Below are 230,686 nucleotides of genomic sequence, written 5' to 3'. Positions count from 1 at the left end.
TTATCAAATACTTGCTCACCGACATTTTCAAGTACAGTGTAAACGTCTTCAATTAAGTCAGATAGATAATCCACTTTCAGATTAAATAATTCGAGAAACAATTCCTGCGGTGTCGATACTTCTAACCGCCCTAAACGCAAATAGTTACGCAGCAAACGGATAAGACCTACGTCTTCTTCACGAATTGTCAGTAAAAAATTGCTACGAAGGTTGAAGGAAACGTTAACGCCGCGCACATCTTGGCCGACACGCTGTGGGAATAACGAATTAATATGCAAGCCGTCACTGTTTTGATAAAAACGTGCTGAGGCCTCAATTTCATTGATATCTTCTTCGTCAGGCACTTCTTCAACAGAAAAATGACTTAACCACTCTCGCTCCTCATCATCGGGTTTATACAGATCTAACCAAATGGTCGACGCGGGAATACTGTCCAGTATGCCGAGCTCTGTCACAGTAAGGTGACGATTATCATAGACATAAGCAGTAATCATTTGTCCTCCTGAAAAAAAACTTAAGTTAACGATTCCACTTAAGTGCAGGCTAAAAAATTGTCGCTAGTTTACCGCATAAGTTGGCAATGAAAAGGCGTGCAAGGTAATTTAGTAAAATAAATATGCCTTAATCGGTTTCGATAATTGCCAACCGTTCTTGGGTCGAAAAGCGAATATGGATGCCATCGATAGTGACCATTTTCGAGTCTGAGATATCCCCTTTTCGCACACGATACTCGCCGTTATTGTCGGCATTCGGTGACACAATTCTCACAGTGACAATTCTATGCTGATCGCGCCAATACCAAACACTGTAACTCAGCAGGCTAAATCCAATCACCACAAACACACCCGTCAACAGGTATCGGCGCCACAGCGGTTCACTAAAACGCTTTGAACTGAGATTAACAGCCTGAGGTTCAATCTGACGCTTGCGTTTCACCAGCAAAAACCAAGCGCCAGCAATAACTAAGACTGTTAGTAAAATTTTAATGAGCATGGCTCTTTCCTCTGATAAACGTCCGCTTGTGCTCAATGGTATCGATCAAGCCAGCAGCAATCTTGCATTGGCCCTTCAATGCCACACAAGTTAGCGCATTATACGCAGACTTATATGGATAAACTGTCTTTGGGATCAAGCTTAAAGTGCACAGTCAAATAGATAAGGCGAATGTATGAGCCACACACATGCACATAGACAAAGCAGAACGTTGAAACAGAGTACAACAGACTTATGACAGGGCGAAAACACTGCGGGACCCATGCTTAAAATTGATTGCTACAGATCACAATACTCAACAATTAAGTAAGTACCTGACATTAAAAATCTTCAAATCCCTTCGCCATCCGCTGAATTTGTGCCAAAGGAACGCCATGGCGATTACGTTTCGCGCATTCCTGCTGATGAGCCAGACTGCTTAGTTCACCCACAAGCACAATTCTAACTTGATAACCTAAGGCTTTTGCCGCCGCTTCATAGGCCATGTATTCCCAGTGGCACAGATTGGTATTATCACAAATCACCACAGGCTCGCTTGAAGAAAGTGCCTGAATAAACCCCGTCAAATTACATTGATGAAACTCAGGTAATTTCTTGGCATCGAAACGGTATTCATCTTCATGGTAGAAAAAACTATCGGTCGAAAATACGCCACGTTGCCGCACGCCAATGGCTTTTTCTAAAGGAAGGGAAAGAATGTAAGTTTCAACCCAGTGTGACTTACCACTGCCCGGTAAGCCACGCATTATAATCGCAACTTTTTCGCTCATGTGTTCGACTCACTGCCAATCACTCGACCCGCTAAAATGGTATCAACCAACTGAGGCACTAACTCCCCCGCTTTTCCTGTGAGGTGATATTGAAACTGACTGTGTCTATCGGGTGCCATCATATTCACTTCGACTGTTTGAGCCCCATGATGGTTAGCAGTATCCACAAAGCCCGCGGCAGGATACACAGTGCCAGAGGTGCCAATGGCAATAAACAAGTCACAGTTATCGAGCGCATCGTGAATTCGATCCATCCCTAAGGGCATTTCACCAAACCACACCACATGGGGGCGTAATCGCTGAGCCGGAATACAACAAGTACAGCAATTATCGGCACCAAAGGGCTCACGTAAAATAAAGGTCTGACGTGAGCGCGGACAACGGCCTTTGGATAATTCACCGTGCATATGCAATAGACGGCGCGAGCCCGCACGCTCATGCAGATCATCAATATTTTGTGTGATGATAAGTAATTGACCTTTAAAGTCCGCTTCCAACTTTGCCAAGGCCACATGCGCTGCATTGGGTTCAACCGTGCCACTGTGCAGTTGCAACCAACGACTATTGTAAAATCGCTCTACCAATTCAGCATCACGCTCATAACCTTCTGGTGTAGCAACGTCTTCAATATGATGCTCTTCCCACAGACCATCTTGATCGCGAAAGGTGCGTAAACCCGACTCAGCAGAGATCCCTGCGCCGGTTAACACCACAATTTGCTGGTACATGCCGATTCCTTATTATTTTATTTATTTGAATTATTCTCACTGACTTTGGCAGCCGTGAATATTATTCCTTGGTATAACCATACAAAAACTATGCTTGAATTGCCGCAAAATATTGTGATTTAACGCCTATTGACACAATTTATCTGCATATCGCCCTAGAAAGCCAGAACAAAGGTTTAAGTTTTCAACCTGAGCACCTATAATGGCAAACACTATCCACGGATGAACCTATTGGTTCTGCAATCAAGAGATTAGCAATGACAGATGGAAATCAAGCGCTAAAAAAAGCGGGTTTGAAAATTACCCTGCCACGAGTCAAGATCCTAGAACTGATGCAAGGACCTGAAAACCAACATATCAGTGCAGAAGATTTGTACAAGAAGCTGCTCGATATCGGTGAAGAAATTGGTCTAGCCACCGTCTACCGTGTGTTAAACCAATTTGATGATGCAGGTATTGTCAGTCGCCATCATTTTGAGAGCGGTAAAGCCGTTTTCGAACTATCGACTCAGCATCATCATGATCACTTAGTTTGCCTATCGTGTGGCAAAGTGATTGAGTTTTCAGATGAAGTCATCGAACGTCGTCAAGATGAAATTGCCATGAAACACAATATTAAGCTGACTAATCACAGCTTATATTTGTACGGCACTTGCACCAACGATACCTGTGAGCATAACGACGCCTAAGTCGGCCATTGTGTTTATAAAGAATTAAGCAAAAAACCAGCCTAAGGCTGGTTTTTTATTGGATGATGTTTACGGGTAAACCGCTATAACACCTTGGCGTAGATATTCACTTTATGGCCCATAAACTCATTTTGCTCACGCCAATGCATGCCCACACGCTTAGCCACACCTTCAGAACCGAGATTCCCTGCTAAGATAAGTGCAATCGTCTGGTCAATGCCAAAACGTTTAAATTCGGCTAATGCAGCAAATGCGGCCTCAGTACCAATTCCAGTTCCCCAATACTCAGGGAAATAACGATAACCCAGTTCGACTTCGCTGAATTCTGGAATAAATTTCGGACCACAAAAACCAATCACCCGCTTATCAGCTTTATGCTCTACCGCCCAACGACCAAAACCATGTTGCAGATAATCGACTTGGATCACCTTGTGAAACAACTCAACCGCCTGCTCGCGAGCTGTAAATGCCGCGGTGGGAATGTACTTTAGCATCTCGGGATTACTGTTCATCAAATAAAGCGCTTCACAATCTTGCTCAGTAAATGGTCGAATAATTAACCGTTCAGTTTGGGTTATCATCTTTGCTCCTTCAAAAATGGCACTTAAAAATCAACCAATGGTGCGCTTAAAGTGCACTGGCGTAACGTCAACGACACTACGCCAATACCTCAAGCTTAACGGTGGAAATCACCACTGCGTTCAGGCTGATACAGGATTTCCTCAATACGCACTTTTACCATAGAACCACCCGGACCTGGCCATTCAATTTCATCACCTTGAGAGAGCCCTAATAATGCGCTGCCCACCGGCGCCAAAATAGAAATCGTGCCCGCGCCGTTCACGTCTTTTGGATACACTAAACGTAAACAGAAAGTCTCATTACTGGATGAAACGCTAAACTTCACTTCTGAATTCATGGTCACCACATTCGCGGGCACCTGTGATGCAGGCACAATATCGGCTCTGTCTAATTCAGCCTCCAATGCCGCTTTGCCCGGAAATGCATTTGCCGGCAGTGACTCCAATAATCGCTCTAGTCTTTCTAAGTCAATTTCCGAAATAATGATTTTAGGTGTTTTCACAGTTTTTCCCTCGTAAAAAAATGTGATGTTTAAGCCGTTACTGTGGCTAACATCGACTCTGTTGCTTACCCTCCCCCAATGCGATAAGCCCCATAAAACAAATACGCTCGCAACGATAGACTGCAACCGTGTTAAATAAATTTGAGTTCAAGATTTTTTGCAGAACAGCACTGAAGCCATAAGCACTTAGCTCATGGTTAATGGCTCTACTCACATTATCCTCGTCAATGACACAGACGAGCGCGTAGTAGAGAAGCATCAATCTAACCCGTAGAAGAAAAAATATCTAGTCTTCATGGTGTTAGCTCAATCCCATTCCTGTCATTTACAGCGATTCGCTGCCGAAATTACAGCCAATAAAAAAGGCGCCTTAGGCGCCTTTTATATTCGAAAGGTTAGCTTACCAACCTGTACGAATACGCAGCGCTTTGCCGATATCAGCAAGCGAGCGGACAGTTGTTACGCCCGCTGCTTCTAATGCAGCAAATTTGTCTTCTGCAGTACCTTTACCGCCAGCGATAATCGCGCCAGCATGGCCCATACGCTTACCAGCAGGTGCAGTGACACCCGCAATATAAGACACAACAGGTTTAGTCACGTGTGCTTTAATGAAAGCCGCCGCATCTTCCTCAGCGTTACCACCGATTTCACCGATCATAACGATCGCTTCTGTCTGTGGATCGTTTTGGAACATTTCCAGTACATCAATGAAGCTAGTACCTGGAATTGGGTCACCACCAATACCTACGCAAGTAGATTGGCCAAAACCTTCATCCGTTGTTTGCTTAACCGCTTCATAAGTCAGAGTACCTGAACGAGAAACGATACCCACTTTGCCTTTTAAGTGGATGTGACCTGGCATGATGCCGATCTTACATTCACCTGGGGTGATAACACCTGGGCAGTTAGGGCCGATCATGCGAACGCCAGTTTCTTCAAGCTTCACTTTAACTTGCAGCATGTCCAGTGTAGGAATGCCTTCAGTGATACAAACGATAAGCTCGATGCCACCGTCGATAGCTTCAAGAATGGCATCCTTACAGAAAGGAGCCGGTACATAGATCACAGAAGCAGTTGCGCCAGTCGCAGCCACAGCGTCTTTCACAGTGTTGAACACTGGAAGACCTAAGTGAGTTTGACCACCTTTACCAGGAGACACACCGCCCACCATTTGCGTACCATAATCGATAGCTTGTTGTGAGTGGAATGTACCTTGACCGCCAGTGAAACCTTGGCAAATTACCTTGGTATCTTTATTGATTAAGACAGACATTATTTGCCCTCCGCAGCTTTAACTACTTGCTCAGCCGCGTCAGTTAGACTGGTAGCTGCAATGATATCTAGACCTGATTTAGCTAATACTTCACGGCCAAGTTCAGCGTTAGTACCTTCTAAACGAACCACAACAGGTACTTTAACGCCCACTTCTTTAACAGCGCCGATAATACCTTCTGCGATCATGTCACAACGTACGATACCGCCGAAAATGTTAACCAGAACCGCTTTCACATTGCTGTCAGACAGAATGATTTTGAATGCTTCAGCTACACGTTCTTTCGTCGCGCCGCCGCCTACGTCTAAGAAGTTCGCTGGCTTGCCACCGTGCAAGTTAACGATATCCATAGTACCCATCGCAAGACCAGCACCGTTCACCATACAGCCAACGTTACCGTCTAATGCAACGTAGTTCAGCTCGAACTTAGCAGCGTGAGCTTCGCGGGCATCATCCTGTGATGGATCGTGCATGCCTTTGATTTTTGGTTGACGATAAAGTGCGTTACCGTCGATACCGATTTTACCGTCTAGGCAGTGTAGGTTGCCTTCAGTGGTAATAACCAGTGGGTTGATTTCAAGCAATGCGAAATCATGATCAACGAACATAGTCGCCAGACCCATGAAAATCTTAGTGAACTGCTTCATTTGAGTTGGGTTTAAACCTAACTTGAAGCCAAGATCACGTGCTTGATAACCTTGTGGGCCAGTCAAAGGATCTATGATTGCAGTGTGGATGAGTTCTGGCGTTTCTTCTGCCACTTTCTCAATTTCAACACCACCTTCAGTCGACGCCATGAACACAACACGACGAGTCGCGCGGTCAACAACGGCACCTAAGTACAGTTCGTTAGCGATGTCGGTACAGCTTTCTACTAAAATTTTAGCAACCGGCTGGCCTTTCTCATCAGTTTGATAAGTCACCAGATTTTTGCCTAACCAGTGTTCGGCAAAGGCTCTGATTTCTTCTTTATCGCCAGTGACTTTAACGCCACCTGCTTTACCGCGGCCGCCTGCGTGTACTTGACACTTAACAACCCATAAATTTCCGCCAATATGGCCTGCCGCTTCTACAGCTTCTTGGGCTGTATCACATGCAAAACCTTCTGACACTGGTAAACCATATTCGGCAAATAAGGATTTTGCCTGATACTCATGCAAATTCATGATGATCTATCCGTATACTTCTAATCAAATCCAACTGGCCCGTTTGGGCCAGTCACGAGGGTATGTCTGGCTATTTCTTTAAGCGCAATCTCTTATCGAGTTGTGTTACAGATCAAGCAGCAGACGAGTTGGGTCTTCTAGGAAGTCTTTAATCGCAACCAAGAAACCAACAGACTCACGGCCATCAACAATACGATGGTCATATGAGAGTGCTAGGTACATCATGGGCAGGATTTCAACCTGACCATTGACTGCCATTGGGCGATCTTTAATGGCATGCATGCCTAAAATCGCACTTTGTGGCAGGTTAAGGATCGGTGTAGACATCAGTGAACCGAAAACACCACCGTTAGTCACAGTGAAGTTACCGCCAGTCATGTCAGCCACAGTCAGCTTACCGTCACGGCCTTTAAGGGCTAAGTCACGAACTGCTTTTTCGATTTCAGCTAAGTTCATGGTATCTGTGTCACGTAACACTGGTGTTACCAGACCACGTGGTGTTGATACTGCGATGCTGATGTCGAAGTAGTTGTGATAGACGATATCATCGCCATCAATAGACGCGTTGACTTCTGGGAAACGTTTCAGCGCTTCAGTCACGGCTTTGATGTAGAAAGACATAAAGCCTAAACGAATACCGTGGCGCTTTTCAAAGATATCTTGGTATTGCTTACGGATATCCATGATTGGCTTCATGTTCACTTCGTTAAACGTCGTGAGCATAGCGGTAGAGTTTTTCGCTTCTAACAAGCGGTTTGCGATTGTCTTACGCAGACGTGTCATTGGCACGCGCTTCTCGCTACGGCCAGCCGCTAACGGAGCTACAGCAGGTGCTGCTGGCGCCGCAGCTTTAGGGGCAGACTTAACAAAGGCTTCAACGTCTTCTTTAGTAATACGACCACCCACACCAGTGCCTTTTACTTTGCTGGCATCAACATTGTGCTCTGCCAGTAAACGGCGAACAGATGGGCTTAACGCATCACTGCTTTCATCGCTGGTTTCAGCTGCTGGTGTTGCCGCTTCAGCTTCAGCTTGCGCTTTGGTGACTTCTTTGCCAGATACAGCACCGGCGATGAATTTAGCGATCACTTGTTCACCCAGAACAGTGGCGCCTTCTTCAAACAAAAACTCGCCAATGTGGCCATCTTCTGGCGCAACCACTTCAAGAACCACTTTATCGGTTTCAATATCAACCAGGTTTTGATCACGAGAAACTTGCTCGCCCACTTTCACATGCCAAGTGGCAATCGTGGCATCGGCAACAGATTCTGGTAGTACGGGTACCTTGATTTCGATACTCATGAAAAACTATCCTTTTATAAAATGTCTATTACTACAGTGTGATTGTAAGTTTCAGGGCACTGTTCACTAAAGATTCTTGCTGATGTGTGTGCAACTCAGGGTAACCACACGCTGGTGCAGCTGACGCTTCACGACCAGCATAAGTTAACTGTGCACCTGCAGGAACCGCGGCCCAGAAATGGTGTTGACTAGAGTACCAAGCACCTTGGTTCTGTGGCTCTTCCTGACACCAAACAAAATCTTTCACATGTTGGTAATCAGCCAAAGCAACGATCATTTCATCATGTGGGAACGGATATAACTGTTCGACACGGATTAACGCTACGTTAGTGATATTTTCTTTACGACGTTTTTCCAGCAGTTCGAAGTAAACCTTACCACTGCAGAAGACAACTCGGTCAACCTTGCTTGCTTCCAACGTATCGATTTCACCGATCACATTTTGGAAACTGCCATTGGCTAATTCTTCCAAGCTTGAAACCGCTAATGGATGACGTAGTAATGACTTAGGCGACATGACGATAAGTGGACGACGCATAGGACGCACCACTTGGCGGCGCAACATATGGTAGACCTGTGCAGGTGTTGAAGGCACACACACTTGCATATTGTGGTTAGCACACATCTGCAAGAAACGCTCTAAACGGGCGCTTGAATGCTCAGGGCCTTGACCTTCATAGCCATGGGGTAACAACATAGTCAGACCACATAAACGGCCCCACTTCTGCTCACCCGATGACAAGAACTGATCGATTACCACTTGGGCACAGTTAGCAAAGTCACCAAACTGCGCTTCCCAAATAGTCAATCCACCGGGTTCTGCTGTGGCATAACCATACTCAAACGCCAGTACTGAGGCTTCAGATAATACTGAGTCAGTAATATCAATTGGGCCTTGTTCATCAGCAATATTGCGCAGTGGCATGTAAGTCGTGCCATCGTTTTGATTGTGCAATACAGCATGACGATGGAAGAAAGTACCGCGGCCAGAATCCTGACCCGTAATACGTACACGCTTGTTGTCTTCCAGAATCGAGGCATAAGCCAGCGTTTCTGCAAAACCCCAATCGAGTGGCTTCTCGCCTTTTGCCATCGCTAAACGGTCGCTATAAATCTTAGCAACCCGTGATTGCAATGGATGACTTTCAGGTACATAGCTCAGTTTGTCAGCCAGACTTTGTAAACGCTCAGCCGACATAGAGGCTTGATACGCTTCGTCCCACTCACGACCGATATACGGTGTCCAATCAACAGAATGCAGCGTCATTGGGCGCCATTCTTTAACTACACAATCACCTTGATCTAATGCATCACGGTAATTATTGATAAGACCAGTCACATCATCAGCAGCAATCACGTTTTCAGCGATTAACTTGTCTGCATAAATCTTACGTGGCGTTGGGTGTTTCTTGATCTTGGCATACATCAGCGGCTGAGTTGCACTTGGCTCATCGGCTTCGTTATGGCCATGACGGCGATAACACACTAATTCAACCACCACATCACGTTTGAACTCGTTACGATAATCAACGGCTAACTGCGACACAAAAGCAACGGCTTCGGGATCATCAGAGTTAACGTGGAAAATCGGAGCCTGAACCATCTTAGCGATGTCAGTACAGTATTCAGTCGAACGAGTGTCCGCATGGTTAGACGTCGTGAAACCCACTTGGTTGTTCACTACGATGCGAATACTGCCGCCGACTTTAAAGCCACGGGTTTGAGACATGTTGAATGTCTCTTGTACTATCCCTTGACCTGCAATTGCAGAGTCACCGTGAATAGTAATAGGCATGACTTGTAAGCCATCCTTACAACCGCGACGGTCTTGACGGGCACGTACAGAGCCAATCACCACAGGGTTAACGATTTCAAGGTGCGATGGGTTAAAGGCCAGTGCTAAATGCACATTGCCGCCCGGCGTTTCAAAATCAGAGGAGAAACCTTGGTGGTACTTAACGTCACCAGAACCGTGGGTATCAGCATGCTTACCCGCGAACTCGTCAAACAGTTCAGCTGGACGCTTACCTAATACGTTCACTAATACGTTCAGACGACCACGGTGAGCCATACCGACGACGATTTCTTTAGTACCGGCTTCACCTGCACGATAAATAATTTCGCGCATCATAGGCACTAACGCATCACCGCCTTCTAACGAGAAACGTTTCGCACCAGGGAATTTAGCACCTAAGTATTTTTCAATACCTTCTGCGGCGTTAAGGCCTTCAAGAATGCGTGTCTTAACACTTTTATGGTAGTTAGCTTTACCTAAGGAAGGTTCGAGACGTTGTTGGATCCAGCGTTTCTCATCGGTATCGGTAATGTGCATATATTCAGCACCGATAGAACCACAGTAGGTGGCTTTCAGCGCTTTTACCAAATCCGCGAGCTTCATGGTTTCGCCACCATGAGCAAAAGAACCTGTATTAAACTCACGTTCCATGTCTTCTTTAGTCAAGCCGTGGAAGGCAGGATCTAAATCAGCTACAGGTTCACGTTTCCACAGTTCGAGGGGATCAAGATTAGCACCTTGGTGACCACGGAAACGATGGGCGTTAATTAATTGCAGGACTTTAACTTGCTTAGCATCCATTTCAGGATCCGTCACACGAGCTGAGCTCTTATGGCGACCTTCTAACGCTAAACTGCGAAAATAATCACGTACTTTTGAGTGAGCAGCTTCAGGCGCATCAACAGAGGCACCGTTCACAGGAGGGAGATTATCAAATACCGCACGCCAATCATCAGCGACTGACTGTGGGTCTTCTTGATAGGCTTCATACATCTCTTCTACGTAGGTCGAATTTGCACCACTTAAGTGAGATGATTCGAGCCAGGCTTTCATGATGCCTTGGTGCATTTCTATTCCTTTCAAACTTTATACACGTGCTTAGCCATAGTATTAAATATGCAGTCTGTAGAGATTACCTTCGACGCATAATTTCTGCCGCCCCTAGATGTCCAGATATACGGCGCGTTGTCTTCCATTACATACGCAAAAGAGTCACCTTCTGCTACCAGAAAGTGACTCTTCAAGAGCTATATTATTATTGGTTTCAGCTCGGGTTCTCGCATTACACTGCTCGCTTCAACAGCATGGACTTAATATGACCAATTGCTTTAGTCGGATTAAGACCTTTTGGACAAACGTCAACGCAGTTCATGATGCCATGGCAACGGAACACGCTATAGGCGTCGTCCAGCTCAGATAAACGTTCTTCTGTAGCTGTATCGCGACTGTCGATCAAGAAACGATATGCATGAAGCAGACCGCTTGGACCGATAAACTTATCAGGATTCCACCAGAATGATGGGCAAGCCGTAGAACAACAGGCACACATGATACATTCGTACAAACCATCTAAATGAGCACGCTCTTCAGGGGATTGTAAGTGTTCACGAGCAGGTTGTTTCTCATCATTGATGAGGTAAGGCTTGATCTTCTCATACTGCTTATAGAACTGAGTTAAATCAACAACTAAGTCACGAACAACTGGCATACCTGGTAATGGACGTATTTCTAATTTCTTACCTTTAAAGGTTGAAATTGGGGTAATACACGCCAGACCATTCTTACCATTCATGTTCACGCCGTCTGAACCACACACGCCTTCACGGCATGAGCGACGGAATGACAAAGTCGGATCTTGCTCTTTCAACTTGATCAGTGCATCGAGCACCATCATGTCAGAGCCTTCAGCCACTTCTAAGCTGTAATCCTGCATATACGGTTTAGTATCTACGTCAGGATTGTAGCGATAAACTGCAAATGTCAATTTCATCTTTGCAACTCCTAGTAGGTACGTTTCTTCGGCGGGAATGCTTCACGTAACTTAGGTGCCATGTTCACTGCACGACGATCCATCGTTTCAGTGATTGGGTCAAATAAGCTGTGGCATAACCAGTTCTCATCATCACGCTCTAAATAATCTTCACGTGAGTGAGCACCGCGACTTTCGGTACGGAAGTTAGCCGCATAAGCCGTGGCGATTGCCGTTGCCATCAAGTTATCTAACTCTAAACATTCAATACGTTGAGTATTGAATTCACGAGAGTTATCAGACAATTTAGCATTTGCAAGACGTTCACGAATCACTTTCAACTGCTCTAACCCTTCAGCCATAGCATCGCCACGGCGGAATACAGAGAAGTTTAATTGCATACACAGTTGCAGATCCTTACGGATTTGCGCTGGGTCTTCGCCATCTTTGTTGCTTTCCCAACGATTCAGACGCGCCAGAGAGGCAGCAATATCCGCATCACTTGCGTCTTTTGGATCGTCAGTCTCATCCAAAGCTTTACCTAAATGCTGACCCGCTGCGCGGCCAAAGACCACTAAGTCAAGCAGTGAGTTACCACCTAAACGGTTTGCACCATGTACAGATACACAGGCAATCTCACCCACAGCAAACAGACCAATAACATCTTGTTCAGTGCCGTCTTCATTCTTACGAATAACTTGACCACTGACCTTAGTTGGTAGACCGCCCATCATATAGTGACAGGTTGGTAGTACTGGAATTGGACCATCGGCTGGATCGATATGGGCAAAAGTACGAGACAATTCACACACGCCTGGTAAACGTGCTTCTAATGTTTCTTTACCTAAGTGATCAAGCTTGAGCAAACAGTGTGGGCCTAATGGACCGTCTAAACCACGACCTTCGCGGATTTCAGTCATCATAGAACGTGCTACCACGTCGCGTGATGCCAAATCTTTCGCGTTAGGGGCATAACGCTCCATGAAACGCTCGCCGTCTTTGTTCAGCAAATAACCGCCTTCACCACGACAACCTTCAGTCACAAGTACACCCGCGCCGGCGATGCCAGTTGGGTGGAATTGCCACATTTCCATGTCTTGCATTTGCACGCCAGCACGCATTGCCATACCGACGCCGTCACCGGTGTTGATATGTGCGTTAGTGGTCGAAGCATAAATACGCCCTGCACCACCTGTCGCTAGAATCGTTGCCTTAGCTTTGAAATAAACGATATCGCCCGTTTCAATTTCAATCGCAGTACAACCCACAACGGCGCCATCATCGTTTTTAACGAGATCTAATGCATACCATTCTGAGAAGACTTGCGTCTTATGCTTAACGTTTTGTTGATATAAACAGTGAAGCAAAGCATGACCAGTACGGTCGGCAGCTGCCGCAGTACGCGCAGCCTGCTCGCCACCAAAGTTCTTAGATTGACCACCAAATGGACGTTGGTAAATCGTACCATTTTCGAAACGAGAGAAAGGCAAACCCATTTGCTCAAGTTCAATCACGGCTTCAGGACCGGTTTTACACATGAACTCGATCGCTTCTTGGTCACCGATAAAATCGGAACCTTTCACGGTATCGTACATGTGTTGTTCCCAATGATCTTCATGGGCGTTACCTAACGCAACAGTGATACCACCCTGCGCAGATACGGTATGAGAACGGGTTGGGAATACTTTTGATAAAAGCGCACAGCTTTTACCTTCTTTGGAAATCTGCAGCGCTGCACGCATACCAGCGCCACCGGCACCGATCACTACAGCATCAAATTCGCGTACTGGAATACTCACTTAGACACCCCACACAATAACAATGCCGGCCGCTAAATAACAAAATACGGTAACGACAAAGGTGAACTGTAAAACACCACGTAACGACGTGCACTTAACGTAATCTGTCAGCACTTGCCATACACCAATCCAAGCATGTACTAATAAGGCTACCAGCGTCAGAAGTGTAAACACTTTCATTGGCAGAGCACTAAATAGGCCATGCCAGACGTCGTAGGTGAGAGGGGAACTACATGCAATAAAGCCAACCAAGAAAATGGTGTAACAGGCGAGGATCACTGCACTAGCGCGTAGTAGAATATAGTCATGAACACCACTGCGTCCAAAACTTGCTGCATTGGTTACCATACCCAGATCCCCGCTATGATTGAAAAGGCTACCGTTAAGGCAAATACAGCTTTCGCTGATGCGGCACCCGATGACAATTCTTCCCAACGACCGGTATCCATTACTAAGTGGCGCAGGCCACCAAACAAGTGATACGCCAGTGCAGTCATAATGCCCCACAGGATAAACTTCATCACGAAGTTATCGAATAGAGACTGTACGCCAGCGAAACTTTCAGCTGATGCTAAAGATGAATTTAGCAACCAAATGAGAATGCCAACTGCGAACAGCATGATGACACCGGAAACACGGTGAAGAATTGACACAATCGCTGTTGCAGGAAAGCGAATGGTCTGCAGATCTAAATGGACAGGTCTTTGCTTTTTCACGTTCTGCTCACTCAGCTCCATTGAGCATTTTTTTTGTTATGTGAACCGCTTTTGTACAAACTTTAAACAGGAGGTTGATCACTGCAAAAGTAAACACAAAAGCAAAGTTTAAACAAACAGTTAACTATCTGAGCACGCACTCATTTAACATGTAAACAAAGGGTGCTTTATAATCGTTGTTTGCGGCCCTTATTGGGCGAGGCAAGTATACTCGCGGCAAATGTCAAATACAAACATCACAGAATGCAAATTATGTTTTTTTGACTATTTTTTACTGTAAGTGCCAGTTACAAATAGAAAAGTAAAGGCTTTTATACCATGGTCTAACAAATTTAAACGCTTATTTAAATTGAAATGTGATCTAGAATGGCTGTAAAGTAATGGCGGTTTGACATGCCGCACTCACAGATAAGAACTAAGTAAGGAGAACGGGGTATGGCTGATTTAAAAGCCAAATTAGAATTACCAGGGAACGACTCGATAGAATTGCCAGTAAAGCAGGGAACCGCTGGTTTTGACGTAATCGATATCAGTAAACTTGGCAGCAAAGGTTACTTTACTTTTGATCCAGGTTTTCTTGCGACTGCCTCCTGTGAATCTGCAATTACCTATATTGATGGTGATCTGGGTATATTGTTACACCGTGGCTATCCAATCGATCAACTTGCCGTTGACTCCGATTACCTAGACCTGTGTTATTTGCTGCTTTACGGTGAACTACCGACCAAAGCGCAATATACTGAGTTTGTACATACAGTTAAAACCCACACTATGGTTCACGAGCAGCTAGCCTTCTTCTTTAGAGGTTTCCGTCGTGATGCTCATCCTATGGCCATGTTATGTGGTGTGACGGGTGCATTATCTGCATTTTACCAAGACTCTCTGGATGTTAACGATCCACGTCACCGCGAAATCGCCGCTTATCGCTTAGTCTCAAAAATGCCTACGATAGCAGCCATGTGCTACAAGTATTCTTCAGGCCAGCCATTCGTGTACCCACGTAATGACTTAAGCTATGCAGGCAACTTCTTAAGCATGATGTTTGCTGTACCGTGCGAAGAATACGTCGTGAACCCTATTGTTGAACGTGCAATGGACAGGATCTTCATTTTACATGCAGATCATGAACAAAACGCATCGACTTCAACAGTACGTTTAGCCGGTTCTTCAGGTGCAAACCCATTTGCGTGTATCGCAGCGGGTATCGCATCTCTTTGGGGCCCTGCACACGGCGGCGCTAACGAAGCCTGTTTGCAAATGTTAGAAGAAATCGGTTCAGTAGACCGTATTCCTGAATTCATTGAACGCGCTAAAGATAAAAATGATCCTTTCCGTCTGATGGGCTTTGGACACCGTGTTTACAAAAACTTTGACCCACGAGCCAAAGTGATGCGTGAAACTTGTCATGAAGTGCTAAAAGAACTGAAAGTACAAGATCCACTCTTGGATGTGGCAATGGAGCTTGAGCGCATTGCACTTGAAGACGAATACTTCATTTCTAAAAAGCTGTATCCAAACGTCGACTTCTACTCTGGCATCATTATGAAAGCCATTGGTATTCCAACCAGTATGTTCACTGTGCTGTTCGCACTGGCACGTACTGTAGGCTGGATTGCTCACTGGAAAGAAATGTTAGATCAACCAGGCCACAAAATCAGCCGTCCACGTCAGTTATATACTGGTGAAACTGCGCGTGATTTCGTCGCACAAGACAAACGCTAAGTCCCACGACTTACGCATTAAAAAGCGCCTAAGGGCGCTTTTTTCATTTCAAATAATCCTCTTTTAAACTTCCTTCTCCTGACAAAATACATTGTTGCAATTGTGCACTTGTGTAATCTTAATTAACCACGTTTAGTTATTCTCATCATTTTTTAAACCTTTTGGCTACATTTGGTAAGAATCACAAATCACACTTAGCCAAAAATACGACTAATAGACTGAAATTAAACAAATTTAAACATTGGCATGGTTTCTGCTATCAACTGACATCACAATAAAGACAACAGGTAACATTCTTATGGAAAAGTCAAAAATTGCTCAATTCACCCTGCCACTGCTAATGATTTCGATGCTAGCAGCCTGTGGTGAGGAAGAAGTGGTCAAAAAAGAAGAAAAATATGCCATTCCCGTCGAAACCACTACAGTGATGCAAGGAAACGTTTCTTCTTTTTACAGTACAACTGCCACCTTAGAAGCGCCACAGGAAGCCAATGTAGTGAGTCGTATATCAGGGCTCATTGAATCTCTCGCTGTTGAAGAAGGTGACCGCGTTCAAAAGGGCCAAGTGCTGGCTGTTATTGATGCCAAGAGGCAGCAATATGATTTAGACCGCTCAGAAGCCGAAGTCAAAATCATCGAGCAGGAATTGAATCGTCTGAAGAAAATGAGCAACAGAGAATTTATCAGCGCGGATTCAATGGCCAAACTTGAATATAACTTGCAAGCCGCTATCGCTAAGAAAGATCTCGCCGAACTGCAAGTAAAAGAAAGCCGCGTACTGTCCCCTATTAGCGGTGTAGTTGCTAAACGCTATGTGAAAGCTGGCAATATGGCGAAGGAATTTGGCGACTTGTTTTATATAGTCAACCAAGATGAACTCCACGGTATAGTTCATTTGCCAGAGCAACAGCTTGCCAGCTTAAAACTCGGCCAAGAAGCACAAGTGTTTAGTAATCAACATAGCAAGAATGCTATCCACGCCAAAGTGTTGCGCATAAGCCCGATTGTGGACCCACAAAGTGGCACCTTTAAGGTGACACTTGCTGTGCCGAATCAAGAGGCGCGCCTTAAAGCGGGCATGTTTACCCGGGTTGAGCTCAAATACGATACCCACGAGAACGTGATTACTGTTCCCTACAGTGCCTTGATTAACCAAGACAACAAGCAAGCGCTTTATGTTATTGATGGTACCAATGCCAATCGCCGTGAAGTCGAAATTGGCTACCGTGAAGGTGATTCGGTAGAAGTGATTACAGGTATTAATCCCGGTGAGCAAGTCGTTACCCGTGGCCAGCAAAACTTGAAAGACCAATCCTTAGTCGAAGTGATCACCCCACTCGATCTTGCTTCCGCTAAGAACTGATAGGAGCCTTTCATGTCAATTATCAGCACTTCCGTTAAACGGCCAGTCACGGTGTGGATGTTCATGCTGGCGGTGATTTTATTCGGTATGGTAGGATTTTCCCGCCTAGCGGTGAAGTTACTGCCAGACTTAAGCTATCCCACATTAACCATTCGCACTATGTATGACGGTGCAGCGCCAGTAGAAGTTGAACAGCTCGTCTCTAAACCGATTGAAGAAGCCGTTGGCGTGGTCAAAGGCTTACGTAAAATCAGTTCTATTTCGCGCTCAGGCATGTCAGATGTGGTGCTCGAGTTTGAATGGGGCACAACAATGGATATGGCGAGTTTAGATGTACGTGAAAAACTCGACACTATCGCTCTGCCGCTCGATGTTAAAAAGCCCTTATTACTGCGTTTTAACCCCAACCTTGACCCTATTATGCGTCTTGCGCTGTCGGTGCCTAATGCATCTGAAGCCGATCTCAAACAAATGCGCACCTATGCAGAGGAAGAACTTAAGCGTCGTTTAGAGGCGCTATCAGGGGTCGCCGCCGTGCGTTTATCTGGCGGCCTAGAGCAAGAAGTGCATATTCAGCTCAATCAAGAAAAACTGTCGCAGCTCAATCTCAATGCCGATGATATTAAACGTCGTATTAATGAGGAAAACATCAACCTCTCTGCGGGTAAAGTGATCCAAGGTGATCGCGAATACTTAGTACGAACGCTAAACCAATTCAACTCATTAGATGAACTCGGCCAAGTGATCGTCTATCGCGACGAGCAAGCTTTAGTCCGTTTATTCGAAGTTGCTACCATCACAGATGCCTACAAAGAGCGTAGTGATATCACCCGCATCGGCAGTCAAGAATCGATTGAACTGGCCATTTATAAAGAAGGTGATGCAAATACTGTCGCTGTCGCCAAAAAACTGCGCGATGAACTCGTCAAAATCAATCAAGACCCTAAGCAAAATAAGCTCGAAGTGATTTACGATCAGTCTGAGTTTATCGAAAGTGCGGTCAGCGAAGTCACCTCTTCTGCGCTGATGGGCAGCTTGTTATCTATGCTAGTGATTTACCTGTTTTTGCGTAATATCATCCCGACACTGATTATTTCTATCTCGATTCCCTTCTCAGTGATCGCCACCTTTAACATGATGTATTTTGCCGATATCAGCTTAAACATCATGTCATTAGGTGGTATTGCCCTTGCCATCGGTCTCTTGGTCGATAACGCCATTGTGGTATTAGAGAACATAGACCGCTGCCGTAGCGAAGGCATGAGTAAATTAGAAGCTGCAGTGACGGGGACTAAAGAAGTGGCAGGCGCAATTTTTGCCTCAACACTCACCACTCTTGCGGTGTTTGTGCCGCTAGTATTTGTGGATGGGATTGCTGGCGCACTCTTCTCAGACCAAGCGCTAACGGTCACTTTTGCGCTGTTAGCATCGCTATTAGTCGCGTTAACGTCCATTCCAATGCTGGCATCACGTGAAGGCTTTAAAACCTTACCCGCGCTGATAAAAACGACACCTAAGGATAAACCCACCACTAAAATGGGCAAGCTTAAACACTATAGCGCGACTGTGTTTTCCTTTCCTATTCTATTAATTGTTAGTTACTTACCCAGTGCACTACTGACCTTAGTGTTGATTTTAGGCCGCTTTTTTTCATGGCTTATTGGTCTAGTGATGCGCCCGTTAAGCTCAGCATTTAACTTTGTCTACCACAGTATTGAGAAGGTTTATTACAAGCTTCTGGCCTCGGCGCTGCGCCAACAAAAAGCAACGCTGTTACTCACGATTGCAATAACAGGCGCTTGTATTAGCTTGTTACCACGACTTGGTATGGAGCTTATTCCGCCAATGAATCAGGGTGAGTTTTACGTGGAGATCTTACTGCCGCCGGGTACGGCTGTGAGCGAAACCGACAAGATATTACAGCAACTTGCACAGTCCATTAAAGACAGAGCCGAAGTTAAACATGCTTATAGCCAAGCTGGTAGCGGCGGTTTGATGACTTCGGATACTGCCCGCGGGGGTGAAAACTGGGGCCGCTTGCAAGTGGTGCTTAACGACCACAGTGCCTATAACGCAGTCACTCAAGTATTACGTGATACTGCGCGCCGCATTCCTGAACTTGAAGCGAAAATTGAGCAACCTGAGTTATTCAGCTTTAAAACGCCACTGGAGATTGAACTCACAGGTTACGATTTAAACTTGCTCAAACGCAGCGCAGATAGTCTCGTCAAAGCATTATCCGCCTCGGAGCGTTTTGCCGACGTGAACACCAGTCTACGTGATGGTCAACCTGAGCTAAGTATCCGTTTCGATCATGCAAGGTTAGCGGCTCTAGGAATGGATGCACCAACGGTTGCAAACCGTATTGCCCAACGTGTTGGCGGTACTGTTGCCAGTCAATACACAGTGCGTGACCGTAAGATTGATATTCTGGTGCGCAGTGAACTCGCGGAGCGGGATCAAATCAGCGATATCGATGCCTTAATCATCAATCCGAATAGCAGTCAGCCTATTGCATTAAGCGCAGTTGCAGAAGTTTCATTGCAATTAGGCCCATCTGCGATTAACCGCATCAGCCAACAACGTGTGGCTCTCGTATCAGCTAACCTCGCCTATGGTGATTTAAGCGATGCGGTTGCACAGGCGCAGCAGATACTATCGCAACAAGTGTTACCCGCATCGGTTCAGGCCCGTTTTGGTGGTCAAAATGAGGAAATGGAGCACTCATTCCAATCACTCAAAATTGCCCTTATCTTAGCGATTTTCTTAGTGTATTTAGTCATGGCGAGTCAGTTTGAATCACTATTACATCCCTTGCTTATCCTCTTTGCCGTACCTATGGCATTAGGTGGCAGTGTACTTGGGCTTTATATCACCGAAACTCACTTGAGTGTGGTGGTATTTATTGGCCTTATCATGTTGGCGGGGATCGTCGTGAACAACGCGATTGTGCTTGTGGATCGGATCAATCAACTGCGTAGCGAAGGTGCTCAAAAACTTGATGCCATTCGCGATGCAGCTAAATCGCGCCTACGCCCGATTATGATGACAACCCTCACCACGACCTTAGGCTTATTGCCGATGGCGCTAGGTCTAGGTGATGGCTCAGAGGTGCGCGCACCGATGGCGATTACGGTGATCTTTGGTCTGAGTTTATCAACACTACTGACCTTAATTGTGCTCCCAGTGCTCTATGCCCTGTTTGATCGAAAAGAATACGCAGCAACAGGCTCACATGTAAACGTAGAGGAGGCTCGCCCATGAACCTCACCCGTTTAGCCATTAAGCGCCCCGTAACCACCAGCATGTTCTTCTTTGCTATCTTGCTGTTTGGTCTCGCCTCGAGTCGCCTATTACCGCTGGAAATGTTCCCCGGTATTGATATCCCACAGATAGTGGTGGAAGTGCCTTACAAAGGCTCGACCCCTGCTGAAGTGGAACGCGATATAACCAAAGTGCTGGAGGAATCCCTCGCGACTATGGGGGGGATTGATGAGCTTGAATCAGAATCCTCCCAAGAAGGCGCCGAAATCGAAATCAACATGAAGTGGGGGGAAAACGTTGCCACTAAGAGCTTAGAAGCGCGGGAAAAAATCGATGCAGTGCGGCATTTACTGCCCAAGGATGTGGAGCGGGTCTTTATCCGCCAATTCTCCACCGCCGACATGCCTGTGCTCACCATACGCATCTCAAGTGATCGTGAGCTTTCAGGTGCATTCGATCTACTCGATAAACAGCTCAAGCGTCCGCTTGAACGTGTTGAAGGTGTCTCTAAGGTCAGCCTGTACGGCGTTGAGCAAAAGCAAATTGAGGTACGCATCAATGCCGACCGCCTTGCCGCCAGTGGATTTTCAGTCGCAGATTTGCAACAACGTCTCGGCAGAGAGAACTTTGTGCTGAGCGCAGGTACACTCAGGGCCAGTAATATCGTTTATCAAGTTTCACCTAAGGGTGAGTTTAGAAACCTTGAAGATATCAAAGCACTAGTACTGATCCCCGGATTGACCTTAGGCGATATCGCCGATGTGCAATTTGCCCTACCTGAACGTATCGAAGGTCGACATTTAGATAAGCACTATGCCGTGGGTTTGGATGTTTTTAAGGAATCTGGCGCTAACTTAGTCGAAGTGTCAGACCGTGTCATGAAGGTGATTGAGCTTGCGAAGCAGGACCAACAGTTCCAAGGTATTCGCCTATTTATCATGGAAGATCAAGCCTCTGGAGTAAAATCTTCACTAATGGATTTGCTGCTTTCAGGGTTAATCGGTGCACTGCTGTCCTTTGTAGTGCTGTACTTATTCCTGCGTAATTTGAAAATGACTTTAGTGGTTGTGTCATCCGTGCCTATTTCAATCGGTATGACGCTCGCCGCTATGTATCTACTCGGTTACAGCTTGAATATTCTGTCTATGATGGGACTCCTGCTCGCCGTCGGTATGTTGATTGATAACGCAGTGGTCGTCACTGAGAGCGTACTGCAGGAAAAGCAAGGTAAACACCCTAAGGACAATGAAGAGTCAGTCATGACGGGGGTCGATAAAGTGTCTCTCGCGGTATTGGCAGGCACAATGACAACCGCCATTGTATTTTTACCTAATATTTTTGGCGTAAAAGTCGAGATCACCATTTTTCTAGAGCATGTTGCTATTGCGATTTGTATTTCACTCGCCGCGTCGCTATTGGTCGCAAAAACCTTAATCCCTTTGATGTTGACTAAGTTTCACTTCGACATCGCACCCGAAAAGGATGCGGGTAAATTACAACGTTTTTACAATAATACCCTAGATTGGGTATTGCTCAGACCTTGGCGTTCAGGCGTGATTGCTGTAGCGATACTCGCATCCACCGCCCTGCCGCTATCTATGGTTAAACAGGATCAAGAAGACAGCGAGAGCAATGAACGAATCTACATTAACTACCAAGTAGAAGGTCGACATAATCTCAATGTCACTGAGGCGATGATCAACCAAATGGAAGAGTATCTTTATAACAATAAAGAGGAATTCCATATTGATTCTGTCTACAGCTATTATGCCTCTGACGATGGCTCATCAGTGATCCTCCTAAAGAAAGATTTGCCTATGTCAGTGGATGAGTTAAAAAAGAAAATCCGTAGCGGCTTCCCTAAGTATTCCATCGCCAAACCGCAATTTGGCTGGGGCAATGACAACTCTGGCGTGCGAGTCACACTGACAGGACGTTCAACCTCTGAGCTAATTAACTTGAGCGAGCAAGTTATTCCTTTATTGCAAAATATCAAAGGATTGCAAGATGTTCGCTCCGAGCTTAACGGCGCTCAGCAAGAAGTGATTATCCGCATTGATAGACAAATGGCGGCGCGGTTAGATTTAAAACTCAATGAAATTGCCTCAAGTATCTCCATGGCACTGCGCGGTTCACCGCTGCGATCCTTCCGCCACGATCCTAATGGCGAGCTACGCATCGAAATGGCCTACGAGAAAGAATGGCAAAAGTCACTTGAGAAACTCAAACAGTTACCCATAGTACGCCTCGACCAAAGAGTGTACACCTTAGATAATCTGGCGAAGATTGAGATCCAACCCCGCTTCGATACTATCAAACACTTCAATCGCCAAACCTCGCTGTCGATTGGGGCTAACTTAGAAAACCTCACCACAGAAGAGGCGCAAACTAAGATTAAGCAAGTGATGGAAAATATCCGTTTCCCCGATGGTTACGACTATTCACTCCGTGGTGGCTTCGAGCGCCAAGATGAAGATCAGAACGTGATGGTGACTAATATGCTCTTGGCTGTCGCGATGATTTATATTGTTATGGCGGCGTTGTTTGAATCTCTACTGTTACCAACGGCGATTATTACCTCGATCCTATTTTCCATCACAGGTGTATTCTGGGCGCTGTTTATCACAGGCACCCCTATTTCTGTGATGGCAATGATAGGTATCTTGATTTTAATGGGGATAGTGGTGAACAACGGTATCGTTCTGGTGGATCAAATCAATCAGATGACACCGGATCTCGACAAATTGTCTGACACCATTCGGGAGGTGTGTATCACCCGTTTGCGGCCAGTGTTAATGACAGTAGGTACAACAGTACTGGGATTAGTCCCACTGGCGATGGGTGATACCCAAATCGGTGGCGGCGGCCCGCCATATTACCCCATGGCAATCGCCATTATCGGTGGCTTATCGTTCTCGACAGTGACTAGCTTGTACTTAGTCCCCCTGTGCTATCAAGCTTTTTATCGGATGCGTCACCGCGCAGCGATTCGCTTAGGCCAAGCCGATCACTTTGCCAAAAAACTGTTACCTTGGACGGTTTAGTTGTCTTGGATAGCTTATGTTCTTGAACAGTTCAGCAATCTTCGGCAACTTAATATGCCATTGAATTTGTAATAAAAAGGCTGCTGTGCGGCCTTTTTTGTTTTACGAATTACGCTCTATACTTTTACTGCGGTAAAACCCTAAACTGGATCATAAACAATTGCTCAAGACCGGGATAAATTTCTGCAATCACATTACGTAGCTGCGGCAACGTCATATTCTCTTGCTTAGCATGAATGTCTGAGAGCTCAGTTAAGGTCAATGGCACGACATCAATAATATGGATATCACAAAACCAGCGGTCGGTTTCGAAGGTTGAAACGGGAAGCGTTTGACCTGCAATCACATGGGATTCCGTTTCATCACGCAATGTAATGGTTTTAGTGCCACTTAATATATCGTGCTCAAAGCGCTCAAAAAAAGTGATTTTAGTTAATAACACACATCTTCCTCGGCTCAGAATATGAGCAATAAAATAACATTAGAGTCAATTTTTCAAACTCATAATGCTAGGCAATATAATGGCTTTTGATCCACACTGACAGCATACACCGCAGAATTTGCAGCATTTGTCGTGTGAAATACTAACAGCGCCGTTTGAGTTAAATTGTTATGCTAACGTCATATAGCAAAACTAGTTCCCAAAGAGTAGCCGTTGTTTTCGACAAAATTCAGCAAAACATGGTCAGTTCGTTCAGATTGAGTTAGAATCCCGCCTCAATTGAGCCCTTGGCCTCATATACCTGCGCGTAGCGGGTGCGAAACGAAATTAGAGACGTCATGAACAAGAAACAAAAGATCATCAAGAAAATAGCTAAACGCGCTAAGGCCAGACTGAATAAAGTCGACCCAGTGACTATCGGCTCACCTGCAAAATCAGGTTACATCTCTAAGGCTGATCGCGCAAAAATGGCGGCATCAGAAGCCGCGACTGAACAAGTCGAAGGCCAACAAGACACGCCAAGTATTGAAGAATAAGCAGTTCAGCAGAATAGTCTTTTAGCGGCGTATTTTGGCATTGTTAGCTTAATTAAATGAAGTGCAAACGCCGTTTCAAACAAAATGCCACAAGCAATCTTGTGGCATTTTGTTTTTCAGCATTCCTATCATTAGCAGTTTTCTGACTTCTCCTCGTTATTAAGAGCTCATTTTTATCTGCGTTCTTGCCCACAGCTTCTACACGGCGCAGCTAAGCCACATAACGTCAATTAGGCTTTTTCCCCTCGTCTAAATAGGGTAATACGGGCTCATTCTCTTGCTCCTCCGTTAATTGCGCCATCTGCACGCAAGAGGATGAAAGCGGATTGGTCGCACTCGGTAAGTTCTGTGCAACACAATTAGCGATTTCCTCTTCCTCACTCAGTACGACATTGCGGGGGATAGCATTCGCAGCATCAAGATTAGGCGCGGCTGAAAACTGTGCCTGCGCCGCCACTTTATCCACTAAACGATAGGCAACCCACACACCTAATGTACCAAACAAAATAGACCCTAAAATTTGCCCAATCAATACACCGTAAACACCACCCCAAAGTGCACCAAAATACACAAAAGGCACAGTGCCTAAAGTGGCTTTACCTACGTTAAATAGCGTGGAATATTTGGCCTTGCCAAGGTTATTAAAGGACGCATTCGCCACGAATAAAATCCCCGAAAAGATAAAGAATACTGCGATATAACTGCAGAAAAAGTGAATAAGATCAGCGCTGTCACCCTTCATATCAAACATACTGACCAAATGTGACTTAAGCATAAACAGCAGCAAAGACATTACCAGCACATACACAGTACAAAACTGAATCGCCCGCGTTAAACTCTCACGTACTCGGTCAAACTGACCTGCGCCAAAGTTTTGCCCAACAATAGGTCCAATCGCGCCGGACAGTGCAAAGATCATCCCAAAAGCCACAGGGATTAAACGCCCTAATACTGCCCAGCCTGCCACATAAGCGTCACCGAAATCGGCGATCGCTCGGGTCACAAAGGCATTTCCGATGGGAGTTGCCACATTGGTTAACATCGCAGGGCCTGCAATGGCAAAGATGGGCTTAAGATCGGCGATAAAATGTGCCTTATCGAAATGGCCTAACAACTTATGCTTAACCACCACACCGCGAGCGGCAATCACAAATACCGCCACCCGCGCTAAAACGGATGCCAATGCAGCGCCTTCAATCCCCATGGCGAACATGAAGATAAAAATCGGATCGAGTACCGCATTAACGCCGCCCCCCGCTAAGGTCGACATCATAGATAACTTTGCATCACCCACGGCGCGCAAAGCTCCGCCGAGCGCCATTGCAAGACAGATAAAAGGCAAGGAAGGCACGAGAATATACAAATAGCTCGCAGCAAGCTCTGCCGTATGACCATTCGCGCCCACTAAGGCAACTAGCTCAGGAATGAAGATGGTGACCACAGCCGCCACCAGCACACTGATCAGTGTCGTCACAACCGCGCTATTGAGTAATAAGCGCTTTGCCAACACCACCTCTTTTGCGCCAATCGAGCGAGACACTAAAGCCCCTAATGCAATCGATAAACCAATTCCAATCGATGTGGTAAAAAACGAAATACTCCCCGCATAGCCCACAGCCGCCGCGAGTTCATGCTCTCCCAATAGGCTCAGGAAAAAGATATCCAGTAAATCCACGACAAATAAGGCAGAAATCCCTACCGCGGCGGTCGAACTCATCACTAAGATATGGCGTAATATGGGGCCTTCAACAAACTTGGCTTGCGTCATACGTGTCTTTTACCTACAAAAAATAAAAAGTGTTCGCCGAAGTCATCATGAAACGCCTTTATCAACGGGCACATCCAAGCTATCTAACTCACATCCGCAACGACTACAATACATGGCATCAATATCATGACCTGTCTTATGACATTGATTACACGAGCGTAAATCTCGATGACGCCCTACTTCTTGGGATATCTCGGCGGTTAAAATCCCCGTTGGGATTGCGATAATCGAGTAACCAATCAGCATAGTAAAAGCCGCAATCGCCTGACCTAATCCGGTTTTCGGGGTAATGTCGCCATAACCGACTGTAGTAATAGTCACAATTGTCCAGTACACAGATTTAGGGATTGAACTGAAACCATTATCAGGCCCTTCAACCACATACATTACTGAACTCAGTACCATAACGATCAAACTGACCGAGAAGAAAAACAAAAAAACCTTACGACTCGACTGCATCATCGCCCTAAGTAGAACATTTCCTTCACTTAAATAGCGCAGTAATTTGAGTACGCGGAAAATCCTAAACAGCCTAAGTATCCGGATGACTAAGGTAAAGTTAGCCCCAGGGATCAGCAACGCCAGATAACTTGGCAATACCGATAACAAATCCACTAAACCATAAAAGCTGCGAGCATATAACACAGGATGAGTCGCGCAGTACAAACGTAGGCCATATTCAATCGTAAAAATAATGGTAAATACCCATTCCAACACAGAAATAAGCTGGCCGTATTCGCGATGGAATATCTCTACTGTGTCGAGGAACACTAAGCCGACACTCAACACAATACACACCATGAGGGCGATATCAAAATAGCGGCCAGCGGGAGTATCAGTGCCAAAAATAATGGTACGTAATTGACGTTTTAACGGACTTTCGGATTCGATATTCTCAGACATACAAACTTTTACTTCCTTGCAACAAACTGACTAACACAGGGATTACAGCATAAATATGCCACGAGTCTGCCATGCAATTGCACCTAGCTCAAAATTATCTACTCACAGTAGGATAAAATTGCGGTATGATGCCGAAAAAAGCCAACAACCTGTGTTTATTTTCGAGGACTTCATGCGCGCCACCCTACTTTCCACATTGACATCTCTCACTGTGACTATCGCGGCTCTCGTTTCACCCGAATTACATGCCTCTGGCATGGGTAAAGTGGATCTGGTGGTGATCACTAAATCCGAATCCAGTATGGCTTTATTGCGCGATGGCAAAGTGCTCAAACAATATCGCATCGCCATGGGTGACCTACCCGCTGGACATAAATTAAAGGAAGGCGATCAACGCACACCACAGGGGCGTTATACCCTAGATTATAAAAAGCCAGATAGTGCTTATTATAAATCGATCCATATTTCCTATCCTAATGAAGAGGATAAACTCAGAGCCAAAGCCTTAGGCATTAGACCCGGAGGCATGATCATGATCCACGGCCAAAACCCTAAATCATCACTGCCGCCAGAACAAGCCCAGCAATACAACTGGACTGACGGCTGTATCGCGATTACCAACGCCGAAATGGATGAAGTGTGGAAAGTGGTCGATGAAGGAACACCAATTGAGATTTGGCCTTAACCTTAGCCAATATCCAGATGGCAAAATGCCAAATAGATCATTGAACGATATCAAACACGCCCAGCTTAATGGGCGTTTTTATTTAACCATTAAAAGCATGATGTTAGTTGTAATAGTCTCAGTCATTTACTTAAGGGATAAAACTAACGCCAATAGAAATGCCTTGGAGTATTTATGCCTAAATTCAACGAGCCTGTTGCGCCGCACAGTGCAAACCTCAGCTATGAGCAATTAATCCAAAGCTGGGCAGCCTTCGAAGCGCAGATTTTAGCCTTGCTTGAAACCTTAGACTTAGCAGATAAAGCACTGGTTTGCGACCATGTCGCGCTGCGCGTCAATTCCATCGCCAGTGCCGATGCCCTGCGCGACGCCTTTAGCCGCATAGGAAAAATCATTTCAGACAACATCATCAATGGCCGTACGATTCTGATCATCGAGCTAGACACGCCACTCACACTCGGTCAATTTAGCATTGCCTGCGTCGAGCTTCCCTATCCTAGTGATAAAGTTTATCCACAGGAAGGCTGGGAGCACATAGAATTAGTTATTGATTCTAAAGCTAAAGATTGCGATACCTTGAGCCAAGATTTACTGGTCTTATGTCCAACACTCCGCCCTTTACTCAACCTAGGACTGAGTCCATTGCCGCAATCTGAGCAGACAGCTGAATCAGAGCAGTCAAGATTACCAGACTTGCCATCCCTTGCTGAGATTAAGGTCAAGATGAGCTCGCCCAAAGGCGATAAAGAACGTTTAGCCAATCCAACTATCGCCTTTAAACGCGGCAATGTGTGCATTAAAGTGCATCCCCATGGCATAAAAGCGGTCATCGCGAGCGAACAAGTATCTGAATGTTAAGTCAGGCTTAAACTCAGGCAGATAAAACTGAGCTTAGATTTTCATCGGCACTTACCTTAGCTAAAACCTACGACAGTAACTGAGTTAACATCTGAGTTGATGACAATTTAATCAGATTCAATATTCTCGTTATTTTTAGGTCATTTTTTTGGTGGTTTTATCAAAAATCGCCAAAATTAAATCTAAAAAACAGCATATTTAGCGTAACTTAGGACGTATAACTCGCAGATGCCATCAGGCACAAATTATCGTGTCCAGTAGATGGATGCTATGTGCAAACAGAGGATCGCCAATGAAGCCACACAAGAACGAAGCACAAATATTGAAGTTCGCCATGGAAATCGGCGTGGGCTATGCCAAAAAACGCGGATATGCAGACTTCGACAAAGGCATCTCACCCAAAGACAAAGTGGAATGTATTTACCGTTTATTGGTCACCGACAACTTGATTCAGCCACTGGCCAAAGATAAAGAAGATGGGCCAAACATGAAACACAAACTGATTTTATGGATCACCCGCCAACTGCCAGCTGATCATCCACTGTTGAAGTAATCTTTTTAGGCGACTCGGTTAAAAATAATTATTGGCAAGCGGACATTTGAAGCTAGCCTAGAAAGAAGCCAACTCGCTAAGTGTTCACGATAAGGATCACCATTAAATGGCGCATCATTGCGCCATTTAAGTGAGCCAGAACTGGATATCAAACCTAGCCCTTTTTGGCCGCTTTGTTAGCCTTCTCATTCGCCAGCACTGTTGCCATTGGCGGCACTATGGTCGTAGGGTCGAGGCGCATTTGATACCAGTTCACTCGCCAATCTAAGTGTGGACCATTTGCACGGCCTGTTGCGCCCACCTCTGCAACAGCTTGACCTTGCTTAACCGCTTCACCCGCGTTGACGTACAGCTTACTCAAGTGCAAAAAACTCGAACTCACGCCATAACCATGGTCGATCACCATAGTCCCGCCCGAATAAAACATGTCAGGCACAGAAAGACTAATAACACCATCGGCGGGGGCGACCACTACAGTGCCGGTTTTCGCCGCCACATCCACCCCAAAGTGTGGATTACCGGGTACATCGTTATAAATACGCTGGCTACCGTAAACGCCTGAAATACGCCCCGTCAGAGGCCAAATAAACGCCTGTAAAAATGCAGTTTGCTCACTAAATGTTGCCCGCGCCGCTTTCACTTGCGCCGTGTCTTTCGCCGCTCTTTCCTGCGCGACAGGATCGGGCTTCATAATCTTCGAGCTAATGCCCTTTACACTTTGAATGTCGTACTCTCGCTTGGTTAAGGTTAAAGGCTTAACCTCAGTCAAACCATCGGGATAAACCAAGGTTAGCTGCTGGCTCAGTTCACCGTCGCGATCAAAACCAAAGGCAAAATGGCCGTCTGGCGTGACCTTGATGGCTTCACCATTTAAGCTAATCTGAGTGCCCGCTGGCGCTTGACCCCGCATTAATGCGCCTTGCTCTAACTTACCCTGTAAACTCACCTCAGCTTGTACCTGAGGCGCAATGAGCACTAGGCCCAAAGTGAATAATGCCGATAAGCAGCGCACTGGATTTGAACTTAGGGGGGCTCCACCGTGAGATAAAAATTGCGATACTTTATTTCTCAACATCTTATTATTTTCCAGCATCTTAGTTTCCAATATCCTAGTTTCCAACATCTTCAAAAAATCCTTATCGAGGGGCAATAGGGATCAAGACCCACTAAATACATTCATCGCGACACAAAACGCAGCCGAATTCAATCAATGCCACGTTAACCTAACGCACCATAAAAATCGATTCTGCAAACCCACATCCCTGTCGTAATCTCAGTTCAGCCTATCCTCAAAACAAACAAAAAAGCCCCGATAATCTACCGAGGCCTATTAAATCCGTGATTAAAAGGTGAATAGTTTAAGTCCATTCACTTATATCAGCTCGTAGTGCCTATCCCTTAACGACGATCGCGCCCTTGCCAACACCTTCAAACGCCACCACTTTAAACTGACTTCCTGGCACTTTAGCGACCAATGTCGTGGCAATATAATCGGCTAACAACTCAACCGTCGTGTCGTGGGGAATTAAATCACAGCATTCCTTTGGCATTGCCAATTGGAAATCCCCTTGGGGGGCTTGGTAATGAAAGCCATAGTGGCTGTCATCGGTTATCCGCGTTTGCGGCGAAAGATTAAGGGTCTTAACTGAAACCAAGTCCTCTTCACTGCCTAAATAAATATCGTGCCAACGTTTGGCCCAATACTCATCCCACTTAGCTGCTGGACTGCCATTTTCATAAACGTGAATAGGGCTACGATGTCCATGGGCGATACGCTGACAATTACCATCGTGTTTACGTAAACCATGGCTGTAATGGTAATAAGGCGTATCGAGGATTTCGTGTCTCAAGGTGAGCGTGATCCCTTCGACATTCTTAGGTAAAGCTTCGCGCAATGCTTTCTGTAAAAAGACATTCACGCTGGGAATATCAATCTCTTCGGTCGGCACTAAGGCAAAGGCTTGTGAAGGACAGGCCAAATGAATTTCACCTAACTGACTATCAAAATCCATCCATACTCTATCGCCCTGCTGTTGCCATCGCACACTACTGCAGGCCGTAGGCACTAATAAACGATGATCGGCCACCGCATCTATGGTTTGCTTGATCGTGCGTTTGACTTTAGCAAAATCGAGTACCATGTTTTGCTCGTCTAATCCGCCCTCTAGCAGAACATCAACAATCCAACTCTCCCCCACCATGCCGCGCTTTGGGCACAAATAGGAAAAATCGATCACAGTTAAATCTTTGACAAACAATTGCATTAACGCTCCTCGGCAGAAAAACAGTCCACCTATATAATTTTATAGCACCGCTTGGCGATGGCCGAGCATGCTAACTTGAGGCACTCAACACGAGTTAACTCAACATGAATGGAGATTCTAATCAATTCCGTCTGTTGTCGCGACAAATGAATCCACTCGGCCCAATATTTTGTATCACATGTTTGTATCAGGTTTTCTAAAATCCAGCAATGCAACTCATTGCAACCATCAGGTACCGATAGGCAGAAAGCAACAATGCATCGACCTTGTCGATTAACAGATAAAGCCTTAACAGAAATACCACTCAACCTAGCAAAATAACAACGTAAAAACAGCGAATTAGATCGCAAAAGCTTAATCCGCAACAGCGATAGACCCAATCGAAACAAAGCATTATCACTCAGCATCATTAACCGCTAGCATCCCTGTTAAACCATACAAAAACCAAGGTTATACAGGGAGAAATAAGATGACCAAACTTACATCTATCGCCATTTTCATCGCAGGTATATTAGCCAGTACCCATGCTATCAGTGCAGAACCCATCGAAGTCATTACAGCAGCCAAGATCACTGAGCCTGAAAAAGTTGAATTAGGTAAAATGCTGTTCTTCGAACCCAGACTGTCTAAATCTGGCTTTATCTCTTGTAACTCTTGCCATAATTTATCCACTGGTGGTGTCGATGCTCTGCCAACGTCCATTGGTCATCATTGGCAGGAAGGCCCAATTAACTCACCCACAGTGCTTAATGCCGACTTTATGCTGGCTCAATTTTGGGATGGTCGCGCCAGTGATTTGAAAGAACAAGCCGCGGGCCCTATCGCCAACCCGAAAGAGATGGGCTTTACCCATGAACTCGCAACTGAAACTATCGCCTCTATGCCTGCCTACCGAGCGCACTTCGCCAAGGTCTATGGCGATGAAAAAGTCACAATTGACCGTTTAACCGATGCGATTGCCACCTTTGAAAAAACCTTAGTTACCCCTAATAGCCCCTTCGATCAATTTCTTCTGGGCAAGCAAGAGGCCATAAGCGCGAATGCCAAAGCGGGTTACCAACTCTTCAAGGATAAAGGTTGCGTGAGTTGCCATAACGGCCCCGCTGTCGGTGGAACTATGTATATGAAAATGGGACTCATCAAACCGTTCCACACCAATAACCCAGCAGAAGGTCGTAAGGGCGTCACTGGTAAAGAAGCTGATAAATATGTGTTTAAAGTGCCGACACTACGCAATATTGAACTCACCTATCCCTACTTCCATGATGGCAGCGTCTGGACCTTGGAAGAAGCGGTGAATACCATGGCAGACATTCAATTAGGGCAAAAACTCTCTGACCAAGAAGTGAAAGAAATGGTCGCCTTCCTTGAGTCCTTAACGGGCGATCAGCCGCAAATCACGCTACCTATTTTGCCACCATCGAATAAAGATACGCCACGTCCAGTGCCATTTAGCTCCAATAATTAACATAGGCGACGAGTCACTGACTAAGAAGTACTCACTTAGAAGCTGAGTCAGCGCGACTTAGTTAGCAAAAAGGCCGAGAGTAAAAACTTTCGGCCTTTAGTTATTCGTTCGCTTAAAAAACGATGGATGAATTAAGTACTATTCGCCTTTAAGGCGACGATCAAGCTGATCTTTTAAGTTTGCTGGCACACCTTTGATTAAAATCGTGTCCGAGATGGGATCGTAAATCACCCGTTGACCTAAGTGGCCGCCATCAAAACTTAACGTTACGCCGCCACCCGTACCAGAAAACTTCTTCAATTGGCGCAGGGTTGATTTGTCGGCCGGAAACTCTTCATCAAGATCATAACTGCCGCCACGGGCAAAATCATAGAAGGAGTCCATACCTTGATCGGCTAACTCATCGGCCAAGTCTTTGATCTCAATGTCAGCGCCTTCATCGAAACGCTCACTACAGTATTCAAACACTTTATTGCGGCACTGCTGACGCTCGTCTTTCGTCAACTCACTGCTGGCAACAAAATCTTCAACCGCATTCATTAAGGTTTTGTTTTGCGCCTTAGTGTTGACGCCTTCTACGCAGCCCATAAAGTCGAGGAAAAAGTCGGCGACTTTACGTCCCGCACGGCCACGGATAAAGGAGATATACTTGCGAGAATCCTTATCGGCTTGCCACTCAGTTAAATCGATACGCGCCGCGAGTTGGATGTTATTTAAATCCAAATGGTTATTTTGCGACAATTCCATATCGTCTAATACTGTCATTGACGACTTAGCACTTAATAAAGCCACAAACAAATAATCGCTGGTGATGCTGGTATAGCAAGACATCAACAGGAAACCGCCTTGACTGAAGTCGTACTTTGACAATTCTTCTTGCAGTAATTTACTGGCTTGACCGGAAAACTCCACAAACCCTAAATCGCCGCCACGGTATTGAGTTAGCGCATTGGCAAAGGCGGGATTGGCCTCACCGTCGTCACCATGGATACCAAAATAGCCAAAACCTTTACCGGCCTTTCCCGTATATGTCTGATGCAACTCGTCGAGCATCACCTCGACCGCCTGACCGTTCAGCAGAGGTTGAGGACGTAAACGGCAGCGTAATTGCCCCTGACTGTCCTGAGAAATCTCGTGAATAATTGCGTGTTCGATGTTAATACTCATAAGCCCTGATAGTGATACTGGGATAAATCCGCTATTATATGCCGCTAATCCATTCCAAAGTGAAACATTTTTTGATTATGGCAATCCAATCGAAATACTCAAACACCCAAGTTGAATCATTAATCGCCGAAATATTGGCTGTGTTAGAAAAGCATAAAGCACCGACTGACCTGAGCCTGATGGCATTGGGTAACTGTGTGACTAACCTGCTAGAACGTAAAGTGCCCAGCGAATCGCGCCAAGCCGTGGCCGAACAATTTGCAAAAGCACTCGCACAATCGGTTAAATCCCAGTAAGTTAACTGGGTAATAATCATCAAAAGAATATAAGATACAAGGCCTTTTAGGAATAAGCGGATCACTATGGTCGAGCGAAAAAAGCAAATGAGCCGCGATCGGGTTTCCCGGCTCATCAACTGGGGGCATTGGTTCGCCTTCTTCAATGGCTTATTAGCCATGATAGTCGGAAGCCGATACCTTGGCAGCGTGGGTTATCCAGAAACTTGGTATGGCTGGTTTTATCTGAGCGTCAGCACTATTGGTCAGTTTAGCTTTCTCGCCTTTATCGCCTATTTGATCTGCCTATTTCCACTAACCTTGATATTGCCCTATTCAAAGATATTAAGAGGTGTCGCGGCGGTGATCGCGACCTTAAGTCTTTGTATCTTATTGTACGATACCATTGTTTACGCCGATTACGGCATGCACTTGAGCCCCTTCGCCTTCGATTTAGCTTGGGCGGATCTCAATGCCCTGCTCCGTGGTACTTCTTATATCGTCACCCCGTTGGCCATCATCGCCATTGAACTGACCATGGCGAACTTTTTGTGGAAACGCATAGAGAAAATCCAAAAACTCAATTTAGGCAATAAAGTTATCACCTTAGTGTGTATCTGTTTTATCAGCAGCCACTTGATCCACATTTGGGCCGATGCCGCAGATATCACCGAAATTACCCGTTTCGACGATACTTATCCTTTATCTTATCCCGCGACTGCTCGCTCCTTTATGGAAAGCCACGGTATCGATGGTTCATACCAAGGCGATGACGTCAATCACAACACCAGTGTACTCAGTTATCCAGAGCAGCCACTCACCTGCCAAGCCGACACGAACATCAACGTGTTGATGATTACCATCGACAGTTTGCGGGCGGATATGGTCGATGGTAAAAGCATGCCGTTCCTACACCAATACACTGAAAATAATCAATCTTTTACCCAGCATTTCAGCGGCGGCAACCAATTTAGAACGGGCATGTTTTCGCTACTCTATGGCCTGCAAGGCAGTTATGGCGATGCGCGAATTTTTAATAGCACCAGTCCTTTACTGACCAGAAGTTTTCAACAAGCAGGCTATGAATTGGGGCTTTTCCTCCCTGAAACCAATCTCAATTTGCGTTCATCACAAGCGATGTTTAATGACTTTAATCCTGTCATAGCCAAAGAAACCAATGGCAGCGCCGATGCCGATTTGCACACAGTGGCCAGTTTTAACGAGTGGCACAGCATCCAAAATAAACCTTGGTTTGCGCTCGTTAACTTAAAAGCGCCAGAAAATTTTGATACTCCCGTGGGTTTTCTGGGTATCGAAACAGTGAAAGCCAATACCGACCTGATGCCAGCGCAAAAAGTACTGTTTAATCAATATCGCCAATCTCTGTATTTTGTCGATCAACAACTCAAGGCAATGCTGGCCAATGTGTCCAACGACACCTTAGTGATTATCACTGGGGTCAATGGCAAAATGTTCACCAGCAATAGTGATGAAGCTAATCGAAACCTGTCACCACAGAGTGTCAAAGTGCCATTAGTGATCCACTGGCCGAATACGGGTGCTTCTAAGGTCAAATACCGCACCAGCCATTACGGCATTGCGCCGACTTTAATGACCCACGTGCTAGGTTGCACCAATAACACGACAGATTACAGCGCTGGCCGCAGCCTATTACAACCTGACAAAGAAACGTGGATCTATATAGGTGATAGCCGTATTTTTGCTATCTATCAAGAAGCAGAAGTGACAGTGATTGACCGCCACGGTAAATATCGTATTTACGATGAAAACTATGAGCATAGACTCAATAAAAAAATGAGCGCGCCTGAATTGATTGAAGTGATGCGTGAAGGTCGACGTTTCTATAACCACTGAGCTTCATCATCTTAGTTAAAGCAGCCCTATTCCTAAAGGATTGGGGCTTTTTTTATTCCCTAGTGACTGGATGAATACGAAATGCACGAAGCTTCGATTTAACTGCGTGGGTTGAAGGCTGCGTGGCCAGTATCTTGAATCTAGTCTCTTGTAGCTAGTCTCTTATGATGGACCTTACCTGCCACTAAAGCCAAAAGCCGCTATCTTTAGATAACGGCTTTTTAAGGCTTAGGCTTTAATCAAATCACTCTACAATCAATCGGCTTTAACCGTAGAGTAGCGTGCTAACCAATGGGCGTAGGAAGCGGGTAATACCCAAGATGGGCGCGCAATTTTCAAGGTTTGCGCCGCTTGATATGGCCAATGTGGATTCGCTAAAAACGCTTTACCTATCATCACTAAATCCATTTGCTCATCTTCAATGGCCGCATTGGCATGATGTGGATCATCCATACCCCAAGAAGTCGCAACGGGGAACCCCACTTCTTGACGAACCCGCTCGGCAATAGGCGCCAAAAATGCAGGACTCCATGGAATATTTGCCGTTGGGGTCGAGAAGCAAATGCTGACGTTTAACATATCGAGCCCCGCTTGCTTAAATTGCTTCACCAAGGTTATCGATTCCGTCAGTGTTTCTTCATCTTTATGGTCGAATTCAATCACGCCAAATCGCGCCGTTAAGGGTAAATGCGATGGCCAAACGTCTCTTACCGCGGCAATGGTTTCTAACAAAAAGCGCCCCCGCCCTTCGGCACTGCCACCATATTGGTCGGTGCGTTGATTGGCATAGGTTGAAAAGAAGCTTTGGGCTAAATAACCGTGGGCGAAATGCAGTTCTAACCATTCAAATCCTGCCGCTAAAGCACGCTTTGCCGCCGCCACAAAGTCGGCTTTAACCCGCTCAATGTCCTCAATCGTCATAGCGGTAGGCACTTTAGGTAAGTTTGCGCCAAATGCGACGGCTGATGGTGCAATCGGTTGCCAACCTCGCGCGTCATCATCGGCAATATGGTCATCCCCTTCCCACGGGATATTGGCACTCGCTTTACGGCCTGCATGACCAATCTGAATGCCTGCAACAGCACCCGCATTTTTAATCGCACTAGCCACTTTTGCTAAACCTTGTGCTTGTTCGTCATTCCATAACCCAAGGCATTTGGGGGTAATACGTCCTTCAGGAGAAACCGCTGTGGCTTCAATCACAACAAGACCGGCTCCGCCACGGGCAAGGCTAGTATAATGCACCTGATGCCAGTCGTTGATCAGTCCATCTGTGGCTTGGTATTGGCACATGGGTGCAACGGCAATACGGTTTTTGAGGGTGATGTCTTTAAGTTTGAAGGATGAAAATAGATCGGCCATGGTGTTTCCTGTGTCTATTAAGATCAAAAGGTATTTGAATACTGAATGACGACAGACTAGCCTTATCGTGCCATAATTAAAAGCACATACAGATTATATATTTGATAAATTTTACTTATGATAAATCCACAGTGGTTACACACCTTTAGCGTTCTAGTCGAGAAAGGCAATTTCACCCGCACCGCCGAAGCTATAGGTATCACCCAAGCGGCTGTGAGCCAGCATATCAGTCGCTTAGAAGAAACCTACGGCACACTGTTTTTACGCCGCACCCGCCAGCTTGAAATCACTCCCATAGGGGAAAACCTGCTGACCTACGTTAAAGAAGTTGAATGCGCGCAGAAACGCCTACAACAGAAACTTATCCATGATGACGCCAATGCCGGTGATATTAGCCTTATCACTCCAGGTAGCATTGGTTTAACGCTTTTTCCATTATTAATCGAATTACAACAAGCCTTTCCGGCGTTAAGCATTCGCCACCGTTTTGCACCTGACAGTGAGATAGTGGCCTCAGTGTTGGCCAATGAACATGAAATCGGCATGGTAACCTTAAAACCTTCCGATCCTCGTATTCACAGCACACATTTTACCGAAGAGCCGCTTGAACTTGTGGTACCGGCGAGCCATAAACAACATGAATGGACTGATTTACAACGGCTAGGGTTTATCTCCCATCCCGATGGTGAGGCTATGGCGACTCGGCTGCTTAGCCGTAAATATCCAACTCACCCCGGTATTCAAGAGATCCCCTGCAAGGGATTTACCAACCAAATCAGCCTCATTCTCGAACCTGTCGCAAAAGGGCTAGGATTTACGATTATCCCGCAATACGCCCGCAAAGCCTTTGAACGACAAGAAGATATCTATGTTGTGGAATGTGGTAGCCAAGTTGTAGATACCATTTGGCTTATCCACCGCGCGGAATGGCCCTTGTCACGCAGAGCCCAAAAAGCGATTACATTTTTAAAGGGGAAAATATAAAACCCCATTAAAAAATGGGGCTCGACACACACGTTGCCACACAGGAATAGTCAGCGTTAGCAACGGATACATAAGACTCAGAGGCTATTGATTGATATCCAATTCATTATGGATCAATACCACGCACTGAGAAGCAAACAGCATCTTTGGCCCTAAACTGATCTTTTGCGCACCAAGTCGTTTCAAGGTATTAAAACTTTTCTTCGGCATAGGAATATGATCGGTCAGTAAAAAGCACGGATTACCCACAAATTCTTGCTCACGGATTGATGTACCCTTCTTATCCATCATAAACAATTGATAATCCACCGCGAGGTCCTGTACCAGCTTTTCAAAACTGATAGTGCTAACACTGATGCCCTCGTCAACAACACGGGTTTGCTCCTTCGTCATGCCCCGAGAAATATCTAAGGCTTTGGCAATTTTAGTGAGCAAAGCTTGCTCGTGAAAACCACCAATATGGCAAATATTTCGAGTATCGAAGCAAATAGTGCGGGAAAAATCATGGGTACTTTCTAGCACCAAATAAACGACAACATCGTTTCGATGGGACTGAGCCACAAAGATAGTGTTCATCAGGGTATGAGCTAAAATCTCGGTATGCGCCTCTTGGCCGACAGAAGCCAAAAACAACTGACTGTCAGTAGGTGCTGATCTTGCTCGTAAAACAAACGCGCGCATAGGTAAATGTCCTACTCAATAATGTCTTAAATGCTAAATGGCGGATGCATATAATTTGTGAAATTGACGATTTCGCCTTGAAAATTTTTGCCTTTTGCCTTTTGCTGTGCCAAAGCCAGCCTAATCACTCGAACTTGAACCTTAGTCGCAAGCAGCGTTAGTCATATCGGCAGCGAAAAGGTATAAAAAACAAAACCCGTATAGCAATGCTAACACTGGGTTTTGTTTTACTTAACTGCTGGTTATTTTAATGATTAAAACAAACTAACAAAAAGCATCTAATTTGATCGGTCTGAGAGGATTCGAACCTCAGACCCCTGACACTCTATAACAGTGAACCGCTTAATCATAACCTGCTAAATTTAAACATAAATTATGTGATTTTGCACGTTTTAATTACCTCGAAAATTTATGTACAGTTACACGCAAATGCGATATCAAGGCTACAAGTACAACAAATTGAGCGTATTCAAACAAAATAACATCCCATTAGTTGTAATCAATATCGAATAACAACCAATGGGATCTAGAGAATATCTACAATCCCTGCATTTTCCCGATTCAGCAATGTGCTCTGGCGTGGTGACCATACGTGCAGGAATCACTAAGCACATCACCGTTCATATAGATAATTCCAGTATCAGGATGTAGTTAAGGGGAGCCTTAACAGGCCAAGAAAGAACGAATATTGTTCCTCCACGACCCGATGGCTGGCAAACCACGTGGCCGCCGTGAGCTTCAGCAATTGTCTTAACCACTGCGAGACCGAGTCCACTGCCACCACTTTTTCGAGAGCGAGACGGATCAACTCGGCGAAATGCTTCGAATACGTAGCTTGCTGCCTCATCAGGGATACCAGGGCCTTCATCTTCGACGCAAAGATAATAGCTTGCCCCCGAGCGGTAAAATCGTACAGTCAAAGTGCCAGGTTCTGCATGCTGGCGCGCATTTTGAACTCGGTCAAAGTCAGATCCAGTGCCTGCTGCTGACCGTTACAGATTACGCTAGCCTCGTGACTGTCTAAGTCGATTTGGAACGGGCCGACGCGCAACATTTGGGTATTTATAGGCGTGTTAGTGCGATCGCGTCGCAATACCGCCTGCACCCTAGCCACCACCTCGGCCTATCGGCAAAAACGCTATCCTCATCGTCGAGTTCGCCCGCCAACTGCACGCCGAGGGCCATACGCTGATAGATGCTGCAGTGACCGCAGCACGCCTGCGTCTACGGCCAATTCTGATGACGTCACTGGCATTTACTCTCGGAGTGGTACCCTTAATGCTTGCGAGCGGCGCCAGCGCCGAAACTCAGCATGCAATCGGTACTGGCGTATTCGGTGGCATGCTCAGTGGTACCTTGCTGGCAATATTCTTCGTACCGGCGTTTTTTGTCTTTGTCATCGGCACACAAGAGCGCTTGAGTGCCTGGCTTGCGCGGCATAATACAGCCAAACAGCCTCAGGAAATGAGCTGACGCCTCGCTAATGCTCTGTAGGAGTTTCGTGACACGAGCCAACAGAGCACTAGCGCTAGCGCTAGTCAATATATCTGTCATCATTTAAAAAGCTGGAAATATAGGTTCAGTAATCACAATAGTTTCAGCTTATGAGGCACTTAATCAAGTCTGTGAACACTCCAATCAAATAGTAATGTAATGCCGAACTCGCCCACAGGGAACGATTAGCTTTATGGAAAAGTGAGTACTTTTAACCCATATACCACGCGATATAAAGAAGATGAAAACGATCGAAGAGTTAGCAAAATCCCTGATATCTAATTCTGCCGAAAAATAAAAAAAGAGAGGCTACATTAGCCTCTCAAAAAATAGCAGGGGAGTACTTTAACTCAAGCAATAATTTTATTCCTTATATTTACGATGAATAAAACTTGAGATGTTGTGAGAGACAATAACGAGTCTCTCACTGATTTAGCGTTACTTTGTATTTAGAGCATGTTTAGCAGCATTTGTCCCTGCGATTTTACCGAAAATCACAGTATCAGCGACAGCATTCCCCCCCAGTCGATTATACCCATGAACACCACCAGTCACCTCTCCCGCCGCAAATAAACCTTTAAGCGGTTGGCTTTGTATATCGAGTACTTCAGCTTTAGTGTCAATGGCAACTCCCCCCATAGTATGATGGATGCCAGGAGCAACTTTTACGGCATAATAAGGAGATTTTTCTATTGATAGCGGCATCTGCTCACGGTTAAATGCCTCATCTTTACCCTGTTTGAAATAATGGTTGTAGTTTGTGATAGTTTTGTCTAAAACACTTGGAGTCATTCCTGTTATTTTTGCAAGCTCTGCAACAGTATTGGCCTTTTCAAGCATTTCTAAATGATCATACCCCTGAACCATTTTAGCTTTTTTATATAATTCATTATCAAATACTAGCCAAGCATATTGTTCAGGCTGTTTTAGAATGGCATCGGAGGCTTTATCTCGAGTTGTTAATTCATTGATAAAGCGATCGCCTTCTTTATTAACCATTATGGCTCCGACACCTCGAACCGTTTCTGAAATTAATATACGGCTATCTTTTCCGACTGTTGGATGTGTCTGGATCCAATCAATATCAGTCATACTTGCACCGACTGCTTTAGCAAGTTCAATACCATCCCCAGTTGAAGTGATATTATTTGAACTTGTCATGCCTTTAAATGTAGGGCGATAAAAAGCAATCATTTCTTTGTTAAACCCATAACCACCTGTGGCTAAAACAACCGACTTAGCTGCAACCATATAGTGACCAGAGTGTTTACCGTGGATGACAACACCCACAATTTTTTGTTCATCATCAACAACCAATTTAACAACTTTGGAGTTGAGTCTTGTATCAACCCCTTCTTTATCCGATGCTTTTCTTAGTACATCAATAATATGTGGACCAACACTTAAACCACCAGATGGACGATGTGTTCTATCGACTCTAGCGCCGCCAGAGCGTTTTAAATCATCCATATTGGCGCCCAAAGATTCTAACCATTTAATGCCATCAGCCGATTGCTCCGCTAATATTTGTACCAATTTAGGGTCGTTAGCATATCGACCGCCTTTCATTGTATCTTCGACATACCATTCGATTTTATCATCGACTTTATGATCTTTTTGCTGAACTGTACCCACAGCATTATACCCGCCAGCGGCGAGCATAGAGTTACCACCACTAAATGGTGCTTTATCAAGCAATATAACGTTAGCCCCAGCCTTTTTAGCTGCAATCGCAGCATTAAATCCAGCACTACCGGCTCCAACAACAATCACATCCGTTGTTTCTTTAGGACCTGCAGCTATCGCTTTATTTATTGCTTCATTATCCCAACCTTTGTCCCACGGTTCTTTAGATTTGGCTTTATTAAAAGGCATGTCGAGCCCTTTAAATGAATGACATTCATTACAATATAACTTTGGTTGTTCATGTCCTTTATGACAAGACGTACAATTAATATCACCTAAGTGTGAAGAATGTGGGTCAATTTCTAGTTTGGGATTTGCTAGTTTTCCATAATCACCATGGCAGGATTTACATTGTTTATTTTCAAATGTCTCGCTATCGCTCACTTTATTGGGTGCTGTATGGCAGGTTTTACAACCATTAACATCTTTATGGAATGATGCTAAATCATTTTTATTATCAGCAGCCCATGATGACGCCGTTAAAATCGAACAGACAATAATACTCAAGTATTTTATCCTCATGCAATTCTCCAGTTTTTATTTTGGTAAGATTTGGCGTGATGATAGTTTCTTAATTTTTTTAAATAGTGACATTGAGCAATAAATTGAAATTATTAAATATAACTTAACACACTTTAAGTTATGCTTAACTCGATATTTTTGTTGATTAGATGTGTTCTAAAGCGGAGATGTGTTTGCTTAAATCTCTAATATGGCATTGCTTTTACATTCTAAAAAGGTGATGTCGATGAAAAACACTAAATATATTGGTTTTAGTTTAATTTTAATTTGTTCAACTCCAGCTTTATCTGAGCCACTAGATTTTTATGGAAGACTGTGGCTTGGTGTGGCCAACTCAAGTAATGGTCTTTCTGGTAACGAAAAAGTTGATGGATTTTCCCTTGAAAATTATGCATCATATTTAGGCGTTAAAGGTGAGTATAGTGTATATGATAATTTTAGCTTGTTATATAAATTTGAAGCAGGGATAGAAAGCTTTGATAACGATGATTCTAATATTTTCAAACCGAGAAACTCATACTTAGGTTTTAAAACTAACTATGGTTCAGCTGTTTTCGGAAGAAATGATACCGTTTTTAAAAGTGCTGAAGGTAAAGTGGATTTATTTAATATTACCTCAAGCGATATGAATATGATCATTGCAGGTAACGATAGATTAGGCGATTCGGTAACATTAAATAGCGCTAAGGTCGCAGGTGTTACTATGGGTATTAGTTATGTTTTTGAAAAGGATTTTAATCAAAAAAATCCAGAACTTTCTGATAAACAAAACAATTATGCAATTAGTTTTTCCCTAGGCGATGCTGCATTTAAAAAGAATAGTCACTATATTTCAATAGCCTATGCTGATGGATTGAACCAGTTAGAGGCAACAAGACTGGTGGGTGGTGTTGCTATTTCATCCGTAAAATTGGGGGCTATGTACCAGCGCTCTGAGTCAAGTATTTATGATAATATTAAAGGTAACTCCTACCTGTTAAGTATGGTTGTTCCTATTAATAAATATGATATAAAATTTCAATATTTAAAAGATGATGCTGGGCTGGGTAAAGTGACAAAAAATGCCGGAGCAGATCTAAAAACACTAAGAGAGAGTGATGCAAGTCAATATTCAGTAGGCGTTGATTTTAAGGCTCAAAAGGATTTGACTTTTGGGGTAGGTATTTCCTATTTTGATGGTGACTATACTGACGTCAAAGGACATACTGAGTTTGATGACACTCTCATTTTTGTATCTACAAGATATCTATTTTAACCTCTATAGATAAAGCGGCTAAATAGCCGCTTTATAAAAATCAGATATTTATCATGTTAATTATTTATCGTTTTAAACTATTATACTGTTAGTATAACTGATTTCCCCCTCGCGGAGCATTTGATGCGGATAACATTAAGACAATTGATGATCTTTAAAGCCATACATTCTGAGAGGCAGATCTCAAAAGCGGCAAAAGTACTTCATATGTCAACGCCTGCTGTAAGTATGGCACTTAAAGAATTAGAAAGTTCTTTAGGCTGCAGATTATTTGAGCGAGTGGCGGGAGGTTTGGTTGTAAATGCGCATGGAGAAATAATATTACCTTATGCTAATGAAATGCTATCCAAGGGAAAAGAGTTAGAAAATATATTTTCATTCCCTGAACATGGCATTAAGGGGACGTTAACCATTGGGAGCAGTAAGACTGCTGGTAACTATGTATTATCTAAAAAAATTCCATTATTTAAGAACCAATATCCCGATGTAAAAATAAAACTAGTCATTGATAATAGTTTAGTTATTGAAAAAATGGTTTCAGAAAAAGAACTAGACTTAGGCTTTATTGATGCTAAACCCGCGAGTAAAAATCTCATTTGTGAGCATTGGTTACAAGATAATCTTTGCATTGTGAGTGGCGTAACTCATCCTGCTGCAAATGGTTTAAATACAAAATCTTGGCTTAGTGAACAATTGTGGATATTCGACCATGAATCATCGTTCTCTCGAATTCGTGCAATTCAGTTATTAAAAAGCTTAAATATCCACGTTCGTGATGAAATCTGCATGTCAACCATTGGCTCTATTAAAAGGGCAATTGGAACAGGTATAGGTTTGAGTGTATTACCCCTATTAGCGATTGACGCTGAATTAGCAAGAAAAGACCTTATTTTATTACCTGTGGATGGGTGGGATTATAAACGAACTTATTGGTCAATTCAGCGTGAAGGAGAAGAATTATCTGCATTAAGCATGAGTTTCCTAGCCTTTAGTAAGCTACTGTAAAATAATGTATACCAGCTATTCTTACTAGGTGAATTTAATTGATATCATCAGATCTTGGAATAGGATTTTTTTTAGTCTTTTTACTATGTGGTTTATTTTATACACACACATCCTCTATTACACTTTTTAAGCAATTTTATCGTATTTTTCCACTGATGCTAATGTGCTACACCTTACCTGCCATCTTTAGCTCGCTAAATATTATTGATGCAAGTCATAGTCAACTTAGCGAAATGGCAAAAACACACTTAATGCCCGGTTGTTTATTTTTGCTGATTTTAGGTACCGATTTCTTTGCTCTCAGTTTAGTGGGAAAAAAACTTCTCAGTATGTACGTGCTAGGTGCTGTGAGCATCTGTATTGGCGGTCCATTAAGCCTATGGTTAGGCTCTATATTTTTTCCGAACGAACTCGTCTGGCAGGGAGATAATGCTGCCTGGAAAGGCATGTCAACACTGATGGCAAACTGGCTTGGCGGAACCGCCAATCAATTGGCTGTAAAAGAAATCCACAGTGTCGGTGATGCCGTATTTGCGGTAATGATGGCTATTAATATTCTTTTTTCCGGTATATGGATGGTTATATTACTTTTCATTGCAGAACGCCAAGATAAAATCGATGATTTCTTGAAAGCTGATAAAAGCTATAGACCGATATTTTGCACTGACATCAAACGTAAAGTGATAGGAAAACAAACAAGCTATTATTGGATTCTGATATTGAGCTTGACTTTTTTCATTGTAATTTTCTTCAGTGAAAAATTATCATCCTTCCTTGCAACAAGAATCGCTAATAGTTTCCCACACTTATTTAAATACAATCTTACTTCTGAATTTTTTTGGTCAGTATTAATTGCAACTTTTTTAGGATTATTATTTTCATTAACAAATGCAAGACATGTGTTAGTCAAGGAAACTCAGCAGGCAGCTCTTTTTTTTATCTATATCATGATAATGTTGATGGGGTTGAACTTTGATATTAGCGCATTGAGCGCCGCGCCCTATTACGTTTGTATCGCTCTTATTTGGTTCTCTATACACATTATTATCTTATTTATTTTTACTGTATTTTTTCGATTACCTATCATGTACTTCGCGATCGCGAGTCAGTGTAATATTGGTGGTGCGGCTTCTGCACCAGTTATCGCCAGCGCTTTTCACCCAAGGCTGGCTTCCGCTGCTTTATTGATGGCAGTTTGGGGTTATACTTGGGCGTCTTTGTTGGCGTGGTATTTGGGTTTTTTAATGCAGTTTATTCAACCATAAGATGGGAACAAAAGTGTGTCCAACTAATTTTTTGCTCCCAATAAATGCCACTTCTGAATCTTCAAAGCATTACCCAAAGCTTTCAGAAAATTTCTATTTAACAATACAACTTATACATCCCCCCTATCAATCAAACCTCGGGGTGATTCAACACTGTGATAAAGTCGCAGCTACGCTGCAGCCTGCCCATATTTGTTATGTTTTTTCATGATTCAAACTGGAGACACTTTACCATACATATACTTCAGTCTTTTGGTATGACTAAAATGAATTTAAAAATCGCACTAAAATAAAAAAGCCTGCAAACGATTAAGTTTGCAGGCTTTTTAACTCTTATAAAAAGAGGAATTTGGTCGGTATGAGAGGATTCGAACCTCCGACCCCTGACACCCCATGACAGTGAATCACTAAATCATAACCAACTGAATCTAAACATAAATTATGTAATTTTTCACGTTTTAATTACCCTAATAATTTATGTGCATTTACATGCAAATGCGAAATGTGCAGCCTGTGTATTCAATAGCTTACACTGTATTTGACCGTATAATTTGCACTATTTTTAGCACTAGTAAATCTAATCTGTTTTTTAAATGAATATTTCATGCTGGAAATATGAACAGCGAACGAATTATTTGCAAGCATACCTAGCCTGATGACTTTATTCAGGCCAACCTCTCACCAACTTTATCTAAGAGCATAATAAAGTTTGATCAAAAATTAGATTGCTATGAAGTGCCGCAACACACTAGTTTGATAAATTATCCGTAAAAGAAACCATTCTTCTGAGTTGAATTTGGGCACAAGTATAAAACCTACTGAAACAGAGCTTTGTTGATTTCAATCACCGTTACCCCCCAACACCATTTGTACAAGACAGCGCACTACATGCAGCGCAACTCATATGATCACGATAATGTTGGTCGAAGAACTTAATCGTTCTGGTCTCTAAAGAATCATATAATTCTGGGGTTAAGGGCATTTTCCACTTATATTGCCCCATCAATTTAGCCAAATGTCGGTAACAGGTTTCGCGACGATTAGAAAGGTATTCTGGCGCGATAAGCTGGCTCTCAAATTGAGTTAACGCCCCGGTTAAATAAAAGGTGATACCCTGTACTAACTCCTTTACCTGTAATGGTGTCGCCTCTAATTCCCCTTTTTCTACTGCTAGATTGAGCGAGTCAGTAAACCAGCCCCAGAACGCATTAATGCGCTTTTTAAAGCGTTCGACTTTTTCATCACTAGCAAGTTGCCATACCATGGTATTAACAGAAACAGAACGTAACGTTGCAAAGCTTTTGCTGCGTTTTATCGTTTCAAAGGTAAATAGAATTGGCAACAATACTCGTTCTTTAGCCGTTAATTCAGGATTTTTATTAATAAAAATTGGCAAGTGATTAGAGGTTGCACTTCTTAGAAACAGACAAACTAAAACGTCTTCTTTACGTTCAAAAAATTTGTACAAGGTACCAGTAGAACAACCGACTTCTTTGGCCAGTTGAGAAAACTTAAAAGAGACGATACCTTGCGACTCAATCAACAGCTCAGCTGCATCCAGTATTTGATTGCACCTTAAAATAGATAGTGTGTCAGAAGGACATTTCATGCACTAAACCCGAATAAAACGCTAAGTAAGCGTGAATTATGCGTTGTTAACTTATGCCTGTTATAGGGTAAGGATGACTAATCGGGATAAAGCTCACGCAAGTGAGCATTTTATTTATGTTCTTTGTGAGTTACCTCAAGCATACATTGCAACAACAAGTTTTTTTCAAAGATTAAAATCCCTTCACTTACATTTTTGTTGCAAAAAACTTTCATTTTCAAAAAAGATTATTCTAGACATAACTCACGAATAAGTTTGCCACTCCAAAAAAGCCGTGACTTAGTTCACCTTTAGCCTGCCCCATAGCCTCTATCTTGCTTGCATACTGAAGTAGAGGGTGAACAACATGCATAATAGAAGAAACTTTTTAAAACTGGGTGCAGGTGCAGCTATTGGCGGTATTGCAGCCGCACTGCCAAGTGCTGCATCAGCTAATGAGTGCGCATCAAACATAAAATGGGATGAAACACGCGATGTTATCGTCGTGGGTTCAGGTTTCGCGGGTTTATCTGCTTCACTCAATTCTAAACGCCAAGGTCTTGGTTCCGTACTTGTATTGGAAAAAATGCAAGTCATTGGCGGTAACTCTGCGATTAATGGCGGTTGGCTAGCCATTCCCAAAAATCCAATCCAATTAGCCCAAGGCATTCAAGATGATTCGCCAGAGGAACTGGTTAAAGATCAGATCATTTCTGGCCGCGGTATGCAAAATACTGACATGTTGCGCCAAATGGCTAATCGCGCACTGGATGCCTATGACCTGTGTATTAATGCAGGGGTAAAGTTTCGCGAAGGATTTAACCAGCAAGTGGGTGGACATAATAAAGCACGAGCGATTCGTACCCAACACGGTGTGGGCGGCGATATCACCACTAAACTTTATGAAGTGGGTAAAAAAGAAGGAGTTGAATATCGTCTTCAACACTATGTTGAAGATTTCATAATGGATGGTCAGGAAATTATCGGCCTCAAAGTTCGCCAAAATTATCGTTTCCCCGATCTCAAAACCGGCAAAACAATCTATATCAAAGCTAACAAGGCCGTTATCCTTGCCCACGGTGGTTTTTCTCGAAATTTAAAACTGCGTGAGCTGGTTGATCCATCGCTTGATAAGACACTTGATTGCACCAATGCGCTAGGAGCGACTGGAGAAGTCACCCTTACAGCCATGGCACACGGTGCACTGCCTATACATATGAGCTTTATTCAAACTGGCCACTGGGGTTCGCCTGATGAAGGCGGCTTCGGTTGGTCAAATGCGTTACTGTCGATTGGTTTCCATAAGGGCATTTCCGTCAATGTTCTTGATGGTAAACGGTTTATGAATGAACGTGCCGACAGAAAAACCTGCTCTGACGCCATAATGAAAAACCGTAATGCAGATGGTTCCCCCGCTTATCCTGTCGTGTTTTTTAATCATGATGACCATGTTGGCGATGAACGCGTCACCCGTGCCGTGCGTGACCAAATTGCCTGGAAAGTTGATAGCCTAGAGCAATTAGCTAAGCAGTTTAATCTCCCACTAAATGAGTTAAAACAAACCGTTACTGAGTACAACCAACAAGTACCTAAAGGTGTTGATCCACTCTTTGGCCGCATGATGGATACGGCTGTACAGCTAAAACCTCCCTTTATTGTCTCGCGGATCTGGCCAAAAGTGCATTACTGCATGGGAGGATTAAAAACCGATTTAGGTGCCCGTGTTATGCACAGTCAATCGTTAACGACAATTAAGAAACTGTATGCAGTTGGCGAAGCGACCGGTGGTACACATGGTGGAACACGTTTAAGTTCAACGGCATGCCTAGAGTGCTTGACGATGGGAATTATCGTATCTGAAACCATCAAATCTGACATGCAGGCTTAAATATTATGAATAAATTACTACTCACACTCCTTATTGGATTCGTATTTGCTGGCAATGTAAACGCCGGAGAGCTGGTCAAAATGAAAGGCAGTACTCAAGGCCGAGTAAATCATGAGTCTCTCTATCAAGAAGGCTGTAAAAGCTGTCACCAAGGTTCTGGTAAGCAAAATGCTACCGACGCTGCGTGCGTTGAATGTCACGGTGACATAACCAGTATCCCCGTTGACGAGAAAAAGCTACCGATCCCAGAAGCTCATCCGCACAAATCGTTGCACTACAACGAAGGTGCAAGCTGCTTAGCCTGCCACGCTGAACACGAAAAAAAGGCCCCAGTTTGTGCTGAATGCCACCGTACTTGGTTCAAAGAAATGTAAATTAATTATTAAAATTCAAATACTAAAATAAAAGGTAACGATGATGAAACAATCCACTCGGTTTATGCTGTCCATGGTTGCAACTGCAATGGCCATGTCGAGTTCAGCCGCTTTTGCTGCAGAACAACAAGAAGATGGTATTAACGTTGGCGGTGCAGTGCGTGTTAACTATGGTTATAAAGATTATGACAAAGCCTCAAAAGACAAAGGCGGCGATTTTAATTTTGATATGGCCGCAATTAAATTTGATGGTAAAAAAGGCGACTTCGGTTTAGCCGCAGAATACCGTTTTACTTCAGGCACTAACTATATTAAGTACGGTTATGGTTACTACAACATTGATCCAGACTGGCAACTGCAATTTGGTATCAACAAGGTACCCTTTGGTAATCGCGAGTTTATTTCTAACAGTTGGTGGTTTGGTCTACCTTACTACTTAGGTTTTGAGGATGATCATGATATCGGTCTTAAAGCCACTTACGAAAAAAATGGCTGGCATACTGATTTAGCCTTTTACAAAAATGCTGAATATGGTGCGACCGAGAACAAGCGTTATTCGACCGATTTGTATTCCGGTACCATCAATGGCACTGAGTATCACAATGAAGAGACTAACCAGTTAAACGTGCGCCAAACTTATACAACAGAATACGAAGGTGGCTCGACTACCTTTGGTGGCTCTGTGCAGTATGGCCAAATCTACAACAACGAGACGGGCAACAATGGCGATCGCTATGCCGTAGCATTGCATTTAGACAGCAGCTACAAAGGCTGGAATTTACAAATGCAAGCCATGCAATATGAATACGATGCTGCAGATGCTATCGACTCCAATAAAATTGGCGTGTCAGTAGTGAGCTGGCAGTATGAAATTGCTTCTAAGGGCCAAGCCTATAACATCAACATTGCCAAAACCGTGAACACAGATTGGGGTAGCATTAAGTTCTACAACGACTTTGGTTTAATGACGCCAGATGTTGATGATGATAGCTACGATAACAGTATGCAAAACGTCACTGGTATGGCGATTTCTGCAGGTCCTACCTACACAATGATCGACTTTGTTATGGGTAAAAATATGACCTTCTCTACTGCCAATAACGACCATGTTGGATTACCGGAAGTCGGTAATGATTGGGATAAACGCATTAACATCAACTTTGGCTATTATTTCTAACTCTCCATTCTAAATCTTGTTTGTAATAATCAAGTCGATCGGAACGTTCCTGCGGTTTTGATCGACCCTTCTTTTTATGCCCTATTTATTAGGGCATTTTTTATTTTTCAATGTGATTTAGCCAACCATGAAGCAACACACTTTACTCGCCTTATCCCTATTTTTTATTCCGTTTTCACCACTCTATGGAACAGAGTTACAAATGGGGGGATTTATTAAGGCAAACGCACGTTATGTTGAAGGTAATCTGAAGTTTCAAGACAGTTGGACAGGTGGAGGTTCTTTCGCGGATAACACTAAACGTACTCAATTCAGTTCGCAAGAAAGTCGCGTAAATATGACCATCACCTCAAATGAAGTTCAAGCCTTTGCTGAAATCGACTTTGTTGGCTCGGCGCAGGGGAATCCGATCATTTCCAATTCCTACAGCCCCCGCCTAAGGCACGCATTTATATCCTACCAAGGCGTAACGGCTGGGCAAACTTGGTCCACCTTAGTCAATACCAGCACCTTTGCTGAAACAGCCGATTTAGGCGGGCCATTAGTTGGTCAAGCCATGATAAGACAAGCGCTGGTACGCTATGACACAGCCCATTGGCAGTTTGCCCTAGAAAACCCCTACACCTACGGAACTCAATCACCAGAACAAGCAAGTGCACAAACTAAATTCGCCACAGCACTCACGTCAACAGAACCGCTATGGATTGATACCAACCATGATTATCTGCCAGACATGATCGTTCGTTACAACCAATCGGGTGACTGGGGTAATGTGTCGATATCAGGTTTACTAAGATATTTAGACTCCGCCGATACAGCCCAATGGGGTGGTGGTACATCAATAGCGGCAAAAATACATTCCATAGGGAAAGATGATCTTCGTATTCAATTGCACTATGGTCATTTAGGGCGCTATGTAGGAACCGATGCAGCTAGAGATATCACAGATGGGCAATTAGAAAATTCTTTATCCGTCATGTTCGCCTATAGGCACTTTTGGACCCAACACACACGTTCAAGTATCTTTTATGGGCACACATCCACAAAAGTAGAACAAACAGATCGTAGTCATTCTGGGGTTAACTTATTCACCAATTTAACCCAATCACTCACTTTAGGCGCTGAAATAGGTCGTTATCAAATGCAAGACAATATCACTTCTCTTGTGCCCACAGTATCCCAGCCCAGGGCAACTCAGGGAGCCTCCAACTATGCACAAGTCAGTCTGCAATTCTATTTCTAATGCTAGGGTCGCAGATAAGATTATTCGCGAGCAGAGTCACGAATAAGTTTGCCACTGAAAACATGACGTGATCCATTTCACCTTTGCGGTAGACCAATCTCTTTATTGTTAGTGACAGAACAATAATACCAACACAATACCGCCATTTTAAAAATTAAGACAATAGGATAGATAATGATGAAATTAAAAATGCTTTTTGGAATCGCCGCATTGGCATCAACGGCAGCTATGGCGCAAGGCCCACAATGTAACCATGCACAACTTCCATATCAACAAATGACACCGGTGCCAGCGGACAGTACTCCTTATGTCCCACAAGATACTATGCCTGAGCAATGTCGTAACCCAGAAATTGAAGCTTATATTACTGATTGGGAAGCAGGCAAAATCGATTTTAATACCATTAAACCCAACGACAGCATCGCCGCGGATCAACGTTTTTGTAAAACCTTGGATGATAATGGCAATGTCCTAGAAGCAAAAAACTGCGACCCTAAAAACTCTCCCGTTGGCTATATTTGGAAAGAATTGTCTGACAGCCCAGTTGTTATCGGTATTACTAATGGTGGCAAGTCAGATCATGAGCCGCACTTTCATGGCCAACCAGAGTGTTATTACGTCGTAAATGGCACAAGTAAAACATTAGCAAACAATAAATTTGAAACCCTAGCTAAAGGTCAATACTTCTACATACCTGGGGCTCATATCCACAACACGCCAATTTTAAACAAAGAGGGTTTAGGCGTGTTCTACTGGTATCCGAATAATGCTCATTTTGATGGTTTTAAATACTATTGGCGCAAAGATGTGAAAAACTTGAGAGTGGCTGAAGAAGCCTTTGATCGTGTTGATGCCATTCGTAAACGTGATCTTAACCTAGGCCCATACGGTACAAACGAAGCATTCTTTAAAAAATAAGCCAAATTGAAATAAACCACCTTCCTAAGAAGGTGGTTTAGCCCTCTTTGCTCCGCTTATATCGCCACTACCTCATCCTCCGAAGTAAAAAAATGGAGATATAACATTGGCGCATAAAGCAAAGATCAAAGGATCACAAAATCGATCTGTCGAAGTTGGTATATCCGAGCACACCTATTTTTTGAGCTTCGGAGAAAGTAAGGAGAATAATTATTTATAATCAACACCATATATAGCGTTCAATATTATGAACGCCCCCTAAAAGCCCGCTAATAAAACAACAACCAAGCCCTCTAAAATCCTCATATGTAGTGAAGCACTGCGCTTCGCCGCACCCGCAATCAACCGAGCCGGAAGGACCCGCGATGATAATTGTTCGCATCTACATCGAGTTGCGAGTGATTCTCATCACCATAAGGTGTCGCGTTCTGCTTCAATCAAACCGTGAGCATCGGCGAGGCACAAAATCCGCCCATCTGAAAATCAAAATTCCTCATAATTGCACATGATCATCGCTCCATTCCTATCCATGCAGGATGACTAATATAGGTAAAGAGAACGAGCTTGGCACTCGGCTAAAGTGAGCCAAGGCCTAGACAGCTACTGTTCACATAAAACCGTCAAAAACCGTTTAAAACCTTGGCTTTTACCCTCTTCACCCTATCGTCAACATTTAACACTAAAACAACAAATGCACGCTATTGCATCCTCCACTAGGGTTGATGCAATGACTCGTCTGTAGCCTTACTGCTGCATGGGCTAGAGTGCTCCCAACTTTTTGAGGCTATCTAGGGATTATCTAGGCCGCATCGAAAAACGGTTGAACCATATTGGTGCAACACACTGAACAACACCCATCAAATAGAAACATTTAAATAACAATTCAGATTGAGACAGCATGAGCCTAAAAACGCGTTCAATCACCCAGAAACAGTGTGCAGATCATCCCAGTTCACCTGCTTTCGATGACTAAAAACGGGGAGCTGATAACGCCTTCGCAGGATGAGGCCGCGACCGAAACAGTGAGCCGAATAGAAGGATCCATTTAGGCGCCATCAATTCACCCAGAACTGCCAAAAAACTCACCTTTTACCCTACCCTTTACGCCCTTCAAGCGTTAACACAACAGCAACAAAAGCGAGCCGTTGCATCCTCCTGTAGGGTTGATGCAACGACTCGCCTGTAGCCCAGCTGCCACATAGGTTTGAGTGCTCCCAACTTTTTGAGGGGATCTAGGGATTATCTAGGCCGCATCGAAGCACTGTTGAATCCCAATGGTTTAATACACCTATCTCAAAACAACACACATGTAACAAATAAGACTAAGGAAACGTGCGGTATCCGCCACTCGCCATCGCTGTACAACACGCCTATATATGCCCTATCAATGCCGACTTCACCCACAGACATAAGCGAATACCTGAATGACTAATGCATCTGCAGGTATTAAGCAGCTAACGAACGGAAGAATTCAGCTTGATGCTAGGTATCAGCCCTATCCATACCCTTATCCCAACAAGCAATTAGCCAGCGTGAGATTAACGGACACACCTGCAGGTCAACACAGCAGGATCGTATGACCAAGCGGAACACCATGCTTAGGTACCGGCCATTATCGACCGTCATTAGCGTATTACTGCTCACAACTCATGATGTAAATTGGGATTGGGTAAAGCTGACGACTGGGCAAAAGCGTAACGAGATCGGGTGACACGTCTGCCGGTGAATGTGGTCAGCAAGCTAATAGGACACTGTGACAGCAAGGCTACGGAAATTTATCTGCAGGTGTTGAGTGAGGAACGAAATAGCTTAGTGGTGAATCACTTATAACAGTGTTACTTTTGAGCCAGTGATAAAGCATACAGAATCACTTGATCAATCACTGCTTAGTTTATAAATAACATTCGTTTACTGATGTATTTCAAATGTAATACTGCTCCGTATCAACTCTTTTAGGCTTGCATACTAAGCGAATTAATGCGGTTGGTTATCCAACCGCATTTCACTTGAATGCCTAACTGTACTAATGGTTGGTCGCTAGCTTATGGCTTTCATGTAATTGATGAACTATCTCAGCTGCGAAACTTTGTTTTGGCTGCGTAGGTAAGCATAGTCGTTCAGCTATATTATCACCGCTGATAATGCCACAAAGCTTATCGTCGGCATCGATAACCAATAATAGTCTTATAGAAGAAGCGCTTAAAGTATTTAAGACATCAGCTACAGTGGCAAACTGAAGTTCTAACAGGGTTACGGCTTGCAGTTTATCTCGGGGTAGCATTACATCTGCTAGTGTCAGCGAAAATGGCGTTACTGTTTTGCTGACTATGGGCAGTATACGATCCGAAGCAACTTCGGCAGAGCCGATGACTCCTTCCCAACGGCCTGACGGATTGATGACCAGAAATGTTATACCAGAGGTCGTCAATAGACGTTTTCTGGCATCTGCAACCGACATTTCCAGTGGCAAAGACCATAAGTGATGTTCGGCTATCTGCTGCATAGCTGCTATAGCGGGGCATTGGAGAGTGAGTGGATGATGTGCAACGTATAAAGGCGAAGAGTTCACATTAAAGGGATGCAAAGTTTTCATGATAAAAATCCTCAGTATATTAATTTAGTTATGTAAGGGATTAAATCGTTAAAAAACCAAGGGGGGAGCTTGTCCTATCGGCATTCCACGACAAAGACTTCCTAGCGCAGCATTGGACGGGAGAGTGTTCGAATGTTCATTGACTGAAAACTGAGTGATAATTGTCGATAATTGAGGTGTCAGCAGTTCATTGTTATCAGAAAGGGGTCGAAGTGAATTGAATGAAGGTTCTGAGATAGGCAGAAGAGTAACGACATGACTACTGTCAAGTAATGCTGAACTACCAGTAAACTCAACCTGGATAACTGATTTGGATGCACCAAGTAACACTGCAAGGCTATATAGCCAAACGACAAGATGCCTGAATAACATTCTGTGATCCTAGTCAATTATAAGTTACCGATTTCATGGTAAGAGGGATCTATGTTGGCTTGCAATCGCTTAAGGTATTATTAATAAACTTTAATTTTTCTCAGTAGTGCCAAATTTTGTATGCATTTTTGAGTAATCGACAATAAGTTATTTCCATTAACTAAATCATATACACTGTTTCTATTCTTTATGCGGGCATGCTTTGGTGAACCGAGGCTTCAAGTTATATTGATAAGTGTTAACTTCAGTTGAATGTGATTAAGGATACATATGGAATTTTTTTCCACGCTATTTGTGGGTTACCCGCTTTGGGTTTGGTTAATGTTTTTCGGTTTTGTGCTGGCGTTATTAGCCTTTGACCTTGGTGTATTGCACAAGGAGCAGCATGAAATTACTGTGGCTGAAAGTTTAAAGCTTTCAGCCTTTTATATCTGTATGGGCTTATTGTTTGGGGCTTGGCTCTGGTGGTACAAGGGCTCAACCGCTGGTATGGAATACCTAACGGGCTATCTGATTGAAAAATCACTGTCTATGGATAACGTATTTGTTATCGCGTTAATCTTCAGTAGCTTAGGTATCCCACGTTTATACCAACATAGAGTGCTTTTCTGGGGCATTATGGGCGTATTAGTGTTGCGCGCCATTATGATCGGTCTTGGAGCCGTGCTTGTTGCCCAGTATCAAGGTGTACTTGTGTTATTTGGACTCTTCTTGATTTTCACTGGCGTGAAAATGCTCTTCTCAAACGATGAGCACGGTGATATCCAAGATAATAAGTTTTACAAATGGTTACGCACTAAGATGCGTTTTACGCCAACGTTGCATAAAGAAAAATTCTGGGTACGGGGTGAAGAGCATCAGTTAACAAAAGGATGGTGGGCTACGCCGTTATTCTTGGCGTTGATCTTAGTAGAAACCGCGGATTTGGTGTTTGCAGTTGACAGTATTCCAGCTATTTTTGCGATTACCCAAGATCCTTTTATTGTCTATACCTCGAATATCTTCGCGATTCTGGGGCTACGAGCCTTGTATTTTGCTTTGGCAGCTATGGTGCACCGTTTCGAATACCTTAAGTATGCGCTGTCAGTGGTATTAGTATTTATTGGGGTGAAAGTGGGTCTAGTGTATTTTAACCATGAAGGGTTAGTGGATTTTAAAATCCCTACGGCACTTTCTTTAGGCGTTACCTTTGGCTTACTTGTCGCAGGTGTACTCTATTCACTTTGGAAAACACGTGATCAAGATAAGAACTGTCAATAGCCTGTGTTTTGTGATTAATGTTTTGTAAATTAATGATTTTATAAGGAGATACATCTTGTATCTCTTTTACGATGTATAGTTCTTGTACATTAATTTTGGGGTTCTGTTTAAATACTCGTATTGGTTAAGGATACCGTTCTATTGTATTTGGCTGCAATAGTGTAATGGTTCGGCGTTAAATTTTCAGCCATGACTCGACCATCTGTTGTTGGGGAGTAGAGCCCCAATGCACCAATCTTTCGTTAATGACAACTGCTGGTGAACTCACCACTCTATAGTCCATTATTATTTCTGGATTTGTCTCCATAATCAAATTAATACTGATACTATGATTATTAGCGATCGCAGTAATTAGTGCGGCAGTATTTGTGCATTTTTCACATCCCTTACCCAAAACTTTTATACACAGCATTTCACACTCTCACAATACGGGGTAACCTATTAGGTGCCACTCGTTATGGCGATATAAGGCATTGCTTGTGACACTTCAAAAAATGCGTTTTAGGACCCAATTTATCGCTGCACTATGCCTTTTGGCCTTGTTTTAATCAATAAGAACTTCATTAAGATTGAGGTGGTTTTTATAAATTATTGTTAATCTTTGTTGCTGATTATTCTGTGTTGGAATCGTTATTCAATATCACATTTCCTGATTTTAGCTAATGGAGTTGTGACAAAATAGATGAGTAGAGGTTTTATCCAACAACACCACAATATTAATAATGCGATGAAAAATCAGACGAGTATGGAGTAGTATTGAATATGTACCAATAAGAGTATTGCTATAAAAAAAGCGTTAGGTTACTGTTCTGCTGTTTTTTTTATCCTGCATTTAGGACAGTTATGGCACATTTTACAGTGATTGGGCTCGGTCGTTTTGGTACTGCTGCATCGTTAGAATTAATCAATTTAGGGCATACTGTAACAGGAGTCGAACGAGATCCAAAGTTGGCAGAAAAGTATGTTGATGAATTAACTCAAACCGTTGTTTGTGATTCCACTGATGAAAATGCCTTACGTGAATTAGATCTTGAAAATAGTGAGGCTGTTTTAGTTGCTATTGGCGAAGATATGCAGTCAAGCTTATTGTGTACCTTAGCATTAAAAAATATTGGTGTAAAAAAAATATGGGTTAAGGCGAGTACTAAGGCTCATCACACGATTGTTTCTAAATTAGGAGTTAACCGCATAATTCACCCTGAAGAGGAAATGGGGATCCGCGTAGCACAGGCACTTAATTATCCGATGGTGAATAATTATTTACCATTAGGAAACGGTTTATACGTTGTTGAAGTTCATATACGAAATAAATTGCATAATACGCTTATATTCGAACTTTTAAAAGGCAGTGTTAAACCGATATTAGTTAAACGTGGCACTCAGGTTTTCTCTAGCTTTAGCACTGACTTTTGTCTACATGAAGAGGATATATTATTACTTTATGGGACTCAAAATGAACTTAAATCTATTGCTCCAAGGTTAATCTAATCATGGTTTCTTGGCATCCATCGATTTATATAGCAAAGAAAACACCTAAAGCGGCAAAAAAAATACTGGCGGCTCCACCTTTAATACTGTCGGTGAGCTTTATTATTTTAATATTAATTGGCACTCTACTGCTTAAATTGCCAATAGCCACAACAGCCCCTGTTACTTGGAGTCAGAGTTTATTTAATGCAACTTCTGCAGTAACAGTGACAGGTTTAGTCGTTTTTGATGTAGGAACTGTATATACCACATTTGGACAGGTCATTGTTGCCCTATTAATTCAACTTGGTGGTTTAGGCATCATGACATTTGCTATTGTAACCTTGTTAGCTTTAGGCGGGAAAATTGGGTTTTTCCAAAATACTATAGCAAAAGAGGCTTATAATAGTACGAATAGTTCGACATTAGTGAATACTGCTAAGTCGGTATTCATTTTCTCTCTCTGTGTTGAATTAATTGGCATGTTGATTTTATCTATTTCTTGGTCAGATGAACTAGGTTGGAAAACGAGTCTGTTTCATGGTTTTTTTTACACAATATCTGCTTTTAATAATGCTGGCGTAGGGCTAAGTCCGGACAGTCTCATCCCCTATGTTGAAGATCCTGTTATCAATTTGACAATTACCGCATTATTTATTATTGGAGGCTTAGGGTTTAGTGTTTGGATTGACTTATGGCGTCAAAGACGCTGGGCTAAATTAACAACTTATAGCAAAATGATGATTATTGGGACGGTTATTATTAATGCTGTAGCCGTACTCGCTATTTATTGTATTGAATATAATAACCCTATGACTTTATCGCCATTATCTGAAACGGGTAAATGGCTAGCGTCTTGGTTCCAAGCTGTAACCCCAAGAACGGCTGGATTTAATACACTTCCGATAAATGAACTTGAAAATTCAACAACCGCATTAATGTTAATGTTAATGTTCATAGGTGGAGGTTCGTTAAGCACCGCAAGTGGCATAAAAGTCGTGACATTTATGGTGCTAATATTGGCAACTTATGGTTATTTAAGACGTTATGAAACTGTTTATGTTTATCATCGTGGTATATCTAAAGAGACAATAAGTAAAGCATTAGCACTGGCGATGATATCTGTTGGAACAATTTGGGCCTCTATATTTTTCTTATTACTCAGTGAGGATGCGCCAATGATAGATATTATTTTTGAAGCTGTATCCGCATTTGGGACCGTAGGATTGTCAAGGGGGTTAACACCTAATTTAACTGTGGCTGGTCAATTCATTATAATATTTTTAATGTTTATGGGACGATTAGGCCCCTTAACTCTTGCCTATTTTTTAGCGAGCCCAAAATCTAAACGTATACGTTACCCCGAAACAAAATTAACCATTGGATAACGAAATGACGAGTTTGGAGATTTAACATGAGATTGACTGGTTGTTTTTCTATTATTTGTTTGATGATGGTTGGTTGTCAGCCTACACCACACATATTTAAACTGGAAGGAGAGGCACAAGGGACAACATGGCACATAAGTTTTTGGAGCCCAAATAATGTTAACTCTTCTTTACTTGAGGCGAATATAAATAAGAAACTTGAAGAGCTAGATAAGAATCTCTCTAATTATAGGCCCGACTCAACTATTAGCCTATTTAACTCATCCATGAGTACAGAGCTTATCGTAGTAGGCGAGGAAATCGTGAGTTTAGTTGAAAAGGCTAAAAACGTCTCTGCCAAAAGTTATGGATGTTATGATCTAACGGTAAAATCCTTATTTGATCTATGGGGTTTTGATAAGTTTCAGTTAATGGTCCCAAGTGAAATAGCTATTTCTGAAACACTTAAAAAAACAGGGATGCAACATTTACATTTACAATCTAATGCGATGTCAAAATCGAGTCCATATATTAATGTAGATTTGTCCTCCATTGCTCAGGGTTATAGTGTGGGTAAGTTAGCTGAAACGTTAGAATTATATGATGTTAAAAATTATTTAGTTGAAATTGGTGGGGAAATGGTAGTAAAGGGGCATAAACCCGATGGCTCTAATTGGAAAGTTGCGATTGAACGTCCTTTGCCGGATAAAAATATACTACACAAGCTATTAACCATAAAACAAGATCAAGCAATAATGACTTCTGGTACTTATCGGCATTACTTTGATAATAATGGTGTCCGTTTATCACACATTTTAGACGCCAGAACTGGTTATCCTGTAATACATAACACTGTATCGGTTACTGTATTGAATAAGGATCCAACGCTTGCTGACGCTTGGTCTACTGCACTTTTATGTTTGGGGCATGAGAGAGGGGTTGAGGCTGCTAATAAAAACGATATTAGCGCATTATTTATTGCTGAAGAAAACAGTAAACTTGTTGAGTATTCGTCAAATGCATTTAATATCTTTACTGCATCAAGTTCTGTAATCAATGACAATTAGATATTGGCAATAACTCTATTTCTCATAAATACATTGAGAGTGAATAAACGTTAAAAATGAAACGTTAACCATTTTATTTTTGTTGACTGCATGTTAATATAAATTGCTGTTAATGCTCTATAAATTGCTATTTGTTGTCTTTTGTAAGAATCACAGCATTTAGTATTGATGAATTTTTATTTTACTGGATAAAAATTATGTTACATGCGTTTTTAATATCATTAGCTATATTAGCTTTGCTAAGTATTATTTTTGAAGAAATTACTCATATCAATAAAGCAAAAACAACGCTTTTTTTTGGTTGTATAGCGTGGGCTACACTTTTCATTAATGCTGATGGCGTGGCAAATCAGGAGGTTGTAGCGCATAAATTCAATGAAAACTTACTCGAGATTGCAACTCTTTGGTTATTTTTAATGTCCACAATGACGTTTGTTGCATACCTTAATGCCAAAGGTATGATTCAAGTGATGGTACAAAAAATATTCCCACAGAAGGTTTCTGTGAGATTGCTGATGATCCAAGTAGGTTTGTTTTCACTTGTTCTTTCAGCATTTTGCGATAACGTCACAGCAACCCTTGTTTCCATTGGTTTACTATATACGTTTAAATTAGAAGATAGTATTCGTCTAAAAATGGCTGTACTAATCATCTTCTCAGTCAACTCTGGAGGGGTAGCACTTATTACTGGTGATGTCACTACTCTAATGATTTTTTTGAGTGGACATGTAAAGATGTCTGAACTTATTATATTGTTTATTCCATCATCTATAAGTGTAATTTTATTGGCTACAATTTTTTCTTATAAAATTGAAGGGTTCGTTACGACTTCGAACGATAAACTTACATATCAAAAGGTTGATGTGCTTATTGCCTTCATTTTCTTTTGTACAATTATGATGACTATGTTGTTTAACATTCTGTTTGAAATACCCCCTGTGTTAACCTTTTTAACTGGTCTATCAATTATGTTTTTAGTTGGCCATATTTTTCGTAGTGATAAAGAGGAGATAAAAATCCTTGAATACATTCGCCAAGTTGAATATGACACATTATTATTCTTCTTGGGGATTTTATTGTTGGTTGGAATGCTTAAAGAAATTGGAACACTGGATTTATTGGCTAAAGCATATGCGATGTTTAACCCCAATATTTCAAACTTTGTCGCTGGCTTGGGCTCTGCTTTAATTGATAACGTTCCGCTTACTGCTGCGCTGCTGAAGGCTGAGCCTGTTCTCAATACTTCTGAATGGCTTGGTTTAACCTACAGTGTTGGTGTTGGTGGTTCTTTATTAGTAATTGGCTCAGCAGCGGGAATTGTTGCAATGAGCAAAGTAAAAGAGCTTACATTTGTTAGTTATATCAGATATGTCCCAGCATTATTTTTATGTTATTGCTTGGGCTACGCGTTAACATTGCTTTTAGCGAATGTTGTTTTTTAATAATTATAATTGATGGTTAGGTGGAAGTTTCGCCTAGCCATCAAATTAAAATTAACTGTATGTTTTTTATTGGTACTTTTTCATTTATTCACATGTGGTTTATGTGAATGCTTTTATTGTGTTACGATATTTTTATAAGCCTTACTTGTATCAGGCAAGAACAAGAATTATTATGCCTAATATAATTCTGTACCATGCAAAAATATTTAATGAATGTTTGGCAACAAATTGAATTAGTGTATTAACAACAATAATTGCCGAGAAAAATGCTGCAATAAATCCAAAAACTATTGCCCAAATATCATCTATACTTAGCAAATGATAATTTTTTGATGCATCGTATACTGCGGCACCTAGCATGGTTGGTATGGCTAAGAAAAATGAAAACTCTGTTGCAGCTTGCCGTGATACCCCTGATAACATACCGCCAATAATAGTAGCACCAGATCTAGATGTGCCTGGGATCATTGAAATACATTGTGCTATTCCTATTGCTATAGCTTGTTTTAATCCTATCTGTTCAATACTTGTTATTTCAACTGTTTTTTTTCGTCCTTCAACCCAAAGTATGATAATTCCTCCAATAATTAATGTTGAAGCAACTACGGTTGTATTAAATAAAAGCTGTTTAATATTGCTAATAAATAATGCCCCTATAATAGCGGCTGGCAAGAAAGCAATCATGACCATAGCTGCAAATCGTTGTGCTACAGGGTCGGACTTTAGTACCCCATTAATTAGTGTTATAATTTTAATTCGGAATAACCAACATACTGCTAAAATCCCTCCTAATTGAATGACAACCTCAAATACTTTTGCCTCATGTGAGGGAAAGTTAATCCAATCACCAATTAAAATAAGATGTCCAGTACTTGAAATTGGTAAAAATTCAGTGATACCTTCAATAATTCCAAGTAGAAACGCTTTAAGAAAATAAATCCAGTCTGTCATTTTGTGCCTTTAAGTGTGTGAAATAGCAACTTGATAGTTAAATAAGTGGATAAAATATCAGTTTTTCACTGTTAATTAAATTATGTGAATGATATTTAATTTCTTGTTTCATAAGCGATTTTTATTGAATTTTTCACGAAATGCAATTGCACCAAAAGTTGTTAGCTGGTAGCGCTACTTGCTGATGAACAGGTTACCGAGTTTGATGACTTTGTTCGGTGTCTTCTCCCTACTTAATGTTTCTGCGACTTGTTCGTTATAATGTGCATATTCAAATCTTTTGTACTGTAAGAGATTGATAAACGTTTATAGGATTTAATGTCACTAACGCAAATGAGATTGACTTTTACTGACCAGCTATTAGGTTTCTGAACTTTGGAAGGTATTCATTTCAAAAGGTAATCTCTGGGCTAAAAGCGGTAGGCATTAGCTCTTTATCAGCAATGCCACCTCATAGTGAGAGCCGTTACTTTTGTTTTCCTCTCACCATCCTGACGTATAGATAAATGACTGGTCCATTCCGACGGCCATGACCGTTATAGAATTGGATATGCCACTTGCCACCAAACTGGCTATTTTTATTAGTAATCGGCTCAGTAGCCGGGAATTGTTGCAATGAGCAAAGTAAAAGAGCTTACATTTGTAGTTATATCAGATAAGCCTCAGCATTATTTTTGTGTTATTGCTTAGGGTTTGCCTTAATATTAATTTTAGCTAATGAAACACATTCTCGTTATATTTAACTCAGAAGCCATTCTCTGTAGATAAAGAGCGTTAACATTAAGAAAATAGTGTGTTAGTCAGACAGTTTTGTATGATTATTCAGGTATAGGAATATGGCTTTCAACGGTATTACCCTGGTTTATAATTATTTCTATTCTGCGGTTTTTCTGACGATGTTCAGGTGTATCATTTTTAAAACGAGGTTGTGTATCAGCTAAGCCCTGAACAATAATTCTACTTGGGTTTACGCCCTTGTTTTTAGTGATTACTCTAACGACTGCAGTAGCTCTTAAAGATGATAAGTCCCAATTGTCAGCATAAATCTCCATTGGCAATGTTGCGTCAGTATGTCCGGCTATCACTATTCTTCCTGGGACTGACGCGATAATCTCGCCAATCTTATCAATTAGCGGTACAAATTTAGGTTGTATAAAAGCAGAGCCCGATGCAAAAAAAGTGTTGTTGTCACCGATTCGAATGATGAGACTATCACTCACAGCATCAATTTCAATTTCTTGATTTTCTATTTCATTTTTTAACTTAGCGGATATTATTTCTTTATACTTTTTTATTGTGTCATTGCTCTTCGCATTTGCTAGCGTATTGTCATTGCTCTCGGAGCTTGCAGGTGCAGTTGTTGCAAGTTCAATAAGCTTTGGTTCTGCATCTACAACGGATGTCACAGTATTGGGTTCGAGTATACTCGTTCCTCCAGGTGCTAATGAAGTCACAGCAGGAGTTGATATCAACCCGATTTTAGCCAATGAATCTATAAGACCTTCAACCATAAACTTTGCTTCATTTTTATCACTCATCGCAAATGAGTACAACACGACAAATAAGGCAAATAGCAGTGTCATAAAATCTGCGTAAGAAATTAACCAACGTTCATGATTTTCTGGGGGATCAACCTTCTTTTTTCTCATCTCGTTAGTGCTCCAAATATGGATTTAAATGAGCTTGTAAACGTTGTGGAGACTCACCGTCTGCAATGCCAATTATTCCAGTCAGAGTCATCTCTTTAAATACACTTAACTGATGTGCAAACGCTTTGTAACGGTTTCCAAATGGCAGGAAGATGATATTAGCCGCAGCAACGCCATAAATAGTTGCAATAAATGCGACTGCAATCGCACCACCTAATTTATCTGGGGCATCAAGTAACCCCATAGCATGAATTAGTCCAAATACAGCACCAACAATTCCCATCGTAGGACAATAGCCACCCATTGCCTCATATACTTTTACAGTTTGTTCTACACCGTGCTGTTCAAATTCAATCTCTTTTTCTAAGATTTCTACAATATTGTCTTTTTCATAACCATCAACGAGTAATTGAAGTCCTTTATGTAAAAAAGGATCGTTAATTTGGTCTATCTTATCTTCAATTGATAGTAAACCACCTTTTCGCACATCGCCTGCAATTTCGACCAAAAACTCGGCACGCTCCGCCAAATCAGTTCGTAAAGGGAAAATGAGCCACTTAAAGCGTTTTATTGAAGCAATAATTACTGAAAAAGGAAACTGTGCTACAGTTGCACCTATTGTTCCCCCGATAACAATCATAAATGCTGGTAAGTCCAGTAAGGCACTAGGATGCCCACCTTCGATAAGGTTTCCAACTAATATAAATAATATTGCAACCAATACACCAATAAAACTCATTTATCTCATTCCTAAATTAGAAATACAAAAAAAAATACAACACATTGTTTTCACATGAAATAAATTAACCATTCTATCTTACTTTATAATGAGTAGCTTAGTTGTTAACTCTACTTTTATTAGTTTAAAATATATAAAATCAAAGCTACCTTATCCAACTTTACAACTACAAAAAACCAATAATTTAAATAATAATTTCTTTTATAGCATATAAGATGCATTTTCAATCAGAGTATAGTTCAAGTAGATAAAACCAGTGCAATTTTTCAAAAAAGCAAATATCGTACCATTTCAGCTTTAGCAGTAATGACAAATACAGGCCCAACAAAGAGTGGGTCTAGGACATAACCGACTTGATACTGTGTAAAGATTTTTCCATACAATTGTTAATACCTAAGTGCTGATAGCCTTGTCCTATTAATAGTCAAGATTGCTTACTCCTCAGCCTGCAATTAACTAAATCAGACAAAACATCAATATGTTTACCCAATTATGCAACTTTACAACAGAAGTTAGGTTAAGAAGAAGTGAATAAGTTTTAATGAAAGAGTATTTTAGAATACTAGACTGACTAAATAGCGCCCCGCACGAATACTTTGGGGCACTTTACACTATGAGTAACAAAGCAACGACCAACTACTGCACGTGACGAAGCTTAATGCCAAACATAAGCATTGCTTCAAATCCAATCCAAGCATCATTCCCTATGACGGTACTACATACCTTCTAGAAGATATCAGACAAATTCAGATAGTCACATGATGGGACCGCATTGTACGACCCAACATGACGACAAAACATGAAACTGATAAAATTTTTTAAAGATAATGTGATTCTCTTCTCATTTATTAATGCTCATAAAAAACACCGACATAATGCCAGTGCTTTATTATATAAAATAAATAATTTAGTTAAATACGAAATTTCCTCACAACATCCTGCAACTGCGTAGCCAAATGATTCAGATCGTTACATGCCATCGCCATCTGTTTCGCACCAGTAGCCACCTCTTCAGAAGCGTCGCTAATATTTGCGACATTACGGTTTAGCTCTTCACTTACCGCCCCCTGTTCTTCTGTCGCAGTAGCAATCTGAATATTCATTTGAGAAATGCTGCTCACTGAACCGCTGATTTTCGCAATCGATTCTCCGGCCTCTTTAGCTTTGTTAACAGTCTCAATCATCATAGCTTGGCTCTGCTGCATTGTATTCCCAGCTTCACTAGCCCGTAACTGCAATTCAGAAATGATGCTATTGATTTGAGAAGTGGAGTCCTGTGTCCGTTTGGCTAGCGTTCGCACCTCATCTGCCACGACAGCAAATCCTCTACCCTGTTCACCAGCTCTTGCAGCTTCAATGGCCGCGTTCAGCGCTAACAAGTTAGTTTGTTCAGCAATACCTTGGATCACCTCCAATACCATCCCAATATTACGGCTATCATCTCCCAATTTACGGATCACTACCGCGGTAGCTTCTATCGCTCCAGCGACCTTATCAATACGCACAATCGAGTCATTAACTGTTTCACTACCTTGCGTCGCAGTGCCACTTGCCTGTGTCGCTGCATTGGCGGCATCGTTGGTATTGCGAGCGACGTCTTGTACTGTAGCTTGCATCTCATGCATCGCAGTGGCCAACTGGTTTAGCTCATTTTGCTGAGTTTCCATATTGTTGGATGACTGCAAAGCAACAGCGCTTATCTCCTCGGCCGCAGAGCTAAGTTGCACTACAGAGTTGGAAACCTCACTAACCAGCATGCGCAAGTTATCTTGCATCTCATTAAAGCTATCTGCCAGTTGACCAAACTCATCACGGGCAAACATATTCATGTCGAGCTTATTGGTCAAGTTACCAACTGATACCTGATTAGTTTGCTTTAACAACAACATTATGGGATTTTTTATCTGACGGATTAACAGTAATGCCATCGCTAGTACAAAAAATATTGTGCCAAGTCCCACTATAATGCTGAGCATTTTGGCTGTTTTGTAGGCTGACTCACTGCTTATCGCCATCTCCTGTGCTGCGCGATCATTTTCATTTCGTAAATTCGCAGTTTCTTCTCCAGCCACTTCCAAAGTTTGTTTGGTCACTGTTTTGATCATCACATTTGCACTCGCCATGTCCCCTTTTTCAATGGCTGTCACCAATGATGAGTGTGCAGCGAAATATTTTTCGGCGGCGGCGCTAAGTTCGTCAAACTGTTGCTTGTCTTCTGCAGACACAAAATCCAGCTTAGCATATTGCTTGTCGGCGATTTCAAACTCGCGCTTGGCAGTCTCAAAACGCTGCTTACTAATCTCCAGGGCAGCAGAGTCCTGTTTCATCACGTCAATTACCATGTTTAATTCAGCACGTCGAGCATCAAGTAATGCAACATGCATTTGAGCAGATGCACGAATAGAAGGGATTAGGTTTTCAGTAATCTTAGTCGTATTACTATGCAAGCTGGCAAGCTGAGTAACTGAAAACCAAGCCAATCCCAACACCAGTAAAGAAAGGATAAAAAAACACTGTGGTCATTTTTTGTATTATTGTCATGCTTTTAAACATAAACTAGCTCCTGTCTGATACTTTTTCGAATGGTACAAACGGAAAAATTTTTAATATCGCTCTTAGGGAACGATATACAAGATCCCCTAAAGTATCAGTATGATCTGTACTTTTAAAAATGAACAATTTGCTTAGTATTTTTTATTAATGACAGTCATTATTCGCAATAGATGTTCAAGACAAGGAAAGTTAGATAATGGCTACAGGTGGTATTTGTAAAGGCTTCTCCATTACAGAATATCTATTGAGGGAAGTATGAAGCATTTCTGTCTAAATGAGTGCCCTTCTACTTAGTAAAGCAAGCCTTTAGAAAAATCATGCCAGTGCAGCTTCACTGGCATTGATGTGAATATTGATGCATTTTCGGGCAATGCTCATACAGTAAAGTGCAAGAACCATAGTGATGAATCCACGATTTCAAATACTGTCAATTGAAGAACGACTCACAATAAAACACTAACAAAATGTGAGTATTACAAAAAAATAATCAAAATCTAGTTTGGTTGATTTAACGTACTATTTTACTATTTTCTTACTACAGGCCACAAAACTCACGGTCAAATCATGAAAGCAAATATGTTATTCTTTCTGCAAGCGCATATTTCTTTTCATCATTTAATCGCGAATTACTTTGCATAGGTATCTGTCCGAACTTTTGATAAAATCCAATCAACGGGTTAGCAGTCTTGGTGGACAACCGGCTAACCCGCCAGCCCTCGTAAGAGGGCGTTTCATTTAATTCATCCTATCTAGCAGTGCCATTTCGGCTTTTCTTAGCCAGAAGATGTAAGACTTTTTGCTGTCAAATCCCATTAAGGCCCACTGCTCTTTACACAGGTAATGGGCGCGGATGGCACGTTTGCAGTTTATGGATAACTGCTCAACGAGGTGGTCAAAATGGGCGACGTGGGCAGGCACGTTGAGTTCGTGCTTTAAGTTGCCACCGCCCAGCGCTTCGCCTAAACGGTCGCAGGCGCTGCGGTTTGAAAACCCCTTGCCTAACTCTTGGTACACCCAATAACGGCCCCAGCGATAAAGCCCTAACCGCAACGCCTTAATGTTCATCATCTGCTCGGGTTCATCGCTAAAGCCCATTGGCCACCTCATTTATCTTCTCAATCGAAAGCTTAAACACATCAAGGCATATCGATGTCACATCGTCATAGGGCGCAGTAGTACGGCCATTTTCCCAACGTTGGTAAGTGTTGCGGCTAATGCCGTAAATCTCAGCCACTTCGTCTTGGGTCATGCCCCGTAAACGGCGCCCTACTTTCAATACATCCGCGGCGCGATTAGCCATAAATCCTCCTGCGTGAAGTCCATAACCCAGTTGTGCTATTTGTTATTGTTATCGTCATAACCACCCCACTAACATTGGCTCGTCCGGCTCACTCGTCTCAGTGGTCGATTGGCGCATTATCTCGGGCGCCACATCATCAAATCCCAGCGTGATTAAGTGCGCATGGTAGGCATCCAACGCCATCAGCATGCCCTTATCTAAGGTGCTGTTAACGTAAGTACGCAGCAGTAATGGCAAGGTGTGATTCAATATCCGCTCCCCCACCATGGTATCTACGCCCATATCGGCAATAATGGTGCGGCACAGTTTTCTTAGCGCATGGGAGGTAAACGCCTTAAACCGAATCGTCTCACTCCAATATTGCGCGGTCCGAATGCTCACCGGCCCTACTTCGCCTGGGAACAAAAATGCCCGCTTGCCCACATGCGTGTATTGCCACTGGGCATAATGGGTTATCAGCTTCTTGGCTGTCGGCGTCATAGGTAAGCGATGCTCTTGGCGGTTCTTGGCATTCTCGGCGGGAATAAACCAGTAATCGCCGGCAAAGTGGTCCCAACGTGCCAAGCGGGTTTCACCTATGCGGGTACCGAACATCAACATCAGCACAAACAACATCGCCACCGGTCTTACTGCATTTCGCAATGCGCTGAATAACGGGCCCACGTCCGACTCGCTTAACTGCGTGCCCACCAAAGGCGGCATCTTCAAGCTCATTTGCACCCGATACCCCGCCAAGCTATTGCTGTCTAACACCCGTAAATCTGCCGCAACCGATAACGCTCGCTTCAACACCTTCACCGCCGCTTTGATGTAATTGGCCGAATAGCCCTGCGCCAACATGGGTTTGATTAAATAACTGTCCACCGCGATAAAGTTCAGCTCATTGAGCGGTAACTCAGCAAAGCAGCCGCTGAGATGTTTACTCACTAACGATTTACAGTTACTGCGCCAGCTGTTGCTTAAGGTGCGGTTGCACTCCACATGGGTGACAAACCACGCCAGCAATTGCGCGACGGTGGCAAACTCGTTGCTGATTACCGCTTGGCCCATGCTGCGCTTGGCGAGCAAGCTAGGTAACTCGGTTAAAAAGGTCTTCAAGCACATCACGGGCCACACGCCCTGCTTTTGCCACACGGTTTTGCCCGCCTCGTTCATTACTAAATACACCGAGGCTTGGCGTCTATCGGTCGAGGCCCGTAACCGCACTGCCGGAAACTGCGTGTCCCGAAAGTCCCGCGTTATCCCTGCCCGCAACCAACGGCGCAATACTGCATCGTTCAACTTGCCTTGCTCTACGCCTGTTGCTGTCATCACCTGCGCCATCTAGCCCTCCAATCGATATTCAAAGGTGTGATGGGTACCCGAACGTATCCGCTTCACCCGCTGGTTCATCGGCATATCCCGAAACCGCGCACTTAACGCCGTCTCGCTGTCGTGAACCCCAAAGCGGTTAAAGCTCTCTTGCTGGATTTCAAACAGGGTCCAAAACCGTTTCCCTGTGATGATGCGCATCAAGCGTTCGCGCTGGGTCAGTGGTTTATTCGCCATCATTTGCCCCCTTAAGCCCAAGGTTGGTTCGTAAATTGGCAATAATTGATTTCGCCTTGGCCGCCTCAGTCGGCCGCGTCACCGTTTCAGGTAGTGCCTTTGGCAATTCCACATCGGTCAACTCGCCACGGCTAAAGCGCCTGCATAACACTGTGTAATTGCGCTCAAACGTCATCAACACATCCTTTTCAAGCCCTGTGGCAAACATCCAACTGCCCGTCTCGCGCACCGCTAAGCGCACCACATCATGGCTCCACGTATGCTTGTCAGGGTGATGGTAATGGCGGGTTGCCTCCTTGAACGCGGCCTCTAACGTGGGCAGCCCCAAATCACAGGCCGTGGGTTGGCACCACAGCGCAAACTGGCGTGGTGTCGGCCAAAACTGCCTATCGCCCTGCTCACGTCTGGCGCGATTCAGCCCAGCTTGCACTTGCTCACGGCTCGCAATCCCCTGCGCCGCCAAGGTTTTTAGCCACTCGGCTTTGTGGGTCGCTTCGTCCTCAGGCCGCGGCGCACTCACAGGGAACAACACCCGCAACTTGCTAAACACGCTGTCCACAATCGCCATGTCCATTGCCGTGGGTTCGAGTTGGCTCACACGCCCCTGCCCAACCAACGGCTGGCGGATTAAGGTCTGCAGTGATTTCATGCTCGCATTTTGATTGGCAGTCATATCAAAGGGTCCTCTGGGTCATACACCGCGTAGCTCCAATCCACTTGCCCAACGGCGGTTGCCATCGGTCTTGGCAACGGAGTCAGCCAGTGGCGTTCGCGGATAAACTTGGTAATGCCGAGCACAAACTGGCCGTTCGCGCTAAAGCCCCAACTCGTATCCAGCGCCGCAGCTTCCTTCAACCACGTCACCGCCAACACGCAATCGGCGTCGGTCAGCTTTTCGGCCTTCCACGCTTTCCATGCAGCCGAGTCCGAGCCGCCTTTGCGATGGGCGGGGTAGGCTTTGAAAAACGCATTGAAAACCGACTTAGCACTCGTTGCTGGACAAGAGTCTTTTAAAGATTCATTGATAGGTTCAAAAGAGTGACAGATTCTGGGTGAATCTGCTGCACCCCCAATATTTTCTAGGGGTGAATATGCTGCACCCTCAGTATTTTCTAAGGGTGAATTTGCTGCACCCTCAGTAAAATGTAAGGTTTGAGCAGGTTTATCACTCAGAACACACGATGAAAAGTCCAAAATATACAGGTTGGATGTATTGCGTTTATGCTCACTCTTGCGGGTAATTTTGCGCACCAGTCCGACGTCAACCAGCGCATTAATGTGGTTAATCGCCGACCGCTCGCTTATCTCGCAAGCCTGCGAAATATACTCGTAACTCGGCCAGCATTCGCCTTGGTCATTGGCGTTATCGGCAAGCTTGATCAACACCAGCTTGCGCAGTGGATTACCCACCTTGGCCTTCATCGCTTTTACCATCAATTCCATACTCATAAGTCACCCCCAAACAGAGCAACCCACAAACTCGAATTGACGCAAACCCCATGCTTCAGTAACATGATATTGCCTCTCTTAGGTATTAAGCCCGCATCGGTCGCCAAAACTTCAGCGGGCTTTCTTATGTCTACAACAACGGGATCAACTGCAATGCGCCCCGTTGCCCTCCGCTCGCTCGCCTTCACTGCCAAGCAAGTAAACCTTGTGCGCCAAGTTAGTGCGCAACTGGCTAAAAAAATCACGCCGTTTAATGTGCACGTTGCGGCTTTTCGCTATTGCACTCATATCAGCGGCTTTCACATTAGCCGCACTCGCATCAGCCGCGCCCACATCACCCGCCAATAGCGCAATAGAACGCTCCGCGCGTTGTTCTTCCATCAGCAGATAATTCATAATCCAATCGATGCTCACCGTTGGCAGCAACAACTGCTTACCACTGCCCAGCAACGCCTTATCCACGATGTCGGTCGCGATAACCGCCAAACGCTCGGGGCGACTATGCTGCAATTCATCGCAGTTCCTTAACACCTCAACCATTCGGCCCACCTGCGTTCGCTTAAACAACTCCGCCGTGGTATGCCCATGAAAACAGGCAATGTCTTTGCCCATGTTCACGCCACTTAACGCTGCCCGTTCAGTGGTCCCCGCGCTAAGCTCAGCCACATTAGGCTCAGTGCTATTAGGCATGTTCGACTTAGCTTTAAGCGCCATCGCCTTAAGCATTAACTGCTTTGCTTGCATCATGAGTAACGTCACTTGCGCGGTTTCCATCTCGGTAAGCGCGGCCACGGCGGGCCCATCACTGCTAACTTGCCCATGCACCGAACACGCAGCGCCGCCCTCCAAACAACAAATTAAACATTCAGGATCAAACATCGTTTATCCTCCTCACTTCATGATCTTAGGTATCAAGCCCGCATCGGTCGCCAAACTGTGGCGGGCAATTTGATAACTGCGTTTTTTACGCGCCCAGTTATCACTTAACTGATTTGTGAACATGCCATTCACTCCTTTTTCGTTCAAACAAGTCATTTCAACAACTGCCACTTATGCCCATTAGCACACACGGCGCGTTTCGAGCCCGACTTGGTTTGCTTTAAAGCCAAACCGCACTGGCCACACGGCACATCAGCTACCCGCTTAAGCATCACCGCATTAATCTGTGCGCTGTGATTCGCTCGTTTGGGCCGATAACCTAACGCCCGCGCCACTTTTACATACTCTTTCGCAATCCATTTGCCATCGGGTTCTAAATGCAAACCGTCGCCGATCATGTCGCCCAAGCGGATCAACTGCTGATGCAGCTCAGTCTTAGCACTGGCGATAACATTAATGTTAAGGTTCGATTGCGGCATCACGGTCACTTCTCGGCCGCGTATTGCGCCGCCTTGCCACCGTGACTCGCTAAATACGGATACGCCAGCTCTAATGCCGCCATGCTCGCTTGCGTGGTCGCCGCCGACTCTTTTAACTCGCGGTGCGCCGCCACTAACTGCTCGCGCTTGGGCTCACAGCCCAAGTGGATCACCGCCACTTGCGCCTCGGCGTTCTCTTTGGTGAGCGACGCCGCCATATCGGCCACATGCAACACATGGCCATCATTCATGCGATCGGCTATGACCGTCACCCCAGTGCAACCAAACACATCGTTGAGATACTGCACCCGCAAATGCTCGGGCAGTGCCGCCACCAGTGCTTGCTCAACATGAAACAAGCGATCCGCCTGCGGATGCTGGCCCTCGTACTGACCAAGCCAGCGGAACAGCTTTTGGGCATTGATCCGCGCATCGTTGTGCACGTCTTGACTGCTGGCAAAGCTAATGCCCTCCGCCGCCAACACTTCACTCAGCCCAAGGCGCTCAACTGCCGCAACAAAATCTATCGCCAGCGCAAAGCGTGTCATCTTGGGCAACTCCAACACCCGATGAATCGATTTCATCAACAAATTCAAACGGCTATCTTTTTTACGTGAATTGGTTTTCATGCTAATAAGCCTCTCTCTGTTAACGTGTTATGACGGTTCAGTATTAAGCGGCGTGCTCAGGGCTCATTAACGGCAATTCAGTCGCCTTGAGTTCACCGCCAGTTAACCGTTCGATTTGATAAGCGCGGAGTTCGGGAACGTCTACAGGCCACTTCGATATGGCGGCTTGAGACACGCCAATAGCGGCCGCGAGCTTTGCTTGTGAACCAAAGTGATCTATGGCTGCGGCTTTTTTCATAATGACTCCAAAGTGAATGAAACACAGCAACAATATAACTATGGTTAATTCAAGTCAATAACTTTGGTTAGTTGCCATATATAACCTAGGTAATATACTTAACCAATGAAAACACTTGCCCAAAACATACGTGACAGAATGGCAGCCATAGGCATGACTCAAAAAGAGTTAGCCGAACGAGCGGACATTTCTCAAGTCATGGTACATAAACTAGTGTCCGGTAAAGTTAAAACTACTGGAAAGCTGCTAAACATAGCGGCCGCTTTGCGTTGCACCGCCGAAGAGCTTCAATATGGCGAAGAAGGAGCAAAAGCAAAGGCAGCCAACAGAATTGAATCCAACGCTGAATGGGCTGGCGGATTTGAGCTCTGGGACAGTGATACCCCATTAGGGGAAGATGAAGTTGAAATTCCGTTTTACATGGAAGTAGAGCTAGCCGCAGGGGATGGCATTCTTGATAGCCGCGAATTTAAAGGACCAAAACTGCGCTTCACTAAGAGCACCCTTAAGCGTCAAGGTGTGAATAGTGACTATGCAGCCTGTGTAAAAGTGAATGGCAACAGCATGGAGCCCATATTACCCCACGGCTCAACAGTCGGCGTCGATACCTCGGCCACCAATGTCACCGACGGCAAAATGTATGCCGTTAATCACGATGGCATGCTGCGTATCAAAGTGCTGTATAAATTACCCGGTGGTGGGCTACGCCTGCGCAGCTATAATACTGACGAATATCCAGACGAACGCCTCGATGCCGAACAAGTCAAACAGATCAAAGTGATCGGCAAAGTGTTTTGGTACTCAGTTCTGTTGTAAAATTATTTAATCCTCAAAATGGTACTTCTAACGTATTTTGGACAAAAGCGTAGAGTAATCTGTCCAGCGCCGAAGAAGATTAGTTAATTGCCCTGTTATATTGTTGCTTGTAAGTACATCCAAACTAAATGCCAGAAAATATAAACTAATGCACCAAAAAAATAGAGTTTGCATTTTTAATTTACCCCAAAAAACTATACAGACTTGAAACTTTTCAATAGACACATCAAATTTTGTGCGCATGAGATCTTTTCGCGCAGTCGTTTCTATGTTTACAAGTTCATATAGACTTCTAACATATGCCACGTTTTTATATTTTACACTATTACTATTCATAGTAAGTCTGATTTCTGCTCAAAAACTGACAAACCAAGCTAATACAGCAAAAATCCAAATAATAATCGTAATCACAAATGCTGATTTAAATCGGGGACGCTACGTTTGGTCATTCTTGAACCGTTTGTTATATTTAGACTATAGTAGCTATTGACCTAGCAAAATTTTCAACCGCATAAAAATAATCAAATACATCGTCATTATTGACTGGAGCTTTTGATGCTTCGTGAATAATTTCGTTTCTAACAGTCAACATTTTGAGTAAAACTTCTTTCTGAACAAGTTCCAATTTTAGGATTTTTTCCAAATCTCTAAAAACAATTTTCCACGGCTTCGACGTAAAACGCTTAGCCGCTATCAAAGCATAGTAATAAATTAAGTCTTCTTTGCACTCGAATTCGAGAACGTCTTTAAAATTAATAGTCCCATCTGTACTAACGTAGTTATACATTTTTTGCGGATTTGAGACAAAATGGCACTTTAGATATTCATTTAACAATGCTTCAAAGATCGTTGAGGAAATAACTATCATTTGGCGGCGATAAACCATTAATCCATTAAATGCCTGTTCCGAAAACTCCTTTGTAAACTTGTCAGCTACCGCTTGAAGTTCTTCTTTAGATGGTTCTTTTCCACTCTTTTCTTTTTCTTGAAAAGCAAAGCCTAATGTACTTAATTCTATCAATTTACTTGCCTGGTAATACTTAGTCATCGCATCACCACAAATGATAGGATCATGAAGTGAGGTATAAGAATCTATTGCCTCTCTAATCTCACCTATCCATTTATCCAAATCAAAGTCCAATTTTTACCTCCAAAATATAACTTCTTGTTAAGAAGTGAAGCCCACAATACCAAGCCGCACACAGCCTAAAACACATAAACCAACCGCACAACAAAAATACCAAGCGTTGCGAATCCCTTTTTAGCAGTTTATTAGACCAATATTTTAAGTAAAACCACCTAAATCACTAAACTTACGCATGGTAAAAATGCCACGCGTTGCGAATCAGTCTTAAAGCGTTTGTTATGTTTATTTGCTTCGAATTTTTGGGCCAAAGAATATTTCAACTTTCTCTACCGACTTGAATATTTTTTGGCTGAATTCGTCATCATCTGAAACAAAATATACAACCTTATCATTTTCAATAACTCGCTCAGGATTATTATCAACTGCTGCCCCTGGACCAGCATAAGCGCCTTTCATCCAAAAATGTAGCCAAATAGCACCCCTTAAATCTCCAATACGTTGTTGAATTTCGTTGAAGCAGTTATGAGCGCTATCTGACCATATTGCTTTTGCTTCAAGACGTATCGTTTGTAGCTCTGCCCACTTTTCATAAAGCAAAGTCATACGTTCATTATATATTCGCTGCTCCTCTTCAAGATGACGCTCAGCCTCGACTTCTTCTTTACTCAGATACAACATAGGGTTTCTAACAGCTTGGAGGGCTTGCTGAACTTCATAAGCCTTGAAAACTGCCTTTTTAGCGAGCTCATATTCGCTTGTACCTCGAAGCTGTCGTCTCCAGGTGAATAGTCCAAATGTGCCAATAATAAGCGCACCGATGGTACCAATGATTGAAAATACATCCTTGGTCAATGACCAGTCTATTTCACTTATACTTATGCATAAATTCAATACACTCTCCTAATGAACATAACGCCCACTTCAACTGCCGTATGCTAATGGCGCTTTTTGTGCTGCTTTTTGCACAAAAGGTGACAGTGGCCGGAGGTCAGATTCCAGGCGCTTGTTAGCACTTTTCTATGCGCGTTTTAGTGTCAATTAAATACGCAAGGTCATGATTATTTTTAAAACTTTCAAATGAATAAAGTTTCTTAGAAATTTCTAATGAACCCTTTGCTATTTCAAGTGCTACTGCAGCCCCAATACCAACTTCAACCCCACCAAAAAGACCTGCAGTTATACCTGCAGCCAAAGATGCCTGTATGTTCTTCGAGTCCAATAAAACACCTAAAACCGAGGTTGTTAAATCAAAGCCATGTTTTTTAGCAGATGAATCATACAACTCTATTCTTTTACAAAGATCGTCTTCAATATACGAAGCTGGTTTTCCAACATAATTTTCATATATGAATAGCCGAAGGTTTCTTAACGAACCTTTCGATTCTGGATCTGATCGAAGCTCCATTATTTGATCCCAAGAAGCCTTATCTGAATCTATTAGGCCAATGCCTTTTAGGCTGACACTAATGTAAGCTGTCTGAAAATCTGATTTTTCGACATTTCTTCTTAGTAATACGGAAGATGTCTCCACTCCAAGTGATTTAGAAAAATTCGAAAAATGATCACGTATACTCATACCTTTTGAGCCAAGGGTGTTTAGCTCATATAAATCACAGTAATTTTCAGAGCTTAAGTCTTGTATTTGTTTGAATTCACTATGCAGCGCCCTTGCAAACGGTGACCATTTCTTATCCATGAATTCCAACACTTTCCAATCAGGAGCATCCTCTTCATAAATGAGTTTGCTGATAACCCCCACTGGAACATGCTCTGGAGTCGTGACATATGGTCCATTGTCATCATGCATTAATGAATTACATTGCACTGGAATCACACGATCGAAGTAAAGTGCTGCTTCCTTAAATTTTTCTAGGCATAGTACGTCAAGAGAATTGCTATACATGAGTATCCATTTGTAGTGCTAACGCCAGCCGTAACCGGAGCATAGGTAGTGAGCGCAGCGAACGAAAAATGCATCCGAGTTGACGGCATTGTTAGCTGATTCTTTGCTTCGATAATATCACATGCTATTCGACCCTCGAATACGTTTTCCCTTCAAGAACACGCTCCACTTGAGCAATATTTTTTGCGCCTATACGCGCAAAAATTTCTTCGGGTGAATATTTCTCGGCAAGCTGGTGTATTGCCCTTACTTGCTCGACCGACAATCTGCCATCTCGGCCACAAATTTGAGCAACAGCCCAATCATTATCTCGCCATTTTTCCGCAACCCAAGGCGCAGGGAGGCCTTTCCTCGGATGTTCCTTGAGCCATTCACTAATGATTCTGTCACGTTCATCTGGCACCGGGACATCAGATTGTTGAAGTAACCTATTTTCTCTAAGATAACGCAAACCAGATTTGCCGCCTGGAATCATATTAAGGCGACGTTGATCTTCCCAATGACCTTCGACTAAAAATTCTTCGGTTGCGTACAATTTTTCAAGATCATCAGTTATACCCATAACCTTGTGATTAACATAGGTGATTCGTCCTTTTTCCATTTCTTCTCGATATGTCCTATGGAACAGCAAAGGACTCCCTCCATTGATTGCTCTTTTATGCTCTGACCACCGCTTCTGCCAACTACGCGTTGTGACTCCCACATAAAAGAACCCGTCATTTGGATACGAGCCACCAGTCCCAAAAATATGTTGGTAAAGCACATATGCACTTTTGGGAAAATGTTTCGATGACAACAAGAAATGTGCAGGGATAGAAAAGAGCAAGCTCGGCTGAGTTATTTGACTTTCGTCTAGTTTTATTCGGCCTTGCCTAGCTGCTTGAATAAACAATGGATCAGTCACAAGATCGATAGAAATAATCGGCTGAAGCACAAGCTCATCTTCTTCGAGGAGCTTTCCAGATTGGAACTCAGTAGCTGCTCCGACTGTACGATGACCAGCCTCTACTTTTTTGAAAAGTGCTACAAATCCAGGGGCTTTTCCAAGGAAAGTTAACTGGAGAACAGGAATCACCTGTCCCGGCTTTACCCTAAAGATGCCATTTGGATTCTTCGCAACTTTGATCCATTCCTCACCGTGGGGTGATGTACGTATAAAATTATTGAGCAGCGCTTCTACTTCGCGACGACGAGGAATCATTGGTTTAGGAGCTAAATGCTCCCACCACAATTTGTTGATTGTTACGTCACTTCGCATTTATAGAAACCCCTGCTTGTAGCAGCTAACGTTTGACATGAGCGGTGGCCAACCAGCGTAGCCGGTTGGACATCCGAACGATGGAATGGTTAGGTCTCTTTGCCACTTATCTGAAAGTCCAATTGAGCACGCCAGTTCCACCGTTCTTAACCCTGCCCGCGAAAGTCTCCGCACAGGAGGATGACGGGGATTCAAAAGACACTTCCTGCCCAGCACCGTCTGTAATCTTCATTCCGCAGGCGAGGGCTCCGTCCGCAACCGCGAACTGAACACCGTATGACTCACCGGCGCGGGGGAGAAACGAAGCCGTGAAGCTGCACTGGCGGTTCTGCGCCATTCGAGACTCTCCGTACAAGACCGCAAAGGTCAGCTGGGAGGCGGCCACAACCTTGATTGGGCCAATCTTCTCGACGGCACCCGTGAACTGCTTCGACTCAATCAGTGACCCTAGAGGCGACGGCGTGCAGTTCATGTCTTGGTATGCGAACACTCTGTACCCCTGCATAGTCGTCCCCTTGGACTCCGACCGAAGGTCCAGCGTCATAGTTGCAGATGGCGAATTCGTGGGAAGGCTGTATATGGAAGCACACCCAACAAGCCACAGCAGGCCAGCGATTGCAATAACGGACTTCAAATCAACTCCTCATCTAGAGACCTAACGCCCGCATTTGCGGCTGGTTTGTAGCGCAGCGGAAAACCAGTCCGACAACATGCGCTTGTTAAATTTTTACTTGATTAGCGATATAACACCAAAGACAACGGTCAAGACCAAACCAATTACCGCTAGGGGTACAGACCATTTATTCGAAGCCTGAACTCGGTCAAGTGAATCCTGCCTAACTTCGATTAAGCCAGCCAAATCGGATAACTTTTCCCTTGCTGATGCTTGATCATTGTGGGCAATGAACTTTTGAACATCGATAATCAAGTTTCTCTCTGCCGCGGGGACATCTGAATACGGACTCTCCGTTTCAATAGCATCAATTATTCCCGTAACTTTATCCTTTATTGATGATATTTCATCGGCTTCGCGGTCTTTAGAGGATATTACGTTAACCAAATATTCTCTTAGGTACTTTGCTAGCCCAGATCTATAACTGACATCTTCACCACCTAGCTCGTGTATTCCCTTATAAATATTTACTACATCATCAACTGTATTTAACGTGCCATTTGAAAAGCCAGCAGACAAAGTATCCCAGAGTCTACTTTTTCTATCCTTTCGTCGCTCTCTTGATCTGAACAATATCTGTTGCGCTGTAAGCGCGTATACGACAGTAAACGCAGCTGTGAATACTGAGAGCACGAATTTTTCATCTGAAAACAACTGAGTTAGTTCTGTCAACGCACTCAAATGGATACTCCTTGAAATTTAACGTCTTAATTAGTGCGTATGCGCGTTTACCTCATTAGACCAGTGAAAACACACACAGTTAACTATCTGTATGCAAAGAACTTATCAGCTTTTAATCAAATACACCATCCAGAAAAACGCGCATGTGAATTTCCCAAACCTATTAACTAATTTTGGGTAAGTATATCCACATGATTTTAAATAGTTTATTAATTTTAGGCTGGAAAAACGCGCAATAAAATGAGTTAAAAAACACTCAAAACATCTAAATTTTAATACGACTGTATACCCATACATTGCTAGTCGCTTTACGGTAGTGATCTAATCCACGATAATTAAAAGCTCATTGCACGATAAATAGGTAAAATTTGACGGGATCAGAAAAAATTAAACGGACAATTTTGGGATGATTTAACCAAAATAAACAGGTTATCTCTCGTCAATTTTATAGCTGCGAAGGATGTAGTAAATGTTATTCAAGCGTTGTCTTTCTATCTCTATTACTGGCTGCTCTCTATTGATGAACTTTAGTTGAGCAATACCAGGGCAAACAACTCCAATAATGAAGGCGTAAAACAACCATTGGCCAACATTGCCGAGATACCAACAGAGAAAAAACATGGGCAAGGTAATCATCAGGATTTTGGAAGGCAGACTTCCCCAAATCTTTGCTTCAGCATCCTTGATGATTTCTTTACTAAAGTCCCTTTGAGCCCTTAACTCATCAATAGAACATAAGGACAACGACTTTGGTTGATTCTGCTCGATAGTCCAATTGTTGACTACATCACGGCCTGCAATTTGGTGATTTTGCCCTTCGATTTGCTGTTCCATGAACCTCTACCTCGTAAACCTGTCCACAAGCTTTCTGATTACATAGTTAAGTAGCAGTTTAAGCATTCCGGTAAGGCACAATACCATCGCTAAACCGACACCAACTAATGCCATGAGTCCATCAAATCTCAAGAAAGCAATAACCGCAAAAACAAAGCCTACGAGTGAGATCGAGCAAGCAAAGATAATTTCAGCTTTATCGTGCACTCTCTTAAGTTCAGCTTGTCTCTGCTCTTCAAGCTGTTCATCAAAATAATCCTTCACAGGGCCGTAGCACTCTCTACACAAGACCGATGTCGCTAGGGCTTTTGCACCACAAAAAGGGCAATCTATCGCATTTGGATTGCTAGGATCAAAAATCGATTCTTTCCCCTGAATATGTATGTCAACTTGCTTGATGAAGTCTCGGCCTGCAATTTGATGATTTTGCCCTTTGATTTGCTGATTAACCTGATAGTTTGGTTGCTGTTCCATTAAACAACCCCATAATCATCTGCCATGAAATTACTTCGTTTTCTTCACTATATCGCGACCAGCAACCTCATTTTTGTTTCCCGAAATGTACTGTGTGACTGATGTTGTATCATCATTTTTTGACACCCCAAAGACTTCATTAGCGTCGATACCTTCCTTCTTAAATACTCTGCTTTCTTCTTCATAAATAGGAGGTAATTTGCCTATTTCTGTCCTTGATTGTGCATGAGATATTTGAGCGAAGTAAGCTACTTCCTCTCTAACAGCTCTTGTCCAATTATCGTTAGGCTCCAATAGTTTAATAACTCTGTTGTATATCAATCCTACGTTATGGATAGTTAATAATTCAGGAGCAACTGCTTCAAACTCCATTCCTATTCCTTCTAACAACATAGGGTCTAGTCCACCTAAATAGCTACGACCACTCATGCCAAGTAATAAATAATCTAAAGAAACATCTTTTGAAGTGGCAAAACTACAAATCCTTTCATAAGGAATAGTTCCTCTTCTTTTCCAAGTAGATAAAGTTTGGGGACTAACACCAAGAACTTCTGCTACATCAGCGTCCGTGTAAACACCACTTAGTTTAGCAATTCGCGATAGAACATCCACGAGCTTTAATTCAATACTCATATTGACAACCAGATACTACATATGAATACTACATTTGAGTAATGAGTATTCTTTTTGTTAATTGTATATACATATTGAGGAGTTTAACTATGAACGTCAATAACCATACCCCCAGCCGTGACTTATACAACCAAGTGCGAGCAGGTTTTATTGGTCAGGGCTCTTCTCTAACCAAATGGTGCCGCAACAACGGTATCAAGCCACAAAATGCTATCCATTGCCTTATGGGCACATGGGATGGCCCAAAGGGGCAAGCGTTACGGGCTGAACTGATCCATGAGTCTGGCATTGCTGCAATCTCCAACGTGGCATGAGGTTGAATATGAGCATAACAGCTCAAGCAACACTGAAAAGGAGCAATCCTTGGATGTTTTTGGAACCACTGTTTAATGCCTGTTTAAAGGATATTCCAATGTCTAGAACCAGTTTGCTGAAACGTAATGCCGTCTCTATCCCTCACGCAATTGAGTTATGCCTCGAAGTTGCTAGGCAAAAGCATAACTTCAGCGTTGATCGTGTAGCAGATGGTATGGGTCTCGCTAATAAGTGGGTGATCTATAAATGGATGGAGTCAGGCCGATTACCCGCCCTGATGATCCGTCCTTTAGAACAGACCTGTGGTGCAGATTTTGTCACGCGCTACTTAGGCCATGCTGCCCATAAACTTCTGATTGATATTCCCACTGGCCGCAAGGTCAAGGCTGTGGATGTGAATCAGCTACAAGCAACATTTTCGGAGAGTATTAGTCTTATTTTGGCGTTTTATGAAGGCAGTGCAAACCAAACTGAAACACTGTCATCACTCACGCAGCTACTTGAAGGCGTTGCTTGGCATCACCAGAACGTGGGGCAACACAGTCAACCCCAACTAGAGCTAGATGGAGGTTTTGATGAATAACCAATATCTAACAATCGCTATTGCTAAGTTGCTGCAAGACCTAGAGGAACAAGAAGCAATGGCAATCCTTGATGCGGCGATGCTCCTTAATTTCGATAAATCATCACTTCAAGGGCTAAACCAACCTGCAAACACTTATCGCAGAGGTAGGCAGACAAAAATCAGCCTAGATCCTGAAGTCGAAGCCTTTGTCTTTTCTCTGCCTTATATGAAGCAAACAGAGATTTTGGCAAGAGTTAAAGCCAAGTTTGGAGCTGCGAGAACGCCAAGCAGAGCAGGATTGAGCCGCTACTTTATGGCGCTGAGGAAAACGGTATGAGTTATGAACCTTTTAAGGCCAAAAATACCAACACACTAGTAAAAGCTGAGGCTATTTTTCAGCTAGTAGCGGAACGAGGGGATCAAGGCTGCACACTTAAGCAATTGCAAAAACAGTCAGGCCAGCCACGAACAACGGTGCATCGCGCATTAACGAGTTTTACAGCGATGAATTGGCTTGAGCAAGTAGAACTTGATGACCGTTCTGTGTGCTGGCAAGTCTCACCAGCGGTATTAAGGCTCGCGTTTAATTTCCGTCGTAAAGCATTAGGCGGTACCCCCCTGAATGATCAGATGGTTATAGATGGAGTAACTGCAATGGATGCGATTGAAATTAAACAAAGTAAGAACGTCACTATTAAAGCCGTTAGGGTGTTTCAGCTAGTCGCTAGTGCTTCGCTTACAGGTAAAACGCTTGATGAACTGCAACACCAATCCGGCTATGCCAGAACAACAACTTACCGCTTGCTGTGCACATGGGAGCGTTTGGGCTGGTTAAAGTCCGTTGATGCTAATGGACGAAGTGAGCGCTGGTGTATGTCAGAAAAACTCTTGGCCTTGGCGCATCAGTACCAAAACCAAAGGCTACAAATGATCCATCAAATAAAAGAAAAATATCAATCTGTTGCTGGAGAAGAACTATGAACAAACCCAAGTTAAACCCAAGTCCATCTGAAATTATGCATGGTTTGGAAATGCAACGTCTTGGAGAAGCGCAAGTAGAAATAACACAGACAGTTGAAGCCACTATTGAAGGCTTAGTGTCTGGTAATAGCTCTTCTACTGAGGAACTAATGGAGCTTTGCGTACTTGCAGGTCAAGCTAAAATGGCAAAAGCATTAGCTGATTTTTCTAATGTTATAAGTCTTGAAAATTTGAAAAACATCAAGAAAACAAAATCATATAAAAATCTAAAAGGAAAAAAGAGCAAACATGGCGCGGTTTTTACTGGAACTTGGGATGATTTCTGCGAGTTTATGGGGATGTCTCGTCAGATGGTTGATGAGCAAATCAAAAACTCAGAAATATTCGGGATCAAAGCGTTAGAGTCACTTCAATCTATCGGTATGGGTATTCGCGACTTACGCCGCTTGCGACAATTACCTGAAAGCGAGCTAAAAGCCATAGTTGATGGCGATCAACTGACTGTCGATAGCAAAGAAGAAGCACTCGACATTATCGAAGAAATGGCCGCAAAACACCGCGTCGAGTCCAGTAAGCTCAATGAAAAACTTGAGCATCTAGTACTATCCTCTAAAGCTTCCGATCAGCTTTTAGAGAAGAAAGGCAAACAAATCCATGAGCTTGAAAAAGCCTTAGAGATAGCCAAAGGCAAAGGAACTCCCGCCCAAATTAAGCAATTGGAAGCCGAGCGAAATAAAGCGTTAAGCCAAGCCATCATTAATGCGAAATACGAAATATTCAAAGGGCTGGCAGCGTTTGAAGATGCAGTTGCCGCAATTCAGAACACTGAACATCCTTGTGATCTTGATGATGAATACCACGGCAGTATGAACGATATCATCTCACGAATGATGGAAGGTAGTGCCCGAGTTGGCCTTGATCAAACCATTATCACAGCCCTCAATAACGAGTTGATGTTATATCAGCAAGGATCAGCTCTATGATGTCCACATTACCCATTGAGCAGATTAAATACTTGGATGGTATTGCCCAAGAGTTAGCTTCAGCGGGGCATGGTCAGCAAGGCGCGATTGTTAACCGCGCGTGCAATTTCCTTGGATTAACTCGTAGCTCTATCTATGAAAAGTTATCGCAAGTTGGCTGGTCTTCAGAGCGTAAAAAACGTTCAGATTGCGGTCAATCAAGGGTGACATTAGAAGAAGCTACTTGGGTATCTAATCTGATCCGCCAATCGCAGCGCCAAAACAGTAAATCACTGATGTCTGTTGAGGATGCCATTGATATTGCCTATGCCAATGGTCATCTTTCCGCCAAGTGCTCTGTATCGACAATGCTCAGGAAGATGGACGAGTTCAATGTTCATCCCAAGCAGCTTAATGCTAACCCTATTACACGCAGTATGCGCAGCCTTCATCCAAATCATGTGTGGCAATTCGATGTATCAATCTGTGTGCTGTATTACCTCAAAAACCAAGAGGGGTTACAGGTCATGGAGGAGTCAGAATTTTATAAAAACAAACCCGCGAACTTAGAGCGAGTGAAGAATGACCGAGTGCTGCGCTACCTTGTCACCGACCACTACAGCGGCGCATTTCACTTAAGCTATATCTTGTCGCCTGGTGAAAGCGTGGAGGCCATTACACAATTTTTAATTGAAGCTTTTAGCAAGCGTTCAAGTAGTGAACTAATGCACGGGGTGCCCTTTATCCTCATTTGGGATGCGGGTTCAGCCAACATGGCCGCGATGACAAGACGCTTATTGGATAAACTCAGTGTCAACCACCTTGTTCATACGCCCGGTAAACCTTGGGCTAAAGGTCAGGTTGAGAGTATGCATAACGTAATCGAAAAGAAGTTTGAGTCACGCTTAGCATTCCAAGCCGTTAATAGCATTGAAGAACTCAATGCTATGGCAACACTCTGGTCGATTGGTTTTCAAAGTGAGTTTAAGCATACAAGGCATGGTCAAGCTCGTTATGGCTTGTACCAGACTATTCGTCCTGAGCAGCTGCGACTAGCGCCGGATGCCGATGTCATGCGTAGCTTTGTGCAGACAGATAGAGTTGAGCGCACTGTTAAGGCGAATGATCTGAGTATTACCTTTGTTCCTAGTAAGGCACATAACTCAATGACCTATTCTCTGGAACACTTAGGCGTACATGCTGGTGAAAAAGTCTATGTGAGTGTGAATCTATATCGCTGTCCTGCGATAGATGTCGAGCGAGTAGATGAGCATGGTGAAGTCCATAGCTATATCGTTGAACCTATGGAAAAAGACGATGCAGGCTTCAATATCAACGCGCCGATTTATGGTGAGAATTACCGCGCTATAGCAGACACCCTGCCGCAACGCCGCAAAAAAGAGATGGATAAAACGGCTTGGGGAACGAGTGATCCTCTTGAGATTAAAAAGAGCCGCAAAGGTCGAGTCCGTCAAGTGGCCTTTAATGGTGCGATTGATGCCATGGCCGATATCAAGCAACAAACCCCACCCAGTTTTATGCAGCGTAAAGGCCAGCCTTTACTTGTTGATATGCAAAATATTAATGAGCCGCCATTGTCTGACATTAAAGCGTGGAAGTTATTAGCGGAATCGTTAGGTCTAAAAGGCGCGGCGTTACAGCCTTATAAGGAGGCACTTAAGCAAGCATACCCTACGGGCTTTACCCGTAAGCAAGTTGAGCAGTTCATAAATGACCTAGGAGGCGATGATGCTTGTGCTCAAACAGCGGCTTTATGAGGCGGGATATACCATAAGTGATCTTGCGACGAAGATGTCATTTCAATACCCCATAGTGCATAAAGCCTTGCAGCACGGCGTATTGCCCCAAAGGAAACAAGCACAATTTATGGATGAGGTTCACCACTTTTTACAACGCAAAGACATTGAAATAGAGGGTGTCTGGTCAGAGTCTGCCAACCCTGACCAGACGATACTCCAAACAAAACCACACGAAGACGAGTTAAATCTGGAGACAGTAATGCTAACACATGCCAGCTTAAAGCACTTTAAACTGTTTAAAAACCCATTCTTAAATGACATTCGTGAAGCTAAAGATGTGTTTTTAAGTGAAGATAGCCGCTACCTTCTCGCAGCGATGCGTGATGCCGCAAGACACCAAGGGATCTTAGCCTTAGTCGGTGATTCTGGTGCGGGTAAAAGCGTACTGCGTAAGCAGCTGCTAGAAGATCTAGCTCAAGATGGTGATGTTTCAGTTATTCAGCCCCGCATTATTGATAAAACTGTCGCCACGGCGGCCATGCTCTGTGATGCCATTATCGAAGATATCAGTGAAGAGAAGCCAAGACGCTCAATGGAAGCCAAGGCCCGTCAAGTTGAAAATCTGCTTCGAGTTGCTTCTAAAGGCGGTCAGCGTCACGTGTTAATCATTGAAGAAGCCCACGATCTCAGTATTCCTGTTTTAAAGTATTTGAAACGCTTTTGGGAATTAGAAGATGGCTTTTCCAAACTGCTGGGCATTGTGCTCATCGGTCAAACCGAGTTAGCCATCAAGCTTAACGAACGCAAGAACTACCAGCTAAGGGAGTTCATACGCCGTTGTATGGTTGAGCATGTACCAAATTTAGACGGTGAAATTGGCGCTTACATTACTCACAAGTTTGAACGGGCTGGCGGGCAAATAAGCAAGATCATGACTGAGGATTGCTACGCTGCAATTAAAAATCGTCTCACTACTAAAGAGACTGGCTTTAGTATGGTGTACCCGCAGATCGTTAATAACCTCGTATCTAGAGCCATGAACTTAGCCCAAGAGCTAGGGGAACCCGTTGTTACCGCAGAATTGATTAAGGAGTGCTAACCGATGAATCAACCGTTACTCGATGCGATTAACCAACATCAAAACCTACTGTTCATGGGCTGTGGCGGGACGGATGATATTGAAACAGGGATTGAACTGCTTGAGCTATTGTCGTCACTCATTGATGAAACCAAAGATTTACACGCTATCTCACCTAAGCACATCGTTAGACAACTCAACTGCATTCAAATGCTGTTATCCGTTGGCTTAACCCAAGTTCGCGCCCTCCAAACCGCCCAACAGTAAAAACGCCCTGAGCGCCATTTTAAGTAGTCTTAGCCTCGACTGCTTATCATGGCGCACTTTTTTTTAGTTAAACGCTTTAAGAAAGATTTAAACGGGATTTAAACGCTATTGGACTTGATGTTGTCACGGTTGAAGCTATCAACATCCTGTAAGGCATTAGTCACTCGAGGTAAGCTAGCTTAATAATATGTAAAACAAACACTACCATTATCACATTTGTAATGTTATCGCATTGTAAAGCCTGCTTGGGTGAGATAGTTTACATTACGACAAATACGGAGGTGGTCAATGTTAAAAAGAATAAAACTGATTCAAGGTATCGGTAATTACACACAAATGCGAGCAAGTGGCATTGAGTTAACTGAGGTAACTGTAATTTATGGTGAGAATCGATATGGAAAAAGTACTCTATGTGATGTATTGCACTCTTTAGCTGTAGATGCACCAGAACTTATATTAAATCGTAAAACAATCCCCAACGACCCTACAAAACCGCAAAAAGTTGAGTTGCAATTTTCTACTGATGCCGGAAACGTAGTATCAACATTTGAAAACTCGCAGTGGCAAGTTAAAACTCCCGATAGCTCAAAACTTTATGTGTTTGATCATAGTTTTATTCACCGTAATGTTATTACCGGTCAAAAACAAGAGCGGCCAAATTCAGAGAATATGACGAGCTTCATACTTGGAGAAAGTAATACTGCACTATATGCAGCCCTTGCCGATGTTAATGTAAGTTTGAGAGACGAACGTCGTAATTTAACTAGTATAGAAGGCCAGCTAAACACACATGCGGTCGGTAATGTGGCTCAATATGCTATGACAGCATTACCCACTCAAACGACAGAACAACTTGAAGCAAACATTGGCGCTTTTGAGACAGCAAAACAACAGATTGGTACATTAATACGAAACATCGACAACATTAAACGCCGAAACACTTTATCAGCAGTAGGAACTCAAGTTCAATTTGCCACTGTAATAGACAGAATCAATACTATATTGATATCTAGCCTTCAAAATGTGCATCAAGGAACGCTAGATGTGTTGCAAAGCCACATGGTTAACCATGTCAACAACTCAATTACATTCAAAGGGTGGGCAGCTCAAGGGCTCACACAAGTAAAAGATGACTGTCCTTTCTGTGGGCAAGAGTTAAATGAGAATGCTAGAGGCTTAATAACAGCTTATCAACAAGCGTTTAATGTTGAATTTGATAGATTTAACTCTCAAAAAAGAGAGGAACTTAACACTCTACGTCAGCCATTTTATATTCCAAACACACGCGAGCAGTTAATTCAACAGCATCAAGCTAACCGTCAGATATTTGATATGTACATAGAGCCTCAGATAACTGGCAATCCAGCATTAACAACTTTCAGTTCTTCATTACAGCAAAAGCATGAAGCTATTTTAGAGATGTTTGATTCTGTTATGACGCAAAGCCGATCGGCGACTGAATCATGGCTTCCTAGTTTAGAACGAAAACTTGCCACACCGTACGAACAGGCTGACACATTAAGCTTCGAGGCTCTGAATACGATAGCGACAGGTTATAATCAAGCAATCTATGAATATTGGGTTGTTGCGGAACAAATAAATGCAATATTCAATGAGTATAAAAATTCACTTGATATCGTTCAGCTAAACACACAGCTAGCAGACCTCACTACGCAGCAAGCTCAAGCACAAGAGTTATTAAAAAGAGTTCGCCTTGAACCACTGTGTGTATCTTATCAACAAAAACAAGGTCAGATTTCAACCTTGGATATTGCATATAGGACGCAGAAAGAGCAACTAGATAATTCTCAAAGTGCTTATTTAAACACTTACTTTGATCAAATAAACCGTCTATTTCGTCACTTAGGTTCTGATAACTTTGAAATTATCAAAGTCCCTAATAATAGAGGGCAACAGATTATTTATGACTTAAAGGTAAAATTTAAACGTGAAGATATTCCTGCGGATAAAATTAACACCGTTTTTAGCGAATCAGACCGTAGAGCACTAGCATTATGTATCTTCCTAGCTAAAGTAATGTCTCTAACTCCAGAAGAAAAAGCTAAAGCTATTTTAGTTATGGATGATCCTGTGACAAGCTTTGACAATGAAAGAATAGCGTTAATTCTAAATAAATTAGATGAGCTTCAGCGAACTGTTAAGCAGTTAATTATTACAACGCACTACAAAGGAATGGCAGCTAAAGCAGTTAAAAAATTTAGGCGTTGTGCTAAATCATTAAAGTTAGTACATGGTGTTGATACTTGTTCAATTGATGAGATCGATATTGATAAGATGATGGCTACGGAGCATGATATCGCCTTTGATAAGATTAAAGCATTTGTTCAAAGAGAAACACATGATGATGTCCTGACTAGTTTGCGGCCATTCTTCGAAGAAGAAATTCGACATAGATATAAAAAACAACTAGGGGATCTGGGAGTAACGAAAGCAGACCTATCAGTATGTACGCAAGCATTAAGAGATGCGGGTTTTATGTCAGTACAACTTGAAGCTAGGTTAAGTGCCATCAGAGATACACTGAATACACCAATGCATGAAATTGGTGGAGATGCACTTGAAAATACCAGAACCTTAGCAGCGGACATTCTGGACGTTATATATAATGGATTGAATGCAATAAGGTAATTTAAATATTGAATGTAGACCTCGAATTTAGGTTTAGGTCTACATTCCTATTTATAACTTAGAACAGAGCTATACATTTTCCTGAAACATTTCTCATCCTGAAATCCTTCCCGATATCATCTAATAAGGGCTAACAAACACCGCCTACATTGGAATGTGTGATGCCCTTAAATGATGAACAACTCGACCTCGACTCTCTTAGCACCCAGCAGTTAAATCAACTCAAGCGGAAATGGCCTAAAAACTTAGCCGAACTAGTGAGCATTGTTGATAACCGCTTAGCAAAAGAAAAGCTCGATAAGCCGCTATTGGCTGAAAAACTCATTACTGACATCTCAATTTACCTTGGTGGCCGTGACATCTATTTGCCCCGTGGCAGCTCACTATTGCGTTTCATCCGCAACCTTCGCATCTATCAAGCTTTTAATGGCCGTAACGCCGATGAACTTGCAAAGGAGCATGGGTTTAGCAGACGGCAAATAGACAACATTGTGGCGCAAATACGCCAACTTAATCGAACCCAATAGCGTCATATAAAGACAATCGGAGGATAAGAGCATGGCCGTTATTACTGCCCCAATTTTGCAAGCACTACGAACGAAAGTAGATGCAGCGTTTCAGCAAGGTTTGCTGCAATCAGAGCCTTTATATATGAAGGTGGCCACTGTTGTGACCAGCAATAGTCGCTTTAACACCTACGGATGGCTTGGTGCCATGCCAACTATGCGTGAATGGATTGGTGCACGTGTCATTCATTCCATTAAAGAGCATGGCTACACCATCACTAACCGTACCTTCGAGAATACCGTCGGTATAAGCCGTGATGATGTAGAGGATGACACCATTGGCACCTTCTTACCTATTGTAGAAATGTTCGCTCAAAATGCGCGTGAGTTTCCTGATGAATTGGTGTTCCAGTTGTTCACCTCAGGCTTTAACTCCGCATGTTATGACGGACAAAACTTTTTTGATTTAGCTCATCCGGTTAATGAAAAGCATGATGGCACTGGTGCTGTAACCTCTGTCGCCAACGTAGCAACAGATGCAAATTACTTTGGAGGTACGTGGTTTTTACTGGATACCACTAAGCCATTAAAACCCATGATTTACCAAGAACGCCGCGCCCTTGCGTTAAATACTTTGTTCAATCCAACAGATCCCGCTGCATGGACAAAGAATGAATATCAATTTGGCGCAGATATTCGTTGTGAAGCTGGATTTGGCTTTTGGCAACTTGCCTTTGCTAACCAACGAGAACTGACATACCAAACCCTTTGGAATAGCTATCAGAAAATGAAAGCATTCAAGTCTGATGGTGGCAAAAAGCTAAAGGTTAACCCCAATTTACTTGTAATACCGTCCAGCTTAGAACAAACAGCACTCAAGCTCCTTGAACGCCAGTTTATTGATGAAAATGGCGTAACAGTTGAGAACGAACTTAAAGGAAAGTTTGAGTTGCTCATAGTGCCTGAGCTGTAACGTCAAAAACCATAAATTTACTGATTTCTAGGAGCAAATGATGCCAATCCAAGATGCTATCACCGCTTACAAGCAAGCTATCGCGAACTTTGAGCAAAAAAATCAGGAAGCAGCAGATCTACGTAATACACGTTTGCCTGAATTAACAAGCCGTCTAAATGCTAATCGACTCAGTATGGACAGTGCACAGTCAGCAATGCGAAATGCGATTAGCGACGCTGATTACGATACGGCCAAGCAGACCTTCCTACAAGCAGAAGTGACATACGCCGATTGCGCTCAATTAATTACGAACGTCGAAGCCAAAATCAAATCTTGGGGTGAATTTGGTTTAAAGGAACATCAAACCAGAATTACTGAGCTAGGTCGCACCATGTGGCAACTTAAGCAAGCTGAAGTGATGGCCGCATTACCTGCTGAACTTCCTACAGACCTACGCATTGGCCTTCAAAAGCTAATGACCATTAATAGTATGCAAGGTGGTGTTGGTGATGGGTATTACGGTAGCCGTATAAACAAGATTTACGGGCAAGTTGAGCCTGAAGAGTTAACAGCAACAAGAAGCGCATTATTGGCTGAAATGGGACTTTAAAGAGTTGAGGGAATTGGTAGGTAATGTTTGCAGCTTAATCCTCCGTACGAGCTGCACTCGTTACCTACCTTTTTAATATTCGAATATAAAAGACGATTTCTTAATTAATTTATATGACGTTAACTGGTGTGCATCCTCCATTAGCATCGAATCTCAGAGCATAACCACCTTCCCATTGTTTCAGCCATATCTTGCTATCTTCAGCAGTAAGTTGGATTTTAAAATTACAGTCAAAAATCTCTTCTGGAGTCACATCAATCTCTCTATTGAAAGACCTTCTGGCTTGGAAAAATACAAATGGAAAAACATGTCCCGAACCATTTTGTGGCAGAAAGCTCTCTTTCTTATATTTAATTATCTCCTTAACTCTCATTTTATGACTATCTGACATTTTACTACCAAAAACAACTCCAACTAATTGAGAAAAATCATAATGTAATAGTCGTTGTAAGGGAGACAGACGCTCAGAAGAAAGTGATCCACCATTAAGGATAAGACGATATTCTTGCTCATATTCCCAACTGCGATGCTTTGAACATAAAAAACTGTCCGACTTATCCCAATGATTTTTTATTTCATTCAAGTCGACGCATGTTAGGTTACTTACCAATTTTCGGGGAAGTAGCCAGCATGCATTATGAAAGTCAATATTTTCAGAATAATTAACTTTTGAGAATGGTATAGAGCTAGGCACTGATATTCTGTACGTTTCAGTGATCCCTACTGAGTTTATACAATTGGAAGGGTCTTGCTTTAATGCTCCATCAATGGTTCTGAATATAAGGCTATAACCGAAGTGCTGTGCTCCATAATGTCCCCACATAAGATGGTCATTACTTTTAGAAGAGAATGAGACAAAATAACCTAGTTTAGGACTTGAATAAGATAAATAACGTTGAACTTCCTCAGCAAAAAAAGTCACATTTTTTGGCATTGTATCTTGATTTTCAGGTTCAGAAACCACATCGCCAAAGATGCTAATTAGTCTACCAGCCATTATTTCTCCGTAAGTGATCGGAGTTCTTCTAGATAAAGCTGTTGCAAGTATCTCGATATGGTACTCATTTATTTCTGAATCACCCCAAGATACCTCCTTTATGTCATTATTTACCTCATTTAAGAGCCTCATCCATAGTTCTTTATCCGAAGGGAAATGGTAAAAGCTCTCCCCATCAAATGGATCATTCAACTCATCTTGAGAGGCAAAGTACAATTCATTATAGAGAAGTTCTTTAAAGGATAACTCAGTTGAAGACCTGTATCGGTATAAGAGCATAAAAGTAAAAGTCATTGATGATTAATTACTTACATCCTATCAATAGATTTGAGTAATCTGCAAGATTAAAGAATGAATGCTCGAATGAGACTGAATAAGCTATCACGAAATTTGTGACATTTTTCAGTTGGCCACTCAGTGAAACTGACTTTCTGGGAAGATCACTTTATTTGAAAAAGTACGGCGATTATCATGCGACTGATCGGCGTGTAACTAACTTCAAGTGAGAGACGACAGCGGAGGGAGTCGAACCCACATACACAGCGCATGGCGCAGTCTGCTTTACCAGTTAAGAGTACACTGACATCTCTCAAGACCGAATATAACAGCATCGAGCGAGTAACAACTAGATCCAACGGAGTTAAACTATTGGAAAGCGTTTCAAATTAGACCTAATTATGGGTTGAATGTGAAATAGTCGAAAATTGAATTATCGTGAAAAATCGCGGCAATTATCGCGCTACAGATCACGGTAGGGCCAAACATTAGCTAAATAGATAAGAATTTGTAGAGCAACAGGTGAAGGAATTTTCGATTGTTCTAACCAGTCAAAACACTTTCGGAGCATAACGGAGCAATCAACCTCCCCTACAAACATGACCTAACACTTCCACACCCCCCCTTTTATATCAATCTCTTATTCGGTATTACAAGTCGCTCACGAAACCATATAACTAAAATTAACCAAATTAATTAACTATAGTTATTGACCGAATAATTAACCAAGGTTATATTTTGATTGTACCAACTACCGAGGACAGGGAAATGATTCTAGCGAAAGTTCACACCACACCGAAACAACGCGATGAGTTTCGTCTACTGGTTGCAATACGTTTTGCCTGCTTGATGGCGCTGGCCAAGGGCCACACCGACCCAATGGATTGCCCACGGGTGCAAGCCCGATGCGCCGAACTGGTAAAACATTTTGCATATCACCACCCCAGCGCTGCCTTTTACCGCCAGTTCATTCGCCACACGGGGGAACTCGGGCTCAATTTCAGCCTGCGCTTTACTGAGCCCCTGCAAGGCTTGTACGGCAGGGTGATGGTGTGGCGTAACGACTCGCAAGCCGTCACTAATGTGCATCCGCTGCACACTTTGACGCCAGCCACGCCCGTCGGCCACTAACGCAGTAGAGCCGCAGAGCCGCCGTGGACATTCACGATTTAGGCTATCTAGGCAAAGCAGTCAAGGCAAAGCAACCAAGGGGTGATGGTCCATATCCCGATAACGATAACGACGACAGTTTCACCTTGTTGGAGGCAATTATGTTTTTTGTTTACGGCGTGTCCATGACCTTAGCGAAAAAGCAGGCGGCCAAAAAGTGCAGCACCTCAGTTGGCGCGCACCCTAACCGCCGTCAACTGAGCCCCGACGAGTACCAAGCTAAGTTGGATGATATGGCGCAGCACTTGTTTGAAACCATGAAGCCACAACGCCTGTCGCATTCGTTATCGACGCCCGCGCTGTGCCAGCAATATATCGTGTTAGCCATGACCCAAGAAGCCCACCGCGATGTGCATATTCGCTATCACAAGCTGTCGGACAAGGTGAACCCCAAAACCAAGAAACCCATCATCAATCTGGTGGTGTTTAACGGCGAAGCCGCAGCTTAGCCCTGCGGAGTGTGATGACGAGAGAAGGAAAGCAGCATGTTAACTGATGACAAACCGCTACACAGCGATATCAAAATCGGTGTTGGCCATATCGTCGCGTTTAAGGAGGGTTGGATGTTGCCCGGTGGCAAGTTTACCACCGACCGCACTGTCGCCATTCGTGCCGCCAAAGGTCTGCACCGTTTCTTGGTTAAAAGATAAGGAAATCAGCATGAGCCAATTTGACTACATCAAACAGCATTACGCTGTTCCAGCCGAAATAGGCCGCTTAGTTAAAGTGAATGGCCGCGCTGGCGTGATCATCAAAGATTGCGGTCATCACCTTGGCGTTAACTTTGATGATGACAAGCCTGGCGTTGTTCGTCATTGCCACCCAATTTGGGAGGTTGAATACGGTGGCATTGGCTGTATTCGAAAAACAACTAAGTCACAGCAGCGCTATAAGCGTTATTTAGAGTACGGCGACGGCTTTAAAAACTTTATGGAGTTTTGCTACTGGGACGCAAGCCCTGAGCACGAATGGAACAGAGGTGAAGCATGAAACAGCGCCCTATTATCTTCAACACCGAAATGGTGCGCGCCATTCTTGATGGCCGTAAAACACAGACGCGCAGAGTGTTTAAAGCTCAGCCGCATGATGATTGGACGCCATTTTCTAAAAATGCCGAATGGTATACACCGACAGTCATTGATAAGCGCGGATTCTATCAACCAGCCAATGATGATGTTTTTGGCGTTAGCGATGAAGATTGCGCGTTTGTTTCACCGTTCGGCACGCTTGGTGATCAGCTGTGGGTACGTGAGGCTTGGAGGTTATTCAATGCATCTGATGAATGTGGTTGCAGTGAATCGCCTTGCTCATGTCCGGCTAACGGAACGGTTCTATTCAAAGCCGCGGGTGATAGTGGCGAAAGCAAATGGAAACCATCTATCCATATGCCTCGTTCTTGCGCTCGTATTCTGCTTGAAGTCACTGCTGTTCGGGTTGAAAGGCTAAATGATATCAGCGAGCAAGATGCAAAAGCCGAAGGTTTGCAATATAGCTCCGTTTACCAACAATGGGGCGGAGTTGAAAAGCATTCAAGCCATAAGCCTCATTCGCCTCATTGGCGTTGGTATAAAAACCCACAGCATGCTTTTAAATCCCTATGGAACTCAATCTATGAAAATTGGGATGCCAACCCGTGGGTGTGGGTTATCGAGTTCAAGGTGATCAGCACCACAGGCGGTGCAGCATGAACCACTTACTCCCAGGCTTTGAATCACAAGAGCGCGTTGCGTTATTGCTGTCGCTTACCCGCATTAGTTCACCCGAGGTGATTGCCGCATTAACGCTGCATTACACCAGCGCCCTACCCGCCGAACGTGCGGCGGCTCGCCACGGTATTGAACTGTCGAACTTTATGCGCGGGCAAAAGAAGTTAGAGCAAATCGCCGCCACGGTCGAGGCCATTAAAGCCATCGACTGGGCCAAGCTGCAATTAACTCATTTGCAATCAACTCCTTTGCAACCGAAGCAGGTGGCCTAAATGACTCAATCAGCGGCGTTTCGCCATCTGCTAAATCATTACCGCAGCCATAAGTTAAGCCTGTTACTCAAGGCCACAACGGGCGACAGCATCAAAATCGCGCTGGCACTGGGCGCGTTAGATTGCCTGTACTGGCAAGCATTGGGCAACGGCTTAACCAACCTCGCCAAGGGCATTAGCCGCACCATAGTGTATTCGTACCGATATCACCCAATGCGTCTGCCCTGCCATCCGCCAGTCAGCCAAACAAGCGACAGCCAAAACAAGGAGGCGGCATGAATACGTTCAGCACTAAAGCGGGCGTGGTCACGCTATCTAAGCCCTACTCCACCTTGATGTGCGATCAGCAACAAATCGAAGTGAAGTACACCCCAAACAACTATCAAGGCTGGGGCATTTGTAAGTCTTTTAACGCCATCGAGTGCAGCGACTTCGGCCAAGCCGACGCAGAAGTATTCGCACTCAACGCAGAATCAAAACTCAGGATAAAAGGAGAAGCAGCATGAACCCAATACAAGCAGCAACAGTAGAACGTGAAGAAGGTTATTGGACCCATCCCGATTTGCCCGAGTGGGATGAAGGTGTGACCCGTGTGGAGTGTGAAGCATGGGCAGCACGCCAAGGCGGCGAGTTTGTGGCGATTTGGTTTGAACTCGATGCCCCTGAAAACCTCATCGAGCGCTACTTTGACGAGGGCGACACCGATATCAGCGATTGGCAACCCGTTTGCGACAAGGCCGGCTCATTCTTGCTGAGTATTCACGACACAGAGGATGGCCCCGTCGCGCTGTTCTTCGCCCCGAAGGACAAGGAAGTGGCAACGGAAGGTAAATGACCTGACAGCAAAGAGAGGAGTTAGAAGGTAATTGCACCACAAAAATCAACGCTGAAGGCATTTATGTTCCTGCGATGGAATCGGCCTAAGCCCAAGTAAACATACAAACGTCATAGCAAATAAGAGAGGCTATTATGAAAAACACAGCAAAGTTAATGAAGGCACGCGAATGGGCTAGCCGCGAGTTCACTAAAGGGTCAATGCCGCAAAATAGAACCATTTCTACGTGGATATTGAAAGGTAAAATTCGTGGTGCCGTTATTAGTGGCACTGTCTATGTGTATGAGGATCAGTATTTTGGCGTTCCGCAGGTTGTCAGTAATGCGGTTATGCATCTGGTCGCGGAATCGGTGTAAGTATCATGGTGCGCCCAAAAAAGCCGGTAAATAAGAATCTTCCTTCATATCTAAGATATGAAATCGACTCTGGCGTTTACCGCTTTACCCTGATTAACGGTATTAGGAAATCACTGGGTAAAGATAAAATCCAAGCAATACAGATAGCAAATGAATATAACCGGATCATGCGCCCAAGTTCTGGGTTGATTGTAGATGACCTGATAAAGGCTTCTGGCGGTATTGAATCTGAGCAGCAACTTCCTTTTGCTGATCATGTTGACCGTTTGATGGAGATCATTTTCAAAGAGGAGTCACCCAGTAAGCAATTCGCTAGCACTATGCTAAACGATGCGTCGAGAGTGAAGGAGTACTTCAAGGCTATACCAAGCCAGGATATTGGCCTTGAGCATATTAATGGATTTCTTAACCAGTACCATCCTAACGCGAGTGCGAATGTGCATAATCGCAAACTGGGTTTCATTGAAAAGTTGATTAATTACGCCATTGATCAATCGCTGATGGTTGATAACCCTGCCGCCAAAAAGATGAAAAAGCGTAAAACCAAAGGCAAAGAACGCCAACGCTTAAGTTTGGATGCTTTCAAACTTATCCACGCTGCGGCGCCACTTTGGTTACAAACAGCAATGGAGTTAGCGCTTCAAGCATCACAGGCAAGGTTAGAAATTTCTCGAATTAAGTACAGCATTAAAAAACCTAAGGATGGGCAATGCGGCTGTATTTGGTTTGAGGCTCCGGTTGATGGGATTTATGGAACGCTGTTTATCCATAGGCAAAAAGTTGAGGAAAAGGAAGCTAGCCATGTCGCTATCCCTATTGGTCAGGAGATTAAAGGGATTATAGATAGAAGCCGTGATGGGATTTTATGCCCGTATGTTGTTCATCGGGTTCCTGAGCGAAATACTAGGCAAAGCGCTGAAACAAACCATCGTTATCAGCTTGATCCAAACTACCTTAGCAGAGCATTTTCTGCAGTAAGGGATGACATTGGATTATTTAGTCACCTTGAAGTTAATCAGCGGCCGACTTTTCATGAAATCCGCGCCCTATCTGCAAGACTGTTTTCGGATATGGGGATTGATCCTCAAGGCCGCATGGCGCATACCGATTCGAAGTCTACCAAGGTCTATGTTCGTGACCATTTGGAATGGACTGAGGTGCCACATGCAGAGATTAACATGGCAAATTAGCCTAGAAAAACTAAGGCAAACGGGCCTGAATGGCCTCGGTTATTCAAAGCCTGTTTGACCTGAGTTCGACCATAGTTTGACCGCTTAAAAATGAATATTAAAATCGCATTAAAATAAAAAAGCCTGCAAACTATTAAGTTTACAGGCTTTTTTATTTAGAATTTGGTCGGTATGAGAGGATTCGAACCTCCGACCCCTGACACCCCATGACAGTGCGCTACCGGGCTGCGCTACATACCGAATTTTTAAGTATATTGCATACCTGTTCTGACTTAGCTAAATACAGTTTAGCGATAATCTTTACGGCTTTTGCTCAATTACTTATCACCTAAGATACTGTTTATGGGGTTTATCTTAAGCGAGCCAGAACTGTAGCAATTGCCTCGCAACTGCGCAAGGGCTTCATTACATCTCTTTGATCAACTGCTTAGTTTATGTTCTGAATGACACAATTTTCGTCGATAATGATTGCTCGATACTGATTACGTCCATACTCAAACAGGATTTAGCTGCAGAACAGACATAATGACACCCGTTTACTAAATCATCATTCAATGCGAGTGCATATGGGCGAGTCGGTACTCATCCATGCGCTCGAGTAGATACGGGAAAAATGGATTCCATTTCTGTCGTAACATTTCAGACGCTGACACGCTATACAAGCCGCGCTCTCCGCGCGAAGCTGAGGCTCCGATTTGAATCCTATGTAAATCAGGCTGGATCACCGCGCCATAAAGCCCATCATCTATGCCAAAAGGTAGCGCAACATGGGATAAAGAATACACGCCTGCAGGCCAATATAAATCTAATATCCGCACGTTTTCACTGACCTGAGTGAGCACTTTACCCTGTGCGTCTATATCCTGTGTATCTAAATTCTGTTCATCTAAACCCAGTTCATCTAAACCAAAGTATCGCGCCTGAATCTGCGTGGTTTCATTACTGATATTTTCCACCACAGTGCCACGATAATGTAACTCAGGGTTATTAATGTTCGCCAACAAGCCCGCAAGCGGATCATTGGACACCATCTTGGCATTTACATCGAGTCGGTTCATATCAAACAACACTAACTCATGGCCTTTTTCAGGCAATGTTTGATACAGATTATTCACCACCGCCGCGGTTGAAACGGTTGCATCCACTACCGACTGAAAGGTGAGTATCGACGGAACTTGCGCCCGTTGCTGCGGCGTTAATCCTGCCAATAAACCTTGGTTACGCAGGGCTAATTGATAAACTACATCGCCCGCATTAACCGCAAAAGAGGTGTATTTAAAGGGATCGTACTCTACTTGAATACTGTTCCATTGCAGTTTATCCAGCTCCAACAATCGTCCTATCCAACTCTGCCAGCGTGCGGCCGCCGCAGATGGCGCTAGCCCTATCGCGGGAGAGATAAAAATCATTCCATCATAATCAGGGGCTTTATCATGGCTTATACGTTCTAACTCATGGTTCAGCGCGACGGCGGCACCCGTCGAAAAAGCCACCACAAATAATGGTTTATCTTTCAGAGTTTGCCGCATATGCGCTGTGGCTAAATTAACCGCTGCGGCCAGATCTTGCCAATAAAGCTCAGTCAATCCACTTGGAATCGTGCCATGCCCTGGCAATCTTAAACCGAGCACATGGGCTTTACCTTTAAAGTGCGCCGCCACATTGGATAGAGCATAGGGCGAATCCGACATACCGTGGAGCAGTAATACTCCAAATTCGGCATTAGCCACAGGCCATTCATAACTGCGATTCCAGTTTTGTGGCCAATGGGCAGGATCAGATAAGCTATTTTTGACATAGCGGTTCACTGGAGAAAATTCATTGGCGGGAATCTTCTGTACAACTTTGCGCTCAACTTCGGCGAATAAGCGGTCTTCTAGCGCTAAGTACTCATTAAAATTGGCAAGTTTGGTATTGTAATGGAACTCATTTTTTAGCTCGACCGTATGCCAAAGTGACAGCTCAGGGCGCGCATTAAGAAAATAGATCCCTGTCGCGAGTAACGCCACCACTATGCCAGTACTTGCATACACTGCAGCTAAAAATAGGTGTTTTGTCGAACCTATGATGATGGCCTTCATCGCTGTTCCTACATGAAAATAAAATGTGCAACTAGATTATACGGGTAGATAAAAACATCCTTCAAACGTTTTACCGCGATAAAATCTACTAGTGTAAGCAGTACAATTTAATCACTCCTATTTAGTCACCCCAATTTACTCATCTCGCAATTTTATTAGCCGCATAGGCCTTAATCGGGTTAGGATCGAAAATAGTCTTATTCCAACGAAACTTATACGCTCTCGATGATAATCGGTAATCCACACGCTAGGTTCGCCTACTATCTTCCTACCGCGCCGCTGATACCTGACGGCTGGCATTACACTCAGCCAGATGCTGTCGGGGCTCTCATGGTTCTAAATGGCAATCATTGGCGTAAGATCTTCACTATTATGGCCAAAATAAGTACGGTTGGAGATGATTGGCGCAGCTATCGTGACCAAGTGTTACTTAAGCAAAATGAAATGATCTGCATAGGCGCTATAGATCTGATGGCAAACGCTAAGATTCATCTCATTGCGGGGCAAGTAGCTGCAAATGCTTTAGGGCTCACCATGTCCGTGAACGATTTCGGTGCGCAGCATTTAACTGCCCAAAATAAATCTATAACCGCACTTAAGCTGCCATCTTCGCTAGGACAGCATTTTTTACTCACGCCCTATTTGGATTATCGCCAGTACCCAAACCAACAGATCGCCCTGACACGGCAACACTTAGCAACGCCAGAGCCCCAACACAGTGAATAATTCCATTATGATTGTGGTAACGGCTGTCACCACAGCATTAGTCACCAAATAACAAAGGCATAAAAAAGCACTCGTGAACAGAGTTCAAACGAGTGCATATTCAAGGACGATTCAGGGTTAGTCGTAAATGGTTGGAATAGGCTGACGTTTATGCTGCGTCGCCTTATAAATACCAATCAACTTGTCCTCAACCGCCTTGCCAACGTCTTTACCCTCAAGGAAATCATCGATTTGCGCATAGGTTAAGCCAAGCGCGACTTCATCTTCGAGTAAGGGTTTATTGTCTTCTAAATCCGCGGTCGGCGCTTTATAGACTAACGATTCTGGCGCACCAAGATACGCGGCGAGTTGGCGAACTTGGCGTTTGTTAAGACCAAATAATGGCGCTAAATCGCAGGCACCATCGCCCCATTTAGTGTAAAAACCTGTGATATTTTCGGCGCTGTGATCTGTCCCCACCACAAGCCCGCCCACGAGTCCGGCGAGTTCGTATTGCGCTATCATCCGCATACGGGCTTTGACGTTACCCTTCACAAAATCAACCTTCGCCACATCGGGCAAAGGCAATCCAGCTTCGACTAACGCGGCAACGGTAGCGCTGTGCACGCCATCAACACCTTGATGCACATTCACAGTGACCAACTTAGAGGGCTGAATAAACTGACAGGCTAATTGCGCCTCATGCTCATCTTTTTGGATCTGATAGGGTAATCGCACAGCGATAAACTGGTAACCGCCTTGGCCATTTTCTTGGTTTAAACTGTCCACCGCCAACTGACACAAACGCCCAGCAGTAGAAGAATCCACCCCACCGCTGATCCCTAATACCAATGCCTTACTACGCGCTTCTTTTAGTTTGGTTTTAATAAACGCGACACGACGTTGCACTTCGAACTCAGGCTCTATGGCCGTGAGTACCTTCATTTCTCTTAAGATTTGCGCTTTCACCGAAAATTCCACCTTAAATTATCGCTGTATTTGGACTACCTGAACCCAACTAACGTTAACATTTATTCGCAACTGCCTGTAGTTAAAATTAATGCTTAGTTAATTGATTATTGATAAACGCTATAAAAATAAGGGCAACAACGGCTTGCCGTTATTGCCCTAGCGTAAATCAGTCAGCTTAATACCAATACAGCTACCGACTTATCTTTCCCAGTAGGATTCTTCTAAGCTGTCTTCGCGCTCAGGTAAACCGCGGGATAAACGCGGGCTATGCTGGGCTAAGACTTCGTAGGCGACACGGTTAGCGTACTTACACACTTGAGAAAACGAGGAATAACATAGGCCATCACGCTTATGTTTACTTGAGCCTGGCACGTTAGTCTTGTGGAAAGTATTGGCCGCCAGATCGTGCAATAACGCCGATAATGCGCCATCGCCAGCGCCATTAGTGTTACCTATTTTTTCTGGGCCGCCCATGTAAGGTGAAATGTGGGCAAACACTTTAATCGGTGTTTCACAGTCACTTTTAAGCTTTGGACGAGAAAATTCATAACGATTAAATTCAGGGATAGCACCCGGCAACAGTGTGTGAGTCGTTTCGCGTTTTTCTGAGTCCTCGGTATAACCCGCAGTATAAAGCCCGATTGGACCCGCTGTGGTTAATACCATGTCGCACCATTCCAAGGCTTTTTCACTGGCAAGCAGAGGATCCCGTGAACCCGTTAAGGCTTCACCTTCGTCTTCATTCATCGCCAAAATGGTGACATGTTCTTTGATGAAGTTTTGCCACCATTGTGGATCTTCTTCAATCAAGAAACGCGTGCCTAAGGTTAATACCACGGGAACTTCGGCGGCTTTTGCATATTCGATAGCGCACATGGCCGCATCGGTAATACGGTCGCCATCACTGGCGCGCATCAAATACGCGGTCAACACTAAGGCTGAACTGCCCTGCACCACGTCTTTATCGATAAATTCAGGTGTGAGTTTATCCATAGCGCCTTTGCTGATCGCAAATGTTCGCTCGCCGCACTCAGAAATCAGGGTAAAACAGCGACCGATAGGACCATCTACAGGTTGTAGAAAGTTAAGGTCGACTTTAGAAGAGGTATTACATAAATAGCGGTAGGCGTAACTGCCCACTTCGATATTCTGACTCATTACCCCAAACAGCACTGAACGGTCATCGGCCAGAATAGAATAATTGTGCACTGTGTTGCCAATCGTGCCACCAGCAAATTCATCGCTAATCAAACCATGAATTTTTAACTCAGTGTAGAGTCTGTGAGCCTGTTCATCATTGATCAGGGTCGAATTGCCTTTGGGCAAGCCATAACGGCTCAGCAATTCGTCTTCCACTTTCGCTTCGATATCCACTAAGGTTTGATCAATACCGCTGATATAGGTCGCAAACGGCTGAGGCTGTTGAGTCAGCTGTTCAAGCAGCGGATCTCGGGTTTTAACCGGAAAATAATGTTTAGATTTACGCTGACCGGGAAACTTCATAGTGGCTCTCTTTTCCTGGCATCCATGCTAATTGGCGTCTGCCGAGGCGGTCAAGCCAAGCAGCATCCTAAAAATATTGAGTCTAGGCTAGCGAGACAAAAAAACCACCCCTTAGCCGGAAGGGCGCAGATTCTATCACAAAATCAGTTCGAAGCCAGTGCTCCAATACCCAAACAACCTGAAGATGCAGGATTCAGCGGGAATTTAACGCACTTTAGGCAAGGCGGCTATTTGCAGACCTAGTGGGCTAAGTTAAAAATAGTCAACACAGTATAAAGTGCGTTAAAAAACGCCGGGACGGAGCGCCTAGGGCACTTCACTTCCGTGTTGCATCAATTCAAAAGGTGGCCGACATTCTGTCATTGATGCGCCTTGAATTGAATCACCCTAGGCGCTCTGAAACTCGTATCTTCAGGTGGCTTGGGTATGGGCCCAAGATACCGCTTGTTCTTGGATTAATTGCCGTAATAATTCAATGTGTAACTCATCGTCGTTCAAACAAGGGATAAACCGATAGTCGCTGCCACCCGCATGTAAAAAGGTTTCCTTAGCACCAATGGAGATTTCTTCTAAGGTTTCGAGGCAATCGGTCGCAAACGCAGGGCAAATCACATCGACACTTTTGATCCCTTGCGCAGGTAACTCGGACAGTAATTTATCGGCGTAGGGCGTTAACCATTCTTCGCGACCAAAGCGCGATTGGAAGCACACTTGCCATTGCGACTCGCTCAGCTCAAGTTTTTGTGCCAACAATTTAGCCGTGACAAAACACTGCTCGCGGTATGGATCGCCCTCTTTCACGTAACGCAGTGGAATACCATGAAATGACAAGAGCAACTTGTCGGCCTGCCCATGGGTTTTCCAGTGGCGCGTCACACTGTGTGCCAGCGCAGCAATATAAGCGCTATGGTCAAAATAGTCTTTATTAAAGCGAACCTGCGGTATGTCACGCACGGTTTTAAGATAACGGGCAACGGCATCGAACACACTTGCCACCGTCGAGCAGGAATATTGGGGATACAAAGGCAGCACAATAATACGCTCTGCTCCTTGATCTTTCAGGCGTTCAAATCCCGCATCGATGGAGGGATTACCGTAACTCATGCCCAGTTCAACCGGAATGGTCTGGTTAAACGTAGCGCTTAAGTCCACCGCCAGTTTTTGTGTTTGGCGCTCACTTATCACCATCAAGGGCGAGCCTTCCTGCGTCCACACGCTTTGATAGAGTTTGGCGACTTTCGTCGGACGGGTGTTGAGGATAATGCCGTTTAGCAGCGGTTGCCAAATCCACGGCGATAAATCGACGACACGCGGATCACTTAAAAACTGCCTTAAAAAGCGTTTAACGGCCTTAGGACTAGGTTGATCAGGCGTGCCGAGGTTAACCAATAACACACCAAAAGCAGGGGAAGGATTCAACGTTAGGCTCATGGTTAATGAAGTTCACTTGGAGGCTAACATTGCGATACCCATAAAAAAAGCCTGCATCGGCAGGCTTTTTCTTAATATGAGAACTTGTTCTCGTAAATTAACCTTTATTCGGTTATTTCAACACCCTAGCTAACTGCTCACTCACGGCCGCAACCGATTGAGTACCGTCAAACTTGTTGTATTGAGTTTGGCCAGCGGCAGCCACTTTACCGTAGTATTCAACGAGCGGCTTAGTTTGCTCGTGATAAATCGCGAGGCGTTTACGCACTGTGCTTTCTTCGTCATCTGGACGAATAGCTAAATCTTCGCCCGTCACGTCGTCTTTACCTTCCACTTTAGGTGGATTGAAAACCACATGGTAAACACGGCCAGAACCTGGGTGAACACGGCGACCGCTCATGCGCTTAACGATTTCTTCGTCTGGCACGTCGATTTCAATCACGTGATCAATGCTAATACCGTTTGCCGCCATCGCATCCGCCTGTGGGATGGTACGTGGGAAACCGTCTAACAAGAAACCTTTAACACAGTCTTCCTGTGCGATACGCTCTTTAACCAGACCGATGATCAGATCATCAGAAACCAGTTGACCAGCATCCATCACTTTTTTCGCTTCCAAACCCAGTGGAGTACCCGCTTTTACCGCGGCACGTAACATATCACCAGTGGAAATTTGTGGGATACCATACTGTTCCATAATGAACTGGGCCTGGGTACCTTTACCGGCACCTGGGGCGCCCAATAGGATAATGCGCATCTCAAGAGTCCTCTTTTCGCATTGATATTCTTCTTAGGGCGGCGATCTTCGCACATCTGGCCGCCATTGAGAAGGGTTTTAGCTTCGACTTTAGCCTCAGAAACCGCAAATAAACTACGGTTACTAAGCGATTTTTTCATTAATAGAGCAAAGTATAGAGCTTACGGCGGTATTGATTGGCTATGGGATTACCTTGGCCAAGTGCCGTTAATACTTCCATAAATACTTGTTTTACTGTGCCATTTTCAGCACCTAAATCTTTACTGAGCACACCGAATAACAGTTCTAATGCTTCATCATCGCGGTGAGCAGCATGCAATGCCTTACTCAGCTCGAGTAATAACACTAAATCTGTTGGATTTTGCTCAAACTTTTGCTGCAAATCGCGAATTTCAGGGGTATCCGCCGCATCTAAGGCCAGTGCGAGCTTAGCTTTTAAACTCTGGTAATAACCATCTTGGTCGGCAAGCCCTACTTTCTCAAGCATGGCTTGTGCTAGCACTAATTCGCCCTGCATCAGATACACATCGGCAAGCACTAGACTCACCTCACCCGCTTGATTTGACCCTGTATGTGCTTCTTTAAGCAACACAGCTGCAGTAGCAAGATCTTCTGCACTTACTTGACTCAAGGCGAGCAATGCTTTGGCCTGTGCTAACTGTAACTGCCACATAAGCGGCAAATGTTTATCCAGCATGGCTGTGACTTGCGCCGCATCTTGCAGGCCAGCAAAACCATCGACAGGCTGACCTTTATCCAATACTAACGTGGTCGGTAGACTTTGAATGCGAAAGTAATTGGCGATTTCTAATTCGGCTTCACAGTCGACTTTAGCGAGCACGAAACGACCCGCATTTTGCGCGGCAATTTGCTCTAAGGTGCGCAGCATAGCCACACTTTGTTCCTGTGGCTGTGCCCAAAATGCTAACACCACGATCTGTTGCATCGAGGCGTCAACCACTTGCTGAATATTGTCTTTAGTCAGGCTGAGGATATTGTCCATAGTATTCCCTTAACGTTTAAGGCCTCAATCATGGGAGGCCTTATTCTTTTAAAACTAAGCGTTAGCACTCAGTTTCAACGCGCTATTTTAAAATCGTTGTCTTAACAGCTTGTATTATCGCTAATGAATTGAGTGACAGGCTAGGCGCAAACCACTCTTCCTGCACTAGAAACAATATCGGGGCCGTTCAAAGAAGGGCCCCGATAGTCATTTACTTCATGTTAGCCAGTAACATTTGGTTCATCAGCTTGATAAAGGCCGATGGGTCCGCAAGGCTACCTTTTTCAGATAATTGCGCCTGTTGCAGCAGCAGATTTGACCAATCCGCGAAGGCGGCTTCATCTTGAAGATCATTTAAGCGCGATACTAATGGGTGCGCTGGGTTGATCTCAAATGTCGGCTTCACTTCTGGCACAGGTTGACCCGCAGCTTGCATCAGCTTGATCATCTGAGTCGACATTTCGCCTTCACCCGCCACCACACAGGCTGGGGTGTCGGTTAAGCGTGACGTGACTTTCACATCCGCAACGGTTGAGCCTAATGCCGCTTTAATGCGTTCAACTAAAGCTACCGATTCTTGCTCAAGCTTTTCTTGCGCTTCTTTTTCAGCTGCATCTTCCAGCTCGCCCAGTTCTAAATCACCACGGGTCACTGAGTGCAGTTGTTTATCTTTGTACTCAGTTAAGTGGTTGATTAGCCACTCGTCGATACGCTCTGACATCAGTAAGACTTCAATGCCTTTCTTACGTAACAACTCTAAATGTGGGCTGTTAGCGGCGGCTTCATGGCTGTCGGCAACAATGTAATAAATCTTAGTTTGACCTTCTTTCATGCGGCTGATGTAGTCATCAAGTGACACAGTCGGCGCAGCACTGCCCGTGTGGGTCGAGGCAAAACGTAATAAGCCCGCGATACGCTCACGGTTGGCGAAATCTTCCGCAGGCCCTTCTTTCAGCACTTGACCAAATTCAGCCCAGAACTGTTGATATTTTTCCGCATCGTCTTTCGCCAGTTTTTCCAGCATGCCAAGCACACGTTTGGTGATACCAGTACGCATCGCTTTGGTCACGTGGTTATCCTGCAGAATTTCGCGGGATACGTTCAGCGGCAGATCGTTTGAGTCAATTAAGCCCTGCACGAAGCGCAGATAAGATGGCATAAATTGCTCAGCGTCATCCATGATGAACACACGTTGCACAAACAGTTTTAGGCCGTGTTTACGGTCGCGATTCCACATATCCCAAGGCGCTTTTGCAGGAATATACAATAGGTTAGTGTATTCTTGCTTACCTTCTACCCGATTATGACTCCACAGTAGTGCATCGGTATAATCGTGGGAAATGTGTTTGTAAAACTCTTGATACTCTTCGTCACTGATGTCAGCTTTATTGCGCATCCACAAAGCCGTGGCTTTGTTCATGACTTTCCATTGACCTTCGGTCGCAGGAATTTTTTCGCCATCAGGACCATCACGCTCTGGCGAGCCTTCTTGCCACATTTCGACTGGCACAGAGATATGATCTGAGTATTTAGTGATGATCGAACGCAGGCGCCAATCATCGGCAAATTCTTTTTCTTCGTCACGCAGGTGCAGCGTAATTTCAGTACCACGGCTCGCCTTGGTGATGGTATCAACTGTGAAGTTACCCTCGCCTTCTGATTCCCACAATACGGCTTCATCGGCCTTATGACCGGCAGCGCGAGTGCGAACAGTGACTTTCTTCGCCACGATAAAGGCTGAATAGAAACCGACACCGAACTGACCGATTAACTGTGAATCCTTTGAGGATTCGCCCGATAGATTCTTAAAGAAATCAGCGGTGCCTGATTTTGCGATTGTGCCTAAATGCTCAATCACGCCGTCGCGGGTCATACCCACGCCGTTGTCTTCGATGGTCACAGTGCCTTTTTCTTTATCGGCACTGATACGGACTCGCAGTTCACCGTCGCCTTCATAGAGTGCGTCATTGGTCAACGCCAGATAACGCAGCTTGTCCGCCGCATCCGCAGCGTTGGAGACCAGTTCACGCAAGAAAATTTCTTTGTTGGAATACAAAGAATGGATCATCAAATGCAACAGCTGTTTGACTTCTGTTTGAAAACCATGAGTTTCTTGTTGTGACATGAAATTTTCCTTTATTTGTTACGCAATTTGGTAAAAGTAACGCTTAGTGTTTACTAAATGGGGCTCCAAATTTGCTTTTCAAGGGCAAGGGCTAAAACGAGGTTCGAATGGCGAAAAATAAGGCGCTTGATGAATACCAAGCGCCTATATGTATGCTTTCAACATCAACCTGCACGAGGCGTTAGTCTTGGGCTAATTCTTTTTCTAACTGTTGGGCGATAGCTTCGGGCGATCCGCTGTTGCGGGCAAAGAGTCCATAAGCGGCGGGGATCACGAAGATAGTGAATAAGGTTGCCAGTAAAATCCCCGACAACACCACTACACCAATCACAAAACGAGTTTCAGCACCCGCGCCTACCGCCAATACCAATGGCACGGCGCCAGCTGCAGTGGTGATCCCTGTCATTAAGATAGGCCGTAACCGCTGCGCTGACGCTTGAATAATGGCCTTATCAAAATCAACGCCTTTATCCCGCAATTGATTAGCAAACTCGACAATCAAGATGCCATTTTTCGCGGCTAACCCGACCAGCATAATAATGCCTATCTGACTGTAAATATTAAGACTCTGCCCCGTAAGCCACAAACCAATTAAGGCTCCGACGGTAGCCAGCGGCACAGTAAGCATGATCACCACAGGGTGGATATAACTCTCAAACTGCGCCGCGAGCACGAGGAATACAATCCCCAGTGCGAGGATGAATACGAAGTACATAGAGCTACCCGACTCTTGATAATCGAGGGATTGGCCCTTGTAGCTAATCACCGCTTCCGCTGGCAAATAGGTACGCGCCAATTGATTCATATAATCAAGGGCTTCACCTAGACTATAACCATCTTCCAAACTGGCTTCTATAGTGATCGCGCGCATACGATTGTAACGGTTCAGCGAACTGGCGTCGGCAAACTCCTCCACAGTCACTAAGTTAGACAGCGGAATAAGCTCCTGACTGCGCTCGGAACGAACATAGATATTTTGCAGATCCGCCGCCGTATTTTGATTATCGCGCTCGCCTTCAACGATCACATCGTATTCTTCACCGTCACGCATAAACGTCGTCACTAAGCGTGAGCCCAGCATGGATTCCAACGTACGGCCAATGTTTGAAATCGACACTCCAAGGCTCGCGGCTCTGTCTCTGTCGATGACGACTCGAAGTTGAGGCTTAGTCTCTTTATAATCGTGATCTAATCCTAATAATTTGGGATTCTGTGCCGCCTTTTGCATCATGATATCGCGCCAGCGGGCAAGCTCTTCGTAGCTAGGTCCACCAATCACAAATTGCACAGGTTTACCTACGCCGCGACCAAAGGCTTGGCGCATCACAGGGAACGCTTGCACCCCGGCGAGATTAGCAAGACGTTTATTAATGTCGACGATAACTTCTTTTACTGGACGACGTTTGCCCCAGTCTTCCAGTACTATGATTGCCATACCGTTAGAGAAATCCGCCGCGCGACCAAAGCCACGGGGGGCACGAATGAGCAGACGTTTGATATCACCCGTTTCGACCAATGGCATCAAGCGGTTTTCCACTTCATTCATATAGGATTCTATGTATTCGTAACTCGCGCCCTGTGGCCCGTTGACCATCAAGAATAACGAACCACGGTCTTCCTGTGGCGCAAATTCTTGCGGTACTTTTTGGACTAAATAGACACTAGAGCCTAATGCGACTAACACCAGAATCGACACCAATATCGGGTGAGCCATGGCGGATTTTAAGGACAATTGATACCGGTTTGACACTTTTGTCATTATGCCGTCGACCTTACGCACCAACCAAGAATCCTGCGAGCTCGGCTTAAGCAACTTAGAGCACATCATGGGCGTGAGTGTGAGCGCCACTAGGCTAGAGAACAGCACGGCCGCACTCATGGTCACGGCAAACTCTTTAAAGAGTTTACCTAAATCACCCTCAAGGAAAGTGATTGGCATAAATACCGCGACCAACACGAGTGTGGTCGCGATAACAGCAAAAGCCACTTCACGCGCACCGAGGAAAGCAGCTTTGAGTGGGGAATCTCCTTCTTCGATACGTCTATGGATGTTTTCCAGCATCACAATCGCATCGTCCACCACCATACCGATGGCGAGGATCATTGCCAATAAGGTCAAGAGGTTAATGGTATAACCTAGCGCATATAGCACAATAAAGGTGCCGAGCAGAGACACTGGCACAGTGATCGCAGGGATCAACATAGCGCGCACGCTGCCAAGGAACAGATAAATCACGATAATCACTAAAATCATCGCAGTGAACAGGGTTTGATACACTTCTTTAATCGAGGCTTCGATAAACACTGAGCTATCATAACTGCGTTTAATCGACATCCCCGCTGGCAAAGTCGGGTTGATTTTGTCAACCAGCGCGTTCACTGCGCGCGCCACTTCTAACGTATTGGCGGTTGACTGTTTAGACACGCCTAAACCTATCATTGCCTCTTTGTTGCCACGGAACATAATCCGCTCTTCATCAGAGCCAATTTCCACCCGTGCGACATCGCTCAGTTTGACTAAATAACCGTCTTCCCCTTGGGTGATCACTAAGTTTGCGAAATCTTCGGCAGTGCGATAACCCCGCTCCAGTCGCACTGTAAAGTGCCGCTCCTTCGACTCTATCGAACCTGCAGGTAACTCGACGTTCTCAGCTCTGAGCGCGGCCTCAACATCGGCAACCGTTAAACTGCGAGAGGCCAAGGCTTGTCTGTCAAGCCAAACGCGCATGGCGTAAACCTTACCACCACCAATGCGCATCCGCGCCACACCATCGACCACCGAAAAGCGGTCCGACAAATAACGGTTGGTGTAATCGGTCAATTCTAGGGTCGTCATTTGATCTGACACAAGATTGAGCCACATGATCACTTCATCACTGCCATTGGCCTTTTGTACTTCTGGGGGATCAGCTTCATCGGGTAAATTGTCGAGTAAACCTGAGATCCTGTCGCGCACATCGTTAGCTGCATCTTCAATATTACGACTAATATCAAACTCTAAGGTAACCGATGAGCGGCCATCACTGCTCGATGAACTCACGTGACGAATGCCTTCGACGCCACTGATCCTGTCTTCAATCAATTGGGTAATGCGGCTTTCCACCACGGCAGCACTGGCACCGCGGTAATTCGTGTCGATAGATACCACTGGCGGATCTATGTTTGGGTATTCGCGCAGGGGCAATTTATCAAAGGAGACAAGCCCGAAAGCGACCAGCAGCAAGCTGATCACTGAGGCAAATACGGGACGTTTGACCGAGAGATCAGTAAGGATCATACACTTGGCTCCGCGTTCGTATCGGCAAGATAACTAAACTTTTCCGCGAACTCAGTTTGCACTTTATCCCCAGGATGAACTTTCAGTAAGCCGCGGATCACCACGTTTTCGCCCAAGGCTAAACCATCTAAGATCTCCACCCAGCCACGGGTGCGAATACCAATAGTGACTTGTTTACGTTCAATCACCTTGTCGGCATTGACGCTGTAAACATAATGGCTGTTTTGGATCGGGATAATGGCAGATTCAGGCAACATCAAGGCCTCGCGGCTACGCTTGATGAGTTTAACCTTCATCAACATGCCCGGTAATAAACGCAGTTCAGGATTGGGGATTTCGGCGCGAACAATCACTGTGCGCGTGGTTGGATTCACACGGCTATCAATCGATGTCACCACACCTTTGAAAGTCACATCAGGGAAAGCGACCGCTTTGGCTTCCACCTTTTTACCTGGCTCTAAATCTTGAATAAAGCGCTCTGGCACTGAAAAATCGAGCTTAATGGTAGAAATATCATCCAATGTCGTAATCACAGTGCCGGGCGACACTAAGCTGCCCACACTGATTTGACGTAAGCCTAAACGGCCATTAAAAGGCGCCAGAATACTGCGGTCATTGAGTGATGATTGCGCCTGTTCGAGCTCGGCACGGGTGGTATCAATAAGGGTTTGTAATCTATCGCGTTCTAACTCGGCCACAGTGCGGCTAGTCACCAACGAACTGATCCGAGCTAATTCACGTTGATTATCACTGACTTTGACTTGCGCGGCTTTAACCTTAGCGATCTGCTCAGCATTTTGCAGTTGGACTAATAACTCGCCCTTTTTAACGATATCGCCGTCGTCAAATTTAAGCGCTATCACCATGTCGGTAACTTTAGGCGTTATCGTTACAGATTCTGTGGCTTTATTGCTACCAATAGCTTCAACTTCATCGCGAATGGGCGCCATAGCGGCAGTGGCAATCACTACATTAGGTATGAGTTTAATCTGGGCTGCAGCAATCTCTTGCGGTTGCATGGCTTGGTATCCAAACCATGCCGCGGCCAATATGGCGATTATTAGAATAATTTTTTTCATCGGGCTTCCAAGGAATGACTCGCATTAATGACGGCTAGTTTACTCACTCACATCATCGCATCAATACGTTTTACTTTTTCTTACAAATTACGTTAATAGCGCAAAATATGTATGATTAAGTGTCTTTGGCGATATCAATGGTTGAGTTGCCAGAATGCAGTACGATAACAAGGTTGTTAAGTGATTAATTTTACTTATCACCAGTAACTCAACATTTATCACTAAAACCATTTGAAAAAGATTGGTATATAGATAATTTAATTCTGAAACACAGATCGCCTAGATAATCGACAATCCCCTGCTTAAAACTCAAATCGCAGCCAATAAAAAAGGGCGATAATTCGCCCTTTTTTAGTCAACTGCTGAAATTAACGTATTTGACGTTCTTCTTTCATCAGGTTTGACAGTGACTGGTACACATTGCTAACCACTTCATCGCTTAATGGCTGATCTTCGCCATCGCGAAGGAAGATTTTCGTTTCTTCTGGAGTATCACCATCTTCAAGCAGTAAACGGTAGCTACCTTCTTTCAGTGCTAACTTATCTTCGCCCCACAATGAACTCCAGAAACCAGAGTTATCGTCAAACTTGATAAAGTACAATCCTTTAGCACTATCCATATCGGCAATTTCAAAGCCCATTTCTGGTAGCACTATGCGTAGACGATCCCACACTTGCTTGTAAGAAGCTTTAGCAGACCAGTAAGCTTTACCTTCTTCAGGCGTTACGAGATCAACATTAATACCTAAGGTTTGCTTCAAACGATTCGATTGGATCGCTTGGTCGCGCTTAACGCTGATATACGCAATGGCGCTGTTCAGCATATCAATAGTGTATCTTTGCTTATCTTCACCGCTTAATAAAACTTGTTGCGCTTTATCATCGTAGAACTCTTCGTGTTCAACTAAGTGAATAACGATATTGGCAGTACGACCATGTGGACGCGTTTCCACGTCAAAACGATAGCGTTGGCGCAACAGATAAACTTTATCCGCACCCCACATGCTCGATTCAATCACTTCACGGCTTTCAATCCAATCGGTTTCTACGTTGCCTTTGTCAAAATCACGGCTACGAACAGCAATACCTTTTTGAGCAAAGAAACCATCTAAGTTTGTGAAGATTTCTTGTTTCAAATCCACAGCATTGTCGATGGATTCAACCACGATTTTAATGTTGTCACTGCCCTCTTCCACATGAGTACCTTCCGCCATTGGCAGTACTTGCAGTGGCGGACGGATATCTAAGTTTTTGCCATACAGCGAAGCATTCACTTTAGAACCCAGTGCTGGTACATCGAATTCTTTATTGTAGGGTGGCGTTTTTAATCCCGCGGGGATCTTAAGCAAAGGCGCTTGCTCGGCCTGAACATAGTCGTCGTTACCGTTCGCTTGGCGGCGATCAAGTGGCGAACTACAGGCTGCAACAGCAGCAACTAAGATCAGTGGAGTGACTTTCTTTAACATTAATTATTTAACCTCTATCTGGGCACGAGTCATTGCTTCTATCAACAGACCATGACATTGCTCAGAAAGTTCAGTCAAAGGTAAACGAATATGGCCACATTCAATCAAACCCATACGATGGGCAGCCCATTTTACTGGGATAGGGTTGGCTTCACAAAACAGTGTGCTATACAAACCGCGCAGCGGGGTATCTATGCTCTGAGCCAACTCGGCATTGCCCGCGAGCGCCGCATCACACATAGCTTTAAAAGCCTTTGGTACTATGTTGTTAGCCACAGAAATTACGCCATTTCCACCTAAGAGTAAAAACTCTCTGGCAGTGGCATCATCACCGCTATACAAGAGGAAATCGTCGCCACACAGTTCGCGCAGACGTTTTACACGGGATAAGTCACCGGTCGCCTCTTTTACACCAATAATGTTGCTCACGCTAACAAGCTCGGCAACAGTTTCTGGCAGCATATCAACGGCAGTACGGCCTGGAACATTATAAAGAATTTGTGGAATATCTGTGCTAGCAGCCACGGCTTTATAATGCGCAATCAATCCCTTAGGCGTTGGCTTATTATAATATGGCGTTACGCCAAGCATAGCGGCAACACCCACCTTAGATAAGGACTTGGTGAGCTCAACGGCTTCAGATGTGGCATTGGCGCCATTGCCACCAATGACAGGAACACGTCCCGCAGCAAATTTAACGGTTTGTGAAACGACCGCTACATGCTCAGGCATAGGCAGAGTCGCTGACTCGCCAGTAGTACCAACGGCCACAATGGCATCTGTGCCTTGGTCAATATGGAATTCGACTAACCTTTCAAGACTTGCAAAATCTACTGAGCCATCACTGTTCATTGGCGTGATTAAGGCTACGATGCTTCCGTTTATCATCTGACTTTCCCCAAGATTTCAGGATTCGCTATGGTACTGATGCCAACCACTAATGACAAGCATTAACGGGGCTCTCAAATTGAATTAGTTATGGTAGCATTACATCCCGCACAAAAACTCAGCTTTAACCCTGAGTTTTCGCTCTATGATATCGAAAAAGTGAGGAAAATTCATGACCAATTTCCTGGTCGTAACAGCGATGGGTCTCGACCGTCCTAGACTTGTAAGTAAACTAGCTCGACTTGCCAGTGACTGTGACTGCGATATCGTCGACAGCCGTATGGCATTATTTGGTAACGAATTTACCCTGATCATGATGTTGTCTGGCTCGTGGGCATCAATAACGAAAATTGAAAGTATGTTCCCCAGTCTCAGCGTTGAGTTAGAACTGCTGACGGTGATGAAACGCACCTCTAAACACACACCACAAAACTACCTTTCTCGCCTCGAAGTACGCTTCACGGGTAAAGACCAACGCGGCACCATTAAACGCATTACCCAGTTCCTTGCTGACAGGTCATTAGATCTTGCCGCAGTACGTTCATTTTCTGAGGAACTCCCCGGTGGTGAACAAACGCAAAATGTGTCGCTAACCATTAATATTCCTGAAAAAGTTGAACTAGAAAAGCTCGAACAGAGTATCTATCAGCTCGCCCAAGATATGACCTTAGATTGTACTATTCGTCGTATGGAAGGCACTGCCATCTTAGAGGACAGAGGATAATAGATGAATACCTTAACGGCTGGGGCAAAAGCGCCTCACTTTACACTGCAAGATCAACATGGCAACTCAGTATCGCTGGCTGACAGCCTTAAGCAAGGCCCTGTTTTAGTGTATTTTTACCCAAAAGCATCAACGCCGGGTTGCACAGTTCAAGCCTGCGGTCTACGTGACAGTAAAGCCGAGCTCGATAGTCATAATGTCACTGTATTTGGCATTAGCCCAGATCCTGTGGCTAAACTGGCTAAATTTGCAGAGAAACAAGCACTCAACTTCACTTTACTGAGCGATGAAGACCACAGTGTCGCCGACGCTTTTGGGGTCTGGGGCGAAAAGAAATTCATGGGAAAAACCTATGATGGCATCCACAGATTAAGCTTCCTTATCAATACCGACGGCACCATCGCCCACGTATTCGATAAGTTTAAAACCAAAGATCACCATGAAGTTGTACTCGCGCTAATCGCGGGTTAATGACAGATATGACGATGAATACAAGGCTTCAAGCTGCTGCTTTAATCGGCACAAAAGTGTAAACGTCGTGAGTTGAACTTGGCAGCCTGAATAAATAATCGGCAATCGATAACGAAAAGGTCCTGAAATCAGGACCTTTTTCATGAAAAATTTTCACTTTCATATCACAAGATGCTGTCAAACCGAGCGAAAAACCGCAAAAGCATTCAGCTATGCCCGTATTCTATGGCATCACAACGTCGGTTTATCCTGCCACATAGGGCCAAATAATCGCAGCGGCAATGCTCCACATGGTTAACCAAATAAAACGGTCAAGATAACGCCATGCCGCTGGGCGAGTAAAAATGGGCGCTAACAAACGCGCACCAAAACTTAAGCCAAAAAACCAAATAAATGATGCCAGTACGGCACCCGCGCCAAACCAAGGCCGATCGAAATCATCAAATTGAGTGCTAATGCTGCCGAGCAACACCACAGTATCAAGATACAAATGCGGATTAAGCAAACTGATCCCAAGCGTCGTCAGTACGGCTTTCTTAAATGTGTCCGCATTATCGGCTTGATCCATCTCAATGCCCTTAGCCACAAACGACGCCTTTAGCGCATTCGCACCATACCAGAGTAGAAACGCGGCGCCACCGAAACTCGCCACATGCTTAATAGTGGGAAACGACTCAATAATATGTCCTAGCCCCGCGACACCCGCAGTGATCATCAGCGCATCAATGATAGAGCAGAGCAAGGCAATCGGTAATGTGTACGAGCGCTTAATGCCTTGCTTGAGCACAAAGGCATTTTGTGCGCCCACAGCAATAATCAAACTCCCACCAATCCCCATACCCTGTATAAATGCCGCTTGCATAACCACCTCTCATATTCAAAGAAGGCGCTAGCATAGTCAAAACAACAAAATTAATATAACTAATGTTTTTTATGTATCATAAGTAAAATTAATAACCATCAAACACAGATCGATTAAGGATGACTATGCTGGAATACGCGAATCTCAAAGCGCTCGCCGTTGTGGTCTCGGAAGGCGGCTTCGACCGCGCCGCCAAAGTGCTGCACATCACCCAGTCGGCTGTATCACAGCGCATTCGACAACTTGAAGAAAAAGTCGGTCAGTCACTGCTTATTCGCTCCAATCCTGTGGTCGCAACGCCCACAGGTAAGCGCCTGCTGCGCCACTATTCGCAGGTACAATTACTCGAAAGTGAATTAAGAGCTGAGATGGACGCCGACGATCCCAACCATCCAACCACAGTGCGCATCGCTGTAAATGCCGACAGTTTGGCCACGTGGTTTTTACCTGCGCTAGCAGGCATGTTCAGTCGCCACGCTTGGTTATTGGAATTAATTGTCGATGATGAGTCCTACACCCATCATCTATTGAAAAATGGTGAAGCGGTCGGATGTGTCACCACAACCGAAGTGCCGATGGCGGGTTGCAGCAGTGAGTTTTTAGGCACCATGGAATACCTATGTGTGGCCACGCCCGAATTTGCCGCACGCTATTTTAGCGATCTGAGCGATACTCAGTCATTTAGCGGAACCTTACCATTTAGTAACACCTCGTCATTCAACACCATCAACCAAGCTCAGTTAGCAAAGGCGCCAGCAGTAGTGTTCTCCACCAAAGATAAGCTTCACGAGAAGTTTCTCGCCCAGTATTTCAATATGACGCCAGGGCAATGGTGGCAACATACGATCCCCTCCTCAGAAAGCTTTTTAGAAGCGATTAACTTGAGTTTAGGTTATGGACTCGTTGGGCATTTACAAGCTAAACCATTAATCGATAAAGGGATACTGATTGAGATCACCCCAGAACGGCGCATGCGCGTGCCGCTGTTTTGGCAGCATTGGAATATCAAAGCGAAGCAAACGACACTGGTTTACCGTGCCCTTGCGGCAACAGCGCAGCATAATTTGCTGCAGGCATAAAAAATCGGGCTCAAACCAAAGTTTGAGCCCGACGTTAAAAGCCTTCAATCTAATATCAAGTGAGTCTTAAAGACTCAGATTTAACATTTAAGAGTTAAGAGTTAACTCACTCTTTATTAGCTTGCTCTTAACGCAGCAATACGTTTCTCTAATGGAGGATGACTCATCATCATTTCTGCCATTGAACGTTTGCCGTTAATACCGAAGGCTGACATTTGTGCGGGCATTGCCGTACTTTCAGGGCCTTGGCGTAAACGCTCAAGCGCAGCAATCATCTTACCTTTACCCGCTAAACGTGCCGCACCTTCATCGGCTTTGTACTCACGAATACGTGAGAAGTAAGCGACGATAATTGAAGCCAAGATACCGAATAGCATATCCAGTACGAAAACAACGGCCATGTAAGCGAACATACCTAAACCTTCGCCTTCTTCATCATTACTCGACACGAAGTTGTTGATAATACCAGCAACCACGCGGGCCGCGAAGATCACGAATGTGTTAACCACACCTTGGATCAGTGTCAAGGTCACCATGTCACCGTTAGCAACGTGGCTCACTTCGTGGGCTAATACGCCTTCAATTTCATCTTGGCTCATGCCATATAACAGACCCGTACTCACAGCCACTAATGAATTGTCTTTACTTGGACCAGTAGCGAACGCATTCATGTCAGGCGATTGATAAATCGCCACTTCTGGCATTTTAATCCCCGCTTGCTTAGCTTGACGGGCAACCGTCTCCACTAACCAACGTTCGGTACTGTCACGTGGGGTGGTGATGACTTCACAACCCATGGTCTTTTTCGCCATCCATTTTGAAATGGCTAAGCTGATAAAGGCCCCACCGAATCCAAAAATGGCAGCGAACACCAGCAGTCCACCCATAGTAGACGTGTTCACGCCTAGAATAGACATTACAATTGAGGCTACTAGCAACACAGCTAGGTTAGTCGCAATCAATAGAAATATACGCTTCATTTCAGCTCCTTTAGGGCAAGAATAGGCCATTTAACTTTGTTCAAAGACATAATATGTCCAAATCATCGAAATTCAAGTGGTAAAAGAAAAGAGTTTTTAAAATAGGTTATCTTTCTCGTATATAGACACTGCCTTTCATGGCCGAGAGTCTAGGGACAGTATATTAATCGAAACTTAAACTTATGCCCAAGCAACCTCAAGATACGAGTTTCATCGCGTTCTGAGAGCTTTAATTCAAGGCGCATCAATCACTGACTTTTGCATTGATGCCACACAGAAGTAGAATGCCCCGAACGCTCCATCTTGGTGGGGATCACTATCTTGAAAAACACCGCCGCTAGCCGTGCTAGAGCGTAATTCTGCTTTAACTTTCTATGTTTATCGGAATTAATCTTTGTTAACATACCAATACACTCCGAGATTTCAGGATACAAAATGACAATCAACGCCCTACTACTGAGCAGCTCTCGTGTCGGTGATACGCCTTATCTTGCCCACGCGATCCCTTTTATTAAACCGCTCACCGCCAACGCACAAAAATGGATTTTTATCCCCTATGCAGGGGTTAGCATGAGTTATGACACTTATTTAGCGTCTGTCGTGACTGGGCTAGCTGAGCTTGAACTCGATATCAGTGGTATTCATCAGCATCCAGACCCTAAACAAGCAATAAAAGATGCCGATGGAATTTTAATCGGTGGGGGGTAACACCTTTCACCTGTTACACCAACTATATCATTATGATCTGGTCGCGCTTATTCGTGAGCAAGTCGCCCTTGGTAAACCTTATATCGGCTGGAGCGCGGGTTCAAACGTATCGGGACTGAGTATTCGCACCACTAATGATATGCCGATCATCGAACCGCCTTCGTTCAACGCATTAAACTTAGTGCCGTTCCAGCTCAATCCACACTATTCCAATTACCAAGCACCGGGCCACAATGGTGAAACCCGTGCCCAACGGTTATTAGAATTCACTAAAGTCGACCCATTAACCCCAGTGATCGGCATAGTTGAAGGCTCAGCTTTGTGGCGACAAGGAGACACACTATCACTCTTAGGTGACAAACCTGCGTATTTATTCTGTGGTGAGCAGCAAGAGATCCTAATTCCTGTGGGCAGTGACCTATCGCACTTACTCAAGTCCTAATATCCACGTTAGCATATCTAAATGGGCTCACAGTTAACACCGTGAGCCTGAATCACTCATTAGCAATAATTAAGATTAACCATTTGATATTGTAAGTTTTTAATTAACACTCTCGATTCAACTGCGCCAATTTTGTGTAAAAACGCCACTGAATTCAATGAGAACAGTGTTAGCTCAGCCAAGACAGTTTTTACTGCAGTACCAATTGCGATTACTTATCGTAAAATCACACTGCAAAGTATTGAGAACGGCACCTAAAATAGCGCCAAGCATAATTTATGTTACAAATATCTAGCTACGCAGGTAAAATTATCCCTCACCTCAGCTACTCGAATCCCACGACTGAGGATTTTATAGCAGACAAGTTATTAATATTTAGGGATTAGATAGACTGAAGCATATATTGTGCCTATGAATCAGCGTCATTTTAGTAAGGAGTTTCCATTTTGCGAATGAATCTTATGATGAATTACCCTACCGGTTATCCGGCATTACTCAAAAAACTACCTTTTGTCATCTTGACCGCCATCGTCTATGTCGTCGGCATAAGCAACGTCAATGCCGCAGCGGCAGAGACAACACCAACGCCTGCACCAGAGAAGAAATCTAAAAAATTCTCCCAAGACACAGTCATTGAACTCGCTCAACAACTGTCGCAAAAGCCATTTAAAGAAGCGAAAAAAGCACCTAAAGAACTGGTTGATCTCGATTTCGCGACCTATGGCAAAATCAATTACCAAGAAAATGCCGCGATTTGGGGCGGAACACCGACCAAATTTTCGGTACAACTTTTTGCTCCAGGCTTTCTCTATAAAAACCTTGTCGATATCGACGTGGTCGAAAACAGCAAAGCTATTCCAATTGAGCTAACAGAAGCTTCGTTCGATGTCCCTAACGACACCATTGAAAAACTCATCACTCAAGTGGGCCAATACGCGGGTGTGCGTTTACATTACCCTATAAATGATGATGAAATAAAAGATGAATTCATCATGTTTCAAGGTGCGAGCTATTTTCGCGTACTTTCTAAAGGGCAAACCTATGGCTTGTCTAATCGTGGTTTAGCGATTGATGTCGCTCAGCCAAAAGGTGAAGAATATCCCCTGTTTAAGCGTTTCTGGGTCGAGCGCCCATCTAAATATCAGACGGCAATTGTGGTTCATGCTCTGCTAGATAGCCAAAGTGTCACTGGCGCCTATCGTTTTGGTATTTATCCCGGTGCACCATCACGTGTCGAAGTGGATGTAACTTTATTCCCACGCAAAGATATCCAGCATGTGGGTCTTGCACCGCTGACCTCTATGTTCCTCTTTGGCGGACTCGATAACTCAGATAAACCCGATTACCGCCCACAAGTACATAACTCCGACGGCCTACAAATCGATCGCGGTAATGGCGAACGCCTATGGCGCCCATTAAATAATCCTAACAAACTCCAGATCAGTGCTTTTGGCGATGAAGATATAAAGGGATTTGGTCTTATACAGCGCCATCGTAAATTTGAAGACTATCAAGATCTGAGTGCAAACTATCAACTTCGACCTTCAGCATGGATTGAACCCCTCAATGATTGGGGCAAAGGCCAACTGGTGTTGCTTGAAATTCCCTCTAATGCTGAAACCAACGACAACATAGTTGCCTATTGGGAGCCGCAAGGTGGACTGAAAAAGGATCAGCCCTATAAATACTCCTATCGCATAACGGCCTCAAACGACAGCCCTTCTACGGCGTCAAAAGCACGTGTTGTCCGCAGCACTAAGGGGCAAGTGTTAGCAAAAGGCAAAGAATTACTTATCGATTTCAGTAACATCAAGCCGCAAGATATTGATAAAATTAGCATCGATGCCAGCATCAGCAAAGGTAAAATCCTGTCGTCTCGGATTGTCGCCCACCCAGACATCAATGGCGCTCGAGTATTTATCAGCTTCGAACCAGAAAGTACCAATGTAGCCGAACTGAGAATACAGCTTAAGAAAGATGATAAACCACTTGCAGCGACTTGGCTGTACCGCTGGAATAGCGATGATTGGCAATAAGCTGATATTCACGAGTATCACTGTCTAACAAGCATAAACTGCCCGAGTAAAGTGAATAAAAAGCGCCAGTATTTACTGGCGCTTTTTTATACCTAGGGTTTTATTTATAGGCTTACTATTTATAGGTTTTATCTCTAGCATAAATAGAACAAGCCAAGGCTAAAAACTCACGACCTGCTTTTCAGCAAACATAATCCCATACCTTATCGCTCGACTTCTCTGCCAGCATAACTACTGGCTTACTTCAAAATGACACTATCAGCTTAAAACATAGCACTATTGTGTGATTTTAGGGTTATTAGCCTTTCCTGATGTGCGTAGCAGCAAAGACCTCTGCGAACTAAAGTAAGCAGTACGTTAAGTGCGTCAGTCAAGTTTGACCTTAAACCCCTCACGAAGAATGCTGACTAAAAGTAGAAATCTAAATGCAAAAAAGCCTCGATATAAATATCGAGGCTTTTTCTTTTTTGGTACCCGAGGCCAGACTTGAACTGGCACGCTGTTACCAGCGAGGGATTTTAAATCCCTTGTGTCTACCGATTCCACCACTCGGGCAAACGCTGAATATTAATGACGGGAATCATGTCAAAAATATTATTAACTCTACATCATTAACGCTTAACACTAATAAATCTATTTAACAAAGCCTATTGAAGATTCGGACTTTATTTTTACCATCACGACCAAAATAATGGTACCCGAGGCCAGACTTGAACTGGCACGCTGTTACCAGCGAGGGATTTTAAATCCCTTGTGTCTACCGATTCCACCACTCGGGCAAACTCTTGATATTAACGACGGGAATCGTGTCATTAATATTTTAATCTATGGAGGCGCGACCCGGAGTCGAACCGAGATCGACGGATTTGCAATCCGCAGCATAGCCATTCTGCCATCGCGCCATAGTTGCTAACTCATGTTGAGTAGAATTAGACTTTAAAAATATTGGAGCGACATATCGGGTTCGAACCGATGACCTATACCTTGGCAAGGTATCGCTCTACCAACTGAGCTAATGTCGCATCTTGTTTTACTATTCACTCAGATAAACAAAGCATTTCACTTTATTACCTAGCTAATATCAAACATCAATATTGGGTATCGTTAAGACTTTGTTTGCACATTGCCTCTTGTCTACGGGGTGGCATTCTACCGATTTACCACCCAGTGTCAACCGCTGTTTTATCGATAACTTACTGCTTGCACACTAAATAATCTCTTTGATTTTTTATTGCACTATTCAGCGGTAAGATCTTTCCAAGCGGCTAAAATGTAACTCATCATTGACCAAAACGTTAATACAGCGGCGATATATAACAGTACAAATGCGGCATTCGTCATTAAAGGATTGTATTGCCAAATCAGCCCAATAATTGCCACCATTTGCGCAGCCGTCTTATATTTACCAATCCAAGACACGGCGACAGTACCACGTTTACCAATTTCAGCCATCCATTCCCTCAACGCTGAAATGACAATCTCGCGACCTATCATAAACAGGGCGGGCAACGTCAGCCAGATATTCGCGTATTGATCGACCAACAAAACTAAAGCTGTAATCACCATCAACTTATCAGCGACTGGGTCAAGAAAAGCGCCAAAACGAGTTAATTGTTTCAATTTACGGGCAGCATAACCATCTAATGCATCCGTTAACGCCGCAAGCCAAAAGGTAAATGCGGCAACAAAAGGGGTCCAGTCATAGGGTAAATAAAACAGCACCACAAAAATGGGCAGTAAAAAAAGCCTGAAAAGAGTTAATGCTATAGGTAAGTTAAACGGCATGATCAAACCAGTTAGTCAAAAGCAGCGCCAATCTTGCCTTAATTTTATCACCCTCGCAATGCATCATGAATGGTTTGTGCCATTTCTATGCTGATCCCTGGTACTTTGACTAATTCCGCCACACTTGCCCCTTTCACTTCCTGTAAGCCTCCTAAATGCTGTAACAAAGCTTTACGACGTTTAGGACCAATACCAGGGATAGATTCCAGTGTTGAAGTATTACGGGTTTTCTGGCGACGGTTACGGTGGCCAGTGATTGCAAATCGATGGGATTCATCACGAATATGTTGGATAAGGTGCAGTGCTGGCGAATCCCCTTCGAGGGAAAAGCTGGTTTCGGTATCCCCTAAGATCAAGGTTTCAAGCCCAGGTTTACGGCCCTCACCTTTCGCCACCCCAATAAGCTGCGGCGCTTTATCCAAATGAACAAACTTTTCATCCACTATCTTTTGGGCAATACGCAACTGCCCGAGTCCACCATCGATAAACAGAATGTCAGGGATTTTACCGCCTGCCTCAATCTTATCGAAACGGCGACTTACCGCTTGCTTCATCGCCGCATAATCATCACCCGGTGTAATACCGTCAATATTATAACGACGATATTCGCCTTTATGCGGCCCTTCACGATTAAACACCACACAGGAGGCAACGGTGCTCTCTCCCATGGTATGACTGATATCGAAACATTCCATCCGCTGGATAGGCCCACTCAACTCTAAGATTTCTTCGAGTAACACAAAACGCTGTTCGACGGTGTTCTTATGGGATAGGCGCGTAACCACTGCATTCGTCGCATTAGTCACGGCTAAACGTAAGAAGCTCGCCCTGTCGGCGCGAACATTGGTCTTAATCGAAAACTTTTTATCTAGCGCCTCTGAAATCGCCGCTTCAAGTTCATGTAATTCTTCAAAACTATGGCTAATCACCACTTCTTTTGGAATAGTGCGTTGAATATCTGCATTTAAATAAAACTGTAGGATAAAGGAGCGTAGCACCTCATCCATATCAGTTTGGGCTGGCACTGAAGGATAATAACTACGACTGCCAAAAATTTTACCTTCGCGGATAAATAGCAGGTGGAAACAGGCGATGCCTGACGCATAATGCACCCCAATAACATCCATATCGCCTTTATTATTAGAGACTTCCTGTTGCTCGGCAACTTTACGCAGCGCCATGATCTGATCGCGAAATCGTGCAGCCTGTTCATAGGCCTGCTGCTCGGCCGCAAGTTCCATTTTATCAACCAAGGCGCTGATCACTTGCTGATCTTTCCCCTTTAAAAACAGGCTGGCTAATTTCACTTGCTCATCATAATCAGCGTTACTGACTTTGCCCACGCAGGGCGCGCTACAGCGAGACAGTTGATATTGCAAACAGGGGCGTGAGCGCGATTTGTAGTAAAGATCGTCACATTGACGAATAGGAAACAGCTTCTGCATCAAATGCAGGCTTTCACGCACGGCGCCGCCATTGGGATAAGGACCAAAATAGTGGCCTTTTTCCCGCTGCGGACCGCGATGATAGACGAGCCTTGGGTGTTCGTGCTGGCTTAATAAGATGTAAGGATAAGATTTGTCATCACGCAATAACACATTGTATTTTGGCATGTATTGCTTGATGTAATCATTCTCAAGCAACAGAGCATCTATTTCACTGTGGGTCAGCGTCACATCAATATGGTGAATATGTGAAACTAAGGCTTGGGTCTTAACATTACCGAGGTTTTTACGAAAATACGAGCTGAGCCGTTTTTTAAGATCTTTGGCTTTACCCACATAAATGACGTCATTCTTGACGTCATACATGCGATAAACCCCAGCGGAGAATGAAACAGTACGTAAGAAACTTTGGGCGTTAAATTCATTAGACATCATTCACACCCACAGTTTTGGAGACTTAACACAAACAACATAGGAACATATAACCCAAGAACTCGCTAGATTAAAGTCATCGACCAACGCAATCCACTTTCCATTAAAAATGGCCAGCATCCAACATCTTATAGCGAATAGCTAACCGCGTTAGTTCGACATCACCACTGATCCCCAGCTTAGCAAATAAACGATAACGGTAACTGTTAACGGTTTTAGGACTTAAGTTCAGTTGCTCAGAAATATCGTTAACCTTCTCGCCATTGGTGATCATCAACATGATCTGTAACTCACGCTCGGACAAAGACTTAAACGGGTTTTCATCGGCAGGATTAAACTGACTCAGCGCCATCTGTTGGGCAATTTCTGGGGACAAATAGCGTTGTCCGCGAGAGACCTGACGTATCGCTTGCAATACTTCTGGTGGCGTCGCTCCTTTTGTTAAATAGCCCGAAGCGCCAGCCTGCATCACCTTACTTGGGAACGGATCTTCCGTGTGTACAGTTAATACAATAATTTTTGCATGGGGTTGATATCGTAAAATTTTTCGAGTGGCTTCCAATCCGCCCATCCCAGGCATATTCATATCCATTAAGATCACATCCGCTTCATTTTGGCGAGCCCACTGCACCGCAGTCTCACCATCAGGGGCTTCGCCCACGACTTTGATCCCACGTTCATCTTCCAAGATGCGGCGGATCCCAGTTCTCACAAGCTCATGATCGTCAACCAAATATATCGAAATCAACTTAACCCACCTTTTACAATTTACAGCTCGATCCGTGTGTTAGAAAAAGCAACATGGCAAACGGATAACGAGTTCATAGGGCTAATTTAGCCCAACAACCCCATTTCGCAAAGCATAAATTCAACATTGTTAACTAGATGATATTTAAAGGAAGGATTCCAGAATAGCATACCAATAAAAAGCGTTTAAAAACGAAGCAATAACCCCAGAATGACCAGCCTAAAATCCCTGTTAAATCGATATCAAAGTATCCAGAAAATATAGGCAATTTTTCAGTTCAAGAAAAACAAAAGGCCACCATTACTGATAGCCTTTCACGTGAAAATAGCAGAAGAGATACGCTTAGAATCAGGAACCTAAGGTTTTTAAATAGCTTAAATGCAAAAAGGCGTAGGAGCTGCGCTTAGAATGGAGAACCCTAGTTCAAATTTCACACACAAAAAAGGCCATGAATAAACATGGCCTTTTTTGTAAAATATGGCGGAGGAGCAGGGATTTGAACCCTGGGTGGGCTATAAACCCACGCCGGTTTTCAAGACCGGTGCATTAAACCACTCTGCCACCCCTCCGAACGAGCGAGATAATAGCTATCTCTGTCGCCACTGTAAACTCAAATTTATGGTTAATAGTGTTGATTGACTATTTCATATTCACTTAAATCGAAAGCAGTGAACAACAAAGGGCTTAGGATGAGAAAACTGAAATGAAAATTGCACAAACAAAAAAGGCCATCAGTAATGATTGCCTTTTCCGTGAATATGGCGGAGGAGCAGGGATTTGAACCCTGGGTGGGCTATAAACCCACGCCGGTTTTCAAGACCGGTGCATTAAACCACTCTGCCACCCCTCCGAACGAGCGAGATAATAGCTATCAACTACCCTGCTGTAAACCCTTAATTTAAAGAAGCAATCTACATGGTCAATCTACATCCAATCCGCTTAAAAATATCGCGTTATTCAACTTATCTTTGACACCCTTGTCAGTTGAAGCGCCATTTTAAGGTGGCACACTTCACACTATATTAAGACTAAGCTCGATTGATATTGATTAAACGGTCAGATAGTTTCTGCATCTCAAGGCTTAACACATCAAGCGCCGTTGCATCGAGAGAGTTATCTTCACTGATGCTATTTATTCGCACCGCCAACTCATTAATTTCTTGAGTGACTTGGCTTTGCTGCTGAGCAGCTAACGCGATTTGTTGGGCACGCTGTGAAATATCATCGAAACTTTGTACGGTACTCGATAGAGAATTGGCAGCGCCCTCAGCCTCCGCAACCGCATGGACAGTGCGGGACTCCCCTGCTTGCATTGCTTGCACAGCGAGCCGCGAAGCCGATTGCAAAGCGTTAATCATGGTACTAATTTCGTTGGCCGAATCTTGAGTACGCCCCGCAAGGGTTCGAACTTCATCAGCAACGACTGCAAAACCGCGGCCCTGATCGCCCGCTCTAGCCGCCTCAATTGCCGCATTAAGAGCGAGCAAATTAGTCTGCTCAGAAATCGCCTTAATCACATCTAATACAGCGCCCACCTTTTGGCTGTCTTGGGCCAATTGGGATATCACCTTAGTTGCGTTGGCAATTTCTCCTGATAATGCCTCGATGGAAGTATTGCTGGCTGCAACACGGGTTTGCCCTTCTCGCACTACAATCAAAGACGATTGCGCAGTTGCAGCACAGTCATTGGTATTATTCGCGACTTCCATAGCGCTTGAAGACATTTGCGTTATCGCAGCGGCTAATTGTGCACTCTCCAGCCGCTGTTGCTCTGCGCGCTGAGCTAACTTACGGCTAAGTCCGCTTAATTGCGTTGCCTCAAATTGAATTTTCTTCGCTTCTTGAGTGATCAGATCTAACATTGCCCTTAACGTCCCTGCATAGGTGTTTACGGCTCGGCGCAAAGCACCAATCTCATCATCCCGCTGAATTTGCAGTTCAACATTCGCCCCCAAACTACCGCTCCCAAGGGAAGCAATTTGATCTGTGGTTTCCTCAAGTTGCGCCAACAGTTTTTTACCCGATAACCAAGCCAGAGAAAGTAAAATGGCGAGTAATGGTAATAAAAACAATAAAATATCAAATGTCAGCTCACGGGCAAGCCCTGTGACTCGCGTTTTAGGCGTCACAAGGCCAATCACCCATCCAGTATCAGGCATTACAAAAAGGCTCACCTCACTCGCCTGATTAAGTCTTCCATCCTTATTTAAGCTTACAGACACCACTTTGTTGATTGAGGTTTGCTTAAGTGCAGTTTCAACGGGGGCAAGCCAAGGTAACTGCCCGACGAGATCCGTAAAACGCAACATAGTGTCGGACTTATTCGTTTCAGGAAAATGTAAGATATTACCCGCTTGGTCTAAAGCGAAAGCATAACCGTCAGTTACATTGCCATGTTCTGTTAAAAATTTGGCTAAATCATCAAGTTTTAAATCTATCGTTGCGACCCCTGCAAATGTCCCCGTGAGACGATATGGCACACTACATGTCACCATAGCCACCTTTGTGACTGGATCTTGATAAGCCTCTGACCATAAACATTGAGATACTGAGCTAGTCCGCGCGCCCGTATACCAAGGATCATTATGATACCCAGGGCCAGATGGCGCATTATAGTCATCCGAATAAGCCAGTAGATTATCGCTACCACGGGCCCAGAAGAAACTGTGGCGGATACCCCCAGCGACGAATTTATCTGGCTCAGGCCAGATCCCACCGCCAGCAATAGTGAGATCGCCATTGTTATCAATTAGATTAGGTAAAGAATTAAGATAAAGAGCTTGCTCGTGGGGCAACACTTCGGCGAGGTGTGCAAGGCTTAAAGTAATCCCCTCAATGCTTGCCAATTTAAGTGCGAGTTGCCTTACGATACTGCTCCCCGTTTGCTCAATTAACTCTTGACTCGCCGCCACCACTCGAGGCTGCCCTCGAAGTGACATCACACCAAAAACCGCGAGCCCAGTCAGTAGAAGCAGCACTACGCTGCCCATTGTGAGCCGCTGCGAAATACGTGTAGGTAACAACATAGCTTTCTCTACTTAAAATAAGTCACCCAGATGGGAGAATTGTTCGGCCGTATGGTCCAAGACTGTCGAGAATCATACGTCGCACCATCCTAGTGCAAATTTTAAAGGCCATAAAAACCATTAACTTGGCCACAAACTTAGTGTAGACCATAAATGAGAAGCGCGGATAAAAAAGGCCATCATTACTGATGGCCTTTCTCGTGAATATGGCGGAGGAGCTCCGCTTCAAATCAGGAACCCAAGGGTTCAAATTGCACAAACAAAAAAGCCATCATTACTGATGGCCTTTCTCGTGAATATGGCAGAGGAGCTGCGCTTCAAATTAGGAACCCAAGGGTTCAAACTGTATAAATGCAAAAAGCCGCTAATTGCTTAGCGGCTTTTTGACTAAATATGGCGGAGGAGCTGAACTTAGAATGAGGAACCTTGGTTCAAATTACACAAACAAAAAAGGCCATCATTACTGATTGCCTTTCTCGTAAATATGGCGCAGGAGCTGCGCTTCAAATCAGGAACCCAAGGGTTCAAACTGTATAAATGCAAAAAGCCGCTAATTGCTTAGCGGCTTTTTGACTAAATATGGCGGAGGAGCAGGGATTTGAACCCTGGGTGGGCTATAAACCCACGCCGGTTTTCAAGACCGGTGCATTAAACCACTCTGCCACCCCTCCGAACGCCGAAAATAATATAAGTATACCGCTAACTTGTAAACCTCAATTTTTAAATATCGAGTCAAATGCTCAACTTATGTTCACCCCGATGTTTTTTACAACAAATACATGCCCAGTTTCAAGGAATAATCGAGTAAACAGAGGTAAAAACACCTATACAGTGAGAGACTTGTCGTCTTGGTATGGTAAAATCACTGCAACTTTTCACGGTAAATGCTTATATGAATTCACTCTTGATACCCACGTCTTCACTCGCACCTGAATTTAGCCTGCCAACCCTTCCCGAAACGGCTGACAATCTAAGCGCATTACTCTTAGGACAAGAGCGTGCTGTGGATGCGTTTAAACTCCACCAAGCTATTGTCGATCAGCACTTGTATCTGGCTGATTTCCCGAGCATTGACCGCCAATTAATGATCCAAGCCTGTATTGATAGCCTAGCGCCGTTATCTCCAGCTTATTTAGTGGCAACACGCCCGACTGACAAAGCGGCAACATTTCAGTGGCAATCAGAGAAACCACTAGAAAATCAGATCAGTATTGCCGAAAAAACGACTCGCTATCGCTACCTCAGTGGTAATATTCGCCGTGTAGACCTCATTGGCCGTATGGCACAAACAGGAACAACAAGTCAATATCAAGCTGGTGCTCTGGCCGAATGTCATTATGTATTTATTTGCGCCGAGTCACTGTGGAAACGTGAAGGTTTATGGGAATTAGTGATGCAAATCCTCACCCATAAAGCGTATCAGATTAGCAATAACTTAAGTCCTATCCCGCTCAATTGTAAAATTGTCCTTATCGGTGCAGGAATGATTTATAGCCAAGTCAGAACTGAAGATTGGCAATTTCAACGTCACTTTACCCTACTAGCAGAACTCGCTAGCGAAATCGACTTGGTCCGTTATACAGAGTCACAATACGTCGCATGGTTGCAAGCGGTTGCACAAAGTGTCGAGGTCACTCTAGAACAATCAAGCCTAGCGCCACTTTTTCGTTATAGTGCACGGTTAACCGAACATCAGCGCCGCCTCAGTTTGTCTATGCTCGAGTTTGCCCAACTGATGGTGCAAGCTAAAGCCTATTGTGGTAAACCGAGTATCAATGCGAGCAGTATTGAGCTCGCGTTAGCCCAAGCCAACTATCGTCATAACAGCTCGGAAGAGTATTCAGGTCAAAGCTTCGATGACAACTTCATAAATCTGCCAACTTCGGGTGCTATGGTAGGTCAGATCAATGGCTTAACTGTCATTGATGCCATCGATTACAGTTATGGTGAGCCTGCGCGGATCACGGCATCTGTTCACTATGGTGATGGTGAAGTCGCCGATATCGAAAGAAAATCTGAACTTGGTGGCAATATACATGCCAAAGGAATGATGATCCTTTCTGCCTGCTTGTACCGTATCTTTGGGCGAGATGCACCATTACACCTAAATGCCAATATCGTTTTCGAGCAATCCTATCAAGAAATTGATGGTGATAGTGCATCACTCGCCGAATACTGCTGTTTGATGTCAGCGATTGCCGAACAACCCATTATTCAGTCACTGGCAATAACTGGTGCATTGGATCAATTTGGTAATGTGCAAGCGATTGGTGGCATCAACGAGAAAATTGAAGGCTTTTTTAATCTGTGTGAACGTCGTGGTCTCACGGGAGAACAAGGCGTTATTATGCCCAAGTCGAACGTGTTACAGCTTAACCTCAATCCCAAAGTGATTACAGCTGTAGGCAAAGGCTTATTTCACCTCTATGCAATCGAGCATATGGACCAAGCTGTTGAGCTATTAATGCAAATGCCTGCGGGTGTAGCCGATGAAGATAATGATTTTCCACATGATTCATTATACGGCCTTGTGCAGGAACGATTAGACAAGCTCGCAGGAAATGGCGAGGAGGAAATCGGCATAATCACGAGATTACTCGCAAAATTGGGATTTTTTCGCCGCTAATTAGCTGATCGGAGTTGTTTAGCTTACACGTGTTCGCTAATCTTGGCGGCTCTTATTGCTGGAGTAGTAAAACAATGAACAAAGCAAACAGTTTCAATAAAGAAGAACTCATCGCCTGTGGCCATGGGAAATTATTTGGTCCAAACTCACCTCGTCTGCCTGTCGATAACATGCTGATGATAGATAGAATCGTTACTATCAATGATAATGGCGGTGAGTTTGGCAAAGGTGAAATTGTCGCTGAACTCGATATTAATCCAGACTTATGGTTTTTTGACTGCCACTTTATTACCGACCCGGTAATGCCTGGCTGTTTAGGGCTAGATGCCATGTGGCAACTCGTTGGCTTCTATTTAGGCTGGGAAGGCGCAGAAGGCAAAGGACGTGCTCTGGGTGTAGGTGAAGTGAAGTTTACGGGTCAAGTATTACCAGGCGCTAAGAAAGTCACTTATAAACTCAATATCAAGCGTACTATTCACCGTAAACTGGTGATGGGTATTGCCGATGCAATCCTTGAAGTTGATGGTCGTCAAATCTACAGTGCAACCGATCTTAAAGTCGGTGTCTTTAGCGATACGTCTACATTCTGATCAGTCTTACTCCAAGACACTGAAGATATCAGTACTGCAGATATAAAAATGCCCTCATCTGAGGGCAATATGCTGCATTACTTTGCTTGTTCTGGGCTATTTAATTAATGAGTAAAACTCAATTATTTATTAAATAGCCCATTAACTCGGCCATCCACACCTTCACGCCAACCGCCTAACCACTGCGATCGCGAATCAAGATTTGCATATGGACAGAGCTCCTTAGAGCGTCCACCAACCCCAGCTTGGAATCCTTTTGAAAAAGCTCTGTCTAAACGATCTCGTTTTTGTCTTTTCATGCAAGCGTCCTCTGTTCTACATAAAATAGAAGCAAAAGCTTCACCCATAGAAATAGTGCTTTTTGACGCCAAGATCAATCAAAAAATCGGCTATTATACTGACTATTTATTAAACTATTGAGATCTTAGCGAAAAAAAATCGAGGCATTTCGCCTCGATTTTTTTAGTCTGAATTGAAGCTTAAAACTTAACGAATTCGACGACGGAACCACACCAATGGCAAGGCAAATAACCAAGCTAACGTTGCCGCACCAGAACGCTCAAAATTACCGGTATCGGTACTATCTTCAACAGTACAAGCTTCACCACTGGTAGCCGGTTTAAGTACAACCATACGTGGAACATAAGCCGTTACAGGCTCGCCACTACCACTCAGCTCAAATAGCGGTAAGCCATTTTCACCCATAACTATGTTGCCATCTTTATCAAATTGATAAGAAGGTTTACGAATAAAAGCCGTACCTACGATAGTGCCATCTTCATTGATACTCGTACCTTCAACCACTAAAATATCAGCGTTATATTGAAGAATTTTACCCGAGCCATCCTGAACTTCGACCTGATGACGTGCCCAGCTACCATCGTTTGATTTTTCATACCCCTTAGACTCGCAGGTCAGCAATTTATTGATATTGCTAAACTCACCCGTCGACTTCTCATACAGGAAACCCGCTTTGGGGCGTGGCTTCTCTTTATCGTAAGTCGTTTCAACGTAACCAACTACTTGACCTTTATTGTTAATATCCTTGGGTTTACTCGAAAGATCCGTTGCCGTTGAGGCAAAATCATTAGGGGTTACATAGCCAACATCGGGTGTATTAGTATCAAAATAGAAAAACTTGTCGCGCAAATAACCTTGAATATAGCTACGATAACTACCGACAAGAATACCACTATCATTGATGTCATAGGCAATGGAACTTGAAATCGATTCGCCCATTGGGATCCAGTGGTATTTATAATTACCTTCGGCATCCTTAGCCCAATAAGCCGCATCTTGGTGCAACTTATCTGTATTGTTGTTACGATAAACGTGCGAGCGACCAACAACCACGCCGTTATCATTCACGCCGAGCGCCTGAGCAGTAAAGGTTAAGGTGTTATCAGCTTTAGGCGTTAACCCTAAAGGCAACTCAATTCCCGTAGCGATATTATTGTCGATTTGCCATACATAGGCACGCGTCTGGTACTGAATGTTACGCGTACCCGTAGAGTTCGGATATTGCTCACGTTGTACACAAACATCCAACGGCAAAGTATTATCCGAGCCTAAACAATAATTAACACGATCACTACCATATTTACTGATAGCAGTACTGGCATAACCAGCCACTAAGTTATTATTATTAATAGCTGTAGCAGCAGACCATCCACCTAACTCTGCGGTTTTAGTCTTATCAGCATTAACAAATTGCGTGTAGGGAGGAACTAATGGAATTTCAGTGCTACCCACTTTTACAACACCGCGGAACTCATAGTCGCGGTAATACCAATAATCATCGGTAACATCAGTAGTTGCAGTGTTCTCTGTTTTCTTTTCAGGCGCAGTCATGCTGCCCACTTTAATACTGGCATCATTAATACCGTAATAAAAGGTATCAACAGAGTTAATCACAGCAGTATCATTTGGCGGTGTAGTACCATTAATGCTGTCGAATGTCGGTAACCAAGCCCCAGCTGCACCATTTTCTGCAGCAATAAAAGCAAAGTTATTTGCAACAATGGCAGCGGTAATAGAATAAGTAATGGTTTCTTCTGGTGCGATACCGTCGGCAACATCAATCACGCCGCCTTCGACATCTGAACTGCTGAGTTTTTTCTTACCCTTTGAAATACCGACTAATTCACCACTAGCATTTACACCTAAAGCATAACCGTTACGAGTGCCTTCAAGCGTGCCCTGCAGGTCATAATTATCGATATTAACGATTTCATAGACAGGCGCAGCATGGGCACTGTTTAATACACCAAGGACACCTAAGGCAACCAAGGAAAGGGCTTTATCCAACTTTGACTTCATTAATTCTATTCCCATTTTTATTATTGGTTTACTTCAGTGACTCAAGCTCTTCCCAACGCTCGAAGCAAACTTCCAATTGCTTTTCTTTATCAGCCAACAGACTCAATACCTGATTGACTTTATCCTGCGCCTGACTATAAAAGTCTGAATGTCCAATAGTGGTCTGCAATGCGAGAATTTCTGCCTCCAATTGCTCCATCACATTAGGTAGCGACTCTAACTCACGCTGTAGCTTATACGACAGTTTTTTTACCGCTTTCACAGGTTCTACAGTTTTAACTTCAACGGGTTTAGTTTCAACCGCAGGAGCTTCGACCGCCTTTTGCGAACTAGGTTCCTCAGAATAAAACTTTGCCCCTTGGTTCACGGCATCTTGATAACCACCTACATACTCGCTCCAATGGCCATTACCCGCATACCACCAGCTACTGGTCACAGTATTGTCGATAAATGCCCTATCATGGCTCACTAGCAACAACGTACCTTGGTATTCAGTGAGCAACGACTCTAGCAATTCTAAGGTCTCAATATCAAGATCGTTAGTTGGCTCATCGAGAATGATTAAGTTTGCAGGGCGAATTAATAACTTAGCCAATAACAAACGGTTCTTCTCACCACCCGACAGCGCTTTCACTGGCGTTCTGGCACGCATAGGCGAGAACAAGAAGTCCTGCAAATAACTTAAAATGTGGCGGTCTTGACCATTGATCGTGATGGTCTTTTTACCTTCACCAACGTTATCTTCAACGGTTTGCTCAGGATCTAACGCTTCACGATATTGGTCGAAATAAGCGATTTCGAGCTTAGTACCGACTTTAATTTCGCCCGATTGCGGTTGCAGCTTCTCGATTAACAGCTTGATCAAGGTTGATTTACCACAACCGTTTGGCCCAATCAGCGCAATACGGTCACCGCGGATAACCGTCGTATTAAAGTTTTTAACCAGATTTTTATCGGGCAGATTGAAGTTAAGATCGGTCACATCAAAGACTAACTTACCAGAACGTTCAGTATCCGATACTGCCATTTTAGCATTGCCTTGACGATTCAGACGTTCACTTCGCTCTTCACGTAGCGCCTTCAGTGCGCGAACTCGACCTTCGTTACGGGTACGTCTGGCTTTAACGCCTTGACGGATCCACACTTCTTCATCGGCGAGACGCTTGTCAAACAAGGCATTTTTCTCGGCTTCGACGCGCAGCCATTCTTGCTTACCATCAAGATACATTTGATAGTTGCCCGGCCATGAGGTCACCACACCACGGTCTAAATCGACAATCCGCGTCGCCATACGGGCAATAAAGCCCCTATCGTGGCTGATAAAGACGATAGCGCCTTGATAATCAAGTAAAAACTTTTCAAGCCACTCGATAGTGTCTATGTCTAAATGGTTGGTCGGTTCATCAAGTAACAACAGATCTGGCTCGCTCACCAGTGCTCTGGCTAACGCCACTTTACGCTGCCAACCACCCGATAACTCGCTCAAGGATTTGTCAGGATCGAGTCCTAATAATTCGCAGTTTTGTTGGATACGAGAATCTAGCTGCCATCCATTATAGTGGTCTAAGGTTTCTTGCAGACCTTGCATTTCATTCAGCATACGATCCATTTGCTCGGGATCGGCATGGGCCACATCGTGGGACAATTGATGATAACGCTCAAGCGCCTCGCCCACTTCCTTTAATCCCGCAGCAATATAAGCGTATACCGTGCCTTGCTCAGCCTTTGGCGGATCTTGTTGTAGACGGCTAACGGTCACATTACCAGCGATGTTGAATTCGCCTTCATCCAGCAGTACATCACCAGATAACACTTTTAATAAACTCGACTTGCCAGCACCATTACGGCCAACAATACACACGCGCTCGCCGCGTTGAATAGTAAAATCCGCTTTTTGTAACAACGGAGTGTAACCATAGGCTAAAGAGCCACTATTGATACGAACCAGACTCAAACTAAGCTCCTGTAAACTCTTGTAATTGCGTTGCGTTAAATGGCCAATGTAATTCTCTACCATCCCAAGCTTTAAGCACAGGGATCGATACGCCATAACGCTGCGCGAGGTATTCATCGTCACAAATATCTATGGCCCGATAGCCAATGTCAGCCGCGTCCAGTAAGGCCGCGGCCAGTTCACACAGATGACATCCCTCTGTGTGATATAGCAGATAATGCCTGTTATCTAATTCTGCTTGAGTCAACTCAGGCATGGGTGATAAGCCAAGTATTATGAATATGTGGATTACGTTTGTAGTCCATAGGCAAAGTCACGTCATCAATGTTCTTCACATTAATGTTCATCTTTGTCAGCGCCTCTATGTCCATCTTAAACTTACGTTTATTATTAGAGAACACTAGCTCGCCCGTTGGGCTGAGCAGTTTCACTAAGGATGCCAGTAAGTTCACATGGTCTCTCTGCACATCGAATGAATCTTCCATACGCTTAGAATTTGAGAAGGTCGGCGGATCGATAAAAATCAGATCGTACTGTTCACGGCAATCACGGATCCACTGCATGCAGTCAGATTGAACAAACTCATACTGCTTACCTTGCAGTCCATTGAGTGCAAAGTTGTCCTTCGCCCAAGCAATATAGGTATTTGACATATCCACCGTCGTCACCGATTTAGCCCCACCAAGCGCCGCATGCACAGAAGCAGAACCTGTGTAAGAGAACAGGTTAAGTACCCGGCGTCCCTTCGATTTTTGACCGACTAAACGGCGTGTCAATCTGTGATCGAGGAATAAACCTGTATCCAAATAACCGGTTAAGTTCAGTTTGAACTTAGCGCCATATTCGGTAGTGATAAGCTCTAACTTACGCTCATCCAGCTTTTGATACTGACTCGTGCCCTTTTGACGCTCACGGGTCTTCATGATCATCTTGTTCGGATTGATACCAATGGCCGACGGCAGTGCTAACAATACATCGCTTAAACGACGCTTGGTTACGGCTTCAGGTATAGTTGCTGGCGCCATATATTCTTGAATAATCACGTAATCTAAGTATTTATCTACTGCGACGTTATATTCAGGAATGTCGGCATCATAAATACGATAGCTGTCGATGCCTTCTTTCTTGGCCCATTTCTCTAATAACTTGGCATTTTTCTTAATGCGGTTAGCAAATGCAGGGGCGATATCGGCAATGTCGACGCCGTCTGGCAGCACTGGCGTATCACGACGTGTACTGGTCGCATGTAAGGTATAAATGTTAAAGGCACATTCTAGAGCACCGTTGAACATCTTCATCTGTTTGTCGGCTTTAAGCTTAAGTGATGATACCAACTCGATATCACTACACAGCATGGCCACTTTCCAGCCGCCAAACTCTTTCTTAAACTTGTCGCCTAGCTGATAGTAAAGCTGCAATAACTCAGACACATTGCCTAAACGTTCACCATAAGGTGGGTTAGTGATCAAATATCCACTTTCTGCAGGCGGCGTTATCGTCAACGCATCTGCAACTTGAAACTCAATTAACTCGAGTACACCGGCATTTTCGGCGTTACGTTTGGCTAACGCGACTAAGCGCGAATCGATATCTGAGCCGTAGAATTTAATCTCGCAACGTTTCACGCCTAATGAGGCACGCGCTTTTGCTTCTTCAACGATTTCTTGCCACACAGCTTTATCATGACGACGCCAATGTTCAAACCCAAAACGGCTACGCTGTAAGCCAGGGGCAATATCGGCCGCCATTAAAGCCGCTTCAATCAGCACAGTTCCACTACCACAGAAAGGATCGAGCAAGGTCGAAGGTGCTGCTTGCCAGCCACTGCGCACTAACATGTTGGCGGCTAAGTTTTCCTTCAGTGGCGCTTCACCAGTAGTCGAACGATAGCCACGTTGATGCAGTGATGGACCAGAGAAGTTCATCGCAATCGTGATTACGCCATTACGAAAATGGGCATCAACTTTAAAGTCAGCATCGACGCGTGACACATTTGGGCGCTCAACGTCATCGTCCCGGAATCTATCCACAACCGCGTCTTTAATCTTGAGTGCGCCGAACTGGGTATTATTGATAAAACCACCCGTACCATGAAAATCGATACTAAAAGTGCTTTTATTGGAAAAATGCGCCGGCCAATCGACACAATAGGCGGCATTATAAAGTTGCTCTGCCGACTCGCAGCTGCCTTTATAGATAACCAACACGATACGGCTGGCTAAGCGTGTCCATAAAGTAATCCGATACGCTAAAGCTAAGGGGGCAGTGAAATACACACCAGCAACACTCTCTTTTACTTCAGTCGCACCAAATTCTGTCAGCTCTTGGGCTAAGCTATATTCAAAGCCCTTAGGGGCGGCGGCAAAAAAATTAAGCATGGGATAATCAGTACGCAGTCAAAATCAAAGCGACATTATACCTGCTCGAATACATAAAAGATAAACAGTTATTAGTCGAAACCCCATTTAGTCTCATCCTCGACCTAAGATAATCAACGAAAAATCCCTAACTTATGTTTAAATTGTATGAAAGCCCCCCACTCCGCTTTATATTTAAGCGTTCACCATCTTTTTCGATCTTCGTCCTTGCAATGCCAAGGCGCTGCCGTTATAGTCTGCCCCGCTTTGAAGACGGACGCGGGATGGAGCAGCATGGTAGCTCGTCGGGCTCATAACCCGAAGGTCGTAGGTTCAAATCCTGCTCCCGCAACCATTTAAAAGCAAAATAGTAAAGTAATACAGATAGATATCGGACGCGGGATGGAGCAGCATGGTAGCTCGTCGGGCTCATAACCCGAAGGTCGTCGGTTCAAATCCGGCTCCCGCAACCACTTTCTATATGTGTTTATAAAGAGAAACAGCTTATCGGGCTCAACTCCTTATAAACAACAGGCGAAGGTAGTCAGTTCAAATCCGGCTACTACAACCAATTCTTAGATGACAGAATTAAACAGTTATTAACAGCAACAATCGGACGCGGGATGGAGCAGCATGGTAGCTCGTCGGGCTCATAACCCGAAGGTCGTCGGTTCAAATCCGGCTCCCGCAACCACTTTCTACATGTGTTTATAAAGAGAAACAGCTTATTAGCCTCAACTCCTTATAAGCAACAGGCGAAGGTAGTCGCTGATTTAACATTAGCAACCCGGCTTCCGCAACCAATTCTTAGATGACAGAATTAAAACAGTTATTAACAGCAATAATCGAACGCGGGATGGAGCAGCATGGTAGCTCGTCGGGCTCATAACCCGAAGGTCGTCGGTTCAAATCCGGCTCCCGCAACCACTTTCTACATGTGTTTATAAAGAGAAACAGCTTATTAGCCTCAACTCCTTATAAGCAACAGGCGAAGGTAGTCGCTGATTTAACATTAGCAACCCGGCTTCCGCAACCAATTCTTAGATGACAGAATTAAAACAGTTATTAACAGCAATAATCGAACGCGGGATGGAGCAGCATGGTAGCTCGTCGGGCTCATAACCCGAAGGTCGTCGGTTCAAATCCGGCTCCCGCAACCACTTCTCTTCATGAAAGAGAAAAATAACCAGCACAAGCTGGTTTTTTTGTACCTAAAATTCATAATAACCCTCTGTAAAATCCTAACCAGAAGACCATCGACCTATAAACAACCGATGAAAGCAATCAGGTCAAATCCACTATAACAACAGCGTCCAAAATAAGATTTAAACTGATCAGCTGACATCAATACATTTTTTGGATGTCAAATTTCGCCATAAAAGTGTCGGACAATATGACTCCTGCCATGGCACCAAAGGAAACGGTGAAAATCATGATGAAAGGTAGAGGTTTCAAATAAGCGGAAGTGAGAACACCTTGACCGAACCAGTGCAGTATTAGACCAAGAATCATGATGCCAAAAGCGAACTTATTCGCGGCAAAAAACATCGAGATTTCGAACGCCCACAACTCTTTATTTTCCTTAAATTGAGCGAAACCGAAATAGAGATAAAGCAGTAATGCCACTATAGCGAGAGTACAAATACTGAGTGCATAGCTTAATTGAGAAGCCCTAGCCGATACGTATGGCATAAATACCGACACCCAACCAAAGTATCAGCAGCGGCAATAAAATGAGTCCCATTTTTATCCTTAAAAGTTGAGATAGACATACACTTAACACCTAAAGCGAGCTCTGAAAATGAGCGCTTAGAACAAATTCTTAAAGTTAGTACTTGGAGTGCGTATTTAAAGTTCGTTCTTAGAGTGAGAGCCTTAAGTAACAGCTTAAATAGCATAGAGATCAGCATGTTATTTTAACCGCGCCATATGATACACACTGACAAACTCACCATTTCTAAAAGCAAAATCCTTCGACTCACCTTCCATTACAAAGCCAAACTTTTTATATAGACCAATTGCGGCATGATTATCGGTATAAACCGTTAATTCAATTCGTTTTATATTCATCCATTTATCGGTAAGCTCAAGCATCGCGTTAATCAAGGCACTGCCTATACCGCGGCCTTGCCAACTGTCTTTTACACCCATGCCAAAGGAGGCAACATGCCTACGGCGAGGTTGCTCATACACTTCAAAACCTAACTCACCGACAATTTCACCTTCAATCTCTGCGACATAACGATGAACATGATTCGATGTTGCAGCAAGACGCGCCTCCCATTTATCGGTCGATGGCAAAGGTAATTGCAAGGTACCGGCATAGGCATTTGGACAGGCATATACTGCTTGAATGGCTGCAGCGTCACTCTTCTCTGCATGCCTAATCATAATATTTCCCAATGAGTCCCCTCCCTGGTTTTGAAATAAAAAAGAAGTGGCCAATTCAACGTACACAGAACTAAGCACACAGAACTAAGCCCAACGAATTGACTTAGGCATACTGTGGATCACTGTGATTAAGCAACTCAACCCGATTTTTATTAAACCGACTTTACGGATGAAGCTCACATAAGACAAGTATGAAATTTAAAAAACTATTGATAAACATGGATTTTATACAGATAGATATCAATCAATATAGGAATTGAATCAACCACCGCCCTGTCTCCATAACCCAGCCTCAACACCTAGGTTGAAACTCTGGGCAAATAAAAACCCGCTCAAGATAAGATCTTGGCGGGTTTATAAGATTCAGGCACTAAGGTGATAATCGAGTTGAATACTTCAGCCTTCAATTAATCCAATACAATCAATAGTATGGTTCTAATATAAACTGTTTAATTAAAGTGGTAAACGACCATTAAAGGACAGCGCCAACGTAGTACTATCCACGTATTCCAACTCGCCACCTACGGGTACGCCATGGGCAATACGGCTTATCATCACTTTGTGACGTCTGGCCATATCGGCAATAAAATGCGCTGTAGCCTCACCTTCTACTGTTGGATTTGTCGCTAAAATCAGTTCGGTGACATCACCCGATGCCAAATGGCGCTCGAGTAACGCTAAGCCTAACTCTTCTGGCCCCACGCCATCGAGGGGCGATAAATGGCCTAAAAGCACAAAGTAACGGCCAGTGAAATGTCCACCCGCTTCAATGGCTAACACATCAGCCGGCGTTTCCACCACACAAATGGTGGAGGACGTTCCGCGTTTATGGCTAGCACAGATCGGACAGAGGGCTTCTTCAGTGTAGGTTCGGCAAGACTGACAATGACCGACGTCACTCATCGCACTGGACAGCGCACTGGCTAATTTAAGCCCTGCTTTTCTGTCACGCTCGAGTAACTGAAACGCCATACGTTGCGCCGATTTAGGCCCAACCCCAGGTAAACAACGCAGGGACTGAATTAACTCATCTAACAATGGACTAAATTTCATCGGCTATCTCAATTAAAATGGCATTTTCATGCCTGGTGGTAATTGCATGCCACCAGTAACTTCAGCCATTTTAGTTTTTTGGTTTTCTTCGATTCGACGAGCAGCGTCATTACAGGCCGCAGCAATCAAATCTTCCAGCATTTCTTTGTCGTCTTCCATCAGGCTTGGGTCGATTTCGACTTTACGCACTGTGTGCGCGCCTGTCATAGTCACTTTCACCAAACCAGCACCAGATTCACCCACCATTTCCATACGGGCGATTTCTTCCTGCATTTTGGCCATTTTTTCTTGCATCATCTGGGCCTGTTTCATCAAATTGCCCATACCGCCTTTTCCAAACATAGTCATTTCTCTTCTATTAGGGTTAGTCGCAAGCATTAACGCGGCTAATCTTACTTAAATAAATGGGATTGGCAATCAATGCCGTTATCTTGTTAATAAACTTATGATCTCGATGCAGAGTTTCTCAGCAGCATCACTATAAATATGCACTCGAAACCTAAATTTAAACCACAACGCTACAAATTAACGATGAAAATTTTACCCAAAGACTCGCCAATAATGGCTAACTCGCGGCCTCAGTTAACTCTGGTAACGCTTGTATTTGCTGACTGCGTAAATTCAACAACTCTGGCGGATACACTAGACTATCGGCATCGAGTTCGGCGCCCATACGTTGGATCAACCATTGCACATTGTCATCATGAATCAATGATTGATGCGCTTGTTGCAGCAACTCTTGGTGGAAACGCTTACGTAACTCTAAGGGCGTTTCCCGCTGTTCATCGATTCCTATGACCACTTGTACCCGTCTTGGGTTCCCGAGCGCGGTAGTTAAGGCTTGCTCAAGCTGCACTATGGCAACATCAGCCGCTAAATGCTTCTGGTTTGGTTTAAGCAGCAAAGGCAAAGGATCGCTCAAGGTTTGGCAGACAGAATTAACCGCCAGTTGCCGCACTCGCCCGCCGATCTCTAAGCTCGCCATCAACTTGTACCAATGTAAATCTAATGGATGGCCGCTAATAGGTTGAGTCGAACTGAGCGCGACTTGTGTCTCCTGCGTGTGTTCCACTGTATTCGACGCATTTGTCAGTGCTGTTGTGCTAGCCGAAGCAAACTCTGAGGCGGGTATTTCTTCTTGACGTACAGCCTGAGTTTGAAGTATTTCCGACTTCAAACTTGATGCTGTGAGCTGCCCGTCACTCAGGGATAGAGTGTCATCTTGTGCATGATTAGGTGCGTAACTCTCGCCTAAAAGCTCTTGAGCATGACTGGCTTGAACATTATTTATATCAGTAGCTTGCGCGCTCACAGGCTGAACACTGTCAGTCTTATTGCTATCGACTTGCGTCACTTCGATAGATTCAGCTTCAGGCGCTGCCTCCCAAGGCGGACGATCATATGTAGCAGACGGTTTGACAGGTTTCTCAGAGACAATTCCAGTTGAGATGACGACTGAAGATACTGCTTGGTGCAGATCGATAGGCTCAAGATCTAAGTCGAAGTCATCATCAAAATCTATCGCTAAATCAGGGTCTAAATCAGATGCTGGATCAACAGAAAATGCCACACTTGACTGACTCGCTTCAATTTTAGTCACCGATTTAGGTAAGGTTACACCATGTGATTTAGTGTTTGGCGTCTTAAGTTTTGAGTCCAATGACGACTTTTTTTCATCACCGTCCTTAGCACTTAAGGCGTCAAGATCCGATAACAGTGAATCCCGCGCCGCCAACACCGCCGAGAGAATATCATCGTCGGCTAATGATGCGGAGGCTAGTGTTGGAATTGGAATTGATGTCTGAGGAGACACTTGAGCCATTACTACTGACTGACTATCAACTGAGCCTTCCATGCCTACAGCGCTTTGAATATCAGCAGAATTTTGAACATTATCTAAGTGTTGAACATCATCAGGCACAGCATGAGAGTCAAAGCTGTGATGAAAATCATCGTCATTGTAAGAGCCGGAGGAGAATTCAACATAAGCATCTTGATAGGAATCGAGCGGCGCTGACTCTTGGGCATAAGCTCCCATCACTGGATATGAATGCTCGACTTCAGTTCCATAGGGACTATGTTCATCAAGCTCCTTTTGCTCTAGCGTACTATTAGTAAGAGTATGGTTGAGGGAGTCAACAGCAGTGTTTTCATCAACAGTCTCTTGAACAGCACTGTCTTTCTCTGCAATGTCACTACCAACAGCCACAGCGCTTGAACCAACAACCATTTCAGCCGCTGCTGGATTAACAATACTCGACTCGGCAGTTGCCCCAATGAATTCAGGAACTTCACTATTCTGAGCATCTAAACTCGCAACCGATGCCCCAATGTCAGCAGCAGCTTCAGTAACTTGAGAAAGCGCTTGAGCGGTTGATACTTTTTGAGTTTGTGGCTCGACCTCAGCATTCACTATCTCAACGTTTAAGCTGCCAGCGTTAAATCCCTGACTCTGCGCCTGACTTAGAATCACCGCCTGTTCGGCAATTAATGCCGCATCCGCTTCGAGCTCAGCATCAAGTGCCAGCTCTGCGGTATCGGCAGGCTCAATTAATACCGTTTTTTTTTCAGCAGGCAGTTGTTCCGCAGTATGTGGCTCAGAAAACTTTTGTTCTTTTACATCAGGAGCTTGCGCTGTCGCAACTGGCGTTTGCCCTTCGGATAAACTGATCTCAGCGACCGCATCAGGCTGCCAGCGCTTTACTGGCTTTTCAGGCACAAACGCCACAGCGCGTAATAGTGCCATCTCAAGACCCGATTTAGGGTCTGGTGCATGGGGTAAATCTTTGCGGCCGGTTAATAAAATCTGATAATAAAGCTGCACTTGTTCCGGCTTAAGCTGTTCGGCAAAGGCGCGAATCTGTGCGCTATACAAGGATTGCTGCGCGCAAGCGGGGGCAAATTGGGTCAAGGTAATTTGATGTAACAACTCAAGTAAACTGCGTAGCACTTCTTGGGCATCTGCGCCGTACGCAAGCACTTGGGCACAGGTATGCATTAACACACCAATATCGGCATCGGTTAAGGCGTTAAGCAAGGCAACTACATGCTGCTCATCAATACTGCCAAGCATGGTTTGCACTTGGCCAAGCATCACATTACCGCCACCAAAGGCAATGGCTTGATCTGTCAAACTCAAGGCATCACGCATACTGCCATTGGCAGCTTTAGCCAGCAATTTTAGGGCTTCTGCATCAAAGGGAAACTGCTCTTGGGTCAAGATATGATTGAGCTGAGTGCCAATTTCAGCTTGGGTCAGGCTTTTTAAATTGAACTGCAAACAACGGGATAACACAGTCACTGGCAGTTTCTGCGGATCGGTTGTCGCCAGAAGAAATTTAACGTGCTCGGGGGGTTCTTCTAAGGTTTTTAGCAGTGCGTTAAAACTGCTGCGCGACAGCATATGCACTTCGTCGATGAGATAAACCTTAAAGCGGCCACGGGTTGGACGATACTGCACATTGTCTAACAGCTCACGGGTATCATCGACCTTAGTGCGAGATGCGGCATCGACTTCAATCAAATCGACAAAACGACCTTGGGCGATTTCCACACAGCTACCGCAAACACCACAGGGAGTGGCTGTCACGCCTTGTTCGCAATTTAAGCCTTTGGCAAAGAGTCGCGCCAAGCTGGTTTTACCGACACCGCGCGTTCCCGTAAACAGGTAAGCATGGTGTAAGCGCTGCTGGCTTAACGCATTGGTCAAGGCATGCAAAACATGGCTTTGGCCAACCATTTGATCAAATGTGGCAGGGCGCCATTTTCTGGCTAACACCTGATATGACATGGAACTCCCCAGAGTATGTGATACAAAAGCGGGAGCATGCGCCCCGAGAACTTTGAAAGATAACATGCCATGATTTGACATGCCATCAAACTATCCCAAGGCGCCTTTAGCTGCAGATTTATTCGCCTTCAAACTCACAAAGTTTAACCAACTCAAGCCCTAATGCGGTTAAACGTGCTTCACCACCTAAATCAGGTAATGAGATCACAAAGGCCGCATGTTTAACTTCACCGCCGAGTTGGCGGATCAGTTTAACGGTCGCTTCGATAGTACCGCCAGTGGCGAGTAAATCGTCAACAACGAGCACTTTGTCATTTGCGCTAATCGCATCAGTATGAATTTCTAGGCTATCGTGACCGTATTCTAGTTCATAGCTTTGACTGATGGTTGCACGCGGCAATTTGCCGGGTTTACGCACAGGTACAAAACCGATACCCAATTCTAAAGCCAACGGTGCACCAAATAAGAAACCACGGGCTTCAGTGCCCACAATTTTGGTAAAGCCTTGACCACGATAATGTTCAACTAACAAGTCGATGGTCGCTTTATAGGCTGCTGCATTCTCAAGCAAACTGGTGACATCTCGAAATAAAATCCCTTCCTTAGGATAATTAGGAATCGTTTTAATGCTTTGCTTTATCAAGGATAAGGTTTCTGTATTCATAGCCATCATATTTGCTTAATAAGTTACTTAATCAATTCACCAACCTAGCGGTGGTGGTATAAAACAAAACGTCCACACTGGGTGGACGCATTGTCGAAAGTCGGACAAAGCTTATGCCGCTTTAGTTTTAGTTGCAACAATCACAATGCACAAGTGATGGAAAGGTTATCAATTTGTGCCTTAGATCAAACCCTGTTGGCACTCAGTTAAATAGCCTCAACAAGAACACGACTAAACTTTCAGTCACAGCGCCTGAGCCCATTCAATCACTCAATCATCCCTCTATTTCAGGTATACCTTTAAGATACCAAAGTAGGACCAATGCCATGACAAACAGCAGACCTTTTACCCAAAGGATAGGGACCACAATAATACTGACACTAAAACTGAGTGCGCTAACTATCATGGCTTTGCGTTTCAATCCCTTACGCATTGCTCGCTGCTCTTGCCACTGGGTTAAGGCGTCGGCAAACCAGGGATGTGTCATCAACCAATGGTGTAAACGTTCACTCGAGCGGGCAAAGCAAAAGGCAGCAAGCAAGATAAAAGGCACGGTCGGCAATATCGGTAGCACGATACCAACTAAACCTAAGACTAAAGCGGTTAAGCCTAACAGTAAAAATAATCCGCGCTTTAATACCATAGGTTTAAATGCCCTTTATCGGAAAAACAAAAGCCACTCGAAGAGTGGCCAATAGGCTACGCGCTAGAGATTAACGCTCGCTTAAATTAAACCTAAATGCTTTAACCAAGACAGACTTGCTGGCAGAGTCGGCAACAGTAAAACTAAAATAAAACCAATAAAATACAAAAAATTAAATGGGTCTTTAAACGGCTGACTACTCATTACAGCTCCTCTAGTATGTGCAAGTATAAGTGCGCAGGAATCGTACAGTGATTGAGATCACAAAACGGCCGACATTGTAGCGGTTTGTCAAATTAATAAAAACCCTCTAAATGTAGGGTTATTGCATTTATTTCGGCAATAAACCCAACCTTAAGACTGACGTCCGCGCACTATCCCTTTGGCCGCTAATTGCTCGAGTAACTGCATACAACCTTGCTCAATAATCTCTGGCGCCATTTGAGGGTAAGTGATTGTTAACCAATCAACTATCTCTTTAAAACCCGCTTGGCCTTGAGCTTGAAGAAATGCCAGCACCTGCGCGCTTAAGGGATTTAACTGTAAGAAGCACACTTCACAATCGGCATCTTGATAGAGACAAAAAAACACTGGCGTATCGAGTCGTTGCTGCGGCCGATAATCCTGACGAATGTGCTGCACCTCAAAATGATACTGCGCCACCCTCGCCGTCTGCGACAAACATAAAGCCTGCGTCGACATTTGCGCTAGGCTAAGTTGAGATTCATCCCCACTCGCCTGTGCGACCGCAACGGCCAACTCCAGCCATTCATAGTGCGCTAATTCGAGCATAAAAACAGGATCATTTGCCGTGGGCTGATATTCCTGCTGTAAAAAATCTAAAAACTCACCCGCGATATCGATAAAGATGGGCGATTGGCAATCATGTTGACTGAAAAAACGCTGCACCAAAGTCAGCCAATCCTCCTCAGAATACAAACTTTTCAGCACGGGGAAGCCGTTCGACACAAATCCCAGCACATTATTAAAAAATAACTCGCGGTAAACCTGCATACGCCGGAAATCAGTATCCACGGGCAATGGCGAAGATGGATCGCGGATATAATCGATAAAGGATTGCTGCACTTGCTTAAAATCCATTAGGCGATCCTCTTTACGGCATGAGCACTATTTTGGGCATGGGAGCTGGACGCCGCCATTTGATAACCGTGAATTTGATTTATCTCGAGCAACAATTCAGCGGTTGTCGGCAAATTAAAGTCACGCTCAAGCAAAGTCGGTTTTACCCCATGCAAAGCATAACAGCGCTGTAATAATGTCCAGACGGGATCGTTAATGGCGGCGCCATGGGTATCAATGAGCAGATCTTCAGCTTGTTTGTAGTGCCCAGCAATATGCAAATAGGCGATGCGCTCCGTCGGCATGGCCTGTAAAAAGGCATCGGCATCGTATTGATGGTTTATCGAGTTCACATAGATGTTGTTCACATCCAGTAGCAGTTTACAATCGGCTTCTTGCAGCACGGCATTAACGAATTCAAGTTCTGTCATTTGCGCACCTGGAGCGGCATAAAAAGACACATTTTCTAAAATAAGCGGCCGCTCTAGAATATCTTCTACTTGCTTGACCCGCGCCGCCACATGCTTCACCGCAGCGTCGGTAAAAGGGATAGGCATTAAATCATATAAGTGACCTTGCCCTGAGCAATAACTTAAATGTTCGGAATAGACTTGGATTTGATGTAAATCCATAAAGGTTTTGATATTTTTTACAAACGCGAGATCTAAAGGTTCAGGGCTACCAATGGATAAACTCAAACCGTGGCAGTAGAAAGTATGTTGCTCAGTCAACTCACGAAATTGGCGGCCAAATTTACCACCTAAGGTCATCCAATTCTCAGGTGCCACTTCAAAAAAATTAATAGCATCAGGCACCTGTAAACAAAATTCACTGAGCATTTCTCGTCTTAATCCCAGCCCTACCTGTGTCGTATTTTTTTGATCATTCATAGAACCTCACGAATGCTAACCTGTAATCGCTTAAGAATAAAACACAAGAGACCAGCGCTGGCTGGCCTCTTTAGGCTCAATTATCCCAATAACTGCAGGGATAAAACAAACCCGCTTTACTTCACTTCTTTTTTAACGGCTTCGACTTTAGCATCCACTTTTTCGGCGGTTTTCTTCATATCAGCGCCACATTTTGCTTCACCACACTTACCTTCATGGGCCTTATCAGCGGCTTTCTTCATGTCAGCACCGCATTTCGCTTCGCCACATTTCCCCTCATGAGCTTTATCTGCAGCCGCTTTTTTCATCTCAGCACCGCATTTAGCCTCACCACACTTACCTTCTTTGGCTTTTTCAGCGGCGGCTTTCTTCATGTCTGCGCCGCATTTGGCTTCACCACATTTGCCTTCTGAACCGACAATTTGATAGCCCGCATCCATAGCTTCAAAACCAAATGGGTTAGTTTGTGCATTGACAGCAAAAGCTGAACTCATCACAACTGAACCTAACGCTACTGCAACTGCTGTTTTTTTAACTGAATTCATAAATAATCCCTTCTTGTTTATTGAGTAATAATGACCAACAACAGTTTAAGTAGCTGGCTTACAACAAAAGACCTGCCTTATTTCGATTCTATTGCAAAAAATATCACTAAGTCACAGAAATGGTAAAAATATCCTGCTAGGACAATCAGTTTAGCTTGGATTTTATTTATTGGCGTACCTATTCATCCTCCTTCACAAGGCCACTTTGTAACTTAGGGCTGATAAGGTAGAATGCTCGCCCTTTGCAACAGATATGGGTTTACTGCAGTGCGTGTGATTTTGGCTCCAATGGAAGGCGTAGTAGACGCTTTGATGCGTGACATCCTATCGACCATCAATCCCTACGATTTGCTCGTCACCGAATTTGTGCGAGTGGTAGACCAACTGCTGCCTGAAAAGGTCTTTCTCAAACTGTGTCCTGAACTGCTCAACAACGGCAACACCCCTTCAGGTACGCCAGTACGAGTACAATTGCTTGGTCAAGAACCCCAATGTATGGGCGAAAATGCCCTGCGTGCCATTGAGCTAGGCTCACACGGTGTTGATGCAAACTTTGGCTGTCCAGCAAAAATTGTTAACCGCAGTAAAGGTGGCGCCGTATTATTGCAATATCCTGAGAGTGTGCACGATATTGTCAAAGCCATGCGTCAAGCAGTACCAAAAGAGCATGCCGTAACGGCCAAAATACGTTTGGGCTACGAAGATAAGTCACTGTTTATGGAAAACGCCATTGCTGTGTATGAAGCCGGTGCAACTGAACTTGCCATCCATGCGCGCAGTAAAGTCGACGGTTACAGACCGCCAGCCTACTGGGAATACATCACCGAAGTGCGCAAACGTTTGCCGATCCCGGTGATCGCCAACGGTGAAATTTGGAACAGTGACGATGCTAAGCGTTGTATCGAGGTCACGGGCTGCGACAGTATCATGATCGGCCGCGGGGCAATTTCATTGCCGAACTTGGCTGATACTATCAAGACAGGAGCCACTCCTTATACTTGGGCGCAAACCTTAGGGCTCATGCTCAGTTATACCCAAAGGGAACTCAATGGCCGTAAAAGTGACTATTATCCAGCCCGGATCAAACAGTGGTTTACCTATCTCAACCGTCAATATCCCGAAGCCGATACCTTGTTTAGGGAACTGCGAGTCTTTAAAACAACGGAAGAAATTGTCCGCGTATTAGAAACAGCGCAACGGAACTTATGCGACGAATAATCGCAACGATATATGTGATAAAAGGGCTTTTGCCGTAGCACATATAATGCGATAAGAATGAAGTACTTTTTCGATTTTTAACGGCTAAAAAACCGAAAATGTGGCAGATACTTGATCTTTATCATAGTCGTTGATAGTGGAACTATTAGACTGGACGCCTAGAGTCAAATGAAATAGGCGATTTTACGTGAGCACCACCCATATCAGACATGAATTGTCAGAGCTTGAAGCTAATCTAAGGAAAGAAATAGGCGCGCTCCCTCTGTTCCTCGAAGCCATAGGGGAGCATTACGCTAGCCTGAGTCTGGCAGAATTAATTGATAAATTGGCTCAGACACCACTGGCTGAACACCCACTATTTTGCCGATTAAATAAACTTGATGCCGCCTTTTGCCAGCTCGACTTAGGTCTCTACGGTCTTTGCTCGGATTGTGAGGCAGAAATTGAAAGCGAACGCTTAAGCCAAGATCCCACCGAACAACGCTGCACCTCCTGCGCCGAGCATTATCAGCATGAACACCGCCACGAACTGCGCCTCACGCATTGATAGCGCTCATTCGACACCCAGTAAACTGCCTTATAAGCAAAAAAACCTCCGCAAGCGGAGGTTTGAGTTATCCAGGGAGGGCGGACAACCTAAAACTTCTGGTTTATTCTCAGGTAATACGTTCTACCTAACACATCATATAAACCCACATTCACATCGCGATAATCGGCGTAGGTGTAATAGTTTGGTGTTTCAGCATCAAACACATTATTCACCCCTACTGTGATAGAGCCGTTATAAGCATGGGTATAACCAAACTGAATATTATGTTTAAAGTAATTATCGTAATCAACATAACGGTCGGTTTCTTCTAACTCATTGAAATAACTTGCTGATTGACTACCGATATAAACAACTGTCCATGCGGCAGAAAAATCATCGTATTTCCAACTGGTCGCAAAGTTACCGCGCCAATCGGGCGAGTCAGTCGACCCTGCGTAATCGATCATGTCTGCTTCAGCGTTATCCTGCTTTTTAAAATCAAGCACATGAGTTAAATCCAGTTTGAAATTGAAATCCCCAAAGCCTGTTTCTAAGTTATAAGCCGTAACAAAATCGATACCTGAGGTCTCAACTGTAGCTAAGTTACGAACTCCGGCTTCAATATATTCAATCTTGCCATCAGGACCGCGCGTCACATAGGGAGAAGAACCATTCTTGATTTCATCACGCAGGATATCATCCACATCAATTGACTCAATTTTGTTGTCATAGGTGATTGAGTAATAAGATAACTCCAAGTTCCATGCGTCAGTAACATTCCAAACGCCGCCAAAGGTTAACGAGTTGCCCTCTTCAGCCTCTAGATCAGGATTCCCTCCATACCAGGTTTTGTGTTGATTATTAGTCGCGCAATATATGGCATCCACGTTACCAGGTTCATTACACCATAAAGAATCAACACCCTTCTCAAAACTCAAGGATTGAGACGAGAACATTTCGCTCATATTCGGCGCGCGGAATGAGTCACCATAGCTAGCACGCAGTAATAACGTGTCTATAGGACGCCAGCTTAAACCAAACTTAGGCACCACGGCATCGAAGGTCGATGAATTAACGACTTCCCCCTGAGGCCCTGTGAGAGTTCCTTCCTGCTCATAGCGCTCATAACGTACTGCGGCAGAAAACTCAACATTGGCAGGTAAGCCTACTTGGAGTTCCAAATAAGCGGCGCTACGGTCACGTGTGGCATCCACATCATCACCCCCCGAACCGCCGGAGATAATACCCGCGGCCGATTCTGGATCACTGGTTTGCTTAAACTTGATCATTTCATATTCAAGACCACCGACCATAGCGACCGAAAGATCACCGTCATCGAGCAGTAAGGTCGAAGCAAGACCATCCAATTGAGTACTTTCAAATTTGCCCTGATAAACCCCAGTATGCGCTGCTTTACGATACAGATCTGTCATCTGTTGATCCCACTGCTCATAACTCATTCCAGAGGTATTGAAAATATCATATTGCTCTGAATCAATTTCTTGCTGAATAATATCGTCGTTCAGTAAATTATAATTAAAACTATTTGTCGTCGATGTTGCGTGCTGGGCATTTAATTCCCAGTCGATACCATTCCCTGAATCTATTGTACCAACAAAGCCACCTAGAATATCAAAGTTGTTGGTTTCAGTTAATGTATCTCGCTCGCCAAGTTGCGCGCCTCGCATAGAAATCACTAATTCTTCGCCAACTGGATTAAACTTATTATCGGCACTCATCACAGGGGTATTCGTTGATACTGGCGTACCCGCATAACGGGTTTCAGTTTCTGCTAATGAAGCAGAAGCACGACCTCGGAATTTTATATTCTCAGAAATCTCATAGGAGAAATTAGATAACAGCGAATTACGAGTTTGATCGCCAAATAACTTAGTGACATTACCATGATTATATAAACAACGACCATCACCTGAGTCTATGGTATTTTCCGTTTTTTCACATATATCTGAATTACTATACCAGCTACCATTGCCTGGTCCATATTTACCGTTTGGTACTGAGCTATATCCACTATATGCGTTATAACTTGAATCGTCCATTCGCCAAATATCACGATCCATTACAGCTTTAGTATCATAATATTCATAGGTTAGCGTGATATTGCCTTTATCAGTATTAAAGCCCGTTGCAAGTGATAAACGGTTGGCATCGCCTCCTTCCACACTTGGCTGCTCAGTGCTGTAATCGAGTTGAAACCCTTCAAACTCCTTCTTAGTGATAATGTTTATCACACCCGCAACCGCATCGGAACCATATACTGCCGAGGCGCCATCGCGCAGGATTTCAATACGCTCCACGATAGCCATAGGGATAGAAGATGTATCGGCCACAGAGCCAGAGCTCGAACTCGTGCCCGGCATACGGCGTCCATCTAATAACACTAATGTCGCAGACGCTCCTAAACCACGTAAATTGACATCACTGGTTGAGCTTGCTCCTGATCCATAGCCAGAAATACCACGCCAAGAACCAAAGCTGTTTATCGCAGAGTTATTCAATACGTCAGCAACGGTTTTTTCACCCGTCATGGCAATATCCGCAGCATTAATGACAGTCACGGGTGAAACAGTTTCCATATCAACTTGTTTAATACGAGAACCCGTCACTTCAATGCGTTCAACTTTCGCATTTTCTTCTGCTGCATTTACCGCTGCAGAAAAGCCTATTCCAGAAAAAACCACACTGCTTGTCGCCACTGTAATTAAACTAGTACGAACGGCTTTGGCCGTTAAACTTAAATAGCGCATTAATCTCTCCTTGAGGTAAATAAAACCCTTTGTTTGTTATTTTTATATTTGGCAAGCGAACTTTGTTTCGCCGTAGTGATAATGTTAATGCGCAACATCTAAGTCAACCATTAAAAACAATTAATCTCAAATTAAAACAAATTAACACAAAATAAATCAACTTAAATATAAGATATCCGGATATACATCATGGGGTTAAGCAATACAGGCCAGTTGAATATATTAAATATTTAATTTGATACAATAAATCTCAATTGTTAACCAAAAGAACACCGAGAAACTCACGCCACAAATGAATCAAAGTGTATCCCAAATAAAACGCTGAATATTAATTTACACTTAGTTCAATATTAATTAACCATAAAAAATGCCACTCATTTGAGTGGCATTAATATTGAAACACTGAGTAATGATTGATTACTTAAAGTTGGCAACCTTCAACACTTTTTGAGTTCTCATAAACAATATCGCCTACAGGATTGTAGTCAGCAGCTTTAATCACTTGTTTCTCTTTCAAGAAAGAATAGAGTAAATCAGCATCAACAAAACCCGTTTGAATTGGGCTGGTTAGTTTAGGATAACCGTCACCACCCGCAGCATTAAAGCTAGGTACAGTGAACTTATAAGTGGCTGTTGGGCTAAAATCCTTGCCGCCAATGTCGCTGATGTTGGCTGTTTTAGCCACACAGTCAATGGTCATTTTCACACCAGTGATTTGTGCATAACCACCAGAACCAACTTGAAGACTGCCGACTGCGCCTAAATAAACCGCAACTTCAGTACCCGTCATTTCGTTAAGGGTAACCATATTACCAAATGGCTGAACAGTCAGCACGTCACGGTAACTAATGTTGCCTGGTTGGATAGATGCACGTACACCGCCTGAGTTCATTACACCAAAATCAGCAGTCACTTTAGCACTTTGTGCCATCGCTAACATACGGCCTAAGTTAGTTTGCTTATTACGCACGTTTGCACGCTCACCATCTAACAGGGCATCCGTTGTCGCAATGACTTCGTCTAACTTAGCTTGACCTTTCTCTTGATAGTAAGAAAGCAGCTCTTTTAACTCTGAATCCGGTTCAATTTTAGTGCCTGCTAAGTCAGCAGTTTTCTTACCAGCATCATCCAGTTTGCGCATATTCACAGGGACAAGCTTGTAGCTCGCTAGATGGAGTTCACCGTTAAAGTATTCAAAATCTGCACGGCCAACATATTTACCCCATTCATGGGCTTGCATGATCCAAGTGCCATTTTGTTTATCAGGTGCACATGCATCACCAGGCTTAAAGGCTGCATAAGCTTTGTTGTCAGTTCCCGGTTCCATACACACTGGATTCTGTGAATGACCACCGATAACAACTTGTAAATCCCCTTCTTTCAATGCGCGAGCCATAGCTACATCGCCAGGGGCATTACTACCATTTTTACCATCCGCGTAATGACCCATGTGCGTGGTAGCGAAAATGATATCTGCCGCTTTGGCATCTTTAATTTCTTTAATCACTTTAGCAACTTCCACCTTGGGATCGGTGAATGTTAGATCGCTAATGTATTCTGGGTTACCAATCTTAGCAGTGTCTTCTGTCGTTAAACCAATAACAGCAACTTTAAGACCATTAACGTCAAATACTTTATAGGCATCAAAGTAACGCTCACCAAGAGTACCATCGGCATTTTTACGGTAAATGTTCGCCGCTAACATAGGGAATTCAGCAAGGCGACGCTGCATATCAAGTACTGATAACGGATTGTCAAACTCATGGTTACCAACAGCCATGGCGTCGTAACCAATTTTATTCATGCCCGTAAAGTCTGGTATGGCATCTTGAAGATCAGATTCTGGTACACCCGTATTAATATCACCACCAGATAATAATAAGGTTTGACTGCCATTCTTACTCACTTCTGCACGAATTTGATCAACCAGAGTTTTCTGAGCGGCTAAACCGTATTCACCATCACTGTTTTCCCAGAAACGGCCATGGTTGTCATTGGTATGTAAAACGGTAAACGTTTTACAAGCACTTCCCGCTTCAGCACACGTTGTTGGAACTTTATCGTCATCACTATTATTACAACCCGCAAGTGCAGCGAGAACAGCAGTTGCAACTAATCCTTTAATAAGCATATGTCTCATTACATCAACCCCTTGATTTTAATTATTTTATCATAGAAAGATTGCCGTGAACTCCATCAAGTTCAGCGTCACGGATAATAGCAAATAATAAAGATAAATTGTGTCATTTTTATTAAAAACTTGACATTTATATGAAATTTGGCGGGCATTTTAAGAAGGATTTGTTTCATATAAAAAATAAGCTGAATGACTGATTTTTTATATATTTAGAGAATACAAAATAAAAATGGAATAAATGGATTTTAATCGTTTGTTATAAATAACTTAGGAAATATGAAAAAACATCGCGATTGTTCCTTTAAAAAAACAAGCATGGGTAAATTTCAACTTACCGCATGCTGTTTTTATCAGCAATTAGACTTATCTACATTTCAAATCGCTGTAATAACCATTTAGAAATCGCTTTCAATTGTTCAGGAATGACAGAATGTGGCATAGGATAAGCCTGCCACGTAACATGATAGCCGCCCGCCGTTAAGGCTTCTTTTGCTAACATTCCAGCGGATAATGGTACAACATCATCCTGTAGACCGTGTTGCTGTAATATGGGTGTATTGCGATTCGCCGCACTTAATTCAGCGGGTAACACATCGCCCGTCGGCAAATAGCAAGACAACGCCATAATCCCTGCAAGTGGCTCAGGGAAACGCAGTCCAGAGAATAAACTCATGACTCCACCCTGACTGAATCCCGCTAATACGATACGTTGGCTCGCAATACCCGCTGCGATTTGTTCATTAATTAATGCGGCAACCATTTTCTCCGACTCAAGCACGCCTTGCATATCGGCTCTATCATGCAAATCCATGCTTTTAATATCGTACCAAGCGCGCATAACGTAGCCACCATTAATGGTCACGGCTTGCTCTGGTGCATGGGGAAAAATAAATCGAATAGCATGATCTGCAGGTAAGCCTAATGCAGGCACTACGGGAGCAAATCCGGCCCCCGAATCCCCTAATCCATGTAACCAAATAACCACAGCCGTAGCAGGCGTCTTAGGTTCGACAACAATACGCTCAAGAGAAACTGACATACTAAAAATTCCCAATTCGATATTAAACACTCATCAACTAAAAAATGATGATAAATCTATACGTTAAACACTCATCACCACTCGGGCACAGGTTATTCAGCATCCATGCCCAGCACATCTTGAATCGCACGTAACTGAGCATTTGAGTCCAATACTAAGCTCCAACGTACACCGCCACCATCGGCGATCAGCATAGGAGGCTGACGTCTCAAGCCGATATCCTCAGCACTCGCTTGCAGTACGATACTGGCAACGTTGAGGCGCACTTGAACCTCAAACTCAGTAACGATTAACTTACCCTGCGAAAAATCTAACACCATTATGATAACCGCCCTATGTGAAAACGCCGTCATCATAGCAAACTTGTGCTCTTTTACCGATGGCATTTCCTGACCAACATCCAAGCCATTAAAGTTTGATTACATTTGAGCTAACAGTGAGATAACAAATCCAGTGAATTATCAGGTAAACTTTTGCGCTATATAGAGTGGGTTAACAGAAAACCAAGCTGAATTGATGGTCTTATCACCCCAAACTCGAACTAACATACTTCATCATTAGGCTACTATAAATAATGCTTTCACTTCGTCGAACCGTCCTTTACAGCACCCTAGTCTTTGCCCTGCAACTACTTCCCTGCACTTATGCCAATAGCGCTCCAAATACCTTAACCACTGAGCCTACTGCCACTGTTGTACAAGCTGATACGCAGCAGAACCAAGATGCACTGACCTACGCCAATTACACTGAAGTCAGCGTGAGTCATTTGGAACTAGCCCTTGTAGTCGATTTTAAGCAAAACCGCTTATCCGGTGAAGCCACCCTCGATTTAGCTTGGCATAAGGCGGGGAAAGAACTCATCTTAGATACTCGAGATCTGACGATTAACAGCGTAAGTGCTTTAAATACAGCGGGAAAATGGCAAAGCGTGCCCTTCACCTTAGCTAAAGCGAACGCTGTAAAAGGTGCGGCACTGACCATCAAACTTGCCGATGAAGATACCCAAAAAGTTAAAATCAATTACCACACGTCGAATAATCCGTCTGGTATTCAATGGTTAACTCCAGAGCAAACCCAAGGTAAACAGTTGCCTTTTATGTTCAGTCAGAGTCAGGCGATTCACGCCCGCAGTTGGATCCCACTGCAAGATACGCCAGCCGTTCGCCAAACCTATAGCGCAATAATTACTACCGATAAAGCCATAACTGTGGTCATGAGTGCCGATCGCAAAACCCTGTCGAGCAGTCAGACCCAATTCACTATGCCGCAGGCTATTCCAGCTTATTTGATTGCCATTGCGGCCGGACATTTAAAGTTTGCTCCCTTAGATAACATCTCGGGCATTTGGGCTGAGCCAGAGATACTCGACAAAGCGAGCAAAGAATTTGCCGACACGCCAGAAATGATCAAAATCGCGGCTAAACGTTATGGCGATTACCCTTGGGGACGTTATGACTTGCTTATCTTGCCACCAAGTTTCCCCTTTGGCGGCATGGAAAACCCGCGTTTGTCTTTTATTACACCCACAGTGATCGCAGGTGATAAAAGCTTAGTGAGCCTCATCGCCCACGAACTTGCGCACTCGTGGTCGGGTAATTTAGTGACCAACGCCACTTGGCGCGATCTCTGGCTTAATGAAGGTTTTACGACCTATGTTGAGAATCGCATCATGGAAGACCTCTATGGCCGAGACCGAGCACTGATGGAGCAAACCATCGGCTACTCTGAATTGCTTGCAGAGCTTGCAGAACTTACTCCTGCCGATTCAGTGCTACATCTCGATCTCGGTAAACGTTCGCCCGACGAAGCCTTCAGCGGTGTCCCTTATATAAAAGGCCAGTTGTTCTTAATATTTTTAGAGCAAAAATTTGGCCGTGAACGCTTCGACACTTTTGTGAAAAGCTACTTCAATCATTTTGCATTTCAGAGTATTACTACGGCGCAATTCCGTGAATATTTATCTTTGAATCTATTAAACAAATATCCCCATCTTGTCAGTGAAGGTGAAGTGGATACTTGGATTGAAGGTCAAGGTTTACCGTCATTTCTTGTGCCGCCCAATTCCCATGCCTTCGATGATATCGATGCTCAAAGACAAACTTGGCTCGAGGGTAAACTCAGTGCAAGCGAGTTGAAGACCAGCACTTGGACAGTCCACCAGTGGTTAAGATTCATCAATGAAATGCCAAGAGTCAATCTTGACCAAACCAAACTTGCCGAGCTAGATAAGGCGTTCCATTTTACGGGCACTGGCAACAGTGAAATTGCTTTCGCATGGTATTCACTCGCCCTAGACAATGGCTATTACGCAGTACTACCCGCATTAAAACAACACTTAACCCATATTGGCCGCATGCGCTTAATCGTGCCTTTATATCAAAAGCTAGCAAGCTCTGATAAATACGACTGGGCCAAAAGCGTCTATCTCAGGGCTCGCAGCGGCTACCATCCCCAAACCCAAGCAAGCCTAGATATGATGTTTGCCGACAAACCACTCGAGCATGAACATAGCCATTAGCGCCATAAAAACAAAAAGCCCAAACCTAGGTTTGGGCTTTTGCTATTTAATCTTTAGCCTCGATTCATTCAACTCATACTGAACTTATACTCATCTCACATTGAGTCAAATAGAAGCCAAGTTCGAAGCCGAACCCGAAGCCTAAAGATTAGTGGTGATGACCACCTGCACCATGGGCATGACCGTGGGCGATTTCTTCATCACTCGCATCACGTGCACCTACGACTTCAATATCAAATGTCAGTTCGCGGCCGGCTAATGGATGGTTTACATCCACAGTCGCCATAAACTTACCCATTTTAACGATAGTCACTTGGCGCTGACCTTGGTCGGTATTAACCACTGCTGTCATGCCTGGTTTCCACACAGTCGCACCCAGTAAATGCTTAACTGATACACGTTGGTGTGCGTCAGCATCCGCTACACGCTCACCGTAGGTTTCAGCGGCAGGCAAAGTCACAGTGAACTTTTCACCTATAGCTTTACCGTTTATCGCGTTTTCTAAACCTGGCATCATGTTGTCATGACCGTGTAAATAGGCAATAGGATCGCGACCTTCGTTCGTCTCGATCACTTCACCTTTCTCGTCGCGCAGTGTGTAGTTAAACTGCACAACCATATCGTCTTTAATGCTCATCGAATATCCTTTGATTTTCTTCGATTTCAATTGTGGGCCGAGCTTAACAAAACTGCGCTTTTCACTCCACTTTTTTATCCGGCCTCAAAGCACTCAGAACCTGCAGCGAGCGCTCTTTGGCTACAGTGGCTACAGTAACTAAAGTGATAGTCCTAAAGCAGTAAACACCTCTGGGCTTGGGAAGCCATCGGCAATCATCTGTTTGCTACGTTGAAAGGCTTGCAACCCTGCCATAGAGTTACGTCCCAACACACCATCAGGCTTACCAACATCAAATCCAGCCTCGTTCAGTTTTGTTTGCAGTTGCTTTACTTGCTCGCGGCTTAAGCGTGGTTGCTCAGGCGGACTGACAGTCAAGGGTTGTCCACCATTAATACGATCGGCTAAGTGCCCAACCGTAATGGCATAAAATTCGGAGCGATTCCAACGCATGATCACATTAAAATTATCATAACCTAAAAAGGCTGGGCCTGTGTGTCCCGCAGGCAAATACAGCGCAGCTTGAATATCGACGGCAGGCAAAGGTTGCCCATTCGACTGCGTTACATTGAGCGCTGCCCATTCAGATAACGACAAGGGCTGTTTCGCACCTAAATGACTGTAACTAAAATCCTTTGGCAACAAGACTTCACGCCCCCAACGCTGATTACGCTGCCAACCTAAGTGCTGCAAAAAATTCGCGGCAGAAGTGAGCGCATCTGTGGTGCTATTCCATAAATCGGCCTTACCATCCCCATCACCATCGACCGCATATTTGGCATACGCAGAAGGCATAAATTGCGTATGTCCCATAGCACCTGCCCATGATCCCACCATAGTGTCATCATCGAACTGATACTTTTCTTTCAGTTTTAAGGCTTGCATCAGCTCTATGGTGAAATAATTGCTACGGCGTGGCTCACAGGCCAAAGTCGCCAGCGAATTCAATACCGACATTTTGCCTTTATAGGAGCCGTAGTTCGTTTCCAGTCCCCAAAAAGACAAGATATATTGCGGTGGAACGCCGTATTTTTGCGCTAATTGATTGAGTAGGACACTGTGCTTTTGCAGTAAACGGCGGCCTTCATTGACGCGCCATTCGGTCGCGCGCTTACTGAAATAATTATCAAATGTCTGGCTGAATTCGGGTTGCTGTTGGTCCAGCTCAATCACTCGAGGGACAAATTTCAAGTTCGCAATGGTAGAGTTTATCGTCGCCTCAGACAGGCCTTCTGCACGTGCCCGCGCTTGCAGTCCAGTCAAGCACATTGGAAACGCTTCTGCATTAGATTGTATGCTAGCACTGATATCGGGCATTTGATTGACTTCAGCAGCAATGCCACTTGCGTTAGTGCTGGTTGCATTTGCATTAGCACTCGCCGTTGGCGCACTTGAACAGGCACTCAGACTGACACAGGCAGCAATACTCGCAAACAGATAAGTTAACCCTTTAATTTTAATCAAATCAACAACTCCAATATTTGATCTCACAACAATCACACTGTTGTGGCTAAACACGACAATATTCCGTCTTCAAGAGGGAATTGCCCTAGAGAGATATTCGCCTTGGCATAACGAGTGAAAGGTTAGAATCCAAAACACCTTTAACGGCCAAGAGCATAGAAGACATGTTTCTCCGCCACGTAAAGCCCCTATCTGAGCCACATTTAGTCAGTAAAATAGCCAGTACCAAGGCGACTCATTACCAATAATCCTGACCCATAGTGACACGTAACACAATCCTTATCGCCATAAATACCTTGCGGCATAGGCTTATTGCTCAGTTATCCAACACAAAAAAATTCTTAACAAAGAATCCCTTGGTATCGCAGCACGTTACCGTATAATGGATAAGTTAACAGCACACATCAAAGAGACCTATCATGACTGAAATCAATGCGGCTTTGGCTGGCTTTATCAAAAATGTAAAACAACATCAGACGCTTTGGGGTCTAATGGATGAAACTGGCGAAGGCTGGGTCGTTTGTGATTCTTCAGAATTTGAAGACACAGATGTGATGCCATTATGGTCAAATGAAGCTACTGCAAAATCCCATTGCAGCGACGAATGGCACGACTATCAACCCGTTTCTATTTCATTAGAAGAATTTCTAGAATATTGGGTCTCAGATCTAAACGATGATGGTGTATTGATCGGTGTCGATTGGCAAACCGATGAAGATTGTCTTGAACTTGATCCGATTGTTTTAGCAAAAGATTTGGTTGATGTTGAAGAGGTTTAATCGCTTCAGTATGCCATTGATGACATCAAGGACTGAGGTGCTCATTCCTTGATGTCTGCTATTCCGCTTATCGATATTCCCTTCGACAAACGCCATACCTGCTGGTTTTGTGGCGAACCGAGTCATCAACACTTCGAATATATCACACACACACATACACCACATTCTTCGTTAGCTGTGCCCGCCTGCAGCGAATGTTTGCGATTAGCCAAACAACATACTCTTAGCTCCATTTGGGATTGTCGTATGGCCGTCAAAGATGCACTAATGCGTATTTATGCGAAACACCTCGCCATTGGGATTAATTGGACCGAAGAAGAGCTTGCTGAGTCCGAATTCTCCTGCAAAGTGTTTGAAGGTTTTAAAAAAAGTGCTTGGATGATGTACCAAATTGCCCGCGACCGTATCAATGCGCCCGGTTGGCCACTGGTATTAGAGGGCGAAGAAATTGACGACCAAGGTTATAGCGCAGGTTTTGAATTCGATGGCGTGACTTTTAATTCAGTCAATGCCGCTATCCAATACTATTCGACGCAATTCACTTTAGATCCACAGTTTTTTGCCGGACTTGTGCGCCTCGTCGGTCGAGCAAGATTCAACTATGCCTTAAGGCTCGCCCGTATCCATATCGCCGCCGCCAAAGAAATGAAGCGCCAAGTATTACACGATGTAGCAGCCGAATTAGCGTTATAATCGAGCGTGTTACAGGTAGTGGGTCAGCAGATGTTTGCAGAAAAGCAATTGAAAAGGTATCAGTTGAAAGAATGTGATTCAAAAACCGTATTAAAAACTGTTATTAAAGCGTTCATTCAAAGCGCTGAACCTATCGATGATCGACTCAAGGTCAATCACCGATAGTTCGAATCTCAAAATGCGATCAATGATTGATCACTTGTCTTAATCTTTCTTGCACCACTTCCACCAGCAAATCCGGTTGGAACTTAGAAATAAACTTATCACAGCCCACTTTTTCAACCATGGCATGGTTAAAACTGCCACTCAACGAAGTATTTAAGGTAATGAATAAATCCGACATAGCTTTATCACTGCGCACTTCAGAAGTGAGCTTATAACCGTCCATTTCGGGCATTTCAGCATCGGTAATCATCATCAATAATTCTTTGGCAACTTGTTTACCTTCATCACGCCATTTCTGCAATAACGTCAGCGCTTGTAAGCCATCAGATGCCTCAATAATTTCGATACCCAGTTGGCCTAACGTTTCACGCACTTGACGTCTGGCGGTCGATGAATCATCCACAATCAGGATTTTTCTGCCTGGCATTTCATGGACTAAGGTTTCGTCGAGTACACCTTCAGATAAACGGATATCGTAGTGAATGATCTCCGCCAAGACTTTTTCTACGTCGATAATAGACACTAACTGCGACTGACCTTGATGCTCTATGCGAGTAATTGCCGTTAGATAATTATTACGTCCAGCCGTTTTCGGCGGCGGCATAATATCGCTCCAAGTCATGTTGATAATGTGTTCAACCTTACCGACTAAGAAACCCTGCACACTACGGTTATATTCTGTGATGATCATATTGGCATCTTCGTTAGGCGGCACGGGCTTAAACCCTATGGCCGAACGTAAATCAATCACGGGGATAGAAATCCCACGAATATTAGCAACACCAGAAATATGCGGATGACTACCCGGCATCGCATTCAAGGGAGGAAGCTTGACAACTTCTTTGACTTTAAAGACGTTAATGGCAAATAACTGCGTGGAATTAATGCTAAAGAGCAACAACTCAAGTCGGTTCTCACCAACGAGTTTGGTACGCTGATCTACGGTTGCAAGTACGTTTGCCATAATGCTGCTTCTCTACTCTTGAGGAAAATCCTTTCCCCACATGCGACGGATTAGCTCAAATTATAGCGGTAAACTCCCATGAAGAACCATGCCGAGAGTCTATTTTATCTAAAAATTACAACCACTCTCGCAAAGTTCGGCCATAAACTTCGTTTAGCGCATCGCAGATATCTATATCCCTAAGCTGATATCTTCAGATAATACGCGACATTGCTAATATTTGGTCTTAGTGTTAACGCAATATTTTCTGGGCGAGCACCATACCCGCAAGATTAAAGGCATTTCTATCGCGGACAATCTCAAATCCCAGCTGGCGCAATACCGTTAACAAATCACTATGATCAAAGCGATTCTGCTGTGGATGCTCAAATAAGCGCCGGCTCAATGGGTTACAAATTGCGGCACGATATAAATCCTCTATCACAAAGTATCCGTTCGGTTTCAGCACCCTTACAACTTCCTTAATGGCCGCTTGCCACTCTGGAATATGGTGAAATACGGCAAAATCAAACACCATATCAAACTCGCTATCGGCAAAGGGTAAACATGTTGCATCAGCAACCGAGAAACTCAGCCCTTTTAATCCTTGCGGCCGAGATTGCCAGCGGGATTGTGCGGAGGCAACCATGTCAGGGTCGATATCCACGGCCGTGATATGTCCCGCGCCAAAATGTTCGCGGATCAACTGAATGCCGTTACCAAACCCACAACCTATTTCTAACGCGCGTTCGCACAAAGCCATAGGTTTTGGCATCATAGAGGTCAATAAGGGCGCTTCGAGATGATTTTGTAGCCAAAAACGTAATGGATGCTGAACGATCTTTTTCTCAAATGGATTTAATTTCATGCCATCCTCTCACTATGGGTAAACTACTGTTGAATAATTTTACTGATCGAACTGCCATTATGGTACGTAATGATAGGAACATAAGTTCACCAGAGGCCACGATGAAATTACCTCTTTTTCCATTACCCATTTGTTTATTGCCCGAAGGTTACACGCAACTGCGGGTATTTGAACCTAGATATAAGCGCTTGGTCGCCGAATCATTAAAGTCAGGCCAAGGCTTTGGCTTATGTATGCTTGAAGAGGATGGTAAAACCATTCAGCCCATAGGCACCTTAGTGCATATTATTGATTTTGAAACCTTACCAGACGGACTATTAGGGATCAGTATTCAAGGTTCAAAACGCTTTAAACTTGATAAAATCAGTGTCGAAGCTGATGGTTTAAAGCGCGGAGACGTCAGTTTAATCGACAATTGGCCTGCTGTACGTATTGCGACCGATGAACGTTACTTGAGTCAAATGTTACAAAACATTCTTAAGGAATATCCGCAACATCTCAAGCACTACCAAACAGAACAGTTCGATGATATCGCTTGGGTCTGCCAGCGCTGGCTAGAAATATTACCCGTACAAGCATCCGAAAAGTACACCTGCATTAATGCCTTAGATCATATTATGACCCGAGATCTATTGCGGGCCGTCATTAAATAATACTGTGAATGATCCTTTATTTAAGCCACTTCGTATTGATTGAAAGTTTGACAGCAAAAATGGGCTCAGAAGTGCAACACACTTCTCAATTTTGTCGTTACTGATATCACACTCAGCACTCACGACTGCGATAAGAGCGAAAATAATGGAAAATATTCAATCACAAAGCAGGCAAACTCGGTATCATGTCCCAATCACGTCTCTGACTAATTCGGCTATGGATAACGAAATTCCAGCTTCCCAAACCTGCGAGCCTCAAGCGGATGCTTTAATCACGTTTATGCTACAAGTAGCAGACAACCGAGACAGAGCCGCCTTTGGTCACTTATTCCAGCATTTCATGCCCAAGATCCGAGCCTTTGGTTTACAAAGACTGAATCAACAAGGGTTGGCGATGGATTTAGTACAAGAAACCATGACCAGCGTTTGGACTAAGGCTCATCTATATAATGCAGAAAAAGGGTCAGTGACAACTTGGGTGTTTACCATCATGCGTAATCAATGTTTCGATATGCTTAGACGGGTACAACACAATAGAGAAGATACTTTCGGTGATGATATTTGGCCGCTGTGTGATGCGACCATGGCTCAGGACACACTCGCTGATCACAAGTTGACGGCTAAATTACTCCAACATCTTGATGCCCTTCCCATAGCACAAAGACAAGTTGTGCAAGGCATTTACATGCAAGAACTCACTCAACAAGAGCTAGCCGATGCCCTAAAGGTACCAATTGGGACCATAAAGTCCCGTTTAAGATTAGGGCTAGAAAAGTTGAAAAGCTTCTTGGAGACACACAATGATTAAACATCATCCCCAACAAGAATTACTCGTGAGCCATGCTAATGGGAACTTACCTTTATCAATGGCGATAGCAATATCCGCACACTGCGACCTATGTGAGACTTGTCGAGAGCAGCTTGCCCTATTCACAGAACAAGCTGCAAATTTAGCATTAAATCCTGATGGCGGTCATGCTGCAAATGATACGGGCGAAGAGTTGATGCACAGAGAGTATGTTGAGGTGCAACACTCTGGCGACAATCAAGAATCGGCATTGGACATTAACGCTATGATGGCGCAAATCATGGCTCAACCGGCAGCGACAAATGTGCCTAATAACGCCCCTATCGATGTCGACATAAAGCAACAGCATTACACTGTGCCATCGGTGTTTCGTCAGCATTTGGCCCGTCCATGGCAAATATTAGGCAAAGTCAGTCGCATGCGTTTTGATGTCGACGAAACGAACACCCGCGCTAGCCTATTGCATATAGATGCCCAAGGTGAAATCCCCCAACATACCCATAAAGGTTATGAACTAACACTATTGCTAGCCGGAGAGTTTTCCGATCTTAATGGTGACTATGTGCCAGGTGATTTTATCGTGCTTGACGGCCAACATCATCACTCACCGAAAACCATTAACGGTTGCTTATGCTACACAGTATTAGATGCACCGCTGCATTTTACCAAAGGTCTGAGTAAGCTACTCAATCCCATAGGTGAACTGATTTATTAAACCTTCTGACTGAGTTTTTAAACAAGAGCAAACGCATAGATTCATTTAGAAATTCAGTTTAATAATTCCATTACATAAATGACTACGATTAATCCCATTAAAATGACCTGTTTTAGTGGGATTTTTTATAATATTTGCCTATAAAACGGCAATATTAACCTTAGTCAATTACCACAAAAATAAAAACCAACCCATAAATAGACCTAACTATACCTTTTTAAATCAAGTAAATAGCCACGAAAAATACACTTTAATTCAACATTAGCAAATAAATAATGACATCGAATAAAAATTAAACTTGCATAAGCCATTTTTATTGATATACTGCACGTCGTTTTGAGATACACCTTGTTGTTTACCTTTTTAACCCAGCCTGATATTTAGCAATCAGAGTTCGGTCCTCATAAAGAAAGCCTACTACAAGCAAAAACCCATAAGCTCAATCATTCGATATCACTAAAATCATGTGGTTATGTCTGTGAACTTACCGTTCTCCTTGTTGTCATAGTATTGTCATTAAGCTATGGTCAACTGGTTGAATCGAGTTATTCCATTGACGTAATCGACAACATGAAATATTTATCGATTAAGCATCTCTTGATTAATGAATCAAAGATGGGGTAACCTCGATACTCAATAGAACGAATCTTTCGCACAATTGCTAAGGATATTTTATAGTTACAACTATCTCACCTATGGGTGAATTAACAAAAAGGAGTGTGGCATATGTCATACAAAATTAATGGACATGAAATTACAGTGAACTTCCCTGTAGATTCAATCTCAGTAAATAAAACCTCAATTGCTTTTACCGATCGTCAAGGTAAAAACAGACAGACTTTTTCTAAACGTACAGAAGCCATCAGCTTTATGAAATGGTTATTGTCCGCGAACAAATAAGTCAAAAAGTAAGTAAAACGATAAGTTAAAAATTAATACCGCAATACCCGTTTACTCAAGTGTATTTAATCGGTTTCCATTATCTTCGCAGTACCGAGCACTTAAGTAGACTGATAGCCGAATGTCACGAACACGCTATCCTTTTTTTACGTCATTATGACGAGCACATTTGGTTCAGGCTGTATCTCTCTCACACAGATACCTGCCGAACCAAATGAGTCAAATCCAGCGTTAGATCACCTCTTTCCATTGCAGCATCCGCTAATATTCATATACATGAATACTGTTCAGCACATCATCTATGCCAAAACCCAACACTCAAATTGCCATGCAAACCTTGATAAACCAGATCAAAGAGACTATTCCACTCAATTTAGAAGAAGCACAACTGTGCCAGGGACAATGTTTAGGTTGTTCGAAGAAAATGCTGGAAATGTTAGATGCCGAAATCAGTTATTGGCAATTTAGTGAGGTGACGCCTAGCCTAAAAGATTTAAAAAACCTCGAAAACATTGGCCGTCGTACCTATAAAATTCTTAAACGGAACCAGTTACTGTCTTAATCGCTTGTATTTGCATTTGACTATTTATGGGGCGTTTTACTTACGCGACTTAAAATAAATTCAAAACTTAACTGACAATATGACCCTAATAGAAATCACATTGCCAGTTTTATCTTCGCTATTGTCGATAGCCGTTAAATATCACAAATCGATAGGCTCAACTTCTAGACTCTGCCAACCTTGCGCGAATATCTGCCAAAGAATATTCCGTTAATAGTTCACCATCGGCAAATACGGGAACAAACTCGCAATTGTTGACATCTTGCCAGCTGGCTTGATCTTTAAGATAAAATTGACCCTGCTCATCTTTAAATACCGCCACTAAACCCTTAGCGGATTTTTTAGTGCCATCATCTGTTTTAGGATCTTTAAATATTTCTCTGTCTTTACCATCAACTTTCGCAAAGGTCGCTTTCACGGCATAACCGTCAGTATCTCGGGTCACGTGTTGATAGGTAAAACTGCCAATTCCAAACACAATATTAGTTGACGCAAAACCTTTAGCCTTTAATCCGGCACAAATGGCTTCAGCACGTTCAATGGTGATTGAATCGCCATAAATCAGTCCAACATGGCTATTCAGCGCTTTGTAACCTTTGGCTGTTGTGCTGCCCCCAAAGACGTCCCACAGACACTCAATAGCGCCTTTATATTCGGGACTCCCGATTGGAGCTTGTGGATCGCCACAAATGATCTTCACAGGACAACCGGTATCAGGCCTAAACACCACTTTGCCATCGCGGGCAAGAATGCGGTCTTTTAACGCTAAGGTGAATTCTGTCATCACCTGCCAAAAATCCCAAGAATCTGAAACAATGCTGACAATGCCCGTTGGGTAAATATCTTCAATCAAACGGCGGAACGTCTCTAATTCATTCTCCATGCCACCCGCGCACATGACACTGTGCTCCGTTGCGGGCACACTGCCACCGACAAGTTCTTTATCACTATCGGCAAGGTAATATTGCTCAAGAAAATCAATGGCGGGTATGGTATCAGTCCCAGTAAAACTGAGTAAATGTGCGGCGCCGCTCATGATCGCGGCCTCTGCACCATACATGCCACGGAAACTAAAATCGTGCCCCTGCCAATCAACAAAAGCGATGTCACCATCGGTTTCTAGCGCGTAAGTCTCAAATATTTTGCGGTATTGCAGCGCGGTAGTAGCACTGGTACACATACCCCACACATTAGCGGAAAGGATGGTTTCGAGATAATTGGTCAACCAAAAGAACCGCTCATCGGTATTGTACAAAATCAAGCAAGGCACTTTTAATGGATACACTGAGCCTTCAGGTAATGCCATAATTTTAATTGGTAAATAACCTAAATCATGCAACTCCTCAATATGCTGAGTGCCAACATTATTCGGCCCGAGATAGTTATTGATACGGCGGGAGAATTGACGAATGACCTGATCTTTAGGTTGTTGAAAGAAATCACGGTTCCAACTGTCGATCAAGAAATGCTTGATAAAATACTGCAAGCCAAAAAACACCATTTGGTCTGTATAACCACGACGGGATTTACGGGCGGTCAAGTTACTAAAAATCACTTGAGTATTATCGGGATATTGACGACGGTGATCGACTTTGTAGCCATCAATGGCAGTAACGGGATTCAAGTACATAATATTTTCCTTAATGATTCATATAACGCAAAACAGCATGACAATGACAGAACTCGCTCGAAATATGTGTGGGGACACCTAAACTATCGGTACAAAATAATCTGTCTATGCCCGCCTCGCGCAGTACCAACTCACTGGCCTTATCTTCATAATGTGACACGATCAAAATGACGCTTTGTGCACCCTTTTGCTTTAATTTGATGGCAAGTTCAATAAAGGTTCTGCCACCCGCGCAAATGTCGTCAACGATTAAGCAGGTTTTACCCGATAAGTCATCACAGAACACCTCGGTAGCGATAATATGGCCATTGACCACATCACGATGTTTATCGGCCCTGATCACCGGCATTCCCTGTAACGCTTTAGCTAAGCCGAATACTTTTTTATTCGCCCCCGCATCGGGCGAGACTAACACTAGCTCCCCCGTTAATTGGGCTGCGATCGCTGCGACAAAACTGTGGTTATCTATTACCTGAACCCGTTCTAACAATGCGGCAGTGACATCACTGTGCGGGTCAAAAACGGTGACCGAAGCATATTGCTGCTGATTAATCAGGCTAGCATAGACTTTTACCGACAAGGCCTCACCGGCATTACACACCCTATCTTGGCGAGCACCCGGCATATAAGGCAGTAACAGATCAATTTGCTCTGCACCGCTACGACGCAACGCATCAGTTAACAACAAGAGCTGCATGATGGAATGATCGCCCCGATAACTGAAAAAGATCGTTACTCGTTTAGTTGGAGGAACCAGTAGTTGAACATGATTTTCCCCCGCACCAAATTGAAATAAACGGTAGTGAGCCTCATTGCTAGCTGCGGGTAGCCGATAAAAATCGGCTTGCGAACATTGAGCGTGAGAAGCATCTTGAGACGTTTGAATACGTTGAGACATAGTAACCTCCTGTCTGTGGCAAGATTGCCGAAATTGACGGCGCCCTTGTTGTCTACATGAAAAATAGTGTCTTAAAGACATTATTATGTAAAGTTGATTTTTAGACTATTTCAAACGGAGCAACCTGAAATGTTATGCTTAAATTACATATAGTGTCTTTTAGACACTATATGTGGGAAAGACAACTAAGAAGCTACAATATGGGTATCGAGTAATACAAGAACCGGAGACATTAAGGCAAAATCAGTAATTAAACAGCCTTTACTGATTCAAAGTCACCATGAATAAGGCATAAGCAGTCGCCGTTACTCATATTGAGCAAGGCGAATCTCTTGCTTAAATCCATATTCACTGTGATCAACATTCTAAATTTCTTAAGAAGCGATACGATGCGGTATTGGGTTTCAAGCGGTATAAATTAGCAGGACGACCACGTTCGGTGCGCTTTAATCCCGTATCGATCAATAAATCAGCCTGTTCAACCCGCCGACGAAAAGATTTACCTTGGATAGGCTTGCCCAGTAAAACCTCATGTACATGCTGCAATTCTGGCAAGGTAAAAGGTTCAGACAGTGCAAATCCTGGCACTAAAGAATATAAGGCTTTTTGTGTTAAGCGTTCCCGCGCTTGCTCGATTAACTGCAAATGATCAAACGCCAAGGGCATCTGCAACACATCCGCTAATGGCCACCACTTAACATCACTCACTGAATCAATCTGAATTTGGCAAGCTTGATAACTCATCAAGGCGGTATAACACACAGTCACCGACCAACCTCTTACATCGCGACCACGATTACCCACAGTGCATAGCTGCTCAATATAAGGTGGCACTACCGCGGTTTTCTCATGCAGTTTACGTAATACAGTTTGCTCAAGGGATTGATCGCAATTTTCATCGATAAACCCTCCAGGTAATCCCCATAAACCTAAAAATGGATGATTTGAGCGTTGTACTAAGAGTACTTTAAGTTGCTGATCGTGATAGGTAAACAATACGGCATCCACTGTCAGTAGCTGAGCCTTAAAAACCTTAGGATTGTAATTGGCGAGATATTCCGCTTCAGTCATTGATATTTCCCATCGTTCCAAATCATCAGCTTAACTTAGCATTACATAGCTTCAAACACATTATGTCTTAGCGTCACTAAGTAAATATCTGGCACCGTGGGCATAGCTACTTTGGCCAAATTTACGCTGATAACGCGGCAACATGGTCTCGTTCCCCAATAATCCGCCTTGATGCAAATACATCACATGACCTGGTTCACTACGTTGTAAATAATCTTCAAGCACAATAAAACCTAAGGGATCGTAGAGTACTTCAAACTGCACGCCTGAGGCGCAGACCCGCTGCCACATGGCATAAAATTCCGGATAAAGTTTACCAAAATGATATTTCTTGCCGACATTAACAATCTGTGGATGCTCACTGGTATTGGTATTAAGCAACGAAAATTGCAAGCGCAAATAATCATCGCCCCCCACCACGGCGCAAGTCACGACGCGAATAGCCGTTTGCTGACGGATAAAATACTGATTTAAAAATAACGCTGTCGTTCCCGTCCCCGAAGGTAAAAATACCGTTAAATCAACCAATCCATTCGCCTTCGCAAACTGTACTATCTCTTGCGCCAATCTATTTATCCCGTATTCGGCGTAAGCACAGCGCCCCCCCTCTGGAATAAAAAGCGCCGTCGGCTCATTCACGAGTACTTGAGCCTCTATATAATCAGGGCAACTCAGTCGCACATCGCCCACTTGCGCAGTAGGCTCAGGACTAGCCTTAAGATTTGATAAAACGTGAGGTTCAGATTGCGACTGAGTGCACGCCTGCTTTTGTGCTATTAACACACTTAAATCGATAATATTAGCGCCATTCGCTAAAGCGGCAGCGTAATTGCCCGTAGGATGTTTAACCACTTGACTGGCAATATGATCTACATAAAAATCACATTGCCAGCCTTTCATCTTCGCTAATGTTGACAATGAATACAGTGAGTTAGCCAATGGCGAGCCGTGACCTATCACCTTGCTGATGCCTGCAAACTCATGATCTAAAAAATAGCCGAATTTGCGAGCTTTATTGCCACTAAACGCCGGATGCAGTAAATCATCACGTTTTAGGAATATGTCTCTGCCAGCAAAGGCAAATGTATCGACAGGGGAATTTGCAAACATCAAGCTACTCAAACGATTAAATTCTCTGGTTTTTAAACCAGTTAAGGGAAGGCTAGTGTAACTCCGCCCTTCCTGTTACGCCCTTAAGAAATTATCAATTTGGCGAAAAACTAGTGAAAATGACACATGAATCTCGAATACATATAATTAACCAATTGATTATGAACAATTTAAATAGTTGGCATAGTTATCGCTTAGACATTGACATATATTCAATTTATCGAAGCTAACGATAAAGGCTAACAGGGTAAACATAAGGAGCTTTCAATGGCTGTATTACGCTTAATATTCAACATAGCTTGGTTTGTACTCGGCGGATTTGTGATGGGACTCGCTTGGTGGCTCGCAGGTATCCTGTGTTTTATCAGTATCATTGGTATTCCCTTCGGCCGCGCCTGTTTTGTTATCGGCGAAATGACCTTTTGGCCCTTCGGCCAAGAACAAATGAACCGTCGCCACTTAACTGGACGTGAAGACTTGGGCACAGGTGCATTAGGCATGGTAGGAAATATCATTTGGTTCTTACTGTTTGGGATCTGGTTAGCCATAGGGCATTTGGTCCACGCCTTAGCTTGTTTTGTGACGATTATCGGTATTCCCTTTGGGATACAGCATCTTAAGTTGGCTTTACTCAGCCTCACACCGATAGGCCAAACCGTAGTGGCTAAAGCTTAATAAGACAATGCGTTAACTGCGCTATTCACTCTCGATTATTTGGTTTCAAGAGTGGATAGCGCTTTGTCATCCCATACAGTAAATATCGCTTCGTTTAAGGCTATTTCTTCCTCCAATAAATCGTTGCAATCATATTGAGTATTGGCAGGCTCACTATCCACAGAAAACTGCACTTGCGGCTTAGTCGCCCCCACAATGTCCAACAGATAATGCGCCAGTTTTGCGGGTGCATCTATAGCTGCATCGTGACCGCAATACGCGAGTACAATCAAATCGGTGTAAAAATGCCGTGCTAGCGCCTTACTCGATGCCATACTCACCAGCGCATCACGGTCACCGCAGAGCACAGTTATCGGTACTTCCACTGTCAATGGACATTGGTATTGAAAAGCCGCCCAAAGTTGTCGCCCTACATTGCGTCTACTTGGTGTGGTATCGCGGCGAAACTCACTCCACTTGACAATTAAATCTCGGTCTCGCCGATGACGAAAACTGGTTAAACGCACTATAGTCGACTCGATTGGATGTAAAGCGTTACCCCGAGCCCGCATGAAAAAAGCCTTCAATGCATTCAGCGGATTAAATCTTTGATACCAATACGATAAATTCGCCGCACTGCTGTTTAATACAAAGGCATGTCTTATCTGCCAAGGTCGCTGGCATGCCATTTCCAACGCCAACATACCGCCCATAGACAAGCCGAGGAGATAAATAGTCTCCCCTTCCTGTACCTGCTCATCCAATTGCTGCCACACGGCATAGGCATAATCAGCAATCTTAAGCGGACTTAATTCGTGGGATAGCGTCCCATTGCCCGGAAGATCCGGTGTCAGCACTCGCAATCCCTTTTGTCGCAGACGCTGATCGAAACCATTCCAATGGCGCTGATCACGCATTAATCCCCTTAATAACACCCAAGTGGTCATGACTGAGACTCCCGATACCAATAATGCCGCGCACGCTCTGTCAGCTCAGTCAAACGTTCAGGTGTTAACTGCTCTAACGATTGGGCATAGGCCGCTTCCATCATAAATTGCATGAGTACTGTATGCCTGCGTAAAATCCTGTGGTGACGATGTGTTTTTTGTGGATTAAAAAAGCCAGCAAAATTAAATATTTGTCTAGGATTCTTCTTTATCCATGCCCAAGATCCCATCTCTAATGTCAAAGGTAAAAATGGCACCTGAGCAGAAGGATCAGCCACTTGGTGCTGGCGATAGAGATAATCCCAAATATCACCATGAGTGCGATAAAACTGGCTCTGCGGCGCGAGTCGATAATGGCCGTGATGGGGATAACTCTGTTCAAACAATTGTTTTAGATGAAAAATATAATTGGCATTTTCGAAGGCGGTACGGGTATGGGCGTAGGGGAACCAGATATGATCACTCAAACCAAATCCCGAGTGGGCATCGAGCGAAATCAAACTTGTGCTGCGACTCAACAGTTGTTGTACATAGGCAACTAAGCCCGCAGTTTCCAGCTCCATTCCCCCAATACCGCGATACCAGGGCAGCCGTGACGATATACGCTGTCCTCCCACCATAAAGGACACTTTTTCACGGGATTCTATTGGAGCGTTACGCATCAAATCTACTTGATTACCATTGCCCCGCGTTCCCATGAATAACCCAACAGGATTCACTACAGGTACAAAAGCTAACCGCAGGCCCGTTAGCATCTGTTGTAGGTGTTTATCCCAAACAAGCCGCTGCAATAAACTGTTTAACAATGCCAAAATAACTTGAGATCCAATACGTTCAACCCCATGCACGCCACCCACAAAGAGCACTGTCGGACAAGGCGTATCTGTACCACCTAACTCAACACTGTAAAGGGGGAAATGCTCTTGGCGGAATGGAATGTCGGCAAGGATCTGATAATCTAACTTAAGATGATGAGTATCAATGAGTTGCTGCAGCGTATCTAACTCAAATGGAAGCTCAAAAGGAAGTTTCTTCATGTCACCTTAATCAATAAAATGAGAGAACAACTCATGCCGTTAAAGTGATACTAATAGTGAACAAAGACAAAATGATGACAAACTGCATATCAGAAGTGACTTTACGGGGAAATAAGCGGAAAAATAGCGAGTAAAACAAAGAATAAACTATCCTAAAACCCTACATTAGTCTTCACGATAAAGTAGCTCTCCAATGATGGTTTCTACGTCAACCTGCGCTAAACCTTGGTCAACAATATCTCGCCAACGCCGTCCCTCTTCTGTATTACGAAACGCGATATAGAGCTGCTTATTCGCCAGAATTTGCCGATTGATTTGCAACTTTGTCGCCAGCGGCTGTAAGGGCTTTTGCTTGAGTAAATAGTGCAGAACGTTGACATCAATCACCGCGGCATCAATCCGACCTGCGGCAACTTTTTTGACATTATGCTCATCCGAAGTCACAGGTTCAGTCCGCTGTACACCGGAAACGATCATGCGATCTAAGGCCTGAGTATTCACATAATCTTTCACCACACCTAAGGTATAGCGATTAAGATCTTCAATATAATTCCAACTTACTGGATGGGACTTTTGCTCCACCAGCCCCAATGGACTTTCGCCAATCGGTTTTGAAAAGATAAACTTTTCTGTCTCTACATAGTATTCAGGAAAATAACCTATGTAGTCAGAGTTCGGCATTGTCGTAAGTTTGACAGCGCGGCTCCACGGATAGAAATCCACGTCTAATTGGTGTCCCATAACGTTCAGCGCCGCCCGTACCACGGCAATACTGGCACCCTGCTCCGTTAATTGCTCTCCTGAATAAGGCGGCCAAAGTAAAGAAGTGAGCATTAAGGTATCCGCTTTAGCTACGCTCAATCCCATAAAGGAAAGACAATACACAAGGAGCATTGAACGCCATCGAACCATTTAGTACTCCTTTGCCTGCATGGATTTACGACTACATCATCGACAACTCAACGCTTTCGTTTTTATCTGCCGAGATTTTATGATTGGTTAGATTTTATGACTGGTTTTAGTATAGCCATCAAGCCACAGTGGGGAAGTGAAGTTTTGTTACAATTAGAATAACGACATTAGCAGCAAAAGCTAACTCAAAGTACAGCTTGGCTTGATGGTATGACTCGCCGACTTTTTCATTAGCCAATTAGCTTGTTCGTTTATCTGCTAACCGAAATAGCTAGACAGAATAAAATTCAAGCCGCATTGCGCGGCTTGGAAGTCAAATATCAATAGTATTAATCAACTCAAAGCCAAATGACTTAAGCATTAATATCTTCATATAACTCTTGATACATCAGCTCACGCATTTTGAATTTCTGAATTTTTCCCGTCACTGTCATTGGATACTGATCCACAAACTTGATGTAGCGCGGCACTTTAAAGTAGGCGAATTTCTCGGTGAGAAAATGACGAATATCAGCCTCTGTAATCGCGGCTCCTGAGCGGACTTTGATCCAAGCACACACTTCCTCGCCGTATTTATCGCTTTGAACGCCAAAGACCGCCGCATCCTGCACATCTTTATGGGTGTAAAGTTTCTCTTCAATCTCACGGGGATAAATATTCTCGCCGCCGCGAATAATCATATCTTTAATGCGCCCCACAATTTGCACATAACCTTGCTCATCCATTTGGCCAATATCGCCCGAATGTAGCCAGCCTTGACTGTCTATGGTTGCCGCCGTTTTCTCAGGATCATTCCAATAACACTGCATAATGCAGTAACCGCGACTACAAACTTCACCGGGTTGATTAATTGGCAGCACTTCGCCAAATTCATCGACAATTTTCACTTCGGTATGGGGCAAAGCACGGCCAACGGTGAGCACACGTTTCTCTACGGGTGAGTCGATTTCAGTAATGTGATTGAGCGGACTGCATTCGGTCTGTCCATAACCAATCAGCACTTCCTTCATATACATCAGGTTTTGTACACGTCGCATCACTTCTTCAGGACAAGTTGCCCCCGCCATCACGCCGGTACGTAAGGAACTCAAATCAAAACGAGCAAACTCTGGGTGTTCCAACTCGGCAATAAACATGGTCGGTACGCCATGCAAAGCGGTGCAACGCTCTTGCTCAATCACTTGCAATGTCGTCAGTGGATCGAAGGATTCTCCGGGGAACACAGCAGTTGCGCCTTTGGCTAAGCAAACTAAACTGCCGAGTACCATGCCAAAACAATGGTATAAAGGCACTGGAATACAGAGTTTATCGTGACAGGTAAACTTCATCGCCTCTGCGACTAAATAGCCATTATTCAATATGTTATGATGTGATAAGGTCGCACCTTTCGGACTGCCCGTCGTGCCAGAGGTAAACTGGATATTAATCGCATCGTATGGGCTTAATTCCTTAGCAATACTCTTAAGCATTATCCTATCAGCGGCGGTCACATCAACGATCAAGTCATCAAAATTCAACATACCGACGGATTTCTCCGCGCCCATACGGATCACAAATTCAAGCTCAGGTACGGCTTTAGCTTGTAATTTACCCGAGGGGCAAGAAGTTAGCTCAGGCGCCAATTCATATAGCATCTCAAGATAATTGCTGGATTTAAACTTATCAGCACAAATTACCGCGCGACAACCCACGTTACTCAGCGCGTATTGCAACTCTTCAGGACGATACGCAGGATTAATACATACCATGATGGCGCCAATTTTAGCGGTCGCATATTGGGTTAAACACCACTCGATATTGTTAGGCGACCAAATCCCTACCCTATCACCAGACTTAATACCGAGTTTTAATAGTCCTGTGGCGAGCGCATCGATTTGGGCAAGATATTGGCGGTAATTCCAGCGGATATGTTGATGGTGTACGACGACAGCTAATTGGTCGGGATACGTTGCCGCAATCTCATCAAGATATTGACCTATGGTCTTCTCAACGAGTTTCGGTGATGACTCGCCTCTAAACTCGCTAACATTGAGCGGGCTTATAACTTGGCTTGTAGGAACTGACATTAAGGCCTCCGTGCATTTATTATTATGGTTAGCGAGGTCCAAACTAACCAATCCACGGATCATGTCACAAGTAAAAAAGCACTTTATTAGACTAAAGAGTAAGACAAACGATTAGATAACAATCCATTAAAGCCCAGTGCTAGCGGCTGATAAACTCAAAATGAGTACTCGACTTAGGCACATTTAAGCTTTGTAACCGCTCAACAATGGCCAGTAACACGCCTTGGCGACGCATATTTTCTAACACGCCGGGGCTAAAAACCTCGAGTCGCGTCATGGCCGTCAACAGCAACTTACATTGTGCGATACTCGCATCACGAATATAGGCAGGTTTATCGACTAAGTAACTGTTGTTATACCAATAGTCCCAAGTGAAATTAGCCAATAACCAACCTTGCGTTGTCAGGTCATTAATAAATTCCAGCATTCGCTCATGACTTAAGATCACATCACCCGCCGTAAAATCCTTAAGATATTTAGTGTATAAACCACAATCGGATGTCATTGTTGAAGTCCCCATAACACACCTCACAGGTTTTGGTTGCCTCTGCTGCCACAACTTGTACGACACCAGTCACACACCGAGATCGAATTTGACGCTTTGCCTTAGAAACGAGAATTTGCATAAGGCATACCAAATAAGATTGCTGTCAACAGGCTAAGCCACGTTATCTGAACGGAAACTTAATCAAACTCACAATATTTGATATGGGTGACGAACTGGGGTATTCGACAAAATTCAGATAAACTCAGCGGTATTGAAGCGCTTAACGGCAACTATGAGTAAAGGAAACAAGATGAACTACTGGCTTATGAAATCGGAACCCGACGAATTCAGCATAGATGATCTTAAGGCTTGCCCTAACCAAACCGAAGCTTGGCATGGGATCCGTAACTATCAGGCGCGTAACTTTATGCGCGATGAGATGCAGATTGGCGACAAGGTATTTTTTTACCATTCAAGCTGCAAAGTGCCCGGAATTGTCGGCATAGCAGAAGTCGTGACCAATGCGTATCCCGACAGCACAGCCTTCGATCCCGAATCGAAGTATTTCGACCCTAAGTCAGATCCAACCAAACCAAGATGGCTACGAGTAGATATCCGCTTTGTCAAAAAATTTAACGAGATTATTCCCTTAAGTTTGATAAAAAGTTTACCCCAACTGGCGGACATGTATTTAGTCTCTAAGGGGTCAAGACTCAGTATCCAACCTGTGACCGCCGAACAATGGCAAGCTGTACTCATGTTAACCCGCTAGAAAGCAATCTTGAGCTAGAACGTTCAGCTATAGTTCATTTCGCATCGCCTATTGTTGGCCACATCCAGCATTGGACACAACATCAACTCAATGCCCCTTAGGAGTACAGATGAATAAATTGACCTCAGTGGTAATCACAGGACTTGTCCTCAGCTTAACGATGTCCATCTCAACCTTTGCTAAAGATGACCATGAGCACCACAAAAAGGATAAAAGTCTACCGCCGGGATTACAGAAAAAAGTTGACCAAGGTCAGCCACTGCCACCCGGTTGGCAGAAAAAACTCCAGCGTGGTGATGTGCTTGAGCATGATATTTATGATCGCGGCCGCATCGTAGTGCCCTTAGACAGAGATGGCATCATTAGCATTCAAGTCGAAGGTGCACTAATCAAACTCGATAATAACAGCCGTAAAATCCTCGATATCGTCAATATCATTACCGATTAACTTCCCATGACAAAATGGCATTTATAACTGACACATTTACAACTACGCCCAGCGCTTATCTGGGCGTAGTTGTTCTTCTTAATACTGCTTTCATCTATCAAAAAACGTTGTCTGTAAGACAATTTATCATCCCAGTCCTCACTCAATAACGTTCTAACTTACAATAAAGCAACATATTGATATTTATCATATCTTTACTATCTGGCTATTGGTCGTAAATTGGCTAAATGCTAGACTCATGCAGGGTGAAAAGATATCGAACAGAACAAGATAAGTGTCACCTAAAAATACTCATGCGGCTAAGGCAAAATCTTAATTGAATTCATAGCATCCCGATAATGACCGTAGACTAACGCTGGATTTTTGATAATGGAAAACACCTCACTTCAACGGGTTAAGCAGGCAATTATTGCGGGGTTCTGGGCATCACTCGCCAGTATTTCTGTGGGTTTTCTATTTAAACTCTGGCTAGCACAATGGGTTGCCAAAGCCGATCTAGCGCTCTATCACACAGTGATCGACATTATCTCACTGTCGCTAATCCTAATGACGGGATTTCGCTCCTCTATGGTGGTGACCTACTCCCAGACCAAGCAAGATGTGGATATTACCAATATATTCCGCTACAGCTTGATCGCTATGGTATTACTGACATGGGGCTTAGTTTTACCCTATATCAAACACAAACTTCAGCTCAATGTAGAATATTTTCAATTGGTTGGGATTATTCTGAGTATGGGGCTCAAGGTCTATTTTACCAATCAAATTGCCATGTACCGGCTATATGCCATCTCCAATAGAGTCACTTGGTTAGAGCCGCTCGCGCAAGTGACTAGCTTTTTATTATGTTTCTACGGCTTAAAACAAACCGCCATTGCATCACTCTTTTACAGCATGACACTGTCATCGCTCATCGTTGCCTTATATATGTACTTAAAACGGCGCAAAGATATTGCCACTCCGCCCTTAAGTGCAGTGCATTTTGATACGGGTTTACGCAGTTTTATGAAGAAAAGCCTGACGGCGTCCATGGAAGCGGGGGCCAGTATCTTGATGATTTACATCACCGTACTGCTGACTATTGCCTATTTCAGCATAGATGAACTGGGTGATTTCCAAGTGGTGGTGCGGCCGATGATCACTTACCTCACCCTGCTTTTTGTCTTTCCCATCTACCGTTTTGTGCTGCCCGAAGTCGCAGTGTGCGTACGAGAAAAACGCTTTGACGAAGTGCAACAAATTAAGTCATGGCTGACGAAAGTTTCTTTGTGGATCAGCGGTATTTTTTTTGTCGTTATGGTTTTTGCGAGCAAGCCGTTAGTCGCTTGGTTATTCCCCGAGCAATACATTAAAGCGGCTCCAGTATTAATGCATTTCTCCATGTTTTTTATATTTATGATGCTCAATGGCTACCAGCTTGCTTATATCAAAGCTCATGGCTACTTTACTCAAAGTCTACTTATTCGCCTTGCTGGTATCGCAGTACTGGTCGGTACTTTCTACGCTTACCGCCTGTATACGGAGAATGTCGTCGCGGTGATTTTAGCCTTAGGCACGGGCTATTTGATGATGTATCTCATATCTAAACTAGTTGAAAGACGCATTCAGCAAAACCTTAACAACGGCGAAAATGCTTAAAACGATAAAGGAAATGAGAGGTTTCAACTAAAAAGGCATCCCAGAGGATAGTCTGGAATGCCTTAAGAGAAGACAGCATGTCAGCTTATCATTTAGCGCCCATCGAGCATGCGACCAAGACCTCCGAGTACAGAGCCTTCTCCGCGATCACTGCCTCCCGCAGATGGGGCATGGGCGATAATGCGATCCGCCATACGTGAGAATGGCAAGCTTTGTAGCCAAACCGTCCCGTGGCCTTTGAGTGTGGCTAAAAACAAACCTTCACCGCCAAAGACCATAGACTTTAATGAGCCTGCACGCTCTATGTCGTAATCAATCCCTGAGGTAAATGCAACAAGACAACCGGTGTCAACTCTTAAGGTTTCACCTTTTAGTTCTTTTTTCACTAAGGTGCCACCCGCATGGATAAACGCCATACCATCGCCCTGTAGGCTTTGCAGAATAAATCCTTCGCCACCAAAAAATCCCGTACCTAAGCGGCGATTAAATTTCATCGTCACGCGTGTACCTAAAGCCGCAGCCAAAAAACTGTCTTTCTGACAGATAAGCTCACCACCATGTTCGGCCAAGTCGATCGCTAGGATAGTGCCAGGATAAGGGGCGGCAAATGCGACTTTACGTTTTTGATTGCCTTGGTTGGTAAAGTGAGTCATAAAAATGCTCTCACCTGTCAATGCCCGTTTACCCGCGCCCACCAACTTGCCAAAAAAGCCTGACTCAGGCTCAGAGCCATCGCCCATTTTGGCCTCAAAGCTAATATCTTGCTCTAGATAATTCATCGCGCCCGCTTCAGCGACCACGGTTTCGTTAGGATCGAGTTCCACTTCAACCAACTGCATACTGTGGCCGATAATTTCATAATCCACTTCATGACAACGTCTAGACATACTGTTCCCCTTAACTGTCAGTTCCTTGTTACTATCCTTTAGATTGACCCCGATGGACGACTCTTTACCTATCGCGGCTCAATTTCACTCTTCATCTCGACCTTAATCTAGATCTAAGCTCAGTCTGAATTTAGGCCTTATTTTAACTCTCAATCCAAACCTTCATCTGACCTAGGCATTAATCTATGACATAAAATGTCAAAATGCGATTATTTTATGCGGTAACTTGTATCAAAAGATGACAAGCGAAGACTTATCAACCCAAACCCACACCATTAAACTGCTCAGCCTTAGCAAACTCCTCTAATATCAACTCGGTAAAAAGTTGTCCCGCACGACCTAACGGTCGCTCTAAGGTCGAGACGAGCTGTGGAATAAACGTAAAACGACTGCCACCGACGAAGTCGATTTCAACTAATTCGCCCTTAGCCAACTCTTCTTGCACTAAAAAGTCCGGCAACCAGCCAAAACCTAAGCCTTTTAACAAGGCGTTCTTTTTCATGATAAAGCCAGAAAGATAAAACACTTTATCGCCGCCAAATTGCATTTCATCGCGGTAACTTTTATTGGGTGAAGAGTCTTCGATAGTTAATTCCACATGTTGCTGCAGCTCAGACAAACTAATTTCGCGAATAAAAGATAAAGGATGCGAAGCACTGGCCACCAGCACGCTAGTGATGGCTGGCAAAGGTTGCGGATGATAGTAGGGGCCTGTGCGATAATCTTTCACTAACATCAAGTCGGCATTATCCCGCTCAAATCTGTGTTGTACACCGCCTAAAAACTCCATATTCAGCTGAATTTTAGTGGGGATCTGATGTTCAGCCATGCGCTTTAAGGCCGTCATGATAGGCTCCATCGGTAAGGCACCGTCTATCACTAGCTCTAGCTTGGGCTCCCAGCCTTCACTGAAACGACTGGCAAGATGTTCAATGTTTGCAAGGTGTTGCAGTAATCTTTGTCCCTCGGCCAAAATCACGCGGCCCTCTTGCGTCAGCTCAGCACGATATTGCTCACGGCTAAAAAGCGGCACGCCTAAGTGCTCTTCTAACTTTTTAACTTGATAACTCACCGCCGATTGCGCTTTGTGTAATCGCTCCGCCGCCTTGGCAAAACTGCCCTCTTCCACCAGCACTTGCAGCACATTAAAAGCATCAATATCGATGCGCATGGTCACTCCTTGGCTCTAATGAACATGTCACGGAAACACTACGATTCGTAAAGATTAGAATACCATCTAATTTTTAGATTGAGATAACGGATTTATTATTCTTTTTTTTGTTCATTCAAGCAACTAAATTGATAACAAGATCACATAACCATAACGACAAGCGAAGTAGAGCTAATCTCACACCGCTGTAAAAACCAAGGATCCTCCATGCCATTTTATGTGAAACAAGGCCAGATTCCCCATAAGCGCCATATCGCATTTGAAAAGGAAAACGGCGAGCTTTACCGTGAAGAGTTGTTCTCAACCCATGGTTTTTCCAATATTTATTCCAATAAATATCACCACAACATGCCAACCAAAGCATTAGAAGTGGCGCCCTACAGCCTAGGCCATGGTGCCAATTGGGAAGACTCGCTGGTCCAAAACTATAAACTCGATTCCCGCGACGCCGACCGTAAAGGTAATTTCTTCAGCGCCCGTAACAAGATTTTTTATAACAATGACTTAGCACTTTATACCGCCAAAGTCACCGCCGATACCGACAAGTTTTACCGTAACGCCTATGCCGATGAAGTGGTTTTTGTCCACGAAGGCGAAGGCACACTCTACAGCGAGTACGGCACAATTAAGGTCCAAAAATGGGACTATCTCGTGATCCCACGTGGCACCACTTATCAGCTTAAATTCAACGATTACAGCAATGTGCGACTTTTCGTCATCGAGTCATTCTCTATGGTGGAAGTGCCTAAGCATTTCCGTAACGAGTATGGTCAGCTATTAGAATCGGCACCTTACTGCGAGCGCGATTTGCGCGTACCTACATTGCAAGATGCTGTGGTTGAGCGCGGCGCCTTCCCCTTAGTGTGTAAGTTTGGCGATAAATACCAACTCACCACGCTCGAATGGCATCCCTTTGATTTAGTAGGTTGGGATGGCTGCGTTTATCCTTGGGCATTCAACATCACAGAATACGCACCAAAGGTAGGCAAAATCCATCTCCCCCCTTCTGATCACTTAGTCTTTACCGCCCATAACTTTGTGATTTGTAACTTCGTACCGCGCCCCTACGATTTCCACCCTAAATCGATTCCGGCGCCTTATTACCACAACAACATAGATAGCGACGAAGTCTTGTATTACGTCGATGGCGACTTTATGAGCCGCACGGGCATTGAAGCGGGTTACATGACCTTACATCAAAAAGGCGTGGCCCACGGACCACAACCGGGCCGAACTGAAGCCTCAATTGGCAAAAAAGAAACCTATGAATATGCAGTGATGGTGGACACGTTCGCCCCACTGAAATTAACCGAACATGTACAAAATTGCATGAGCAAAGACTACAACCGCTCTTGGCTAGAAGACTAGCCCCAAGCCACCAGCACTCCCATGCGGGAGTCATTAGAGTGACGGCGTGTTGCACTAAAATAACGAGGAAAACAACATGGCAAGCGAACTAAATCCACTGGGCTTATTAGGTATCGAATTCACTGAATTCGCCAGCCCTGATACTGATTTTATGCACAAAGTCTTTATCGACTTTGGTTTTTCTCTGCTGAAAAAAGCCAAGAACAAAGACATCCTGTACTACAAACAGAATGACATTAATTTTCTGCTCAACACTGAGCGCGAAGGTTTCTCTGCTAAGTTTGCTAAATCCCACGGCCCAGCCATTTGCTCTATGGGCTGGCGTGTAGAAGATGCCGGCTTTGCCTATCGCGTTGCCGTTGAACGTGGTGCAAAACCCGCCGATGATGCCAACAAAGATCTGCCTTATCCTGCGATTTACGGCATTGGTGACAGCTTAATTTATTTCATCGACACCTTTGGCGCAGATAACAATATCTATGCCGCTGATTTTGAAGATTTAGACGAGCAAGTCATCACCCAAGAGAAAGGCTTTATCGAGGTCGATCACTTAACCAACAACGTCTACAAAGGCACAATGGAACATTGGGCTAACTTCTATAAAAACATTTTTGGTTTTACTGAAGTGCGCTACTTTGACATCAGCGGCGTACAAACCGCGCTAGTGTCCTACGCCCTGCGTTCGCCAGATGGCAGCTTCTGTATCCCGATTAACGAAGGTAAAGGCAGCGATAAAAACCAAATTGATGAATATCTGAAGGAATACAATGGCCCTGGTGTGCAACATTTAGCCTTTAGAAGCCGCGATATCGTTAAATCTCTGAATGCGATGGAAGGCAGCTCAATCCAATGCCTAGACATCATCCCTGAATACTACGACACTATTTTCGATAAGTTACCGCAGGTCACAGAAAATCGTGAGCGCATTAAACATCACCAAATTCTGGTGGATGGTGATGATACAGGCTATTTATTGCAGATATTTACTAAAAACCTGTTTGGACCGATTTTCATCGAAATCATCCAACGTAAGAATAACTTAGGTTTTGGTGAAGGCAACTTTACTGCCCTGTTTGAATCAATTGAACGGGACCAAATGCGCCGCGGCGTACTGTAAGTATTCATCCTGCTAATAAAAAACGGTACGCACTGCGTACCGTTTTTGTTTCTACGACGATCTAAATCGTCATTTAAATCAGCATCAGCATTGACGCCAATCACTCGGCATCGACCTTCCTGCATTATTCCACATTGATAGGTTTGATAACCTTACAAGGGTTACCTGCCGCCACACAGTTCGCGGGAATGCTCTTATTCACGACACTACCAGCACCAATGACACAATTATCACCAATGGTCACACCGGGTAACACAGAGACGTTTCCGCCTAGCCAGACATTATTGCCGATTTGAATTGGCGCGCCGTATTCCGTCGTTTGCCGCGCAATGGGATTAATCGGATGCGTTGCGGTAGAAATCATCACATGGGGACCAAACATCACATTATCACCAATCGAGACTGAGCAAACATCTAATATGGTTAGATTATGATTGGCGTAAAATTGTTTGCCAATATGGATGTTATAGCCGTAATCGCAAAAGAAATTAGGCTCAATATGGGCGCAGTGTTGAATATCAAGCAGGCCACGAAGATGCTCCATTCGGGCATCAAGCAAAGTCGGTTCGGCCAGATTAAACTGATGACAAATGGATTTCGCCCGCATCCGCTCAGCCAATAACTCATCATCCCAAGCCTTATAGGGCTGGCCCGCCAACATTTTTTGTTTCTCAGTCATCGTATTGTCAACATTCTGTCCATGATGACCTAACCCTAACAATCGATTGATGAAAGTTCAAGAACTGCCTCATATGCTCTTGAATGAACTACCCGTCTTGCTGACAGAACATTTAGCTAACAGCCAATGTGAGTCACATTCAAGCATTCAATCTCAATCGAGACAAAGGTGATTACCTTTGTTCGTCATCACAATAGAGTTCTGCAAATAAATACACTAGACACAAACTGTTCAGCGGCATGACCGGATTTGTCCAAATCATTCGGCTGTGACGTCCTGCTTCACCGAAGATTTCAAGCAATAAATCCGAAGCCCCATCGAGTGCTTTGGGATGTTCAAAGCAAGATTGATGCACATTTAGCACCCCTTCCAAGCGATAAATTTGTTTTATCCGCGAAAGCTCACCGCAAGCCTGTTTCAATTGAGCAATGGCATTTAGGGTCGCAAGACGACAGGCAGCGTAGCCTTCGCTCACAGTATGATCTGCGCCCAATTGTCCTTGATACTGAAGCTCGCCCTCTAAATAGGGAAACTGACCCGAGGTCATTAACTGACTGCCAACAATTGAATAGGGTTCGTAATTCCCAAGAGCCGCAGCAACCTCAGGTAGTTCAAGCCCTGCCGCCACTAGCCGCGATTCAGGTGTGATCATCATAATGTCACCTCCTGAGATGAGGCATTCGCAGGATTAAGCAGCGGGGCTAACCAGGTCGTCAAATGCTGAGGATTGACTGTCAGCCAGTTCGCAGCGGCCTCATCTTCCGTCATTCCTTGTCGATTAACCGCATAATCGAGTTCTGCAACCATTTGATTCGATAATACTATGTTATCAAGTACCTGAATTTGTGCGGGCGAGAAATTAACCACTAACTCGCGTTCACGGGCGAGCAATACCGCTTTATCTTTTCCCCCGAGTAAACCTTTAGGGTCCTGAAGATCGCGAATACCGTATTGATGGTGTAAAAATTGTGGATGCCACAAAGGAACGATCACCCACTCGTTTACCGCTACGGCAGACTCAAAAGCCGCGACACAGTCGGCTTGAGTGCCTGTTCTAAATTGATAACCTGCCGCCGTTAATCCATATTGCGTCATAATATTTTTAGAAAATCGCGTGCTCCCCGCCCCCTCACCAATCCCTTGAATGATGGGCCGCATACGTTGCCGCACGTCAGGTTTGAGTAAATCCTCAATGCTCGACACTTGCTCAGCAGGCACATAATCGGGTACGCCCCAGAGCGCATAGGGCTCATAATGTAGCCCGAGTTGCCGCGTAGCAACTCGCTCTTCGACACCTTGTCGATAAATCCCGTGGCTATGGGGCAGCCATGCTGAACACAGCATATCCACTTTGCCTTCACCTAGCTGCTCAAAATTAGCCTCGTGCAATGCATAGCTTCGTTGCACCTCTTTGCCCATAATCCCTATCACATGGGCCACCACAGCGGCGGTGACGCGATGAAAACTTAAGTCCGTCACTCCCATGCGAATCATCGGCTTACCCTGTGAGCTCTCCATATTTGTACTCGTACTCAATGAATTCATACCTATCACACCTCGAGGAAATAATGCCAATGATGCCAAACTGCCCAATCCCAGCGTTTGCAATAATTGCCTTCTGAAGACATTAATCTCCGCCATGTTCAGGCTCCTTGGTGTCTAAAATAGTGAGCCTATCCATCACAATCCCTACGATGGCGTTGTCCTTTGCATAGGGGAATATCATCTCTACTTTGATGCCATTCGGATCTTCAAGAAACAACTGATGCTCACCAATCTCAGGCACAATTCGTTCCTGAAAAATCATCCTCTGCTGGCATAAATGCTGCTGCATCTGGTGTAAATCCGTACCACGAAACGACAAATGGTCAACACGTCCAGAGCCATAAATATTTCTGCTTTCCCCTAAGTAGGCATCTAGCGCTTGATCGCCCGCTTCCACTAAATGCAAAATGGGCTTATTTGAGGCATAGAGCCAATGTCCAGGAAAACCAAACTGTGGCCGCCAACCTAATTTCAATCCAAGGATGACTTGATAAAACAACAGCGTTTCAACCAGTTTGGGCGTTCTGATGGTAAAGTGATCCAATCCGATAATATTCATATTGTCATCCTCTGGATGTCGTGACTCAGTGACTCGGTATAACCAAGTGCAAATCCAAACCGTTTTAATCCGCAAAAATCGTGTGAATAAATTCAGTTCAGATAAGCACTTGGCGTAAGGTTATAAAATTAATTGATGAGATTAATTGTTCGGATTAATTACCACGAACGCCCGCCGCTAACGGCTTAAAACGGAATCTATGGTCACTCCCGTTTTTGCAACACTGATTTTGAAGATATCGTTGGCTTGCTTGAATCTATCCGGCGTCTGAATGAGCTTAATTGCCCGCGCCTCGATGAGTTCCGCGCCTGATGAACCTCTAGAAAATATACGGCTTCAGATGAGCCTTTCCGTTTTACAGGTTCCTCAACAGGCCGGTTGGCCGTTCGTATCATCAATAATCAGTATTCGCAAAACCAGATAAGTCGCTGTTTAAAATCATTATCCTCGTTGACTTCACGAATGGAACGTCTGTTGTCGAGCTGTCAGTGCCCGAGCTATTCTGGCCAGCTTGTTTGCCAGAGCACAGGTCACGACAAAATTACTTTTTCGGCACAACAGCTCCCTGACCCAGTCGGCCAGCTTGCCAGACTGATGTTCCAGTTTTTGTATAAAAACTCTGGCACACTGAACCAGCAAGGTTCGGATCTTTTTGTTGCCTCGCTTGCTGATCCCCAGCAACGTCGTCCGGCCACCCGTGCTGTACTGACGTGGTACCAGTCCTGTTGCTGCCGCAAAATCACGGCTGCTGGCGTATTGTTTGCCGTCACCAAGTTCTGTGGAAATGGTACTGGCTGTCAGTGTACCCACACAGGGGATCGTCAGTAAACGCTGCCCAACCTCATCCTCGTTTAACTTTCGCTTTAACTGAGCTTCCAAATCTTTTATCTGCTCAACAAGATAATGATAATGCTGCTGCAATTTCTGCAATAACTGGTTGAGATAAAGAGGTAATTTGTTGTCTTCAAGGATCGTGCTTAGCCGACTGATAACCGCAGCACCTCGAGGAACGCTGACGCCAAACTCCAGCAGAAAAGCATGCATTTGATTGGTCGTTTTGACCTTATCCTGCACCAGAGACTCACGAACCCGATGTAGAGCCCGCATGGCCTGTTGAGACTCCGTTCTAGGCTGAACGAAGCGCATCGATGGACGTGATGCCGCCTCACAGATAGCTTCGGCATCAACGAAGTCGTTTTTGTTAGTTTTAACGAACGGACGGACAAACTGTGGTGATATCAGCTTTGGTGTATGTCCCAGCTCGGTCAACTTGCGCGCCATGAAGTGAGAACCACCACAGGCTTCCATCACAATAGTGGTTGCCGGACATGTTACCAGAAATTCAAAGAGCTTTGGCCTGGTAAACTTTTTACGAAAAACCGCTTTTCCACGACGATCCTGACAATGAATGTGGAAAGAGTTTTTCCCCAGATCGATACCAATGAGTGCAATATTTTCCATGATGGTTCTCCTGTTTAAGCCTGCTCTCAGCATACTGCTATGAAGGAGGGAGTGACCATCTCATTAAATATAATAAGGTGGACTGTTTTCAGCTTTGCCATTGTTTAATGGTGCCGATAACGGTAATTGCGCAGCCCCAGAGTACAAATAACCTTGCTTGCCATAACTCACACCGTCGGGCCAAACCATACGTTCATCATGGACATAAGTGCGATACTGGCGAGAATCAGCAGGGATCACACCAATGGCCCGCTCTCCCACTTCTGTTAGATACAAATTATTCGCTTCATCAATACTTAAGCCACCGTTGTCGGGCTTATCGGCATAAGCCTCCACTTTGGCAGAGAGTGCCGCAGGCGTTAACGAAGGATTGATGAGATCTGTCATCCGCACACGGTAAACTTTGTCTTTATTCATCGGGGCAAAGTAGAGCCATGTTTGGGTTTTATCTAAAGCAATGCCATCGGCACCCACATAGACTTCAATCTGCTTTCTACCTTTTGAGTCTTTATCGATAATCAGTGGCCGCTGTAAGTCTGGCATCACACTGTTATCACCCTGTAATAGGCGCCGACTTTTCCCTGTATTTAAGTCCACAACCACCAGCGCAGCCTTTTCACCAATGGGACCGGTGCCAATCCCCTCATCGGCAATCACAATCGCTTGATGTCGAGATGAGATAACAAAGTCATTATGTTGTGACTCAGGAAGAGAGACTGGCGCGGGCAAATGAATAATGCGATCTAATTGGTTTTTCTTGGTATCCCATGCCACTAATTTAGGCTCAATACGTGGCGCCTGCTGGCCAGAGTCTAATAGCCAAACTCTGTCTTGATCGTCGGTTCGCAGCCCCAACACCCAATTAAGGCAAGTGTCAGGTTCTTTCGCTTTGCCCTGCGGATCATGGCATTGCTGCCAATCCGAATTAGGAAATGGCTTAGTACTACCATCCGCTAAAAGCTCTGCCACCTTAATGTTAGGTTGATAGAAAGGGTGATAACTGAAAATCAATCGTTCATCTGATGTGAAAGTAATACCGCCCACAGCCCCATCAAGTTCGGCAAAGACTTCCATTTTTGCCAGCGGCTCAGTCTGTGTCGCCCATGAGTGAGAACACAACAAACTGGTTGCCAGTAGTGTAAAAACCTTTGATAACATTGGGTATGTAATGCGCGTAGATAATATGGTCATCTTCATTCCTCCTAACGTGGGCCAGCTAAAAGCGTTAAACTTGCTTCGCCTAATCTATGCTGCCAAAGATAGAATCCCACCAAAGCGGGAGTTGATCCCTTGTCTATCGGCAACTGCGCCACATCCAAAGCATGCACTGTCCATACATAACTGTGTTCACGTCCCTCTGGTGGACAAGGTCCAAAGAATCCAGGTTTACCTAAATCGGTATTAGCTTCAATGGCACCACTGGGTAGCGCTCCGCCATTCACACCACCTGCGAGAGTCGACACCTGTGCCGGAATGTCATACACAACACGGTGCCAAAAACCACTGCCAGTAGGCGCATCTTTGTCATATAAAGTGACAGCAAAGCTCTTGGTACCGGCAGGTACATTTTGCCAAGTTAAACGCGGCGCAATATTTTCGCCCGAACAACCAAATTGATTCCAATAATACTCAGGAGGAAACCTTGAATTATCAGCTAAATTACTTTCGAGACTAAACGCAGAGGCACTGTCGTCAGCCATAACGTAATTAATACTGGCAGCCAAAGCGACAGTCACCAAGAGAGTCTTTTTGAAAGAGGAGAAATAAGGCGATTTCATAATATGCTGAACCCATTTTTGAACTGTCCTAGAACAGTCATTACCATTGATTTGAGAATGTGGGTTAGCATATCAATCAAATTATTATTGATAAGGCGCATTTGGTTGATATGAGTTTCAAAAAATATTGGATAATCTCAACATGCTTCTCAGTTATTTTTAGGTTATGGTAGTTTCAGCAAAGATAATGCAAAAAAGTAACAACCAAACGACTAAGATATGTTATTAACACAATAATATAACGAGGATTCGCTATGATTAAAGCGGATTATCAACCTTGGTTTCCCGTGAACAGAAACCTAAAGCCACACCCGAACCTGAGTTGCAGATTAGACCATTTATCTTTAACCATTCTGTGGCAGGAACTTGATAACGATGCATTCACAATGGAATTATATTTCCCAACGATATCTGGAATACAAGTAATTGATGAGTCAAGTTATCAAACCTTCTTAGATAACATAAGTGATAACTTTAGCGATATTCTACATGATGATAAAAGCAATACGCCATTCCCTATTGATTCAGATTTAAATATCACGAATCAATCCAATGCCGATTATTTTTCTTTACCTTGGCCAATATGGAAGTCGGTAAAAAATGCACGCCGTCCTTATTATGGTGAATTAGGCGAACATATTTACCAAGACCTATACAGTTATTATATGGTGGGCGCCGATAGTGTCTACTTGATCGATACTGATGTAGAACCTACAGTCAATGTCTTATCTTGTTAACTATGAAGTTAATCGCTGTTAACCGAACAACTGCAGAATTAATCACAATGGGGTTAGTGAGCATATTGTTAATAATAACTACAATATGCTTTTTGCGTGAAATATCGCCAGCCAACACAACCGATTACATTTAAAGAGAGCAAGTTCAAAATAAGCAGATTGGCTAAATCCTCCGTTTTCATTACACTATCGACCTTCTCATCTTCACCCAAGAATGACCAAACCATGCCTGATTTTGCCTTACTCGCTGTGTTTATCCCGACTTTTTTCTTTGTTTCTATCACGCCGGGCATGTGCATGACACTCGCCATGACACTGGGTATGAGCATAGGTGTGCGCCGCACCCTGTGGATGATGCTGGGTGAACTGGTAGGCGTGGCGTTAGTGGCCACGGCCGCCGTGATGGGCGTTGCCAGTATCATGCTCAACTATCCCGAAGTATTTCAAATTTTTAAATGGATCGGCGGGATTTATTTAGGCTTTATCGGCGTACAGATGTGGCGCGCGCGCGGCAAGATGGCCATATTAAGTGATGATGACACTAACCCCAGAGCCAGCAATGTTACCTTGATCTCTCAAGGCTTTATTACCGCCATTGCCAATCCAAAAGGTTGGGCATTTATGGTGTCGCTACTACCCCCTTTTATCAATGCCGAGCGCGACGTCGCGCCGCAGCTCCTCGCCTTACTGAGCATTATCATGGTGACCGAATTTACCTCTATGCTCGCCTACGCCAGTGGTGGCAAAAGCCTGCGCATCTTCTTGAGCCGTGGTGATAATATTCGCTGGTTAAACCGCATTGCGGGCAGCCTAATGATAGGCGTAGGAGTTTGGTTAGCCATGAGCTAACGGTTTGAACTAACCGCTTAAATGTAACCTGTTCTACCTAAAATTAACCCAATAAAGTCCCGTTAACTCGGTCTTTATGAAGGCGCTTTTTTGTAGGGCAACACATCCTGCATCTGCGCCATATATTGCTGCATTTGCAGTGTTTCTTGCTCAACAAAGTCCGTAATCGCCGCCTTAAATCCCAAATGGGCGATGTTATGGTAGGAATACATTGCTACGGGTTCAAAGCCTCGCAGCACCTTATGTTCCCCCTGCGCGCCCGCATCAAACACTTGAAACTCATGTTCAATACAATATTGAATACCTTGATAATAACAGGCCTCAAAATGTAAACCGTCAAGCTCAACCGTCGTCCCCCAATAACGACCATATAAGCATTTCTGCCCTCGGGTATTCTCACCTTTTAAATACAAGGCGCCAGCGACCATCTCGCCCTTTGCATCTTCAACCACCAACAGTAGGACTTGCGCAGCGAGTTGTGCCCCCAACTGCTGAAAAAAGGTTGGCGTTAAATAGCCGCGATGACCGGAGCGTTTAAGGTAAGTTAATTGATAACATTGGATAAAAGTCTGCCATTGCGAAGCGGTGATCTGCTCCCCTTCGACAAACTGAAACTTAAGATTAAAAGGCTGTAACTGCGCCCGCTCCTTCAAGATATTTTTACGCTTACGGGAACTAAAGCCCGCCAGAAAATCATTAAAATCCCGATAACTGCGATTATGCCAATGGAACTGAGTGCCTAAGCGTTTTAACAGCGAATTTGGCAAACTTTCAAATAACGGCGTTTGTGTTAGGGTCACAAACAGGCTGTGCCATGAGGAAATCGGGGTAAAGCCCTGCTCTGGCTCATTAAGAATAGCTTCCTTAGGTACGAGATTATCCTGCGCTGATATTAGTCGGCGATTCAATGTCATCAGCAGTAATGCCGCCACGCGCAGTTGCTCGGCGCGCTCTACTGCGGGATGAATGCCCATCCGTTGACCTTGCACTGGGGTAAAAGGGATCGCATTCACCCATTTGGGATAGTAATCGAGCCCATGGCGCTCATAGGCTTCGGCCCACGCCCAATCGAACACATACTCACCGTAGGAGTGGGATTTTTGGTACAAGGGCATGACGGCAATAAGTGGGAACTGATTGAAGTGCTTAGCCGTTTGCACACTGATAAACCCTCCTTCAGCCAAAGGCAACAAGCTTTTATCCTTACTGGCGACATCATTTAATGTGTCACCCGCATCGAACACGCATAAATGTCGAGGCGTCCAACCGGTTGCAGTGCAGGCGGAGCGGCTTTGCTCAAGTGCCAACAGAAACTCATGGCGGCAAAATGGATTCGCCTCACCCATGGCGGCATTCCACGCACTGGCCGAAATATCCGACATTGAGCTCGCAAAAGCCAAAATAAGCTGTCTCATTGGGTAAATTATCGTCCTTTACTGGTGTGAACAAGTATACGAGGTTGCAATTAAGCCTAATTCTCGGCACATTGCATAGCCATAATTAAAATAAATTCAGGATTGAGTATGCGTCCAACAAGACCTTTTAGACCTCTTATTCTCGCCATTGCGATGGCGCTTCCCTTACTATCATCTCCCAGTCTGCTTGCCGATGAATCGCCAATTTTCAGCCAGATGGCCACCGCACAACCTGTGTGGGCTAAGCATGGCATGGTCGCAAGCCAAGAAACTCTCGCCAGTCGCACCGGCGTTGAGATCCTAAAGCAAGGCGGTAATGCGGTTGACGCCGCCGTGGCTGTCGCCTTCAGTTTGGCAGTCACCTTACCCCGTGCTGGCAATATCGGCGGCGGTGGTTTTATGCTGGTGCATATTGCCAAAGAAAACAAAACCATCGCTATCGATTATCGCGAAATGGCGCCGTCTAAAGCCAAGAAAAACATTTTCCTCGACGAAAATGGTGATGCAGTTGAAAAACTAAGCCGCGAACACGGTCTTGCCGTGGGTGTGCCAGGTACTGTGATGGGCATGAGCTTAGCCCTTGAAAAATATGGCACTATGACTCTCGCCCAAGTTACGGCACCCGCGATCAAAATGGCGCAGGAAGGCATTAGCATCACCCCAGATCTTGCCCAATCCCTTGCAGGCCTAAAACGCCGCATGGCCCAATGGCCAACCACGGCCGCTATCTTCTACAAAGCCGACGGCAGTGACTATCAAGTGGATGATATTCTTAAACAACCTGAACTTGCCCATTCGTTAAGTCTTATCGCAGAAAAAGGCACCAAAGGATTCTACGAAGGTGAAACCGCCACTAAGCTCATCAATGCGGTGAAAGAAGCTGGCGGCATTATGACCTTAGACGACCTTAAAAATTATAAAGTTGTGGAACGTGAACCCGTGCGCGGCGAATACCGCGGTTACGAGGTTGTGTCTATGCCACCGCCATCATCGGGCGGCGTGCACATCATCGAAATGCTCAACGTATTGCAGCAATTCCCAATAGACAAACTCGGCCACAATACCGCCCAGACGATTCATCTGATGGCAGAAACCATGAAGTACGCCTATAGCGATCGCAGCGAATACTTAGGCGATCCCGACTTTTATAAGGTGCCCGTCAGAGCCTTAACCAGTAAGGACTACGCCCAAAAAATCGCCAGCCAAATTGCGATGAATAAGGCAACACCGAGCGCTGAAATCAAGCCCGGCAAGCTCGCCCCCTATGAGAGCGACCAAACCACTCACTTCTCGGTAGTGGATAAATGGGGCAATGCGGTTTCAAACACTTACACCTTAAACTTCAGCTACGGTTCAGGTTTAGTGGCCAAGGGAACTGGCATTTTGCTCAATAACGAGATGGATGATTTCTCAGCCAAACCCGGCGTGCCCAACGGCTACGGTTTAGTGGGCGGTGATGCCAATTCGGTCGAGGGCAATAAACGCCCACTCAGCTCAATGAGCCCAACAATAGTAATGAAGGATGGCAAACCCTTCCTCGTCACTGGCAGTCCAGGTGGTTCGCGCATTATCACCACCACACTGCAGATCATCATGAATGTTATTGATCATGGATTGAATATCGCGGAAGCCAGTAATGCGGCGCGGGTTCATCATCAATGGCAACCCGATGAATTGCGAGTCGAGTCCAGCTTTAATCGCGATACCATTTCCCTGCTCGAAGCCAAAGGACACAAAGTGAAAGTACAATCCGCTATGGGCAGCACACAATCAATCATGGTGACCGAACAAGGAATTTTTGGTGCTTCTGATCCACGCCACTCGGGTAGCGAAGCTATCGGCTACTAGCATCCCCATGATGCCAATGTTAGTGAAAGAGATGAGTGTAAAGAGATGAGTGAGATAAAGAAGTGAATGAGATAAAAGGATTTATGACCTATTCGAACTAGGTCATAAACCCTGAGTAAAGCTTGTCCTTCCGCTCAGTGAATGCAAACTCTCGCTTAAAAAAGCCCTGCTATAAATCACTGTATAAGCAGGGCTTTTTATTATTTTGAATAGCTGATTTTCATACTGAATATAGCTGACCTTTAGACTGTAGTGGCATAGGCAATTTGTACCGGGTGACATGTTATTTCAATCGTTGGGATCCTAGTGGTTGGCTGGTATACACTCATATAGGCTTACCATGGCATTCACTCATCGACACGCAGCTAGTCCGTCCTTGGATGCTCGACCGCCCCGTCCATGGGGCGGACGGTCGTCTCGCTAATCACCATGACTCACCTTTTTGGCACTAGTGTAACCTGTAGATTTAAAAGACATACGCAACATACTTTTGGACATACATGAGTTAGATTCCTAACTCTAATTTGTGAGTTTCGAATTAAAATCTCTATGGGTAACGCCCCAATAGGCGGCGGATAATAGTTGGCTATAATTGTGAACGAAGCGAACGCACCAACTATTAGGTGTTCGCCTTAATTGGCTCTTGTTAACTCTCTTTTCCTCGTATGCCTTGGATAAAGAATACGTGCCCATACCTATCAGCTCTTTGTTTTGCCTGGTAAGTGTCGTTAATTGCAGCGCCAATACCTATTGGGTTAAGTATTAAAGGCGATGGCAAATTTCCCAAAAAACCTGTCAAAAATGTTTTTGTGATACTTGGTTTTACTTCAGAAGCTAAATCCCAAAGGTCTTTTTGGACTTGGGAAACCAAAGCTTTATCTACAGAAGTTGGATTGTCGATAACTGTCTCAAATACCATACTTCTAAAGGCTTCAATGTATTTATCACCTCTGAGTTCGATGATTTGATCCCAAGATAACGCATCGAAATTTGGTATTAACAGGTCATCCCCGAATAAGTCATGACATTCAATACTCTGGTGTTGATACTCATGTTCAAGTGCTCGTCCGACTATCGGTGCATAGCTTGGCACTAATCCAACCCCCTCATTTTGGAGTAGTTGATTTACACCTAAGTCCACAGTTACATCCATGTCAATTGGTATAAATGATGCTATAGGAATTTGCTTTTTTGCGGAAGCGGTTTTTTATACAGTTTGATGGGTAATCACTTGATATCGTTTTAGCTTTCTCATTTTTCGCACTTATTTTTTGCTGATGAATCGCTATCTAACGACTCTAAACTCCAAGGAATACACCTCCCCTCGGAGTTGCCGCAGGGCGAATAGACAAATTGCGTGAGTCTCGCCATGGATGGCGAGCTAGCTTTCGCAGGTGCAAGGACGCATCCTTCGGAAGCGATAGCAAATTTGGCAATGAGCACAAGGGGCTCTCAACTCCGTTGGGGGCGTCATGGAGCATCCAAGGAGGATAGGACGAGCAGTCCTCCTTGGTCGGGTGTGGGGTGAAGCCCCACGACTTTGATTGTGATTAAAGAATTCAAGCGAAGTTTGTAATGGTAGAGATCACTATTTCACCGCCGATAGCTCGATAAACGCTGCGGTATACATTTTTAGGTTCAGCATGAATTGCTTGTGGGTGATAAACTCTTTTTCGGTATGGCCTGTGTATTCCACGCCCAGCATCGCTGGGTCAAAACTTAAAGCAATGGGGAGTAATTTACTGTTCGTTGAGCCGCCAATTGCAATGGGTTTAGGGTCGACTAAGCCAAGAAAACGTGCCTGAGATGCAATAATATCCTCGCCCAGTTTGCCATCATTTTTTGCTTAAAAGCCTAAAACAAAACATTTGTTACAAACTAAACACAAAATCGATGGAACCCCTAGTCCGATACATGTTAAACAGTCACATTAAGCTTAATTTAATGGTTTTAGCCGCACGTAGACTTCAAATTTTTCCTGAAATCCAAGGCCATCATCATGCAAACATCCATAACAATATCGACCTAACGGGGAACAAATAATGAAGGGACTAACCCTCAAATCGCAAGCCCTCACGCCACACAGAGCTAAGCTCACGCTAAGTGCCATCACTTTAGCCTTAACTTTGGGCGCCTGTAGCACACAACAACCCGATGCCAGTGTTCAAGCAAGTGCGGCGCCAAATGCAGTGTCAGCACAAATTATCAGCCAGAATGCGACTAATCCATTCTTTAAACCCTATGATACTTTTATGGAAATTCCGGCCTTCGATAAAATCAAGCCTGAGCATTTCCTCCCCGCATTTAAAGCGGGAATCGCCCAACAACACGAACAAATTCAAGCAATTGTTGATAATAAAGCCAAACCCACCTTCGCCAATACGATTGAAGCCATGGAGTTTTCTGGCGATCTAGTGACGCGCGTTTCTAACGTCTTCTTTAACCTGACGGGCGCGGATACGAATGAAGCATTGCAAGCACTCTCGAAAGAAGTGTCGCCTATGTTATCGTCCGCCGAAGACGATATTTTGCTTAATGACAAACTGTTTCAAAAAGTTAAAGCCGTCCACGACGCAAAAGACAACCTGAAGCTCAACACAGCCCAAGCCAAATTACTGGAAGATACCTATAAATCTTTCACCCGTGGCGGCGCTAACTTAAGCGAGCCAGATAAAACCAAACTGCGCGCGCTGAACGAAGAAATCGGCAAACTCAATTTAACCTTTGGTGACAATCTATTAGCCGAAACCAATGCCTTCGAATTAGTGGTTGATAGTAAAGCCGATCTCGCGGGTTTACCCGCAGATGTGATTGCCACAGCCTTTGAAACCGCCAAAAAACGTGGCCACGAAGGCAAGTGGGTATTTACCACGTCTCGCCCTTCTATTACGCCTTTTTTGACCTATGCCGATAATCGCCAGTTACGTGAAAAACTCTACAAAGGCTATATCGAGCGCGGTAACAACAATAACGCCAACGATAACAAGATTATACTCGCTAAGATTGCTGCCCTGCGTGCTGAACGTGCTCAACTGATGGGCTATAAAACCCATGCGGATTTCGTGTTAGAAGAACGCACAGCTAAAACACCAGAAAACGTCTACGGTTTACTCAATAAAGTATGGCCAGCGGCATTGGCCCAAGCAAAAACCGAAGTGGCTGATATGCAAGCCATGATTGACGCTCAAGGTGGCAATTTTAAGCTGCAAGCGTGGGACTGGGATTACTACGCCGACAAAATTCGTGTCGCTAAGTACAGCTTTAACGAGCAACAAACCCGCCCGTATTTCTCCCTCGACAGTACATTAAAAGGCGTGTTCTACACGGCTAACCGTTTGTACGGTTTGACCTTTAAAGAACGTACCGACTTACCCAAATACAATGCCGAAGTCCGTACTTGGGAAGTTTACGATAAAGACGGCAAACTGATGGCCATCTTTATGGGTGACTATTTCACCCGTGACAGCAAACGTGGCGGCGCTTGGATGAACTCCTTCCGCAAGCAATACAATATGAATGGCGTTGATTCTAAACCTATTATTATCAACGTATTAAACTACCCTCGCCCAGCGGGTAATGAGCCAGCGCTGCTGACCTTCGATGAAGCCAGCACACTATTCCACGAATTTGGCCACGCACTACACGGCATGTTATCGAACGTCGAATATCGCTCACAGGGCGGCACCGCCGTACCTCGCGATTACGTTGAGTTCCCATCGCAAGTGAATGAAAACTGGATGACTCAGCCAGAAGTGTTAGCCCAATTTGCCAAGCACTACAAAACTGGCAAAGTGATCCCGCAGGAGCTAGTGCAGAAAATCCAAGCGGCCAGCAAGTTCAACCAAGGTTTTTCTACCGTTGAATACATGGCGGCCACTAAACTCGATTTAGATTGGCACACACTAACCGATACAACGCCAAAGGATGCGGCCAAGTTTGAGGCGGACTCGTTAGCGGCAATGGGACTGATTGAGGAAATTAGCCCACGCTATCGCAGCACTTACTTCTCGCATATTTTCGCAGGTGGTTATTCAGCAGGCTACTACAGCTACCTCTGGTCGGATATTTTAGGTGCGGATGCTTTCGAAGCCTTTAAAGAAAACGGCATTTTCGACAAGGCCACTGCGGATTCCTTCCGTAACAATATCCTTTCGAAAGGCGGCAGCGATGATCCTATGCTGATGTATAAAAACTTCCGCGGTAAAGAAGCCGGTATAGAGCCGCTACTACGTAGCCGCGGATTACTGGCCGAGTAACATAACATCATCCCTCTAAATTGAAGTTTGAAATATCACCAACAGGGAGCTAACACTCCCTGTTTTTATTTTACTGATACCAAATAGGGAAATGGCGAGAAAGGTCAAGATGACAGAGTGCAGCTTGGCAGGTAACATCTTGGGAAAAAGATGTTACGGAACTTACGCCTAAACTTTTTAAACGCGGATTCGTAAAGGTGGTACGTTTCCGCTTCACATGTTAACCCACTATGATTCACCGCTTAGGCGGCATTAAATTTTCAATAGAGTTATATGATGAATATTGAGATGGTAGAAAAAGCAGATCATCTTAGTCTGCTCAATATTTGGGAAGCATCAGTGAGAGCAACCCATGACTTTTTAGCAGAAGAAGATCTACAGGAATTAAAGCCGTTGATCCTCGAACAATATTTTGACGCCGTTCACTTAAAGTGCGCTAAAAATGACAATGGAGAAATCCTCGGATTCTGCGGGGTACATGATGGCAATATTGAAATGCTGTTCATCTCACCTGACGCGCGCGGAAAAGGGATTGGTTCCATGCTAGCGACACATGCCATTAAAGAACTGGGAGCCACAAAGGTTGATGTTAATGAGCAGAATCAGCAAGCATTAGGTTTTTACCAGCATATTGGTTTTTCAGTAACGGGTCGCTCACCCGTTGATGGACAGGGTAAACCTTATCCGCTGTTGCATCTGGCGTTATATTCCATTGAGGGATTGTAGATGTATCCTGATTCAATCGATGAGAATAGGATTGGAGAGTATCCGGCGGAAACAAAATCAGGCGGCGGTTATTTCTATGATCAAGTACTAGAATATCGTGTTTGGTGCCGCCCTTGGCAAGGTGCTCCAGATGAATTTGATGGTGAAATCTACTATTACGCATTTCATACTTATAATGAGGCTCTTGAATTTTCGAATGAAACTGACGGGTCTGAAGCGCCTTTAGTACTTGTTAAACAGCTTGAATGGATTGATGAACCAGAAGCAGGAAAATTCATTCATAAAACAGGTGAACGCCTAACTGAATGGAGGGTTGAGTGGCTATTAGAGAGTCAACGTAAGGAGGACACTATTACTAACTTTATAAGTGACAATCAAACATAACAATTTAATCAATAAAAAATAGTTTAAGACTGTCTTTCGACAACATTCCAACAAACTATTTTGGAACTGTGATTAGGAGCGTTACCTGCAGATTTCCTTATCCTCTAAACCTCCTGTCTTGAAACAAAAAATGGTTAATAAATCCGCCCTGACATCAATAAAAAAGGCTTGTTAGGTTTCCCTAACAAGCCTTTAGCTTTTTACAATTAATCAATTAATCAATTAATCGACTAAACCGCGGCGCTTTAACAGTGCCTCTGTTGTCGGTTTTTTACCAGTAAAGTGAATATAATCTTGCATGAGATCTTCACTGTTACCTTTAGATAAGACTTCCTTACGGAATTTGTCACCATTATCGGCTTTTAAGCCACCTTGCTCACCCATATAGGCAAAGGCATCGGCGGCAAACACTTCGGTCCACAAATACGCGTAATAACCTGCGGAATAACCACCGGAGAAGGCATGGCTAAAGTAGCTCGATTTATAACGGGGTGGAATTGGCGCAAAATCAAGACCATGTTTAGCTAGCACTTGGTGCTCAAACTTCTCTACATCGCTAATTTGAGTATCGGCGCTGATAGAGTGCCATTCCATATCTAACAAGGCCGCTGACAGGTACTCAACGGTATCAAAACCTTGGCCAAACTTATTTGCCGCTAAGATTTTATCGAGCAGCGCCTTAGGAATTGGCTCACCCGTTTTATAGTGTTTGGCATAGTTAGCAATCACAGCAGGATCGATATTCCAATCTTCGTTAACCTGTGATGGGAACTCAACAAAGTCACGTGCGGTTGATGTGCCAGCCACGCTTGGGTATTTCACCTGCGAGAATAAACCGTGTATCGCATGGCCAAATTCATGGAACAGAGTGGTCACTTCATCGAAGGTCATTAGCGTTGGGCCATCGGCTGGCTTAGGAATATTAAGCGCGTTATAGACAACGGGCTTAGTGCCGAGCAGACCGCTTTGGGTGACGAACTCATCCATCCACGCGCCGCCGCCTTTGCCTTCACGGGCATAGGGGTCTAGATAGAATAAGCCAATAGAACTGTTATCTTTATCAAAGACTTCAAAGGCTAAAACATCGGAATGCCACACGGGTAAATCAGTACGCGGTTTTAAGCTGATGCCATACAATTTATGCATAGCGAAAAACAGCCCGTCTTTCAGCACAGTATTAAACTCGAAATAAGGCTTGATACTGCTTTCATCGAGGGAGTATTTCTCTTTACGCACTTTGTCGGCGTAGTAAGCCCAATCCCAAGGTTGCAGTTCAAAATCACCGCCCGCCTTTTTGATTTCAGCTTGAATATCAGCCGCCTCCACTTTGGCGCGAGCTAAAGCTTTTGGCGCTAAATCATCGAGGATTTCATACACAGCAGCAGGGGTTTTCGCCATTTGATCGGCAACCGCATAGGATGCCCAAGTATCGAACCCCAGTAAATTGGCTTTTTTAGCCCGTATTTGCGCCATTTTGACAATCAATGGACCATTGATTGCGACGGCTCTGTGCGCCGAGGTTTCCCATACTTTTTGGCGCAGTTCACGGTTGCTCAGGCTAGAAAGTACAGGTTGACGTGTCGTGTTGACTAACGTAATCAAATAGCCTTCTTTACCAGCAGCTTTAGCAGCCGCAGCTAAAGTAGCAATTTCGCTGTCGGATAAACCGGCTAACAGGGCTTTATCAGTCACAACAATCACATCATCTTTAAATGATTTTAAGCTGTTTTGTGAAAAGTCCGTCGCTAAGGTTGCAAGCTCAGCGTTAAAGTCGCGCATCTTAGCTTTATCATCAGCCGACAATTTCGCGCCAGCGCGGACAAACTGCTCATAGTAGTATTCAACTAAATGCTGATCTTCCGCATTTAGGCTGCTCTTTTGCTGGTATACGGCTTCAACGCGGGCAAATAAAGTCGGATCGAGATAAATATTATCGCGATGTGCAGAAAGCTTAGGTGCCAGATCCGCTTCAGTTTTCTGGAAATCATCATCAGAAATCAGACCTGCGAGATTAAAGAAGGTACGCGATACGCGCGTTAACAATTCACCCGAGGTTTCCATGGCGAGAATGGTATTGTCAAAACTAGCCGCCTGTTTGTTATTCACAATCGCAGCGATTTCTGCATCGTGAGCTTTAATGCCCTGCTCGAAGGCGGGAGCATAATCTGCGGACTGAATAAGATTAAATTGCGGCGCTTGATCTTGCAGTGGACTCTTGCTCAGCAGCACATTAGTTGCTTGCGCTTTAGCAGCGGATTGAGTCGCAACGGCATTTTTGGCTTCATTGGTGCTTACATCAGGCTTGTCTGAACAAGCGCCAAGTAACAATGCCGCAGCTACGGCTGTGGTAATAACGGACTTACGCATATTAACTCCCTTGGATGTTGCTGCCCTTTCGATTGTATTTTTAAGGTGAAAGGTGCGCGCAAACGGATTTTGGCTTTCGGTTTACAACAGTCTGTTTTAACGAACTTGTGTAGCTTCGTACGTCAATTTCGATGAACTACCTTAACAAGTTACGCGCATTTCAGCCAAGTTTTACCCGCCCAGAGCACAGCTAATTTGTATCACTTTATGTGTATTGCCCGTCTAAATAAGCCTATGCCAACGCTACGCTAAACCTAACTCACCTCAATCAAGCCAAGAGACATGTGAGCATAGGTGATTAACATTGGCTAAAATTTTATGTAAAAGAATTATTTAAAACAATTCTACTGAAATTTTACGTCAAATATCCCCGACATAGACAAGGGGCTGAGCAAATAAAATGCCATTCCAATAACAAATATTAATTCTTCTTAATAAACTGTTTACTGCAATCATTTAAACATTAATGCAACAAATAAACAGGCTAAACGGCTCACTATTTAGGCAGGCAAACCTTGAGTCACAATTTGAAACAGCTTTTATCCGATTAATGTCACATTCAGATCATCAAATGTCTTTATAATTCCCGCTCGTTAACTTAGCGGAAAATTAACCTAACAGTTAAATTACGCTGAATTAACGGGATGATGGGCATGTTCTTTTACGGAACATGCATTGGGGTCAAATAAATATAAATAGAGATAACTATGTTAAATAAGAAAATACTCGCAGTGATGATCACTGCCGCCCTTGGTGTAAGCGCCTGTAATTCTGATGACGACAAAGTCGTTCAAGCCGATTTACGGGTACTCGAAACCACAGATCTGCACACAAATATCATGGATTTCAACTACTACAGTGGCAAAAATGACCCAACTATCGGTCTAGCCCGTACTGCAAGCTTAATCCACGCTGCACGCAACGAAGCCAAAAACAGCGTACTCGTCGACAACGGCGATCTACTACAAGGCAGCCCAATGGGCGATTACATGGCTAAAGTTGGCCTGCAAATGGGTGATATTCATCCAGCCTATAAAGCCATGAACCTATTAGATTATGAAGTCGGTAATATCGGTAACCATGAATTTAACTATGGTTTAGATTTCTTAAATAAATCCATTAGTGGTGCAGATTTCCCTTATATCAACTCAAACGTTTATTGCGCCGACGATAATGGTTGCTGGAATGAGGTTAAAAAAGGTGAGCATTTATTCACCCCTTATATCATCAAACAAAAAAACATCATCGACAGCGAAGGTAATAATCAAACCATTAACATTGGTTATATTGGTTTTGTGCCACCGCAAATTCTATTGTGGGATAAACAAAATCTGACGGGTAAAGTGACGGTCGAAGATATTATTGAAACCGCGAAAAAATATGTCCCCGAAATGAAAGCCAAAGGGGCCGATATCATTATCGCCATTCCTCACTCTGGCATTGGTTCAACGGAAAATCCTGGCGATCCTATGGCTGAAAATGCCACTTACGCTTTGACTTATGTTGATGGTATCAATGCGATTCTATTCGGCCACAGCCACTCTATCTTCCCTGATGCTAAGTATGCCGACTTACCCAATACCGACGTCACTAAAGGCCTACTGAACGGCGTCCCCGCTGTGATGCCAGGTCGTTGGGGTGATAACCTAGGGGTTGTTGACTTTAAACTTGAACGTAGAGATGGTAAATGGCATGTCCTTAGTGCGAAAACGCAAGCTCGCCCCATATATAATGGTGCAACTAAGGAAGAGTTAGTTAGCCAAGATCCCGCAATTAAAGATGCAGTCGCAGCCGAGCACCAAGGCACCCTCGCCTTTGTGGATGAACCTATCGGCGTTGCCGCAGCCGACATGTACAGCTTCCTTACCTTAGTGCAGGATGACCCTACGGTACAAATCGTTTCCGATGCGCAAATCGCTAACGTGAAAGCGAAATTACCTGCAGCATTAAAAGGTCTGCCAGTGCTATCAGCCTCCGCCCCCTTTAAAGCGGGCGGCCGCCACGGTACAACCAGTGATGCCGATCAATTTGTGCAAGTTGATAAAGGCCCACTGACCTTTAAAAACGCCGCCGATCTGTACCTATATCCCAATACTATGGTGGCAGTCAAAGCGACGGGCGCCGAATTGAAAGATTGGCTCGAGTGCTCAGCAAACCAGTTCAATCAAATTGACCCTGCAAAAACCACCCCACAAGGTTTAATCAACTGGGATGGTCATCCAACCTATAACTTCGACGTACTCGATGGCTTAACCTATAAAATTGATGTGACCCAACCAAGCAAGTTTGACCGCGATTGCGCAGTCGTTAATGCCAACGCAAACCGTATCGTTGATTTAAGCTATAAAGACGAAAACGGCAAAGTCATCACAGGTGAAGAATTTGCCGCGAAAGAGTTTATCGTTACCTCAAATAACTACCGCGCCTTCGGGGGTAAGTTTGCTGGTACGGGTAGCGACCATGTGGTACTTGAACTGCCCGATACTAACCGTGAAGCGCTAGCTGCTTATATCACAGCGCAATCTAAGTACAACGAAACCACGGGTAAGTACGAAGCTATGGTCAATCCAAGTGCCGATTACAACTGGGATTTCAAAACCATCACTACCAACGTCACATTAGACATTCGCTTCGAAACCCAAGACAGTGACAAAGCCGCTGCCTTTATCGAAGCCAATAAACAGCGTGAAATGAAGAAGATCGGTAAGGATGAACTGGGTTTCGCCGTTTATAGCATCAACCTAACCAAATAAGCGTTCAATTCCAAAATATCATGCTCAAAAGGCTCCTCGTGAGCCTTTTTTATTCCCTGCAGATCAAATTAACGCTAATCTGCGCGCTATAAACAGTGTGTCGCCATTTAGTTCATCATGCTCCACACTAAAGGTTAAACCTGCTTTGTGTCGCTAAATATCTGCCTTATTATTTAGCGGCGTCCTCGCAACAACAGAGAAAGCTTATGAAATATCAATCAATCTTATGTGCCACTGCGTTAATGCTGGGCGCAGTGCAACCTGCAACGGCCGATGTTCATCTCAATCTGACTAAAAATGCTGAAGTGCTAACGGTCAATGGCAAGCCAGCCGTAAAGAGTGGCGATCTCATTTTAGCCGATGGGACCAATCAGATTGCCTTCCGTTATGCCGCGCAATATCGACAACAAGCTGACTCAGTGCATTATCTCTCCGACGTGCTCATCGTCCGTTTTGATGCATCAGCACAAACACTCACGCTGACACTTCCCGCCATCAACTCAGCCAGAGATGCAAAGAAATTTGATGAGTCACCTAAGCTGACACTATTAAATGCTCAAGATGAAGCAGTGGGTTTTACCAGTGATAAATTGATTAAGAATGGCATTCAACTGGGACGGGATTTCGAACACGAGATACTGCAGTACAACCTTAGCAATCATCCGGCTTCATTAAATCTCACTATGAATACCGCAACAACGCAAGCAAGCGACGCCATTGCACCAGTATTGGCAAGCCAGCCGCAAATACACCAAACATCAGCAGCCACATCCACGAGCTTGATCGCGCCAGCAGTTATGTCGTCAGCAGTCGCAGCGAACAATGATAAGGCTCAGCAAATCACTCCAGCGACGACACCTAGCCAAGCTGAAATCAGTCAAATGCTGGATTACTGGTACAAACAAGCTAACGACAATACCAAAGCCAGCTTCAAAGCCAAAATAAATAAAGAGTGATCCATACCGCTTCGGCTATCTACTTCAGACCGCCAGCTAAGTGTCTCACATGGACTGGCGACTCTATTAAAGCTTAGTAAAACTAATATTTCAGAAATATTAAAACTCAGTAAGTCCATTTTCACTTCACAGCTTAATGTCATTTAACACAGCAAAGCTGCTAAGCAACAAATGGTGCGAGTGCCTGTAAAGGTGTTATTTATATATTTGGTAGAACAAATTATAAATATAAAAGACATATCATTTTACAGTCTTCGTAGACTATTATTTATCAACTCGCTTTATAAAATACAGTTAAGCATTTGTAGATAAAAGACTTATCACTTAATTAACTACAAAGAATTCGAACTGAGTAAAATCGAATAGTCTCAGTTCCTCCAGCCAACATAATTAACTATCCGCAAAGCGTTATCTCATAATTAAATATTTTTAAAAATCAAAACCTTGAGCAAGGATAAATACTATTTAGCCTACACATTTAACCGTATGCATTATGATTTACGCTATATATTTTGGCTAGATCCAGAAACAAATGTAACAAAAAATGTCATAAAGGCATTATTTAGCAAGAGTCATTATCAGCTTCAAAGCCTCACTAAGCATGAAAAGATCAATGCTCTAATCCTATTCCATAAAAAACATTCAACCTTTAGACTTATTCAACCTTCAACCTGCTCATTCTTTATACTGATTTAAACTCTCCCCATCAAATGTTAGAAATAAGTTGCCTAAATGATAGGGCGAAAAATTACTAATCAAGTAAAAGGAATAACATGATGGAACTTAAATTAAAAAAAGCTGAGTTAGTGAATCTGTCCCATGATAAAAAAGTCTTACCTAGCGAATTAACACCACAAGTTGCTGGTGGTGTGATAACTCGTGCTTGCGGAGAGTTGACTGCCAATGCATACACCTGCCCTTCTGATCGTACAGGTAGCACTCATCGCTGCTGTCAAATCCCTTAATACGGGGTTCAAGTAACCAAATAGGTTGTGACGTCACAATATAACACAGCATATTTTATCAGTAGATGTGTAAAGGGCATATCCACTATGCCCTTTTGACTTTCTAAATGAGCCAATATGTAGAAGCTGTACTTCATGGAAATAAAGGAAGGTGGTTCAGTGCAATTTAATCAACCCCATCAGTCTAGCCTTGCTAGACAGGCATTGAACGACATAGCTGTGCTATTAGTGAAAGATGCCAAACAATCATTAGAGCAGCAAGGGGTTGGTTTGTTAACTGGCTTAGCTGGGCAACAATTATTTTTCTGGCAATTACATAAACAGTTTCCAGAACTAGCATGCCAACATGAATTTTCAGCACGAATGACATTAATAGAAGAGCAAATACCATTCCTACATTCACAGTTCGCGTTTGGCTATGGACTGACTGGTGTCGCTTGGCTATATGAATTTTTTTTGCATGAAGGGAATTACCAAGCGGAGTTTAATCACAATACTGATGTGCTCTTACTACAACATTTACAACAGAACGACTGGACTGGAGAATTGGAATTTATTCGCGGACTAAGTGGTTTTGCAGTCTATATAGCGCGGCGTCAAACCGCGGAATTAGGCTTACCTTTGGCCCAAGCGTTATTGACACTACTGGAACAGCAATGGCATCAATTTGCCGATGGTACTGGTGCTTGGGAAGTGGCAACAAACTCTTTCTTTAGATTTAATCAGGCAACAGATAACCCTGAATATAATTTAGGATTAGCTCACGGAGTCCCTTCAATCATTGCCTCTCTATTACCATTATTAGCGCATCAGCAACTACACAGCCAAATTCAGACGTTGTTGCAAGCCAGTTGTCAGTGGTTAATTCAGCAGCAACAAACATCAGAGAAATTTGGTAGTTGCTTTGCGTACATCACGGAACAACCGTGCCAGTCACGACTCGGTTGGTGTTATGGCGATGCCACCATCGCCTTAACATTGCTGCGAGTGGGCAATGCAATAAACCGTGATGACTTTACCGCCGCTGGTAAGAACATTGCCTTAAAAGCCGCTCAGCGTAGACTAAAAAGCAGCCAAGTACAGGATGCAGGTATCTGTCATGGTAGTGCAGGTTTGGCTTTAATCTTTCAAGTCATAACACGCTATTACACCGAATCCACTCTTTCACAGGCTGCACAATATTGGTTTGAACATACATTAGCACTATATCAAACATCAGGACTCGACGGTTTTAATGCCGTGCGCGAACAAGATAATTCAAACTGCCGCCTACCAGACCATGGCTTACTTGGAGGCTATGCCGGTATAGGTTTAGTGCTATTGATGGCCTTCAACGTAGAAACTAATTGGCTAGATGCGCTTTTATTAACCAATAATTGATTTCGATATATTGGCTATTTTTATAACAAGGAATTGTTTATGAGTGTAGAGGTTTTGCAAGCCGCGGATTTTTTTGTTATCCGGGCACCTAGATCAAGTTTGTCTCAACTACGAAAAATACCAACAGAGCCTACGGCCTTAGTCGATTTTCTCGCCAGTTGGTTAGCAAACCCAGCAGTACAAGAAGCCTTATATCTTGCAAGTCCTTCATTGATGGAACGATTGCCTAATTGGCAACTGCAACCACACAGTAAAGCGGCAATTAAAATAACTAACTCCTTATTGAAATATTTTATTCGGTTTAGCTCTAGAGCGACGCCATTTGGGTTATTTGCAGGCGTAGCCTTGGGGCAAGTAGCAAATGAAACGCGCTTACAGTGTGATAGCATGCTGCGAGATAAGCGCCATACCCGCTTTGACATAGCCTATTTAACTGCAATTCGAGCCCAGTTAAGTGAACCAAATGAGGCCGAGAAGTGGCCGGTATTGTGCTATCAAGCAAATCCGACGTTGCAACAACAGAGCGATGGTCTGCATTATATTGAACCGTATTTTTCAGATACTGAGCAAAAATATCGTTTAAGTACCTTGGTATCAGATGAATATTTGCTTGCTATGCTGCAACTGGCGAAGAAGGAAGGGAGCTTTGCTTCGTTACAAGGTGGATTTCAACAACTCTATCCTACGGCGAATACTGCAAGCATACAGGATTATATTAAGCAGTTACTTACTGCCGGTGTGCTGCAAGTCAAATTACCACTAACATTAACTTCTGGCTCCCCAGATCAAACTTTTATTACGGCGTTACAAAGTATGGGCGCTACAGACAGTGCTGATATATTGCAACGAGCTCTCACTCAGTTAAACAGCATGGATAAACAACCTGTTAACCCGCTTAAGCAATATCAAGAAATTTATCATAGCTTGCAAACACTGCCGTATCCTGTAAGCGAGAATCGCCTATTACAGACTGATATTTTGCGCTCATTTTCACAGTGCCAATTAGCACAAGCAGAAGTATCTGCCCTGATGCCTGCATTATTGGCATTATTAGCGATACGAAAACCTTATAAAACACCACTTAATGACTTTAGCCAAAAATTTGAAGCAAGATTTGGTAGCCAGTATGTGCCACTGTTGACCTTATTAGATGACGAAGTTGGTATTTCATTCTCCAGCGATATTGGCTACCACACTTCCTTGTTAGCGGGGTTAAATATCACCAATCGTCACCCCCCCACACAAGATGTTATCGAACCATTGCAACAGACGATTATCGCTGCTCTAAGTGATGTATCCCCAAGCGAAACTGTGCTGAAATTAACAAGTGATTCGTTATTGTCTAAACATGAAAGTGCGACATTAATGGCTAAGTTACCCGCTTCCTTCGCGATTAATTTGTCAGCGTATCAACAAGAGGATGGCCGAGTTATTTACTATTATCATGGTTGCTATGGTCCTTCTGCAGCGAATTTACTCGGACGTTTCTGTCATTTATCAACAGATATGCTGCAACAGGTCAAACAACATTTATCTCAAGAAGAAGCGCATTCTCCAGAAGTCCTTTTTGCAGAAGTACTACATATGCCCGAGGGGCGTCCAGGCAATGTCATCGCTAGACCGACATTAAGAGCCTATGAGATTGTTTTTCTTGCTGACAGTCACTTAGCAAATGAGTGGCAAATCCCAATCAGCGATCTATTGGTCTATCAAGAAAATAACGTGTTATGTTTATGGTCACAGCGACTACAAAAAAGAATAATTCCCCGTTTATCCTCTGCCCATAATTTCAGTGATCGTAGTTTAGGGATTTATCGGTTTTTATGCTCACTTCAACATCAAAACTTACAAATGCCTCACTTCTCCTTACCTGATAGCCTGCATAAAGCAAAACGAGTTCCAAGGATCATGTTAGATAATCTGGTCCTGCAAGAGGCCCACAGCAATATTCCAGTCGCACAATTGAAACGCTTGTGGCAAGAAGGCCAGTTTGTTGAATCCGATTGGCAACAACTGCAGAAAGAATATGGTTTAGAGCGTTATATGAGCTATGCCATAGCCGACCATGTGTTACTGATCGATCTGCAAAATAATATGATGTTCCAAATGTTGTTGGCAGAGGTAAATCATAAAAGCCACATTAGGTTGAATGAAGTGCTCGCGATGAAATACCAACCTTTGCTGCAAGGGCCAGATGGCCCTTATCAACATGAAATAATTGTACCGCTGTCAAATAGTGCAGCAATCCCATACTTAGCACCACTCATAGCGCCATTGACGAGCTCAACCAATGACAAGTGTAGGCAGTTCACGCCTGGCTCAGAATGGCTCAGTGTCAAATTGTATGCAGGGCAAAGTAGTGTGGAGCAACTGTTACTAAAGCAATTGGCACCATGGCTAACACAGATGCAGCAAGATGGTGTGCTCAAGCATTGGTTCTTTATACGCTATGGCGATCCTGATTGGCATCTACGGCTACGATGTTTTGGCGAGCCGGAACGATTATATGGGGAGTTACTACCCGCACTAAATCGCTTATTAGCGCCATCTCTAGCCAGTGCAGGCTTACATCGAATTGAGTTGTTCACTTACATGCAGGAGACAGAACGTTACGGTGGTGAGCATATGATGCCTTTGGCTGAGCACTTTTTCTGTTTGGACAGCCAGTTTGTGTTGCATGCAATATTATTCAGTCAACAAGATGACAGCTTGAGGTGGCGCTTAGCTATTTTAGCGATAGATTTAATTTTAACTCAATTCGATTATTTACCCACCGAGAAATTTACACTGATCGATAATTTGCGGGCAGGTTTTGCACAAGAATTTAAAGAAGACTTAGAGTTACGCCAGCAGATGGGCGATAAATATCGACACTATCAATCACAATTACAACAAGATAGCCAATTATTGGATCGGCAGAACCAAACTATTGAGCCATTTAAACAACAAATTCAGCAGAGTTTACAGCAGTTTTCATCTTCGATTACACCATGTTGTCAGGCAATGTTGGCATTATTTGAGTCCCAACAGGCACAAGGCAGTCGCGATAATTTATTAGGCTCGTTATTACATATGTTTACTAACCGTTTATTCAAGGCTTATGGTCGAGAGCAAGAGTTTGTCGTTTATGACATGTTACGCCGTATCTATCTAAGCAAACGCGCACAACCAGTACGAGGTTTATCGCAATGAGCGATTTATTTCGAAAAGAAGTTGTTGTACAGCAACAGCAAAGATTACAAGGGGAAGTAAGTTTAACCCAGCCAGTTAGTTTTATTGGTTTCACAGTATTGATTAGCACGCTTTTTTTATGTGCATTACTATTTTTGTATTTTAGCGAGTATCAACGCAAAGAACATGTGCAAGGTTCTATCGAGCCAGCCATGATGGCGATTCGTTTGCCCACACCTAAATCAGTCAACGCAGGGCATCTTTTAGTACAAGTTGGCGAGCAAGTGCAGCAGAATCAACCTTTAGTACAACCGCTGAACCTCCCAAATACGATGGGAAAATCATTTTTACTAAAAGCTCCTTTTACAGGAACGGTTACCGAAGTTTTATTGCCGTCTGGAGAGGATATCGGCCCATCAAAACCCTCAATATCGTTATTACCGCAACCAGAAACCTTATTCGCAATTGTATATATACCCTCAAGAGTTATAGGACAACTCACATTGGGGCAGGAGCTACAAATGCGCATAGAGGCACTTCCCTATCAACATTTTAGTGTGCAAACAGCCACTCTAGTTGAGATAGGAAGTCAGCCTATAACCATAAATGAATCGCAACCCTTATCGGAGCCGAGTTATAGAGCCGTTTTAGCATTGACGGAAGACGCAAAAAAATTGCCACTGAGAGCAGGTATGGGATTAGAGGTTAATATTAGCTTCGCGCCACGCAGACTATTGGAGTGGTTGTTTACACCAAATGTTGATGATAAGGGTCAAAACTAATGGCAACACTGCAAGAGAAGCTTAGAACTTGGTCTGCTGGCCGCCGCTTACCCATGATCGTTCAAACTGAGGCCGCAGAATGCGGCTTAGCCTGTGTAGCTATGGTGGCCAGCATGCATGGCTATCAAACTGATTTAAATAGCTTAAGACAACGTTTTTCGCTATCGCTAGAAGGCTGTACCTTACTGGATCTGATGCATATTGCAGAGCAGTTGCAACTCAGTAGCCGCCCACTGAAAATTGAATTAGAAGAATTATCCGACTTAGCTACGCCATGTATCTTGCACTGGGATCTCAATCACTTTGTGGTACTAAAGTCAGTGAACACTCAACACTGTATTATTCATGACCCAGCTTTAGGAGTGCGGCGAATATCCCTAACAGAAGTGTCAAAATCATTTACTGGTATCGCTTTAGAATTGACACCGACAGCTACATTTACTGCAGAACAAGCTAAACAATCACTAACATTCTCATCCTTTTTTTCTAAGATCACTGGTTTAAAGCAATCGTTAGGGTTGTTACTCAGTTTGTCCGTTTTTTTACAGCTGTTTATTTTAGCCTCACCTTATTACATTCAACTCGTGGTAGACGCCGTTATTATCAATAATGATGGTCAGTTGTTATTAGTGTTGGCATTAGGCTTTGCCTTGTTACTATTATTTGATGTTGCCACCAATGCTTTACGCAGCTTAGTGCTACTGAATTTCAGCAGCCAACTTAGTGTGCAGCTAGCCAGTAACCTCTTCCATCACTTAGTGCGGCTACCATTGGCCTATTTTGAAAAACGTCATATGGGGGATCTGGTATCACGATTTGGTTCTTTAAGGCAATTACGGGAACTGCTGACTACCGGCATTATTGAAGCCATCATTGATGGTTTTATGGCGCTAGGAGTTCTATGCATGATCTTCTTTTACAGCCCGTTATTGTCTCTCGTCGTGCTAGTGGCAGTGCTAGCATATTGCGCCTTGAGATTAGCGTTATATCGGTCCTTACGCTTAGCCTCAGAGCAGCAAATTCTAGCTTTAGCAGGTGAACAATCTAACTTTATGGAAACGATCCGAGCAATTCAAACGGTTAAGCTATTTGGTTTTGAAAGTCAGCGAGAAGCGATTTGGCAAAATCACTATGTTAAAGCAACGAACAGGACCATTACGCTCGGGAAATATGAAATTTCGTATCAAATAATGAACAAATTGCTATTTGGTACAGAAAATATTGTAGTGATCTATCTTGCTGCAGAATTAGTAATGGCGGGCAGTTTTACCACAGGAATGTTATTTGCGTTTATTGCCTATAAAGCCCAATTTATGGCGCGTATGAGCAAGTTGATCGAAAAGTTAATTGAATATCGCATGCTGAGTTTACATTTTGAACGGATTGCAGATATTGCCCTAACAGCCAAAGAGCAAACTTATCCACCACAACCAATGCTGCATAAAGTGGCCGGAAATATCTGTCTACAACAGGTTAGTTTTAGTTATAGCTCCGTCGCTGAGCCAGTGCTATACAATTTAGCATTACAAATAAACGCCGGTGAGTCGGTTGCAATTATAGGTCCATCCGGTTGTGGTAAGAGTACCTTAATGAAACTGTTATTAGGGCTATTAACACCAACCGAAGGTGAGATTTTAATCGATGACATACCGTTGGTGAAATTAGGATTAGCTCAATATCGCCAGCAAGTCGCAGCTGTAATGCAAGAAGACCGATTACTCGGTGGGACAATAGAAGATAATATTACTTTTTTTTCGGAAAAGATTGACGTCGAAAAGCTCACTCGTTGTGCACAAATGGCAGCAATACACCAAGATATTTGTCAGATGCCAATGGGCTATAAAAGTTTAATAGGCGATATGGGCTCAGCACTATCCTGTGGGCAAAAACAACGGTTAATTTTGGCGAGAGCGCTGTATCGGGAACCGAAGATTTTATTTATGGATGAAGCAACAAGTCACTTAGACATTGTCACTGAGTCTGTTGTTAATCAAGCGATGAAAAAATTGAATATCACCCGAGTGGTAATCGCCCATCGGCCCGAAACCATTAAAGCTGCAGATAGAGTCATCGATTTAACACAACTTCTACAGCGACCAGCAATTAACAAAGTAAGTTAAATAAAATCAAAATATTGCACCGATGAAATGAATTGTTTATGCACTCTATCGACTTAAGCGTGTCAGAAGGCTACTTTTATAGTAATACCCGTGATTCAGAAAATAACTTGGTCAATTCGATAGTTGAGTTACTTATGACATAACTGACAAGAATAGACCAAACCCAAGATAAGCAAGCACCTAAAAGCTTGTTATTATCAGATAGAGATTCACTCTTCTACGTTAATCACATGAATGAGAGCAATGTATAGATGGGATTAAGACAAATTGCAGACGTAAAAAAGCCAGCTTATTCAGCTGGCTTGGTTACATCTCAATGAGATAATTAGGCGCTTGGCGATGACCTACTCTCACATGGGGAGACCCCACACTACCATCGGCGCGTTTGCGTTTCACTTCTGAGTTCGGGATGGGATCAGGTGGTTCCACAAGGCTATTGTCACCAAGCAAATTCTGTTTATTACCGTGTCCATCTCTGGCTCACGTTAATAATAATTCGGAAAGCTGATTTTCTGTTGAGTCTTTAACTTTATCAAGTATCTGTATTCTGTCTAAGGCTTTTCGTACGACCTCCATGGAAGGAGGAAGTGCTAGAAAATGTCTGGAACATTTTCAGTAAAACCCATCTGGGTTGTATGGTTAAGCCTCTCGAGTCATTAGTACATGTTAGCTCAACGCCTCACAACGCTTACACACCATGCCTATCAACGTCCTAGTCTCGAACGGCTCTTTAGAGGAATTAAATTCCTAGGGATGACTCATCTTAGGGCTCGCTTCCCGCTTAGATGCTTTCAGCGGTTATCGATTCCGAACGTAGCTACCGGGCAATGCCATTGGCATGACAACCCGAACACCAGCGGTTCGTCCACTCCGGTCCTCTCGTACTAGGAGCAGCTCCCTTCAATCATCCAACGCCCACGGCAGATAGGGACCGAACTGTCTCACGACGTTCTGAACCCAGCTCGCGTACCACTTTAAATGGCGAACAGCCATACCCTTGGGACCGACTTCAGCCCCGGGGATGTGATGAGCCGACATCGAGGTGCCAAACACCGCCGTCGATATGAACTCTTGGGCGGTATCAGCCTGTTATCCCCGAGTACCTTTTATCCGTTGAGCGATGGCCCTTCCATTCAGAACCACCGGATCACTATGACCTACTTTTCGTACCTGCTCGACGTGTATGTCTCGCAGTTAAGCTGGCTTATGCCATTGCACTAACCGTACGATGTCCGACCGTACTTAGCCAACCTTCGTGCTCCTCCGTTACTCTTTGGGAGGAGACCGCCCCAGTCAAACTACCCACTGTGCACTGTCCCTAATCCCGATAAGGGACCTAGGTTAGAACATCAAAACTACAAGGGTGGTATTTCAAGGACGACTCCATCATGACTAGCGTCACAACTTCAAAGTCTCCCACCTATCCTACACATGTAGGTTCAATGTTCAGTGCCAAGCTATAGTAAAGGTTCACGGGGTCTTTCCGTCTAGCCGCGGGTATACGGCATCTTCACCGCAATTTCAACTTCACTGAGTCTCGGCTGGAGACAGCGTGGCCATCATTACGCCATTCGTGCAGGTCGGAACTTACCCGACAAGGAATTTCGCTACCTTAGGACCGTTATAGTTACGGCCGCCGTTTACCGGGGCTTCGATCATGAGCTTCTCTTGCGATAACCCAATCAATTAACCTTCCGGCACCGGGCAGGCGTCACACCGTATACTTCCTCTTGCGAGTTTGCACAGTGCTGTGTTTTTGATAAACAGTTGCAGCCACTGGTATCTGCGACTCCCTGTCAGCTTAGAGAGCAAGTCTCATCACCAACAGGAGCGTACCTTCTCCCGAAGTTACGGTACCATTTTGCCTAGTTCCTTCAGCCGAGTTCTCTCAAGCGCCTTGGTATTCTCTACCCGACCACCTGTGTCGGTTTGGGGTACGATTCCCACTAACCTGAAGCTTAGAAGATTTTCCTGGAAGCATGGCATCAACTACTTCAGTCCCTTAGGACCTCGTCATCAGCTCTCAGTGTGTACATTAAAGTACGTGTCCCCGGATTTGCCTAAGAACACCACCTACCACCTTAAACGCGGACTACCAACGCCGCGCTAGCCTAGCCTTCTCCGTCTCTCCATCGCAGTTAGCGGAAGTACAGAAATATTAATCTGTTTCCCATCGATTACGCCTTTCGGCCTCACCTTAGGGGTCGACTCACCCTGCCCCGATTAACGTTGGACAGGAACCCTTGGTCTTTCGGCGAGGGGGTTTTTCACCCCCTTTATCGTTACTCATGTCAGCATTCGCACTTCTGATACCTCCAGCGTGGGTTACCCCTTCACCTTCAACGGCTTACAGAACGCTCCTCTACCGCGCACAGTAAACTGTGCACCCGTAGCTTCGGTGACTAGCTTAGCCCCGTTACATCTTCCGCGCAGGCCGACTCGACTAGTGAGCTATTACGCTTTCTTTAAATGATGGCTGCTTCTAAGCCAACATCCTAGCTGTCTAAGCCTTCCCACATCGTTTCCCACTTAGCTAGTACTTTGGGACCTTAGCTGACGGTCTGGGTTGTTTCCCTTTTGACGACGGACGTTAGCACCCGCCGTCTGTCTCCCGAGTAGTACTCATTGGTATTCGGAGTTTGCAAAGGGTTGGTAAGTCGGGATGACCCCCTAGCCTTAACAGTGCTCTACCCCCAATGGTATTCGCTCGAGGCGCTACCTAAATAGCTTTCGAGGAGAACCAGATATCTCCCGGTTTGATTGGCCTTTCACCCCCCAGCCACAAGTCATCCGCTAATTTTTTCAACATTAGTCGGTTCGGTCCTCCAGTTGATGTTACTCAACCTTCAACCTGCCCATGGCTAGATCACCGGGTTTCGGGTCTACACCTTGCAACTAAACGCGCAGTTAACACTCGGTTTCCCTACGGCTCCGCTATTCGCTTAACCTCGCTACAAAATGTAAGTCGCTGACCCATTATACAAAAGGTACGCAGTCACGGTCTCAAGAACCGCTCCCACTGCTTGTACGTATACGGTTTCAGGTTCTATTTCACTCCCCCTCACAGGGGTTCTTTTCGCCTTTCCCTCACGGTACTGGTTCACTATCGGTCAGTCAGGAGTATTTAGCCTTGGAGGATGGTCCCCCCATATTCAAACAGGATGTCACGTGTCCCGCCTTACTCGTTTTCATCAATGGTTAGTTTTCATGTACGGGGCTATCACCCTGTGCCGCTGCGCTTTCCAACGCATTCCACTAACACCCCACTGACTTAAGGGCTAATCCCCGTTCGCTCGCCGCTACTAGGGGAATCTCGGTTGATTTCTTTTCCTAAGGGTACTTAGATGTTTCAGTTCCCCTCGTTCGCCTCGCAACACTATGTATTCATGTTGCGATAACAGCTTATGCTGCTGGGTTCCCCCATTCGGACATCGTTAGCTCAAATGCTTGTTACTAGCTCGCCAACGCTTTTCGCAAGTTACTACGTCCTTCATCGCCTCTGACTGCCAAGGCATCCACCGTATACGCTTAGTCGCTTAACCATACAACCCAAATGAGTTTCACTCACCTGAGTCGCATTGCGACCAGCTTGGTTTTACTTGTCTCACTTCTGACCAAAGAAGTGGACGCGCCTTAGACGTAAACTATTCAATAAAGAATAATTTACTTTTGAATATTCAAGACACTTAATAAAGTGTTTGAGAACTCATGTTCAATGCTTTCGCATTAAACGTTTTGTAATTAATCACATGACAGACTCATGCAATTAAATACTATCAGCTTTCCAAATTGTTAAAGAGCGGGCTTAAAAAAGCCAAAGATAATTTTTTAGTTTATCTTTGGCATCTCTATCCATAGTGCATATGCCTTATTACTTTTCAATAAAGTCAGAATAAGGTGTAAATGGTGGAGCTATGCGGGATCGAACCGCAGACCTCCTGCGTGCAAGGCAGGCGCTCTCCCAGCTGAGCTATAGCCCCATTTACATGCAGTGCGAGTAAGTAAGATGTTCCAAACCTCTAAAAGGATTGGTTTGCCAATCATTTCTTATCAAGGCGGACAGTGGCGACGTTTAGTTCACTAAACGAGTCACTTTCCAACGCTGAGAAGGAAGGATTGGTGGGTCAGAGTGGACTTGAACCACCGACCTCACCCTTATCAGGGGTGCGCTCTAACCAGCTGAGCTACAGACCCATCTTTGATAAACCTATTTAACTAGGTCTATCTTTTACTCTTTCTTCTATCAAGCAAATCTGTGTGAACACTCAACAAACATTAAGTTAGTCGTATAGGTAAGGAGGTGATCCAGCCCCAGGTTCCCCTAGGGCTACCTTGTTACGACTTCACCCCAGTCATGAACCACAAAGTGGTGAGCGCCCCCCCGAAGGTTAAGCTACCCACTTCTTTTGCAGCCCACTCCCATGGTGTGACGGGCGGTGTGTACAAGGCCCGGGAACGTATTCACCGTGGCATTCTGATCCACGATTACTAGCGATTCCGACTTCATGGAGTCGAGTTGCAGACTCCAATCCGGACTACGACGAGCTTTGTGAGATTAGCTCCACCTCGCGGCTTTGCAACCCTCTGTACTCGCCATTGTAGCACGTGTGTAGCCCTACTCGTAAGGGCCATGATGACTTGACGTCGTCCCCACCTTCCTCCGGTTTATCACCGGCAGTCTCCCTAGAGTTCCCACCATTACGTGCTGGCAAATAAGGATAGGGGTTGCGCTCGTTGCGGGACTTAACCCAACATTTCACAACACGAGCTGACGACAGCCATGCAGCACCTGTCTCAGAGTTCCCGAAGGCACTAAGCTATCTCTAGCGAATTCTCTGGATGTCAAGAGTAGGTAAGGTTCTTCGCGTTGCATCGAATTAAACCACATGCTCCACCGCTTGTGCGGGCCCCCGTCAATTCATTTGAGTTTTAACCTTGCGGCCGTACTCCCCAGGCGGTCTACTTAATGCGTTAGCTTGAGAGCCCAGTGTTCAAGACACCAAACTCCGAGTAGACATCGTTTACGGCGTGGACTACCAGGGTATCTAATCCTGTTTGCTCCCCACGCTTTCGTGCATGAGCGTCAGTCTTTGTCCAGGGGGCCGCCTTCGCCACCGGTATTCCTCCAGATCTCTACGCATTTCACCGCTACACCTGGAATTCTACCCCCCTCTACAAGACTCTAGTTCGCCAGTTCGAAATGCTATTCCTAGGTTGAGCCCAGGGCTTTCACATCTCGCTTAACAAACCGCCTGCGCACGCTTTACGCCCAGTAATTCCGATTAACGCTCGGACCCTCCGTATTACCGCGGCTGCTGGCACGGAGTTAGCCGGTCCTTCTTCTGTAGGTAACGTCACAGATGAGCCGTATTAAGACTCACCCTTTCCTCCCTACTGAAAGTGCTTTACAACCCGAAGGCCTTCTTCACACACGCGGCATGGCTGCATCAGGGTTTCCCCCATTGTGCAATATTCCCCACTGCTGCCTCCCGTAGGAGTCTGGGCCGTGTCTCAGTCCCAGTGTGGCTGATCATCCTCTCAGAACAGCTAGGGATCGTCGCCTTGGTGAGCCATTACCTCACCAACTAGCTAATCCCACCTAGGTTCATCCAATCGCGGAAGGCCCGAAGGTCCCCTCCTTTCCCCCGTAGGGCGTATGCGGTATTAGCAGTCGTTTCCAACTGTTATCCCCCTCGACTGGGCAGATCCCTAGGCATTACTCACCCGTCCGCCGCTCGCCACCTCAGGAGTAAACTCCCTTGCGCTGCCGCTCGACTTGCATGTGTTAGGCCTGCCGCCAGCGTTCAATCTGAGCCATGATCAAACTCTTCAATTAAAGTTTTGTTGCTTCTGTCTTACGACTTCAGCGGCTCAATGAATTCTGATTTTTTGTTTCTAACTAAAGAAACAAACTGTACATATTACTATGAACACTCATTGTTACATTGATTTAAATTTTTGACTGCCAACCCGAAGGCTAAGCAGTTTCGATTAACTCAACACCTGTGAGTGTCCACACAGATTTGCTTGATAAATTGTTAAAGAGCATGGTTATCAGCTTATTCAGCGTTTAACCCTTGACCCCGCTGGGTCAGTGGATGCGCATTATAGGGATGTCAGATTTTACCGCAACCCCTTTGGCGCGAATAATTACGAAAAACGATTCAAGCGCACACTTTTTAAACTAAAAGTGTGTTTTAACGCCAATATTATCGAATCTATGCTGAATTAAGGGCAAAGATGAGATTAATCCAGCGCTAGAAATGACAAGAGCCAACCTATTGGTTAGCTCTTTATCTCATGCGAGATAGCTTTACTTCTGATTTCTATCCAATAAGAGCAACAACTGGCACCGCTTATATCGCAACCTTGGTTGACGAATCAGCTCATGATGAACTGATTATAAGTAGTAGAACTCCAACTAACCCACGCTTTTTAAGTAAGACGGCACATCGGCAATACTGTCGAGTACCACAGTGGCATCACTGTCATCAGCAATAACCTTACCACTGCGCACTAATATACGAGTAGTCACGCCCGCCGCTTTCGCAGCCTGCATATCTTCGGCTTTGTCGCCAACCATGACTGAGTGTGCTAAGTCGATTTTTAAGAATTGCGCCGCATCATTAAGCATACCCGGCTTAGGTTTGCGGCAATCACAATCGACCTTATATTCCCCTATGCCTTTCTCGGCATGATGCGGGCAATAGTAAATACCATCGAGCTCCACCCCTTTATCGGCAAAGTTCCAATCCATCCACTCCGTTAAGCTGTGGAATTGGTCTTCAGTGTACATCCCACGGGCAATACCAGATTGATTAGTAACAACAACTAACTTGTAGCCCATTTCCTTTAAAGAGAGGCAAGATTCAAACACACCGTCAATATATTCGAAGTCATCCACTAGGTGGACATAACCATGGTCTTTGTTAATCACACCATCACGGTCTAAAAATACTGCTCGACTCACTGTAATACTCCCAAATCGCCTAAGGCGTTATCGCGCTATTATTCCATTCATTATCAGAAATTGCACCGCTGAAGTTATGCTTTTAGTGCTAAATTGCGCGTTAGTGATATTTCGTGACTGTACAGGCAAATCTCTATGCACAGCTTGTGTCTATGCGAGATAGCAATTGTCCCACCAAATTAGAGTCCAAAAAATCCAGCAGTGAAATGTGTAATTGCACTGTTTTAATCAAAATACTCAATCGAAGAAGCTGAACAGCGTTTTTACAAATAATTGCCACCGTTGCCATCGAAGCCACTCGCAAGTAATGCGCTTCAAATCGTAAGAGAAAACCACAAAAAAACCCGTCTTTTGGGCATTGTTAGTCTCTTAGATGCTGCACTCAATCAAGCATTTCCCTTTATTTGTGGTGTTTTTAACGGTAATCTTGGGCAAATAACGAGAAAATACCCGAAATAGACGGAAATAATGAGTCGAACTACGCCTATCGTCCACAAAACCCGCACCCAGTTAGTTGTGGAAGTGCTCAGAGAGAGAATTCTTTCAGGTGACATAGCCGCAGGAGAACCCCTCAGACAAAGTGCCTTGGCTGAAGCGTTAAATGTCAGCCGTATTCCGGTAAGAGAAGCATTATTGCAACTCGAAGCTGAAGGACTCGTTAAGTTTGAGCCCCATAAAGGTGCGACTGCGACCGTTTTATCCGTCGAACAAGTCACCGAACTCTTTGAATTACGTGCAATGATCGAAACCGATCTGCTTGCGAAAG

General features: G+C 44.1%; 202 protein-coding genes, 15 tRNA genes, 3 rRNA genes and 3 pseudogenes (2 of these 223 only partly in view). 94 read left to right on the top strand and 129 right to left on the bottom strand.

The window, feature by feature from the left end; genetic code table 11:
* The 4 genes from corA to cobB form a co-directional block, all read right to left on the bottom strand.
* Positions 1 to 494: the 5' portion of a magnesium/cobalt transporter CorA gene (gene corA, locus HQQ92_RS08140; protein WP_028759710.1), read on the bottom strand. Its footprint begins 454 nt before the window's first position; 494 of the gene's 948 nt are visible here — the first part of the coding sequence; its start codon is at positions 492 to 494; the stop codon falls past the left edge of the window.
* Between the two features lie 127 nt (positions 495 to 621).
* Complete coding sequence (locus HQQ92_RS08135; RefSeq protein ID WP_028759709.1) at positions 622 to 993, bottom strand: hypothetical protein; 372 nt, start codon at positions 991 to 993, stop codon at positions 622 to 624.
* 320 nt (positions 994 to 1,313) lie between these two features.
* The gene (locus HQQ92_RS08130) at positions 1,314 to 1,763 is read right to left on the bottom strand and encodes an ATP-binding protein (RefSeq protein WP_173244474.1); all 450 of its coding nucleotides are present in this window, start codon (positions 1,761 to 1,763) and stop codon (positions 1,314 to 1,316) included.
* On the bottom strand, positions 1,760 to 2,491 hold the full coding sequence (gene cobB / locus HQQ92_RS08125) for a Sir2 family NAD+-dependent deacetylase (protein WP_028759707.1): 732 nt from the start codon (positions 2,489 to 2,491) through the stop codon (positions 1,760 to 1,762). The genes HQQ92_RS08130 and cobB overlap by 4 nt, the downstream gene beginning before the upstream one ends.
* A gap of 257 nt (positions 2,492 to 2,748) precedes the next feature.
* Between cobB and fur the strand changes: the two genes are divergently transcribed.
* Positions 2,749 to 3,180, top strand: coding sequence for a ferric iron uptake transcriptional regulator (fur, locus tag HQQ92_RS08120; protein WP_028759706.1), 432 nt, complete (start codon positions 2,749 to 2,751; stop codon positions 3,178 to 3,180).
* 83 nt (positions 3,181 to 3,263) lie between these two features.
* Here fur and HQQ92_RS08115 read toward each other — a convergent pair whose 3' ends face one another.
* The 10 genes from HQQ92_RS08115 to sdhC all read right to left on the bottom strand — a co-directional run bounded on the left by HQQ92_RS08115 (position 3,264) and on the right by sdhC (position 14,305).
* On the bottom strand, positions 3,264 to 3,761 hold the full coding sequence (locus tag HQQ92_RS08115; RefSeq protein ID WP_173244472.1) for a GNAT family N-acetyltransferase: 498 nt from the start codon (positions 3,759 to 3,761) through the stop codon (positions 3,264 to 3,266).
* 95 nt (positions 3,762 to 3,856) lie between these two features.
* Positions 3,857 to 4,264 (bottom strand): nucleoside diphosphate kinase regulator, encoded by a 408-nt coding sequence (gene rnk, locus HQQ92_RS08110; RefSeq protein WP_028759704.1) that lies wholly within the window; start codon positions 4,262 to 4,264, stop codon positions 3,857 to 3,859.
* Between the two features lie 400 nt (positions 4,265 to 4,664).
* Positions 4,665 to 5,537 carry a succinate--CoA ligase subunit alpha gene (gene sucD / locus HQQ92_RS08105; protein WP_028759703.1) on the bottom strand — a complete coding sequence of 291 codons (873 nt, stop codon included), beginning with the start codon at positions 5,535 to 5,537 and terminating at the stop codon, positions 4,665 to 4,667.
* Positions 5,537 to 6,703 carry an ADP-forming succinate--CoA ligase subunit beta gene (sucC, locus tag HQQ92_RS08100; RefSeq protein ID WP_006081976.1) on the bottom strand — a complete coding sequence of 389 codons (1,167 nt, stop codon included), beginning with the start codon at positions 6,701 to 6,703 and terminating at the stop codon, positions 5,537 to 5,539. Before sucC ends, sucD begins: the two co-directional genes overlap by 1 nt.
* A gap of 105 nt (positions 6,704 to 6,808) precedes the next feature.
* On the bottom strand, positions 6,809 to 8,005 hold the full coding sequence (gene odhB / locus HQQ92_RS08095) for a 2-oxoglutarate dehydrogenase complex dihydrolipoyllysine-residue succinyltransferase (RefSeq protein ID WP_173244469.1): 1,197 nt from the start codon (positions 8,003 to 8,005) through the stop codon (positions 6,809 to 6,811).
* Positions 8,006 to 8,036: 31 nt separating this feature from the next.
* Positions 8,037 to 10,868 carry a 2-oxoglutarate dehydrogenase E1 component gene (gene sucA, locus HQQ92_RS08090; protein WP_173244465.1) on the bottom strand — a complete coding sequence of 944 codons (2,832 nt, stop codon included), beginning with the start codon at positions 10,866 to 10,868 and terminating at the stop codon, positions 8,037 to 8,039.
* A gap of 214 nt (positions 10,869 to 11,082) precedes the next feature.
* Positions 11,083 to 11,790 carry a succinate dehydrogenase iron-sulfur subunit gene (locus HQQ92_RS08085; protein WP_028759701.1) on the bottom strand — a complete coding sequence of 236 codons (708 nt, stop codon included), beginning with the start codon at positions 11,788 to 11,790 and terminating at the stop codon, positions 11,083 to 11,085.
* Between the two features lie 11 nt (positions 11,791 to 11,801).
* Complete coding sequence (gene sdhA, locus HQQ92_RS08080) at positions 11,802 to 13,568, bottom strand: succinate dehydrogenase flavoprotein subunit (RefSeq protein ID WP_105252695.1); 1,767 nt, start codon at positions 13,566 to 13,568, stop codon at positions 11,802 to 11,804.
* Positions 13,569 to 13,916, bottom strand: coding sequence for a succinate dehydrogenase, hydrophobic membrane anchor protein (sdhD, locus tag HQQ92_RS08075; protein ID WP_028759700.1), 348 nt, complete (start codon positions 13,914 to 13,916; stop codon positions 13,569 to 13,571). It lies immediately after the preceding gene.
* A complete protein-coding gene (gene sdhC, locus HQQ92_RS08070) occupies positions 13,910 to 14,305 on the bottom strand; it encodes a succinate dehydrogenase, cytochrome b556 subunit (protein ID WP_012089416.1) in 396 nt (131 codons plus the stop codon). Before sdhC ends, sdhD begins: the two co-directional genes overlap by 7 nt.
* Positions 14,306 to 14,719: 414 nt before the next feature.
* Here sdhC and HQQ92_RS08065 point away from each other — a divergent pair, with 414 nt between their 5' ends.
* The 4 genes from HQQ92_RS08065 (at position 14,720) to HQQ92_RS08050 (ending at position 23,677) form a co-directional block, all read left to right on the top strand.
* Positions 14,720 to 16,006, top strand: coding sequence for a citrate synthase (locus HQQ92_RS08065; RefSeq protein WP_105252697.1), 1,287 nt, complete (start codon positions 14,720 to 14,722; stop codon positions 16,004 to 16,006).
* A 298-nt stretch (positions 16,007 to 16,304) separates the two neighbouring features.
* Positions 16,305 to 17,369 (top strand): efflux RND transporter periplasmic adaptor subunit, encoded by a 1,065-nt coding sequence (locus tag HQQ92_RS08060; RefSeq protein WP_105252698.1) that lies wholly within the window; start codon positions 16,305 to 16,307, stop codon positions 17,367 to 17,369.
* Positions 17,370 to 17,381: 12 nt separating this feature from the next.
* Positions 17,382 to 20,633, top strand: coding sequence for an efflux RND transporter permease subunit (locus HQQ92_RS08055; protein WP_173244462.1), 3,252 nt, complete (start codon positions 17,382 to 17,384; stop codon positions 20,631 to 20,633).
* On the top strand, positions 20,630 to 23,677 hold the full coding sequence (locus HQQ92_RS08050) for an efflux RND transporter permease subunit (protein WP_173244459.1): 3,048 nt from the start codon (positions 20,630 to 20,632) through the stop codon (positions 23,675 to 23,677). Before HQQ92_RS08055 ends, HQQ92_RS08050 begins: the two co-directional genes overlap by 4 nt.
* Before the next feature lie 124 nt (positions 23,678 to 23,801).
* Here HQQ92_RS08050 and yqfB read toward each other — a convergent pair whose 3' ends face one another.
* On the bottom strand, positions 23,802 to 24,119 hold the full coding sequence (gene yqfB, locus HQQ92_RS08045) for a N(4)-acetylcytidine aminohydrolase (protein ID WP_173244456.1): 318 nt from the start codon (positions 24,117 to 24,119) through the stop codon (positions 23,802 to 23,804).
* A 338-nt stretch (positions 24,120 to 24,457) separates the two neighbouring features.
* Here yqfB and HQQ92_RS08040 point away from each other — a divergent pair, with 338 nt between their 5' ends.
* Entirely contained in the window at positions 24,458 to 24,655 is a 198-nt protein-coding gene (locus HQQ92_RS08040; RefSeq protein WP_028759693.1) for a DUF2986 domain-containing protein, read from the top strand.
* Positions 24,656 to 24,881: 226 nt separating this feature from the next.
* On the opposite strand, the gene HQQ92_RS08035 is transcribed toward HQQ92_RS08040, so the two are convergent.
* Positions 24,882 to 26,423, bottom strand: coding sequence for an MATE family efflux transporter (locus HQQ92_RS08035; RefSeq protein ID WP_173244453.1), 1,542 nt, complete (start codon positions 26,421 to 26,423; stop codon positions 24,882 to 24,884).
* A 45-nt stretch (positions 26,424 to 26,468) separates the two neighbouring features.
* On the bottom strand, positions 26,469 to 27,326 hold the full coding sequence (locus HQQ92_RS08030; protein WP_028759691.1) for an ion transporter: 858 nt from the start codon (positions 27,324 to 27,326) through the stop codon (positions 26,469 to 26,471).
* 172 nt (positions 27,327 to 27,498) lie between these two features.
* On the opposite strand from HQQ92_RS08030, the gene HQQ92_RS08025 reads away from it, so the two are divergent.
* From HQQ92_RS08025 to HQQ92_RS08015, 3 genes are all read left to right on the top strand, one after another.
* On the top strand, positions 27,499 to 28,011 hold the full coding sequence (locus HQQ92_RS08025; RefSeq protein ID WP_028759690.1) for a murein L,D-transpeptidase family protein: 513 nt from the start codon (positions 27,499 to 27,501) through the stop codon (positions 28,009 to 28,011).
* Between the two features lie 174 nt (positions 28,012 to 28,185).
* A complete protein-coding gene (locus tag HQQ92_RS08020) occupies positions 28,186 to 28,869 on the top strand; it encodes a VOC family protein (RefSeq protein WP_173244450.1) in 684 nt (227 codons plus the stop codon).
* Between the two features lie 292 nt (positions 28,870 to 29,161).
* Entirely contained in the window at positions 29,162 to 29,422 is a 261-nt protein-coding gene (locus HQQ92_RS08015; protein WP_006081993.1) for a DUF5062 family protein, read from the top strand.
* A 154-nt stretch (positions 29,423 to 29,576) separates the two neighbouring features.
* Here the strand turns inward: HQQ92_RS08015 and HQQ92_RS08010 are convergent, their stop codons facing one another.
* Together HQQ92_RS08010 and HQQ92_RS08005 are read right to left on the bottom strand one after the other, a co-directional pair.
* Positions 29,577 to 30,515 carry a M23 family metallopeptidase gene (locus HQQ92_RS08010; RefSeq protein WP_375539958.1) on the bottom strand — a complete coding sequence of 313 codons (939 nt, stop codon included), beginning with the start codon at positions 30,513 to 30,515 and terminating at the stop codon, positions 29,577 to 29,579.
* Positions 30,516 to 30,813: 298 nt separating this feature from the next.
* On the bottom strand, positions 30,814 to 31,686 hold the full coding sequence (locus HQQ92_RS08005) for a 6-carboxytetrahydropterin synthase (RefSeq protein WP_173244448.1): 873 nt from the start codon (positions 31,684 to 31,686) through the stop codon (positions 30,814 to 30,816).
* Positions 31,687 to 32,155: 469 nt separating this feature from the next.
* Between HQQ92_RS08005 and HQQ92_RS08000 the strand changes: the two genes are divergently transcribed.
* Positions 32,156 to 33,154, top strand: a complete 999-nt coding sequence (locus HQQ92_RS08000; protein WP_173244445.1) for a cytochrome-c peroxidase — start codon at positions 32,156 to 32,158, stop codon at positions 33,152 to 33,154.
* Positions 33,155 to 33,292: 138 nt separating this feature from the next.
* Here the strand turns inward: HQQ92_RS08000 and yejK are convergent, their stop codons facing one another.
* Positions 33,293 to 34,321 (bottom strand): nucleoid-associated protein YejK, encoded by a 1,029-nt coding sequence (yejK, locus tag HQQ92_RS07995; RefSeq protein ID WP_006081997.1) that lies wholly within the window; start codon positions 34,319 to 34,321, stop codon positions 33,293 to 33,295.
* A 77-nt stretch (positions 34,322 to 34,398) separates the two neighbouring features.
* On the opposite strand from yejK, the gene HQQ92_RS07990 reads away from it, so the two are divergent.
* Complete coding sequence (locus tag HQQ92_RS07990) at positions 34,399 to 34,617, top strand: YejL family protein (protein WP_011847036.1); 219 nt, start codon at positions 34,399 to 34,401, stop codon at positions 34,615 to 34,617.
* A 66-nt stretch (positions 34,618 to 34,683) separates the two neighbouring features.
* Complete coding sequence (locus tag HQQ92_RS07985) at positions 34,684 to 36,471, top strand: DUF3413 domain-containing protein (RefSeq protein WP_173244442.1); 1,788 nt, start codon at positions 34,684 to 34,686, stop codon at positions 36,469 to 36,471.
* A 255-nt stretch (positions 36,472 to 36,726) separates the two neighbouring features.
* Here the strand turns inward: HQQ92_RS07985 and HQQ92_RS07980 are convergent, their stop codons facing one another.
* Complete coding sequence (locus HQQ92_RS07980; RefSeq protein WP_173244439.1) at positions 36,727 to 37,833, bottom strand: NADH:flavin oxidoreductase/NADH oxidase; 1,107 nt, start codon at positions 37,831 to 37,833, stop codon at positions 36,727 to 36,729.
* Between the two features lie 117 nt (positions 37,834 to 37,950).
* Here HQQ92_RS07980 and HQQ92_RS07975 point away from each other — a divergent pair, with 117 nt between their 5' ends.
* Positions 37,951 to 38,817, top strand: a complete 867-nt coding sequence (locus HQQ92_RS07975) for a LysR family transcriptional regulator (protein ID WP_173244436.1) — start codon at positions 37,951 to 37,953, stop codon at positions 38,815 to 38,817.
* A gap of 84 nt (positions 38,818 to 38,901) precedes the next feature.
* Here HQQ92_RS07975 and trmY read toward each other — a convergent pair whose 3' ends face one another.
* The 3 genes from trmY to HQQ92_RS07960 all read right to left on the bottom strand — a co-directional run bounded on the left by trmY (position 38,902) and on the right by HQQ92_RS07960 (position 40,612).
* A complete protein-coding gene (gene trmY / locus HQQ92_RS07970; protein WP_028759682.1) occupies positions 38,902 to 39,498 on the bottom strand; it encodes a tRNA (pseudouridine(54)-N(1))-methyltransferase TrmY in 597 nt (198 codons plus the stop codon).
* A 620-nt stretch (positions 39,499 to 40,118) separates the two neighbouring features.
* The gene (locus HQQ92_RS07965) at positions 40,119 to 40,418 is read right to left on the bottom strand and encodes an ATP-binding protein (protein ID WP_249195629.1); all 300 of its coding nucleotides are present in this window, start codon (positions 40,416 to 40,418) and stop codon (positions 40,119 to 40,121) included.
* Positions 40,415 to 40,612: a hypothetical protein gene (locus tag HQQ92_RS07960; protein WP_249195628.1), complete on the bottom strand. Its 198-nt coding sequence runs from the start codon at positions 40,610 to 40,612 to the stop codon at positions 40,415 to 40,417. Before HQQ92_RS07960 ends, HQQ92_RS07965 begins: the two co-directional genes overlap by 4 nt.
* 17 nt (positions 40,613 to 40,629) lie before the next feature.
* Here HQQ92_RS07960 and HQQ92_RS07955 point away from each other — a divergent pair.
* A pseudogene (locus HQQ92_RS07955) lies at positions 40,630 to 40,971 on the top strand (efflux RND transporter permease subunit); the annotation flags it as partial.
* Between the two features lie 459 nt (positions 40,972 to 41,430).
* On the opposite strand, the gene HQQ92_RS07950 reads toward HQQ92_RS07955, so the two are convergent.
* On the bottom strand, positions 41,431 to 43,200 hold the full coding sequence (locus HQQ92_RS07950) for a flavocytochrome c (RefSeq protein WP_173244433.1): 1,770 nt from the start codon (positions 43,198 to 43,200) through the stop codon (positions 41,431 to 41,433).
* A 226-nt stretch (positions 43,201 to 43,426) separates the two neighbouring features.
* Between HQQ92_RS07950 and HQQ92_RS07945 the strand changes: the two genes are divergently transcribed.
* The 3 genes from HQQ92_RS07945 to HQQ92_RS07935 all read left to right on the top strand — a co-directional run bounded on the left by HQQ92_RS07945 (position 43,427) and on the right by HQQ92_RS07935 (position 46,725).
* Positions 43,427 to 44,455: a porin gene (locus HQQ92_RS07945; protein WP_028759679.1), complete on the top strand. Its 1,029-nt coding sequence runs from the start codon at positions 43,427 to 43,429 to the stop codon at positions 44,453 to 44,455.
* Positions 44,456 to 44,578: 123 nt separating this feature from the next.
* Complete coding sequence (locus tag HQQ92_RS07940; RefSeq protein WP_028759678.1) at positions 44,579 to 45,460, top strand: LysR family transcriptional regulator; 882 nt, start codon at positions 44,579 to 44,581, stop codon at positions 45,458 to 45,460.
* Positions 45,461 to 45,498: 38 nt separating this feature from the next.
* Positions 45,499 to 46,725 (top strand): DUF819 domain-containing protein, encoded by a 1,227-nt coding sequence (locus HQQ92_RS07935; RefSeq protein ID WP_173244429.1) that lies wholly within the window; start codon positions 45,499 to 45,501, stop codon positions 46,723 to 46,725.
* A gap of 850 nt (positions 46,726 to 47,575) precedes the next feature.
* On the opposite strand, the gene HQQ92_RS07930 is transcribed toward HQQ92_RS07935, so the two are convergent.
* On the bottom strand, positions 47,576 to 48,334 hold the full coding sequence (locus HQQ92_RS07930) for a TetR/AcrR family transcriptional regulator (protein WP_173244425.1): 759 nt from the start codon (positions 48,332 to 48,334) through the stop codon (positions 47,576 to 47,578).
* Positions 48,335 to 48,680: 346 nt separating this feature from the next.
* Here HQQ92_RS07930 and HQQ92_RS07925 point away from each other — a divergent pair, with 346 nt between their 5' ends.
* From HQQ92_RS07925 to HQQ92_RS07905, 5 genes are all read left to right on the top strand, one after another.
* Positions 48,681 to 50,201 (top strand): flavocytochrome c, encoded by a 1,521-nt coding sequence (locus HQQ92_RS07925; protein WP_173244422.1) that lies wholly within the window; start codon positions 48,681 to 48,683, stop codon positions 50,199 to 50,201.
* Between the two features lie 5 nt (positions 50,202 to 50,206).
* Positions 50,207 to 50,575, top strand: coding sequence for a cytochrome c3 family protein (locus HQQ92_RS07920; RefSeq protein ID WP_012089430.1), 369 nt, complete (start codon positions 50,207 to 50,209; stop codon positions 50,573 to 50,575).
* Between the two features lie 40 nt (positions 50,576 to 50,615).
* Positions 50,616 to 51,752, top strand: a complete 1,137-nt coding sequence (locus tag HQQ92_RS07915; protein WP_173244419.1) for a hypothetical protein — start codon at positions 50,616 to 50,618, stop codon at positions 51,750 to 51,752.
* 127 nt (positions 51,753 to 51,879) lie between these two features.
* A complete protein-coding gene (locus HQQ92_RS07910) occupies positions 51,880 to 52,995 on the top strand; it encodes a hypothetical protein (RefSeq protein WP_173244416.1) in 1,116 nt (371 codons plus the stop codon).
* 174 nt (positions 52,996 to 53,169) lie between these two features.
* Positions 53,170 to 53,913, top strand: a complete 744-nt coding sequence (locus HQQ92_RS07905) for a cupin (protein WP_028759672.1) — start codon at positions 53,170 to 53,172, stop codon at positions 53,911 to 53,913.
* 2,023 nt (positions 53,914 to 55,936) lie between these two features.
* Here the strand turns inward: HQQ92_RS07905 and HQQ92_RS07900 are convergent.
* Positions 55,937 to 56,506 (bottom strand): CBS domain-containing protein, encoded by a 570-nt coding sequence (locus HQQ92_RS07900; protein WP_028759671.1) that lies wholly within the window; start codon positions 56,504 to 56,506, stop codon positions 55,937 to 55,939.
* Between the two features lie 642 nt (positions 56,507 to 57,148).
* Here HQQ92_RS07900 and HQQ92_RS07895 point away from each other — a divergent pair.
* On the top strand, positions 57,149 to 58,138 hold the full coding sequence (locus tag HQQ92_RS07895; protein ID WP_168825346.1) for a TerC family protein: 990 nt from the start codon (positions 57,149 to 57,151) through the stop codon (positions 58,136 to 58,138).
* A 175-nt stretch (positions 58,139 to 58,313) separates the two neighbouring features.
* On the opposite strand, the gene HQQ92_RS07890 is transcribed toward HQQ92_RS07895, so the two are convergent.
* Complete coding sequence (locus HQQ92_RS07890) at positions 58,314 to 58,550, bottom strand: thioredoxin family protein (RefSeq protein ID WP_028759669.1); 237 nt, start codon at positions 58,548 to 58,550, stop codon at positions 58,314 to 58,316.
* A 431-nt stretch (positions 58,551 to 58,981) separates the two neighbouring features.
* Here HQQ92_RS07890 and HQQ92_RS07885 point away from each other — a divergent pair, with 431 nt between their 5' ends.
* From HQQ92_RS07885 to nhaD, 4 genes are all read left to right on the top strand, one after another.
* Entirely contained in the window at positions 58,982 to 59,626 is a 645-nt protein-coding gene (locus HQQ92_RS07885) for a TrkA family potassium uptake protein (protein ID WP_105252717.1), read from the top strand.
* Between the two features lie 2 nt (positions 59,627 to 59,628).
* Positions 59,629 to 60,993 carry a TrkH family potassium uptake protein gene (locus HQQ92_RS07880; protein ID WP_173244413.1) on the top strand — a complete coding sequence of 455 codons (1,365 nt, stop codon included), beginning with the start codon at positions 59,629 to 59,631 and terminating at the stop codon, positions 60,991 to 60,993.
* 26 nt (positions 60,994 to 61,019) lie between these two features.
* The gene (locus HQQ92_RS07875) at positions 61,020 to 62,039 is read left to right on the top strand and encodes an FAD:protein FMN transferase (protein ID WP_049821686.1); all 1,020 of its coding nucleotides are present in this window, start codon (positions 61,020 to 61,022) and stop codon (positions 62,037 to 62,039) included.
* A 197-nt stretch (positions 62,040 to 62,236) separates the two neighbouring features.
* Positions 62,237 to 63,481 (top strand): sodium:proton antiporter NhaD, encoded by a 1,245-nt coding sequence (gene nhaD / locus HQQ92_RS07870; protein WP_173244410.1) that lies wholly within the window; start codon positions 62,237 to 62,239, stop codon positions 63,479 to 63,481.
* A 150-nt stretch (positions 63,482 to 63,631) separates the two neighbouring features.
* On the opposite strand, the gene HQQ92_RS07865 is transcribed toward nhaD, so the two are convergent.
* From HQQ92_RS07865 to HQQ92_RS07800, 14 genes are all read right to left on the bottom strand, one after another.
* Positions 63,632 to 64,432, bottom strand: coding sequence for an undecaprenyl-diphosphate phosphatase (locus tag HQQ92_RS07865; RefSeq protein ID WP_105252719.1), 801 nt, complete (start codon positions 64,430 to 64,432; stop codon positions 63,632 to 63,634).
* Between the two features lie 818 nt (positions 64,433 to 65,250).
* Complete coding sequence (locus HQQ92_RS07860) at positions 65,251 to 66,081, bottom strand: OmpA family protein (RefSeq protein ID WP_168825338.1); 831 nt, start codon at positions 66,079 to 66,081, stop codon at positions 65,251 to 65,253.
* 4 nt (positions 66,082 to 66,085) lie between these two features.
* Positions 66,086 to 66,820 carry a flagellar motor protein gene (locus HQQ92_RS07855; protein ID WP_028759663.1) on the bottom strand — a complete coding sequence of 245 codons (735 nt, stop codon included), beginning with the start codon at positions 66,818 to 66,820 and terminating at the stop codon, positions 66,086 to 66,088.
* A gap of 911 nt (positions 66,821 to 67,731) precedes the next feature.
* Entirely contained in the window at positions 67,732 to 69,300 is a 1,569-nt protein-coding gene (locus tag HQQ92_RS07850) for a methyl-accepting chemotaxis protein (RefSeq protein WP_217272614.1), read from the bottom strand.
* Positions 69,301 to 70,108: 808 nt separating this feature from the next.
* On the bottom strand, positions 70,109 to 70,468 hold the full coding sequence (locus tag HQQ92_RS07845) for a hypothetical protein (protein ID WP_173244407.1): 360 nt from the start codon (positions 70,466 to 70,468) through the stop codon (positions 70,109 to 70,111).
* On the bottom strand, positions 70,458 to 70,673 hold the full coding sequence (locus HQQ92_RS07840; RefSeq protein ID WP_006082023.1) for a helix-turn-helix transcriptional regulator: 216 nt from the start codon (positions 70,671 to 70,673) through the stop codon (positions 70,458 to 70,460). The genes HQQ92_RS07845 and HQQ92_RS07840 overlap by 11 nt, the downstream gene beginning before the upstream one ends.
* A gap of 54 nt (positions 70,674 to 70,727) precedes the next feature.
* A complete protein-coding gene (locus HQQ92_RS07835) occupies positions 70,728 to 71,996 on the bottom strand; it encodes a tyrosine-type recombinase/integrase (protein WP_173244404.1) in 1,269 nt (422 codons plus the stop codon).
* The gene (locus HQQ92_RS07830; RefSeq protein WP_012088970.1) at positions 71,997 to 72,221 is read right to left on the bottom strand and encodes a hypothetical protein; all 225 of its coding nucleotides are present in this window, start codon (positions 72,219 to 72,221) and stop codon (positions 71,997 to 71,999) included. It abuts the gene before it with no gap.
* Entirely contained in the window at positions 72,211 to 72,894 is a 684-nt protein-coding gene (locus HQQ92_RS07825; protein ID WP_173244401.1) for a replication protein P, read from the bottom strand. The genes HQQ92_RS07830 and HQQ92_RS07825 overlap by 11 nt, the downstream gene beginning before the upstream one ends.
* Entirely contained in the window at positions 72,891 to 73,670 is a 780-nt protein-coding gene (locus HQQ92_RS07820; protein WP_173244398.1) for a helix-turn-helix domain-containing protein, read from the bottom strand. The genes HQQ92_RS07825 and HQQ92_RS07820 overlap by 4 nt, the downstream gene beginning before the upstream one ends.
* A gap of 144 nt (positions 73,671 to 73,814) precedes the next feature.
* Positions 73,815 to 74,549 (bottom strand): hypothetical protein, encoded by a 735-nt coding sequence (locus tag HQQ92_RS07815; protein WP_173244395.1) that lies wholly within the window; start codon positions 74,547 to 74,549, stop codon positions 73,815 to 73,817.
* Positions 74,550 to 74,701: 152 nt separating this feature from the next.
* Positions 74,702 to 75,028, bottom strand: coding sequence for a hypothetical protein (locus tag HQQ92_RS07810; RefSeq protein ID WP_006083868.1), 327 nt, complete (start codon positions 75,026 to 75,028; stop codon positions 74,702 to 74,704).
* A 5-nt stretch (positions 75,029 to 75,033) separates the two neighbouring features.
* Positions 75,034 to 75,657, bottom strand: coding sequence for a hypothetical protein (locus tag HQQ92_RS07805; RefSeq protein WP_173244392.1), 624 nt, complete (start codon positions 75,655 to 75,657; stop codon positions 75,034 to 75,036).
* 43 nt (positions 75,658 to 75,700) lie between these two features.
* Positions 75,701 to 75,895, bottom strand: a complete 195-nt coding sequence (locus tag HQQ92_RS07800; protein WP_012089452.1) for a Cro/CI family transcriptional regulator — start codon at positions 75,893 to 75,895, stop codon at positions 75,701 to 75,703.
* A gap of 105 nt (positions 75,896 to 76,000) precedes the next feature.
* Between HQQ92_RS07800 and HQQ92_RS07795 the strand changes: the two genes are divergently transcribed.
* Positions 76,001 to 76,711, top strand: a complete 711-nt coding sequence (locus HQQ92_RS07795) for a helix-turn-helix transcriptional regulator (RefSeq protein WP_173244389.1) — start codon at positions 76,001 to 76,003, stop codon at positions 76,709 to 76,711.
* Between the two features lie 469 nt (positions 76,712 to 77,180).
* Here HQQ92_RS07795 and HQQ92_RS07790 read toward each other — a convergent pair whose 3' ends face one another.
* The 9 genes from HQQ92_RS07790 to HQQ92_RS07750 all read right to left on the bottom strand — a co-directional run bounded on the left by HQQ92_RS07790 (position 77,181) and on the right by HQQ92_RS07750 (position 84,254).
* The gene (locus HQQ92_RS07790) at positions 77,181 to 77,852 is read right to left on the bottom strand and encodes a hypothetical protein (protein ID WP_173244386.1); all 672 of its coding nucleotides are present in this window, start codon (positions 77,850 to 77,852) and stop codon (positions 77,181 to 77,183) included.
* Between the two features lie 228 nt (positions 77,853 to 78,080).
* Complete coding sequence (locus tag HQQ92_RS07785; RefSeq protein ID WP_173244383.1) at positions 78,081 to 78,689, bottom strand: hypothetical protein; 609 nt, start codon at positions 78,687 to 78,689, stop codon at positions 78,081 to 78,083.
* A 115-nt stretch (positions 78,690 to 78,804) separates the two neighbouring features.
* Positions 78,805 to 79,701 (bottom strand): hypothetical protein, encoded by an 897-nt coding sequence (locus HQQ92_RS07780; RefSeq protein ID WP_173244376.1) that lies wholly within the window; start codon positions 79,699 to 79,701, stop codon positions 78,805 to 78,807.
* Positions 79,702 to 79,825: 124 nt separating this feature from the next.
* Positions 79,826 to 80,959: a hypothetical protein gene (locus tag HQQ92_RS07775; RefSeq protein WP_173244373.1), complete on the bottom strand. Its 1,134-nt coding sequence runs from the start codon at positions 80,957 to 80,959 to the stop codon at positions 79,826 to 79,828.
* A gap of 106 nt (positions 80,960 to 81,065) precedes the next feature.
* A complete protein-coding gene (locus tag HQQ92_RS07770; RefSeq protein ID WP_173244370.1) occupies positions 81,066 to 81,593 on the bottom strand; it encodes a hypothetical protein in 528 nt (175 codons plus the stop codon).
* A 93-nt stretch (positions 81,594 to 81,686) separates the two neighbouring features.
* Positions 81,687 to 82,313, bottom strand: coding sequence for a hypothetical protein (locus tag HQQ92_RS07765; RefSeq protein WP_173244367.1), 627 nt, complete (start codon positions 82,311 to 82,313; stop codon positions 81,687 to 81,689).
* Positions 82,314 to 82,742: 429 nt separating this feature from the next.
* The gene (locus HQQ92_RS07760) at positions 82,743 to 83,147 is read right to left on the bottom strand and encodes a hypothetical protein (RefSeq protein ID WP_173244364.1); all 405 of its coding nucleotides are present in this window, start codon (positions 83,145 to 83,147) and stop codon (positions 82,743 to 82,745) included.
* 6 nt (positions 83,148 to 83,153) lie between these two features.
* A complete protein-coding gene (locus HQQ92_RS07755) occupies positions 83,154 to 83,621 on the bottom strand; it encodes a hypothetical protein (protein ID WP_173244361.1) in 468 nt (155 codons plus the stop codon).
* A gap of 30 nt (positions 83,622 to 83,651) precedes the next feature.
* Positions 83,652 to 84,254: a helix-turn-helix domain-containing protein gene (locus HQQ92_RS07750; protein WP_173244357.1), complete on the bottom strand. Its 603-nt coding sequence runs from the start codon at positions 84,252 to 84,254 to the stop codon at positions 83,652 to 83,654.
* 89 nt (positions 84,255 to 84,343) lie between these two features.
* Here HQQ92_RS07750 and HQQ92_RS07745 point away from each other — a divergent pair, with 89 nt between their 5' ends.
* The 12 genes from HQQ92_RS07745 (at position 84,344) to HQQ92_RS07690 (ending at position 94,902) form a co-directional block, all read left to right on the top strand.
* Positions 84,344 to 84,568, top strand: coding sequence for a hypothetical protein (locus HQQ92_RS07745; RefSeq protein WP_173244353.1), 225 nt, complete (start codon positions 84,344 to 84,346; stop codon positions 84,566 to 84,568).
* Positions 84,569 to 84,666: 98 nt separating this feature from the next.
* Positions 84,667 to 85,152, top strand: a complete 486-nt coding sequence (locus HQQ92_RS07740; RefSeq protein WP_173248621.1) for a hypothetical protein — start codon at positions 84,667 to 84,669, stop codon at positions 85,150 to 85,152.
* Complete coding sequence (locus HQQ92_RS07735; RefSeq protein WP_173244350.1) at positions 85,145 to 85,471, top strand: hypothetical protein; 327 nt, start codon at positions 85,145 to 85,147, stop codon at positions 85,469 to 85,471. The genes HQQ92_RS07740 and HQQ92_RS07735 overlap by 8 nt, the downstream gene beginning before the upstream one ends.
* Positions 85,468 to 86,115, top strand: coding sequence for a helix-turn-helix domain-containing protein (locus HQQ92_RS07730; protein WP_173244347.1), 648 nt, complete (start codon positions 85,468 to 85,470; stop codon positions 86,113 to 86,115). The genes HQQ92_RS07735 and HQQ92_RS07730 overlap by 4 nt, the downstream gene beginning before the upstream one ends.
* Complete coding sequence (locus HQQ92_RS07725; RefSeq protein ID WP_173244344.1) at positions 86,004 to 87,098, top strand: hypothetical protein; 1,095 nt, start codon at positions 86,004 to 86,006, stop codon at positions 87,096 to 87,098. Before HQQ92_RS07730 ends, HQQ92_RS07725 begins: the two co-directional genes overlap by 112 nt.
* Positions 87,095 to 88,855: a DDE-type integrase/transposase/recombinase gene (locus HQQ92_RS07720; RefSeq protein WP_217272613.1), complete on the top strand. Its 1,761-nt coding sequence runs from the start codon at positions 87,095 to 87,097 to the stop codon at positions 88,853 to 88,855. The genes HQQ92_RS07725 and HQQ92_RS07720 overlap by 4 nt, the downstream gene beginning before the upstream one ends.
* Positions 88,824 to 89,936 (top strand): ExeA family protein, encoded by a 1,113-nt coding sequence (locus tag HQQ92_RS07715; RefSeq protein ID WP_217272612.1) that lies wholly within the window; start codon positions 88,824 to 88,826, stop codon positions 89,934 to 89,936. The genes HQQ92_RS07720 and HQQ92_RS07715 overlap by 32 nt, the downstream gene beginning before the upstream one ends.
* Before the next feature lie 3 nt (positions 89,937 to 89,939).
* A complete protein-coding gene (locus HQQ92_RS07710) occupies positions 89,940 to 90,182 on the top strand; it encodes a hypothetical protein (protein ID WP_173244341.1) in 243 nt (80 codons plus the stop codon).
* Positions 90,183 to 90,470: 288 nt separating this feature from the next.
* Positions 90,471 to 92,831, top strand: a complete 2,361-nt coding sequence (locus tag HQQ92_RS07705; protein ID WP_173244337.1) for an AAA family ATPase — start codon at positions 90,471 to 90,473, stop codon at positions 92,829 to 92,831.
* A 161-nt stretch (positions 92,832 to 92,992) separates the two neighbouring features.
* Positions 92,993 to 93,358: a Mor transcription activator family protein gene (locus HQQ92_RS07700; RefSeq protein WP_173244334.1), complete on the top strand. Its 366-nt coding sequence runs from the start codon at positions 92,993 to 92,995 to the stop codon at positions 93,356 to 93,358.
* Positions 93,359 to 93,389: 31 nt separating this feature from the next.
* The gene (locus HQQ92_RS07695) at positions 93,390 to 94,310 is read left to right on the top strand and encodes a Mu-like prophage major head subunit gpT family protein (RefSeq protein ID WP_173244331.1); all 921 of its coding nucleotides are present in this window, start codon (positions 93,390 to 93,392) and stop codon (positions 94,308 to 94,310) included.
* Between the two features lie 37 nt (positions 94,311 to 94,347).
* Positions 94,348 to 94,902: a hypothetical protein gene (locus tag HQQ92_RS07690; RefSeq protein WP_173244328.1), complete on the top strand. Its 555-nt coding sequence runs from the start codon at positions 94,348 to 94,350 to the stop codon at positions 94,900 to 94,902.
* 109 nt (positions 94,903 to 95,011) lie between these two features.
* On the opposite strand, the gene HQQ92_RS07685 is transcribed toward HQQ92_RS07690, so the two are convergent.
* On the bottom strand, positions 95,012 to 96,193 hold the full coding sequence (locus tag HQQ92_RS07685; protein ID WP_173244325.1) for a DUF2971 domain-containing protein: 1,182 nt from the start codon (positions 96,191 to 96,193) through the stop codon (positions 95,012 to 95,014).
* 750 nt (positions 96,194 to 96,943) lie between these two features.
* Between HQQ92_RS07685 and HQQ92_RS07680 the strand changes: the two genes are divergently transcribed.
* The 11 genes from HQQ92_RS07680 to HQQ92_RS07630 all read left to right on the top strand — a co-directional run bounded on the left by HQQ92_RS07680 (position 96,944) and on the right by HQQ92_RS07630 (position 101,704).
* Entirely contained in the window at positions 96,944 to 97,306 is a 363-nt protein-coding gene (locus tag HQQ92_RS07680; protein WP_173244322.1) for a hypothetical protein, read from the top strand.
* Between the two features lie 140 nt (positions 97,307 to 97,446).
* Positions 97,447 to 97,794: a hypothetical protein gene (locus HQQ92_RS07675; RefSeq protein ID WP_012088961.1), complete on the top strand. Its 348-nt coding sequence runs from the start codon at positions 97,447 to 97,449 to the stop codon at positions 97,792 to 97,794.
* 36 nt (positions 97,795 to 97,830) lie between these two features.
* Positions 97,831 to 97,995 carry a hypothetical protein gene (locus tag HQQ92_RS07670; RefSeq protein ID WP_012197007.1) on the top strand — a complete coding sequence of 55 codons (165 nt, stop codon included), beginning with the start codon at positions 97,831 to 97,833 and terminating at the stop codon, positions 97,993 to 97,995.
* A gap of 10 nt (positions 97,996 to 98,005) precedes the next feature.
* The gene (locus HQQ92_RS07665; protein WP_105252234.1) at positions 98,006 to 98,335 is read left to right on the top strand and encodes a hypothetical protein; all 330 of its coding nucleotides are present in this window, start codon (positions 98,006 to 98,008) and stop codon (positions 98,333 to 98,335) included.
* Positions 98,332 to 99,033 (top strand): hypothetical protein, encoded by a 702-nt coding sequence (locus tag HQQ92_RS07660; RefSeq protein ID WP_105252233.1) that lies wholly within the window; start codon positions 98,332 to 98,334, stop codon positions 99,031 to 99,033. The genes HQQ92_RS07665 and HQQ92_RS07660 overlap by 4 nt, the downstream gene beginning before the upstream one ends.
* Positions 99,030 to 99,323 (top strand): hypothetical protein, encoded by a 294-nt coding sequence (locus HQQ92_RS07655; RefSeq protein WP_105252232.1) that lies wholly within the window; start codon positions 99,030 to 99,032, stop codon positions 99,321 to 99,323. Before HQQ92_RS07660 ends, HQQ92_RS07655 begins: the two co-directional genes overlap by 4 nt.
* Positions 99,324 to 99,602, top strand: a complete 279-nt coding sequence (locus HQQ92_RS07650) for a hypothetical protein (protein WP_105252231.1) — start codon at positions 99,324 to 99,326, stop codon at positions 99,600 to 99,602.
* Positions 99,599 to 99,829 (top strand): hypothetical protein, encoded by a 231-nt coding sequence (locus HQQ92_RS07645; protein WP_173244319.1) that lies wholly within the window; start codon positions 99,599 to 99,601, stop codon positions 99,827 to 99,829. The genes HQQ92_RS07650 and HQQ92_RS07645 overlap by 4 nt, the downstream gene beginning before the upstream one ends.
* Entirely contained in the window at positions 99,826 to 100,158 is a 333-nt protein-coding gene (locus HQQ92_RS07640) for a hypothetical protein (protein WP_173244317.1), read from the top strand. Before HQQ92_RS07645 ends, HQQ92_RS07640 begins: the two co-directional genes overlap by 4 nt.
* A gap of 134 nt (positions 100,159 to 100,292) precedes the next feature.
* A complete protein-coding gene (locus tag HQQ92_RS07635) occupies positions 100,293 to 100,514 on the top strand; it encodes a hypothetical protein (protein ID WP_012089465.1) in 222 nt (73 codons plus the stop codon).
* A 5-nt stretch (positions 100,515 to 100,519) separates the two neighbouring features.
* Entirely contained in the window at positions 100,520 to 101,704 is a 1,185-nt protein-coding gene (locus HQQ92_RS07630; protein ID WP_173244314.1) for a recombinase, read from the top strand.
* A gap of 163 nt (positions 101,705 to 101,867) precedes the next feature.
* On the opposite strand, the gene HQQ92_RS07625 is transcribed toward HQQ92_RS07630, so the two are convergent.
* Together HQQ92_RS07625 and HQQ92_RS07620 are read right to left on the bottom strand one after the other, a co-directional pair.
* Positions 101,868 to 101,944 (bottom strand) — tRNA-Pro (locus HQQ92_RS07625).
* A 311-nt stretch (positions 101,945 to 102,255) separates the two neighbouring features.
* A complete protein-coding gene (locus tag HQQ92_RS07620; RefSeq protein WP_028759661.1) occupies positions 102,256 to 103,785 on the bottom strand; it encodes a carboxylesterase in 1,530 nt (509 codons plus the stop codon).
* Between the two features lie 225 nt (positions 103,786 to 104,010).
* Here HQQ92_RS07620 and HQQ92_RS07615 point away from each other — a divergent pair, with 225 nt between their 5' ends.
* On the top strand, positions 104,011 to 104,511 hold the full coding sequence (locus HQQ92_RS07615) for a DUF6942 family protein (protein ID WP_173244311.1): 501 nt from the start codon (positions 104,011 to 104,013) through the stop codon (positions 104,509 to 104,511).
* A gap of 117 nt (positions 104,512 to 104,628) precedes the next feature.
* On the opposite strand, the gene nadE is transcribed toward HQQ92_RS07615, so the two are convergent.
* The 10 genes from nadE to dapA all read right to left on the bottom strand — a co-directional run bounded on the left by nadE (position 104,629) and on the right by dapA (position 118,991).
* Complete coding sequence (nadE, locus tag HQQ92_RS07610) at positions 104,629 to 105,459, bottom strand: ammonia-dependent NAD(+) synthetase (protein ID WP_168825281.1); 831 nt, start codon at positions 105,457 to 105,459, stop codon at positions 104,629 to 104,631.
* Positions 105,460 to 105,660: 201 nt separating this feature from the next.
* Positions 105,661 to 106,965, bottom strand: a complete 1,305-nt coding sequence (locus tag HQQ92_RS07605; protein WP_028759658.1) for an inosine/guanosine kinase — start codon at positions 106,963 to 106,965, stop codon at positions 105,661 to 105,663.
* 411 nt (positions 106,966 to 107,376) lie between these two features.
* Positions 107,377 to 108,396, bottom strand: coding sequence for a ferrochelatase (hemH, locus tag HQQ92_RS07600; protein ID WP_173244308.1), 1,020 nt, complete (start codon positions 108,394 to 108,396; stop codon positions 107,377 to 107,379).
* Positions 108,397 to 108,508: 112 nt separating this feature from the next.
* Complete coding sequence (adk, locus tag HQQ92_RS07595; protein ID WP_028759655.1) at positions 108,509 to 109,153, bottom strand: adenylate kinase; 645 nt, start codon at positions 109,151 to 109,153, stop codon at positions 108,509 to 108,511.
* Positions 109,154 to 109,292: 139 nt separating this feature from the next.
* Complete coding sequence (locus HQQ92_RS07590) at positions 109,293 to 110,156, bottom strand: tetratricopeptide repeat protein (RefSeq protein ID WP_173244305.1); 864 nt, start codon at positions 110,154 to 110,156, stop codon at positions 109,293 to 109,295.
* A 211-nt stretch (positions 110,157 to 110,367) separates the two neighbouring features.
* Positions 110,368 to 112,281, bottom strand: a complete 1,914-nt coding sequence (htpG, locus tag HQQ92_RS07585) for a molecular chaperone HtpG (RefSeq protein ID WP_173244302.1) — start codon at positions 112,279 to 112,281, stop codon at positions 110,368 to 110,370.
* A 181-nt stretch (positions 112,282 to 112,462) separates the two neighbouring features.
* Positions 112,463 to 115,558 carry an efflux RND transporter permease subunit gene (locus HQQ92_RS07580; RefSeq protein ID WP_131523289.1) on the bottom strand — a complete coding sequence of 1,032 codons (3,096 nt, stop codon included), beginning with the start codon at positions 115,556 to 115,558 and terminating at the stop codon, positions 112,463 to 112,465.
* A complete protein-coding gene (locus HQQ92_RS07575; protein ID WP_173244299.1) occupies positions 115,555 to 116,637 on the bottom strand; it encodes an efflux RND transporter periplasmic adaptor subunit in 1,083 nt (360 codons plus the stop codon). The genes HQQ92_RS07580 and HQQ92_RS07575 overlap by 4 nt, the downstream gene beginning before the upstream one ends.
* Before the next feature lie 368 nt (positions 116,638 to 117,005).
* Positions 117,006 to 118,103: an outer membrane protein assembly factor BamC gene (gene bamC, locus HQQ92_RS07570; RefSeq protein ID WP_131523287.1), complete on the bottom strand. Its 1,098-nt coding sequence runs from the start codon at positions 118,101 to 118,103 to the stop codon at positions 117,006 to 117,008.
* Positions 118,104 to 118,106: 3 nt separating this feature from the next.
* On the bottom strand, positions 118,107 to 118,991 hold the full coding sequence (gene dapA, locus HQQ92_RS07565; RefSeq protein ID WP_028759649.1) for a 4-hydroxy-tetrahydrodipicolinate synthase: 885 nt from the start codon (positions 118,989 to 118,991) through the stop codon (positions 118,107 to 118,109).
* A 172-nt stretch (positions 118,992 to 119,163) separates the two neighbouring features.
* Between dapA and HQQ92_RS07560 the strand changes: the two genes are divergently transcribed.
* Both HQQ92_RS07560 and bcp read left to right on the top strand, forming a co-directional pair.
* Positions 119,164 to 119,715 (top strand): glycine cleavage system protein R, encoded by a 552-nt coding sequence (locus HQQ92_RS07560; RefSeq protein ID WP_173244296.1) that lies wholly within the window; start codon positions 119,164 to 119,166, stop codon positions 119,713 to 119,715.
* Positions 119,716 to 119,718: 3 nt separating this feature from the next.
* Positions 119,719 to 120,186, top strand: a complete 468-nt coding sequence (gene bcp, locus HQQ92_RS07555) for a thioredoxin-dependent thiol peroxidase (RefSeq protein ID WP_173244293.1) — start codon at positions 119,719 to 119,721, stop codon at positions 120,184 to 120,186.
* 244 nt (positions 120,187 to 120,430) lie between these two features.
* Here bcp and HQQ92_RS07550 read toward each other — a convergent pair whose 3' ends face one another.
* On the bottom strand, positions 120,431 to 121,048 hold the full coding sequence (locus HQQ92_RS07550; RefSeq protein WP_113940882.1) for a LysE/ArgO family amino acid transporter: 618 nt from the start codon (positions 121,046 to 121,048) through the stop codon (positions 120,431 to 120,433).
* Positions 121,049 to 121,173: 125 nt separating this feature from the next.
* Here HQQ92_RS07550 and HQQ92_RS07545 point away from each other — a divergent pair, with 125 nt between their 5' ends.
* A complete protein-coding gene (locus HQQ92_RS07545; RefSeq protein WP_173244290.1) occupies positions 121,174 to 122,127 on the top strand; it encodes a LysR family transcriptional regulator ArgP in 954 nt (317 codons plus the stop codon).
* A gap of 116 nt (positions 122,128 to 122,243) precedes the next feature.
* Here HQQ92_RS07545 and htpX read toward each other — a convergent pair whose 3' ends face one another.
* Complete coding sequence (gene htpX / locus HQQ92_RS07540; RefSeq protein ID WP_006082065.1) at positions 122,244 to 123,107, bottom strand: protease HtpX; 864 nt, start codon at positions 123,105 to 123,107, stop codon at positions 122,244 to 122,246.
* A gap of 435 nt (positions 123,108 to 123,542) precedes the next feature.
* Here htpX and pepE point away from each other — a divergent pair.
* Positions 123,543 to 124,257, top strand: a pseudogene (pepE, locus tag HQQ92_RS07535) (dipeptidase PepE).
* A gap of 452 nt (positions 124,258 to 124,709) precedes the next feature.
* Positions 124,710 to 126,293, top strand: a complete 1,584-nt coding sequence (locus HQQ92_RS07530; protein ID WP_375539967.1) for a glucan biosynthesis protein G — start codon at positions 124,710 to 124,712, stop codon at positions 126,291 to 126,293.
* Positions 126,294 to 126,761: 468 nt separating this feature from the next.
* Here HQQ92_RS07530 and HQQ92_RS07525 read toward each other — a convergent pair.
* The 11 genes from HQQ92_RS07525 to HQQ92_RS07475 form a co-directional block, all read right to left on the bottom strand.
* Positions 126,762 to 126,848, bottom strand: a tRNA-Leu gene (locus tag HQQ92_RS07525).
* Between the two features lie 137 nt (positions 126,849 to 126,985).
* Positions 126,986 to 127,072 (bottom strand) — tRNA-Leu (locus HQQ92_RS07520).
* 49 nt (positions 127,073 to 127,121) lie between these two features.
* Positions 127,122 to 127,195, bottom strand: a tRNA-Cys gene (locus tag HQQ92_RS07515).
* 44 nt (positions 127,196 to 127,239) lie between these two features.
* Positions 127,240 to 127,315 (bottom strand) — tRNA-Gly (locus HQQ92_RS07510).
* 214 nt (positions 127,316 to 127,529) lie between these two features.
* Positions 127,530 to 128,078 carry a CDP-diacylglycerol--glycerol-3-phosphate 3-phosphatidyltransferase gene (gene pgsA, locus HQQ92_RS07505; protein ID WP_028759642.1) on the bottom strand — a complete coding sequence of 183 codons (549 nt, stop codon included), beginning with the start codon at positions 128,076 to 128,078 and terminating at the stop codon, positions 127,530 to 127,532.
* Between the two features lie 47 nt (positions 128,079 to 128,125).
* A complete protein-coding gene (gene uvrC / locus HQQ92_RS07500) occupies positions 128,126 to 129,955 on the bottom strand; it encodes an excinuclease ABC subunit UvrC (protein WP_173244284.1) in 1,830 nt (609 codons plus the stop codon).
* Positions 129,956 to 130,058: 103 nt separating this feature from the next.
* Complete coding sequence (gene uvrY / locus HQQ92_RS07495; protein WP_006082070.1) at positions 130,059 to 130,703, bottom strand: UvrY/SirA/GacA family response regulator transcription factor; 645 nt, start codon at positions 130,701 to 130,703, stop codon at positions 130,059 to 130,061.
* 478 nt (positions 130,704 to 131,181) lie between these two features.
* Positions 131,182 to 131,272, bottom strand: a tRNA-Ser gene (locus HQQ92_RS07490).
* A 190-nt stretch (positions 131,273 to 131,462) separates the two neighbouring features.
* Positions 131,463 to 131,553 (bottom strand) — tRNA-Ser (locus HQQ92_RS07485).
* A 178-nt stretch (positions 131,554 to 131,731) separates the two neighbouring features.
* Positions 131,732 to 133,729, bottom strand: coding sequence for a methyl-accepting chemotaxis protein (locus HQQ92_RS07480; protein ID WP_173244282.1), 1,998 nt, complete (start codon positions 133,727 to 133,729; stop codon positions 131,732 to 131,734).
* A 580-nt stretch (positions 133,730 to 134,309) separates the two neighbouring features.
* A tRNA-Ser gene (locus HQQ92_RS07475) sits at positions 134,310 to 134,400 on the bottom strand.
* Between the two features lie 221 nt (positions 134,401 to 134,621).
* Between HQQ92_RS07475 and HQQ92_RS07470 the strand changes: the two genes are divergently transcribed.
* Complete coding sequence (locus tag HQQ92_RS07470) at positions 134,622 to 136,355, top strand: AAA family ATPase (RefSeq protein ID WP_105253105.1); 1,734 nt, start codon at positions 134,622 to 134,624, stop codon at positions 136,353 to 136,355.
* Positions 136,356 to 136,429: 74 nt separating this feature from the next.
* Positions 136,430 to 136,945 (top strand): bifunctional 3-hydroxydecanoyl-ACP dehydratase/trans-2-decenoyl-ACP isomerase, encoded by a 516-nt coding sequence (gene fabA, locus HQQ92_RS07465; protein ID WP_028759638.1) that lies wholly within the window; start codon positions 136,430 to 136,432, stop codon positions 136,943 to 136,945.
* A 122-nt stretch (positions 136,946 to 137,067) separates the two neighbouring features.
* Here fabA and rmf read toward each other — a convergent pair whose 3' ends face one another.
* The 5 genes from rmf to rlmKL all read right to left on the bottom strand — a co-directional run bounded on the left by rmf (position 137,068) and on the right by rlmKL (position 143,596).
* Positions 137,068 to 137,244: a ribosome modulation factor gene (gene rmf, locus HQQ92_RS07460; protein ID WP_006082074.1), complete on the bottom strand. Its 177-nt coding sequence runs from the start codon at positions 137,242 to 137,244 to the stop codon at positions 137,068 to 137,070.
* Positions 137,245 to 137,431: 187 nt separating this feature from the next.
* On the bottom strand, positions 137,432 to 139,264 hold the full coding sequence (locus HQQ92_RS07455; protein WP_173244279.1) for a DUF3466 family protein: 1,833 nt from the start codon (positions 139,262 to 139,264) through the stop codon (positions 137,432 to 137,434).
* Positions 139,265 to 139,292: 28 nt separating this feature from the next.
* Positions 139,293 to 141,218 (bottom strand): ABC transporter ATP-binding protein, encoded by a 1,926-nt coding sequence (locus HQQ92_RS07450; protein ID WP_173244276.1) that lies wholly within the window; start codon positions 141,216 to 141,218, stop codon positions 139,293 to 139,295.
* Position 141,219: 1 nt separating this feature from the next.
* The gene (locus HQQ92_RS07445; RefSeq protein WP_168827464.1) at positions 141,220 to 141,474 is read right to left on the bottom strand and encodes a glutaredoxin family protein; all 255 of its coding nucleotides are present in this window, start codon (positions 141,472 to 141,474) and stop codon (positions 141,220 to 141,222) included.
* On the bottom strand, positions 141,467 to 143,596 hold the full coding sequence (gene rlmKL / locus HQQ92_RS07440; RefSeq protein WP_168827462.1) for a bifunctional 23S rRNA (guanine(2069)-N(7))-methyltransferase RlmK/23S rRNA (guanine(2445)-N(2))-methyltransferase RlmL: 2,130 nt from the start codon (positions 143,594 to 143,596) through the stop codon (positions 141,467 to 141,469). Before rlmKL ends, HQQ92_RS07445 begins: the two co-directional genes overlap by 8 nt.
* Before the next feature lie 257 nt (positions 143,597 to 143,853).
* Between rlmKL and HQQ92_RS07435 the strand changes: the two genes are divergently transcribed.
* From HQQ92_RS07435 to HQQ92_RS07415, 5 genes are all read left to right on the top strand, one after another.
* Positions 143,854 to 143,930: transfer RNA gene (locus HQQ92_RS07435), tRNA-Met, on the top strand.
* Between the two features lie 41 nt (positions 143,931 to 143,971).
* A tRNA-Met gene (locus tag HQQ92_RS07430) sits at positions 143,972 to 144,048 on the top strand.
* Between the two features lie 144 nt (positions 144,049 to 144,192).
* Positions 144,193 to 144,269, top strand: a tRNA-Met gene (locus HQQ92_RS07425).
* Between the two features lie 156 nt (positions 144,270 to 144,425).
* Positions 144,426 to 144,502: transfer RNA gene (locus HQQ92_RS07420), tRNA-Met, on the top strand.
* 156 nt (positions 144,503 to 144,658) lie between these two features.
* Positions 144,659 to 144,735, top strand: a tRNA-Met gene (locus tag HQQ92_RS07415).
* A 184-nt stretch (positions 144,736 to 144,919) separates the two neighbouring features.
* Here HQQ92_RS07415 and HQQ92_RS07410 read toward each other — a convergent pair.
* The 11 genes from HQQ92_RS07410 to HQQ92_RS07365 all read right to left on the bottom strand — a co-directional run bounded on the left by HQQ92_RS07410 (position 144,920) and on the right by HQQ92_RS07365 (position 154,631).
* A complete protein-coding gene (locus HQQ92_RS07410; protein WP_251071157.1) occupies positions 144,920 to 145,267 on the bottom strand; it encodes a hypothetical protein in 348 nt (115 codons plus the stop codon).
* A 219-nt stretch (positions 145,268 to 145,486) separates the two neighbouring features.
* Positions 145,487 to 145,966 carry a GNAT family N-acetyltransferase gene (locus HQQ92_RS07405; protein WP_251071156.1) on the bottom strand — a complete coding sequence of 160 codons (480 nt, stop codon included), beginning with the start codon at positions 145,964 to 145,966 and terminating at the stop codon, positions 145,487 to 145,489.
* Positions 145,967 to 146,419: 453 nt separating this feature from the next.
* A complete protein-coding gene (gene recR, locus HQQ92_RS07400) occupies positions 146,420 to 147,019 on the bottom strand; it encodes a recombination mediator RecR (protein WP_173244270.1) in 600 nt (199 codons plus the stop codon).
* A 12-nt stretch (positions 147,020 to 147,031) separates the two neighbouring features.
* Positions 147,032 to 147,361: a YbaB/EbfC family nucleoid-associated protein gene (locus HQQ92_RS07395; RefSeq protein ID WP_028759630.1), complete on the bottom strand. Its 330-nt coding sequence runs from the start codon at positions 147,359 to 147,361 to the stop codon at positions 147,032 to 147,034.
* Between the two features lie 223 nt (positions 147,362 to 147,584).
* Entirely contained in the window at positions 147,585 to 150,809 is a 3,225-nt protein-coding gene (gene dnaX / locus HQQ92_RS07390; protein ID WP_251071155.1) for a DNA polymerase III subunit gamma/tau, read from the bottom strand.
* A gap of 118 nt (positions 150,810 to 150,927) precedes the next feature.
* Positions 150,928 to 151,479, bottom strand: a complete 552-nt coding sequence (gene apt / locus HQQ92_RS07385) for an adenine phosphoribosyltransferase (RefSeq protein WP_105252212.1) — start codon at positions 151,477 to 151,479, stop codon at positions 150,928 to 150,930.
* A 268-nt stretch (positions 151,480 to 151,747) separates the two neighbouring features.
* Complete coding sequence (locus HQQ92_RS07380; RefSeq protein ID WP_113940896.1) at positions 151,748 to 152,116, bottom strand: YbaN family protein; 369 nt, start codon at positions 152,114 to 152,116, stop codon at positions 151,748 to 151,750.
* An 81-nt stretch (positions 152,117 to 152,197) separates the two neighbouring features.
* A complete protein-coding gene (locus HQQ92_RS23855) occupies positions 152,198 to 152,320 on the bottom strand; it encodes a hypothetical protein (protein WP_006082086.1) in 123 nt (40 codons plus the stop codon).
* A gap of 150 nt (positions 152,321 to 152,470) precedes the next feature.
* The gene (locus HQQ92_RS07375; protein WP_173244264.1) at positions 152,471 to 153,217 is read right to left on the bottom strand and encodes a DUF2063 domain-containing protein; all 747 of its coding nucleotides are present in this window, start codon (positions 153,215 to 153,217) and stop codon (positions 152,471 to 152,473) included.
* Complete coding sequence (locus tag HQQ92_RS07370; RefSeq protein ID WP_173244261.1) at positions 153,217 to 154,086, bottom strand: DUF692 domain-containing protein; 870 nt, start codon at positions 154,084 to 154,086, stop codon at positions 153,217 to 153,219. Before HQQ92_RS07370 ends, HQQ92_RS07375 begins: the two co-directional genes overlap by 1 nt.
* A gap of 116 nt (positions 154,087 to 154,202) precedes the next feature.
* Positions 154,203 to 154,631 carry a hypothetical protein gene (locus tag HQQ92_RS07365; RefSeq protein WP_028759624.1) on the bottom strand — a complete coding sequence of 143 codons (429 nt, stop codon included), beginning with the start codon at positions 154,629 to 154,631 and terminating at the stop codon, positions 154,203 to 154,205.
* Positions 154,632 to 154,898: 267 nt separating this feature from the next.
* On the opposite strand from HQQ92_RS07365, the gene HQQ92_RS07360 reads away from it, so the two are divergent.
* Positions 154,899 to 155,849 (top strand): tRNA-dihydrouridine synthase, encoded by a 951-nt coding sequence (locus HQQ92_RS07360; RefSeq protein WP_105253104.1) that lies wholly within the window; start codon positions 154,899 to 154,901, stop codon positions 155,847 to 155,849.
* A gap of 187 nt (positions 155,850 to 156,036) precedes the next feature.
* On the top strand, positions 156,037 to 156,396 hold the full coding sequence (locus tag HQQ92_RS07355) for a TraR/DksA C4-type zinc finger protein (protein ID WP_028759621.1): 360 nt from the start codon (positions 156,037 to 156,039) through the stop codon (positions 156,394 to 156,396).
* Between the two features lie 89 nt (positions 156,397 to 156,485).
* Here the strand turns inward: HQQ92_RS07355 and HQQ92_RS07350 are convergent, their stop codons facing one another.
* The 4 genes from HQQ92_RS07350 to HQQ92_RS07335 all read right to left on the bottom strand — a co-directional run bounded on the left by HQQ92_RS07350 (position 156,486) and on the right by HQQ92_RS07335 (position 162,642).
* Positions 156,486 to 159,146, bottom strand: a complete 2,661-nt coding sequence (locus HQQ92_RS07350; protein WP_173244258.1) for a TonB-dependent receptor — start codon at positions 159,144 to 159,146, stop codon at positions 156,486 to 156,488.
* A 421-nt stretch (positions 159,147 to 159,567) separates the two neighbouring features.
* Positions 159,568 to 161,286, bottom strand: a complete 1,719-nt coding sequence (gene ushA, locus HQQ92_RS07345) for a bifunctional UDP-sugar hydrolase/5'-nucleotidase UshA (protein WP_028759619.1) — start codon at positions 161,284 to 161,286, stop codon at positions 159,568 to 159,570.
* Positions 161,287 to 161,650: 364 nt separating this feature from the next.
* A complete protein-coding gene (locus tag HQQ92_RS07340; RefSeq protein ID WP_173244255.1) occupies positions 161,651 to 162,322 on the bottom strand; it encodes an alpha/beta hydrolase in 672 nt (223 codons plus the stop codon).
* Between the two features lie 92 nt (positions 162,323 to 162,414).
* Positions 162,415 to 162,642, bottom strand: a complete 228-nt coding sequence (locus tag HQQ92_RS07335) for a DUF3389 family protein (RefSeq protein ID WP_006082094.1) — start codon at positions 162,640 to 162,642, stop codon at positions 162,415 to 162,417.
* Positions 162,643 to 162,896: 254 nt separating this feature from the next.
* Between HQQ92_RS07335 and HQQ92_RS07330 the strand changes: the two genes are divergently transcribed.
* Complete coding sequence (locus tag HQQ92_RS07330) at positions 162,897 to 164,840, top strand: M1 family metallopeptidase (RefSeq protein ID WP_173244252.1); 1,944 nt, start codon at positions 162,897 to 162,899, stop codon at positions 164,838 to 164,840.
* A gap of 148 nt (positions 164,841 to 164,988) precedes the next feature.
* On the opposite strand, the gene HQQ92_RS07325 is transcribed toward HQQ92_RS07330, so the two are convergent.
* Together HQQ92_RS07325 and HQQ92_RS07320 are read right to left on the bottom strand one after the other, a co-directional pair.
* Positions 164,989 to 165,477 (bottom strand): peptidylprolyl isomerase, encoded by a 489-nt coding sequence (locus tag HQQ92_RS07325; RefSeq protein WP_173244249.1) that lies wholly within the window; start codon positions 165,475 to 165,477, stop codon positions 164,989 to 164,991.
* Positions 165,478 to 165,615: 138 nt separating this feature from the next.
* On the bottom strand, positions 165,616 to 166,920 hold the full coding sequence (locus tag HQQ92_RS07320) for a lytic murein transglycosylase (RefSeq protein WP_173244246.1): 1,305 nt from the start codon (positions 166,918 to 166,920) through the stop codon (positions 165,616 to 165,618).
* A gap of 419 nt (positions 166,921 to 167,339) precedes the next feature.
* Between HQQ92_RS07320 and HQQ92_RS07315 the strand changes: the two genes are divergently transcribed.
* Positions 167,340 to 167,699: a DUF2750 domain-containing protein gene (locus HQQ92_RS07315; protein ID WP_028759614.1), complete on the top strand. Its 360-nt coding sequence runs from the start codon at positions 167,340 to 167,342 to the stop codon at positions 167,697 to 167,699.
* A 51-nt stretch (positions 167,700 to 167,750) separates the two neighbouring features.
* Positions 167,751 to 168,392, top strand: a complete 642-nt coding sequence (locus HQQ92_RS07310) for a hypothetical protein (protein ID WP_173244244.1) — start codon at positions 167,751 to 167,753, stop codon at positions 168,390 to 168,392.
* Positions 168,393 to 168,576: 184 nt separating this feature from the next.
* On the opposite strand, the gene HQQ92_RS07305 is transcribed toward HQQ92_RS07310, so the two are convergent.
* Together HQQ92_RS07305 and HQQ92_RS07300 are read right to left on the bottom strand one after the other, a co-directional pair.
* Positions 168,577 to 169,521 (bottom strand): chemotaxis protein CheV, encoded by a 945-nt coding sequence (locus tag HQQ92_RS07305; RefSeq protein ID WP_105252200.1) that lies wholly within the window; start codon positions 169,519 to 169,521, stop codon positions 168,577 to 168,579.
* Between the two features lie 232 nt (positions 169,522 to 169,753).
* On the bottom strand, positions 169,754 to 170,368 hold the full coding sequence (locus HQQ92_RS07300; protein ID WP_168827428.1) for a class I SAM-dependent methyltransferase: 615 nt from the start codon (positions 170,366 to 170,368) through the stop codon (positions 169,754 to 169,756).
* Positions 170,369 to 170,469: 101 nt separating this feature from the next.
* On the opposite strand from HQQ92_RS07300, the gene HQQ92_RS07295 reads away from it, so the two are divergent.
* The 5 genes from HQQ92_RS07295 (at position 170,470) to HQQ92_RS07275 (ending at position 174,006) form a co-directional block, all read left to right on the top strand.
* A complete protein-coding gene (locus tag HQQ92_RS07295) occupies positions 170,470 to 171,021 on the top strand; it encodes an LON peptidase substrate-binding domain-containing protein (RefSeq protein WP_028759610.1) in 552 nt (183 codons plus the stop codon).
* A gap of 145 nt (positions 171,022 to 171,166) precedes the next feature.
* Complete coding sequence (locus HQQ92_RS07290) at positions 171,167 to 171,829, top strand: sigma-70 family RNA polymerase sigma factor (RefSeq protein ID WP_168827427.1); 663 nt, start codon at positions 171,167 to 171,169, stop codon at positions 171,827 to 171,829.
* A complete protein-coding gene (locus HQQ92_RS07285) occupies positions 171,822 to 172,544 on the top strand; it encodes a ChrR family anti-sigma-E factor (protein WP_173244241.1) in 723 nt (240 codons plus the stop codon). Before HQQ92_RS07290 ends, HQQ92_RS07285 begins: the two co-directional genes overlap by 8 nt.
* A 726-nt stretch (positions 172,545 to 173,270) precedes the next feature.
* Positions 173,271 to 173,444 (top strand): hypothetical protein, encoded by a 174-nt coding sequence (locus HQQ92_RS07280; RefSeq protein ID WP_006082106.1) that lies wholly within the window; start codon positions 173,271 to 173,273, stop codon positions 173,442 to 173,444.
* Between the two features lie 301 nt (positions 173,445 to 173,745).
* Entirely contained in the window at positions 173,746 to 174,006 is a 261-nt protein-coding gene (locus HQQ92_RS07275; protein WP_011789018.1) for a hypothetical protein, read from the top strand.
* Positions 174,007 to 174,163: 157 nt separating this feature from the next.
* Here the strand turns inward: HQQ92_RS07275 and HQQ92_RS07270 are convergent, their stop codons facing one another.
* From HQQ92_RS07270 to HQQ92_RS07255, 4 genes are all read right to left on the bottom strand, one after another.
* Positions 174,164 to 175,636, bottom strand: coding sequence for a nicotinate phosphoribosyltransferase (locus HQQ92_RS07270; RefSeq protein WP_168827420.1), 1,473 nt, complete (start codon positions 175,634 to 175,636; stop codon positions 174,164 to 174,166).
* Positions 175,637 to 175,646: 10 nt separating this feature from the next.
* A complete protein-coding gene (prs, locus tag HQQ92_RS07265; protein WP_173244238.1) occupies positions 175,647 to 176,534 on the bottom strand; it encodes a ribose-phosphate diphosphokinase in 888 nt (295 codons plus the stop codon).
* A 357-nt stretch (positions 176,535 to 176,891) separates the two neighbouring features.
* Positions 176,892 to 177,605 carry an NUDIX domain-containing protein gene (locus HQQ92_RS07260; RefSeq protein WP_173244236.1) on the bottom strand — a complete coding sequence of 238 codons (714 nt, stop codon included), beginning with the start codon at positions 177,603 to 177,605 and terminating at the stop codon, positions 176,892 to 176,894.
* A 60-nt stretch (positions 177,606 to 177,665) separates the two neighbouring features.
* The gene (locus HQQ92_RS07255; RefSeq protein ID WP_173244233.1) at positions 177,666 to 178,715 is read right to left on the bottom strand and encodes a pyridoxal-phosphate dependent enzyme; all 1,050 of its coding nucleotides are present in this window, start codon (positions 178,713 to 178,715) and stop codon (positions 177,666 to 177,668) included.
* A gap of 267 nt (positions 178,716 to 178,982) precedes the next feature.
* Between HQQ92_RS07255 and HQQ92_RS07250 the strand changes: the two genes are divergently transcribed.
* Positions 178,983 to 179,390, top strand: a complete 408-nt coding sequence (locus HQQ92_RS07250; RefSeq protein WP_028759602.1) for a YccF domain-containing protein — start codon at positions 178,983 to 178,985, stop codon at positions 179,388 to 179,390.
* A 35-nt stretch (positions 179,391 to 179,425) separates the two neighbouring features.
* Here the strand turns inward: HQQ92_RS07250 and HQQ92_RS07245 are convergent, their stop codons facing one another.
* From HQQ92_RS07245 to HQQ92_RS07225, 5 genes are all read right to left on the bottom strand, one after another.
* On the bottom strand, positions 179,426 to 180,316 hold the full coding sequence (locus HQQ92_RS07245; protein WP_173244230.1) for an alpha/beta fold hydrolase: 891 nt from the start codon (positions 180,314 to 180,316) through the stop codon (positions 179,426 to 179,428).
* Positions 180,313 to 181,353, bottom strand: coding sequence for a M14 family metallopeptidase (locus tag HQQ92_RS07240; RefSeq protein ID WP_168827414.1), 1,041 nt, complete (start codon positions 181,351 to 181,353; stop codon positions 180,313 to 180,315). The genes HQQ92_RS07245 and HQQ92_RS07240 overlap by 4 nt, the downstream gene beginning before the upstream one ends.
* 165 nt (positions 181,354 to 181,518) lie before the next feature.
* Entirely contained in the window at positions 181,519 to 182,265 is a 747-nt protein-coding gene (locus HQQ92_RS07235; protein WP_173244227.1) for an ABC transporter substrate-binding protein, read from the bottom strand.
* A gap of 353 nt (positions 182,266 to 182,618) precedes the next feature.
* Positions 182,619 to 184,331, bottom strand: coding sequence for an AMP-binding protein (locus HQQ92_RS07230; protein ID WP_168827412.1), 1,713 nt, complete (start codon positions 184,329 to 184,331; stop codon positions 182,619 to 182,621).
* 139 nt (positions 184,332 to 184,470) lie between these two features.
* Positions 184,471 to 184,851 (bottom strand): DUF6508 domain-containing protein, encoded by a 381-nt coding sequence (locus tag HQQ92_RS07225; protein ID WP_028759597.1) that lies wholly within the window; start codon positions 184,849 to 184,851, stop codon positions 184,471 to 184,473.
* Positions 184,852 to 185,128: 277 nt separating this feature from the next.
* Between HQQ92_RS07225 and HQQ92_RS07220 the strand changes: the two genes are divergently transcribed.
* The 3 genes from HQQ92_RS07220 to HQQ92_RS07210 all read left to right on the top strand — a co-directional run bounded on the left by HQQ92_RS07220 (position 185,129) and on the right by HQQ92_RS07210 (position 187,676).
* A complete protein-coding gene (locus HQQ92_RS07220) occupies positions 185,129 to 185,590 on the top strand; it encodes an EVE domain-containing protein (RefSeq protein ID WP_028759596.1) in 462 nt (153 codons plus the stop codon).
* Between the two features lie 109 nt (positions 185,591 to 185,699).
* Positions 185,700 to 186,038: a hypothetical protein gene (locus HQQ92_RS07215; protein ID WP_173244223.1), complete on the top strand. Its 339-nt coding sequence runs from the start codon at positions 185,700 to 185,702 to the stop codon at positions 186,036 to 186,038.
* A gap of 369 nt (positions 186,039 to 186,407) precedes the next feature.
* A complete protein-coding gene (locus tag HQQ92_RS07210) occupies positions 186,408 to 187,676 on the top strand; it encodes a hypothetical protein (RefSeq protein ID WP_173244220.1) in 1,269 nt (422 codons plus the stop codon).
* A 92-nt stretch (positions 187,677 to 187,768) separates the two neighbouring features.
* Here HQQ92_RS07210 and HQQ92_RS07205 read toward each other — a convergent pair whose 3' ends face one another.
* A complete protein-coding gene (locus tag HQQ92_RS07205; RefSeq protein ID WP_113940919.1) occupies positions 187,769 to 188,563 on the bottom strand; it encodes a TIGR00266 family protein in 795 nt (264 codons plus the stop codon).
* Positions 188,564 to 188,819: 256 nt separating this feature from the next.
* Complete coding sequence (locus HQQ92_RS07200; protein ID WP_028759592.1) at positions 188,820 to 189,734, bottom strand: LysR family transcriptional regulator; 915 nt, start codon at positions 189,732 to 189,734, stop codon at positions 188,820 to 188,822.
* Between the two features lie 207 nt (positions 189,735 to 189,941).
* On the opposite strand from HQQ92_RS07200, the gene HQQ92_RS07195 reads away from it, so the two are divergent.
* Together HQQ92_RS07195 and hppD are read left to right on the top strand one after the other, a co-directional pair.
* Positions 189,942 to 191,102: a homogentisate 1,2-dioxygenase gene (locus HQQ92_RS07195; protein WP_173244217.1), complete on the top strand. Its 1,161-nt coding sequence runs from the start codon at positions 189,942 to 189,944 to the stop codon at positions 191,100 to 191,102.
* Between the two features lie 76 nt (positions 191,103 to 191,178).
* The gene (gene hppD, locus HQQ92_RS07190; RefSeq protein WP_173244214.1) at positions 191,179 to 192,219 is read left to right on the top strand and encodes a 4-hydroxyphenylpyruvate dioxygenase; all 1,041 of its coding nucleotides are present in this window, start codon (positions 191,179 to 191,181) and stop codon (positions 192,217 to 192,219) included.
* Between the two features lie 124 nt (positions 192,220 to 192,343).
* Here hppD and HQQ92_RS07185 read toward each other — a convergent pair whose 3' ends face one another.
* The 7 genes from HQQ92_RS07185 to HQQ92_RS07155 form a co-directional block, all read right to left on the bottom strand.
* Positions 192,344 to 192,898 carry a sugar O-acetyltransferase gene (locus HQQ92_RS07185; protein WP_173244211.1) on the bottom strand — a complete coding sequence of 185 codons (555 nt, stop codon included), beginning with the start codon at positions 192,896 to 192,898 and terminating at the stop codon, positions 192,344 to 192,346.
* 172 nt (positions 192,899 to 193,070) lie between these two features.
* Positions 193,071 to 193,553 carry an Atu1372/SO_1960 family protein gene (locus HQQ92_RS07180; RefSeq protein ID WP_028759588.1) on the bottom strand — a complete coding sequence of 161 codons (483 nt, stop codon included), beginning with the start codon at positions 193,551 to 193,553 and terminating at the stop codon, positions 193,071 to 193,073.
* Positions 193,550 to 194,539, bottom strand: a complete 990-nt coding sequence (locus tag HQQ92_RS07175; RefSeq protein ID WP_254306308.1) for a glycine betaine ABC transporter substrate-binding protein — start codon at positions 194,537 to 194,539, stop codon at positions 193,550 to 193,552. The genes HQQ92_RS07180 and HQQ92_RS07175 overlap by 4 nt, the downstream gene beginning before the upstream one ends.
* A complete protein-coding gene (locus HQQ92_RS07170; RefSeq protein WP_028759587.1) occupies positions 194,526 to 195,002 on the bottom strand; it encodes a VOC family protein in 477 nt (158 codons plus the stop codon). The genes HQQ92_RS07175 and HQQ92_RS07170 overlap by 14 nt, the downstream gene beginning before the upstream one ends.
* Positions 195,003 to 195,458: 456 nt before the next feature.
* A complete protein-coding gene (locus HQQ92_RS07165) occupies positions 195,459 to 196,463 on the bottom strand; it encodes an IS110 family transposase (protein WP_173244208.1) in 1,005 nt (334 codons plus the stop codon).
* 63 nt (positions 196,464 to 196,526) lie between these two features.
* The gene (locus HQQ92_RS07160) at positions 196,527 to 197,654 is read right to left on the bottom strand and encodes a major royal jelly family protein (RefSeq protein ID WP_254306307.1); all 1,128 of its coding nucleotides are present in this window, start codon (positions 197,652 to 197,654) and stop codon (positions 196,527 to 196,529) included.
* An 11-nt stretch (positions 197,655 to 197,665) separates the two neighbouring features.
* A complete protein-coding gene (locus HQQ92_RS07155; protein WP_263168142.1) occupies positions 197,666 to 198,199 on the bottom strand; it encodes a YbhB/YbcL family Raf kinase inhibitor-like protein in 534 nt (177 codons plus the stop codon).
* 296 nt (positions 198,200 to 198,495) lie between these two features.
* Here HQQ92_RS07155 and HQQ92_RS07150 point away from each other — a divergent pair, with 296 nt between their 5' ends.
* Positions 198,496 to 198,978, top strand: coding sequence for a hypothetical protein (locus tag HQQ92_RS07150; RefSeq protein WP_173244206.1), 483 nt, complete (start codon positions 198,496 to 198,498; stop codon positions 198,976 to 198,978).
* Positions 198,979 to 199,203: 225 nt separating this feature from the next.
* Positions 199,204 to 199,827 carry a LysE family translocator gene (locus HQQ92_RS07145; protein WP_106650850.1) on the top strand — a complete coding sequence of 208 codons (624 nt, stop codon included), beginning with the start codon at positions 199,204 to 199,206 and terminating at the stop codon, positions 199,825 to 199,827.
* A gap of 74 nt (positions 199,828 to 199,901) precedes the next feature.
* Here HQQ92_RS07145 and HQQ92_RS07140 read toward each other — a convergent pair whose 3' ends face one another.
* Complete coding sequence (locus tag HQQ92_RS07140; RefSeq protein ID WP_173244203.1) at positions 199,902 to 201,242, bottom strand: GNAT family N-acetyltransferase; 1,341 nt, start codon at positions 201,240 to 201,242, stop codon at positions 199,902 to 199,904.
* A gap of 108 nt (positions 201,243 to 201,350) precedes the next feature.
* Here HQQ92_RS07140 and ggt point away from each other — a divergent pair, with 108 nt between their 5' ends.
* On the top strand, positions 201,351 to 203,090 hold the full coding sequence (gene ggt / locus HQQ92_RS07135) for a gamma-glutamyltransferase (protein WP_173244200.1): 1,740 nt from the start codon (positions 201,351 to 201,353) through the stop codon (positions 203,088 to 203,090).
* 646 nt (positions 203,091 to 203,736) lie between these two features.
* Here the strand turns inward: ggt and HQQ92_RS07130 are convergent.
* Both HQQ92_RS07130 and HQQ92_RS23695 read right to left on the bottom strand, forming a co-directional pair.
* Positions 203,737 to 204,231 (bottom strand): hypothetical protein, encoded by a 495-nt coding sequence (locus HQQ92_RS07130; protein ID WP_173244197.1) that lies wholly within the window; start codon positions 204,229 to 204,231, stop codon positions 203,737 to 203,739.
* 447 nt (positions 204,232 to 204,678) lie between these two features.
* Positions 204,679 to 204,891 (bottom strand): annotated as a pseudogene (locus HQQ92_RS23695) (hypothetical protein); the annotation flags it as partial.
* Between the two features lie 241 nt (positions 204,892 to 205,132).
* Between HQQ92_RS23695 and HQQ92_RS07125 the strand changes: the two are divergent.
* From HQQ92_RS07125 to HQQ92_RS07115, 3 genes are all read left to right on the top strand, one after another.
* A complete protein-coding gene (locus HQQ92_RS07125; protein WP_173244195.1) occupies positions 205,133 to 207,346 on the top strand; it encodes a M3 family metallopeptidase in 2,214 nt (737 codons plus the stop codon).
* A gap of 276 nt (positions 207,347 to 207,622) precedes the next feature.
* Positions 207,623 to 208,072, top strand: coding sequence for an acetyltransferase (locus HQQ92_RS07120; protein WP_173248611.1), 450 nt, complete (start codon positions 207,623 to 207,625; stop codon positions 208,070 to 208,072).
* Positions 208,073 to 208,456 carry a GCN5 family acetyltransferase gene (locus HQQ92_RS07115; protein ID WP_173244192.1) on the top strand — a complete coding sequence of 128 codons (384 nt, stop codon included), beginning with the start codon at positions 208,073 to 208,075 and terminating at the stop codon, positions 208,454 to 208,456.
* A 222-nt stretch (positions 208,457 to 208,678) separates the two neighbouring features.
* On the opposite strand, the gene HQQ92_RS07110 is transcribed toward HQQ92_RS07115, so the two are convergent.
* A complete protein-coding gene (locus HQQ92_RS07110) occupies positions 208,679 to 210,823 on the bottom strand; it encodes a M3 family metallopeptidase (RefSeq protein ID WP_173244189.1) in 2,145 nt (714 codons plus the stop codon).
* Positions 210,824 to 211,530: 707 nt separating this feature from the next.
* Between HQQ92_RS07110 and HQQ92_RS07105 the strand changes: the two genes are divergently transcribed.
* From HQQ92_RS07105 to HQQ92_RS07075, 7 genes are all read left to right on the top strand, one after another.
* Positions 211,531 to 213,576 carry a bifunctional 2',3'-cyclic-nucleotide 2'-phosphodiesterase/3'-nucleotidase gene (locus HQQ92_RS07105; protein ID WP_028759576.1) on the top strand — a complete coding sequence of 682 codons (2,046 nt, stop codon included), beginning with the start codon at positions 211,531 to 211,533 and terminating at the stop codon, positions 213,574 to 213,576.
* A 206-nt stretch (positions 213,577 to 213,782) separates the two neighbouring features.
* Positions 213,783 to 214,532 (top strand): DUF2057 domain-containing protein, encoded by a 750-nt coding sequence (locus HQQ92_RS07100; protein ID WP_028759575.1) that lies wholly within the window; start codon positions 213,783 to 213,785, stop codon positions 214,530 to 214,532.
* A gap of 773 nt (positions 214,533 to 215,305) precedes the next feature.
* On the top strand, positions 215,306 to 215,497 hold the full coding sequence (locus HQQ92_RS07095) for a hypothetical protein (RefSeq protein ID WP_147250506.1): 192 nt from the start codon (positions 215,306 to 215,308) through the stop codon (positions 215,495 to 215,497).
* 135 nt (positions 215,498 to 215,632) lie between these two features.
* The gene (locus HQQ92_RS07090; protein WP_028759573.1) at positions 215,633 to 216,877 is read left to right on the top strand and encodes a lanthionine synthetase LanC family protein; all 1,245 of its coding nucleotides are present in this window, start codon (positions 215,633 to 215,635) and stop codon (positions 216,875 to 216,877) included.
* A 39-nt stretch (positions 216,878 to 216,916) separates the two neighbouring features.
* Positions 216,917 to 220,069, top strand: coding sequence for a lantibiotic dehydratase (locus HQQ92_RS07085; protein ID WP_173244186.1), 3,153 nt, complete (start codon positions 216,917 to 216,919; stop codon positions 220,067 to 220,069).
* Positions 220,066 to 220,830 (top strand): HlyD family efflux transporter periplasmic adaptor subunit, encoded by a 765-nt coding sequence (locus HQQ92_RS07080; RefSeq protein WP_173244183.1) that lies wholly within the window; start codon positions 220,066 to 220,068, stop codon positions 220,828 to 220,830. The genes HQQ92_RS07085 and HQQ92_RS07080 overlap by 4 nt, the downstream gene beginning before the upstream one ends.
* Positions 220,830 to 222,950: a peptidase domain-containing ABC transporter gene (locus HQQ92_RS07075; RefSeq protein ID WP_254306306.1), complete on the top strand. Its 2,121-nt coding sequence runs from the start codon at positions 220,830 to 220,832 to the stop codon at positions 222,948 to 222,950. Before HQQ92_RS07080 ends, HQQ92_RS07075 begins: the two co-directional genes overlap by 1 nt.
* 331 nt (positions 222,951 to 223,281) lie before the next feature.
* Here HQQ92_RS07075 and rrf read toward each other — a convergent pair.
* The 6 genes from rrf to gmhB form a co-directional block, all read right to left on the bottom strand.
* Positions 223,282 to 223,397, bottom strand: a 5S ribosomal RNA gene (rrf, locus tag HQQ92_RS07070).
* A 188-nt stretch (positions 223,398 to 223,585) separates the two neighbouring features.
* Positions 223,586 to 226,492 (bottom strand): 23S ribosomal RNA (locus HQQ92_RS07065).
* 362 nt (positions 226,493 to 226,854) lie between these two features.
* Positions 226,855 to 226,930 (bottom strand) — tRNA-Ala (locus HQQ92_RS07060).
* 137 nt (positions 226,931 to 227,067) lie between these two features.
* Positions 227,068 to 227,144 (bottom strand) — tRNA-Ile (locus HQQ92_RS07055).
* A 99-nt stretch (positions 227,145 to 227,243) separates the two neighbouring features.
* A 16S ribosomal RNA gene (locus tag HQQ92_RS07050) occupies positions 227,244 to 228,786 on the bottom strand.
* Together the 16S, 23S and 5S rRNA genes with 2 tRNA genes alongside form the textbook arrangement of a ribosomal RNA operon.
* A gap of 585 nt (positions 228,787 to 229,371) precedes the next feature.
* Positions 229,372 to 229,920, bottom strand: a complete 549-nt coding sequence (gmhB, locus tag HQQ92_RS07045; RefSeq protein WP_028760949.1) for a D-glycero-beta-D-manno-heptose 1,7-bisphosphate 7-phosphatase — start codon at positions 229,918 to 229,920, stop codon at positions 229,372 to 229,374.
* 468 nt (positions 229,921 to 230,388) lie between these two features.
* Between gmhB and HQQ92_RS07040 the strand changes: the two genes are divergently transcribed.
* Positions 230,389 to 230,686, top strand: the start of a protein-coding gene (locus HQQ92_RS07040) for a GntR family transcriptional regulator (RefSeq protein WP_028760950.1). 374 nt of this gene lie beyond the right edge of the window; 298 of the gene's 672 nt are visible here — the first part of the coding sequence; its start codon is at positions 230,389 to 230,391; its stop codon lies off the right edge, out of view.

Source organism: Shewanella sp. DC2-4 (assembly GCF_013248875.1).
Lineage (GTDB): Bacteria > Pseudomonadota > Gammaproteobacteria > Enterobacterales > Shewanellaceae > Shewanella > Shewanella oncorhynchi.
Note: the sequence above shows the minus strand (reverse complement) of the source record. Positions and strands in the feature narration are given on the sequence as shown.

Coding starts and splice junctions, on each gene's coding strand:
- HQQ92_RS07810 (WP_006083868.1), bottom strand. CDS start 75,028: ATGCCGCAATCGAACCTTAACATTAATGTTATCGCCAGTGCTAAGACT.
- HQQ92_RS07280 (WP_006082106.1), top strand. CDS start 173,271: ATGTCATACAAAATTAATGGACATGAAATTACAGTGAACTTCCCTGTA.
- HQQ92_RS07985 (WP_173244442.1), top strand. CDS start 34,684: ATGGTCGAGCGAAAAAAGCAAATGAGCCGCGATCGGGTTTCCCGGCTC.
- fur (WP_028759706.1), top strand. CDS start 2,749: ATGACAGATGGAAATCAAGCGCTAAAAAAAGCGGGTTTGAAAATTACC.
- HQQ92_RS07445 (WP_168827464.1), bottom strand. CDS start 141,474: ATGCCTGAGTTGACTCAAGCAGAATTAGATAACAGGCATTATCTGCTA.
- HQQ92_RS07165 (WP_173244208.1), bottom strand. CDS start 196,463: ATGGAAAATATTGCACTCATTGGTATCGATCTGGGGAAAAACTCTTTC.
- HQQ92_RS07640 (WP_173244317.1), top strand. CDS start 99,826: ATGAACCCAATACAAGCAGCAACAGTAGAACGTGAAGAAGGTTATTGG.
- HQQ92_RS07375 (WP_173244264.1), bottom strand. CDS start 153,217: ATGGATTTTAAGCAAGTGCAGCAATCCTTTATCGATTATATCCGCGAT.
- HQQ92_RS07855 (WP_028759663.1), bottom strand. CDS start 66,820: ATGAGTTTTATTGGTGTATTGGTTGCAATATTATTTATATTAGTTGGA.
- HQQ92_RS07820 (WP_173244398.1), bottom strand. CDS start 73,670: ATGAGTATGGAATTGATGGTAAAAGCGATGAAGGCCAAGGTGGGTAAT.
- yejK (WP_006081997.1), bottom strand. CDS start 34,321: ATGAGTATTAACATCGAACACGCAATTATTCACGAGATTTCTCAGGAC.
- HQQ92_RS07110 (WP_173244189.1), bottom strand. CDS start 210,823: ATGCGTAAGTCCGTTATTACCACAGCCGTAGCTGCGGCATTGTTACTT.
- ushA (WP_028759619.1), bottom strand. CDS start 161,286: ATGAGACATATGCTTATTAAAGGATTAGTTGCAACTGCTGTTCTCGCT.
- HQQ92_RS07670 (WP_012197007.1), top strand. CDS start 97,831: ATGTTAACTGATGACAAACCGCTACACAGCGATATCAAAATCGGTGTT.
- HQQ92_RS07250 (WP_028759602.1), top strand. CDS start 178,983: ATGGCTGTATTACGCTTAATATTCAACATAGCTTGGTTTGTACTCGGC.
- HQQ92_RS08130 (WP_173244474.1), bottom strand. CDS start 1,763: ATGAGCGAAAAAGTTGCGATTATAATGCGTGGCTTACCGGGCAGTGGT.
- HQQ92_RS07930 (WP_173244425.1), bottom strand. CDS start 48,334: ATGAAATGTCCTTCTGACACACTATCTATTTTAAGGTGCAATCAAATA.
- odhB (WP_173244469.1), bottom strand. CDS start 8,005: ATGAGTATCGAAATCAAGGTACCCGTACTACCAGAATCTGTTGCCGAT.
- HQQ92_RS07735 (WP_173244350.1), top strand. CDS start 85,145: ATGAATAACCAATATCTAACAATCGCTATTGCTAAGTTGCTGCAAGAC.
- HQQ92_RS08035 (WP_173244453.1), bottom strand. CDS start 26,423: ATGACGCAAGCCAAGTTTGTTGAAGGCCCCATATTACGCCATATCTTA.
- HQQ92_RS08010 (WP_375539958.1), bottom strand. CDS start 30,515: ATGCTGGAAAATAATAAGATGTTGAGAAATAAAGTATCGCAATTTTTA.
- HQQ92_RS07690 (WP_173244328.1), top strand. CDS start 94,348: ATGATGCCAATCCAAGATGCTATCACCGCTTACAAGCAAGCTATCGCG.
- HQQ92_RS07295 (WP_028759610.1), top strand. CDS start 170,470: ATGAAATTACCTCTTTTTCCATTACCCATTTGTTTATTGCCCGAAGGT.
- HQQ92_RS07800 (WP_012089452.1), bottom strand. CDS start 75,895: ATGAAAAAAGCCGCAGCCATAGATCACTTTGGTTCACAAGCAAAGCTC.
- HQQ92_RS07210 (WP_173244220.1), top strand. CDS start 186,408: ATGGAAAACACCTCACTTCAACGGGTTAAGCAGGCAATTATTGCGGGG.
- HQQ92_RS07780 (WP_173244376.1), bottom strand. CDS start 79,701: ATGTATAGCAATTCTCTTGACGTACTATGCCTAGAAAAATTTAAGGAA.
- bamC (WP_131523287.1), bottom strand. CDS start 118,103: ATGTTAAAGAAAGTCACTCCACTGATCTTAGTTGCTGCTGTTGCAGCC.
- HQQ92_RS07120 (WP_173248611.1), top strand. CDS start 207,623: ATGAATATTGAGATGGTAGAAAAAGCAGATCATCTTAGTCTGCTCAAT.
- HQQ92_RS07665 (WP_105252234.1), top strand. CDS start 98,006: ATGAGCCAATTTGACTACATCAAACAGCATTACGCTGTTCCAGCCGAA.
- HQQ92_RS07815 (WP_173244395.1), bottom strand. CDS start 74,549: ATGTTTGATCCTGAATGTTTAATTTGTTGTTTGGAGGGCGGCGCTGCG.
- HQQ92_RS07215 (WP_173244223.1), top strand. CDS start 185,700: ATGAATAAATTGACCTCAGTGGTAATCACAGGACTTGTCCTCAGCTTA.
- HQQ92_RS08060 (WP_105252698.1), top strand. CDS start 16,305: ATGGAAAAGTCAAAAATTGCTCAATTCACCCTGCCACTGCTAATGATT.
- HQQ92_RS07975 (WP_173244436.1), top strand. CDS start 37,951: ATGATAAATCCACAGTGGTTACACACCTTTAGCGTTCTAGTCGAGAAA.
- HQQ92_RS07370 (WP_173244261.1), bottom strand. CDS start 154,086: ATGAATGATCAAAAAAATACGACACAGGTAGGGCTGGGATTAAGACGA.
- HQQ92_RS07695 (WP_173244331.1), top strand. CDS start 93,390: ATGGCCGTTATTACTGCCCCAATTTTGCAAGCACTACGAACGAAAGTA.
- recR (WP_173244270.1), bottom strand. CDS start 147,019: ATGAAATTTAGTCCATTGTTAGATGAGTTAATTCAGTCCCTGCGTTGT.
- HQQ92_RS07100 (WP_028759575.1), top strand. CDS start 213,783: ATGAAATATCAATCAATCTTATGTGCCACTGCGTTAATGCTGGGCGCA.
- dapA (WP_028759649.1), bottom strand. CDS start 118,991: ATGATAAACGGAAGCATCGTAGCCTTAATCACGCCAATGAACAGTGAT.
- HQQ92_RS07710 (WP_173244341.1), top strand. CDS start 89,940: ATGAATCAACCGTTACTCGATGCGATTAACCAACATCAAAACCTACTG.
- HQQ92_RS07260 (WP_173244236.1), bottom strand. CDS start 177,605: ATGACTGAAGCGGAATATCTCGCCAATTACAATCCTAAGGTTTTTAAG.
- HQQ92_RS08040 (WP_028759693.1), top strand. CDS start 24,458: ATGAACAAGAAACAAAAGATCATCAAGAAAATAGCTAAACGCGCTAAG.
- HQQ92_RS07860 (WP_168825338.1), bottom strand. CDS start 66,081: ATGAGAAAAAAGAAGGTTGATCCCCCAGAAAATCATGAACGTTGGTTA.
- HQQ92_RS07900 (WP_028759671.1), bottom strand. CDS start 56,506: ATGAAAACTTTGCATCCCTTTAATGTGAACTCTTCGCCTTTATACGTT.
- HQQ92_RS07175 (WP_254306308.1), bottom strand. CDS start 194,539: ATGGCGGAGATTAATGTCTTCAGAAGGCAATTATTGCAAACGCTGGGA.
- nhaD (WP_173244410.1), top strand. CDS start 62,237: ATGTTACATGCGTTTTTAATATCATTAGCTATATTAGCTTTGCTAAGT.
- HQQ92_RS07290 (WP_168827427.1), top strand. CDS start 171,167: ATGGAAAATATTCAATCACAAAGCAGGCAAACTCGGTATCATGTCCCA.
- HQQ92_RS07350 (WP_173244258.1), bottom strand. CDS start 159,146: ATGCGCTATTTAAGTTTAACGGCCAAAGCCGTTCGTACTAGTTTAATT.
- HQQ92_RS07760 (WP_173244364.1), bottom strand. CDS start 83,147: ATGGAACAGCAAATCGAAGGGCAAAATCACCAAATTGCAGGCCGTGAT.
- HQQ92_RS07740 (WP_173248621.1), top strand. CDS start 84,667: ATGTCTAGAACCAGTTTGCTGAAACGTAATGCCGTCTCTATCCCTCAC.
- HQQ92_RS07185 (WP_173244211.1), bottom strand. CDS start 192,898: ATGACTGAGAAACAAAAAATGTTGGCGGGCCAGCCCTATAAGGCTTGG.
- HQQ92_RS07550 (WP_113940882.1), bottom strand. CDS start 121,048: ATGCAAGCGGCATTTATACAGGGTATGGGGATTGGTGGGAGTTTGATT.
- HQQ92_RS07310 (WP_173244244.1), top strand. CDS start 167,751: ATGTCTGCTATTCCGCTTATCGATATTCCCTTCGACAAACGCCATACC.
- HQQ92_RS07685 (WP_173244325.1), bottom strand. CDS start 96,193: ATGACTTTTACTTTTATGCTCTTATACCGATACAGGTCTTCAACTGAG.
- HQQ92_RS07775 (WP_173244373.1), bottom strand. CDS start 80,959: ATGCGAAGTGACGTAACAATCAACAAATTGTGGTGGGAGCATTTAGCT.
- HQQ92_RS07990 (WP_011847036.1), top strand. CDS start 34,399: ATGGCAATCCAATCGAAATACTCAAACACCCAAGTTGAATCATTAATC.
- uvrC (WP_173244284.1), bottom strand. CDS start 129,955: ATGTCTAATGAATTTAACGCCCAAAGTTTCTTACGTACTGTTTCATTC.
- HQQ92_RS08065 (WP_105252697.1), top strand. CDS start 14,720: ATGGCTGATTTAAAAGCCAAATTAGAATTACCAGGGAACGACTCGATA.
- HQQ92_RS08025 (WP_028759690.1), top strand. CDS start 27,499: ATGCGCGCCACCCTACTTTCCACATTGACATCTCTCACTGTGACTATC.
- HQQ92_RS07240 (WP_168827414.1), bottom strand. CDS start 181,353: ATGAAGAAACTTCCTTTTGAGCTTCCATTTGAGTTAGATACGCTGCAG.
- HQQ92_RS07910 (WP_173244416.1), top strand. CDS start 51,880: ATGAAGCAACACACTTTACTCGCCTTATCCCTATTTTTTATTCCGTTT.
- HQQ92_RS07545 (WP_173244290.1), top strand. CDS start 121,174: ATGCTGGAATACGCGAATCTCAAAGCGCTCGCCGTTGTGGTCTCGGAA.
- HQQ92_RS07885 (WP_105252717.1), top strand. CDS start 58,982: ATGGCACATTTTACAGTGATTGGGCTCGGTCGTTTTGGTACTGCTGCA.
- HQQ92_RS07245 (WP_173244230.1), bottom strand. CDS start 180,316: ATGACCACTTGGGTGTTATTAAGGGGATTAATGCGTGATCAGCGCCAT.
- cobB (WP_028759707.1), bottom strand. CDS start 2,491: ATGTACCAGCAAATTGTGGTGTTAACCGGCGCAGGGATCTCTGCTGAG.
- HQQ92_RS07605 (WP_028759658.1), bottom strand. CDS start 106,965: ATGAAGTTTCCCGGTCAGCGTAAATCTAAACATTATTTTCCGGTTAAA.
- HQQ92_RS07150 (WP_173244206.1), top strand. CDS start 198,496: ATGATTAAAGCGGATTATCAACCTTGGTTTCCCGTGAACAGAAACCTA.
- HQQ92_RS07950 (WP_173244433.1), bottom strand. CDS start 43,200: ATGAGGATAAAATACTTGAGTATTATTGTCTGTTCGATTTTAACGGCG.
- HQQ92_RS07645 (WP_173244319.1), top strand. CDS start 99,599: ATGAATACGTTCAGCACTAAAGCGGGCGTGGTCACGCTATCTAAGCCC.
- HQQ92_RS07905 (WP_028759672.1), top strand. CDS start 53,170: ATGATGAAATTAAAAATGCTTTTTGGAATCGCCGCATTGGCATCAACG.
- sucC (WP_006081976.1), bottom strand. CDS start 6,703: ATGAATTTGCATGAGTATCAGGCAAAATCCTTATTTGCCGAATATGGT.
- ggt (WP_173244200.1), top strand. CDS start 201,351: ATGCGTCCAACAAGACCTTTTAGACCTCTTATTCTCGCCATTGCGATG.
- dnaX (WP_251071155.1), bottom strand. CDS start 150,809: ATGTCATATCAGGTGTTAGCCAGAAAATGGCGCCCTGCCACATTTGAT.
- sdhC (WP_012089416.1), bottom strand. CDS start 14,305: ATGGAGCTGAGTGAGCAGAACGTGAAAAAGCAAAGACCTGTCCATTTA.
- HQQ92_RS07125 (WP_173244195.1), top strand. CDS start 205,133: ATGAAGGGACTAACCCTCAAATCGCAAGCCCTCACGCCACACAGAGCT.
- bcp (WP_173244293.1), top strand. CDS start 119,719: ATGAATACCTTAACGGCTGGGGCAAAAGCGCCTCACTTTACACTGCAA.
- HQQ92_RS08020 (WP_173244450.1), top strand. CDS start 28,186: ATGCCTAAATTCAACGAGCCTGTTGCGCCGCACAGTGCAAACCTCAGC.
- HQQ92_RS07380 (WP_113940896.1), bottom strand. CDS start 152,116: ATGGTATTAAAGCGCGGATTATTTTTACTGTTAGGCTTAACCGCTTTA.
- HQQ92_RS08135 (WP_028759709.1), bottom strand. CDS start 993: ATGCTCATTAAAATTTTACTAACAGTCTTAGTTATTGCTGGCGCTTGG.
- HQQ92_RS07405 (WP_251071156.1), bottom strand. CDS start 145,966: ATGATTAGGCATGCAGAGAAGAGTGACGCTGCAGCCATTCAAGCAGTA.
- HQQ92_RS07675 (WP_012088961.1), top strand. CDS start 97,447: ATGTTTTTTGTTTACGGCGTGTCCATGACCTTAGCGAAAAAGCAGGCG.
- HQQ92_RS07095 (WP_147250506.1), top strand. CDS start 215,306: ATGATGGAACTTAAATTAAAAAAAGCTGAGTTAGTGAATCTGTCCCAT.
- HQQ92_RS07875 (WP_049821686.1), top strand. CDS start 61,020: ATGAGATTGACTGGTTGTTTTTCTATTATTTGTTTGATGATGGTTGGT.
- HQQ92_RS07825 (WP_173244401.1), bottom strand. CDS start 72,894: ATGACTGCCAATCAAAATGCGAGCATGAAATCACTGCAGACCTTAATC.
- HQQ92_RS07315 (WP_028759614.1), top strand. CDS start 167,340: ATGACTGAAATCAATGCGGCTTTGGCTGGCTTTATCAAAAATGTAAAA.
- HQQ92_RS07830 (WP_012088970.1), bottom strand. CDS start 72,221: ATGGCGAATAAACCACTGACCCAGCGCGAACGCTTGATGCGCATCATC.
- HQQ92_RS07270 (WP_168827420.1), bottom strand. CDS start 175,636: ATGTACTTGAATCCCGTTACTGCCATTGATGGCTACAAAGTCGATCAC.
- HQQ92_RS07200 (WP_028759592.1), bottom strand. CDS start 189,734: ATGCGCATCGATATTGATGCTTTTAATGTGCTGCAAGTGCTGGTGGAA.
- HQQ92_RS07075 (WP_254306306.1), top strand. CDS start 220,830: ATGGCAACACTGCAAGAGAAGCTTAGAACTTGGTCTGCTGGCCGCCGC.
- HQQ92_RS08030 (WP_028759691.1), bottom strand. CDS start 27,326: ATGTCTGAGAATATCGAATCCGAAAGTCCGTTAAAACGTCAATTACGT.
- sucD (WP_028759703.1), bottom strand. CDS start 5,537: ATGTCTGTCTTAATCAATAAAGATACCAAGGTAATTTGCCAAGGTTTC.
- HQQ92_RS07325 (WP_173244249.1), bottom strand. CDS start 165,477: ATGAGCATTAAAGACGATATGGTTGTGCAGTTTAACTACACACTGCGC.
- HQQ92_RS07470 (WP_105253105.1), top strand. CDS start 134,622: ATGAATTCACTCTTGATACCCACGTCTTCACTCGCACCTGAATTTAGC.
- HQQ92_RS07115 (WP_173244192.1), top strand. CDS start 208,073: ATGTATCCTGATTCAATCGATGAGAATAGGATTGGAGAGTATCCGGCG.
- HQQ92_RS07225 (WP_028759597.1), bottom strand. CDS start 184,851: ATGGGGACTTCAACAATGACATCCGATTGTGGTTTATACACTAAATAT.
- HQQ92_RS07220 (WP_028759596.1), top strand. CDS start 185,129: ATGAACTACTGGCTTATGAAATCGGAACCCGACGAATTCAGCATAGAT.
- HQQ92_RS07160 (WP_254306307.1), bottom strand. CDS start 197,654: ATGACCATATTATCTACGCGCATTACATACCCAATGTTATCAAAGGTT.
- HQQ92_RS07230 (WP_168827412.1), bottom strand. CDS start 184,331: ATGTCAGTTCCTACAAGCCAAGTTATAAGCCCGCTCAATGTTAGCGAG.
- HQQ92_RS07105 (WP_028759576.1), top strand. CDS start 211,531: ATGTTAAATAAGAAAATACTCGCAGTGATGATCACTGCCGCCCTTGGT.
- HQQ92_RS07980 (WP_173244439.1), bottom strand. CDS start 37,833: ATGGCCGATCTATTTTCATCCTTCAAACTTAAAGACATCACCCTCAAA.
- HQQ92_RS07805 (WP_173244392.1), bottom strand. CDS start 75,657: ATGAAAACCAATTCACGTAAAAAAGATAGCCGTTTGAATTTGTTGATG.
- htpX (WP_006082065.1), bottom strand. CDS start 123,107: ATGAAGCGTATATTTCTATTGATTGCGACTAACCTAGCTGTGTTGCTA.
- HQQ92_RS23855 (WP_006082086.1), bottom strand. CDS start 152,320: ATGAGTAGTCAGCCGTTTAAAGACCCATTTAATTTTTTGTATTTTATT.
- adk (WP_028759655.1), bottom strand. CDS start 109,153: ATGCGCATTATCCTATTGGGCGCCCCAGGTGCCGGTAAAGGTACCCAG.
- HQQ92_RS07205 (WP_113940919.1), bottom strand. CDS start 188,563: ATGTCTAGACGTTGTCATGAAGTGGATTATGAAATTATCGGCCACAGT.
- HQQ92_RS07580 (WP_131523289.1), bottom strand. CDS start 115,558: ATGATCCTTACTGATCTCTCGGTCAAACGTCCCGTATTTGCCTCAGTG.
- HQQ92_RS07745 (WP_173244353.1), top strand. CDS start 84,344: ATGAACGTCAATAACCATACCCCCAGCCGTGACTTATACAACCAAGTG.
- HQQ92_RS07700 (WP_173244334.1), top strand. CDS start 92,993: ATGCCCTTAAATGATGAACAACTCGACCTCGACTCTCTTAGCACCCAG.
- HQQ92_RS07255 (WP_173244233.1), bottom strand. CDS start 178,715: ATGTTTGCAAATTCCCCTGTCGATACATTTGCCTTTGCTGGCAGAGAC.
- HQQ92_RS07715 (WP_217272612.1), top strand. CDS start 88,824: ATGATGCTTGTGCTCAAACAGCGGCTTTATGAGGCGGGATATACCATA.
- htpG (WP_173244302.1), bottom strand. CDS start 112,281: ATGTCACAACAAGAAACTCATGGTTTTCAAACAGAAGTCAAACAGCTG.
- HQQ92_RS07915 (WP_173244419.1), top strand. CDS start 50,616: ATGATGAAACAATCCACTCGGTTTATGCTGTCCATGGTTGCAACTGCA.
- HQQ92_RS08015 (WP_006081993.1), top strand. CDS start 29,162: ATGAAGCCACACAAGAACGAAGCACAAATATTGAAGTTCGCCATGGAA.
- fabA (WP_028759638.1), top strand. CDS start 136,430: ATGAACAAAGCAAACAGTTTCAATAAAGAAGAACTCATCGCCTGTGGC.
- HQQ92_RS07890 (WP_028759669.1), bottom strand. CDS start 58,550: ATGCTGTGTATAAAAGTTTTGGGTAAGGGATGTGAAAAATGCACAAAT.
- HQQ92_RS07085 (WP_173244186.1), top strand. CDS start 216,917: ATGAGTGTAGAGGTTTTGCAAGCCGCGGATTTTTTTGTTATCCGGGCA.
- HQQ92_RS07755 (WP_173244361.1), bottom strand. CDS start 83,621: ATGGAACAGCAACCAAACTATCAGGTTAATCAGCAAATCAAAGGGCAA.
- HQQ92_RS07660 (WP_105252233.1), top strand. CDS start 98,332: ATGAAACAGCGCCCTATTATCTTCAACACCGAAATGGTGCGCGCCATT.
- HQQ92_RS07730 (WP_173244347.1), top strand. CDS start 85,468: ATGAGTTATGAACCTTTTAAGGCCAAAAATACCAACACACTAGTAAAA.
- HQQ92_RS08085 (WP_028759701.1), bottom strand. CDS start 11,790: ATGAAATTGACATTTGCAGTTTATCGCTACAATCCTGACGTAGATACT.
- HQQ92_RS07300 (WP_168827428.1), bottom strand. CDS start 170,368: ATGAAATTAAATCCATTTGAGAAAAAGATCGTTCAGCATCCATTACGT.
- HQQ92_RS07180 (WP_028759588.1), bottom strand. CDS start 193,553: ATGATGATCACACCTGAATCGCGGCTAGTGGCGGCAGGGCTTGAACTA.
- HQQ92_RS08000 (WP_173244445.1), top strand. CDS start 32,156: ATGACCAAACTTACATCTATCGCCATTTTCATCGCAGGTATATTAGCC.
- HQQ92_RS07680 (WP_173244322.1), top strand. CDS start 96,944: ATGATTCTAGCGAAAGTTCACACCACACCGAAACAACGCGATGAGTTT.
- HQQ92_RS07705 (WP_173244337.1), top strand. CDS start 90,471: ATGTTAAAAAGAATAAAACTGATTCAAGGTATCGGTAATTACACACAA.
- prs (WP_173244238.1), bottom strand. CDS start 176,534: ATGTCTCAACGTATTCAAACGTCTCAAGATGCTTCTCACGCTCAATGT.
- HQQ92_RS07655 (WP_105252232.1), top strand. CDS start 99,030: ATGAACCACTTACTCCCAGGCTTTGAATCACAAGAGCGCGTTGCGTTA.
- HQQ92_RS08115 (WP_173244472.1), bottom strand. CDS start 3,761: ATGATAACCCAAACTGAACGGTTAATTATTCGACCATTTACTGAGCAA.
- HQQ92_RS07235 (WP_173244227.1), bottom strand. CDS start 182,265: ATGGTTCGATGGCGTTCAATGCTCCTTGTGTATTGTCTTTCCTTTATG.
- HQQ92_RS07335 (WP_006082094.1), bottom strand. CDS start 162,642: ATGGTGTTAGATTTTTCGCAGGGTAAGTTAATCGTTACTGAGTTTGAG.
- HQQ92_RS07530 (WP_375539967.1), top strand. CDS start 124,710: ATGAATCTTATGATGAATTACCCTACCGGTTATCCGGCATTACTCAAA.
- hemH (WP_173244308.1), bottom strand. CDS start 108,396: ATGAGCCTAACGTTGAATCCTTCCCCTGCTTTTGGTGTGTTATTGGTT.
- HQQ92_RS07285 (WP_173244241.1), top strand. CDS start 171,822: ATGATTAAACATCATCCCCAACAAGAATTACTCGTGAGCCATGCTAAT.
- HQQ92_RS07650 (WP_105252231.1), top strand. CDS start 99,324: ATGACTCAATCAGCGGCGTTTCGCCATCTGCTAAATCATTACCGCAGC.
- HQQ92_RS07925 (WP_173244422.1), top strand. CDS start 48,681: ATGCATAATAGAAGAAACTTTTTAAAACTGGGTGCAGGTGCAGCTATT.
- HQQ92_RS07590 (WP_173244305.1), bottom strand. CDS start 110,156: ATGGACAATATCCTCAGCCTGACTAAAGACAATATTCAGCAAGTGGTT.
- HQQ92_RS07330 (WP_173244252.1), top strand. CDS start 162,897: ATGCTTTCACTTCGTCGAACCGTCCTTTACAGCACCCTAGTCTTTGCC.
- HQQ92_RS07720 (WP_217272613.1), top strand. CDS start 87,095: ATGATGTCCACATTACCCATTGAGCAGATTAAATACTTGGATGGTATT.
- apt (WP_105252212.1), bottom strand. CDS start 151,479: ATGGCTATGAATACAGAAACCTTATCCTTGATAAAGCAAAGCATTAAA.
- HQQ92_RS07275 (WP_011789018.1), top strand. CDS start 173,746: ATGCCAAAACCCAACACTCAAATTGCCATGCAAACCTTGATAAACCAG.
- HQQ92_RS07840 (WP_006082023.1), bottom strand. CDS start 70,673: ATGGCTAATCGCGCCGCGGATGTATTGAAAGTAGGGCGCCGTTTACGG.
- trmY (WP_028759682.1), bottom strand. CDS start 39,498: ATGCGCGCGTTTGTTTTACGAGCAAGATCAGCACCTACTGACAGTCAG.
- HQQ92_RS07080 (WP_173244183.1), top strand. CDS start 220,066: ATGAGCGATTTATTTCGAAAAGAAGTTGTTGTACAGCAACAGCAAAGA.
- HQQ92_RS07340 (WP_173244255.1), bottom strand. CDS start 162,322: ATGTCAGTTTCTCTTGAGCGTATTGTTGTCGAACCTAAGACGCCTGCT.
- HQQ92_RS07835 (WP_173244404.1), bottom strand. CDS start 71,996: ATGGCGCAGGTGATGACAGCAACAGGCGTAGAGCAAGGCAAGTTGAAC.
- HQQ92_RS07865 (WP_105252719.1), bottom strand. CDS start 64,432: ATGACAGACTGGATTTATTTTCTTAAAGCGTTTCTACTTGGAATTATT.
- HQQ92_RS07560 (WP_173244296.1), top strand. CDS start 119,164: ATGACCAATTTCCTGGTCGTAACAGCGATGGGTCTCGACCGTCCTAGA.
- HQQ92_RS07615 (WP_173244311.1), top strand. CDS start 104,011: ATGATAATCGGTAATCCACACGCTAGGTTCGCCTACTATCTTCCTACC.
- HQQ92_RS07365 (WP_028759624.1), bottom strand. CDS start 154,631: ATGAATTCAGTTAAAAAAACAGCAGTTGCAGTAGCGTTAGGTTCAGTT.
- HQQ92_RS07920 (WP_012089430.1), top strand. CDS start 50,207: ATGAATAAATTACTACTCACACTCCTTATTGGATTCGTATTTGCTGGC.
- HQQ92_RS07845 (WP_173244407.1), bottom strand. CDS start 70,468: ATGGGCTTTAGCGATGAACCCGAGCAGATGATGAACATTAAGGCGTTG.
- HQQ92_RS07410 (WP_251071157.1), bottom strand. CDS start 145,267: ATGCCATACGTATCGGCTAGGGCTTCTCAATTAAGCTATGCACTCAGT.
- HQQ92_RS07395 (WP_028759630.1), bottom strand. CDS start 147,361: ATGTTTGGAAAAGGCGGTATGGGCAATTTGATGAAACAGGCCCAGATG.
- HQQ92_RS07145 (WP_106650850.1), top strand. CDS start 199,204: ATGCCTGATTTTGCCTTACTCGCTGTGTTTATCCCGACTTTTTTCTTT.
- HQQ92_RS08005 (WP_173244448.1), bottom strand. CDS start 31,686: ATGCAATTGTTTGTCAAAGATTTAACTGTGATCGATTTTTCCTATTTG.
- HQQ92_RS07090 (WP_028759573.1), top strand. CDS start 215,633: ATGGAAATAAAGGAAGGTGGTTCAGTGCAATTTAATCAACCCCATCAG.
- HQQ92_RS07140 (WP_173244203.1), bottom strand. CDS start 201,242: ATGAGACAGCTTATTTTGGCTTTTGCGAGCTCAATGTCGGATATTTCG.
- HQQ92_RS07750 (WP_173244357.1), bottom strand. CDS start 84,254: ATGAGTATTGAATTAAAGCTCGTGGATGTTCTATCGCGAATTGCTAAA.
- HQQ92_RS08055 (WP_173244462.1), top strand. CDS start 17,382: ATGTCAATTATCAGCACTTCCGTTAAACGGCCAGTCACGGTGTGGATG.
- HQQ92_RS07305 (WP_105252200.1), bottom strand. CDS start 169,521: ATGGCAAACGTACTTGCAACCGTAGATCAGCGTACCAAACTCGTTGGT.
- HQQ92_RS08050 (WP_173244459.1), top strand. CDS start 20,630: ATGAACCTCACCCGTTTAGCCATTAAGCGCCCCGTAACCACCAGCATG.
- rmf (WP_006082074.1), bottom strand. CDS start 137,244: ATGAAAAGACAAAAACGAGATCGTTTAGACAGAGCTTTTTCAAAAGGA.
- HQQ92_RS07195 (WP_173244217.1), top strand. CDS start 189,942: ATGCCATTTTATGTGAAACAAGGCCAGATTCCCCATAAGCGCCATATC.
- HQQ92_RS07945 (WP_028759679.1), top strand. CDS start 43,427: ATGAAAAACACTAAATATATTGGTTTTAGTTTAATTTTAATTTGTTCA.
- hppD (WP_173244214.1), top strand. CDS start 191,179: ATGGCAAGCGAACTAAATCCACTGGGCTTATTAGGTATCGAATTCACT.
- pgsA (WP_028759642.1), bottom strand. CDS start 128,078: ATGCCGTTTAACTTACCTATAGCATTAACTCTTTTCAGGCTTTTTTTA.
- HQQ92_RS07170 (WP_028759587.1), bottom strand. CDS start 195,002: ATGAATATTATCGGATTGGATCACTTTACCATCAGAACGCCCAAACTG.
- HQQ92_RS07480 (WP_173244282.1), bottom strand. CDS start 133,729: ATGTTGTTACCTACACGTATTTCGCAGCGGCTCACAATGGGCAGCGTA.
- HQQ92_RS07575 (WP_173244299.1), bottom strand. CDS start 116,637: ATGAAAAAAATTATTCTAATAATCGCCATATTGGCCGCGGCATGGTTT.
- HQQ92_RS07895 (WP_168825346.1), top strand. CDS start 57,149: ATGGAATTTTTTTCCACGCTATTTGTGGGTTACCCGCTTTGGGTTTGG.
- HQQ92_RS07940 (WP_028759678.1), top strand. CDS start 44,579: ATGCGGATAACATTAAGACAATTGATGATCTTTAAAGCCATACATTCT.
- HQQ92_RS07455 (WP_173244279.1), bottom strand. CDS start 139,264: ATGAAGTCAAAGTTGGATAAAGCCCTTTCCTTGGTTGCCTTAGGTGTC.
- sucA (WP_173244465.1), bottom strand. CDS start 10,868: ATGCACCAAGGCATCATGAAAGCCTGGCTCGAATCATCTCACTTAAGT.
- HQQ92_RS07630 (WP_173244314.1), top strand. CDS start 100,520: ATGGTGCGCCCAAAAAAGCCGGTAAATAAGAATCTTCCTTCATATCTA.
- sdhD (WP_028759700.1), bottom strand. CDS start 13,916: ATGGTAACCAATGCAGCAAGTTTTGGACGCAGTGGTGTTCATGACTAT.
- HQQ92_RS07795 (WP_173244389.1), top strand. CDS start 76,001: ATGAAAACACTTGCCCAAAACATACGTGACAGAATGGCAGCCATAGGC.
- HQQ92_RS07620 (WP_028759661.1), bottom strand. CDS start 103,785: ATGAAGGCCATCATCATAGGTTCGACAAAACACCTATTTTTAGCTGCA.
- HQQ92_RS07635 (WP_012089465.1), top strand. CDS start 100,293: ATGAAAAACACAGCAAAGTTAATGAAGGCACGCGAATGGGCTAGCCGC.
- HQQ92_RS07880 (WP_173244413.1), top strand. CDS start 59,629: ATGGTTTCTTGGCATCCATCGATTTATATAGCAAAGAAAACACCTAAA.
- rlmKL (WP_168827462.1), bottom strand. CDS start 143,596: ATGCTTAATTTTTTTGCCGCCGCCCCTAAGGGCTTTGAATATAGCTTA.